209 protein-coding genes, 1 other RNA gene and 3 pseudogenes (1 of these 213 cut by a window edge) are annotated in these 230,686 nt (G+C 50.1%); 118 read left to right on the top strand and 95 right to left on the bottom strand.

Going from position 1 to position 230,686, the window contains the following annotated elements; translation table 11 throughout:
* Nucleotides 1–89: 89 nt before the first annotated feature.
* An RNA gene (rnpB, locus tag IEX02_RS09445) (RNase P RNA component class A) lies at nucleotides 90–441 on the top strand.
* A gap of 276 nt (nucleotides 442–717) precedes the next feature.
* Here the strand turns inward: rnpB and IEX02_RS09440 are convergent.
* The 3 genes from IEX02_RS09440 to IEX02_RS09430 all read right to left on the bottom strand — a co-directional run bounded on the left by IEX02_RS09440 (nucleotide 718) and on the right by IEX02_RS09430 (nucleotide 4,905).
* A complete protein-coding gene (locus IEX02_RS09440; RefSeq protein ID WP_188693690.1) occupies nucleotides 718–3,306 on the bottom strand; it encodes a TonB-dependent receptor in 2,589 nt (862 codons plus the stop codon).
* 101 nt (nucleotides 3,307–3,407) lie between these two features.
* On the bottom strand, nucleotides 3,408–4,325 hold the full coding sequence (locus IEX02_RS09435; RefSeq protein ID WP_188693687.1) for a FecR family protein: 918 nt from the start codon (nucleotides 4,323–4,325) through the stop codon (nucleotides 3,408–3,410).
* A gap of 4 nt (nucleotides 4,326–4,329) precedes the next feature.
* Nucleotides 4,330–4,905 carry an RNA polymerase sigma factor gene (locus tag IEX02_RS09430; protein ID WP_188693685.1) on the bottom strand — a complete coding sequence of 192 codons (576 nt, stop codon included), beginning with the start codon at nucleotides 4,903–4,905 and terminating at the stop codon, nucleotides 4,330–4,332.
* A 228-nt stretch (nucleotides 4,906–5,133) separates the two neighbouring features.
* On the opposite strand from IEX02_RS09430, the gene IEX02_RS09425 reads away from it, so the two are divergent.
* Nucleotides 5,134–5,529: a DUF3718 domain-containing protein gene (locus IEX02_RS09425; RefSeq protein ID WP_188693682.1), complete on the top strand. Its 396-nt coding sequence runs from the start codon at nucleotides 5,134–5,136 to the stop codon at nucleotides 5,527–5,529.
* A 183-nt stretch (nucleotides 5,530–5,712) separates the two neighbouring features.
* Here the strand turns inward: IEX02_RS09425 and msrQ are convergent, their stop codons facing one another.
* The 3 genes from msrQ to IEX02_RS09410 form a co-directional block, all read right to left on the bottom strand.
* The gene (gene msrQ, locus IEX02_RS09420; protein ID WP_188693679.1) at nucleotides 5,713–6,342 is read right to left on the bottom strand and encodes a protein-methionine-sulfoxide reductase heme-binding subunit MsrQ; all 630 of its coding nucleotides are present in this window, start codon (nucleotides 6,340–6,342) and stop codon (nucleotides 5,713–5,715) included.
* Nucleotides 6,342–7,337 (bottom strand): protein-methionine-sulfoxide reductase catalytic subunit MsrP, encoded by a 996-nt coding sequence (gene msrP / locus IEX02_RS09415; protein WP_188693676.1) that lies wholly within the window; start codon nucleotides 7,335–7,337, stop codon nucleotides 6,342–6,344. Before msrP ends, msrQ begins: the two co-directional genes overlap by 1 nt.
* 109 nt (nucleotides 7,338–7,446) lie before the next feature.
* The gene (locus IEX02_RS09410; protein ID WP_188693673.1) at nucleotides 7,447–8,490 is read right to left on the bottom strand and encodes a PLP-dependent cysteine synthase family protein; all 1,044 of its coding nucleotides are present in this window, start codon (nucleotides 8,488–8,490) and stop codon (nucleotides 7,447–7,449) included.
* A gap of 371 nt (nucleotides 8,491–8,861) precedes the next feature.
* Here IEX02_RS09410 and IEX02_RS09405 point away from each other — a divergent pair, with 371 nt between their 5' ends.
* The 21 genes and pseudogenes from IEX02_RS09405 (at nucleotide 8,862) to mutT (ending at nucleotide 32,132) form a co-directional block, all read left to right on the top strand.
* On the top strand, nucleotides 8,862–9,638 hold the full coding sequence (locus IEX02_RS09405) for a SapC family protein (RefSeq protein WP_188693672.1): 777 nt from the start codon (nucleotides 8,862–8,864) through the stop codon (nucleotides 9,636–9,638).
* A 266-nt stretch (nucleotides 9,639–9,904) separates the two neighbouring features.
* Nucleotides 9,905–10,363, top strand: coding sequence for a division/cell wall cluster transcriptional repressor MraZ (gene mraZ / locus IEX02_RS09400; RefSeq protein ID WP_188693668.1), 459 nt, complete (start codon nucleotides 9,905–9,907; stop codon nucleotides 10,361–10,363).
* Nucleotides 10,363–11,298 (top strand): 16S rRNA (cytosine(1402)-N(4))-methyltransferase RsmH, encoded by a 936-nt coding sequence (gene rsmH, locus IEX02_RS09395; protein WP_188693666.1) that lies wholly within the window; start codon nucleotides 10,363–10,365, stop codon nucleotides 11,296–11,298. The genes mraZ and rsmH overlap by 1 nt, the downstream gene beginning before the upstream one ends.
* A complete protein-coding gene (gene ftsL / locus IEX02_RS09390) occupies nucleotides 11,295–11,615 on the top strand; it encodes a cell division protein FtsL (RefSeq protein ID WP_188693662.1) in 321 nt (106 codons plus the stop codon). The genes rsmH and ftsL overlap by 4 nt, the downstream gene beginning before the upstream one ends.
* Nucleotides 11,612–13,351, top strand: a complete 1,740-nt coding sequence (locus IEX02_RS09385) for a peptidoglycan D,D-transpeptidase FtsI family protein (RefSeq protein ID WP_188693659.1) — start codon at nucleotides 11,612–11,614, stop codon at nucleotides 13,349–13,351. The genes ftsL and IEX02_RS09385 overlap by 4 nt, the downstream gene beginning before the upstream one ends.
* Complete coding sequence (gene murE, locus IEX02_RS09380) at nucleotides 13,341–14,837, top strand: UDP-N-acetylmuramoyl-L-alanyl-D-glutamate--2,6-diaminopimelate ligase (RefSeq protein ID WP_188693657.1); 1,497 nt, start codon at nucleotides 13,341–13,343, stop codon at nucleotides 14,835–14,837. Before IEX02_RS09385 ends, murE begins: the two co-directional genes overlap by 11 nt.
* Complete coding sequence (gene murF / locus IEX02_RS09375) at nucleotides 14,834–16,228, top strand: UDP-N-acetylmuramoyl-tripeptide--D-alanyl-D-alanine ligase (protein WP_188693655.1); 1,395 nt, start codon at nucleotides 14,834–14,836, stop codon at nucleotides 16,226–16,228. The genes murE and murF overlap by 4 nt, the downstream gene beginning before the upstream one ends.
* Nucleotides 16,222–17,304 carry a phospho-N-acetylmuramoyl-pentapeptide-transferase gene (mraY, locus tag IEX02_RS09370; RefSeq protein ID WP_188693652.1) on the top strand — a complete coding sequence of 361 codons (1,083 nt, stop codon included), beginning with the start codon at nucleotides 16,222–16,224 and terminating at the stop codon, nucleotides 17,302–17,304. Before murF ends, mraY begins: the two co-directional genes overlap by 7 nt.
* Nucleotides 17,305–17,317: 13 nt before the next feature.
* On the top strand, nucleotides 17,318–18,619 hold the full coding sequence (gene murD, locus IEX02_RS09365; RefSeq protein ID WP_188693649.1) for a UDP-N-acetylmuramoyl-L-alanine--D-glutamate ligase: 1,302 nt from the start codon (nucleotides 17,318–17,320) through the stop codon (nucleotides 18,617–18,619).
* Nucleotides 18,620–18,636: 17 nt separating this feature from the next.
* Nucleotides 18,637–19,824: a cell division protein FtsW gene (gene ftsW / locus IEX02_RS09360; RefSeq protein ID WP_188694170.1), complete on the top strand. Its 1,188-nt coding sequence runs from the start codon at nucleotides 18,637–18,639 to the stop codon at nucleotides 19,822–19,824.
* Nucleotides 19,821–20,894 (top strand): undecaprenyldiphospho-muramoylpentapeptide beta-N-acetylglucosaminyltransferase, encoded by a 1,074-nt coding sequence (gene murG / locus IEX02_RS09355; RefSeq protein ID WP_188693647.1) that lies wholly within the window; start codon nucleotides 19,821–19,823, stop codon nucleotides 20,892–20,894. Before ftsW ends, murG begins: the two co-directional genes overlap by 4 nt.
* Nucleotides 20,891–22,339, top strand: a complete 1,449-nt coding sequence (gene murC, locus IEX02_RS09350) for a UDP-N-acetylmuramate--L-alanine ligase (protein ID WP_188693642.1) — start codon at nucleotides 20,891–20,893, stop codon at nucleotides 22,337–22,339. Before murG ends, murC begins: the two co-directional genes overlap by 4 nt.
* Nucleotides 22,336–23,268: a D-alanine--D-alanine ligase gene (locus tag IEX02_RS09345; protein WP_188693639.1), complete on the top strand. Its 933-nt coding sequence runs from the start codon at nucleotides 22,336–22,338 to the stop codon at nucleotides 23,266–23,268. The genes murC and IEX02_RS09345 overlap by 4 nt, the downstream gene beginning before the upstream one ends.
* Nucleotides 23,265–24,014, top strand: a complete 750-nt coding sequence (locus IEX02_RS09340) for a cell division protein FtsQ/DivIB (protein ID WP_373284973.1) — start codon at nucleotides 23,265–23,267, stop codon at nucleotides 24,012–24,014. Before IEX02_RS09345 ends, IEX02_RS09340 begins: the two co-directional genes overlap by 4 nt.
* Before the next feature lie 117 nt (nucleotides 24,015–24,131).
* A complete protein-coding gene (gene ftsA, locus IEX02_RS09335) occupies nucleotides 24,132–25,367 on the top strand; it encodes a cell division protein FtsA (protein WP_373284972.1) in 1,236 nt (411 codons plus the stop codon).
* Nucleotides 25,368–25,447: 80 nt separating this feature from the next.
* Nucleotides 25,448–26,629, top strand: coding sequence for a cell division protein FtsZ (gene ftsZ / locus IEX02_RS09330; protein WP_188693636.1), 1,182 nt, complete (start codon nucleotides 25,448–25,450; stop codon nucleotides 26,627–26,629).
* A gap of 155 nt (nucleotides 26,630–26,784) precedes the next feature.
* Complete coding sequence (gene lpxC / locus IEX02_RS09325) at nucleotides 26,785–27,699, top strand: UDP-3-O-acyl-N-acetylglucosamine deacetylase (RefSeq protein ID WP_188693634.1); 915 nt, start codon at nucleotides 26,785–26,787, stop codon at nucleotides 27,697–27,699.
* A gap of 206 nt (nucleotides 27,700–27,905) precedes the next feature.
* The gene (locus tag IEX02_RS09320; RefSeq protein ID WP_188693631.1) at nucleotides 27,906–28,820 is read left to right on the top strand and encodes a M23 family metallopeptidase; all 915 of its coding nucleotides are present in this window, start codon (nucleotides 27,906–27,908) and stop codon (nucleotides 28,818–28,820) included.
* Nucleotides 28,821–28,964: 144 nt separating this feature from the next.
* Nucleotides 28,965–31,503, top strand: a pseudogene (gene secA / locus IEX02_RS09315) (preprotein translocase subunit SecA); the annotation flags it as partial.
* Between the two features lie 59 nt (nucleotides 31,504–31,562).
* Nucleotides 31,563–31,658 (top strand): annotated as a pseudogene (locus IEX02_RS20575) (SEC-C metal-binding domain-containing protein); the annotation flags it as partial.
* A 72-nt stretch (nucleotides 31,659–31,730) separates the two neighbouring features.
* Nucleotides 31,731–32,132 carry an 8-oxo-dGTP diphosphatase MutT gene (mutT, locus tag IEX02_RS09310; protein ID WP_188693625.1) on the top strand — a complete coding sequence of 134 codons (402 nt, stop codon included), beginning with the start codon at nucleotides 31,731–31,733 and terminating at the stop codon, nucleotides 32,130–32,132.
* Here mutT and yacG read toward each other — a convergent pair whose 3' ends face one another.
* The 8 genes from yacG to IEX02_RS09270 form a co-directional block, all read right to left on the bottom strand.
* The gene (gene yacG / locus IEX02_RS09305) at nucleotides 32,133–32,360 is read right to left on the bottom strand and encodes a DNA gyrase inhibitor YacG (RefSeq protein ID WP_188693623.1); all 228 of its coding nucleotides are present in this window, start codon (nucleotides 32,358–32,360) and stop codon (nucleotides 32,133–32,135) included.
* Nucleotides 32,361–32,535: 175 nt separating this feature from the next.
* Nucleotides 32,536–33,288: a cell division protein ZapD gene (zapD, locus tag IEX02_RS09300; RefSeq protein WP_188693621.1), complete on the bottom strand. Its 753-nt coding sequence runs from the start codon at nucleotides 33,286–33,288 to the stop codon at nucleotides 32,536–32,538.
* Nucleotides 33,289–33,390: 102 nt separating this feature from the next.
* Nucleotides 33,391–34,011 (bottom strand): dephospho-CoA kinase, encoded by a 621-nt coding sequence (gene coaE / locus IEX02_RS09295; protein WP_229702170.1) that lies wholly within the window; start codon nucleotides 34,009–34,011, stop codon nucleotides 33,391–33,393.
* Nucleotides 34,008–34,880 (bottom strand): prepilin peptidase, encoded by an 873-nt coding sequence (locus IEX02_RS09290; RefSeq protein WP_188693619.1) that lies wholly within the window; start codon nucleotides 34,878–34,880, stop codon nucleotides 34,008–34,010. Before IEX02_RS09290 ends, coaE begins: the two co-directional genes overlap by 4 nt.
* 129 nt (nucleotides 34,881–35,009) lie before the next feature.
* On the bottom strand, nucleotides 35,010–36,224 hold the full coding sequence (locus tag IEX02_RS09285) for a type II secretion system F family protein (protein WP_188693615.1): 1,215 nt from the start codon (nucleotides 36,222–36,224) through the stop codon (nucleotides 35,010–35,012).
* A gap of 67 nt (nucleotides 36,225–36,291) precedes the next feature.
* Complete coding sequence (locus tag IEX02_RS09280) at nucleotides 36,292–36,726, bottom strand: pilin (RefSeq protein WP_188693612.1); 435 nt, start codon at nucleotides 36,724–36,726, stop codon at nucleotides 36,292–36,294.
* A 184-nt stretch (nucleotides 36,727–36,910) separates the two neighbouring features.
* Nucleotides 36,911–37,768 carry a carboxylating nicotinate-nucleotide diphosphorylase gene (gene nadC, locus IEX02_RS09275; RefSeq protein ID WP_188693610.1) on the bottom strand — a complete coding sequence of 286 codons (858 nt, stop codon included), beginning with the start codon at nucleotides 37,766–37,768 and terminating at the stop codon, nucleotides 36,911–36,913.
* Nucleotides 37,769–37,780: 12 nt separating this feature from the next.
* Nucleotides 37,781–38,272: a retropepsin-like aspartic protease family protein gene (locus IEX02_RS09270; RefSeq protein WP_229702169.1), complete on the bottom strand. Its 492-nt coding sequence runs from the start codon at nucleotides 38,270–38,272 to the stop codon at nucleotides 37,781–37,783.
* 68 nt (nucleotides 38,273–38,340) lie between these two features.
* Here IEX02_RS09270 and ampD point away from each other — a divergent pair, with 68 nt between their 5' ends.
* From ampD to IEX02_RS09230, 8 genes are all read left to right on the top strand, one after another.
* Nucleotides 38,341–38,892, top strand: coding sequence for a 1,6-anhydro-N-acetylmuramyl-L-alanine amidase AmpD (ampD, locus tag IEX02_RS09265; protein ID WP_188693608.1), 552 nt, complete (start codon nucleotides 38,341–38,343; stop codon nucleotides 38,890–38,892).
* Complete coding sequence (ampE, locus tag IEX02_RS09260) at nucleotides 38,889–39,713, top strand: beta-lactamase regulator AmpE (protein WP_188693605.1); 825 nt, start codon at nucleotides 38,889–38,891, stop codon at nucleotides 39,711–39,713. Before ampD ends, ampE begins: the two co-directional genes overlap by 4 nt.
* Before the next feature lie 273 nt (nucleotides 39,714–39,986).
* On the top strand, nucleotides 39,987–40,748 hold the full coding sequence (gene pdhR, locus IEX02_RS09255; RefSeq protein ID WP_188693602.1) for a pyruvate dehydrogenase complex transcriptional repressor PdhR: 762 nt from the start codon (nucleotides 39,987–39,989) through the stop codon (nucleotides 40,746–40,748).
* A gap of 81 nt (nucleotides 40,749–40,829) precedes the next feature.
* Nucleotides 40,830–43,502: a pyruvate dehydrogenase (acetyl-transferring), homodimeric type gene (aceE, locus tag IEX02_RS09250; RefSeq protein ID WP_188693599.1), complete on the top strand. Its 2,673-nt coding sequence runs from the start codon at nucleotides 40,830–40,832 to the stop codon at nucleotides 43,500–43,502.
* A 14-nt stretch (nucleotides 43,503–43,516) separates the two neighbouring features.
* Complete coding sequence (aceF, locus tag IEX02_RS09245; protein ID WP_188693596.1) at nucleotides 43,517–45,493, top strand: pyruvate dehydrogenase complex dihydrolipoyllysine-residue acetyltransferase; 1,977 nt, start codon at nucleotides 43,517–43,519, stop codon at nucleotides 45,491–45,493.
* Nucleotides 45,494–45,636: 143 nt separating this feature from the next.
* Nucleotides 45,637–47,058 (top strand): dihydrolipoyl dehydrogenase, encoded by a 1,422-nt coding sequence (gene lpdA / locus IEX02_RS09240; RefSeq protein ID WP_188693594.1) that lies wholly within the window; start codon nucleotides 45,637–45,639, stop codon nucleotides 47,056–47,058.
* A 117-nt stretch (nucleotides 47,059–47,175) separates the two neighbouring features.
* The gene (locus tag IEX02_RS09235; protein WP_188693591.1) at nucleotides 47,176–49,323 is read left to right on the top strand and encodes a prolyl oligopeptidase family serine peptidase; all 2,148 of its coding nucleotides are present in this window, start codon (nucleotides 47,176–47,178) and stop codon (nucleotides 49,321–49,323) included.
* 127 nt (nucleotides 49,324–49,450) lie between these two features.
* Nucleotides 49,451–51,421 (top strand): TonB-dependent receptor plug domain-containing protein, encoded by a 1,971-nt coding sequence (locus IEX02_RS09230; RefSeq protein ID WP_188693588.1) that lies wholly within the window; start codon nucleotides 49,451–49,453, stop codon nucleotides 51,419–51,421.
* On the opposite strand, the gene IEX02_RS09225 is transcribed toward IEX02_RS09230, so the two are convergent.
* On the bottom strand, nucleotides 51,422–51,826 hold the full coding sequence (locus IEX02_RS09225; protein ID WP_188693585.1) for an ExbD/TolR family protein: 405 nt from the start codon (nucleotides 51,824–51,826) through the stop codon (nucleotides 51,422–51,424). It lies immediately after the preceding gene.
* A gap of 274 nt (nucleotides 51,827–52,100) precedes the next feature.
* On the opposite strand from IEX02_RS09225, the gene IEX02_RS09220 reads away from it, so the two are divergent.
* The 15 genes from IEX02_RS09220 to luxS all read left to right on the top strand — a co-directional run bounded on the left by IEX02_RS09220 (nucleotide 52,101) and on the right by luxS (nucleotide 69,401).
* Complete coding sequence (locus IEX02_RS09220) at nucleotides 52,101–52,454, top strand: hypothetical protein (RefSeq protein ID WP_188693581.1); 354 nt, start codon at nucleotides 52,101–52,103, stop codon at nucleotides 52,452–52,454.
* A 41-nt stretch (nucleotides 52,455–52,495) separates the two neighbouring features.
* The gene (locus IEX02_RS09215; protein WP_188693578.1) at nucleotides 52,496–53,731 is read left to right on the top strand and encodes an efflux RND transporter periplasmic adaptor subunit; all 1,236 of its coding nucleotides are present in this window, start codon (nucleotides 52,496–52,498) and stop codon (nucleotides 53,729–53,731) included.
* Nucleotides 53,732–53,740: 9 nt separating this feature from the next.
* Entirely contained in the window at nucleotides 53,741–56,869 is a 3,129-nt protein-coding gene (locus IEX02_RS09210; protein WP_188693576.1) for an efflux RND transporter permease subunit, read from the top strand.
* Nucleotides 56,869–57,126: a DUF1289 domain-containing protein gene (locus IEX02_RS09205; protein ID WP_188693573.1), complete on the top strand. Its 258-nt coding sequence runs from the start codon at nucleotides 56,869–56,871 to the stop codon at nucleotides 57,124–57,126. The genes IEX02_RS09210 and IEX02_RS09205 overlap by 1 nt, the downstream gene beginning before the upstream one ends.
* Nucleotides 57,126–57,959 carry an HDOD domain-containing protein gene (locus tag IEX02_RS09200; RefSeq protein WP_188693570.1) on the top strand — a complete coding sequence of 278 codons (834 nt, stop codon included), beginning with the start codon at nucleotides 57,126–57,128 and terminating at the stop codon, nucleotides 57,957–57,959. Before IEX02_RS09205 ends, IEX02_RS09200 begins: the two co-directional genes overlap by 1 nt.
* A 259-nt stretch (nucleotides 57,960–58,218) precedes the next feature.
* Nucleotides 58,219–60,831, top strand: a complete 2,613-nt coding sequence (gene acnB / locus IEX02_RS09195) for a bifunctional aconitate hydratase 2/2-methylisocitrate dehydratase (RefSeq protein WP_188693567.1) — start codon at nucleotides 58,219–58,221, stop codon at nucleotides 60,829–60,831.
* Between the two features lie 774 nt (nucleotides 60,832–61,605).
* Nucleotides 61,606–62,781: a hydroxymethylglutaryl-CoA reductase gene (locus tag IEX02_RS09190; protein ID WP_188693564.1), complete on the top strand. Its 1,176-nt coding sequence runs from the start codon at nucleotides 61,606–61,608 to the stop codon at nucleotides 62,779–62,781.
* A gap of 49 nt (nucleotides 62,782–62,830) precedes the next feature.
* Nucleotides 62,831–63,199, top strand: a complete 369-nt coding sequence (locus IEX02_RS09185) for a hypothetical protein (protein WP_188693559.1) — start codon at nucleotides 62,831–62,833, stop codon at nucleotides 63,197–63,199.
* A 63-nt stretch (nucleotides 63,200–63,262) separates the two neighbouring features.
* The gene (locus IEX02_RS09180) at nucleotides 63,263–63,691 is read left to right on the top strand and encodes a DUF192 domain-containing protein (protein ID WP_188693557.1); all 429 of its coding nucleotides are present in this window, start codon (nucleotides 63,263–63,265) and stop codon (nucleotides 63,689–63,691) included.
* A gap of 128 nt (nucleotides 63,692–63,819) precedes the next feature.
* The gene (locus tag IEX02_RS09175; protein WP_188693555.1) at nucleotides 63,820–64,170 is read left to right on the top strand and encodes a DUF4870 domain-containing protein; all 351 of its coding nucleotides are present in this window, start codon (nucleotides 63,820–63,822) and stop codon (nucleotides 64,168–64,170) included.
* A gap of 2 nt (nucleotides 64,171–64,172) precedes the next feature.
* Nucleotides 64,173–64,727 (top strand): isochorismatase family protein, encoded by a 555-nt coding sequence (locus IEX02_RS09170; protein ID WP_188693552.1) that lies wholly within the window; start codon nucleotides 64,173–64,175, stop codon nucleotides 64,725–64,727.
* Between the two features lie 12 nt (nucleotides 64,728–64,739).
* The gene (locus tag IEX02_RS09165) at nucleotides 64,740–65,270 is read left to right on the top strand and encodes a DsrE family protein (RefSeq protein ID WP_188693550.1); all 531 of its coding nucleotides are present in this window, start codon (nucleotides 64,740–64,742) and stop codon (nucleotides 65,268–65,270) included.
* 101 nt (nucleotides 65,271–65,371) lie between these two features.
* The gene (locus tag IEX02_RS09160; protein ID WP_188693548.1) at nucleotides 65,372–66,205 is read left to right on the top strand and encodes a hypothetical protein; all 834 of its coding nucleotides are present in this window, start codon (nucleotides 65,372–65,374) and stop codon (nucleotides 66,203–66,205) included.
* A gap of 298 nt (nucleotides 66,206–66,503) precedes the next feature.
* Nucleotides 66,504–68,789 (top strand): serine/threonine protein kinase, encoded by a 2,286-nt coding sequence (locus IEX02_RS09155; RefSeq protein WP_188693546.1) that lies wholly within the window; start codon nucleotides 66,504–66,506, stop codon nucleotides 68,787–68,789.
* Nucleotides 68,790–68,891: 102 nt separating this feature from the next.
* Entirely contained in the window at nucleotides 68,892–69,401 is a 510-nt protein-coding gene (gene luxS, locus IEX02_RS09150; RefSeq protein ID WP_188693543.1) for an S-ribosylhomocysteine lyase, read from the top strand.
* A 104-nt stretch (nucleotides 69,402–69,505) separates the two neighbouring features.
* Here the strand turns inward: luxS and IEX02_RS09145 are convergent, their stop codons facing one another.
* Nucleotides 69,506–70,045, bottom strand: coding sequence for an ECF-type sigma factor (locus IEX02_RS09145; protein ID WP_188693540.1), 540 nt, complete (start codon nucleotides 70,043–70,045; stop codon nucleotides 69,506–69,508).
* Nucleotides 70,046–70,538: 493 nt separating this feature from the next.
* Here IEX02_RS09145 and IEX02_RS09140 point away from each other — a divergent pair, with 493 nt between their 5' ends.
* A complete protein-coding gene (locus IEX02_RS09140; RefSeq protein WP_188693536.1) occupies nucleotides 70,539–70,808 on the top strand; it encodes a hypothetical protein in 270 nt (89 codons plus the stop codon).
* A gap of 42 nt (nucleotides 70,809–70,850) precedes the next feature.
* Here IEX02_RS09140 and IEX02_RS09135 read toward each other — a convergent pair whose 3' ends face one another.
* Nucleotides 70,851–72,593, bottom strand: a complete 1,743-nt coding sequence (locus tag IEX02_RS09135) for an FAD-binding protein (RefSeq protein ID WP_188693534.1) — start codon at nucleotides 72,591–72,593, stop codon at nucleotides 70,851–70,853.
* Between the two features lie 151 nt (nucleotides 72,594–72,744).
* Here IEX02_RS09135 and IEX02_RS09130 point away from each other — a divergent pair, with 151 nt between their 5' ends.
* Nucleotides 72,745–74,556: a diguanylate cyclase gene (locus IEX02_RS09130; RefSeq protein WP_188693531.1), complete on the top strand. Its 1,812-nt coding sequence runs from the start codon at nucleotides 72,745–72,747 to the stop codon at nucleotides 74,554–74,556.
* A gap of 54 nt (nucleotides 74,557–74,610) precedes the next feature.
* Here IEX02_RS09130 and IEX02_RS09125 read toward each other — a convergent pair whose 3' ends face one another.
* The gene (locus IEX02_RS09125; protein WP_229702168.1) at nucleotides 74,611–75,402 is read right to left on the bottom strand and encodes a DUF748 domain-containing protein; all 792 of its coding nucleotides are present in this window, start codon (nucleotides 75,400–75,402) and stop codon (nucleotides 74,611–74,613) included.
* Between the two features lie 122 nt (nucleotides 75,403–75,524).
* Complete coding sequence (locus IEX02_RS09120; protein WP_229702167.1) at nucleotides 75,525–76,412, bottom strand: 1-aminocyclopropane-1-carboxylate deaminase/D-cysteine desulfhydrase; 888 nt, start codon at nucleotides 76,410–76,412, stop codon at nucleotides 75,525–75,527.
* A gap of 69 nt (nucleotides 76,413–76,481) precedes the next feature.
* On the opposite strand from IEX02_RS09120, the gene IEX02_RS09115 reads away from it, so the two are divergent.
* Nucleotides 76,482–76,874, top strand: a complete 393-nt coding sequence (locus IEX02_RS09115; protein WP_188693528.1) for an MAPEG family protein — start codon at nucleotides 76,482–76,484, stop codon at nucleotides 76,872–76,874.
* Here the strand turns inward: IEX02_RS09115 and aceK are convergent.
* Nucleotides 76,871–78,589, bottom strand: a complete 1,719-nt coding sequence (gene aceK, locus IEX02_RS09110) for a bifunctional isocitrate dehydrogenase kinase/phosphatase (RefSeq protein WP_188693525.1) — start codon at nucleotides 78,587–78,589, stop codon at nucleotides 76,871–76,873. The two genes, IEX02_RS09115 and aceK, sit on opposite strands and share 4 nt — an antisense overlap.
* A gap of 78 nt (nucleotides 78,590–78,667) precedes the next feature.
* Here aceK and IEX02_RS09105 point away from each other — a divergent pair, with 78 nt between their 5' ends.
* From IEX02_RS09105 to ung, 5 genes are all read left to right on the top strand, one after another.
* A complete protein-coding gene (locus IEX02_RS09105; RefSeq protein WP_188693523.1) occupies nucleotides 78,668–79,060 on the top strand; it encodes a response regulator in 393 nt (130 codons plus the stop codon).
* Nucleotides 79,061–79,368: 308 nt separating this feature from the next.
* Nucleotides 79,369–81,828, top strand: a complete 2,460-nt coding sequence (thrA, locus tag IEX02_RS09100) for a bifunctional aspartate kinase/homoserine dehydrogenase I (protein ID WP_188693521.1) — start codon at nucleotides 79,369–79,371, stop codon at nucleotides 81,826–81,828.
* Entirely contained in the window at nucleotides 81,828–82,784 is a 957-nt protein-coding gene (gene thrB, locus IEX02_RS09095; protein WP_188693517.1) for a homoserine kinase, read from the top strand. Before thrA ends, thrB begins: the two co-directional genes overlap by 1 nt.
* 2 nt (nucleotides 82,785–82,786) lie before the next feature.
* Nucleotides 82,787–84,067 carry a threonine synthase gene (thrC, locus tag IEX02_RS09090; RefSeq protein WP_188693515.1) on the top strand — a complete coding sequence of 427 codons (1,281 nt, stop codon included), beginning with the start codon at nucleotides 82,787–82,789 and terminating at the stop codon, nucleotides 84,065–84,067.
* Nucleotides 84,064–84,723, top strand: a complete 660-nt coding sequence (gene ung / locus IEX02_RS09085; RefSeq protein WP_188693511.1) for a uracil-DNA glycosylase — start codon at nucleotides 84,064–84,066, stop codon at nucleotides 84,721–84,723. The genes thrC and ung overlap by 4 nt, the downstream gene beginning before the upstream one ends.
* 58 nt (nucleotides 84,724–84,781) lie before the next feature.
* On the opposite strand, the gene IEX02_RS09080 is transcribed toward ung, so the two are convergent.
* Nucleotides 84,782–84,952 (bottom strand): DUF3545 family protein, encoded by a 171-nt coding sequence (locus tag IEX02_RS09080; protein ID WP_188693508.1) that lies wholly within the window; start codon nucleotides 84,950–84,952, stop codon nucleotides 84,782–84,784.
* Between the two features lie 237 nt (nucleotides 84,953–85,189).
* Here IEX02_RS09080 and IEX02_RS09075 point away from each other — a divergent pair, with 237 nt between their 5' ends.
* Both IEX02_RS09075 and IEX02_RS09070 read left to right on the top strand, forming a co-directional pair.
* A complete protein-coding gene (locus tag IEX02_RS09075) occupies nucleotides 85,190–86,560 on the top strand; it encodes a sensor histidine kinase (RefSeq protein WP_188693505.1) in 1,371 nt (456 codons plus the stop codon).
* Nucleotides 86,561–86,722: 162 nt separating this feature from the next.
* Nucleotides 86,723–87,151: a GNAT family N-acetyltransferase gene (locus IEX02_RS09070; protein WP_188693502.1), complete on the top strand. Its 429-nt coding sequence runs from the start codon at nucleotides 86,723–86,725 to the stop codon at nucleotides 87,149–87,151.
* A 39-nt stretch (nucleotides 87,152–87,190) separates the two neighbouring features.
* Here IEX02_RS09070 and pgi read toward each other — a convergent pair whose 3' ends face one another.
* Nucleotides 87,191–88,834 (bottom strand): glucose-6-phosphate isomerase, encoded by a 1,644-nt coding sequence (gene pgi, locus IEX02_RS09065; RefSeq protein WP_188693498.1) that lies wholly within the window; start codon nucleotides 88,832–88,834, stop codon nucleotides 87,191–87,193.
* Between the two features lie 102 nt (nucleotides 88,835–88,936).
* Nucleotides 88,937–89,890 carry a transaldolase gene (gene tal / locus IEX02_RS09060; RefSeq protein ID WP_188693496.1) on the bottom strand — a complete coding sequence of 318 codons (954 nt, stop codon included), beginning with the start codon at nucleotides 89,888–89,890 and terminating at the stop codon, nucleotides 88,937–88,939.
* A gap of 208 nt (nucleotides 89,891–90,098) precedes the next feature.
* On the opposite strand from tal, the gene IEX02_RS09055 reads away from it, so the two are divergent.
* The 3 genes from IEX02_RS09055 (at nucleotide 90,099) to IEX02_RS09045 (ending at nucleotide 92,028) form a co-directional block, all read left to right on the top strand.
* Complete coding sequence (locus IEX02_RS09055) at nucleotides 90,099–90,281, top strand: macro domain-containing protein (protein WP_268237404.1); 183 nt, start codon at nucleotides 90,099–90,101, stop codon at nucleotides 90,279–90,281.
* A gap of 104 nt (nucleotides 90,282–90,385) precedes the next feature.
* Nucleotides 90,386–91,159: a peroxide stress protein YaaA gene (gene yaaA / locus IEX02_RS09050; RefSeq protein ID WP_188693492.1), complete on the top strand. Its 774-nt coding sequence runs from the start codon at nucleotides 90,386–90,388 to the stop codon at nucleotides 91,157–91,159.
* A gap of 131 nt (nucleotides 91,160–91,290) precedes the next feature.
* A complete protein-coding gene (locus IEX02_RS09045) occupies nucleotides 91,291–92,028 on the top strand; it encodes a MipA/OmpV family protein (RefSeq protein WP_188693489.1) in 738 nt (245 codons plus the stop codon).
* Here the strand turns inward: IEX02_RS09045 and IEX02_RS09040 are convergent.
* The 5 genes from IEX02_RS09040 to IEX02_RS09020 form a co-directional block, all read right to left on the bottom strand.
* A complete protein-coding gene (locus tag IEX02_RS09040) occupies nucleotides 92,025–94,694 on the bottom strand; it encodes an ATP-binding protein (protein WP_188693485.1) in 2,670 nt (889 codons plus the stop codon). The two genes, IEX02_RS09045 and IEX02_RS09040, sit on opposite strands and share 4 nt — an antisense overlap.
* A gap of 41 nt (nucleotides 94,695–94,735) precedes the next feature.
* Nucleotides 94,736–95,092: a DUF4426 domain-containing protein gene (locus IEX02_RS09035; protein WP_229702166.1), complete on the bottom strand. Its 357-nt coding sequence runs from the start codon at nucleotides 95,090–95,092 to the stop codon at nucleotides 94,736–94,738.
* Between the two features lie 232 nt (nucleotides 95,093–95,324).
* The gene (locus IEX02_RS09030) at nucleotides 95,325–95,873 is read right to left on the bottom strand and encodes a YggT family protein (protein WP_188693479.1); all 549 of its coding nucleotides are present in this window, start codon (nucleotides 95,871–95,873) and stop codon (nucleotides 95,325–95,327) included.
* Between the two features lie 21 nt (nucleotides 95,874–95,894).
* Nucleotides 95,895–96,713, bottom strand: coding sequence for a pyrroline-5-carboxylate reductase (gene proC / locus IEX02_RS09025; RefSeq protein ID WP_188693477.1), 819 nt, complete (start codon nucleotides 96,711–96,713; stop codon nucleotides 95,895–95,897).
* A 60-nt stretch (nucleotides 96,714–96,773) separates the two neighbouring features.
* Nucleotides 96,774–97,475, bottom strand: a complete 702-nt coding sequence (locus IEX02_RS09020; RefSeq protein WP_188693475.1) for a YggS family pyridoxal phosphate-dependent enzyme — start codon at nucleotides 97,473–97,475, stop codon at nucleotides 96,774–96,776.
* Between the two features lie 118 nt (nucleotides 97,476–97,593).
* On the opposite strand from IEX02_RS09020, the gene IEX02_RS09015 reads away from it, so the two are divergent.
* The 4 genes from IEX02_RS09015 (at nucleotide 97,594) to IEX02_RS09000 (ending at nucleotide 100,627) form a co-directional block, all read left to right on the top strand.
* The gene (locus IEX02_RS09015) at nucleotides 97,594–98,631 is read left to right on the top strand and encodes a type IV pilus twitching motility protein PilT (RefSeq protein ID WP_188693472.1); all 1,038 of its coding nucleotides are present in this window, start codon (nucleotides 97,594–97,596) and stop codon (nucleotides 98,629–98,631) included.
* 11 nt (nucleotides 98,632–98,642) lie between these two features.
* The gene (locus tag IEX02_RS09010; RefSeq protein WP_188693470.1) at nucleotides 98,643–99,755 is read left to right on the top strand and encodes a PilT/PilU family type 4a pilus ATPase; all 1,113 of its coding nucleotides are present in this window, start codon (nucleotides 98,643–98,645) and stop codon (nucleotides 99,753–99,755) included.
* A 39-nt stretch (nucleotides 99,756–99,794) separates the two neighbouring features.
* A complete protein-coding gene (locus IEX02_RS09005) occupies nucleotides 99,795–100,070 on the top strand; it encodes a putative signal transducing protein (protein WP_229702165.1) in 276 nt (91 codons plus the stop codon).
* Between the two features lie 77 nt (nucleotides 100,071–100,147).
* Nucleotides 100,148–100,627, top strand: coding sequence for an aminoacyl-tRNA deacylase (locus tag IEX02_RS09000; RefSeq protein ID WP_188693464.1), 480 nt, complete (start codon nucleotides 100,148–100,150; stop codon nucleotides 100,625–100,627).
* Between the two features lie 32 nt (nucleotides 100,628–100,659).
* Here the strand turns inward: IEX02_RS09000 and IEX02_RS08995 are convergent, their stop codons facing one another.
* From IEX02_RS08995 to IEX02_RS08975, 5 genes are all read right to left on the bottom strand, one after another.
* The gene (locus IEX02_RS08995; RefSeq protein ID WP_188693462.1) at nucleotides 100,660–101,391 is read right to left on the bottom strand and encodes a substrate-binding periplasmic protein; all 732 of its coding nucleotides are present in this window, start codon (nucleotides 101,389–101,391) and stop codon (nucleotides 100,660–100,662) included.
* An 89-nt stretch (nucleotides 101,392–101,480) separates the two neighbouring features.
* Nucleotides 101,481–101,912: a Holliday junction resolvase RuvX gene (gene ruvX, locus IEX02_RS08990; RefSeq protein WP_188693458.1), complete on the bottom strand. Its 432-nt coding sequence runs from the start codon at nucleotides 101,910–101,912 to the stop codon at nucleotides 101,481–101,483.
* 38 nt (nucleotides 101,913–101,950) lie between these two features.
* The gene (locus tag IEX02_RS08985) at nucleotides 101,951–102,508 is read right to left on the bottom strand and encodes a YqgE/AlgH family protein (RefSeq protein WP_188693454.1); all 558 of its coding nucleotides are present in this window, start codon (nucleotides 102,506–102,508) and stop codon (nucleotides 101,951–101,953) included.
* Between the two features lie 28 nt (nucleotides 102,509–102,536).
* Nucleotides 102,537–103,493: a glutathione synthase gene (gshB, locus tag IEX02_RS08980; RefSeq protein WP_188693451.1), complete on the bottom strand. Its 957-nt coding sequence runs from the start codon at nucleotides 103,491–103,493 to the stop codon at nucleotides 102,537–102,539.
* Nucleotides 103,494–103,667: 174 nt separating this feature from the next.
* Nucleotides 103,668–104,396, bottom strand: a complete 729-nt coding sequence (locus tag IEX02_RS08975) for a hypothetical protein (protein ID WP_188693448.1) — start codon at nucleotides 104,394–104,396, stop codon at nucleotides 103,668–103,670.
* Between the two features lie 146 nt (nucleotides 104,397–104,542).
* On the opposite strand from IEX02_RS08975, the gene IEX02_RS08970 reads away from it, so the two are divergent.
* Together IEX02_RS08970 and IEX02_RS08965 are read left to right on the top strand one after the other, a co-directional pair.
* Nucleotides 104,543–105,673, top strand: coding sequence for a sensor histidine kinase (locus IEX02_RS08970; protein WP_188693445.1), 1,131 nt, complete (start codon nucleotides 104,543–104,545; stop codon nucleotides 105,671–105,673).
* On the top strand, nucleotides 105,670–106,314 hold the full coding sequence (locus IEX02_RS08965; protein ID WP_188693443.1) for a response regulator: 645 nt from the start codon (nucleotides 105,670–105,672) through the stop codon (nucleotides 106,312–106,314). The genes IEX02_RS08970 and IEX02_RS08965 overlap by 4 nt, the downstream gene beginning before the upstream one ends.
* 35 nt (nucleotides 106,315–106,349) lie before the next feature.
* Here IEX02_RS08965 and IEX02_RS08960 read toward each other — a convergent pair whose 3' ends face one another.
* Entirely contained in the window at nucleotides 106,350–107,777 is a 1,428-nt protein-coding gene (locus tag IEX02_RS08960; RefSeq protein ID WP_188693440.1) for a sensor histidine kinase, read from the bottom strand.
* Between the two features lie 118 nt (nucleotides 107,778–107,895).
* A complete protein-coding gene (locus IEX02_RS08955; RefSeq protein WP_188693438.1) occupies nucleotides 107,896–108,624 on the bottom strand; it encodes a 16S rRNA (uracil(1498)-N(3))-methyltransferase in 729 nt (242 codons plus the stop codon).
* 146 nt (nucleotides 108,625–108,770) lie between these two features.
* On the opposite strand from IEX02_RS08955, the gene IEX02_RS08950 reads away from it, so the two are divergent.
* On the top strand, nucleotides 108,771–109,139 hold the full coding sequence (locus IEX02_RS08950; RefSeq protein ID WP_188693436.1) for a VOC family protein: 369 nt from the start codon (nucleotides 108,771–108,773) through the stop codon (nucleotides 109,137–109,139).
* Nucleotides 109,140–109,194: 55 nt separating this feature from the next.
* Here the strand turns inward: IEX02_RS08950 and IEX02_RS08945 are convergent, their stop codons facing one another.
* Both IEX02_RS08945 and IEX02_RS08940 read right to left on the bottom strand, forming a co-directional pair.
* A complete protein-coding gene (locus IEX02_RS08945) occupies nucleotides 109,195–112,986 on the bottom strand; it encodes a translocation/assembly module TamB domain-containing protein (RefSeq protein ID WP_188693433.1) in 3,792 nt (1,263 codons plus the stop codon).
* Nucleotides 112,986–114,773, bottom strand: coding sequence for an autotransporter assembly complex protein TamA (locus IEX02_RS08940; RefSeq protein ID WP_188693429.1), 1,788 nt, complete (start codon nucleotides 114,771–114,773; stop codon nucleotides 112,986–112,988). The genes IEX02_RS08945 and IEX02_RS08940 overlap by 1 nt, the downstream gene beginning before the upstream one ends.
* Nucleotides 114,774–114,955: 182 nt before the next feature.
* On the opposite strand from IEX02_RS08940, the gene IEX02_RS08935 reads away from it, so the two are divergent.
* The gene (locus tag IEX02_RS08935) at nucleotides 114,956–116,509 is read left to right on the top strand and encodes a methyl-accepting chemotaxis protein (protein ID WP_188693426.1); all 1,554 of its coding nucleotides are present in this window, start codon (nucleotides 114,956–114,958) and stop codon (nucleotides 116,507–116,509) included.
* Between the two features lie 161 nt (nucleotides 116,510–116,670).
* Nucleotides 116,671–117,489: a mechanosensitive ion channel family protein gene (locus IEX02_RS08930; RefSeq protein ID WP_188693425.1), complete on the top strand. Its 819-nt coding sequence runs from the start codon at nucleotides 116,671–116,673 to the stop codon at nucleotides 117,487–117,489.
* Nucleotides 117,490–117,597: 108 nt separating this feature from the next.
* Here the strand turns inward: IEX02_RS08930 and IEX02_RS08925 are convergent, their stop codons facing one another.
* Nucleotides 117,598–118,173 carry a putative adhesin gene (locus tag IEX02_RS08925; RefSeq protein ID WP_188693423.1) on the bottom strand — a complete coding sequence of 192 codons (576 nt, stop codon included), beginning with the start codon at nucleotides 118,171–118,173 and terminating at the stop codon, nucleotides 117,598–117,600.
* A gap of 129 nt (nucleotides 118,174–118,302) precedes the next feature.
* A complete protein-coding gene (locus tag IEX02_RS08920) occupies nucleotides 118,303–119,097 on the bottom strand; it encodes a M48 family metallopeptidase (RefSeq protein WP_188693419.1) in 795 nt (264 codons plus the stop codon).
* A gap of 90 nt (nucleotides 119,098–119,187) precedes the next feature.
* On the opposite strand from IEX02_RS08920, the gene IEX02_RS08915 reads away from it, so the two are divergent.
* The gene (locus IEX02_RS08915; protein ID WP_188693416.1) at nucleotides 119,188–119,805 is read left to right on the top strand and encodes a LysE family translocator; all 618 of its coding nucleotides are present in this window, start codon (nucleotides 119,188–119,190) and stop codon (nucleotides 119,803–119,805) included.
* Nucleotides 119,806–119,962: 157 nt separating this feature from the next.
* On the opposite strand, the gene metK is transcribed toward IEX02_RS08915, so the two are convergent.
* Nucleotides 119,963–121,105 (bottom strand): methionine adenosyltransferase, encoded by a 1,143-nt coding sequence (gene metK, locus IEX02_RS08910; RefSeq protein WP_188693413.1) that lies wholly within the window; start codon nucleotides 121,103–121,105, stop codon nucleotides 119,963–119,965.
* Between the two features lie 318 nt (nucleotides 121,106–121,423).
* On the opposite strand from metK, the gene tkt reads away from it, so the two are divergent.
* The 5 genes from tkt to IEX02_RS08885 all read left to right on the top strand — a co-directional run bounded on the left by tkt (nucleotide 121,424) and on the right by IEX02_RS08885 (nucleotide 128,072).
* Nucleotides 121,424–123,436 (top strand): transketolase, encoded by a 2,013-nt coding sequence (tkt, locus tag IEX02_RS08905; RefSeq protein WP_188693410.1) that lies wholly within the window; start codon nucleotides 121,424–121,426, stop codon nucleotides 123,434–123,436.
* 357 nt (nucleotides 123,437–123,793) lie between these two features.
* Nucleotides 123,794–124,813, top strand: a complete 1,020-nt coding sequence (gene epd / locus IEX02_RS08900) for an erythrose-4-phosphate dehydrogenase (RefSeq protein ID WP_188693407.1) — start codon at nucleotides 123,794–123,796, stop codon at nucleotides 124,811–124,813.
* An 80-nt stretch (nucleotides 124,814–124,893) separates the two neighbouring features.
* Nucleotides 124,894–126,069, top strand: coding sequence for a phosphoglycerate kinase (locus IEX02_RS08895; RefSeq protein WP_188693405.1), 1,176 nt, complete (start codon nucleotides 124,894–124,896; stop codon nucleotides 126,067–126,069).
* Nucleotides 126,070–126,202: 133 nt separating this feature from the next.
* Complete coding sequence (locus tag IEX02_RS08890; RefSeq protein ID WP_188693402.1) at nucleotides 126,203–127,102, top strand: fructose bisphosphate aldolase; 900 nt, start codon at nucleotides 126,203–126,205, stop codon at nucleotides 127,100–127,102.
* 208 nt (nucleotides 127,103–127,310) lie between these two features.
* On the top strand, nucleotides 127,311–128,072 hold the full coding sequence (locus IEX02_RS08885) for a DUF481 domain-containing protein (RefSeq protein ID WP_188694151.1): 762 nt from the start codon (nucleotides 127,311–127,313) through the stop codon (nucleotides 128,070–128,072).
* Between the two features lie 113 nt (nucleotides 128,073–128,185).
* On the opposite strand, the gene IEX02_RS08880 is transcribed toward IEX02_RS08885, so the two are convergent.
* Nucleotides 128,186–130,351 (bottom strand): M3 family metallopeptidase, encoded by a 2,166-nt coding sequence (locus IEX02_RS08880; RefSeq protein ID WP_188693400.1) that lies wholly within the window; start codon nucleotides 130,349–130,351, stop codon nucleotides 128,186–128,188.
* A gap of 159 nt (nucleotides 130,352–130,510) precedes the next feature.
* Here IEX02_RS08880 and IEX02_RS08875 point away from each other — a divergent pair, with 159 nt between their 5' ends.
* On the top strand, nucleotides 130,511–130,771 hold the full coding sequence (locus IEX02_RS08875) for a hypothetical protein (RefSeq protein WP_188693398.1): 261 nt from the start codon (nucleotides 130,511–130,513) through the stop codon (nucleotides 130,769–130,771).
* Nucleotides 130,772–130,983: 212 nt separating this feature from the next.
* Nucleotides 130,984–131,898, top strand: coding sequence for a diacylglycerol/lipid kinase family protein (locus tag IEX02_RS08870; RefSeq protein WP_188693395.1), 915 nt, complete (start codon nucleotides 130,984–130,986; stop codon nucleotides 131,896–131,898).
* Here the strand turns inward: IEX02_RS08870 and IEX02_RS08865 are convergent.
* The 7 genes from IEX02_RS08865 to IEX02_RS08835 form a co-directional block, all read right to left on the bottom strand.
* Nucleotides 131,895–132,314 carry an organic hydroperoxide resistance protein gene (locus tag IEX02_RS08865; RefSeq protein ID WP_188693392.1) on the bottom strand — a complete coding sequence of 140 codons (420 nt, stop codon included), beginning with the start codon at nucleotides 132,312–132,314 and terminating at the stop codon, nucleotides 131,895–131,897. The two genes, IEX02_RS08870 and IEX02_RS08865, sit on opposite strands and share 4 nt — an antisense overlap.
* A gap of 124 nt (nucleotides 132,315–132,438) precedes the next feature.
* Nucleotides 132,439–132,891: a MarR family winged helix-turn-helix transcriptional regulator gene (locus tag IEX02_RS08860; protein WP_188693388.1), complete on the bottom strand. Its 453-nt coding sequence runs from the start codon at nucleotides 132,889–132,891 to the stop codon at nucleotides 132,439–132,441.
* Nucleotides 132,892–133,060: 169 nt separating this feature from the next.
* On the bottom strand, nucleotides 133,061–133,519 hold the full coding sequence (locus IEX02_RS08855; protein ID WP_188693385.1) for an effector binding domain-containing protein: 459 nt from the start codon (nucleotides 133,517–133,519) through the stop codon (nucleotides 133,061–133,063).
* A gap of 103 nt (nucleotides 133,520–133,622) precedes the next feature.
* Complete coding sequence (locus tag IEX02_RS08850; RefSeq protein ID WP_188693382.1) at nucleotides 133,623–134,405, bottom strand: CLCA_X family protein; 783 nt, start codon at nucleotides 134,403–134,405, stop codon at nucleotides 133,623–133,625.
* Between the two features lies 1 nt (nucleotide 134,406).
* On the bottom strand, nucleotides 134,407–135,114 hold the full coding sequence (folM, locus tag IEX02_RS08845; RefSeq protein WP_188693379.1) for a dihydromonapterin reductase: 708 nt from the start codon (nucleotides 135,112–135,114) through the stop codon (nucleotides 134,407–134,409).
* Between the two features lie 11 nt (nucleotides 135,115–135,125).
* A complete protein-coding gene (gene fldB, locus IEX02_RS08840; RefSeq protein WP_188693376.1) occupies nucleotides 135,126–135,656 on the bottom strand; it encodes a flavodoxin FldB in 531 nt (176 codons plus the stop codon).
* A gap of 79 nt (nucleotides 135,657–135,735) precedes the next feature.
* Complete coding sequence (locus IEX02_RS08835; protein ID WP_188693374.1) at nucleotides 135,736–136,224, bottom strand: acyl-CoA thioesterase; 489 nt, start codon at nucleotides 136,222–136,224, stop codon at nucleotides 135,736–135,738.
* 120 nt (nucleotides 136,225–136,344) lie between these two features.
* Here IEX02_RS08835 and xerD point away from each other — a divergent pair, with 120 nt between their 5' ends.
* From xerD to IEX02_RS08775, 12 genes are all read left to right on the top strand, one after another.
* The gene (xerD, locus tag IEX02_RS08830) at nucleotides 136,345–137,268 is read left to right on the top strand and encodes a site-specific tyrosine recombinase XerD (RefSeq protein ID WP_188693371.1); all 924 of its coding nucleotides are present in this window, start codon (nucleotides 136,345–136,347) and stop codon (nucleotides 137,266–137,268) included.
* A gap of 46 nt (nucleotides 137,269–137,314) precedes the next feature.
* Nucleotides 137,315–137,665 carry a putative quinol monooxygenase gene (locus IEX02_RS08825; RefSeq protein ID WP_188693369.1) on the top strand — a complete coding sequence of 117 codons (351 nt, stop codon included), beginning with the start codon at nucleotides 137,315–137,317 and terminating at the stop codon, nucleotides 137,663–137,665.
* 217 nt (nucleotides 137,666–137,882) lie between these two features.
* The gene (gene dsbC / locus IEX02_RS08820) at nucleotides 137,883–138,605 is read left to right on the top strand and encodes a bifunctional protein-disulfide isomerase/oxidoreductase DsbC (protein WP_188693366.1); all 723 of its coding nucleotides are present in this window, start codon (nucleotides 137,883–137,885) and stop codon (nucleotides 138,603–138,605) included.
* A gap of 32 nt (nucleotides 138,606–138,637) precedes the next feature.
* Complete coding sequence (recJ, locus tag IEX02_RS08815) at nucleotides 138,638–140,362, top strand: single-stranded-DNA-specific exonuclease RecJ (RefSeq protein ID WP_188693363.1); 1,725 nt, start codon at nucleotides 138,638–138,640, stop codon at nucleotides 140,360–140,362.
* On the top strand, nucleotides 140,359–140,643 hold the full coding sequence (locus IEX02_RS08810) for a hypothetical protein (protein WP_188693360.1): 285 nt from the start codon (nucleotides 140,359–140,361) through the stop codon (nucleotides 140,641–140,643). The genes recJ and IEX02_RS08810 overlap by 4 nt, the downstream gene beginning before the upstream one ends.
* 58 nt (nucleotides 140,644–140,701) lie before the next feature.
* Nucleotides 140,702–141,400, top strand: a complete 699-nt coding sequence (gene recO, locus IEX02_RS08805) for a DNA repair protein RecO (RefSeq protein WP_188693357.1) — start codon at nucleotides 140,702–140,704, stop codon at nucleotides 141,398–141,400.
* Nucleotides 141,401–141,415: 15 nt separating this feature from the next.
* Nucleotides 141,416–142,147, top strand: a complete 732-nt coding sequence (pdxJ, locus tag IEX02_RS08800) for a pyridoxine 5'-phosphate synthase (RefSeq protein ID WP_188693355.1) — start codon at nucleotides 141,416–141,418, stop codon at nucleotides 142,145–142,147.
* A 6-nt stretch (nucleotides 142,148–142,153) separates the two neighbouring features.
* A complete protein-coding gene (gene acpS / locus IEX02_RS08795; RefSeq protein ID WP_188693352.1) occupies nucleotides 142,154–142,531 on the top strand; it encodes a holo-ACP synthase in 378 nt (125 codons plus the stop codon).
* Nucleotides 142,532–142,538: 7 nt separating this feature from the next.
* On the top strand, nucleotides 142,539–143,873 hold the full coding sequence (rlmD, locus tag IEX02_RS08790; RefSeq protein ID WP_188693349.1) for a 23S rRNA (uracil(1939)-C(5))-methyltransferase RlmD: 1,335 nt from the start codon (nucleotides 142,539–142,541) through the stop codon (nucleotides 143,871–143,873).
* A gap of 97 nt (nucleotides 143,874–143,970) precedes the next feature.
* Nucleotides 143,971–146,118 carry a GTP diphosphokinase gene (relA, locus tag IEX02_RS08785; RefSeq protein ID WP_188693346.1) on the top strand — a complete coding sequence of 716 codons (2,148 nt, stop codon included), beginning with the start codon at nucleotides 143,971–143,973 and terminating at the stop codon, nucleotides 146,116–146,118.
* Nucleotides 146,119–146,174: 56 nt separating this feature from the next.
* A complete protein-coding gene (gene mazG / locus IEX02_RS08780; RefSeq protein WP_308422488.1) occupies nucleotides 146,175–146,990 on the top strand; it encodes a nucleoside triphosphate pyrophosphohydrolase in 816 nt (271 codons plus the stop codon).
* Nucleotides 146,991–147,095: 105 nt separating this feature from the next.
* Nucleotides 147,096–148,343 carry an HD-GYP domain-containing protein gene (locus IEX02_RS08775; RefSeq protein WP_188693343.1) on the top strand — a complete coding sequence of 416 codons (1,248 nt, stop codon included), beginning with the start codon at nucleotides 147,096–147,098 and terminating at the stop codon, nucleotides 148,341–148,343.
* 39 nt (nucleotides 148,344–148,382) lie between these two features.
* On the opposite strand, the gene IEX02_RS08770 is transcribed toward IEX02_RS08775, so the two are convergent.
* Nucleotides 148,383–149,156 (bottom strand): NF038132 family protein, encoded by a 774-nt coding sequence (locus IEX02_RS08770; protein ID WP_229702163.1) that lies wholly within the window; start codon nucleotides 149,154–149,156, stop codon nucleotides 148,383–148,385.
* 352 nt (nucleotides 149,157–149,508) lie between these two features.
* On the opposite strand from IEX02_RS08770, the gene IEX02_RS08765 reads away from it, so the two are divergent.
* From IEX02_RS08765 to tpx, 3 genes are read left to right on the top strand one after another with little or no spacing between them, the layout of a single operon-like run.
* A complete protein-coding gene (locus IEX02_RS08765) occupies nucleotides 149,509–149,943 on the top strand; it encodes a hypothetical protein (protein WP_188693341.1) in 435 nt (144 codons plus the stop codon).
* A complete protein-coding gene (locus IEX02_RS08760) occupies nucleotides 149,931–150,626 on the top strand; it encodes an aspartate/glutamate racemase family protein (protein WP_188694143.1) in 696 nt (231 codons plus the stop codon). The genes IEX02_RS08765 and IEX02_RS08760 overlap by 13 nt, the downstream gene beginning before the upstream one ends.
* A 13-nt stretch (nucleotides 150,627–150,639) precedes the next feature.
* Nucleotides 150,640–151,137: a thiol peroxidase gene (gene tpx / locus IEX02_RS08755; protein ID WP_188693339.1), complete on the top strand. Its 498-nt coding sequence runs from the start codon at nucleotides 150,640–150,642 to the stop codon at nucleotides 151,135–151,137.
* A 50-nt stretch (nucleotides 151,138–151,187) separates the two neighbouring features.
* Here the strand turns inward: tpx and rpoS are convergent, their stop codons facing one another.
* The 16 genes and pseudogenes from rpoS to IEX02_RS08675 form a co-directional block, all read right to left on the bottom strand.
* Nucleotides 151,188–152,168 (bottom strand): RNA polymerase sigma factor RpoS, encoded by a 981-nt coding sequence (rpoS, locus tag IEX02_RS08750; protein ID WP_188693336.1) that lies wholly within the window; start codon nucleotides 152,166–152,168, stop codon nucleotides 151,188–151,190.
* A gap of 76 nt (nucleotides 152,169–152,244) precedes the next feature.
* On the bottom strand, nucleotides 152,245–153,087 hold the full coding sequence (locus IEX02_RS08745) for a peptidoglycan DD-metalloendopeptidase family protein (protein ID WP_188693333.1): 843 nt from the start codon (nucleotides 153,085–153,087) through the stop codon (nucleotides 152,245–152,247).
* Between the two features lie 4 nt (nucleotides 153,088–153,091).
* Nucleotides 153,092–153,671: pseudogene (locus IEX02_RS08740) on the bottom strand (YqaA family protein).
* Nucleotides 153,668–154,318 carry a protein-L-isoaspartate(D-aspartate) O-methyltransferase gene (locus IEX02_RS08735; protein WP_188693329.1) on the bottom strand — a complete coding sequence of 217 codons (651 nt, stop codon included), beginning with the start codon at nucleotides 154,316–154,318 and terminating at the stop codon, nucleotides 153,668–153,670. Before IEX02_RS08735 ends, IEX02_RS08740 begins: the two are co-directional and overlap by 4 nt.
* A gap of 9 nt (nucleotides 154,319–154,327) precedes the next feature.
* Complete coding sequence (gene surE / locus IEX02_RS08730) at nucleotides 154,328–155,074, bottom strand: 5'/3'-nucleotidase SurE (RefSeq protein WP_188693326.1); 747 nt, start codon at nucleotides 155,072–155,074, stop codon at nucleotides 154,328–154,330.
* A gap of 9 nt (nucleotides 155,075–155,083) precedes the next feature.
* Complete coding sequence (truD, locus tag IEX02_RS08725; RefSeq protein ID WP_188694140.1) at nucleotides 155,084–156,106, bottom strand: tRNA pseudouridine(13) synthase TruD; 1,023 nt, start codon at nucleotides 156,104–156,106, stop codon at nucleotides 155,084–155,086.
* Between the two features lie 9 nt (nucleotides 156,107–156,115).
* Nucleotides 156,116–156,595, bottom strand: a complete 480-nt coding sequence (gene ispF / locus IEX02_RS08720; protein ID WP_229702162.1) for a 2-C-methyl-D-erythritol 2,4-cyclodiphosphate synthase — start codon at nucleotides 156,593–156,595, stop codon at nucleotides 156,116–156,118.
* The gene (gene ispD / locus IEX02_RS08715) at nucleotides 156,592–157,302 is read right to left on the bottom strand and encodes a 2-C-methyl-D-erythritol 4-phosphate cytidylyltransferase (protein WP_188693325.1); all 711 of its coding nucleotides are present in this window, start codon (nucleotides 157,300–157,302) and stop codon (nucleotides 156,592–156,594) included. Before ispD ends, ispF begins: the two co-directional genes overlap by 4 nt.
* Entirely contained in the window at nucleotides 157,299–157,577 is a 279-nt protein-coding gene (ftsB, locus tag IEX02_RS08710) for a cell division protein FtsB (RefSeq protein ID WP_373284970.1), read from the bottom strand. Before ftsB ends, ispD begins: the two co-directional genes overlap by 4 nt.
* A gap of 334 nt (nucleotides 157,578–157,911) precedes the next feature.
* On the bottom strand, nucleotides 157,912–159,363 hold the full coding sequence (locus IEX02_RS08705) for a TrkH family potassium uptake protein (RefSeq protein WP_229702160.1): 1,452 nt from the start codon (nucleotides 159,361–159,363) through the stop codon (nucleotides 157,912–157,914).
* A gap of 248 nt (nucleotides 159,364–159,611) precedes the next feature.
* A complete protein-coding gene (gene corA / locus IEX02_RS08700; RefSeq protein WP_188693317.1) occupies nucleotides 159,612–160,565 on the bottom strand; it encodes a magnesium/cobalt transporter CorA in 954 nt (317 codons plus the stop codon).
* Nucleotides 160,566–160,575: 10 nt separating this feature from the next.
* Nucleotides 160,576–161,547: a calcium/sodium antiporter gene (locus IEX02_RS08695; RefSeq protein ID WP_188693314.1), complete on the bottom strand. Its 972-nt coding sequence runs from the start codon at nucleotides 161,545–161,547 to the stop codon at nucleotides 160,576–160,578.
* A 142-nt stretch (nucleotides 161,548–161,689) separates the two neighbouring features.
* Nucleotides 161,690–162,355, bottom strand: a complete 666-nt coding sequence (locus IEX02_RS08690; RefSeq protein ID WP_188693311.1) for a LysE family translocator — start codon at nucleotides 162,353–162,355, stop codon at nucleotides 161,690–161,692.
* A gap of 4 nt (nucleotides 162,356–162,359) precedes the next feature.
* A complete protein-coding gene (locus IEX02_RS08685) occupies nucleotides 162,360–163,139 on the bottom strand; it encodes a class II glutamine amidotransferase (protein WP_188693309.1) in 780 nt (259 codons plus the stop codon).
* 112 nt (nucleotides 163,140–163,251) lie between these two features.
* Nucleotides 163,252–166,416 (bottom strand): bifunctional proline dehydrogenase/L-glutamate gamma-semialdehyde dehydrogenase PutA, encoded by a 3,165-nt coding sequence (gene putA / locus IEX02_RS08680; protein WP_188693307.1) that lies wholly within the window; start codon nucleotides 166,414–166,416, stop codon nucleotides 163,252–163,254.
* A 346-nt stretch (nucleotides 166,417–166,762) separates the two neighbouring features.
* Complete coding sequence (locus tag IEX02_RS08675) at nucleotides 166,763–167,374, bottom strand: TIGR04211 family SH3 domain-containing protein (RefSeq protein ID WP_188693304.1); 612 nt, start codon at nucleotides 167,372–167,374, stop codon at nucleotides 166,763–166,765.
* A 146-nt stretch (nucleotides 167,375–167,520) separates the two neighbouring features.
* On the opposite strand from IEX02_RS08675, the gene IEX02_RS08670 reads away from it, so the two are divergent.
* Complete coding sequence (locus IEX02_RS08670) at nucleotides 167,521–169,035, top strand: CYTH domain-containing protein (RefSeq protein WP_188693301.1); 1,515 nt, start codon at nucleotides 167,521–167,523, stop codon at nucleotides 169,033–169,035.
* A 48-nt stretch (nucleotides 169,036–169,083) separates the two neighbouring features.
* On the top strand, nucleotides 169,084–170,178 hold the full coding sequence (locus tag IEX02_RS08665) for a helix-turn-helix domain-containing protein (RefSeq protein WP_188693298.1): 1,095 nt from the start codon (nucleotides 169,084–169,086) through the stop codon (nucleotides 170,176–170,178).
* Between the two features lie 99 nt (nucleotides 170,179–170,277).
* On the opposite strand, the gene IEX02_RS08660 is transcribed toward IEX02_RS08665, so the two are convergent.
* Nucleotides 170,278–170,922: a glutathione S-transferase family protein gene (locus IEX02_RS08660; RefSeq protein WP_229702159.1), complete on the bottom strand. Its 645-nt coding sequence runs from the start codon at nucleotides 170,920–170,922 to the stop codon at nucleotides 170,278–170,280.
* Between the two features lie 100 nt (nucleotides 170,923–171,022).
* On the opposite strand from IEX02_RS08660, the gene IEX02_RS08655 reads away from it, so the two are divergent.
* From IEX02_RS08655 to IEX02_RS08645, 3 genes are all read left to right on the top strand, one after another.
* Entirely contained in the window at nucleotides 171,023–172,012 is a 990-nt protein-coding gene (locus tag IEX02_RS08655; RefSeq protein WP_188693294.1) for a helix-turn-helix transcriptional regulator, read from the top strand.
* Between the two features lie 85 nt (nucleotides 172,013–172,097).
* Nucleotides 172,098–172,580, top strand: coding sequence for a YehS family protein (locus tag IEX02_RS08650; RefSeq protein WP_188693291.1), 483 nt, complete (start codon nucleotides 172,098–172,100; stop codon nucleotides 172,578–172,580).
* 30 nt (nucleotides 172,581–172,610) lie between these two features.
* The gene (locus tag IEX02_RS08645) at nucleotides 172,611–173,294 is read left to right on the top strand and encodes a hypothetical protein (RefSeq protein ID WP_188693289.1); all 684 of its coding nucleotides are present in this window, start codon (nucleotides 172,611–172,613) and stop codon (nucleotides 173,292–173,294) included.
* Between the two features lie 28 nt (nucleotides 173,295–173,322).
* On the opposite strand, the gene IEX02_RS08640 is transcribed toward IEX02_RS08645, so the two are convergent.
* Nucleotides 173,323–173,583 carry a VOC family protein gene (locus IEX02_RS08640; protein ID WP_229702158.1) on the bottom strand — a complete coding sequence of 87 codons (261 nt, stop codon included), beginning with the start codon at nucleotides 173,581–173,583 and terminating at the stop codon, nucleotides 173,323–173,325.
* A gap of 199 nt (nucleotides 173,584–173,782) precedes the next feature.
* Between IEX02_RS08640 and IEX02_RS08635 the strand changes: the two genes are divergently transcribed.
* Both IEX02_RS08635 and IEX02_RS08630 read left to right on the top strand, forming a co-directional pair.
* On the top strand, nucleotides 173,783–174,067 hold the full coding sequence (locus IEX02_RS08635; RefSeq protein WP_188693287.1) for a hypothetical protein: 285 nt from the start codon (nucleotides 173,783–173,785) through the stop codon (nucleotides 174,065–174,067).
* Nucleotides 174,068–174,071: 4 nt separating this feature from the next.
* Entirely contained in the window at nucleotides 174,072–174,311 is a 240-nt protein-coding gene (locus IEX02_RS08630; RefSeq protein ID WP_188693284.1) for a helix-hairpin-helix domain-containing protein, read from the top strand.
* On the opposite strand, the gene ppnP is transcribed toward IEX02_RS08630, so the two are convergent.
* The 11 genes from ppnP to IEX02_RS08575 all read right to left on the bottom strand — a co-directional run bounded on the left by ppnP (nucleotide 174,308) and on the right by IEX02_RS08575 (nucleotide 185,464).
* Nucleotides 174,308–174,622: a pyrimidine/purine nucleoside phosphorylase gene (gene ppnP / locus IEX02_RS08625; protein ID WP_188693282.1), complete on the bottom strand. Its 315-nt coding sequence runs from the start codon at nucleotides 174,620–174,622 to the stop codon at nucleotides 174,308–174,310. The genes IEX02_RS08630 and ppnP overlap by 4 nt on opposite strands.
* A gap of 153 nt (nucleotides 174,623–174,775) precedes the next feature.
* Entirely contained in the window at nucleotides 174,776–175,636 is an 861-nt protein-coding gene (locus IEX02_RS08620) for a sugar phosphate isomerase/epimerase family protein (protein WP_188693279.1), read from the bottom strand.
* 22 nt (nucleotides 175,637–175,658) lie between these two features.
* Nucleotides 175,659–177,383 carry a GMC oxidoreductase gene (locus IEX02_RS08615; RefSeq protein WP_188693276.1) on the bottom strand — a complete coding sequence of 575 codons (1,725 nt, stop codon included), beginning with the start codon at nucleotides 177,381–177,383 and terminating at the stop codon, nucleotides 175,659–175,661.
* Nucleotides 177,384–177,398: 15 nt separating this feature from the next.
* Nucleotides 177,399–178,007, bottom strand: a complete 609-nt coding sequence (locus tag IEX02_RS08610; protein ID WP_188693275.1) for a gluconate 2-dehydrogenase subunit 3 family protein — start codon at nucleotides 178,005–178,007, stop codon at nucleotides 177,399–177,401.
* The gene (locus tag IEX02_RS08605; protein ID WP_188693272.1) at nucleotides 178,004–178,750 is read right to left on the bottom strand and encodes a 3-keto-disaccharide hydrolase; all 747 of its coding nucleotides are present in this window, start codon (nucleotides 178,748–178,750) and stop codon (nucleotides 178,004–178,006) included. Before IEX02_RS08605 ends, IEX02_RS08610 begins: the two co-directional genes overlap by 4 nt.
* A 28-nt stretch (nucleotides 178,751–178,778) precedes the next feature.
* Entirely contained in the window at nucleotides 178,779–179,384 is a 606-nt protein-coding gene (locus IEX02_RS08600) for a gluconate 2-dehydrogenase subunit 3 family protein (RefSeq protein WP_188693269.1), read from the bottom strand.
* The gene (locus tag IEX02_RS08595) at nucleotides 179,384–181,069 is read right to left on the bottom strand and encodes a GMC oxidoreductase (protein ID WP_188693266.1); all 1,686 of its coding nucleotides are present in this window, start codon (nucleotides 181,067–181,069) and stop codon (nucleotides 179,384–179,386) included. Before IEX02_RS08595 ends, IEX02_RS08600 begins: the two co-directional genes overlap by 1 nt.
* A gap of 53 nt (nucleotides 181,070–181,122) precedes the next feature.
* Nucleotides 181,123–182,004: a hydroxypyruvate isomerase family protein gene (locus IEX02_RS08590; protein ID WP_188693263.1), complete on the bottom strand. Its 882-nt coding sequence runs from the start codon at nucleotides 182,002–182,004 to the stop codon at nucleotides 181,123–181,125.
* Nucleotides 181,997–183,232 (bottom strand): nucleoside permease, encoded by a 1,236-nt coding sequence (locus tag IEX02_RS08585; protein WP_188693260.1) that lies wholly within the window; start codon nucleotides 183,230–183,232, stop codon nucleotides 181,997–181,999. The genes IEX02_RS08590 and IEX02_RS08585 overlap by 8 nt, the downstream gene beginning before the upstream one ends.
* A gap of 10 nt (nucleotides 183,233–183,242) precedes the next feature.
* Nucleotides 183,243–184,295, bottom strand: coding sequence for a sugar phosphate isomerase/epimerase family protein (locus IEX02_RS08580; RefSeq protein ID WP_188693257.1), 1,053 nt, complete (start codon nucleotides 184,293–184,295; stop codon nucleotides 183,243–183,245).
* Complete coding sequence (locus IEX02_RS08575; RefSeq protein ID WP_188693255.1) at nucleotides 184,292–185,464, bottom strand: Gfo/Idh/MocA family protein; 1,173 nt, start codon at nucleotides 185,462–185,464, stop codon at nucleotides 184,292–184,294. Before IEX02_RS08575 ends, IEX02_RS08580 begins: the two co-directional genes overlap by 4 nt.
* 186 nt (nucleotides 185,465–185,650) lie before the next feature.
* Here IEX02_RS08575 and IEX02_RS08570 point away from each other — a divergent pair, with 186 nt between their 5' ends.
* Nucleotides 185,651–186,394 (top strand): AraC family transcriptional regulator, encoded by a 744-nt coding sequence (locus IEX02_RS08570; RefSeq protein ID WP_188693252.1) that lies wholly within the window; start codon nucleotides 185,651–185,653, stop codon nucleotides 186,392–186,394.
* A gap of 17 nt (nucleotides 186,395–186,411) precedes the next feature.
* On the opposite strand, the gene IEX02_RS08565 is transcribed toward IEX02_RS08570, so the two are convergent.
* Nucleotides 186,412–186,897 carry a GNAT family N-acetyltransferase gene (locus IEX02_RS08565; protein ID WP_188693248.1) on the bottom strand — a complete coding sequence of 162 codons (486 nt, stop codon included), beginning with the start codon at nucleotides 186,895–186,897 and terminating at the stop codon, nucleotides 186,412–186,414.
* Nucleotides 186,898–186,985: 88 nt separating this feature from the next.
* A complete protein-coding gene (locus tag IEX02_RS08560) occupies nucleotides 186,986–189,364 on the bottom strand; it encodes a PKD domain-containing protein (protein ID WP_188693245.1) in 2,379 nt (792 codons plus the stop codon).
* Nucleotides 189,365–189,847: 483 nt separating this feature from the next.
* On the opposite strand from IEX02_RS08560, the gene IEX02_RS20475 reads away from it, so the two are divergent.
* The 4 genes from IEX02_RS20475 to IEX02_RS08540 are packed head-to-tail and all read left to right on the top strand — an operon-like array spanning nucleotide 189,848 to nucleotide 193,466.
* Nucleotides 189,848–190,462, top strand: coding sequence for a TetR/AcrR family transcriptional regulator (locus IEX02_RS20475; protein ID WP_188693242.1), 615 nt, complete (start codon nucleotides 189,848–189,850; stop codon nucleotides 190,460–190,462).
* Nucleotides 190,463–190,471: 9 nt separating this feature from the next.
* Complete coding sequence (locus IEX02_RS08550) at nucleotides 190,472–191,404, top strand: HlyD family secretion protein (protein ID WP_188693239.1); 933 nt, start codon at nucleotides 190,472–190,474, stop codon at nucleotides 191,402–191,404.
* Nucleotides 191,401–192,330 (top strand): ABC transporter ATP-binding protein, encoded by a 930-nt coding sequence (locus IEX02_RS08545; protein ID WP_188693236.1) that lies wholly within the window; start codon nucleotides 191,401–191,403, stop codon nucleotides 192,328–192,330. Before IEX02_RS08550 ends, IEX02_RS08545 begins: the two co-directional genes overlap by 4 nt.
* Nucleotides 192,330–193,466 (top strand): ABC transporter permease, encoded by a 1,137-nt coding sequence (locus tag IEX02_RS08540; protein WP_229702157.1) that lies wholly within the window; start codon nucleotides 192,330–192,332, stop codon nucleotides 193,464–193,466. Before IEX02_RS08545 ends, IEX02_RS08540 begins: the two co-directional genes overlap by 1 nt.
* Here IEX02_RS08540 and IEX02_RS08535 read toward each other — a convergent pair.
* From IEX02_RS08535 to IEX02_RS08525, 3 genes are all read right to left on the bottom strand, one after another.
* Nucleotides 193,435–193,998 carry a lipocalin family protein gene (locus IEX02_RS08535; protein ID WP_188693233.1) on the bottom strand — a complete coding sequence of 188 codons (564 nt, stop codon included), beginning with the start codon at nucleotides 193,996–193,998 and terminating at the stop codon, nucleotides 193,435–193,437. The two genes, IEX02_RS08540 and IEX02_RS08535, sit on opposite strands and share 32 nt — an antisense overlap.
* Before the next feature lie 81 nt (nucleotides 193,999–194,079).
* On the bottom strand, nucleotides 194,080–195,822 hold the full coding sequence (locus IEX02_RS08530; protein WP_188693230.1) for an ATP-binding response regulator: 1,743 nt from the start codon (nucleotides 195,820–195,822) through the stop codon (nucleotides 194,080–194,082).
* 20 nt (nucleotides 195,823–195,842) lie between these two features.
* Nucleotides 195,843–196,475: a response regulator gene (locus IEX02_RS08525; protein WP_188693226.1), complete on the bottom strand. Its 633-nt coding sequence runs from the start codon at nucleotides 196,473–196,475 to the stop codon at nucleotides 195,843–195,845.
* Nucleotides 196,476–196,752: 277 nt separating this feature from the next.
* Here IEX02_RS08525 and IEX02_RS08520 point away from each other — a divergent pair, with 277 nt between their 5' ends.
* Nucleotides 196,753–197,448, top strand: a complete 696-nt coding sequence (locus IEX02_RS08520) for a PEP-CTERM sorting domain-containing protein (protein WP_188693222.1) — start codon at nucleotides 196,753–196,755, stop codon at nucleotides 197,446–197,448.
* Nucleotides 197,449–197,450: 2 nt separating this feature from the next.
* Here the strand turns inward: IEX02_RS08520 and IEX02_RS08515 are convergent, their stop codons facing one another.
* Complete coding sequence (locus IEX02_RS08515) at nucleotides 197,451–198,383, bottom strand: AraC family transcriptional regulator (protein ID WP_188693220.1); 933 nt, start codon at nucleotides 198,381–198,383, stop codon at nucleotides 197,451–197,453.
* A gap of 231 nt (nucleotides 198,384–198,614) precedes the next feature.
* On the opposite strand from IEX02_RS08515, the gene IEX02_RS20625 reads away from it, so the two are divergent.
* Nucleotides 198,615–203,864: an InlB B-repeat-containing protein gene (locus IEX02_RS20625; RefSeq protein ID WP_188693217.1), complete on the top strand. Its 5,250-nt coding sequence runs from the start codon at nucleotides 198,615–198,617 to the stop codon at nucleotides 203,862–203,864.
* Nucleotides 203,865–203,882: 18 nt separating this feature from the next.
* Here IEX02_RS20625 and mutH read toward each other — a convergent pair whose 3' ends face one another.
* Together mutH and IEX02_RS08500 are read right to left on the bottom strand one after the other, a co-directional pair.
* A complete protein-coding gene (mutH, locus tag IEX02_RS08505; RefSeq protein ID WP_229702156.1) occupies nucleotides 203,883–204,557 on the bottom strand; it encodes a DNA mismatch repair endonuclease MutH in 675 nt (224 codons plus the stop codon).
* Entirely contained in the window at nucleotides 204,544–205,203 is a 660-nt protein-coding gene (locus IEX02_RS08500; protein WP_188693214.1) for a lysoplasmalogenase, read from the bottom strand. The genes mutH and IEX02_RS08500 overlap by 14 nt, the downstream gene beginning before the upstream one ends.
* A 139-nt stretch (nucleotides 205,204–205,342) precedes the next feature.
* On the opposite strand from IEX02_RS08500, the gene rppH reads away from it, so the two are divergent.
* The 7 genes from rppH to IEX02_RS08465 all read left to right on the top strand — a co-directional run bounded on the left by rppH (nucleotide 205,343) and on the right by IEX02_RS08465 (nucleotide 212,724).
* The gene (gene rppH / locus IEX02_RS08495) at nucleotides 205,343–205,867 is read left to right on the top strand and encodes an RNA pyrophosphohydrolase (protein ID WP_188693211.1); all 525 of its coding nucleotides are present in this window, start codon (nucleotides 205,343–205,345) and stop codon (nucleotides 205,865–205,867) included.
* Between the two features lie 3 nt (nucleotides 205,868–205,870).
* The gene (ptsP, locus tag IEX02_RS08490) at nucleotides 205,871–208,150 is read left to right on the top strand and encodes a phosphoenolpyruvate--protein phosphotransferase (protein WP_188693207.1); all 2,280 of its coding nucleotides are present in this window, start codon (nucleotides 205,871–205,873) and stop codon (nucleotides 208,148–208,150) included.
* Between the two features lie 88 nt (nucleotides 208,151–208,238).
* Nucleotides 208,239–209,039, top strand: a complete 801-nt coding sequence (locus IEX02_RS08485) for a sulfite exporter TauE/SafE family protein (RefSeq protein ID WP_188693204.1) — start codon at nucleotides 208,239–208,241, stop codon at nucleotides 209,037–209,039.
* 81 nt (nucleotides 209,040–209,120) lie between these two features.
* Entirely contained in the window at nucleotides 209,121–209,918 is a 798-nt protein-coding gene (gene lgt / locus IEX02_RS08480) for a prolipoprotein diacylglyceryl transferase (RefSeq protein WP_188693201.1), read from the top strand.
* Complete coding sequence (locus tag IEX02_RS08475) at nucleotides 209,915–210,748, top strand: thymidylate synthase (protein WP_188693197.1); 834 nt, start codon at nucleotides 209,915–209,917, stop codon at nucleotides 210,746–210,748. Before lgt ends, IEX02_RS08475 begins: the two co-directional genes overlap by 4 nt.
* A gap of 3 nt (nucleotides 210,749–210,751) precedes the next feature.
* A complete protein-coding gene (locus IEX02_RS08470; RefSeq protein WP_188693195.1) occupies nucleotides 210,752–211,762 on the top strand; it encodes a response regulator in 1,011 nt (336 codons plus the stop codon).
* Nucleotides 211,762–212,724, top strand: coding sequence for a sensor domain-containing diguanylate cyclase (locus IEX02_RS08465; RefSeq protein ID WP_188693192.1), 963 nt, complete (start codon nucleotides 211,762–211,764; stop codon nucleotides 212,722–212,724). Before IEX02_RS08470 ends, IEX02_RS08465 begins: the two co-directional genes overlap by 1 nt.
* Nucleotides 212,725–212,737: 13 nt before the next feature.
* Here the strand turns inward: IEX02_RS08465 and IEX02_RS08460 are convergent, their stop codons facing one another.
* Entirely contained in the window at nucleotides 212,738–213,166 is a 429-nt protein-coding gene (locus tag IEX02_RS08460; RefSeq protein ID WP_188693189.1) for a MarR family winged helix-turn-helix transcriptional regulator, read from the bottom strand.
* Between the two features lie 109 nt (nucleotides 213,167–213,275).
* Here IEX02_RS08460 and IEX02_RS08455 point away from each other — a divergent pair, with 109 nt between their 5' ends.
* Together IEX02_RS08455 and IEX02_RS08450 are read left to right on the top strand one after the other, a co-directional pair.
* Nucleotides 213,276–214,079: a DODA-type extradiol aromatic ring-opening family dioxygenase gene (locus IEX02_RS08455; RefSeq protein WP_188693187.1), complete on the top strand. Its 804-nt coding sequence runs from the start codon at nucleotides 213,276–213,278 to the stop codon at nucleotides 214,077–214,079.
* A gap of 413 nt (nucleotides 214,080–214,492) precedes the next feature.
* Nucleotides 214,493–215,206: a hypothetical protein gene (locus tag IEX02_RS08450; RefSeq protein WP_188693184.1), complete on the top strand. Its 714-nt coding sequence runs from the start codon at nucleotides 214,493–214,495 to the stop codon at nucleotides 215,204–215,206.
* Nucleotides 215,207–215,363: 157 nt separating this feature from the next.
* Here the strand turns inward: IEX02_RS08450 and IEX02_RS08445 are convergent, their stop codons facing one another.
* Nucleotides 215,364–215,936: a paraquat-inducible protein A gene (locus tag IEX02_RS08445; RefSeq protein ID WP_188693180.1), complete on the bottom strand. Its 573-nt coding sequence runs from the start codon at nucleotides 215,934–215,936 to the stop codon at nucleotides 215,364–215,366.
* Between the two features lie 601 nt (nucleotides 215,937–216,537).
* Here IEX02_RS08445 and IEX02_RS08440 point away from each other — a divergent pair.
* Both IEX02_RS08440 and IEX02_RS08435 read left to right on the top strand, forming a co-directional pair.
* On the top strand, nucleotides 216,538–217,086 hold the full coding sequence (locus tag IEX02_RS08440; protein ID WP_188693177.1) for an N-acyl amino acid synthase FeeM domain-containing protein: 549 nt from the start codon (nucleotides 216,538–216,540) through the stop codon (nucleotides 217,084–217,086).
* An 11-nt stretch (nucleotides 217,087–217,097) separates the two neighbouring features.
* Complete coding sequence (locus IEX02_RS08435) at nucleotides 217,098–217,985, top strand: class I SAM-dependent methyltransferase (RefSeq protein ID WP_188693174.1); 888 nt, start codon at nucleotides 217,098–217,100, stop codon at nucleotides 217,983–217,985.
* Nucleotides 217,986–218,187: 202 nt separating this feature from the next.
* Here IEX02_RS08435 and IEX02_RS08430 read toward each other — a convergent pair whose 3' ends face one another.
* From IEX02_RS08430 to rapA, 5 genes are all read right to left on the bottom strand, one after another.
* A complete protein-coding gene (locus IEX02_RS08430; RefSeq protein WP_188694125.1) occupies nucleotides 218,188–219,690 on the bottom strand; it encodes an AmpG family muropeptide MFS transporter in 1,503 nt (500 codons plus the stop codon).
* A 169-nt stretch (nucleotides 219,691–219,859) separates the two neighbouring features.
* Nucleotides 219,860–220,183 carry a hypothetical protein gene (locus IEX02_RS08425; RefSeq protein ID WP_188693171.1) on the bottom strand — a complete coding sequence of 108 codons (324 nt, stop codon included), beginning with the start codon at nucleotides 220,181–220,183 and terminating at the stop codon, nucleotides 219,860–219,862.
* Nucleotides 220,184–220,269: 86 nt separating this feature from the next.
* The gene (locus IEX02_RS08420; RefSeq protein WP_188693168.1) at nucleotides 220,270–221,130 is read right to left on the bottom strand and encodes a DUF3530 family protein; all 861 of its coding nucleotides are present in this window, start codon (nucleotides 221,128–221,130) and stop codon (nucleotides 220,270–220,272) included.
* Between the two features lie 57 nt (nucleotides 221,131–221,187).
* A complete protein-coding gene (locus IEX02_RS08415) occupies nucleotides 221,188–221,844 on the bottom strand; it encodes a pseudouridine synthase (protein WP_188693165.1) in 657 nt (218 codons plus the stop codon).
* A complete protein-coding gene (rapA, locus tag IEX02_RS08410) occupies nucleotides 221,844–224,666 on the bottom strand; it encodes an RNA polymerase-associated protein RapA (RefSeq protein ID WP_188693162.1) in 2,823 nt (940 codons plus the stop codon). The genes IEX02_RS08415 and rapA overlap by 1 nt, the downstream gene beginning before the upstream one ends.
* A gap of 340 nt (nucleotides 224,667–225,006) precedes the next feature.
* Here rapA and IEX02_RS08405 point away from each other — a divergent pair, with 340 nt between their 5' ends.
* Complete coding sequence (locus IEX02_RS08405; RefSeq protein ID WP_188693160.1) at nucleotides 225,007–226,404, top strand: PhoH family protein; 1,398 nt, start codon at nucleotides 225,007–225,009, stop codon at nucleotides 226,402–226,404.
* Nucleotides 226,405–226,419: 15 nt separating this feature from the next.
* On the top strand, nucleotides 226,420–227,355 hold the full coding sequence (locus tag IEX02_RS08400) for a diguanylate cyclase domain-containing protein (RefSeq protein ID WP_229702155.1): 936 nt from the start codon (nucleotides 226,420–226,422) through the stop codon (nucleotides 227,353–227,355).
* Here IEX02_RS08400 and IEX02_RS08395 read toward each other — a convergent pair.
* The gene (locus IEX02_RS08395) at nucleotides 227,352–228,320 is read right to left on the bottom strand and encodes a transglutaminase-like domain-containing protein (protein ID WP_188693156.1); all 969 of its coding nucleotides are present in this window, start codon (nucleotides 228,318–228,320) and stop codon (nucleotides 227,352–227,354) included. The genes IEX02_RS08400 and IEX02_RS08395 overlap by 4 nt on opposite strands.
* A 108-nt stretch (nucleotides 228,321–228,428) precedes the next feature.
* On the bottom strand, nucleotides 228,429–230,686 hold the 3' portion of the coding sequence (locus IEX02_RS08390; RefSeq protein ID WP_188693153.1) for a TonB-dependent receptor. 298 nt of this gene lie beyond the right edge of the window; only the last 2,258 of its 2,556 coding nucleotides appear in the window; the start codon falls outside the window, past its right edge — the gene reads right to left on this strand; it ends in the stop codon at nucleotides 228,429–228,431.

The following is a 230,686-nucleotide window of genomic DNA, read 5'->3' as shown; positions in this document are numbered from 1 at the left end:
CAGCTTACATCAAAGCGCCGCTACTAAAGCCAATAAAAAATACCGCTTGTCACTCGAATCATGGGGGGCTTTGCAGTACACTGCGCGCCGGAGTTGGCCAGGCAATCGCCGCTCGCGTAAGCGGGGGGAGGAAAGTCCGGGCTCCATAGGGCAGGGTGCCAGGTAACGCCTGGGCGGCGCAAGCCGACGACAAGTGCAGCAGAGAGTAGACCGCCAACCCCGGATTTATCCGGGCGGTAAGGGTGAAAGGGTGCGGTAAGAGCGCACCGCGCAGCTGGTAACAGTTTGTGGCAAGGTAAACTCCACCCGGAGCAAGACCAAATAGGGTTCCTTGGCGTGGCCCGCGTCGGAACCGGGTAGGTTGCTTGAGCCAGTGAGTAATTGCTGGCCTAGATGAATGATTGCCCTCGACAGAACCCGGCTTATCGGCCAACTCCACTCCTTCCTACAGCATGTTTATAAAGCAGGCTGTTACCTAAGTTTATGCGCGTCGCTTACTAAAGTGCAAAGATATCGCCTTGGGGAAAGTAAAGCTTGGGGACTTTGGTGCTGTACGCTTAAGTTTTACGCCTTGTCTTATTACGCATGTTACTTTCAGAGCCAAAATTTGTGGCTAAATGGTTATAGTTGATATCTGTTGCCTTGTTGAAGGCGACCAAGGGCAAGCCCAGGGTCGCCAGACCTAACTTAACGTATTTTTCGTTACACTTTTATTCCCTAAAAGAAGTACTTGGCGCGCAAGGTGACCGTGCGCGGAGCAAGGTATTGGTTGCTGGTAAAGCCAAGGCCAAAGGTGTCCGTAAAGCGGGTCACAATAGCATCCTCATCCCATACATTGTTTACGTTTAAGTCGAACTTCCACTCTTTCTGCGGGGTCAAGTAGCTCAGATTAAGGTTCATTAAACTATAGGATGGCACGTTATCCCGTAGTTCTGAGTTAAATGCCCGTGCGTAAAAATCACCGCGATAGGAATATTGTGCAGACAACTCCCAATCACCCCCTGCGCCGTCCGTTAAATAGTAGGTTAACCCCAGGTTAGCCATCAGGTCAGGGATTTTGGGGAGTTCGTTGCCCGTTAAGTTGATTGCGGTGGCCTCTCGCACGGCATTAATGGCTTCGCTACTGGCTCCTGAAATAATTAAACCGACACTTAGATTTTCGGCTTCAGCACGGTCAATGGCATCACGACCTTGGGTTATTTCAGAGTCCATTGCGCTAAGGGAAAGATTCAAAACTAGGTCTTGCGTGAGCCAGGTGTCGGACTCTATTTCAACCCCATAGATTTCAGCTTCAGGCAGGTTTGATGCACCAGAAGCAAAGCGCCCGATACCACTGGATTCAAACAAGTAGTCTTGATAGTCATAATAAAATGCTGCCACGTTTAAACGCATACGCTGGTTGAACAGATCAGCCTTATTGCCAAGTTCGTAGGCCGTGACAGACTCCTGGTCAAATACCTCGGGGAAAAAGCGGGTATCGGCACTGCTATTTGACCCCGCCGGCTTCACACCGGTAGCCACAGAAATGTAGCTCATTGCGTCCTCGCTCCAACTGTACTCCAGTGCCACTTTCCCGGTCACATTGTCCGTTTTGTTTTCTGGCGTGCTACTGATCGGTGAACGAGTTGGCACGCAGTTGAGACTGCAGCGCTCGTCTTCAAACTTGTTTTGGGTAAAACGTAACCCCGCGGTGAAATCTAATTGCGCGGTCAGTGGGTAGCTGAATTGCCCAAAAATGGCGTAAGAGTTGAAGTTACGGTAGTCCGAATTAATAAAGTCGATGTCGGCATTGTTGGCAAAAATGTTGGGGCCAGCAATGGTCTCATTGACAGGGTTACCGTCTCTATCGGCGTCGTAAAAATTACTGGTGTTACTGAAAATTTCCGTGTCGAGGTAGAAGGCTCCCACCACCCATTGGAAGCCCTCGTCATTGGGCAAGGACGTAAGGTTAACCTCCGCGGTATAGGAATGATCAAGCTGTGATAAGTTGCCAACAAACTGTGGAATTGGCGCTTCGCCGAGTAAGTCCAATTGACCTTTCAAAGGCAGTGGTGCGGGGTCATTGGCGGTTAAAGAAGAGCGGTCAAAATCGAATTTTCGGCGCATATGATAACGCTGTTTGCTCAGCACCATATTGAGTTGGCTGCTCGGTAATGACCAGTCCAGGTGTAAGCTTGTTAGCTGCGTATTGAGCCTGTAAAACTCGGCGGTATCGTGATACACCACGCGAGGGTCATCAGAAATGGTGTCAAATCCACCTTTCAGTGCGGGACCATGAGTATCGCTGGAGAATTCTTGATGTTGTAAGAGTAATGCCAGGGTGTCGTTAGGTTGCCAGCTAATTTGAACTTTCGCCGTTTGGTTATCTACATCGTCTAAATCGTAATTATTCAGTGCTTTGTTTTCTGTGTAGCCGTCTCTTTGGCGATGGGATGCTGACAGCCGAATTGCAAGTTGGGAGTTCATTGGTACGTTGACTATCCCTTTCAGCTCTTGCTGTGAATAGGAGCCAGCGGCTATGTTTAATGAGCCAAAGGTGTCATCAAACTGCGGTTTTTGTGAAATGAGGTTTATGGCTCCCCCGGTTGAACTATTTCCGTAAAGCGTGCCATCCGGGCCACGTGTCATTTCAATGCGGCTTACATCGAACATGTCGGCAAACAGCGCATAGTCGTTGGCCATGAAAATCCCATCAACATGAAATGCCACGGCTTGCTTAGTGCCCGCATTGTCGGGAATTTCGTTGCCAATCCCCCGAATGCTGACCGTGGGGCGATAACCTTGTACATTGGTCATCACTAACCCCGGTAGTTTGCCGGAAAGGTCAAACACGCTGTTGACGTTCATTTTTTCCAGGCTCTCGCCGCTGACAGCAGACATGGCAGCGGCGACTTGCTGTAAGCTTTTGGTGGTTTTTTGTGATGTAACCACGATTTCTTCAATTTGACCTAAGACGGGAGCACTTTGTGGCTTCATCGCACTTTTGGGTGCTGCTTTTTTTGATGGAGTGGCTTTTGGCTGAATGACGTATGAGCCTTTGCTGTCTTTGAGCGCTTCCAGGTTGGTACCGACAAGCATCATACGCAGGGCAGTTTCTATGGAGCTATGCTGGGCAATTGGAGCAACCTTTATGGTGTCGGTATCATTCACCATGGCAACAATAACCACCTCGTACTGTGACGACAGTGTGTTTATCGCCTCTGTTAATGAGTGGGTTTTTGTGTTGTTTGCCTGAGCCGTTAATGGTGCGCCCAAAATAAGTCCAAGCGCCATACATAGTGGTGTCAATCGAGTGCGAGAAAGCATAGGTACGTCCGTTATGTTGTGTGATTAAAACTTGTTCTACTTACCTAACGCTTACGCAAACAGTTTTTTTCAGTTCTCATCAAACCTTCATAAAAACTTCATCAAAAAAGGCTGATTTCGGTCGGGCTCTCCTTTAGCTCGAACTGATATTGGCGACTTAAACTTTCGAGTAGTTGCTGGCTTTGCTCGATTGAGAAGGCCGCGGTGATCTTGAGGTTTTTTAATTGAGGGGAAGCTATTTTTACCGGAATACGGTTGTAGCGGTTTAGTACCGAAATAAGGTCTTGTAGAGGTTGCTTGGTGAAGGTAAAACGCTTGCGTTGCCATTGGGCAAAATGTTCAGGTGCAAATGCAGTTACGTCATGCACTTTGTCGTTGTTCAGGGTGACTTTTTGTCCCTTAGTTAGGTTCACGATTTGTTTGTTGTTACTGACGGCCACTTTTCCCTGGCCGACAGTTACACGAGTGTGATGTGGCATGCGCTGAACATCAAACTGCGTACCTAATACGGTAATGGTGGCATCTTCTGTGCGGGTAATAAAAGGCCGTTGTTTATCAGGTATTACGTTAAACAGGGCTTCGCCTTTTATCAGGCGAACATTGCGTTGGGTATCTTCGTACCACACACTGATTTTGCTGTCTGCGCCTAATGTTACCTCCGTATTGTCCGGCAGTGTAAAGGTCTGAACTTGTGCCACAGCGGTGGAATAAATCACCTCTTCATATTGCTGTGGCCCTGGCGAAACCGTGGAAAATAACACTAACAAACCCAGTAAAAATAACGCTGCGGTGCTGTAGATGACCTTCATGCTGTTTGCTGGTTTAGTTGTCTTGGGTGAAGGGAGCAGAGCCTCTGCGTAACGGGTCATGCGCCATAGCGTTTCTGCTTTACGAAATGCTTCTACATGTTGATTTGACGCCTGTAGCCACAGCTTAAATTCAGCAAGTTGCGCGTCTGTTGTGGCGCCGCTATGAAGCTTTATTAGCCATTGCGTTGCTTGTTCGTCGATAAGATTCATGTTGTTATTTCTTTCCGAGCCTAGGGCATGACGTCTGGCCCCTTTCCCACTCATTGACGGCACTTTTTAATTTATGGTTCACCACTTCTAACGTACGACAGACATCGGAAAGTGAATAGCCTGTTCTGTCCGCGATTTGTTGGTAAGTTTCGCCATCGAGACGGCTTGCTTTTACTATGCTGCGCTGCTTCTCTGGCAAGGATTGTAGGGTTTGGTTGATAACACTGAGCTTCTCACTTTGTAAGGCGATGTCTTCTAGGGAATCCGTACCAATAGGATCTAGCTCCAGTTGACTGAATATATTATCAATCAAGTTGTCGTATCTGGTTTGAGAGCGAAAATGGTCAATGTACAGATTTTTCGCCAAGGTATATAAGTAGCCTTGGGGATTCTCGATACTTTTTGCTGCTAGATTCTGGCTGTACTTGATAAATGCCTGTTGGGCTATGTCTTCAGGATCCGGTGGACCATCGCCGAAGTTAGCCTTAAGCTTTTGGCATAGGGTTTTCCAATAACTTCGATATAAGTGAGTGAAAAATACAGCTTCCACAATCAGGGTAAGGTTGAACAATTTTGTCACTACCCTAGAGAGTTATTGTGACGTTGTTGTTACGAGCAACTCGCGGCATGCTTTTCTTTAAGTCGTTTACTACGCTGACGTTGTTGTTTGGTGTCCATCACCCCCTGTATTTAGTTATAAAATCGCATACATAGGTGCGGTCCCTGTTCTATTACTATTCGCCATCCTTTTATAAGCTTTTTGCCGTCAAGACCTGAAGTTCATCTTTTAATGTAAGAGGCATTGCTTATGAAAAAGTCAGTCATTGCACTATGTGCGACTTTATCTGCTATCGCTTTCTCTCCGATTAGCCAAGCGGATATCAACGAAGATTTGCAAAACATCTGCACTATTGTCAAAAACGATGATAAGTCTGAGTTGCGTAAAAAAATCAAAAAAGTTCAGGACGACTACAACCTTCGCCTGGGTGATTACTACAGCGGTATCAGCTGCGGCGGAAGCAGCTTGATTCGTTACGCGATGGAAAACGGTGCCGCCGAAGTGGGAACCTTTATGATTAAGAAGATGAGCCGGGGTGATTTGACTCAGGCTGAGTCTGATGGCCAGATGTTGCAGCAATGGGCAGAAGCGAACGGGCATATAGCCGGTCCTATCGGACAGGAATTGTTGGCCAGAATTAACTAAATCACTATTGGTGTCTGCATTACTGACCTTCGTTCGCTTCGGCAAATTGAAATGAATTACGACTGCAGTTTATTCCGCTGTCACCGAATTGGGCGGCACTCTCTCGAAGGTCTTGACGCCTCTTAATTTGAGAGAGTGTTATTGCCCAACTTATGCAAAACCCCGCCAAGGCGGGGTTTTTTCTTAGCCTCGCTTTTCATTTACGCAATAAGTGGTCTTGATGAACTTATCTTTTCGGCAAAACAGCAGTATGGCAAGCAAACCTATATAAACAACAGGCTGGAAGATATCTGATTTGACGGACCATATATAATGTAAAGCGATCAGAGGGCCGGCCAAATACACCCAGTTATGTAGCTTTTGCCATTGCTTGCCGAGTCGGCGTTGCATAGCTTTAGTTGATGTGGCTGCAAGCAGCAATAAGATCACCCAGGCTGAGAATCCGACCGTGATATAGGGGCGCTTTATGATTTCTGTCATCAGCAGTTGCCATTCCAATTGCAGCTCAAACATCACAAAACTGAGCAGATGCAAACAGGCAAAAGTGAAGGCATAAAGCCCCAGTAAGCGACGGAGCTGCATTAAGGGCGATGCGCGCAGCCATTTTGCTAAAGGTGATACAGATAAACACAGCAACAGCAAATTAAAGGCGCTGATGCCGGTGAAATGCAGCAAGGCTTCAACGGGATCGCCACCCAGTTGATCTGTTGCCGCCTGATAAAATACCACCGCCGCCCAACTTAAACTTAAGCTATGGATAAAAAACTTTATCCATTCAATGCTTCTACGGCTTAACGCTCTGCTGAGATTCACTAGTAAAAGCGCCTCAGATCCATGCCTCTGTATAAGCTAGCTACCTCGTTGTAACCGTTGAAAGGCAAAGTGTCGATTCGATTATTGGTGAATAGACCGCCGGTAGTGATGCGACGCTCTCGTGCCTGGCTCCAGCGAGGATGATCAACCTTGGGATTTACATTAGCGAAAAAGCCGTATTCATTGGGGGCCAACAAGTTCCAGGTGGTGGGCGGCTGTTTGTCGGTAAGGCGAATACGTACAATGGATTTAATGCTCTTAAAGCCATATTTCCAGGGAACTACCAGACGAATCGGGGCACCGTTTTGCGGTGGCAGACTGTTACCATACAAGCCCACAGCTAGCAGTGTGAGCGGGTGTACTGCTTCATCTATCCGCAGTCCTTCCACATAAGGGTAGTCGATACCCCCACCGCGAAATACACTTGCTTGACCGGGCATCTGCTTGGGGTCATATAAGGTTTCAAAAGCGACATACTTAGCACCATTTAAGGGTTGGGCCTTTTCCAGTAGCGCCTTTAGAGGGAAGCCGATCCAGGGAATCACCATAGACCAGGCTTCAACACAGCGCAGCCTATATATGCGTTCTTCCAGTGGGGCGACCTTATAGAGCGCCTCTAAAGATAAGCTGAAAGGCTTTTCCACCTGACCATCTACGCGCAGTAGCCAGGGATCGATGTCGAACGCCTGTGCGTTGGCTTTCGGGTCGGCTTTGTCTGTGCCGAATTCGTAGAAATTATTGTGGCCGCTGACTTTATTAAAAGGGGTCAGTGTCTCGCCGTGGTTTTCCTGCTTGCTATAACTCAGTGGGTGAGTTTTGAACTTAGGCTTATCATCGCCAAATAAGTTAAGCGCCAGTGACTGATGAGGAGCCAGTAAAGCACCCGCACCCATAAAGCCCAGTTGTTTTAATATCTGCCGGCGCTGCTGATAAACCGCTTCGTCGGTTACCTGATGCTCTTTTATGCTTGGATAGCGCTGGCGTTTAATTAGCATAACAAGTCTCGCCTCGAGGTTGATTCAAATACTGATACGAAACAAGACAGGAAAAAGGGTCAATTTGTTGCATCTGTTATTGACCCTTTTGCAACAGGAGAGCAGCAGGCTAGCGCAGCATTTCCTGTAATTGGGCGGACTGCGCAGTGCAATCGCCGATATTATGATTTACCCACTGTGGTGAATAATAGGTTTCCAGATAACGTTCACCACTGTCACAAAGCAAGGTCACTATGGAGCCTTCTTGCCCCTTTTCACGCATTTCAGCTGCTTTAACTAGTGCGCCCCACATGTTGGTCCCTGTTGAAGGGCCAACCTTTCTGCCCAATAAGGTTTCCAACCACAACATGGTGGCAATACTGGCACCATCTGGTACCTGTAGCATGTCGTCCACGACACTGGGCACGAAGGATGGCTCTACCCTGGGACGACCTATGCCCTCAATGCGGCTGCCGCAGGACGTTAGGCTGGCATCACCAGTTTGAAAGTAGGGATAAAATACCGAGTGATCCGGGTCGACCACCAATAAGTGGGTATCAAAGCACTTATACCTGATGTAGCGGCCTATGGTTGCACTGGTGCCACCTGTGCCGGCACTCATGACAACCCAGCTAGGGATAGGGTGGCGTTCATACTGCATCTGCTCAAAGATGCTACAGGCGATATTATTGTTACCGCGCCAGTCGGTGGCGCGCTCTGCATAGGTAAACTGATCCATGTAGTGGCCATTTAGTTCCTTGGCCAGACGTGTGGATTCAGCATAAATCTGGTCGCTTTTTTCGACAAAATGGCATTGGCCACCATAAAACTCAATTTGCTGGATTTTTCGTTGTGCAGTGTTCTTGGGCATGACGGCAATAAAAGGTAAACCAAGCAAGCGAGCGAAGTAGGCCTCCGAGACTGCTGTACTGCCGGAAGAAGACTCGATAATGGTGGTATTTTGATTTATCCAGCCATTGGTTAAGGCGTAAAGGTAGAGTGAACGAGCCAGTCTGTGTTTCAGGCTGCCGGTTGGGTGAGTGCTTTCATCTTTAAGATAAAAATCAATCCGTTCAAAGCCTGGTACATCGAGCTTAATTAAATGGGTATCTGAAGAACGCTGAAAGTCAGCTTGAATGCTTTCTATGGCCTGGTGGGCCCACTCTCTGCACATAAGTGGTTTGCCTTTTGATGGAGGGGCACTGCGACTAGGTTGTGCCAGTGGTTTAAGTTGTGCATAAGTTATATCAAAAAGTTGTATGCAATTCGACAATACTCACGTTGTTGTCCCCGGAATCCATGGCTGTGCATCTGTCAGTGTGCTTCCAAGTCTCAGCCGGGAGCGCTGATGTTTTCTGAATCTGCAGATGTACCGCGTTCATTGAGAACTTTCTACAGTGAAAAGAACATCTTAGATTGTCTTTGGAGTAGCATGCTTTTTCTTAAAAGCAAGTGATTTGGCCAAACTGATGACTTTTGACTTGAAATAGCGGACACTTGGCGCCACTAAGTCATACACATTTATATAACAAGAGAACTGATTATATGGCTCGCAATTACGTTATTCTGGATAAGGAAGCTCACAAAGGGCTAAAGGTTAAGCAGGATCCTACTCTTGCGCACGGTAAATCTTCACACCTTATTGGTGTCTCTCTTCGCGAATTCGCGCGTGCTTCCAGTGCGGTTCCATTGGTTTTGATTAAAGACGAGTCATCTGAGCGTTATTATGTTGCCGGTCTGTACGGTCTGAACGAAGGCGTGAACCTGTATTATTCTGATGAGGGCTGGCAAAGTCACTTCGCGCCGCTGAACCTACAACGCTATCCTTTTGATGTGCGCCCTAATGGTGAGCAACTGTCTATCTTCATCGATAAAGACAGTGAATTGGTTGGTGAAGCCGAAGGTTTCGATTTATTCAAAGAAGACGGCTCTGTGTCAGAGTACCTTGAGACTCGCCAACGCTTGCTGACTGATTTGGTTAACAGCGAAAACCTGACACAGGAATTTGTTAAGCAGTTGGTTGATTTGGATTTGGTTGATGAGATTCGTCTGGGTATCCGTTACGCCAATGGTGAGCAGCGCCAGTTAGTTGGTTTAAACAGCATCAGCGAAGAGAAACTGATGAAGTTGGACGATGAGCAGGTACTGAAACTGCATCGCAGTGGTTTCTTGGGCGCTATGTATGCCATGCTGAGCTCAATGGGCCAACTGAACCGTTTGGTACAGTTCTCGCAAAAAACTGACAACCCTATTGCTTCAATCCAGATGTTGCCTAAAGAACAGGCTCCAGCTGAAGAAGCGGCGGCTGAAAAAGCGAATTAATATTAATCAGGATCGGGAGCCCTTCCCGATCCTGTTTTTTTCACTGGTTTTTTCCACAAAAAAAACAGAATTCCTCACCACCTCTCCCTAATCGCCACTTTTCCCCACTTAATCAATTACTTCCGCAAAAGCCTTGATATATCTGGTTTCTGGGCCTGGATTGCTGCGATTTTTATTCCTTGACACCCTGTACTGGGGATACCTAAACTGTCAAATGTGGGTAAAAGTGGCAGAAAGTGGAAAAATAATTTTAAAAAGGCTTGGGGATGTTCCGCGGCGCTAATGCAATCAGTCTGGATACTAAAGGACGTGTAACGATTCCAACTCGTTACCGGCAGTCTTTGCTGGACGATTGTCAGGGTCAGTTGGTTTGCACTATCGACAGCCAGCAACCCTGTCTGCTGCTTTACCCTCTTACCGAATGGGAAGAAATTGAGCTCAAGCTCAGCCGCCTTTCCAGTATGAACCCGCATGAACGCAGGTTGCAACGTTTACTGCTTGGTTATGCTTTGGAAGGCAATATGGATAACAGTGGAAGATTTTTGCTATCAGGCCCTCTTCGCCAACACGCTCATTTGGATAAACAAGTGATGCTGGTTGGTCAGATCAACCGATTTGAGATCTGGGATGCGGAGATTTGGCAGCAGCAGATTCATGCTGATATTGAAACTGAGCAACAGGGCGGTTTTGAATTAACCGAGCGACTTCAGGACTTTTCACTCTAATGTCCAGCGATTATGTTCATCAGTCGGTACTGCTGCAGGAGTCCATAGAGGCACTGGCGGTTAAACCCGATGGTATTTATCTCGACGCGACCTTTGGCCGGGGCGGACACTCGCGCGCCATCTTAGCCTGTTTAAATGATAAAGGTCGTTTGCTGGCACTGGATAGAGACCCGCAAGCCATTCAGGCCGCCCAGGCGCTGGCTGACGAGCCACGGTTTGAGATTTTTCACTGCGCTTTTTCTCATCTTCTTGGGGTAACGGACGAGTTAGGTCTGACAGGGCAGCTTGACGGTATTTTAATGGATTTGGGTGTTTCATCCCCCCAATTGGATGATCCCGAGCGCGGCTTTAGTTTTATGCGGGATGGCCCGCTGGACATGCGTATGGATACCAGCAAAGGCCTCAGTGCAGCAGAATGGCTGGCTCATGCAGAATTGGAAGACATCGTCACCGTACTGAAAGAGTATGGTGAAGAGCGCTTTGCCAGGCGTATTGCCCATGCCATCCTTACCACACGCGATGAGAACCCGCTTACTCGTACCCGTCAGTTAGCAGAACTTATTGATCAGGCGGTGCCATTTAAAGACAAACACAAACATCCGGCAACCCGCAGTTTTCAGGCCATTCGCATTTTCATCAATAGAGAATTGGATGAAGTGGCTAATACCCTGGAGTATGCGCTAAAAGCGTTGAAGCCTGGTGGACGCCTGGCGGTTATTAGCTTTCATTCCTTGGAGGACCGCTTGGTAAAACGCTTTATGCGTGACCAAAGCCGTGGCCGCCAGGTGCCGGCCGGATTGCCACTCACCGAAGCCGAATTGAACGTAGGTAAGGCGATGAAGCTCATCGGCAAGGCAATTATGCCCTCACAAGCCGAACTCTCGGTCAATAACAGGGCACGCAGCTCGGTGCTCAGAGTGGCGGAAAAGTTATGAAAGGTGGGCAGACCCAATTCAGCTTGGTTGTCCTTGTTTGGACCGACTTAACTCGCCACCCAGGGCGAGTTTTGTTGTATTTAATGGCGCTGCTTAGTGCCGCCGCCGTTATTTTAAGTTCGCACCACAATCGCCAACTGGCGATTGTGCATGAGCAATTGATGCAGCAGCGCGACCAACTGGATGTGGAATGGCGCCATCTGTTGCTGGAGCAAAGTGCGCTGACAGAACATAACCGCCTGGAAACTATGGTGCGAAAGCAACTGAATATGCGTCGACCACAGCCCCAGGATGAAGTGGTGGTGAAAATAAAATGAGCACCGCACACGCCAAGAAAAACCTGAAGCCCCGCTTGGTGGAATGGCGCTTTATGCTGGTTGCCGCCGTGGTGGTATGTGTATTCGTGGCGTTGGTGGCAAGAGCGGCCTATATCCAGGTCATTGAGCCTGACTCGCTGATCCAAAAGGGTGACAACCGGACTAAACGCACCCGCTACACCCAGGCGCATCGCGGTAATATCATGGATCGCAATGGTGAGGAGTTGGCCGTCAGCGTGCCGGTTCGGGCGATTTATGCTGATCCCAAGCTGGTTCACGACAACGGTGGCTTTGCCGATGAACGTCGCTGGCAGGCATTAGCTGAGGTGTTAGGGCAGGATTTATCTGACATCCGCAGTAAGCTCAGGGATCCCGCGAAGCGTTTTGTTTATATTCAGCGCCAGGTGTCTCCGGCCATGGCGGATTATGTTGATCAGTTGGATCTGCCCGGTATTTATCTGCGTAATGAGTCGCGTCGCTACTACCCGGTTGGTGAAGTGTCTGCTCAGTTAGTGGGCTTTACCGATGTGGATGATAAGGGTATCGAAGGCATCGAACGCCTTTACAATGACTGGTTAACCGGTACACCGGGCTCTCGTAAGATCCGTCGTGATGCCAAAGGACGTCAGGTTGAGATCCTCGATGAGACGCAAAGTGAACCCGGTAAAGATTTGCAGCTCACTATTGACCAGCGTATCCAAGCTCTTACATACAAAGAGCTTAAACTGGCAGTGGGTACTTACAAAGCGGCATCTGGTTCGGCTGTGGTGGTGGATATTCATAGCGGTGAAATTCTGGCGATGGTGAACAGCCCGTCATTTAACCCGAATAACCGTAGCGGCGTATCTGCGCACCGTATTCGTAATCGCGCTATTACCGACACCTTTGAGCCGGGCTCTACCGCCAAACCTCTGGCAGTACTGGCGGCGCTGGAGTTCGGCAGTGCCAGTTTAACCGATACTATTGATACCTCTCCGGGGTGGATGCGTCTGGGAGGCAGCCTGGTGCAGGACGCTCGTAACTACGGGGAAATGGATCTTACCGGTATTATCCGCAAATCCAGCAATATGGGGACTTCTAAGCTGGCCTTGTCGGTTCCCAAAGAACACTTTATCGAGCTCCATTACCAGATGGGATTAATTGGCGATACCGGCACACATCTGGTTGGCGAGAGCGGCGGTATTTTTCACGACCGATCACGCTGGTCTAAACATGAACTGGCGGCATTATCTTTTGGTTACAACATTGCTATCACATCAGTACAGCTAGCCAGGATGTACGCCATTATTGGGGCTGGGGGCATGAAGCGTCCCTTGTCGATTATTAAGTCCAATGAACGCATGCCTGCCGAGCGGGTGCTGACCAAACAAAATGCCGATGCCATGGTGCATATGCTCGAAGCCGTGGTCTTGGACGGTGGTACGGCAACTAAGGCTCGTGTGCCAGGTTACCGCGTTGCCGGCAAGACAGGTACCAGCCGTAAAGCCGTGGCCGGGGGATATGGCGAAGAGTATGTGAACAACTTTGCCGGTATTGCACCGGTATCCGACCCTCAGTTGGCCGTGGTGGTCATGATTAATGAGCCTGGTGGGGATTTGTATCATGGTGGTGACACCGCAGCGCCCACTTTTGCACGCATTATGGCGGGTGCTTTGCAACTGTTGAATGTGCCACCCGATGATAAGACCGTCAACTCACTGGCGGCAATAGGGAATGGAGGAAAACATGACTCCTGATATGACCCTGCGTAAATTGCTTTTGCCTTTTGGTATTGATGCCCCGGCCATTGAATTACAGGATATGGTACTGGATAGCCGCGAAGTGGCTATTCACAAACTATTTATCGCTGTGATTGGTCATACCCTAGATGGCCGTGATTTTATCCCCCAGGCCATCAGCTTGGGCGCCAAGGCGATTTTGGCCGAAACCCGTGACCAGGCTCAGCATGGCTGTATGGAGATGCGGGAACAATCTTTGATCGTGCAGTTCTATGGCCTGGGCGAGAAGCTTTCGGCCTTAGCGGCGCATTTCTTCCACCATCCCGCAGAACGATTACAGGTTGCTGCCGTGACTGGTACCAATGGCAAAACCAGTATTGTTCAGTTGATTGCACAGTTTAGTCAGGCACTGGGGCTGCAGGCGGGCACTATTGGCACCTTGGGCGCAGGGCTGGTAAACAAGGTGACAGAAGGCAATAACACCACACCGGATGCCATCAGTATGCATCGGCTACTTTGGCAGATGCAGACAGCGGGCGCTGAGCTGGTGGCGTTGGAGGCTTCTTCACATGCTTTGGTACAACATCGTATTGCCAGTCTGAAGACCGATGTGGCGGTATTTACCAATCTCACCCGAGACCATCTGGATTACCACGGTGATATGAGCCGCTATGCCGCAGCGAAGCGCTTGCTGCTGGAGCAGCCTGGGCTACGCGCGTTGGTATTGAACCAGGAAGAAAGTGAAAGCGAAAACTGGCTGATGGCGGCCAGGGGACGTTTTGAATTGGTGTTTTACGGAATTGGCCAGGCCAAACATCCGCAATACCCCTATTTACTGGCTGAACAGGTGGAATATTTACCGAGCGGTTGTCGCATCCATCTAAGCAGCCCTTTGGGAAGCTCTGTCATAGATTCTCCTCTGTTAGGAGAATTTAATGTATTGAACTTATTGGCGGCCATGTCTGCCCAACTTTGCTTTGGTCGTGAACTGGCTGATGTGGCTGGGGCGGTAAGAGGTATCAGCACTGTGCCCGGTCGACTGGAAGTTTTTCATCGAGACGATTTGCCAACGCTGGTGGTGGATTATGCCCATACACCTGATGCGTTGGAACAGGCATTGAAAGCATTGCGTCTGCATACCCAGGGGCGGTTGCTTTGCGTGTTTGGGTGCGGTGGTGACAGGGATAAAGGTAAACGCCCATTGATGGGGCGTATTGCAGAGCAGTATGCCGATCTGGCCATTGTCACTAACGACAACAGTCGTTCAGAGGATCCTGAAGCGATTGCTCTGGAAGTTCGCGCGGGTATGCAAAATGCGCAGTCTGCGGTGATTGAACTGGACAGGCAGTCAGCAATCAAACTGGCGATGGCTAAATGTCAGGCCGGGGATGTGATTCTTTTGGCTGGTAAAGGCCACGAAAACTATCAAATTATTGGTGATAAAAAAATTAACTACGACGAGCGAGCATTCGCATCCAGCTTAATTAAGGGGACAAGGGCGTGATCTCTGTAACACTAAAGTGGATTGCACAGCAATTGCAGTCCGAGCTGCAAGGCGACAGTGCAGACATCCGGGGTGTCAGTACCGATACCCGAACACTGCAACCCGGCGATTTATTTGTCGCGCTGTCCGGTCCTAATTTTGATGGCCATGGTTTTGTTGAAACCGCTGAGCAAAAAGGTGCGGCGGCATTGGTTATCAGCAGGCCGGTAGACACTAAACTGCCAACTATTCTGGTACCCGATACCAAATTGGCGCTTGGCCAGCTGGCCGCCGGAGTGCGTCAGTTGGTTGCTGTGAAAACAGTGGCAATTACAGGTAGCAGCGGTAAGACCACGGTCAAAGAAATGGTTGCTTCTATCCTGTCTCGCAAGGGGAAGGTGCTGGCTACGCAGGGTAATTTTAACAATGAAATCGGGGTGCCACTGACGCTGTTGCGTCTGGAAGCCGATCATCAATATGCGGTGATCGAGTTAGGTGCCAATCATTTGGGTGAGATTGCCTATACCACTTCACTGACGAAACCCGATGTGGCCACTATCGTTAATGCGGCGGCGGCGCACCTCGAAGGCTTTGGCAGTCTGTTTGGTGTAGCCAGAGCCAAGAGCGAGATATTTAAAGGTCTACCAGAAAATGGCCTGGCCGTGCTGAATGCGGACAGTCAGTTCCTGGCATTCTGGAAAGGTAAGCTTGACCACGTTCGAACTCAGGAATTTGGCGAACAGCGTGGTGACTTCCACGCGTCAGACGTGGCGTTAGGGCTGGACGGCTGTGCGCAATTTTTGATGCATACGCCACAAGGCACTTTGGATCTCACCCTGGCTGTGCCAGGAATGCACAATGTATCCAATGCGCTGTGCGCTGCTGCATTGGCAATGGAAGTCGGGGCCAGCCTGGAAGACATTAAATTAGGCTTACAGGAAATGGCGCAAGTGCGTGGCCGTCTGAATATCAAGCAACTGACCAATCAAGTGCGTCTTATCGACGACAGTTATAACGCCAATGTTGCCTCTACCCAGGCTGCGATTGAACTATTGGCCAGTTTTTCTGGCCGCCGGGTGTTGGTGTTGGGAGATATGGCCGAGCTGGGCGAGAAGGCGCGTTTTTATCATGAGGAAATGGGCCAATTTGCTCGTAGTAAAGGTATAGACAACCTGTTTAGCTTAGGGGTGCTCAGCCAGCAAGCCAGCGATCAATTTGGCCAGGCCGGCAGACACTTTAGCGATGTGGATGCATTGATTGCGTATCTGCAAAATGAACTACAAACAGAGCAACGTGATATCAGCATTCTTATCAAAGGCTCGCGCAGTGCGAAAATGGAACGGGTGGTAAAAGCCATCGAGGAGTCCCCCGTGGGAAAGTTTGAACGAGCCAGGGAGCGTATCGCATGCTGATTTGGCTCGCCGAGTGGTTACGGCAGTTTGATGCTGGTTTTAATGTATTCTCTTATCTCACGATGCGGGCGATCCTCAGCACCTTGACGGCGTTGCTTATCTCCGTGCTCCTTGGCCCGCAGATGATCCGCTGGTTACAGCGTATGCAAATTGGTCAGACGGTCAGAACCGATGGTCCGCAATCCCATTTGTCTAAATCGGGTACGCCAACTATGGGGGGCGTCCTGATTTTAGCGGCCATCATCAGCAGTACTTTGCTGTGGGCTGACCTGACCAACAGATATGTGCTGGTTACTCTGTTTGTGGTGGCTAGCTACGGTGTCATTGGTTTTGTTGATGACTATCGTAAAGTCATCCGCAAGGACTCAAAAGGTTTAATTGCCCGTTGGAAATACTTCTGGCTGTCGGCCGTGGCGATTCTGGTCGCTTTCTATTTGTACAGTAGTAGCCAGACGGCAGCGGAAACGGCGCTGCTGGTTCCTTTTTTCAAGGAAGTTATGCCGCAATTGGGGTTGATGTATCTGGTGCTGACTTACTTCGTCCTGGTTGGTACCAGTAACGCGGTAAATCTGACCGATGGCTTAGACGGACTGGCCATTGTGCCTACTATTCTGGTGGCGGGGGCATTTGCGATTTTTGCCTATGTCACCGGCAACGTGAATTTTTCAGCCTATCTGAACATCCCTCATATTCCCCTGACCAGTGAACTGGTGATTGTCTGTACCGCTATTGTGGGGGCCGGATTGGGCTTCTTGTGGTTTAACACCTACCCAGCCATGGTCTTTATGGGCGATGTGGGGTCATTGGCCCTAGGGGGAGCACTGGGGATACTGGCGGTATTGGTTCGCCAGGAACTGGTGTTGGTGATTATGGGCGGGGTGTTCGTGATGGAAGCCTTGTCGGTGATCCTTCAGGTGGGCTCTTATAAATTGCGCGGCCAGCGGATTTTCCGTATGGCTCCCATTCATCATCATTATGAACTCAAGGGCTGGCCCGAGCCGCGCGTTATTGTGCGCTTCTGGATCATTTCCCTGATTCTGGTGCTGGTGGGTTTAGCGACCCTGAAACTGAGATAATGGAGCGTAGCGGGTGTTGAATCTTGCCAACAAACAGGTTGCGGTAGTGGGACTGGGTCTTACCGGCCAGTCCTGCGTGCATTTCCTGCTTGCTCAAGGGGCCAGCGTCAGCGCTTATGATAGTCGTGAATCCCTTAACCTGTGTTTGCCGGAACACGTGCAGGTCAGGCTGGGAGCATTTGAGGCGAGCACATTGTGTCAGGCCCAGATGATTTTGCTCAGTCCAGGAGTCGCATTAGCCGAGCCCGCTATCCAGGCTGCTATTCATGCGGGGGTTGAGGTTATTGGCGACATTGAACTCTTTGCCCGTTTCAATCAAAAGCCGGTATTGGCTATTACAGGCTCTAACGGCAAAAGCACGGTCACTTCCTTGGTTACCGACATGCTTAACGCCAGTGGTGTAAAAGCCATTATGGGCGGCAATATTGGAACCCCCGTACTTGAATTGCTAAACAGTGATTATGAGGTGGCGGTGCTTGAACTATCCAGCTTTCAGTTGGAAACCACCCAAAGCCTGACTCCCCTGGCGGCTACCGTGCTGAATATCAGCGCAGACCATCTGGATCGCTACAGCGGTTTGGAGGCCTACCGGCAAGTTAAGCTGAGCATATACCAGGATGCCGGGTTATGTGTTTTCAGCCGCGAAGATGAGCTAACTCAGCCTCAAGGTGGCAGCAGAATGCTGAGCTTTGGTCTGGACAATCTTGACGCTGATATGGGGTTTGACGCTGACAGCGGTTGGATTCGTTATCAGGGACAGCCACTGGTGGAACTGGCCGATTGCAGTTTGGTCGGCCAGCATAATGTGCTGAATATTCAGGCGGCGGCAGCATTAGCACTTGCCGCAGGCGCCAGTATTGAGGGGGTTCGTCAGGCCTGCCGAACCTTCAAAAATCTGCCTCACCGCTGTGAACTGGTGCGGGTGCACCGTGGTGTCCGCTGGGTAGATGACTCTAAGGGGACGAACATTGGTGCGACGCTGGCTGCCATCGATGGTTTGCGCAGCCAGGTCAAGGGTAAGTTGGTGCTTATCGCCGGTGGCGATGGTAAGGGGGCCGACTTTAACGAATTACTGCCAGCTCTGGACAAGGTCGACAAGCTGATTTGCCTGGGCAAAGATGGCGCAGCTATTGCGTCGCTCAAGGCCGACTCTAGTCTGGTCAGTAGCCTTGATGAGGCGGTCAGTCTGGCTAATGGTTGGGCGCAAAGCGGCGATATGGTGCTGTTGTCGCCGGCTTGTGCCAGCTTGGATATGTTTAAAAACTATCATCACCGTGGACAGGTCTTTGCAAGTGCAGTGGAGGCGTTGTTATGAATGTATCGCCGTCACTGATGGGACAAAATCTGCAGCGCCTTTTTCAGCTTCGTCATGATGTACGTGGCATGCGTCCTTACGATTTAAGCTTGTTGCTGATAGCCCTGGCGCTGATGTCCATCGGGATGATCATTGTGACCTCGGCTTCTATGCCCGCGGCTGCTCGTATTTACGATAACCCTTTTCATTTTGCCATTCGCCATGGGATATATGTGGTCATTGCGCTGATCGCATCACTGGTGACGATGCAACTGCCCATGCGCTGGTGGCGGACATACAACGGCTGGCTGTTATTGCTAGCTATCCTGTTGTTGGTGGCGGTATTGCTGGTGGGGCGCAATGTTAACGGCAGCACCCGCTGGCTGGCGCTGGGGCCTATCACTATTCAGGCCGCAGAACCGGCCAAATTGTTTTTCTTCTGTTATCTGGCTGGTTATCTGGTGCGTCGCTATGAAGAAGTGACGGAGAACCTGAAAGGCTTTATCAAGCCGCTTGGCGTGCTCTTCATTTTGGCTTTGTTGCTGTTGATGCAACCGGATCTGGGTACTGTGGTGGTGATGTTTGCTACGACCATCGGCTTGCTGTTTCTGGCCGGCGCCAAATTGTGGCAGTTCTTTGGTCTGCTGCTTAGCGGCCTGTGTGCCGTCGTGGCGTTAATTTTATTTGAAGAATACCGCCTCAAACGTATTACCGCGTTTTTGGATCCCTGGGCTGACCCTTTTGGCAGTGGTTATCAGTTGACCCAATCGCTGATGGCTTATGGCCGCGGTGATATTTTCGGCCAAGGACTGGGCAACAGTTTACAGAAGTTAGAATACCTACCGGAGGCGCATACCGACTTTATTGCCGCGATTCTGGCCGAAGAGTTGGGGTTTGCTGGTGTGTGTGCGGTGCTGGCGTTGTTATTGATGTTGGTGCTTAAAGCTTTGCGTTTGGGCAACCTTGCGCTGCAACAAGGGCGTCCATTTGAGGGCTACTTGGCGCATTCCATCGGTATTTGGTTCAGTTTTCAGACCGCCGTTAATGTCGGTGCCAGCGCCGGTATTCTACCCACCAAGGGTCTAACCTTACCCCTGGTGAGTTACGGCGGCAATAGCCTGATTTTGATGAGCATGGCGGTGGCTTTGCTTATGCGCATTGATTTTGAGTTACGCATGGATGGTGTACAGGCCTTGAGTGACCGCAAACGGAGTAGTAGTCAATGAGTGGCCGGATCATGATTATGGCTGGTGGCACCGGTGGACATGTGTTCCCTGGGCTGGCAGTGGCAGATCACCTCAAAGCCGAAGGCTGGCAAGTACACTGGCTGGGGACGGCAGAAAAAATGGAAGCCCGAGTGGTGCCAGCGGCTGGTTACCCCATCAGTTATTTGAGCATCAGCGGTGTGCGCGGTAACGGTCTGATTCGCTTGCTTAAGGCGCCGTTCAAGATTGCTCAGGCAGTATGGCAGGCGAGAAAGGCAATCAAGCAGTTTCAGCCCGATGTGGTTTTGGGAATGGGCGGGTTTGCCAGCGGTCCAGGTGGTGTAGCGGCTTGGTTAAGTGGCGTGCCGTTACTTATCCATGAACAAAATGCCGTGCCGGGAATGACCAATAAGTTGTTAAGTCGGTTGGCGAGAAAGGTGATGACGGGGTTTGATCGTACTTTCCCGGCAGCCACACCCAATGTGGAATGGGTTGGCAATCCGGTACGTAACAATATCGCACCTTCGAAGCATAAGACTCAAGGCGATAGCCTGCATGTCTTGGTTGTGGGGGGCAGTTTGGGCGCCAAAGCCCTCAATGAGATATTGCCATCCCAGTTTGCAGGTATCGAGGGTATTGAGATTCGCCATCAATGCGGTGGTGGCCGAGAGGCGGAAGCCAAGACGGCTTATGAGCAGCATATGGGAACGCAGCATAACTGGCAGGTGCAGGCGTTTATCGACGATATGGGACAGGCATATGACTGGGCTGATCTGGTGATTTGCCGGGCTGGAGCCTTAACCGTATCTGAGATTGCCAGCAGTGGTTTGGCAGCCATTTTTGTCCCTTTGCCCTATGCCGTGGATGATCACCAAACCCGCAATGCAGAGGTATTAGTTCAAGCGGGTGCTGCGTTGTTGGTGCCACAGAGCCAATTGGCCGGACAGGATTTTAAACAGACATTAACGCAATTACTGGCAGATGCCGGCACGTTGGCGACGATGGGGCAAAAAGCCCTGAGTCAGGCCAAGCCGGACGCGACCGACAGAGTCGCAGGGTATTGCAAAGAACTAGCGGAGCAACAGGCATGAGCAGTACTGCCAATTATACGGTTCCGGAGATGCGCCGTATTAAACGCATTCATTTTATTGGTATCGGCGGCGCCGGTATGGGCGGCATTGCCGAAGTGTTATTGAACGAAGGCTATCAGGTGTCGGGTTCTGACTTGGCGACCAACCCTATGACCAGCCGCTTGCAAGGATTAGGTGCCACCATTTTTATTGGCCACCAGGCCAGCAATGTGCAGGGGGTTGATGTGGTGGTGGTATCCAGTGCCATAGATACCCAGAACCCAGAGATTAAGCTGGCACGAGAGCAACGCATTCCCGTTATTCGGCGGGCCGAAATGTTGGCCGAGCTAATGCGTTTTCGCCATGGTGTGGCGGTGGCTGGCACCCATGGTAAAACCACAACCACCAGTTTGATCGCAACAATTTTTGCCCATGGTGGGCAAGATCCCACGTTTGTTATAGGTGGTTTGCTTAACAGCGCCGGTACTAATGCAAGATTGGGCAGCAGCCGCTATCTGATCGCGGAGGCGGATGAAAGTGATGCTTCCTTCTTGCATCTGCAGCCCATGGTGTCGGTGGTAACCAATATCGAAGCGGATCATATGGATACCTACCAGGGGGACTTCCAGAAAATGGAAGACACCTACTTGGATTTTCTGCATAACCTGCCTTTTTATGGCCTGGCGGTGATGTGTGGTGATGATCCTGTTATCACTAAGCTGCTGCCAAGAATCGGCCGCCATTATTTGACTTACGGCTTCTCTGAAGGCTTGGACTACCGGGCCGTGAATCTAACCCAAGGCTTCAACCATAGCTGTTTCACCGTTGAGCGAAAAGACGCAGCGCCTTTTGAAGTTAAGCTGGGGTTACCGGGTAAACATAATGTGCTGAATGCGCTGGCGGCTATCGCGGTGGCGCTGGAAGAAGGGATCGAGCAACAAAAAGTCGTCGAAGCACTGGCCTCTTTCGAGGGCATTGGTCGTCGGTTTGAATGTTTGGGACAGTTTGATACCGGTAATGGTGAGGTGCTCCTGGTTGACGATTACGGTCATCACCCAACCGAAGTAGAAGCCACTATCGCCACGGCGCGCAGTAACTGGCCAGATAAACGCCTGGTCATGGCGTATCAGCCCCACCGCTATTCTCGGACCCGTGATCTATATGAAGATTTTGTCAGGGTATTGTCTCAGGTGGATCTGCTGTTGTTACTGGAGGTCTACTCAGCCGGGGAAGCACCGATTGAGGGAGCGGACAGTAAAGCCCTTTGCCGCTCAATTCGTCAGCGAGGTCAAATTGAACCGGTTTACGTGAGTAGCCCAGAGGAGCTACCTAAGCTATTAGCGCCGTTATTGCAGGATCAAGATTTGTTGATGACTCAAGGTGCCGGAAACATAGGTAAGCTGGCCAAAGACCTGCAAAAAATGCAACTAAACATAGCCATTATGAGTGGGGAGAACGGTGCATGAATGTCGAGCGTTTCGGCAAAGTTGCGGTGTTGTTCGGCGGTAACTCTGCAGAGCGGGAGGTATCGCTAAAGTCAGGACAGGCTGTATTGGATGCTTTGTTGGAAGCGGGTGTGGATGCCCATGCTTTTGACCCGGCCAGCTCCTCATTGACTGAGCTGGTAGCTGCCAAATTCCATCGCGTACTGATTATGCTACATGGCCGCGGTGGTGAAGACGGCACCTTGCAAGGCGCCTTGCAGCAGTTAGGGATCCCCTATACAGGGTCTGGCGTGCTGGGCTCGGCGTTGTGCATGGATAAGGTTCGCAGTAAGTGGATCTGGCAAGCGCTGGGATTGCCAACAGCCGAATACCAAGTAGTTGATAAATCCAGCTTTAATGCGGATCTCTGCGACGATATAATGGCGCGTTTAGGTGGTTTAGTAATGGTTAAACCGGCGCAGGAAGGATCCAGCATCGGCATGGCAAAAGTCAGTGACGCAGCCGAGTTGTCAGACGCTGTGCAGCAGGCTTTCCAATACGACCATCAGGTATTGCTGGAAAGATTTATAACCGGTCAGGAATTTACTGTCAGTTTGTTGGGTGACAAAACCTTGCCTTCCATTCGCATGCAGACTCCCCGTACTTTTTATGACTATGAAGCCAAGTACCAAGCGAACAGCACTGAGTACTTTTGCCCCAGTGGTTTAGATAGCCAAGCCGAAGCGCTGTTGGGCTCACTGGCACGTAGGGCTTTCGAAGCGCTGAACGGCAGCGGCTGGGGACGGGTGGACTTTATGCAGGATAAGAGCGGGCAGTTCTATTTGCTGGAAGCCAATACTGTACCCGGTATGACACAGAAAAGCTTGGTGCCTATGGCGGCGAAGCAAGCGGGAATGAGTTTCAGCGACCTGGCCTTGGAAGTTCTGGCCACCTCGGAGCTCAGCCGGTGAATGAACTGCAAGTCCTGCCAACGCCGGCGCGTGGGCCACAGTTGTGGTGGGGTATGCTGTTTCTGTTTTTGGTGCTCAGTGGCTTGGTATACGGCGCATTTAGCTTGAATGCCTGGTTGGATGATGAGCAACAGTTGCCGGTGAGAGATATCCAGATATCAGGGAAACTGACTTATCTGGTGAAGCAGGATGTGGAGTTGGCTATCCGGCGTAATCAGCCTGGTAGCTTTTTTGAACTGGATATTCAGCGGGCCTTGCAGGATGTGGAAGCGCTACCTTGGGTGTATCGCGCCTCGATTAGAAAAGAATGGCCGAATAACCTGCATGTGCATGTTGTGGAACAGCAAGCCGTTGCGAGCTGGAATGGCGATATGTTGCTGAATATTCAGGGCGGCACTTTTGCGGCGGCGGTTCCAGAGGGACTTTTGTTGCCCAAATTGTTCGGTCCTCAGGGCAGTGAACAGACCGCGCTACAGGGATTTCATGCTATGCAGGCGCTACTTCTGCGCTCTGATGTGCAAGTGGATGAACTGGTGTTGAGTGAGCGGTTTGCCTGGAATCTGAAGCTGGATAATGGCCTGAGATTAAATCTGGGGCGGGATGAGTTTATCGACAGATTGCAGCGTTTTGTGGACATTTATCCACTGCTGCAAAAAGACCAGCGACAGGCTGAATACGTAGACCTGCGCTACGACACAGGTTTAGCGGTTGGATGGAAACCCGCGTCAGCGGCGACATCTGGTTGAAGTGTAAAAAGATAAAGAGACGACAACAAGGTCGCCTCTGAACGTGAATGCCAGATTACTGGCATTCGCCAAGATTAGTTAACAGATAAAACAGCGGACAGCATAGTGAGAATGAACATGCCGGTGGCAAAGGTGACAGATCGGAATTTGATTGTAGGTCTGGATATAGGTACCAGTACCGTCAAGGCCGTCGTGGGTGAAGTGCTGGATGATGGTGGTATCAGCATCGTCGGTGTGGGAACTCATATGGCCCGCGGCATGGACAAAGGCGGCGTAAATGATCTGAATTTGGTGGTGCAGTCAGTGCAAAGTGCCATCAATGAAATGGAGCTAATGGCCGATTGTCGCGTATCGTCTGTATTTATGTCTATTTCTGGTCGTCATGTGCAGTGCCAGAATGAAAGTGGCATGGTTCCAATCAATAACAAGGAAGTGACTCAGGAAGACGTCGATAACGTGATTCACGCTGCGCGCAGTGTACCTATAGCGGCAGAGCGTCGTTTGCTGCATGTGCTGCCGCAGGAGTTCACTATTGATGTGCAGGAAGGGATTAAAAACCCGGTCGGCATGTCTGGGGTCAGGATGGAGGCGGAAGCACATATCATCACCTGTGCTGATGATATGGCTAAAAATCTGGTTAAGTGCGTGGAGCGCTGTGGACTGAGTTCCGACCAGCTTATCTTCTCAGCGCTTGCCTCGAGCTACGCGGTGGTAACGGAAGATGAAAAAGAGTTGGGGGTCTGTGTGGTGGATATTGGTGGCGGCACCATAGATATCGTGATTTACACAGATGGCGCCATACGCCACACCGCGGTGATACCTGTGGCTGGTAATCAGATCACCAGTGATATTGCCAAGATTTTCCGTACGCCTATCAGTCATGCGGAAGAAATTAAGATTAGTTACGCCTGTGCGCTGAAAAACATGGTCAGCATGGAAGAGAGCATTGAAGTGCCAAGCGTGGGGGGCCGACCATCCAGAGCAATGTCCAGGCATACCCTGGCAGAGGTCATCGAACCCAGGTACCAAGAATTGTTTGAATTGGTGCACGAACAGATCCGTTCCAGCGGATTAGAAGAGCAGATCGCGGCAGGCATAGTGTTGACCGGTGGTACCGCCAAGATGGAAGGCGCAGTGGAGTTTGCCGAAGAGCTGTTCCAAATGCCGGTCAGAGTAGGGCGCCCATTAAATGTTAAGGGGTTGTCCGAGTACGTGGAAGATTCAACCTTTGCCACTGCAGTTGGCTTGCTCCAGTACGCCAAAGACCATATGCGGGCAAAGCAGATAGCCAGGCAGAAATCCTCTGAAGGTATTTGGCAGAGAATTCAAAGCTGGTTCAAGGGCGAGTTTTAAAAATTAGAAGTGATGATGTCTAGCGGGGTGCGGTTAACGCCAAGGACCGCACGTTGTTAAACAAAAACCGGAGAGAAAACATGTTTGAGTTAATGGATGCACACGGCGATGAAGCCGTAATTAAAGTCATAGGTGTCGGTGGCGGCGGTGGTAATGCTGTCGATCACATGGTGTCGCACAATATTGAGGGTGTGGAATTCATCGCCGTCAATACCGATGCCCAGGTGCTTCGCAGCTCCAAAGCCAATGTAACTTTGCAGATTGGTTCTGGGGTCACTAAAGGACTGGGCGCGGGCGCCAACCCTATGGTAGGTAGACAAGCCGCAGAGGAAGATGGTGAGACCATTCGTCAAAGCCTGGAAGGTGCTGACATGGTATTTATCACCGCGGGTATGGGCGGTGGTACCGGTACAGGAGCCGCTCCCGAAGTTGCACGTATCGCTAAAGATATGGGCATTCTGACGGTCGCAGTGGTAACCAAACCATTTCCCTTTGAAGGTCGCAAGCGTATTGAGTATGCGGACCAGGGAATTCAGGAATTGTCCAAGTATGTGGACTCATTGATCACCATTCCTAATGAGAAATTACTTAAGGTGATGGGACGCGGTACGCCATTGTTAAAGGCCTTCAGTGCTGCTAACGATGTATTGCGCGGCGCGGTACAAGGCATTGCCGAACTGATTACCCGCCCTGGTCTGATTAACGTGGACTTTGCGGACGTACGTACCGTGATGTCTGAAATGGGCAAAGCCATGATGGGTAGTGGCACCGCCACTGGTGAAGACCGTGCCGAAGAGGCTGCCGAAGCGGCGATTGCTAGCCCGCTACTGGAAGATATCGATCTGTCTGGTGCGCGCGGTATTTTGGTCAACATAACCGCCGGTCCCGATTTTGCTATTGATGAGTTTGAGACGGTAGGTAATGCCGTTAAAGCCTTCGCATCAGAAAATGCTACTGTGGTGGTGGGAACTGTTATCGACATGGAAATGTCTGATGAACTGCGCGTCACTGTTGTGGCAACAGGTATTGGTGCAGAGCGCAAGCCAGAGATTTCTCTGGTGAGCAACCGTCAGCAAAATACTGCTGGTCGCCATGTGCCAGAGCCAAATGATTTCAAACTGAGCCAGGCGGAAGGTACGGGCGAAAGAGTGACGACTATGCGAGAGCCGGTACGAACGCCAAGCGTAGAAGAGAAGCCTGAGTCCAATAACGATCTGGAATACTTGGATATTCCGGCGTTTTTGCGTAAGCAAGCGGACTAGTAAATAACGAAAAGGGTAGTCACAAAACTGTCATGTTTGGCAAGAAGTCTTTGCATTTCTTAGCCTTGCTTACACTTGATGTTTTGACAATCGGTGGTCTAACCACTAAAATGCCGGCCCTTTTTAGTTTTGGTTAATTGTTGAGCTAAGACGAGATGATCAAACAACGTACCCTGAAACAGTCCGTGCAAGTGACAGGAATTGGTCTGCACAAAGGTGACAAGGTCACTATGACTCTCCGACCCGCGCCCGTGAACACAGGGATCCTGTTCCGTCGCGTAGACCTGGAGCCTTATGTGGACATTCCATCCCGTGCTGATGCAGTAGGGGATACGATGCTCTGTACTTGTCTTAGCAATCAGGATGGTGCCAGTATCTCTACTGTAGAGCATTTGGCATCGGCTCTGGCCGGTCTTGGCATTGACAATATTATTGTCGAAGTGGATGCCAATGAACTGCCCATTATGGATGGCAGCGCCAGCCCCTTTATTTTCCTGCTGCAGTCGGCAGGTATCGAGGAGCAGAGCGCGGCGAAAAAATTCATCCGGGTAACCAAAACCGTTCGTGTTGAAGATGGCGATAAATGGGCTGAACTGCGTCCATATGATGGCTTCCGTGTGGATTTTCGAATTGATTTCGAGCACCCGGTTATCAGCCAGACTCGTCAGCATCTGGTGATGGATTTTGATACGGCGTCTTATATTGATGAAGTCAGCCGTGCCAGAACCTTTGGCTTTATGAAGGATCTGGAGTACATGCATGCCCACAACTTGGCGTTGGGGGGTAGCATGGAAAATGCCGTTGCACTGGATGAGTATCGGGTATTGAATCACGAGGGGCTGCGTTATGAAGACGAGTTCCTTAAACATAAGATTCTGGATGCCATTGGCGATCTGTATCTGGGTGGTCACAGCATCATAGGTGAGCTTTGTGCCTATAAGACAGGGCACGGCTTAAACAACAAGTTACTGAATAAATTGTTGGCGATGAAAGATTGCTGGGAGTTTGTCAGTTACGAGTCAGATGAGAAAATGCCTATTCGTTTTGGCACGCCGTTGTTAGCCAACTAAATTCCCTGAAAGTAAAAAAATGCCGCAATTGCGGCATTTTTGTTTTATGACTAACTGGCTTGTTCAATGCATAGCACAAAGCGTAAAGTGGATAATTTGGCGTTTTGTGATTTATCCCTGGTTATGGTTCTGAATTCGTCTATTAGCTTTTTTTTAACCTTGAGTCGGTTTAGAATCGGTCGACGCTGTAATGAGTATGAGATCCGATGAGTTTAACCCTGCTAGTCAGAAGTAAAAAGGTACGCCTTCGATATAACCTGTCGAAGCGGCAGTTAGCGGCCGCCTTGGTTGTCACATTGGGGCTGACTTTGATTGCGGGTCGTTCAACTCAGGACCCTGCTGAAGCACAGGCCAGGGTTGCGTATACGCAGACCGGACTGATTAAACAAAAAGAAGAAGTTGAACAGTTAAAAGAAACCACTCAACAGCAACTGACCGGCATGCTGATGAAGCTGGGAGAGATTCAGGGACAGTTGCACCGTCTGAATGCATTGGGCGACCGTTTAGTAAAGGAATCCGGTTTAAATAGCGAAGAGTTCAATTTTTCTGAGTTACCTGCTCTTGGCGGGCCCGCTCAGGAGCTGGTTGAAGCACAGGTACAGTCAGCTGGTGAAGTGATGCTCCAAATCGATCAGATGCTGGCGCAGCTTGATAGTAAAACCAAACAGCTCCAAGCCCTTGAATCTATCCTCCTGAATCACCATATCGAAGCGCAGAGCTATTTAGCTGGCCGACCGGTCAACAGTGGATGGTTGTCATCTTATTACGGAGTAAGAAAAGATCCATTTTCAGGCATGCCAGCCATGCACAAAGGATTAGATTTTGCCGGTCAGGAAGGTGATGCTGTGGTGTCCACAGGCGCAGGGTTGGTAACCTGGGCCGGAGAAAGGTATGGTTACGGTAACTTGGTGGAAATTGAGCATGGTAACGGTCTGGTAACTCGTTACGGCCACAATAAAAACCTTGAAGTTAAAGTGGGCGATGTAGTGACCAAAGGGCAGACTATTGCCATTATGGGCAGTACAGGACGCTCTACCGGCGCTCATGTGCATTACGAGGTGATGCAGCATGGACGACAGATAGACCCCTTACCATTCGTCTATCGCAAATCTCAGGGGTAGCCCTGACGTTGTAGGTGCAAGTGAAGCCTTGCCCGCATTAGGATTTTCCTGATCCTCATAAGCTGCAATCGGCTGAGGGCGAAAATGCCCAAAGCCGATTGTTTTGTTTGGAATTAGATTAAAAGAACTGGAAGCCGTTGAAGCATGTTTTCAAGTATTCTCACGAAAGTTTTTGGTAGCCGAAACGAACGCACGCTAAAGAAACTGGGTAAGGTCGTTACACAAATTAACCAGTTGGAAGCCGAATACGAAGGTTTCAGCGATGAGCAGTTGAAGCAAAAAACCAGTGAGTTCAAAGAACGGCTGGAAAAAGGCGAAACCACTAACGATATTCTGCCCGAGGCATTTGCGGTAGTACGGGAAGCCAGTAAGCGCGTATTTGGCATGCGTCATTTTGACGTGCAGATGCTTGGCGGCATGGTATTGCAGGAAGGTCAGATTGCCGAAATGCGGACCGGTGAAGGTAAAACCCTGACGGGAACCCTGAGTTCTTATCTGAATGCCGTGACTGGCAAGGGTGTACACGTTATTACCGTCAACGACTACCTGGCACGCCGTGATGCCGACTGGAGTCGTCCCTTGTTTGAATTCCTGGGATTGACCGTGGGCTGTAACGTGCCAGGCATGAACCACGAGCAAAAGCGCGAGGCGTATGCGGCTGATATTACCTACGGCACTAATAATGAATTCGGTTTTGATTATCTGCGCGACAATATGGCCTTCCGTCCCGAAGACAGGGTACAGCGCCCGCTGCATTATGCGGTAGTGGATGAAGTTGACTCTATCCTTATCGATGAAGCTCGTACGCCGCTGATTATTTCCGGTCAGGCCGAAGACAGTTCTGAGATGTACAAGCGCATTAACGCCATTATTCCAGAGCTGAAGCTGCAGGAAAAAGAAGACGAAGAAGGTCAGGAAGGTGATGGTGATTTCACTATAGATGAGAAAGCCAAACAAATTCACCTTACCGAACGTGGCCAGATACGTATCGAAGAAATTATGCATAAGTATGAGCTGCTGCCAGAAGGTGAATCTCTGTATGCGGCCGGTAATATTGCGCTTATGCATCACGTTAATGCCGCCCTGCGAGCTCATAAACTGTTTCACCGTGACGTAGATTACATCGTCAAGGACGGGGAAATTGTTATTGTTGATGAACACACCGGCCGTACTATGGAAGGCCGTCGCTGGTCTGAAGGTCTGCACCAAGCCGTGGAAGCCAAAGAAGGCGTGCGTATTCAACACGAAAACCAGACACTGGCCTCTATTACCTTCCAGAACTACTTCCGTCTGTACGAAAAACTGGCGGGCATGACAGGTACGGCTGACACCGAAGCGGCCGAATTCCAGCAAATCTATAGTCTGGATACTGTGGTTATCCCTACCAATAAGCCGATGATTCGTGACGACCGAGCAGATTTGATTTATCTGACGGCCGAAGAAAAATACGAAGCCATTATTGCCGATATTAAAGACAATGTGGAAAAAGGTCGTCCCGTGCTAGTGGGAACGGTGTCTATTGAGAACTCAGAATTACTGTCTAATGTGCTGAAAAAGGTCAAGATCCCGCACAAGGTCCTGAATGCCAAATTCCACGCTCAGGAAGCCGATATTATCGCTCAGGCCGGTCGCCCAGGTGCCGTAACTATTGCCACCAATATGGCGGGTCGTGGTACCGATATTGTGCTTGGTGGTAACTGGCAGGCAGAACTGGACAAAATTAACGATCCTAAGCCAGGTACGGTAGAGAAAATCAAAGCCGAGTGGCAAGAACATCACGACAAAGTAATTGAAGCCGGTGGCCTGCATATTATCGGTACCGAGCGCCATGAATCCCGTCGTATCGACAACCAGTTGCGTGGTCGTGCTGGTCGTCAGGGCGATCCGGGTTCATCTCGTTTCTATCTGTCATTAGAAGACTCGCTGATGCGCATTTTCGCGTCAGAGCGTATGGCCAATATGATGAAACGTTTGGGCATGGAGCGTGGCGAGGCCATTGAGCATCCTTGGGTGACCAAAGCCATCGAGAACGCACAGCGTAAAGTTGAGCAACGTAACTTCGATATCCGTAAGCAGCTGCTAGAGTTTGATGATGTAGCCAATGACCAGCGTAAGGTTATCTATGAGCAGCGCAACAGTTTGCTGGATGAAGGTGATATCAGCGCTACCATTGAAGCCATTCGCCAGGATGTGGTTGATGAGATGATCAGCCAGTACATTCCGCCCCAGTCACTGGCTGAAATGTGGGATGTTGCTGGTCTGCAAGAGCGTATCAAAGCTGACTACCTGATTGAATTGCCCGTGCAAACCTGGCTGGATGAAGACGATAAGCTGTTTGAAGAAACCCTACGCGAGCGAATTCATCAGGAAGTGGATGCGGCTTATAAGGCCAAAGAAGAGATGGTCGGGGCGCCGGTACTGCGTCAGTTTGAAAAAGCCATTATGCTGCAGAGCCTGGACAGCCACTGGAAAGAACACCTGGCAGCCATGGATCATTTGCGTCAGGGTATCCACTTGCGTGGTTATGCACAGAAGAACCCTAAACAGGAATATAAGCGCGAGTCGTTCGAACTCTTTGCCCAAATGTTGGATAACCTGAAGACAGAAGTGGTTAATGTACTGAGTAAAGTTCAAGTACGTGCTGAGTCCGATGTCGAAGCGGTGGAAGAACAACGCCGTCGCGAAGAAGAAGCCATGCGCTTGCGTATGAAAGAGCAGCATGAGTCACCTTCTCAGGCGCAGGCCGAGGTGCGCGAGGGGCCTAAGGTTGGCCGCAATGATCCTTGCCCTTGTGGTTCAGGCAAAAAATATAAGCAGTGCCACGGCAAGCTATCCTAAGCAACAGAACTTAGCGAATTTAGACGTTAACAAGGCCGGGATTTCCCGGCCTTTATATTGGGAGAATAGAAAGTGAAACTGGTGCATGTGGCTGTCGGTGTGATCCTGCGTGAGCAACAGGTTTTTATTACCCTGCGCGATGCTAGTTTGCATCAGGGAGGAAAATGGGAGTTTCCTGGCGGTAAGGTTGAAGCGGGAGAAACTGTGACACAGGCGCTGATTCGAGAGCTGCAAGAGGAAGTCGATATTCAGGTCAAGGCATCACAGCCTTTTATGTTGATAGAGCACGACTATGGCGATAAGCAAGTGAAACTGGATATTCACCTGGTCAGTGACTTTAACGGCGAGCCTCATGGCCGGGAGGGTCAGCAAGGGAAGTGGGTAGAGCTAAAAATGTTGTCCGATTATCGCTTTCCCGATGCCAACAAAGCCATAGTTGAAAAGCTGCAAGGTGAGTCTTTCTCCAACTTCTGATTATTGCTTAAAAAACGCATCTTCCTGCTGGGCAAGCATGGCCTCAATATCTTCGATATCGGGTAACTGAGTTTCGGCATCTTTACTGGCACCGCAGGGAATGGTTTTTTGTTCTTCGGCCCATTCGCCCAAATCAATTAACTGACAACGTTTTGAGCAAAAAGGGCGGTGTGGGCTTTGTGGCCCCCATTCCAGTTCGGTCTGGCAGGTAGGGCAGGTGACTTTCATAAGTAGTTTGGCCTTAACATCCGGCAATAACGGGATTGTAGCATAAGACCTCGTCGACAGCTGTCTCTCTGAGCCGTAACGAGCGGCAGATGCCAATACTTTTAATCAAAGATAAGATGAATAGTGCGCTAACTTTGTGTGCTTTGGCTTCAGCGAGCAACAGACCATCAAGGGGTCAACAACAAGCCAGCTTAAACTGCACCATGGTTTCCATGGCGACCTGACCGGCCTCTTCTGGATTAAACATCATAAAGCGGATTGCGTAGCGGTACTTATTGCCGCTTAGGGTAGGGAAATAGCCCTGATCGGTACGACAGTATACGCGGATAACTTCATTTTTATCGTCCGCAACCCCCTGGTAAAAGCCTTTCTGTGCATCGATAGCTTCAAAGCGGCCACGCTCACGCAGAAAGGTGAGTGTCATATCGATGGCATTTTGCATCAGGGCAAATTCTTTAAACCAAGCATTAATCGTTCGCTGCTTAAAAGCCTCATCTTGCCTTAACCAGTAATGCAGGTTGGGCAGATCAAAACTACAGGTGCCACCAGGGATACTAAATCGCTGACGAATAGACATAAGGAACTTTTCATCCCGTAAAGCGGACCCGAACTTGCGGGCATTCTTCAATTCGTCTCTGAGGGCTATGACTTTTTGTTGTGCTTGCTTTAAGGCGTCTAAATCAATATTGGGGTGTTGGGCCCAATAATTGAGATTGCGTTCATGTAACTCAATATCTTTAATCAGATCGGTACGTACATCTACGCGTTCAGACAAGTCCAACAGGGTGAAGAGTGACTCGATAAAGCGCACGTATTGCCAGTCTTCACTGGCATTAATGCTTTGGCCAAGCTGTTTGAATAACTGCTCAAGGCGCAAATAAGTGCGTACCTTTTCGTTGAGCGGAAATTCATACACTGCCTGGTTCATTGCTTTACCTCGTAGTTTTGGTTTGCTTTTGCCCCTGAATTTCAGTCTGAAATATAAAGGCAGGGCATAATACTAGCACTACAACGCAAATGCTGATTTATTTCAAGCTTTTAGATTTTTTGCCAAGAGCAAGTATTGCTGATGAAGCTTTTCTACCTGACGAGACAGGACTTCCAGCGAGCCACTGTTGTCAATCACATCGTCGGCAACGGCCAGTCGCTGCGCTCTACTGGCTTGCGAGGCTAGGATAGCATCCACTTGTTGTGCGCTAACCTTATCTCTCGTAGTGACTCTTTCGCGTTGTATGCCCTCTTGGACATCCACAACCAGAATTCTATCCACAAGTGTATGTAATTGATTTTCTACCAGTAGCGGAATCGCCAGAATGCAGTATGGGGAAGTGGCGGCATGGGTTCTTTCCTGCATCAGTTGCCGGATAAGCGGATGCAGCAATGCATTCAACCAGGCTTTCTCATCTGGCGCAGAGAAAATACGCTCACGCAAGGCACCGCGGTTTAATTGTCCATCGGCCCGCAGTATTTGTTTACCGAAGTGGTCGGCAATTTGTTTTAGTGCCGGTGCACCCGGCTCAACGACTTCGCGGGCCAGTACATCGGCATCAATAATATCTATGCCTAAGCCGGCAAACAGATCCGATACTTTGGTTTTTCCGCTGCCGATACCGCCGGTTAGTCCGATTATCAAAGGGCGCTTGTCTGTCACGATAAGATCCAGTGCCAATAATAGTCCGCTACCGGCTCGCCATATAAAAAGGTTAGCCAGCCAGCGATGGCTAAATAGGGGCCGAAAGGTATAGCTTGCCCCTTGTCTTTACCCTGAATGCTAAGCATCAGAAGGCCGATAATGGCACCAACGAAAGAAGAAGCCAGAATCACCATTGGCAAGTATTGCCAGCCTAGCCAGGCACCCAGTGCGGCGAGCAGTTTAAAGTCTCCATAGCCCATGCCTTCCTTGCCGGTCAGGAGTTTAAAGCCCCAGTAGACTGACCATAGGCTGAGGTAACCGGCGATGGCACCTATTATTGCGTCTGCCGGGGAGACAAATAAAGACTGGGTGCTGGCGAAGAGCCCAAGCCAAAGTAATGCCAGGGTGAGCTGATCAGGCAGCAGCATTTTGTCCAAATCAATAAAGGTCATGGCGACCAATAACCAGGTAAAAAACAGCGCGGCCAGAAGAGGCCAGCCAAATCCCAGATGCCAGGCCATCCAGCCGGAAAGCAAACCGGTCAGCAGTTCTACTAAGGGATAGCGAGCTGAAATGGGAGTTTTACATTGGCTGCATTTGCCGCCAAGTAGCAGCCAACTTAGTAGAGGAATATTTTCCCAGGCACGAATTTTATGCCCACACTTCGGGCATTCGGAGTCAGGTTTAACCAGATTGTATGGGGTAAGGGCTTCGGCTTGTTCAGGGTGGAAATAGCTTTGATACTCCTGCTTCCATCCTCGCTCCATCATAATGGGTAAACGGTGAATAACGACGTTGAGAAAACTGCCTACCATCAGGCCGATAAGCAGAACGAAGATAATGAGTGTGGTAGGGGAGCTTTGCAATAACAGGATAATATCGGGCATGGGACTCTTATTAATCAGTGCTCAGTTATTCACTGTCAGCAGATGGATACCAATAGCGCAACTGACGGATAGAAAAGTCTGTTGTCTTAATACACTGAAGTCAACAGACTTTTCTTTATGGGCCTTAGGTTACACCACATTACCCATCTGGAAGATGGGCAGGTACATGGCCACGATCAGGCCACCGATGACCACACCGAGCACTGCCATAATCATGGGCTCCAGCAAGCTGGTTAAGCCATCAACCATATCGTCCACTTCGCGCTCATAAATGGTGGCAATTTTACTCAGCATCTCATCCACGGCGCCGGACTCTTCGCCGATAGCAATCATTTGCGTCACCATATCGGGGAATACATTAGTGGCGCGCATGGCGGTATGCATGGGCATACCGCCGGCAACTTCTTTGCGGATATATAAAATGGCATCGCGGAATACGGCGTTTCCTGCCGCGCCCGCCGCAGATTCCAGGGCGCCGATTAAGGGTACACCGGCGGCAAAGGTAGTGGATAAGGTACGGGTAAAGCGAGCGATAGAAGCTTTTTTCAGGATTTCGCCAATTACTGGAATTTTAAGAATCTTCTTATCTAAACTGTCTCTCAGATCTTTTGATGCTTTATAACTACGCTGGAAGAGAACAGCACCAATAGCAATGGCTGCTGCAATATAAAGTCCGTAGTCTTGAACAAATTTCGATATGGCTAATACCAACTGGGTAAAGGCTGGTAATTCAGCGCCAAAGCTGGAGAAAATTTCTTCAAACTGGGGAACCACAAAAACCAACAAAATAGTGGTGACGATAAACGCCACGACGAGTACCGCGATAGGATAAAACATCGCTTTTTTAATTTTTGATTTTAGGGCTTCGGCTTTTTCTTTATATGTGGCGATACGGTCGTAAATAGTTTCCAGCGCACCGGATTGCTCACCGGTTTCCACCAAATCGCAGTATAAATCTTCAAATTGCTCAGGATATTTACGTAGGGCCTTAGATAAAGGGTTACCGGCTTTTACGTCATTACCAATATTGGTTAGCATTTTGCGCATACTGGCCTTGGCATGACCCTGGGCAATCATATCTATGGTTTGAATCAGGGTAACGCCCGCTGCGAGCATAGTAGCAATTTGACGGGATACTACGCAGATATCGGCGGCATTTATTTTGTCGCCACCACCAAAAAGGGGCTTGGCAAACTTCTTTACTTTTGTGGCAGAGACACCCTGGCGTCTTAGCAAATTACGCGCTTCTGTTAGAGAAGAGGCAGTAATTTCGCCTTTAATATCCTGTCCTTTGCGGTTTTTTCCTTGCCAGATAAAAGTGTCTAGTGCTTTTTCTCGTGCCATGGCCGTATGTCCTGTGATTTAGACAAAAAAGCCCAGTAAAAACTGGGCTCAAGTGACTATGCTAGGATTAGCAAGCGTCAGTTGGGTCACATGCTACTGTCCAGGTTACCGCTTTAGTAGTGGCATCAACCGCAGGTGTCATTACGAAGGTAGCTGCACCGCCGCCGCTCGCTGCAGTTGCCAGTTTGCCACCTGATTTAGCTGTTACTGTAATAACACCGTTTGCAGTTGCGATACCATTAACGGTGGCCGTCGCTGTTACGTCTGCTGGAACACCGTTAGTGGTTGCGTCACAGTCACCGATGTCGTTGCCCATTTGTACACAGAGTTCTACGGCAGTTTTAGCGGCAGAAGAAGCACTTTTCAGTTCACTAAAGTGTGCTTTTTGCGTGTAAGACTGATAAGCAGGCAGAGCGATGGCAGCCAGGATACCGATAATGGCTACAACGATCATCAATTCAATCAGGGTAAAACCCTTCTGGTTAGTTTGCTGTACTTTCATGGTTTATCTCCAATGCATTCCCGGAATGCTTTACGTTGCTGACTAAACAAGTAAGCCATTCACAGAAATCTGCAAGCTGGCTTGTTTTCCGATATCCAGTATAGGCAGGTTTGATATGTGGACAAGTATAGGCATTAATACTCAAGTGTGTAACCTGGCGCAGTTGTCAGCATGTTCGGTAGGCTTACTTTGTGTCTGTCAGCAGGCGAAGTGACAGATCAATAGCCTGTACATTTTTTGTTAAAGCCCCGCTGGATATGTAGTCAACGCCGGTTTCGGCCAGTTCACCCAAACGTTCAATAGTGATATTTCCCGACACCTCGAGCTTGGCTTGCCCTTGGTTTATCGCTACTGCTTTGCGTATAGATTCAAGATCGAAGTTATCCAGCATAATAATATCGGCCCTTGCACTGAGGGCGGCTTGCAGTTCATCAAGGCTCTCCACTTCCACTTCCACTGGTTTATCCGGATGTTGCAAACGGGCGGTTTCCACCGCTTTGGAGATGGAGCCACAGGCCAGAATATGGTTTTCCTTAATCAGGAACGCATCAAATAAACCAATGCGATGATTCTGACCGCCGCCACAGGTGACGGCATATTTTTGCGCGGCTCTTAAGCCAGGTAAGGTTTTTCTGGTATCCAGAATACGGGTTTGGGTGTGCTTCAGGGCATCAGCGTAACGGGCAACTTCGGTGGCCGTGGCAGATAAGGTTTGCAGAAAATTAAGCGCGGTTCTTTCACCCGTCAAAATGGCGCGTGCAGGGCCCTGAAGTTCAAACAAACAGGCGTCGGCATTCACCTTATCACCATCCTTTACATGCCAGATAAGCTCAACTGTGCTGCCTAACTGACGAAATACCTCTTCGACCCAGGGCCGTCCTGCCACAGTACAGGGTTCGCGGCAGATCACCCGGGCATGGGCTTGCTGCTCGGCGGGGATAAGGCCGGCGGTAATATCGCCCAGTGCCGGCTCCTGATAAGCTAAATCTTCATTTAGCGCGGCGGCAACGGAGCGGGTGATTTCTTGTTCAAGATTTAGCATGTCATATTCTCATTAAAAGCTATGGGTCAGAGTGAGTACGTCACCTGACTGGCTGAATTCAAGTTGCTTAAGGGCGCTCATACCCAACAGGATTTCATCGGATTGCATGCCCGGATTAAGGTTTGCACTAATGTTATTTAGTTCGATGTTGCCAATGTGGACGCTGTCCAGTTGGGTGGATGCTACTTCAATGCGGCCGTTAGCGGTGTTTACCCAAAAGCGTTGGCCTGCATTCAATCCCAGGCGCTGCGCAAGATGCAAAGGCACAGAGACTTGCGTCGCGCCGGTATCGAGTAGAAAGACAACGGGCTGACCGTTTATCAAGCCACTGGTAACATAATGCCCCTGGCGATTGCGTTTGAGTTTGACACTGGTTTTGCTGCCCTGCATATATGAGCTGGGGGCGTCATTGGGGTTAAATTGCCGTGCCAACTGTTTATCAAATAATAGGGTCAATAACCCCAGGGCACTGACCCACGTCAGTATCCACATCCATCGTGCCATATGCTCTCCATCTGTTAACCAGATTTCAGGGGCGTTATAGTACCTAAAACCCCGTTGGAATTTCACCTATGTTCGACCCGCAAGGTTGGTATAGTGGCGCGCGCCGTTGCCCGTCTCCACATTTTAATCAGCGTCCAGCAGGAACATTAGTCAATTTGCTGGTGATTCATAATATATCGCTGCCCGCCGGGCAGTTTGGTCTTCCTTATATAGAAGCATTATTCAGCGGCACACTGGATTGCAACTGTCATCCCAGTTTTAGTGACCTGCAGGACTTGAAAGTCTCCAGCCATTTTGTCATTTACCGCAATGGCAACATAGTACAGCATGTCCCAATCAAAGCCCGGGCCTGGCATGCCGGGAAGTCTGTTTTCCAGGGGCAAGAAAACTGTAATGATTTTAGTATCGGTGTGGAAATGGAAGGTACAGATGATAAGCCTTATGAGGCGGCGCAATATCGTAGCCTGGAAGTCCTGACCCAGGCTATTATGTGTGTTTGCCCTGAGATTAGTTTGGGGCGTATTGTTGGCCATTGCGATATTGCCCCGGGCAGAAAAACGGATCCGGGCCCCGCTTTTAACTGGCAAGAATACCGCACGGCATTGAGGGAGTTATCATGACATTGATCAGTTTGTTACTGGTATTAGCGTTAGAGCGCTCTACCCGGAAAACCCGATATTGGCAGTCGGAATTCTATCTAGGTCAGTATTTCCAGTTTTTGCACAGCAGGGGCTGGCTCAATGAGCAGAGTAACCTTATTGGCATAGCATTGATTGTTATATTGCCAGCCTTAGTGTTGGGAGGCTTGGTATATAGCCTGGATGCTTTTCTTGTGGAGTTCTTGCTCAATACCGCGGTGCTGATGGTGTGCATTGGTTGTCCCAGGTTCAGAGACAGCTACAGAGGTTATCTGCAGGCAGCCAGCCGCGGAGACACTGAAGCAACGCATCTTTACGCGGAGCAATTAGGTTATCCTTGTGACAGTCAAAATAGCTTTGGCCAGTGCCTGGTGTGGATAAACTACCGTCACTATATCGCAGTCAGTCTTTGGTTTGTGGCTTTTGGGGGCGCAGGGGCGGTCTTTTATGTGCTTACCCGCGCCATGCTTGCTCACTTGTCTGAACAGCAGTCTGCTTTGCATTCACAATGGCAGAAAATGATGCAAGCTGTCGATTGGATACCGGCAAGGCTGGCCAGTCTGGGGTTGCTTGTTGTTGGCCATTTCTCACGCGCGTTGCCAGTCTGGTTAGGTTTTGCTTTTGATCTGTCGACGCCTGCCAGGCGTTTGATTACCGATGTAGCTAAAGCGGCAGAATATGTAGAAGATGACAAGGTCACTTGTACTGACGAACCTTGCACTATGGTTAGATTGGTCAAACGCAATATGATGCTGCTGTTGGTTGTTGTCGCGGTCTTGACGCTGAGCGGAATGCTGCGCTGATTTTAAGTTACTTGCTAATTGTTTGCGGGGCCGGGTGGCCCCGTTTATTTATGTAAGACCCTCTTGTTAACTGCTCTGATCAGTTTATCTATCCCTTTTTCAAGTTGAATAAATTGGTCTTACCAATGCGATTTAACCAGTCAAATCACCGCTTTGCCGTATTAATCTTGAATAATGCTGTTGAAATGCCAATGTAAAAATCTTGTTTTACCTGCCTGTCGTTTTGCACTATGCTTATAGGTTAATTGGTATTACCACTTTTAAATGAGTGCAATGCAACGAATTCGCGCCACTAAATTATCCGATGTGATTATGGAACAGTTAGAGTCCATGATTCTTGACGGCAAGCTCACCCCAGGTGAACGCTTGCCTTCTGAGCGTGATTTGGCTGAACGCTTTGCCGTATCCCGGCCCTCGTTGCGTGAAGCTATTCAGAAATTAGAAGTAAAGGGGTTGGTGGTACGCAAGCAAGGCGGTGGTACTTTTGTACAAAGCAAGCTGGCGGTATTAGAGAATGCCCCTTTACTTGAATTGATTGCATCCAGACCTGAGTCACAATTTGATTTGCTGGAGTTTCGTTTGGCGCTGGAGGGTATGGCTGCCTACTACGCGGCATTGCGTGGCAATGAACAGCAGATCGAAGCTATCAAGCAGGCCTACGAAAAGGTTAGGCTGGCACAGGAAAATGACAGGTCAGACTTTGAAGCCCATGCCCAAGGTTTGGCCAGCTTTTATCTGGAAGTGATTCAAGCCTCACATAATATGGTAATGCTACATATATTCATGGGCTTACAGCCCTTGCTTAAGGATAACATCAGGCGAAACCTGGAAGTGCTGTCAACTTACCCTGAGGTAAGTGAGCAAATAGACAGGCAAAGGGTAAGAATACTGGATGCGATTGTGGCCAGTGATCCTGAACAGGCCAGGCTGGCCAGCAACGAGCATTTGGCCTTTATTGAAGAGACCCTGCTCGATATCAACCGGCAGAATACCAATATGCAACGCACCCTGCGTCGCATAGAAATGCCAGAATAAACAACAGAATGTCGGCGGATAAAGCGGTGTTTTGCACTATCTTTATCCACTAGCCCCATTCATCAATGAAAGGAAAGCGCTATGGCAGAACTGATTAAGCCAGACGTGGATCCCCAGGAAACACAAGAATGGCTTGAGGCACTCGAGGCGGTACTGGAAAACGAAGGTACTGAGCGAGCCCATTTCCTGCTTGAATCTCTGATTGAAAAAGCCCGTCGTAACGGTGCGTATTTGCCCTATACGGCGACAACCGCATACGTGAATACGATTCCGGCTGGCCAGGAGCCAACTATGCCGGGCGATCAGACTATCGAAGCCAGGATCCGCAGTGCCATTCGCTGGAATGCGTTGATGATGGTGGTGCGGGCGTCTAAGAAAGATCTCGAGCTGGGCGGACATATCTCCAGTTTCGCGTCTTCAGCCATGTTATACGATGTGGGCTTCAACCACTTTTTCCGCGCCCCAAGCGATAAAGATGGCGGTGACTTCCTGTATATTCAGGGTCACGTGTCACCTGGTATCTATTCCCGCGCCTTTGTTGAAGGTCGCCTGAGTGAAGAAAAACTGGATCTGTTCCGTCAGGAAGCCGATGGTCAGGGCCTCTCTTCTTATCCTCACCCTAAATTAATGCCTGACTTCTGGCAGTTCCCTACCGTGTCTATGGGTTTGGGGCCAATGCAGGCAATTTATACTGCCCGCTTCCTTAAGTATCTGACCGATCGTGGCCTGAAGGATTGCTCCAACCAGCGCGTATGGTGCTTTATGGGTGACGGTGAGTGTGATGAGCCTGAAAGCTTGGGTGCTATCGGCCTGGCTGCCCGCGAAGGCCTGGATAACCTGACTTTCGTCATTAACTGTAACCTGCAGCGTTTGGATGGTCCGGTACGGGGTAACGGCAAGATTGTTCAAGAGCTGGAAGGCACCTTCCGTGGTGCTGGCTGGGAAGTGTTCAAGGTATTGTGGGGCCGCTACTGGGATCCACTATTTGCCCGTGATACCACAGGTAAACTGATTGACCTGATGAACGAAACCGTTGACGGTGAATACCAGAACTACAAGGCCAAGGGCGGCGCGTACACCCGTGAGAAGTTCTTTGGTAAGTACCCTGAGCTGAAAGAAATGGTTGCCAATATGTCAGATGAAGATATCTGGCGTTTGAACCGTGGTGGTCATGATCCAGTGAAAGTCTATGCTGCCTATAAGCGCGCCACCGAAACCAAAGGCCGTCCACAGGTCATCCTGGCTAAAACCGTTAAAGGTTATGGTATGGGCTCTGCTGGTGAAGGTAAGAACATTGCTCACCAGGTGAAGAAAATGGATATGGATGCGATTAAGCACTTCCGTGACCGTTTCAATATCCCGGTTTCCGACGACAAGTTGACCGACTTACCTTATTTCCGCTTTGACGACGACAGTGCAGAAATGAAATATCTGCGTGAGCGTCGTGAAGCGCTAAATGGTTTTATGCCGGTGCGCAAACCCTTAAGTGCAGAGAACCTGCCTGCACCGGCGCTGAGCGCCTTTGATGCTATCACTAAAGGTTCTGGTGAGCGTGAAATCTCCACCACTATGGCTTTTGTACGTGTACTGACCGCTATGTTAAAAGACAAGCAGGTTGGCCAGCGCGTGGTGCCTATTATTCCGGATGAAGCCCGTACTTTTGGTATGGAAGGCTTGTTCCGCCAGGTGGGTATTTACTCCAGTCAGGGGCAGAAGTACGAGCCTCAGGATGCCGATCAGGTCGCTTACTATCGTGAAGATAAGAAGGGCCAGGTATTACAGGAAGGCATTAACGAACTTGGGGCCATGGCATCCTGGTTGGCGGCGGGTACGTCCTATGCCAACAATGATTTGCCGATGATCCCGGTGTATATCTACTACTCCATGTTTGGGTTCCAACGTGTTGGTGACCTGGCATGGGCCGCTGGTGACAGCCAGTGTCGTGGTTTCCTGGTCGGTGGCACCGCCGGTCGTACCACGCTAAATGGTGAGGGTTTGCAGCACCAGGACGGTCACAGCCATATTCAGGCGGGCTGTATTCCTAACTGTGTTACCTATGACCCTACCTACGGTTATGAAGTAGCAGTTATCGTGCAAGACGGCATGCGTCGCATGTTCGAAGAGCAGGAAAACGTCTTCTATTACCTGACGGTGATGAACGAGAACTACGCGCAACCTGCCATGCCTAAAGGTGTGGAAGAAGGCATTATCAAGGGTATCTACAAGCTTGAGTCGGTGCAGGCTGAAAAGGCTAAGCACAGTGTTAAGCTGTTAGGTTCAGGTACTATTTTTCTGCAGGTGCGTGAAGCGGCCCGTATTCTCAAAGAAGAGTATGCCATCAGCTCTGACGTATACAGTGTACCGTCCTTCAACGAGCTGGCGCGTGATGGTCTGGATTGCGAGCGTTTCAATATGCTACACCCGCAAGCCGATGAAAAAGTCGCGTACATCACTCAGGTGCTGAATGCGGGTGTGGACGGCCCAACTATTGCCGCTACCGACTATATGAAGTCTTACGCTGACCAGGTTCGCGCTTTTGTTCCCGGCCAATTCAAGGTACTGGGTACCGACGGTTTCGGTCGTTCCGATAGTCGCGCTAATCTGCGTCGTCATTTTGAGGTGGATGCTGCATCTATTGTGGTGGCTAGCCTGCATGAACTGGCTAAAGCCGGTAAGATTGAGCGTAAGGTAGTGAGCGAGGCGATTGCCAAGTTCGGTATCGACGCCGATAAAATTAACCCGCTGTACGCCTGATAGGGAGGAAGAGTATGTCTAACTTGAAAGATGTCCTGGTTCCCGATGTCGGTGGGGATGAAGTCGAAGTCATTGAGATCTGTGTCGCCGTTGGCGACCAGATCGAAGCTGAACAGTCACTGATTACGGTTGAAAGTGATAAAGCCAGTATGGATATCCCAGCCCCTTTTGCCGGTACGGTAAAAGAGATCCTGGTGAGTGTGGGCGATAAAGTTGGTCAGGATAAACTGATCCTCAAGGTGGAAGCAGCCGAAGCCTCTGCTGCCGCTGAAACCCCTGTCGCTCAAGAAGCGCCTACCGAGCCTGCGTCCAGTGCCCCTGCAGCACCAATTGAAGCGCCTGCCGCTGCACCAGTCAGTGGCGCCAGCCAAATTATTGAAGTCACTGTACCGGATATCGGCGATGCCGCCGATGTGGATGTGATTGAAGTACTGGTTGCTGTAGGTGACAAGGTAGAAGCCGAAACCGGTCTGATTACGCTGGAAACCGATAAAGCCACCATGGATGTGCCCGCGCCTAAGGCCGGTACGGTCAAAGAATTGAAAGTCAAAACCGGCGATAAAGTCTCCGAGGGCTCCTTGATTCTGTTGCTGGAAGTCGGTGCAAGCAGCAGTGCTGAGGCGGTCCCGGCTGCATCTGCTCCTGCGACTTCCGCTGAGGCAATGCCTGCCGCCGCGCCTGCGGGGCAGCCCGAAGTGAAGGAAGTGGTCGTACCGGATATCGGTGATGCCTCTGATGTGGATGTTATCGAGGTGCTGGTAGCGGTAGGTGATAAGGTCGAAGCCGAAGCTGGCCTGATTACCCTGGAAACCGACAAGGCCACCATGGATGTACCTGCACCTTTTGCCGGTACCATCAAAGAGTTGAAGATTAAAACCGGTGATAAGGTCAGCCAGGGCAGCCTGATTGCTCTGATTGAAACTTCAAGCGCTGCCTCTGTGGAGCCTGCGCCTGCTAAACAAGAAGCCGCCGCGCCCCCTGCGCCCAGCGCAGCCCCAGCCAGTGCTTCACGCCCACCGCCTGTACCGCATCACCCCAGTGCCGGTGAGATAAAGTCATCCGGTAAAGTGCATGCGTCGCCTGCTGTGCGTCGTTTAGCCCGCGAGTTTGGTGTTGATTTGTCCTTGGTCAGTGGCACGGGCCCTAAGAGCCGAATTCTTAAGGAAGACGTGCAATCTTACGTGAAGTACGAGTTGTCACGTCCCAAAGCCAGTGTTGGCTCTGCTGTGGCCGCTGGTAGCGGTGGATTGCAAGTTATTGCCCAGCCTAAGGTGGACTTCAGCAAGTTTGGTGAAGTGGAAGAAGTGGCACTGACCCGTATTCAGAAACTGTCAGGTCCTAACTTGCATCGTAACTGGGTTACTATCCCGCATGTTACCCAGTTCGAAGAGGCAGATATCACCGAGCTGGAAGCCTTCCGTAAGGAACAAAACCAGCTGGCTGACAAGAAAAAACTGGGCTTCAAGATCACGCCTTTGGTCTTTATCATGAAGGCCGTGGCTGACGCACTGAAAGCCTATCCGGTATTTAACAGTTCGCTGTCTGAATCCGGTGAAAGCCTGATTATGAAAAAATACATCCATATCGGTATTGCCGTAGATACGCCCAACGGGCTGGTAGTGCCGGTGGTACGTGATGTGAATAAGAAGGGCATTTACGAGCTCTCGCAAGAACTGATGGAAATCAGTGTTAAAGCCCGTGACGGTAAGCTGAAAGCCGCCGACATGCAGGGCAGCTGCTTTACCATTTCCAGTTTGGGTGGCATTGGTGGTACGGCCTTTACGCCTATCGTCAACGCACCGGATGTGGCGATTCTTGGCGTATCCAAGAGCGACATCAAGCCCAAGTGGAATGGCAAGGAGTTTGAACCCAGGCTGATGCTGCCGTTATCACTGTCTTATGATCACCGCGTAATTGACGGCGCGCTGGCTGCACGTTTTGCCGTGCATTTAAGCAGTGTAATGGGCGATATCCGTCAGATGTTGCTGTAGTCGGGGTCACTCCGACAATCTTACCTGCGGTGTTGCACTAAAGTTTGACACCGCAGGTTTTGCCAAGCAGGGCCAGCGTAGGTATCATTCGCCGGTCTGCAAAGGATAGAACAACTTTTACCCCTGAACGATTGAGGTCACTAATGAGCGAGATTAAAACGCAACTGGTTGTGCTTGGTGCAGGACCGGGTGGTTACTCCGCCGCTTTCCGCGCGGCTGACTTAGGCATTGAAACTGTTATCGTCGACGCCCGTGAAACCCTGGGCGGCGTATGTCTTAACGTGGGCTGTATTCCTTCTAAAGCGCTATTGCACGTGGCTAAAGTAATTGACGATGCACGTGAAATGGCTGCCCATGGCGTGAGTTTCGGTGAACCTCAAATCGATCTGGACAAAGTACGCGGCTGGAAAGACAGCGTCGTTGGTCAGTTGACCAAAGGCCTGTCCGGTATGTCTAAAATGCGTAAAGTGCAACATGTTCAGGGTTACGGCAAATTCACCGGCAGCAACACCTTAGTTGTTGAGGGTAAAGATGGCAAAACCACTATTCAGTTTGACAACGCCATTATCGCTGCGGGTTCTGAGCCAGTATCTCTGCCGTTCATTCCTAAAGACGATCCTCGCGTTATCGATTCTACCGGTGCACTGGAAATGAAAGACATTCCAGGCAAAATGCTGGTATTAGGTGGCGGTATTATCGGTCTGGAAATGGGCACAGTGTACAGAGCTCTGGGTTCACAGATTGATGTGGTTGAGTTCCTGGACCAACTGGTACCGGCAGCGGATAAAGACATCATCAAGGTTTACCAGAAGTACGTAAAAGACAAGTTCAACGTGATGCTGGAAACCAAAGTGACCGGCGTTGAAGCCAAAGACGATGGTCTGTACGTGAGTTTCGAAGGCAAGCAAGCCCCAGCCGAAGCAGTACGTTACGACAAAGTGCTGGTTGCTGTTGGTCGTCGCCCTAACGGCGGTTTACTGGATGCCGACAAAGCCGGTGTAAAAGTAGACGAGCGTGGTTTTATCAGCGTAGATAAGCAGATGAAGACCAACGTCAACAATATTTATGCTATTGGTGACTTGGTTGGCCAACCTATGCTGGCGCACAAAGCTGTGCATGAAGGCCATGTGGCTGCTGAAGTTATCGCAGGTAAGAAACATTACTTCGATCCGCGTTGCATTCCTTCTGTCGCTTATACCGATCCGGAAATTGCTTGGGTAGGTCTGACCGAGAAAGAAGCCAAAGAGAAGGGTGTGAAGGTTGAAACTGCGACCTTCCCATGGGCTGCTTCTGGTCGTGCCATTGCCTCTGGTCGTACCGAAGGTATGACCAAAATGATCTTCGAAAAAGATAGCGGTCGTGTTGTGGGTGGTGCCATTGTAGGTATCAACGCGGGTGAGATGCTGGGCGAAATTGGTCTGGCTATCGAAATGGGCGCGGATGCTGAAGATGTGGCATTGACTATTCATGCGCACCCAACGCTGAACGAGTCTATTGGCCTGGCTTCCGAAATTTTCGAAGGCAGCATCACTGACTTGCCTAACCCTAAGGCGAAGAAGAAGTAAGCGTTAACATTGCTTTACTGTAAAAGGGCGCCGTAACGGCGCCTTTTGACGTTATTGGGCTTTCAAATCCTTTCAATCAGGGTAAATTACGCTGACTAAAATAACAAAGGAACATCAATGAAGCCTATTCTCCCCGCCATTCTGGCGACCTCTATCCTGGCTGGTTGTTCACAGCAAGCCATGCAACCTACAGAGCAATCTATGCAGGCAAACGAGCAGACTATTCAATACGTTAAAACCAGAAAATCGGACCATGTGGACAACTATTTTGGCGCGCAAGTCCCTGATCCTTATCGTTGGTTGGAAGATGATCGCAGCGAAGAAACCGCTCAGTGGGTTAAAGCACAAAATGAGGTGACCTTCGGTTACCTGGAGCAGATCCCTTATCGTGATGAAATTAAACAGCGTATCACCAAGTTGTGGAACTATGAGCGGGTCGGCGCGCCCTTTAAAGAGGGCAACTATACCTACTTCTTTAAAAACGACGGCTTGCAAAATCAATCTGTACTGTATCGTACCGATAGCCAAGGTAATACCGAGCTCTTCCTCGACCCTAACCAATTCAGTGCAGATGGCACTACGTCATTAGCTGGCCTGAGCTTTTCCAAAGACGGCAGCAAATTAGCTTACTCCATATCTGAAGGTGGCAGTGACTGGCGCAAGGTTATTGTTATTGACAGCCAGACTAAAGAACAGTTGGAAGCGCCGCTGGTTGATATTAAGTTCAGTGGGATCGCCTGGTACGGCAATGAAGGCTTTTATTATTCCAGCTATGACAAGCCTGATGGCAGTGAACTGTCGGCTAAAACCGACCAACATAAGCTTTATTATCACAAACTGGGGCAGCCTCAGGCCGATGACAGCCTGGTTTATGGCGGCATTGATGCCGAGAAACACCGCTATGTAGGTGGTTATGTTACCGAAGATGACAGGTATCTGGTGGTGGAAGCCGCTGTGTCTACGTCGGGTAACAAGCTTTACATCCGAGATTTAAACAAGCCCGATGGTCAGTTGATAACAGTGCTGGATCATACGGATTCAGATACATCGGTACTGGAGAGTATGGGTGACGAACTGTTGCTGGTAACTAACCTTAACGCGCCAAACAAGAAAGTGGTTAAAGTGTCAGCCGCTGCGCCTGGGGTGGAAAACTGGCAGGACTTTATTGCCCAGACCGACAATGTGCTGACCATTACCACAGGCGCGGGTTATTTGTATGCCGAGTATATGGTGGATGCGATTTCCAAGGTCATTCAGTATGACTATCAGGGCAAGCAGGTACGTACTGTTGAATTGCCTGGGGTAGGCAGCGTGGGCGGCTTTAGCGCCAAACAAGACGACAAAGAGGTGTACTACTATTTTGGTAATTACACCATGCCAAATACCATCTTTGCCTTTGCACCACAAACCGGTGAATCAGAAGTGTATTACCGGCCACAGGTGGCCTTTGACACTGACGCCTTTGAGTCCAAACAGGTGTTCTATCAATCCAAAGACGGTACTCAGGTACCTATGATTATCACCTATAAAAAAGGCACTAAACTGGATGGCAGCAACCCCACCCAGCTTTATGGTTATGGCGGTTTTAATGCCAGCCTGACACCGGGTTTTTCGTCCGCCTGGGCTGGCTGGTTGGATCTGGGGGGCATCGTAGCCGTTGCTAACTTACGTGGTGGTGGTGAATACGGTAAGGCCTGGCACAAAGCCGGCACGCAAATGCAAAAGCAAAATGTGTTTGATGATTTTATTGCTGCTGCAGAGTACCTGATTGAAAACAACTACACCGATTCCAATCATTTGATGGTTCGTGGTGGTTCTAACGGTGGCTTGCTGGTTGGCGCGGTGATGACCCAACGACCTGATTTGATGAAAGTAGCCATTCCTCAGGTCGGCGTATTGGATATGCTGCGTTATCATACCTTTACCGCCGGGGCGGGCTGGGCTTATGACTATGGTACGGCCGAAGACAACCAAGCCATGTTTGAATATCTTAAGGGTTATTCACCTGTGCATAATGTCAAAGCCGGTGTGCAGTATCCGGCCACCCTGGTTACTACCGGCGATCACGACGATCGTGTGGTGCCAGCACATTCCTTTAAGTTTGCCGCTGAGCTGCAGGCTAAACAGTCTGGCAGCAATCCCACCTTGATCCGCATTGAAACTAATGCCGGTCATGGTGCCGGTACTCCCACGGCTAAGCAGATTGAGCTATACGCAGATATGTATGCCTTTGCTCTTTACAATATGGGTATTCGCAAACTTTAAGCGATTAAAAAACGCTGAATCACGGCGGACTTTCGAGTCCGCCGTTTCTTTTTACAAAGTTGTAATTTAGCAAGTTCTGCTACAGACTCAGTTAACCGCTGTTTTTGTAAAAGGTTTTAACAACTTGATGCGTGGTGTAGGTCCTACTGCGGTATTGCTTATTATGATAAGCAGCCTCATTTGTAAGGACGCTTTCGCACAGGACGTCGAAGCGCTTTTCAATCTGACTTTTGATGAACTGCTGGAGCAGCAGGTCAGCATATCGTCACGGGATGCCGTCTCGCTAGATGCCAGCCCCTCTACTGTTACCCTGTTTACCCGTCAAATGCTGGATCGTCTGGCTGTCGCCAATCTGTATGATTTACTGAATTACGTGCCGGGTTTTCAGGTCACCCGGGGCGACTGGGTGGGCGCTGTCCCTAAAGAACATGCCCGGGGCGTTTATCTGGACAATGGTTACGTGCTGTTTATGGTGGACGGACAGCGAGTAAATGAAATCTCTTTCGGCAAAGCGTCGGTGTATATGCCTTTTATTCCACTGAGCATAGCCGAACGGGTTGAAGTTATCCGTGGACCTGGTTCGGCACTGTATGGCAGCAATGCGTTTATGGGTGTGGTTAATCTAATTACCCGCAAAGAAGGCAATATGCTAATGCCGCGTCTGGGCAGTAGAGGAAGTCGCGGTTTATCGCTCGCCTATTTTACGGACTGGCAAGGACTGGATTGGCAGTTTTTACTGGATGTCGACCACCAAGGCGCTGCAAGCCACCAGTTTTATCAGTCTCTTGTCAGGGATCCAAGAGATAATGTCTTCGCTCAGTTGGGCGTACAAAGTGAGGCCTGGCACCTGACAGGTCGCTATGCCAGAGCCAAGATGAATGGCTATATCAATTTGGGTGGGGCCAGTGCAGATAACCGTTATCAATCGGAGAACATTGGCATTGAAGGCGGCCTGAAGTGGTGGCAGGGAGAACAGGGTACACTGACCAGTACGTTGGATATCAGTGAGCACCGAATTTCCAGTGCAGGCTTGCTACTGACGGCAGAACAAGCTGGTCTATCGGATGATTTTTTTAACGGCCCCCATTGGATCACCCGTAATGTGCAATTCAGTACTGATTGGGTTAAACCAATAAGCCAGATCTTGGAACTGAGCGCCGGATTAGTCTGGTTGGACGCCGAGCAAACCCAAGCCGGTGCCATGACCAGTCACTTAGTAGATGGTGTGTTTTTGTTGGATGACCGCGCTTACCTTGGTGGGATCCAGCGTGTTGAGCAGATTGATGAGTTTGCTGCGCTGCTGGCCAGTCAGGATGCTCGCAGCGCTTATGTGCAATTCAAGTGGCAGGCAGCGAGGGACTGGCAGGTATATCTGGGCGGTCGAGTCGATAAAGTGGAGCGGTTATCCACAAACTGGTCACCTAGACTGGCACTGATCCATGACGTCAATGCCGCGCACAGTATCCGCTTACAATATGGTGAGGCGTTCCGCACACCGACGATAAACGAACTTTTCTCCAGCGATGCCGTTACCCAAGGCAACCCCGAGTTACAACAGGAAAAAATTGCGACCTTCGAAGTACTGTGGCGATGGCAGGGAGAGCGGGCACAACTGGAAACCGTCTTGTTTCAAAACAACATGCGTGATTTTGTTAACAAGGTGGAGACGCAACAAGACAGCCGTTTTACCTTTGCCAATATCAGCAAGCACAGTATCCAAGGCGTCGAGTCGACGTTGAATACCAAGTTTGGTTCGCATTGGGAAACACAGATAGCTTATACCGCACTTTTTGATCAGCCTTTTAATGCCAGCTTTAAGCGTTATGGTAATTTCAGGTTAGGTTATCAGGATGAAGTTTTCAGCCTCAATTGGGACTTGCTGTGGCGTGGAGAAGTTGCACAAGGTGAATTTAGTCAGTCGGCGTACGTTTTACTCAATTTGCTGGGGCGTTGGCAATGGCGGGAGCACCAAGCCTGGACCTTATCTGTTAGCAACCTCTTGGATAAAACATATCAAGTCTACGAGCCCAGGCTGGCTCAAGCAGCCATGCCCGGGGAACGTCGTCAATTGATGTTGGGGTTTCAGTGGATATTCTGATTATTCTTTATCCACCATTACTGAGAGTCTAGGTAATCCGGCCCTGGCTGCTTGATCCAATACGCGCACCACTACGCCGTGTTTAGTCTCTTTGTCGGCCTGAATCACCGCATTTTCGGTAATGTTTTCGGCCAAAAAGCTCTGAATGTTGGCTTCAACACGTTCGATATCAATCTGCCTGCCATTCATATAAACAAAGCCGTTGGCATCTATCTTAATGGAAACATTTTTACTCGGCTTATTGCTTTTTTGTGCATCGTCTGGACGGTTGACTATCAGGCCTTTCTCTTTGACAAAGGAGGTCGTCACAATAAAAAAGATCAGCATGATAAATACAATATCCAGCATTGGGGTCATATCAATGTTGGCGTCTTCTGTTTCTCTGTTGTGTTTTTTCTTCATCATTGCCCTCGCTACGAACCATTCACACTCCCTCTGGGTGATTCGCATTAGTACAATATCGTCCTTACCTTATAGTCATCGAAAATAGACAGTTGTGCAAATAAACAACAGTTTAATCTGGAACAAATGCCAATTTAAGAAAATGAAAGGGAACCTTGACCTTTCCATAAGGTTAAGGTTTAAAGTTCAAGGTACTTGGCAAGGCCTCTAAGGTTGTTTACTCTTAGCACCCGAGGCAGAAAGTTGTCTCTGCTTTATAAATGAATAAGATATCCCAGTGAAAATTGTTACTTGTCTGATACTGATCGTTACGCTGATGGTGGGCACTCATGTGCCAAGCCAGGATGACGCATTGGTGTCTGCCCAGTCACATCATATGCAGCATGACCATATGGAAATGCAGCATGATTGTTGTGACGAGGGAGAGCAGGTGGCAATGATGGATATGCATGAGGATGTCTGTGGCGACGAATGCGGACAAAGCGATTGCGCTACGCATTGTGTTAGCCATGGTGGCTTGCTGGCCGGTTTGGCTGCGCCGCCGCCACTGGCCACTCAAGAACGTCTAAGTCTGATTCCTGCTGAATTGCGTCGTCTGCCGTCGAATCTATTCCGCCCTCCTAATGCCTGAATAAGCCCGATTTTTTCGTTTTTGCTTATTCAGGAGTTGTTATGAAACCATTTATATATGCAGGTTTGCTTAGCGCTGTATTGCTAAGCTCGCCAGTTGTGGCTCAGCAGAGTCACGATCACAGCCAAACGCCAAGTCAGGCCCAGCAGGATGCGGTAACGGGAGATGTTCGTTACGTATGCCCCATGCACAGCCATATTGTTAAAGACCACCCAGGGAGTTGCCCCATATGTGGCATGGACCTGGAGCCTGTTAGTTTGAATGCCAATGCCCAGCAGGACGGCCCGGTTATTCAGGTCAGTGGCCAAATCCAGCAAGCCATGTCCATTCATACCCAAATCGTAGAAAGGGATGATATGTGGAAATATATCAAGACCCTGGGCACGGTAAGCTTCGATGAGTCGGCCATTTCTCATGTACACCCCAGAGTGTCTGGATGGCTGGAAAAGCTCACTGCTCATGCAGTGGGTGAGCGGGTTGAAAAAGGTGAGCTGTTATTTACCTTGTATTCCCCCGAACTGGTGGTTGCTCAGGACGATTATTTGCAAGTGATAAAAGGGGCCAGCGGTGCTTCCCGTGAGCGTTTAATCAAGCAAGCCCGGTTGCGTTTGAAGCTACTCGGTATTGATGAAAAGGTGATTAGTGAACTGGAAAAAAGCGGCCAGTCCTTCTACACCGTGCCTTTTTATGCCCAGCAATCCGGGGTGCTTACGGCATTGAATGTGCGCCACGGTATGTATGTCACCCCTAATGTTGAAATGCTGTCTATTTCAGATCTTAAACAGTTGTGGGTGATTGCCGACGTGTTCGAAAACCAGTTCGACTGGTTGAAGTTAGGCAAGCCAGCGGAAGTGAGTTTAGATGGCTTGGGCGTCCACGGTATGGAAGTCAACATCGATTACATTTATCCGCAGCTTGACCCTATCACCCGCAGTATGAAAGTACGTCTAAGTTTAGATAATCCTCTGGAACGTATTAAGCCCGGTATGACCGCCGAGGTGGCCATATTTGGCGGTCCTTTGCGTGATGTTTTGGTAATGGATAAACAAGCCTTGATTCAAACCGGACAAGGTAGTCGGGTTATTGTTAAAACCGACGAGCAGCACTTTGCCGTGCGTAAAGTGCAAACCGGTATGCAGGCAAGGGGAATGGTAGAAGTCCTGTCAGGCCTGGAAGAAGGCGATGAGGTGGTGGTGTCCGGACAGTTTTTGCTCGACTCCGAGGCTAGCCTGGCGGCTGGTTTACAGCGTCTTGAAAGCGCTGGTCACAACCACTAGGGGGGTCTTATGCTGAGTAAATTGATAGAACTGGCCGTGCGCCAGCGTATGCTGGTGCTGCTGTTTAGCGCGCTCTTGGCCCTGGCGGGCTGGCAAGCGATGCGTGGCTTAAATGTTGACGCTATTCCAGACCTGTCTGATGTGCAGGTCATCATCAAAACGCCTTACCCAGGACAAAGCCCGGAATTGGTCGAGCAGCAGGTGACTTATCCGCTGGCCAATATGATGATGGCGGTACCTGGTGCCAGAACGGTGCGCGGTTTTTCCTTTTATGGCGACTCTTACCTCTATGTATTGTTTGAGGATGGTACTGATATTTATTGGGCCCGTTCCAGGGTGCTGGAGTACCTGAATCAGGCTGCCAGCCAACTGCCCGAAGGGGTGCAGCCGCAATTAGGACCTGATGCCACCGGAGTAGGCTGGGTGTACCAGTATGCGCTGGTTGATCACAGCGGTAAGTGGGATCTGTCTGATCTGAAAAGCCTGCAGGACTGGTTTTTAAAGCAAGAACTGCAGTCGGTTAGCGGTGTCTCAGAAGTCGCGACGGTAGGGGGGATGACCCGCACCTATCAGATTGTCCTCGATCCCCTCAAATTGGCTGGTTATCAGATGTCGGTAGAGCAGGTTATTCAGGCCGTGCGCAACCATAACGGCGAGACAGGCGGTGCTTCTGTGGAAATGGCCGAAGCCGAGTATATGATTCGGGTGCGTGGCTATTTGCAGTCTATAGAGGATATTCAAACTATCCCATTGGGTAAACGTAACGCCGGTAACGTCGCCTTGTATCTGGAGGATGTTGCTGAGGTTCGTTTGGGGCCGCAGCTCAGGCGCGGCATTGCCGAACTGGATGGCAAGGGTGAAGTGGTAGGCGGCATTGTGGTGATGCGCAGTGGCGAGAATGCCCGCCAGGTCATTGATAAAGTGAAGCAGCGACTGGAAGAGTTAAAGAGCAGCCTGCCTGACGGTGTGGAAATTGTGCCCACGTACGACAGGGCGGATTTTATTCAACGTGCGGTGGACAATCTGTCTGACAAACTGATGATGGAAATGGTCCTGGTGTCGGTGGTGCTGATGCTGTTCTTGTGGCACGTGGGCTCCATTATGGTGGCGGTTCTGGTGTTGCCTCTGGCCCTGCTGGCGGCCTTTGGGCTGATGCGTATGCTGGATATCAGCGCCAATATCATGAGTTTGGGGGGAATCGCCATTGCCATAGGCGCGCTGGTGGATGCCGCGATTGTGATGATAGAAAATCTGCACAAACATCTGGAACAATTTGAGCATAAACAAGGACGAAGGCCGGATAATACCGAGCATTGGCAACTGGTGAGCCAAGCCTGTAAACAAGTGGGGCCAGCCTTGTTTATGTCGTTGCTGATTATTACTGCCAGCTTTTTCCCGGTCTTTGTGCTGGAAGGACAAGAAGGGCGATTGTTCACTCCCTTGGCCATGACTAAATCCTTCGCCATGGCGGCTGCCGCCTTGCTTGCCGTCACTTTGGTACCTGTGTTGATGGGCTACTGGGTGCGGGGAAAAATTGTTCCTGAAAACAAAAATATCTTGTCGCGGATTCTAATTGCCATGTATCGCCCTGTGCTGACAAAAGCCCTGGCCTGGCCAAAAACCTGTTTGTTGATTGCTTTGTTGCTGATGCTAAGTGGTGCCTATCCGCTATCTAAATTGGGTAAAGAATTTATGCCGCAAATCGAAGAGGGTGATTTGCTGTATATGCCAACCACGCTGCCGGGAATTAGTGCTGGGAAAGCCGCTCAGCTTTTACAACAAACCGACAGGCTGATTGCACAAATTCCTGAAGTGAAGAGAGTGTTTGGCAAGATAGGACGGGCGGAAACGGCCACAGACCCGGCGCCGCTGACCATGCTGGAGACCACTATTCAGCTTAAGCCAAGGGAAGAGTGGCGCCCAGGTATGACACTGGACAAAGTCATTGGCGAGTTGCAGGCAACGGTGAAGTTTCCTGGATTAACTAATGCCTGGGTGCAGCCCATCAAAACCCGTATCGACATGCTATCCACCGGCATTAAGACCCCCTTGGGGCTGAAAATTTCCGGGCCCGAGCTGACCCAAATTGAAGCCATAGGTCAGGATGTTGAGCGTGTCTTGAGTCAGTTACCGGCAACACGCTCTGTTTATTCCGAACGGGTAGCTGCCGGACGTTACCTGGATATTGAGCCAAATCTGGTGGCGCTGGGTGAATACGGTATCAGCCTGGCTCAGTTGCAAGGCATTATACGCCAGGCCGTGGGCGGCGCTAAAGTGACGGACATGGTTATCGGCAACGAGCGTTACCCGGTGAATGTGCGTATTGATGCACAGTATCGCGAAGATCTGGATGCTTTAGCCAGCTTACCTATTAGCACCGCCGAGGGCGTGTTTGTACCCTTGTCGGCATTAGCCAGTCTGCATCTTAAGGATGGGCCAGCCATGATTAAAAGTGAGAATGCCCGACAGGTGGGATGGGTGTTTGTGGATATTCAGGATGTGTCTGTGGGGGAGTACCTGAATCAGGCCAGGGTGCTGTTGGATGAGCAACTGACCTTACCCGCCCGTTATTCGGTGCAGTGGTCAGGGCAATATGAGTCCATCAAACGTGTAGAAGCCAAATTGATTCAACTGGTGCCATTAACCTTATTGCTTTGCCTGGTCTTGTTGTACTTTACCCTGTCCAGTTGGCGACAAAGCCTGGTGGTCATGTTAACCCTGCCCATTGGCCTAAGTGGTAGCCTCTGGTTGATTTGGCTGTTAGGTTTCAACCTGTCTATCGCCGTAATTGTGGGAATGATCGCATTGGCGGGGGTGGCAGCTGAGTTTGGTGTGGTAATGTATTTGTATCTGAATCATGCCTGGCAGGATGCAGAAAGCCGGGATCGTCAGAGCCTTTATCAAGCGACAGTTTCTGGCGCGGTGCAGCGCATTCGTCCCAAAGCTATGACAGTTATCACTGTGCTGGCAAGTTTGCTGCCGATTATGCTGACTCAGGGCACCGGCCATGAGGTCATGCAGCGTATAGCCGCACCTATGTTAGGGGGAATGGTACTGGCTCCCCTTGTTTCGCTATTTGTGATTCCGGTAATTTTTTATATGCTGGAACGCAAGCGTAACAATCTGGCCAGGATTTAGTGCAACAACTTGAGTTTTTTGATATCCCTAGTCCCTGTATTGGTGTGTGCCAAAGCGGGGACAAAGGATATTGTATTGGTTGTTTTCGTACCCGCGAGGAACGGCTGTATTGGCATCAAATTGATGCTGATGTTAAGCGCAAAATTATCCGTGCCTGTCAAATGCGTAAGCGACGGGCTGTAGCGGGTGGGAAAGCCGCGAAAGGTGCGGATGGCACGATACAACAACAACTGGAATTTGATGAGGACCAGCCATAATGCGAGCGACTGATTTAGCCAGATACGCCAGCCAATCTTTTGCCCTGCCGGACACATGCAGCCGGATCAGGACTTTGTTGGATGATGTCAGTGCTGATTCGGCCGATATCGCTGAGGTGATTGCGTTAGACCCTTCTCTAAGCTCCAAGTTATTGAAGCTGGCCAACAGTGCCTTGTTTCGTTTTCCTGCTCAAATTAACTCAATTCCTAAAGCTGTTGGCATCATTGGTGGTGAAGCCTTGTACAACCTCGCCCTGGCTGAAACCGCCACCTCGGCGTTTCGGCATTTTTCCAGTGAGGCTATAAATCTGCGTCGCTTCTGGCAGCAGAGTGTGTATTGCGGATTATTAGCTAAGCACCTGGCCAAAACCGCCAAGATACGCGCCAGTGAACAGTATTTTGTTATGGGCTTACTACACCAATTCAGCGAGTTGGTGGTAGCCAGCAAAAATGCCGACTTGGCTCATGAGTGTGAAATTTACCAAGCCGGGCAATTACCCTGGCAGCGTCAGGAGCGGCTGTTAGGCTTTACTTATGCCCAATGCTCTGGGCTGATTCTTGAGCAGTGGCATTTACCTGAGCAGTTTTGTTATGTCATCAGCAATGTGCATAAGGAAGTCCACGCCAAAGACGGTAAAGACATTGCCATTGGCCAACTAGCTGTGCGTTTGGCACTGCATATGGTGGACAGCAGATACGAGCTGGATGTCTTGCTGTCACCCATTGTCCTGAAAAAACTGAAGCTGGGTGAAGAAGATATTCAAGATGTGATTAAGTTCACGCAAATGGATGCTCATAAACTGTTGGCTATGATGAATCCGGAGTTGTTTTAACGCCGGATTTTTTGGCCGCTCCTAATTATTTTCAGATTCCTTTAATACGGGGCCAATTGAGAATTATTCCCATCTTATTCATCCTGTTTATTAAATATTAATCAACATCACTGAAATTTATACTGGTTATAAGTGAACTAAAGGTTGGGTAAATTTAAATCTTCACACTAAACCCTTATACTTGTCAGGTTTTAATGTTCCTGCCAGAAACTGGACAACCAGTTTTTTACGGCAGCTAACTCAAGAAGAGGACCAAACTGTGTTAGAAGCATATCGTCAACACGTTGCAGAACGTGCCGCTGAAGGTGTCCCTCCAAAGCCTCTGAGCGCCGAACAGGTCGCCGAGCTGGTTGAACTGTTAAAAAATCCCCCTGCCGGTGAAGAAGCCTTCCTGGTTGAACTGATTTCCGAGCGTGTGCCTCCCGGTGTGGATGAAGCCGCATACGTTAAGGCTGGTTTCCTGAGCGCTATCGTTAAAGGTGAAGCCAGCTCTCCTTTGCTTAGCAAAGACGCTGCCGTACAACTGCTGGGCAATATGCATGGTGGTTACAACATTGCTACCCTGGTTGAGCTGCTGGACAACAACGAGTTGGCCGAGCAAGCTGCTGAAGAGCTGAAGCATACTTTGCTGATGTTTGATGCCTTCCACGATGTGGAAGAGAAAGCCAAAGCCGGTAATAGTTATGCTAAAGAGGTGATGCAGTCCTGGGCTGATGCCGAGTGGTTCACTAGTCGTCCTGAATTGGCCGAGAAGATCACTGTTACCGTGTTTAAGGTAACGGGTGAGACCAACACCGATGACCTGTCTCCTGCACCAGATGCCTGGTCACGCCCTGATATTCCTTTGCATGCCCGTGCCATGTACAAGATGACCCGTGACGGTCTGACGCCTGAAACACATGGCGAGGTTGGCCCGCTTAAACAGATCGAAGAAATTAAAGCCAAAGGTCACCCTGTTGCTTTTATTGGTGATGTAGTGGGAACCGGTTCTTCACGTAAGTCTGCGACCAACTCGGTATTGTGGTACTTCGGTGAAGATATGCCTGGCGTACCAAACAAGCGCAGTGGCGGTATCTGTTTTGGCTCTAAAGTTGCGCCTATTTTCTTCAATACCATGGAAGATGCCGGTGCACTGGTGTTTGAAGCCGATGTAGATAAGATGGAAATGGGCGATGTTATCGATATCTACCCATTTGAAGGCAAGATCAAGAATGCCGAAACCGGTGAACTTTTAGCCGAATACAGCTACAACTCCAAAGTTATCCTTGATGAAGTCCGTGTTGGTGGCCGTATCAATATGATTATTGGTCGTGGCTTGACTGAGAAAGCACGTGAATCATTGGGTTTACCTCCTGCTGATTTCTTCCGCGTTCCTGAGCAGCCTGCTGATTCCGGCAAAGGCTTCACGCTGGCGCAGAAAATGGTCGGTCGTGCCTGTGGTGTTGAAGGTATCCGTCCTGGTACTTACTGTGAGCCTAAGATGACCACTGTGGGTTCTCAGGACACCACAGGTCCTATGACCCGTGATGAACTAAAAGACCTGGCTTGCCTTGGCTTCTCTGCTGATTTGACCATGCAGTCATTCTGTCACACTGCGGCCTATCCTAAGCCGGTTGATATTGATACTCAGCACACCCTGCCAGACTTTATTATGAACCGTGGCGGCGTGTCTTTGCGTCCTGGTGACGGTATTATCCACAGCTGGCTGAACCGTATGTTGTTGCCTGATACCGTAGGTACAGGTGGTGACTCGCATACCCGTTTCCCCATTGGTATTTCCTTCCCGGCCGGTTCTGGTCTGGTGGCTTTTGCGGCCGCTACCGGCGTTATGCCTCTGGATATGCCTGAATCAGTGCTGGTGCGCTTTAAGGGTAAAATGCAACCTGGTATCACCCTGCGTGACCTGGTGCATGCCATCCCACTTTACGGTATCAAGCAAGGTCTGCTGACTGTTGCTAAGAAAGGTAAAGTAAATGCTTTCTCTGGTCGTATTCTGGAAATTGAAGGTCTGGAAGACTTGACCGTTGAGCAGGCGTTTGAATTGTCAGATGCCTCTGCCGAGCGTTCTGCTGCTGGCTGTACCATCAAGCTGTCTCCAGAGTCTATTTCTGAGTACCTGAACTCCAACATCACTATGCTGCGCTGGATGATCAGCCATGGTTACGGTGATCCTCGTACCCTTGAGCGTCGTGCACGTAAGATGGAAGAGTGGTTGGCTAAGCCTGAATTGATGCAAGCCGATGCTGATGCGGAATACGCTGAAGTGATCGAAATCGATCTGGCTGATATTAAAGAGCCTATCGTGTGCTGCCCGAATGACCCGGATGACGCTAAGACCCTGTCTGACGTAGCTGGTGATAAGGTAGACGAAGTCTTTATCGGTTCTTGTATGACCAACATTGGTCACTTCCGTGCTGCAGGTAAATTGCTGGAGCAGAATAAAGAAGCCCTGACTACACGTCTGTGGATGTCACCACCGACTAAGATGGACCAGGCGCAACTGATGGAAGAAGGCTACTACAACATCTACGGTCGTGCTGGTGTGCGTACCGAAATGCCAGGCTGTTCACTCTGTATGGGTAACCAGGCACGTGTAGCCGCTGGCAGCACTGTGTTGTCTACTTCTACCCGTAACTTCCCCAACCGTTTGGGTGATGGTGCCAATGTGTACCTGACCTCTGCGGAGCTGGCGGCGGTTGGTGCCATTCTGGGACGTATCCCGACCACTGAAGAATATCTGCAATACGCCAGTAAGATTGACTCTATGGCCGGTGATATCTACCGCTACCTGAACTTCGACCGTATGGACGAGTTTAAAAAGGCTGAGCAGAAAGCTAAGGCAGAGATCATTCCTACTTTGAATGTTGCCTGATAGCTGACTAAGCATTGAAAAGCCGGGACTTGTCCCGGCTTTTTTATGTCCAGGGATGGACGGTATGCCGATGTTGTCGGGAATATTCATCGGCGATGTCCAGGGATGGACGGTATGCCGATGTTGTCGGGAATATTCATCGGCGATGTCCAGGGATGGACGGTATGGCGCGATGGCATGGAAGCCATAGAGCGCCGATGTCCATGGGTGGACGGGCAGAAAAACTGCTCCTGCATTTTCTGCACTTCCGCCATCCTAGGCGGTCGTATGCGCGATGGCATGGAAGCCAAAGAGCGCCGATGTGCATGGGTGGACGGGCAGAAAAGTTGCTCCTGCATTTTCTGCACTTCCGCCATCCCTGGCGGTCGTATACGCGGTGGCATGGAAGCCAAAGAGCGCCGATGTGCATGGGTGGACGGGCAGATAACTGAACTGCTCCTCGGCTTTGTCTCCTGAGTCGCTCTACCTCCTCCGTCCTAGGAGTCGTGCGTAATTTGCACTTCCGCCATCCCTGGCAGTTGCATCTTGTCTTGTAGAGCATGGTTTCGCACCATGCTGGTGCATATGCCGCAGATAACTAGGCTTGTTTAGATGTCATCTGCAAATACCAAGCGGTTGTTATTTGTCATGTTTCTGCCATCTGCTGGACGTTTAATGGTATCTGGCGTAGATAATGCTAAAAATAGTAGTGAAGTCATGATGATCTAATGTCTACAGGTCATGAGAGCCTGAAAGCACAATTTTTAATCTGTTGAGCGCACTGAAGGATTAAGCATGAAAATAGAAGATCGTATCCCAAGGGACAGACGTAACGACTACAGTAAAGAAATGGCCGGTAAACGCCGCGAGTTTCTCACAGATAAAACGGGAGAAACGCTGGAATACACCGGGCAATACAGCATCGATCCCGCTGTACTTCCCGGTAATATCGAAAATTTCATCGGCATAGTGCAGATGCCGGTGGGGATCGCCGGACCCGTGCAGATAAACGGTGAATATGCCCAAGGACAATTTTATGTACCTCTGGCAACCACTGAAGGGACACTGGTGGCCAGCTACAGTCGCGGTATGCGGGTGATCAATGAATGTGGTGGGGTCACTACCACAGTTGTTGAGCAGTTTATGCAACGCGCGCCTGCGTTTTTATTTGATAATGCTCGTCAGGCCAGAGACTTCGGCGAGTGGGTAAGCGCTAACTTTACGCAAATATCTGAAGTCGCGGAGAGCACCAGCAGTATTGCCAAACTGCAGCATATCGAACAGTGGTCGGTGGCCAAAATGCGTTATCTGCGGTTTAACTACACTACCGGGGATGCAGCTGGACAGAATATGGTGAGTAAAGCCACGCTAGCTGCCAGTGAATGGATTAAACAACATTCCCCCATCCCTTGTGATTATCTACTATCGGGCAATATGGATACCGATAAGAAGCACTCTCAACTGAATATGATTCACTCAAGAGGACGGCGGGTGATCGCCGAGATTGTGCTGAAAAAAGACGTGCTACGTAAGATTATGCATGTAGACAGTCGTATGATGGCAAAGGCGGCTGTCTTGTCTAATGTGGGGGCCAGAATAGCAGGGGCCGCCTACAATGGCCCGCACTCTGCTAATGGTATTGCTTCGTTATTTATCGCTACCGGTCAGGATGAGGCCAATGTGGTGGAGTCCCATGCTGGCCACCTCTCCCATGAATTGCTTGAAAATGACGATCTCTATTTGTCGGTTACTTTACCTTCCTTGATTGTTGCCACTTATGGCGGCGGAACGGGGCTGCCAACACAAAAAGAATGCTTGAATCTACTGGGGTGCTATGGGAAAGGAAAGGCCAACAAATTTGCAGAGATAGTCGCTGCGACGGTATTGGCGGGTGATATTTCTCTGGCTTGTGCGGTCATAGCCGGTCATTGGGTAAGTAGTCATGATAGACTGGGGCGAAACAGACCCTAACCTCTGCAGGGTTTATACTTGGTTGTAAGATGATACACGGACATTGTAGATGCTGGAGCACGGTACTTTTACCCTCAGTCTGAAAGGGCGGGTATTACATACCTTTCCCCAAGGGAGTTTCAACCGTCCAGGTTTAATGAAGTACCGTCAGGCTGTGTTAACCACTACTGCCGGACTGGACAACTGGGTGCTGTATGAGCATGCGGGCAACGATGCCGCGCTTACCAGTGACGCTTTACCCGAACTGGTTGAGACTTATTGTCAGGTACAGTCAGCCGGTTGTATTGGTATTGCTTGTGAAGTGGGTCCTTTGTTTATGGATTTGATCAATGCAGCAGTGCAAGACCGCTTGCATATTCCCCTTTTGCTGTCTGAACACCCATCAGAGCTTGACGACTTTATCAGTCACTTACCTTGATGTGATTGCAATGGTTGTGGCCAACCGCTACCTTGTTAGCCTCTTTTGTATTTGGAAACTCCCATGCGCTGGATATTGATATTCTGTGGTTTTGGCCTGGCGACTATGGCGATGGCTGATGAAGCATTGTTTGGTCGGGTGCAGGTTTCGGTCGCTGATAAACAGCTCGAGTTGGAACTGGCGCAAAGTTTTGAAGCCAGAGCCAGGGGCCTGATGCACCGAGAGGCCTTATGTGCGGATTGCGGCATGTTGTTTGAATATACAGAGCCGCGGGTGGTCAGCATGTGGATGAAGAACACCCTGATTCCTCTTGATGTGGCTTTTGTTGACAAGCAAGGCCGGATTTTGGTGATTAAGCAGATGCAACCCCATGATTTAACCCCGGTTGATTCTGAGCGCCTTGCCAGTTATGCCTGGGAAATGAATCAGGGCTGGTTTGCTAAACATGGGGTGAAGGCTGGCGATCGGGTGGTATTCAAACCGCTGGACTAGGGATGTTTAGTATGGACTGGGTTCAAATCCAGTCCCCCCAGTAATCTGGCTGGTCGTAGTAGCGTATTTTTGGATTCTCTTGTAGAGTCTCGTTTTCAGGTAACTAAACAAAAATAAAGGAAATTATAATGTCAGACTCACTTCCCACCGAAACCAGTGCGGTTAGTCAGGACGCCAAGAATCTGGCCTTGTTATTGTGGATTGGCACCATCTTTTTTGGCTTTATTCCCGGCTTAGTCTTTTATCTGGTAAAAAAGGATGATGCCTATGTACTTGACCAGTCTAAAGAAGCACTGAACTGGTCAATCACGGCTATTTTTGGCTATGTTGCAGCCATGATCTTGACTGTGATCTTGATTGGCGCGCTGCTAATCCCAGTGATCGGTCTGGTACATTTGATTTTCTGTATTTTGGGTGCGGTGGCCGTATCCAGCGGTAAGGAATTCCGTGTACCTTTTGCTATCCGTTTAATCAAGTAACTATGCCTGTTCGGTTAAGTGCGCAAAATTGTGCCCTGCTACTTATTGATGTACAGGGTAAATTGGCGCGCATGATGCCGGATGCGACCGGTTTGTTGGCACGTCTTGCGGTGTTACTGCAAGCAGCCGACAAACTGGACATTCCTATTCTGTGGTTGGAACAAAACCCGCAAGGGCTAGGGCCAACGTTGCCTGAACTGACCCGTTATCTGGGTGATCGCCAGCCTATTGTTAAATACCACTTTGATGCATGTGCTGAACCTGGGCTCTGTAGTCATCTGTCAGAGCTGAATGTCGAGCATCTTGTTGTGTGCGGTATTGAGGCACATATTTGTGTTTATCAAACTTGTCTTGGGCTGCTAGAACTGGGTAAACAGGTGCATCTGCTTACTGATGCCATTGCCTCAAGACAAGACAGTGCCCGCCAACTGGCAGTACAAAGATTGGCCCAGGAAGGCGCTAAACTTTGTAATACCGATATGGTGCTGTTCGAATGGCTGGGTCAAGCGCAGCACCCGCAATTTAAAAACTTATTGCCGCTGATTAAAGCGCTTTAATTAAGGTGTCGTATGCAAGGCCGGCTTTTAATTTCTTTGGTGTTTTCTTCCCTTGCTGCTGCCGAGCAGCCGTCTTTTGCCACTGGGCCTGTGATACAGGACTTTGGTCAGCATGTGAAGGTAGAAAATATGCTGCCTTTGCCACAAGATGCCCAGTTTAAAATCGCGTTTGATGTGGCAGAACAGGCTGAGCCAGGCACTCAGAATAAGCGTTTCAATTCATTGGCTCGATTTATCAATATGCATGTGGCCAATGGGGTGAAACCGCAAAACATTCAACTGGCCCTGGTAGTACATGGCAAAGCCGGGTTTGATCTGCTGAATGATGCAAGTTACCGGCAAAAATTTTCACACCACAATGCTAATGCTGGCCTGATTAAAGCGTTGGCTGCACAAGGTGTGCAGGTGATGCTTTGTGGGCAATCGGCTGGTGCGATGAACCTGTCTGCTGAACACCTGATGCCCGAGGTAACGCTGGGCTTGTCTGCAATGACCCTGCACGCGCTGTTACAGCAACAAGGCTATACCCTGAATCCCTTCTAATCTCTTCATTTTTGCCCGCAGCGTTTTTATTTCGTCGGGCATGTCCGCTTTTCTGCGCTGGTTTCGATCTATCCCTGACACAACCAAAAAGGGATTAGAAAATGAGAGCTTATCAAACTGTCGCCATTTCACTTTGTTGCTTAAGCGGAAGTGCCTTAGCTGATATTCAGGCGGTCTATGATTTTGCCGGGCAGCAAATGGATATCGTGGTAAAGAATGACCAGCAAATGCGTATGAACTTTGCGCCAGGCCAGTTTTTATTGCGCCAGGGAGAGGAAGTTTACAGTGTTAATGGCAATCCTCAGCAAGGTTATATTGCTGTATCGCTGAAGGATATTGCTGGTATGGCATTTGGCACCCAAGCGGGCAAAGCCTCTGCGCAGCAGACCCCTCCAGAGATTGTCAATACAGGGAAAACGGAAAAAGTGGCCGGCTTGTCTGGTGCTGTCTTTATTGCCACTTATATGCAAAACGGCAAAAAAGTGAGTGCCGAAATGGTGCTCTCCAAAGATGCCCGCCTGATAGAAATTCGCCAAGCCCTGTTGGATATGACTGCCAAATGGTCGAGCATGGTCGGCACAAATGGTGCGTTGCCCGCACAATTCGCTCAGATGGAACATCATCTCGATGGGTATGGTGGTTTGCTGAGGGTGGATAATGATATGCGTCTGCTTAAGGTCAATCAGGTCAATAAAGCTTCTGACTACTACAACCTCCCAGCCAATACCCATGTGCAGGACTTGTCTATGGTGTCGGGACTACTTGGCGGTGCTAAGGGCATGAATTGTGAAGGGGAAGCGGCAGAGTACAACCCGCTTTGTTTGATGCAAGAGGCAACCGGGGAGGCGGTAGATGAAAGCAAAAACGAAGCGAAACAAGAAGCGAAAGACAAGGTGAAGGAAAAAGTAAAAGGTTTCCTAAAAGACTTGTTCTAACGATGGCCGACTATAGTCGCTGGCTATGCCCTGTGTATTGAGATAGGGCTTAGCTGCACGTTGCTTAACGTGGGCAAGGTGAGGGGAACTTTTTGATCGGGAAGTCTATACGGCTTTCCTGAAAAACAGTCGGTACTACCTCTGTGTTTTAGCCTTAGCCTTGCCCGCAATCCAGCCGTTCCTGTATGGAGCAACCTCAAGTTATCGCTACTGGCGAGATGGATAACCCTGACTGTGACTTGTCAAAGCGTTGGCATCTGCTTCAAAATGAACAAAAAAGCAGCAAGGGAATATGCCGGTGTCAATTAGTCACTTAATGTCCATTTTTGACATGCTGTTGGATATGCCAGCCAATGAACGTCAGGAGTGGTTGTCACGGTGTCAGCATCTATCCTCCGACGATATATGTCGTCTACAACGTATGTTGGATGTCGAGGCCAGTCATACAGTGACACCCAAGGTGTCTTTACCCTACGAGGCGTTGGGGGTCTGGCGTTTTAAATCCTTGCTGGGGGATGGTGGCAGTGGCCAGGTGTTTTTGGTACAGCGTAATGACGATGTGCATCAGGAATCGGCGGCCTTAAAACTAGTCAGGCCTGGTCAGCAAAGACTGGAGCAGGGGTTTGCACTGGAGCGTCGACGATTAGCCAAGCTGAATCATACCAATATTGCCCGCCTGATTGACGGTGGAAAGTCGCCGGACGGGTGCCTCTATATGGTGGTGGAGTATCTGGAAGGTGACGATCCTCTTGCCTATGTTCGTACCCATCAGCTTTCTTTACGGGCCCGTTTACTGTTGTTTTTGCAATTATGTGATGCGGTGGCCTATCTGCATGGATTCGGTCTGATTCATCGGGATATTAAGCCGCAAAATGTGGTGGTGAACAGTCAAGGACAGCTCAAATTGATAGATTTTGGAATCAGTGCCGAGCTGGGGCAGCAAACTGGTCATGAAGGGGGAACCCCTGCCTACACGGCACCAGAAGTCTGGCAGGGAGCGTCCCCGAGAGCCGATCAGGATGTATACAGTCTGGGGTTATTGTTATTTAGCATGCTCAGTGATCAGTGCCTGGGACAGCAACAGTCTAACCTTGGCTTACTGGTGCAGTCACTGTTTACACAGTCCCGTTTGAGCAGCGAACAGTTATCGGTCTTATCCGGGGAGCTTCGGGCCATTGTACAGCGTGCCTGCGCCAGCGAACCGGCCGAGCGTTATCAGTCGGTACACGCACTCAGGGCTGATATTGCCGCTGTACTGGATGGTAGGCCAGTAAATGGATATGGTGGCTTTGGGTATAAATTTCGCTGTTTTGTCAGGCGTAATCCTTTTGCCAGCAGTTTAGCTGTGCTGGCCATACTGTTCTTGGGGAGCGGCTTATATCAGGGCTATCAAGCTGCACTGGAGCGCGACAGGTTAAGGCTTGAAGAACAAAAGCAGGCCGGGGTGATGGAGTTCTTACTTAGCCTGTTTGCTAGCCGACCTGATGGCAAGCTTTCGCCTCAGGAAGTACTTTTAAGTCATGAAGCGCGGTTGCTGGCTAACCTGCAACAGCAACCCGATATTGCCGCACCCATGGTTTTGCAGGCAGGGGAAATATACAACCTACTCAAGGATATCAGTAGTGCGCAGCGAATGTATCAGGCGCTATTGGATAACAAGGCAGTATCGGCCGATATTCACGCCATGGCCGCCTTTGGCCTGGCATCCTTGTGGCAACAATCCGGTAAGCTCCCACAAGCTGCGGCTCTACTTGAACAAGCCCAACATATTTGGTCGCAGGATAAACGTTATCAGTTGGAATTGATTCGCAGCCGCGATTTGCAAGCCAGATTACTGCGTGTAGGGGAAACGCCGCATAAGGCAATTAGCCTATTGAGCGAGACCTTACAGCAATTGAGTCAAACCTGGCCAGAGCCTAGTCGAACCCGAATGTTATTAGAGGCCTCCCTGGGGCAGACATATCGGCAACTAGACCTATTACCCCTGGCGCAACAGGCGTTTGTTGCTGCCATTGATACAGCCAGTGCTATCGGGTTAGGGGCCAGTTTGGATGTACTCAACTGCCGCGAAGCCCTGGCGGAAATCAGCTTGCGTCAAGGAGATATGCCGCGCGCTGCAAAGGAAATAGGCGAAATTGCCCAGTTAAAACTGACGCTGGTGGGAGAGGGGGCCGCGACTGCAGCGAGCTTCGCAAATCATGCCACATTGTTGGCAAAGTTGGGGCAATTGGCTGAAGCAGAGCAAGGTATGCAGCGCGCACTCGCCATGGCGCTTAAAACTGAGGGGGAAAGCGGCCTGTTGAGTTTATCCAGTGAGATGGGATTAGTGGATATTCGTCTCAGACAAGGGAAAGATCAAACGCAGGCGTTTGCAGAACTGAGTCGACGGTTGGAAGCGATGCAACTGCATCCATTGCTTAAATTTAAGCTCCACGGGCTGACTATTCGCTTTCTCGCTGAGCGGGATAAAGACGCAGCCAGGCAGCGGCTGGCAATATTTGAACAAGATCTTGATGCCATGGGAGAGGCGGGTGCCATGTATCGTCGGTTTTTTTCTGAAGCACAACAATTGTTGTCAGAATAAACAAGGTATTTGTTCCGGTTAGTTGTCTGGAGTTTATAGGCTGCAGGTGGCGTGCTATGCTTGCGCTTAACCTAATCCAGACAATATTCAGGCGAGAGTATCATGCCGTTACTAGATAGTTTTACCGTTGATCATACCCGTATGCATGCCCCGGCAGTGCGCGTAGCCAAAACCATGAGCACCCCCAAGGGCGATACGATTACGGTATTTGATCTACGCTTTTGTATTCCCAACCAGAATATTCTCAGCGAGAAAGGTATTCACACCCTGGAGCACTTGTTTGCGGGTTTTATGCGCGACCATTTAAATGGTAATGGTGTGGAAATTATTGATCTATCCCCTATGGGGTGCCGCACCGGCTTTTATATGAGCCTGATTGGAGAGCCATCTGAGCAACGCGTTGCCGATGCGTGGTTGGCGGCCATGCAGGACGTACTGAAGGTGGCGAACCAGTCAGAGATCCCTGAATTGAATGAATATCAGTGCGGTACCTACGAGATGCATTCGCTGTTGGAAGCCCAGGATATTGCCCGGGATGTCATTGGCGCGGGTGTGCAGGTTAATAAGAATGACGACCTGAAACTTAGCGACGAGCTGCTGGGAAAACTATAACAGCCCTGGTTGGTGTTTGATTTCTAAGCCCGGCTTTTGCCGGGTTTTTTATGCTGTGTAGTCTCTCTTGAGCGGGACCTGAGTTACAAGGCTGGTTGTTATGGCTATTCTTGCGGACACAGCTCGGTAGCCAGCCAGCAACGAGCCTTCTGCCAGTCGCGTCTGACAGTGCGCTCATTGATGCTCAGCAGTTCTCCTGTTTCCTTTTCTGTTAACCCTGCGAAGAACAAGCATTCCACCACACTGGCCGCTCTTGGGTGTTGAAGCTCAAGTTGAGCCAGGGCATCACCTATGTCTAGCAGCCAGGTATCAGGCTCATTCACGCCGTCGAGGATACTCAGCCATTCATCAAGCTTGGGGGCACTGCGCTTTTCGCTATTTTGGGCTCGGATGTAATCTATTAATGCATAGCGCATGGCTTTGCTGGCGGTTCGCAAAAAATGTTGGGAGTCTGTCCAACTGTGTATTTCCTTCAATCGTAGAAAGGATTCATGAACTAGTACCGTAGTGCACAAGGTGCCGCTTTTCAGCCCAATCATCCAGCGCTGGGTGCTGGCGACCTTTTTTAACTGCTGATAAAAACTGTCAATCAACAAGGTTAATCCTTGTTGGTCGACCTGGTAGTTAAGGTTCGTGCTATTCATTTCGTACCTGGCAAATCCGTTGTCATGATGCGCGTAAAAAGTATTTCATGCTTGTTAGTTTTAGGGAACCTCTTCCATCTGATAATCCCAGGTTGGGAAAGTGGAAATATAAAGGAGCAGGCTTGCTGCCGGGGATTGGAAAGCTGGTAGTTTATTATTCAATAACTGTCAATTTTTCATACATGCTTTTTTCTGGCTTCTCTGTTTTTTTCGTATGTGTATGACTTTTATTTGAATTTATTTTTTGGTCTAGATTTTGCTTTTGTCTCAGTAAAGTGCAAAAAAGTCGAAAAATTAACCTGGTGTTGGTTTTTCGTGACGCGTGCTGCACCCGCAACAGGGTGAGGTTTGGGGCATACGGATTGACCCGATACGAACGCTGCGCTTATGCAATAGGGGCATTAAATTATCCGGTGATAAACAAAGTAGCCGGTGTTATTTGACCTACGGCGATTTTAATCAACACTTAAGTGTACTTAGCAAAGGATTGCCTATGGAAAAGCAAGCTAGCAAATTATTAGCTCAGCGACTAGCGCATCAGCCCACGTTTTCACTGGTAGCGCTGCAAGTTGTCGCTGAAGTAGAAAAGGAATTAGGCAGGCAAGCAACGCTGGGAAATGTCAGGGAAGTGCTGACGCATCGCAATAAATTGGTACAGTTAGCCAATACATCTCACAACCCTGAACTGCTCTGCGCGCTTTCGGCTCCGTCTGAAAAGTTGGACAAGGTTTTGGCCACTTGCGCCGAGCTGCTGACTTGTTAAACCTTCGCCCTGAGCGTAAGGGCGAAGGTAAGTTTGTGATGGCTACAATTCACCGATATTTAACTGTGTGCGCCAATAATGGCTGACAAAGCGCTGATGGGGATCCATTTTGCGACGCATGGCAAGAAATGCATCCCATTTGGGGTATTGGCTGCGGAAGTATTCAACCCAGCCTTCAGTGTCGTTTTGCGTGACATCTGGCAGCATTTTTCCCCAATGCAAGCGAAAAGGGATACCCTTGTCGCGAAATAATCGCCAAAACTGCGGGTAAAATTCGCGTTGTGGATCTTCGGAAAAGTCTACAAACCATAGGGGTTCGAAGCGAAATGCCCCCTCACTCCATTCGTCCTCTCCGTCAGTGTACCCCATGGACATCCAGGCCTGACAGGCCTTGGCCATATAGACTTCAATAGTGAATAGCCCGGTGCGTTTGAGTTTTTCATGTGCATCGCTGGCTTCATCAAAGTAGTCGCGCAGTATCTGCATAACCTGGTTAGTCCGGCCAATGGGAAACCAGAGTTCAGAAAACTCAATATCCAGCAGTTCATCTGACGCTTGGTTATCCATGGGTAACCCCCAGGGAGCATGGTGCTGAAATACCTGCGGTGTGCCCTTATCCATTCCGTCTTTGCTGCTGTCCAGTGACTGGAAAACATTGAGGATGATCTGCATAACGTCTGGTAGGTTAGCTTTCAGCATTGGGGCATGTTGTTGTATCAGGGCGATGGCTTTATCAAATTCCTCGGCCAGTAGCTGATTGACTGCGTCCCGGATGATAGGCCCCAGTATGCCAAATTGGCTGAAGTCGATAAGGTTGTCGGCGACCTTTTGCAGGTCCAAACCTGCTTGATGAACCTTAGCGGGGATTAGCTCAGGGGTATCCAGGTTACCTAAAATCGCATAAATGATGCTTATCACCGGCTCGGCGACCGCAGGATAATTAGTAAACTCCTGATAAGGGCGAGGGGTAAAACCTGTTATGCAAGGGATTCGCTGTGCTTGCCATGGCAAAATGCGCTCGGCGCCGGGTTGTGGCCACCAGTTTACCCGCCCATAGTCTACATCACGCATAAAGTCTTCCAGCGAGGGCTTGTCCGCAGATTCACCAAAAAAGTCGAACTGAGACTCCTGGTAAGTGACGGTGGCTTCCTGACCTACAATGTTAAACGCCGGCTCGCATAGCAAGTCTACCGATACGACAATACCGAACAATCCCATAGACACCATGGCGGCGAAGAAGGCCTCGGTATTCTCATCGTCGCGACGAAATTCAACAAGCTCTCCTAAACCGTTTACCAGGCGAATGGCCTGAATATTGTCCTGAAATGAATACTTTAGTGAGCCTCCGGCTGACCCGGTAGACATAAAGCCTCCCAGTGTCTGGTGAATAATGCCACCGAGTTCACTGAGGGTCAGACCTTGTTGCCAAAGTTGATATAGAAGGCTGTTTTTCAGTGTTGAGGTGCCACTGATGTCGCTGGGGTCGTGACCTAAATGCACGCCGGCCTGGGCCCTGACTAACCCTTGCTGTCTATCCAACAAGGTTACGTCCATCATTTGGTCAAGTAATAGGTTAATCTGCGTGGTATCTGGCGGAGGTGTCTCCTGATTTGTGACATTGGGGCCGCTGGTGACCGGATCGGTATAGATTGCCCAACTCTGGCTGTGGGCTGCGCCGCAAGTGCGAATCTGTTTGTTTTCTCTGTTGGCCATTTGTACCAACAGTGCCACTTCTTGCTCGTTACTGGGGTGGTAAAAGCCCCATTGATCAGGTGTTAAGCTCATAATTATCCTTTTTTATTCTCCCTGTAATGGTCATAATGTCAGGATTGCCGACTATGATCTAGATAACGTATTGATCATGGTGAATAAAGATAATCATAAAGGCATAGTGGTGAGCGTTGAGCCTGTCACAACATGCTAAAGGATTTGCTGCATGAACAAACTTGCCCGCAGATTACTAGGCTTATGCGTTCTGCTGCTCAGTCTGAGTGCTTACGGGGCGTCAGTGCCACCAAAGGCGTTAGATGTAGCGCAAGTTAAAAACACTGACGATGCATATCAGATCCTGCATGATCACGCGGACAGCTACAGCATAGAATCACTGCTGGCAGCACCAAATGAGGTGCAGTGGCAAGACTATCAGGGGCAGGTGTCCAGAGGCGTGCTGACGCATCCAGTGTGGATGCGCTTTTCACTGTTCAATTCAGATAACGAACAAACCCAGTATATTCTCGAACATACCGATCCTGGTCCCTTTCGCATTGATCTATACCTGGTCGATAGCAACGGCGAACTGGTGTCCAGCCATTATTACCACCGTGAGCTACCTTATTGGGAGCGACCTTTCCCCAATCCCGGACCAACTTTTTCCCTTGATCTGAAAACGGGACAAAACTATATCGTCTACGCCAGAATCCAGGCCACCTTTGGCGGCTTGTTCAGTCAGTTTGCGCTATGGACCCCAGAAGATTTTGTTCGCTATGAAACCCTGGAGACTATGCTTTACGGCGGTGCTTATACTGCCTTTATGCTGTTTTCCTTTCTCTCTTTGCTGGTATTTTTTGCGATTCGTGAACGTACCTTCTTAAGTTATTCCGCGCTCACTTTCACTTCTTGCATGCTACTGATGAATCTGGACGCCCATTGGGCCGTTTTGTTTCAGGCCAGTGGCGCGCCGGTGGGGAATGCAACGTTTTGGGGGGGAATTTACTATTTTGCCGCGCTGACCTTTGTCCGGGACTATCTCAAGCTTAACCTGGTGATGCCGGTAGCCAGTAAGATCTATCGTGGTTTGATGGTATTTGGCCCTGTGATCATTGGTCTTGGCTTGCTGGGGTATGCCAAGGCAGCCGGTGCATTTATGATGCTTACCGGCCCGGTGTTGCTGACTATCCCCTTCCTGGCTTTGTATTTGTGCGTGGTCAAAAAGCGCAATGTGAAGTTATTTACTCTTGCCTGGTTTATTTACGGCACTGCCATCCTTATTCAGTTTGGTTTGCGCCAAGTGGGGCTTATCGAACATCAGCCATTAACCATTTACACCGGGGTAATAGGCGGGGTGATTGAAATGTGCCTGCTAGCCGTGAGTATGGGGTTTAAAATTCTGGAGATTAAGAATCAACGGGATCAGGTTCGAGAAGCCTATGTGGCGCAGTTGGAAAGCTTCTCTGAGCAGTTGGAACACCAGGTTAAAGAGAAAACCCGGGAGCTTGAGGTAGCGCGTTCACTGGCTGAAAAGGAGGCGCGTACCGACGCCCTGACCCGGCTTTATAACCGTCGTGCCTTTGAAGAGCTGGCGGGACAGAAATTCAGTAACGTGACCCGGCACCGAAAAATGTTAGCCACCATATTGGTGGATATTGACAAGTTTAAGCAGGTGAACGACAAGCTGGGTCATAAAGGTGGCGATCTGGTGTTAAAGGCGGTTGCTGAGGCTTTGCATTCTTTGGTTCGAGAAAGTGATGTATTGGCGCGTATTGGGGGGGAGGAGTTTGCCATTTTGGCCGAGACCGAGGATTTGAATGGGGCTTTCCAGTTTTGTGAGCGGTTGAGGCGTTCCGTCGCTGAGCTGGAAATCAGCGTGGATGAACAAACACTGGTAACCAGTATCAGTTTAGGATGCTACTGCTGCTATGCACCGCAGGATCTTAGCCTGATGTTAAGTCGTGCCGATATCGCTATGTACCAATCGAAACAACTGGGACGTAATAGAACCACCTTATGGCAGCCAGCCAAGACCGGCTAGTAAACTATCGCCCAGAACAAAAAAGCCCGGCTAAGATACCGGGCTGTTGCAGTGTTATTGGTTACTTAATAAACCTTTAAGCTTGTCTTTGGCTTTTTCTTCCAGCTTCTTCTTTTCTTCGTCGATTTTCTCTTTGGCTTTTTCCTTGGCCTTATCTTCGAAGATATCTTTCACCCGTTGCTTGGCCTGCTTGATCAGGTTGTCCAGCATACTGTCCATAATGGCGCTGCCCACCTGATCGGCTGGCAGGCCGTTAGGCACACCAACAGGAGATGACTGGAAAGTCGGTAAGGTGAGCTCGTACTGCTTTTTATCCAACTTTAACTCGCCGGTATCCATGGCTTCAAAGTTGATACGTAGCTTGGCATCTTTGACGGTCACTTTTTGTACTGCGACCAAAGGGGCCGGTCCCGTGCTTTGCTCTGAAGCTGGTTTATCTTCGCCTTTGGGCAGCATGGCCTGCAGATTATCTTTTAACACTACCAGGTTGGCTTTGCCGCTGGCGTCTACTTCATATAAAACGCTGGGGGCATCGATCAGGACTTCTTCCACCACATAAGGCTCTTGGGTTGAAGTACCCAAGTCTAATTTAACCTCGCCCAGGCTAAATGCCTTGTCATCGGAATAGCCTGTGGGGTTTTGTACATTAAATCCACCTATACTCATTCGAGCCTCGGCAAATGACAATTCCACTTTGCTAACCTGAACCTGGGTTTGTAATGCTTTGCTACCTTGGGTCTCCATTTGGCTGCGGATCAGTTCGTCTACCCCGGAGACTAGGTAGAAAACCACACCAATAAAGGCCGCAACCAATACCAGTAGTATGACCAGAATCTTCTTCATCATTTATCCCTTACAAATATGAATACCCAAATTCGCCGGTAAATGCGGCGTACCCTGTTAATCGTACTGAATCGGCGGGCTAAGCGCCAGTTAAGGGGAGATTTGGTGCGGTGATTAGCGTGTAATTAGCGAGCGCCCTGCAAACCACCGGTATGCAGCAGTAGAATCCGGCTGCCTCTGGGGAAATAGCCTTCTGCAAGCAATTGTTTTAATGCCCAGCATGTTTTGCCACTGTATACCGGTTCGATGGCAATACCTGTTTGGATCTTAAATGTATCACAGAAGTTTATTAGCTCGTCGGAGCGTTTGGCATAGCCCCCAAAATGAAAACGATGCTCAATATGCCAGTTTGAGTAGGCTGAGTCGGGCAGCAAACTATTAACCAGGCCTTCCAGATAACCTTCACCTTTGAGCGTGGCAACGCCGATTAAGCGCAAATCGTTCTTGTGCCGGGCCTGTCGTGCCTGGATTAGCCCAGCCAGGGTGCCGCCGCTACCGACCGGCACCAGAAGATGACTGAAGTCACTTTCCTGCTCGCTGAGAATTTCCGCGACGCCGGGCAGCGCCAAGGCCTGACTGCCCCCTTCAGGGATAATCAGCGCATCAGGATGGGCAGCTTGCCAACTGGCGATAAAATTCGGCTGGCTGCGCTTGTGATAGGTGGCTTTGTCCAGATAGATAATCCGGCTATGCCACTGCTGCAGGTCTCTGAGCATGGGCGTAGGGTTGGCAGTGTAATTCCCCCGCACCAGCGCCAGTAGTTGGATACCCAATTGATGACAGCAATAGCCCAGGGCATGCAAGTGATTGGAGTGACCTCCCCCAAAGCTGATGATTTCAGCAACGCCTCTCTGTTTGGCTTCTAGCAGGGCATATTTAAGCTTACGCCATTTATTGCCAGAGATAATCGGATGAATCAGATCATCCCGCTTGATGTATAAGCTGACCTGCCGCGCATCCGCCCAATCAACACACAAGGGTTGCAGTACGGAGGGGGTAACTATATTAAGCAACGTAGAAATTTCTGCTGCGAAGGTGAATGAATCTGGCACACTATTCAGGCGTTTAACGAGGAGTACACAATGTACATGATTTTACTCTGTTTGTTTATTGCCAGCTTACTACCGCTGCTTGCCAAAGCCCCGCTTGCCCTCGCACAGGCCAGAACTGGAGGCTATGACAATCGATACCCCCGCAATCAACAGGCGACACTGAGCGGATTTGGCGCACGTGCCAAAGCGGCCCATGAAAATGCCTTTGAAGCCTTGATAATGTTCACACCAGGGGCCTTGGCAGTAGTAGCCACCGGCCAGGCTGATAGCTACGCACAATATTTGGCGCAGGCTTTTATCGCCGCCAGGTTGCTCTACAACCTATTTTACCTGCTTGATTGGCATCTGGCGCGCAGCACGGTATGGGTTATCGGCCTGGGCTGCTCAGTGGCGCTAATGTGGCATGCGCTACAAGGTGTCTAAGTTGGATAACGATGCCGGAATTGTTTGGCGGCCGGGTAGGGCAGTACGTCTCTAATCAGGCCGCCTGTCATATCCTGTTGAACCTTCTGCCACCAAGCGGGATCCATTAATTCAGGGTGCTTGGACTTAAGCAATTCTTTTAAGTGTCGCTTACCCACGATGAAGTGTTCGAACTGTTCCGGAAATACATCGTCAGGGGCCACCGACAAAGTATCCAGCGCATAAGGGTCATCTGAGCGCGGCAGAGCACGAAAGTTACGCTGATTCATATAACAGACTTCGTCATAGTCGTAGAAGATCACCCGGCCATGGCGGGTAATGCCAAAGTTTTTGTGTAACATATCACCAGGAAAGATATTTGCGGCAGCAATCTGCTTAATACACAGGCCCAAATCTTCAATGGCTGCGGCCACTTTCCCTTCGTCGGTTTCCTGCTCAAGGTAGAGGTTAAGGGGAGTCATCTTACGTTCAATATAGAGGTGCTTAATAATCACCTCGTCTTCGGTCAACTCAATACTGCTGGCTGCCACTTGCTGCAATTCTTCGAGTAGCGCACGGCTTATTCTGTGTCTGGGCAGACGAAAGTTCATATATTCATGGGTATCGGCCATGCGGCCAACCCGGTCGCTCATTTTTACTAACCGGTAGCAATCCTTGACGTGTTCTCGGGTGATTTTTTTGCTTTCAGCAAACTCGTCCTTGATCACTTTGAAGACCACCCCGTAAGAAGGTAAATGGAACACCGCCATCACCAGACCTCTGATGCCAGGAGCGGCCTCAAAACTGTCATCGCTGTGTTGCAGATGGTGGAGAAAATTACGATAGAACACTGTCTTCCCGTGTTTGTAGTAACCGAGGGCAATGTACAGTTCAAAGTGTTTTTTGTTGGGGAGTAATTCTTGTAAAAAGGCCACCACTTCGGCAGGGTGCGGCGTGTCGACCATAAAATAGGAGCGGGCAAAACCGAACAGCACGCTGAGATCATGGCGGTCGGTTAACAGCGTATCCACACACAAGCCACCCTTCGGGTCATGCATCAGGGCAATAACAAAGGGAATGTGTTTGTCGGCAGTGCACATACGTCCTATCAGATAAGCCGCCTTGTTTCGATAAAACACGTTTTGCAGAATCTCTACTTTATGTATTGCCGCCAATTCTGACGTGGAAAAACTGTCTCGTAGGTAGCGCTCAAGATGCTGCAGGTCACGTTCCTGGTCTGCGTAGGCCAGGCGAAAGCTATAGTTGGAAAGAATGGCGTCGAGGGTTGAGCGAATGGTTCCTCGGGCATCAAAGCTGTTAATAACATTTGCGCGTACTTGCCCTGGCAAATAACAGCGGCTGGGTAGAACAAACATCATCTCATCGTCAATTTTCTGATGCCGGAACAATCTGCCAATGATGGAGTTAAAAAAGGTTTCGGCTAATTCAAATTGCCCATGATGATCAAGTTGTTTAAGGTAATGTTGCTTAAGTTCTCGCCAAAATTGCTGTTCCTGTTTATGTGGGTGACAGCTTTGGTAGATCTCTGCGACCGCCTCGGACAGGCTTTGATCGTATATGGCTATACGCTCACGGGCGGCGTTTTGAACCGCGCGCCAGTCGGCCTGCTCAAAACGGTCACGGGCCGCACTGGTAATGCGACTGTACCAGCGAAAGCTTTTTTCAAAGCCTTTGAGAATTTGATAGGCGATTCGGGCGGTAGAAGGGGACGACAAGGGCGTTTCCTCACAAATAATGGACGTTGTCTAACGACACGATAGTTCTGCAACAATAACGAGAATAACGGAACAAAGATGGGATTTCCTGTATTGATTTGCGATGACTCTATGTTGGCGCGTAAGGCCGCTCAGCGTGCCTTACCCCAGGATTGGAATATAGAGATTAGCTTTGCCAGCAATGGTAAAGAAGCATTGGATAGCTTGCGTCGCCAGCAGTTTGGTTTGCTGCTATTAGACCTGACGATGCCAGAAATGGACGGTGTCGAGGTACTAGAGCAGATAAAGGCTGAAGGAATCGAGGTATTTGTGGTAGTGATTTCAGGGGATATTCAACCACAGATGCAGCAACGGGTAATGGCATTGGGGGCGCTGGACTTTATTGCCAAGCCGGTTGACAACCTCAGGTTGCTAAAAACCTTGCAGGGATTTGGCTTGTACAGGCCCGAGCGTCTAGTTATAAAGACGTAAATTCATGGGTTTAATAACTAATTGATATAAATGTCAGGCAAGGTCTGACGCCATGAGAAGGAATTACGTCTTGACATATAGACGTCTATACGGCAAATTGAAACGCATGAAATTTATTCGTCGCACCACCACCACCATGATGATTACCACCACAAGACTGGTGGTCGCTGGCTAGTGCGCAAAAGAAAAACAACAAGCCCGCGACCCTCACAGGAAGCGGGTTTTTTTTTGATTTTTTATAGGGCTCAGGGTCCGGTAGAAAAGTCCCGTTCTTTAAAGGCCGGGCTCATAACATCTAGGAGCAGCAAATGAAGGTAATGAAATTCGGGGGATCGTCGCTGGCAGATGCTAAGCGCTATCTGATGGTCAAAGATATTGTGCTGCCAACCCACCAGGACACCGGTGCAGCAGTGGTCTTGTCTGCGCCCAAAGGCGTAACCAACGCCTTGTCGTCACTGGTTGATATGGCAGTAGCAGGACAGGATTATCAGGAACTCTTTGCAAAGCTGACCGACACTCTGACAGGCATTGTGCACGATCTGACCGACCAGATTAGTGGTTTTGACGGCGCCAGCCTGCTTACCTACATTGATTCGCTGCTTAGTGAGTTACATCGCAACCTCGATGGCATCAAGTTGATTCATTGCAGTCCGGATGCGGTCACGGCAAAAATCTTGAGCCTGGGTGAATATGTCAGCGTGAACATTTTCAGCAAGCTGGTGGGAGCGCTGGGGTATGACAACCTGATTATCGACCCGGTTCAGTATGTACTGGCTGAAGGTGACTATCTGGATAGCATTGCCGATGTGGCAGAAAGTCGCAGCCGCTTTGGTGATATTCCTAAAGACGGCTCTGTACTGCTGATTATGCCTGGATTTGTGGCCACCAATGACAAAGGCGAGAAGGTGACTTTGGGCCGCAATGGCTCGGATTACTCCGGCGCAATTCTGGCTGCTTGTATTGATGCCCAGTGCTGTGAAATCTGGACAGATGTGGATGGAGTTTACAACGCTGACCCTAACCAGGTGGAAGGTGCGGTACTGCTGGATAAGCTAACTTACCAGGAAGCCATGGAACTGTCGTACTTTGGCGCAAAAGTGTTGCACCCGAAAACCATTGGTCCTATTGCCCAGTATCATATCCCCTGCTTGATCCGTAATACCCTTAATCCTGCTGCGCCTGGTACCCTGATCAGTAATGAGCCAAGTACGGTCTGGACTAGCGTTAAAGGTATCTCCCATTTGTCTGATGTGACCATGTTTAACGTGGCGGGGCCTGGTATGAAGGGCATGGTAGGTATGGCCAGCCGGGTGTTTGAAGTAATATCCAACGCCAATATTTCTATCAGTCTTATTACCCAGTCATCCAGTGAATACAGCATCAGTTTCTGTATCCACAATAAAGATGCCGGTCGCGCCCTAGCGCTGCTGGAAGATGCGTTCCGCCTTGAATTGGAAAATCAACTGCTGGAACCCATCGAAATGCGCCAGGATCTGGGCATCGTTACCCTGGTGGGAGACGGTATGCGTAAGGTCAAAGGGCTGGCCGCCAAATTTTTCAGTTCTCTGGCTCAGGCCAGAGTCAATATCGTAGCTATTGCGCAGGGCTCGTCAGAGCGCTCCATTTCTGCCGTAATAGAAAGTCGCAAAGCCAAGGAGGCCGTGAAGGTCGTGCATCAGAATTTTTTCTCCAACCTTCATACTATCGACGCCTTCCTGATAGGCTGTGGCACAGTAGGTGGAGAGTTGCTTAGTCAGATTGCCCGCCAGCAAAAGCAGTTGTTAGAACGCAACATTAGTTTGAAGGTCTATGGTGTCGCCAACAGCAAAGCGTTGTTGCTGCAATCTGGAGGTATCGATCTGGAAAACGGCTGGCGCGATGCTCTGGGGCAAAGCCAGCAGGCGTTCTCGCTCGAAGCGCTAGAGTCTTTTGTTCAGGACAACAGCCTGGTTAACCCAGTGGTGATTGATTGCACCACCAGTGATAGCGTCGCCAATCTTTACCTGGATATGTTGCAAGCTGGCTTCCACGTTGTGACACCCAATAAGAAAGCCAATACCAAGGATATGGCCTTTTATAACCTGTTGCGAGACACCGCGCAGACTACCCGCCGTCAGTTTTTGTATGAAACCACAGTGGGGGCAGGTTTGCCGGTTATCGATAACCTGCAAAAACTGATTTACGCCGGTGATGAACTGATTCGCTTTGAGGGCATCCTCTCCGGTTCATTGTCCTTTATTTTTGGCAAGCTGGAAGAGGGGTTAAGCCTGTCTGAAGCAACAGATATTGCCAGAGAAAAAGGCTATACAGAACCCGACCCGCGGGATGATCTGAGCGGCATGGATGTAGCGCGTAAACTACTGATCATGGCGCGTGAAGCCGGCTTGGAGCTGGAATTGGCTGATATTGAAATTGAGTCAATTTTACCCAGCGACTTCGATGCATCTGGTTCTGTCAGCGAATTTATGGATAAATTAAGCGGCTTGGACGGTCTGTATCGTCAGCTACAGGCGGGAGCCGAGGCAAAAGGTCAGGTGCTACGCTATGTGGGGAGTATTGAAAAAGGCCAGTGTAAAGTGGGTATTCAGGCTGTGGACGCGAAGCATCCATTGTATGTGGTGAAAGATGGGGAAAATGCCCTGGCTATTCACAGCCACTATTATCAGCCCATTCCCTTTGTGATCAGAGGTTATGGTGCCGGTGCTGCAGTAACGGCAGCCGGGGTATTTGCCGATGTGCTGCGTACTATGCCGTGGAAGCAAGAATAATGAGTAGTGACATGGTGAGGGCCTATGCGCCCGCTTCAACCGGAAATGTAAGTCTGGGCTTTGATTTGTTGGGCGCTGCCCTTAAGCCCATCGACGGCAGCCTGTTAGGTGATGAAGTCGAGGTGTATGCCAGTGAGCAGTTTGATATTGAAGTAAAGGGACATTTTGCTCACAAACTGCCCAGCGATCCTAAGCAAAATATTCTTTACCACTGCCATCAGCATTTTGTCAGTAAACTGAGTGAGCGACAAAAGGGGCTTGTACCCTGTGCCATGGTGCTGTATAAAAATCTGCCCATCGGCAGTGGCCTGGGCTCCAGTGCCAGTTCGGTTGTAGCGGCGCTGCACGGACTGAACAGCTTCTATGGCGATCCCTTTAACGCGGATGAAATGCTGTTGATGATGGGGGAACTGGAAGGTCAGATTAGTGGTAGTGTGCATTACGATAATGTCGCACCCTGTTATCTGGGCGGCTTGGTGTTGATGGCCGAACAGGCACAGCGCATCGCTATTCAGTTGCCGGTATTTGAAGAATGGTACTGGGTGGTGTGCTACTCCGGCATCAAAGTGTCTACCTCGGAAGCACGCAAGATCCTGCCCCAGCAGGTAAGTCTGAAAAATACCCTGACCTTTGGCCGACAACTGGGCGTGTTTGTACATGCCTTGCATACCGGCGACCGCCAATTAGCGGCCAGCGTTATGCATGATGTTATCGCCGAACCTTACCGTAAAGCCCTGTTACCCGGCTTTGATGAGGCCAGGCAATTTGCCGGTGACAATCAAGCGCTGGCGTTTGGTATCTCTGGTTCCGGACCGACGGTCTTTGCCGTATGCGACAATCTGGAGTCGGCACAACGAATTAATCAATGGCTGAGTGAACACTATATTCAGAACAACGACGGCTTCAGCCATATCTGTCAATTGGACCCACAAGGGTCAACAGCAACAAGGGTATAAGTTTGGAATTATTCAACTTAAAGGAAACCACCGAACGAGTGAGTTTCAGCCAGGCAGTAAAACAAGGGCTGGGCAAAAACCAGGGGTTGTTCTTTCCTGCCCACCTGCCCACCTTTGATGACATTGAAGCGTTATTGGCCATGCCTTTGGCCGAGCGTAGCGCCGAGATTCTGCATCGCCTGATTGGCGATGAGATCCCCAAGGCGCGGCTGGCAGAGCTTGTCACCAATGCCTTTAACTTTTCTGCGCCGCTGGCCAAGGTGGAAGACAATATCTACTGTCTGGAACTTTTCCACGGTCCCACGCTGGCCTTTAAAGATTTTGGTGGCCGCTTTATGGCTCAGTGTCTGTCAGAACTGGCCAAAGGGGAGAAAATCACTATCCTGACCGCTACCTCGGGGGATACGGGGGCGGCTGTTGCTCACGCTTTCTATGGCCTGGAAAATATTCAGGTGGTGATCTTGTATCCCAAGGGCAAGATTAGCTTGCTGCAGGAAAAGCTGTTTACCACTTTAGGCGGTAACATCCACACTATTGCCATTGAAGGTGACTTCGACCAATGTCAGCAATTGGTGAAAACCACCTTTGACGATGAACAGGCCAGAACTGGCTTGCATCTGAACTCTGCCAACTCCATCAATATCAGTCGCTTGCTGGCACAAATTTGCTACTACTTTGAGGCCGTAGCCCAGTTAGAGAATCGCGATAATCTGGTGGTGTCCGTTCCGTCCGGTAACTTCGGCAACCTGACGGCCGGTATGTTTGCCAAGGTGTTGGGCTTACCTATCCAGGGCTTTGTGGCTTCTACCAACCTCAATGACACTGTGCCACGCTATTTACGTAGCGGCCAGTGGCAGCCCAAGCCAACCATTGCAACCTTGTCTAATGCCATGGATGTCAGTCAACCTAATAACTGGCCGCGTATTGAGGCACTGTTTGAACAAGGGTATTTGGATAAAGCCATTTTGCAATCCGATGCTATTGATGAAGAGTACACCCAAGTAGCGATGCGTCAGTTGGCGTCCCTTGGCTATGTCAGCGAGCCGCATGCGGCCGTGGCATACAAAGCACTGAAGCGTCATCTGGAACCAGGCCAAACCGGTATCTTCCTGGGGACCGCGCACCCGGCCAAATTCCGCGATACTGTGGAGAATGTGCTTGGCCAGCCTATCAGCCTGCCCCATGAACTGGCCGATTGCGCAGGTAAGGAAGGCTTATCACTGACCTTAGCCAATGATTATCAGCAATTGAAAGCCACCCTGTTTGAACTGGTGAACAAGTGACAGGTTGGCAGGATGTACTGGGTCAGGAAAAGCAGCAGGATTATTTCCAGCAGATCCAGCACTTTGTAAAGGCCGAGCGGGACGCGGGTAAAACCATTTACCCGCCTCAGGCCGATGTGTTTAATGCCTTTAAGTTTACGCCCTTTGAGCAGGTTAAAGTCGTGATCCTGGGCCAGGATCCTTATCATGGCCCTGGCCAGGCCCATGGACTGTGTTTTTCGGTTCTGCCGGGTATTTCGCCGCCCCCGTCGCTGGTCAATATGTACAAGGAATTGCAGCAGGATATTGCCGGTTTTCAGCGCCCCGAGCATGGCTTTTTACAAAGCTGGGCTGAGCAAGGAGTATTGTTGCTGAATACTGTGTTGACGGTAGAACAGGCACAGGCTCATTCTCATGCCAAAATTGGTTGGGAGCGATTCACCGATAAGGTTATTGAACAACTCAATCTGCATCGTGATGGTTTGGTGTTCCTATTATGGGGCAGCCATGCACAAAAAAAGGGCGCCATTATCGACAGACAGCGTCATCATGTACTGATGGCTCCGCACCCCAGTCCACTCTCTGCACACCGAGGCTTCTTTGGCTGTGGACACTTTTCCAAGGCCAACGAGCTGCTGGCGCAACAGGGTTTAAGCCCGGTTAACTGGCAGGTCTGATGCTGGACTAAGCCTTGCTGAGAAATAAAAAAGCCCCGCAATAGCAGGGCTTTTTTAGTTAGGCTTCACTCAGCTCTTCATCCAAGAGCAAGTCCAATTCGGCCAGTTCACGGCGAAGCCGGTACTGATCCTGAATGGCTTCGATCTCTCTCCATTTGCGTTTTTTGCTTTTGTTCTTGGCGGGACGGGACTCTATGTCGAGCATTGACATCAAATCTGACTGATCCACTGGAGATCTCCTTTTTTTGTTTACCGCAAGACAGGGTATATCACAACCACTGCTAAACTAGAACAACTTTTGTTACCTTTTATTAACATTTTTTGAAGTTTTAATGACATAAGCTTTAGCCAGGTTATGTCGAAAAAACATTCAGTTAGATAAGGCAAGAAGCTTACCAAGCTGTACCAACTCGGTTAGGATAAACGGATTATTTGAGACTTTTATGACAGTCAACCTGGAAGCTCAATGCTGCTTAAGCTGGAAAATTTATTGCTGGAGGTTTCTAAATCTGACCGTATAGATTTAGGAGACATGCGTGAAGCCGAAGAGCTGATCTTACAGTCTTTGTTAAAAGGACTAAGTGTTAAGCGGGCCGGTATCTGGATGCGCGATGAAAAATTGGATGGCATCCGTTGTTCGCTGCTGATCGATTTACATCAGCAGGCTCGTTATGAAGACTTGCTGTTAACCCGCAGTCAATACCCTCGCTACTTCGCTGCCCTGGATGAAGAACGTTGTATTTCGGCCGAAGATGCGCTGACCCATTCTGCCACCGCAGAGTTTGCCGAAGGTTATCTTGCTCCCCTTGGTATTGCTTCTATGTTGGATATGCCGATTCGCCACCGGGGTAGAATGGTGGGCATAGTTTGCTGTGAGCATATTGGTCAGCCCAAGCATTGGAGCGAAGATGAAATGAGCTTTGCCGCTGCGATGGCGGATTTGGTGGGCAGGGCGATAAGTGCTAAGGAGCGAAATGATTACGCCAGACAGCTGGAGCTGACCAACCAATCGCTGGAGTCCCTGGTTGAGCAACGCACCGCCAGTTTGGAGAAAACCCTGGTCAGCCTCAAACAAGCCCAGCAGCAATTGGTCGAGAATGAAAAAATGGCCAGTCTTGGCAGTTTGGTTGCCGGTGTCGCCCATGAGGTGAATACCCCTTTAGGTGTGGCCGTCACGGCAGCGAGTCATTGCCAATTGCAATTGCAGGAGTTACACCGTCAGGTTGAAGACAATAAGCTAACGCGCAGCAGTTTAGACAATAAACTCAGTAGTATGGATGAGTCACTGCATCTGATTAACCAGAATCTGGCCAGGGCAGCAGAGTTGATCCAAAACTTTAAGAAAACTGCCGTAGATCAGCATAATCTGGCGCTGACGGAGTTTGAATTAGGTGAATATGTGCGGGTAGTGATGTCCAGCCTGATGCCTATTCTAAAGACTAAACACATCAGCTTTGAGTTGCTCAACCCCCTCAATATTCGTATGTATAGCTACCCGGGGGCCCTAGCTCAGGTGCTGACCAATCTGGTGAATAATGCTAGTCAGCATGCTTTCCACAACGGCACGAATAATGTGATTCAAATTCAGTTGCTTCCCCGAGGGGATAAAGAGGTTGAGCTCTGCTTTGGCGACAATGGCAAAGGGATGCCAGCCGATATACAGAAGAAAGTCTTTGAGCCCTTTTTTACCACTAAACGTGGCCAGGGTGGTTCGGGATTGGGGTTGTCCATTTGCTACAATCTGGTCACCGCCAAATTAAAAGGGCAGATGGCCGTAGAGTCCACCTTAGGTAAAGGGACGTTGTTCCGCCTTATCCTGCCATTACGGGTAGACTAACTCACAATTTTTTACGTCTTCTAGCCTTTGTCTTTGATAGGCTGTTTGTGCCGGTAAATCAGGGGCGCTTCTGACGGGGACGCCTGCGGCTAAACGGTATCTATGCAGGTTTGTTGTCGGAGGGTTTTATCGGCCCGGCTGTTGTTATGCCAGGAGGCAGTTATGATTCGAGTTGCAAATAAGGACGATTTTCCCACCCTGGCTTCTATCTGGTATACAGCTTCAGTGGAAGCCCATGATTTTATCCCCGCCAGTTTTTGGGCGGCGCAGAAAATCAATATGCAAGAGGTGTATCTGCCGGGTGCGGATACTTGGGTGTTTTGTCTGGATGGTCAGTTAGCGGGCTTTGTTTGTCATCATCAGGGATTTATTCCCGCCTTGTTTGTGGACAAATCCTGTCAGTTGCAGGGGATAGGTCAACAGTTACTGACATTTTTACAGACTCAATATCCGGCTTTGTCGTTGGCGGTTTATGCAAAGAATCAAGCGGCGCATCGTTTTTATCAGCGTCATGGTTTTGTTGAAACAGAACGTAAAACCTGTGCGCATTCCGGTGAGGAAGAAATTCATATGCACTGGCATCAGGCGTAAAAAAAGGCGGGTTATCCCGCCTTTTTTGTGCTGCTCGTCTTACTGATTGGCGGCCCTGAAACGGCTTATCAGGGCATTAGTACTGGCATCAAAATCCAATGCGGCATCGCGGTCAGTGAGTTTGGCCAGGATGTTATTTCCCAGCACTTTACCCAGCTCTACACCCCACTGGTCGAAAGAGTTCACGCCCCAGATGGCACCTTGCACAAACACCTTATGTTCATACAGCGCGACCAGTGAACCCAGGGTTTTAGGGTCAAGCTGAGAGAACAGCAACGTATTGCTGGGTTTGTTGCCTGGCATAGTTTTGTGGGTTGCCAGGGCGTGACGTTTTTCTTCACTTAGTCCTTTACCTTCCAACTCGGCATAGGCTTCATCATAGGTTTTGCCTTGCATCAATGCCTGGGTCTGGCCAAAACAGTTGGAGGCCAGCATGGCATGATGAGTATCGTCCTGGTTCGGTACATTCAATGGCAGCATAAAGTCAGCCGGGATCAGCACTTGACCCTGGTGAATCAACTGGTGGAAAGAATGCTGACCGTTGGTGCCTTCGCTACCCCAGATAACGGGTCCGGTTGCGTAATCCACTTGCTCGGCATCACCGGCTACGGACTTACCGTTACTTTCCATATCTAATTGCTGTACATAGGCTGGAAAGCCACGCAAATAATGGTAGTAAGGCAACAATACGTGGCTTTGGGCAGCAAAGAAGTTGGTGTACCAGATCCCGAGTAACCCCATCAGCATCGGCAGGTTTTGTTCTGCGGGGGCTTCAACAAAGTGGCGGTCCATCTCATACGCCCCTTCAAGCAACTGGCGATAGTTTTCATAGCCAAGGCCCAAGGCAATCGGCAGGCCAATGGCCGACCACAAGGAGTAACGTCCGCCTACCCAATCCCACATGGGAAAGATGTTGTCTTCGTCCATGCCAAAGTCCACCGCGGCCTTGATGTTGGAGGATACGCAGATAAAGTGTTTGGCAATATCCTGCTGGGTGCCGCCGGCTTGCAGGAACCAGGCCTTAGCCGTGAGGGTATTTTGCAAGGTTTCCTGGGTGGTAAAGGATTTGGATGACATCACTATCAGGGTGTCTTCGTGGTCAAGCCCCGCCAGTACATCCTGGATATGACAGCCATCAACGTTCGCCACAAAATGCAGTTTGATGTCCTGATACCAGTAAGGCTTTAAGGCTTCAAACATGATTTTCGGGCCTAAGAATGAGCCGCCGATGCCAATACTGACAATATGCTTAATGGCTTTGCCGGTATAGCCCTTGTGGCTGCCACTATGGATACGCTCGACAAAGGCTTTGATCTTGTCCTGTGTAGCCAGTACTTCGGGCATCACATCCTGACCATCGACCAAAACCGGTTGACCGGAGAAGTTGCGCAGCGCGGTATGCAATACGGCGCGCCCTTCCGTGTGGTTGATGATGTCGCCTGCAAACATGGCATCACGTTTGGCACTGACCTGACGCGCCTCTGCCAGGCCATACAGAGCCGCTAGAATCTCGTCGTTGATCAGATTTTTGGAGTAATCCAATTCAATACCACAGGCCTGGCTGGTGTAACGTTGCGCCCGTGTATCATCCTGTTTGAACCAGTCACGCATATGTTGGCCGTTCAGGCCTTGAGCCAGGGATTGCAACTGTTGCCAGTTGTCGGTTTGAGTCAGGCTAGTCATCTTGTCTCCATGTTTCCTGCGAGCCGACACTCTCTTGAGTGTTGGCCTGAATCTAGAAATAGGTGCGCCCGCAGGTGGCGGGCGCAGGATCATCAGGTGTTTTTAGAAAAAGCCTTTGAGCACAGTTTCCAGCTTCACCTGATCAGCGGCAAAACTGCGAATTCCCTGAGCCAGCTTTTCGGTGGCCATCGGGTCTTCGTTCATTTGCCAGCGGAAGTCATTTTCACTAATACGCTCACCGGCTTGTTTGGTGGCGCCTTTGTCCTGCAGCTTCACTTCAAGCGGTGCGTCTGTTTGGGCTAACTGTTCCAGCAAATCGGGGCTGATAGTCAGACGGTCACAACCGGCCAATTCAGTAATTTCACCGGTATTGCGGAAGCTGGCACCCATGACCACGGTTTTGTAGCCGTGTTCTTTGTAATATTGATAAATCTGGGTAACGGATTGCACGCCGGGATCTTCTGCCGGTGCATAGTCTTTCTTATCGGTATTGGCTTTGTACCAATCCAGAATACGACCCACGAAGGGGGAGATAAGAAACACGCCGGCTTCTGCACAAGCCCGGGCCTGGGCGAAGCTAAACAACAGGGTCAGGTTGCAGTTGATGCCTTCCTGCTCAAGTTGCTCGGCGGCACGGATACCTTCCCAGGTTGACGCGATTTTGATTAGGATTCGGTCTTTCTCAACACCCGCTTCTTTGTATAAGGCGATCAGTTTACGCGCCTTGTCGATAGTGGCCTGAGTGTCGAAAGACAGACGGGCATCCACTTCGGTAGAGATGCGGCCAGGGATAATACCCAGGATCTCACAACCAATGCTGACGGCCAGCTTGTCACCAGCGTCCAGTAGCTGCTGTTCTGCGTCGCTGGATTGTTGCTTGGCCCAGGCCACAGACTTTTCGATCAGTTCGCGATAATGGGGCAAGGAAGCCGCTTTGAGCATTAATGAAGGATTGGTCGTGGCATCAACGGGATGATATTTGCGAATCGCTTCGATGTCGCCCGTATCTGCGACCACAGTGGTAATTTTCTTTAAAGACTCCAGTTGATTTGCCATGGGATCCTCTGTTTTGAAAGTTTATTTCGTAAATTTACAACAAAATGAACATTGTCTCTATTACGAATTATGATTGATACCGAGACTTTTGTGATAAGGCCGGTACGGGAAGGCGATCCCGGTATAAGGCGGGCACGCTAAACTTGCGGCTAAGTGTATCGGTTTCAGGGTATAAGGCACAGGGGATGACAGTAAAAATCACGTTGATGTGATTATCAATGCCGCTAATCGCACTTTACTTGGTGGCGGTGGGGTGGACGGCGCTATCCATAGAGCCGCCGGTGGGGACTTGCTGGCTTATTGTAAAACCCTGGGAGGTTGCCACACCGGACAAGCCAAAATAACCCCCGGATTCCGCTTACCTGCCAGATATATCATTCATAATGATTGATGTTGTATCGGTTCTTTCTATCAGCCGAATCGCTGACATGGATTTGCCCGACACCATCCTGCTGGATATAGTAGCGCCCACAATGCAGTAACTGCCGAATTGATATGTTAATAGTGCTTTCTCCCGCAAAAAACCTGGATTACGACACACCTGCACATGTGAGTGCATTTACTCAACCAGACATGCTGCAACCAGCCAGCGAGCTAATTCGCGTTTGTCGTGATTTATCACCGGCCCAGGTCGGTAGTCTGATGCATATCAGTGACAAGCTGGCACATCTGAACACTGAGCGTTTTCATTCCTGGTCAGTGCCATTTTCACCGGATAATGCCAAACAAGCTGTACTGGCCTTTAATGGCGATGTCTATGGTGGCTTGGATGCGGCTAGTCTGAATGCGGACGATCTGGATTATGCACAGCAACACTTGCGTATCTTGTCCGGCTTGTATGGCTTATTAAGACCCCTTGATTTGATGCAGCCTTATCGTTTGGAGATGGGCACTAAGCTGGCGAATCCAAAAGGTAAGGATTTGTATCAGTTCTGGGGGGAACGTATCACTCTGGCATTAAACCAGGCCTTAGAGGCGCAGGGGGATAATGTACTGATCAACCTGGCATCCACCGAATACTTCAAGTCAGTAAAACCTAAAAGTTTGGATGGGATGATCATCACGCCGGTGTTTAAAGACGCCAAGGGTGGGCAATATAAGGTCATCAGCTTTTTTGCCAAAAAAGCCAGAGGCATGATGGCTCGCTTTATATTGCAGCAACGTCTGACCGAAGTAGAGCAACTGAAAGCCTTTAATCTTGGCGGGTATCAGTTCAGCGAGGCGCAATCTTCGGCCACTGAGCTGGTGTTTCTGCGCGAAGAGCAATAAGCCCTTAGAGATCCGAGTCTGCGCTTTGTCTGTATAAGCTAGATCCAAATACAAATTGGATACAGTTTTTAACAACTTGCCCTTGCTTGCCACTGTTAAGCTGCGGGCTGAGATTAAACGGAGATTCAACAATGCCAATACGCACAGTAGCTTTGTGCATCGCTATGGCCGGTAGCATGCCGGCTTTCGCCGACGGACAATGGGGTTTGGGGGTCGGTGTGATTACGGCAACATCTCCGTACCTGGGAGAGTCCAGCGATACTTTTGTGGTACCGCTGGTGAGTTACGACAGTGAAAACTTCCATTTTAGTGGGGTGTCAGCCAGCTATGATCTTTATGAAGATCAGGCCTTTAAATTTGCTGCTTTTGTACGCCCAGGGTTTGACTTTTTTGATCCAGATGAGGCTGATACGGACTATATGCGTTCTTTGAAGGAGCGTAAATTCTCGGTATTGGCGGGGGTGCGGCTGGAAACAGACCTGGGTTTTGCCAACAGTAGCCTGTCTGTGGCCAATGACATAACAGGTAATGCCAAAGGATTTAGCCTGGAGGCCGCGCTTAACCGGCAATTTGTGCTGGCCAAAGGGCTGATGCTAAAAGCCGAGTTGGGGGTGGTGTATGCCGATGATAAAACCATTGATTATTACTATGGTGTGGACGGTGGTGAGTCCGCGTACTTTCCTGCGTATTCCCCCGATGGGGCGCTAAACCCCTATTTGTCTGCGACATTGATGTATCAGTTGGATGCCAACTGGCAATTGTTCAGCAACGCAAAATGGACAGAGTACGACAGTGAGATAAAAGACTCGCCCATCGTTGGACGAGACCGGGACCTCCAGATCATGGCAGCGCTTAGCTACAAATTCTAGGCTTGAGGCAGGTAGCGGGCCAGACATTGATAGAGCGCTGCTTTGCGGATGGGCTTGGTCAGGTAGTCATCCATTCCGGCATCTTTGGCGCGCTGTAAATCTTGCGGCAGGGCATTGGCTGATAAACCACAAATGGGCAGCGTGACCCCTTTCTCCCGCAGGGCCAGGGTGGCTTGGTAGCCATCCATCAAGGGCATCTGCACATCCATTAAGATTGCATCATAATGGGGAGAATTGATGACCTTACTCAAGGCCTGGTGACCGTTTTCTGCAACATCATAGCTCAAGCCAATCAGCTTGAGCATTTCGCCCACGACCATCTGATTAATGGGATTATCTTCCACCAACAGTAAGTGCCCCTCAAGATCGTCTCGCGGGAGGGGCTCTGTTGAGTAGCTTGGTAGCCTTGAGTCTGGATTGAGTAAATGCTGAATAAAACGTCTTACATCCGCAGGACTGTATGGACAGGCCAGGTAATATGAGTCACGCAACGTCTTGTGATGGTGCAAACGATTTTGGGTTGCACTACTAAAAATCAGTCCGGTTCTGATGTTTCGGTTTTGGCACGCTTCCAACATGTTGGTTAATATTTGGTATTGCTCGGGTTGACGAATATCAACCAATAATGCGTCATCTGGGGTTAATTCGGTCAGGCTTTCTGCCTGTTTAAAAGGCAGAAGACGGCATTGCCCGACTAGGGTTTGCAGGTAATCCAATGCCAGCAGTGGATCCTGCTCCTTGCACAGGTAATACAGACGACCACTGAATTTCCCGGCCTCAGAGCAAAGTAACGGGGTGCTGTCAGGCGCCAGGTCTATGGCCAGTGTTACCTTAAAGCAGCTGCCCTGTCCTGGCGTTGAGCTCACCTCGATATGGCCGTTCATCATTTCACACAAATGTTTGGCTATGGATAAACCCAGACCGCTCCCCCCATAGCGGCGGCTGGTGGAACCGTCAGCCTGGGTAAAAGAGTCGAAAATATCCGCCAACTTGGCTTCCTCTATGCCTATGCCGGTATCTTGTACCTCCAATATCAGCCAGCCCTGATTGTCACTATCTTGCTGCCAGTCAAAACGCACACTAATTTGCCCTAGCTCTGTGAATTTGATGGCGTTACTGGTCAGGTTTAACAAAATCTGTGTGATTCTCAGCGGATCGCCAACTAATCTTGCTGGTACATGCGCCATGGCATGGAAAACCAGCTTAAGATTTTTCTCCTGGGCTTTTATGCTCGCATTGGCCAGGACATTGTCTATCAATGAGTCCATTGTAAATGGAATATTTTCAATACGAAGTTTGCCGGCTTCTATCTTGGAAAAATCCAGAATGTCATTTATCAGGCTAAGTAAGATATTGGAAGATTGAGCAATTTTGTTCAGATAGTTCTTTTGCAATTCGTCGGGCTGGGTTTGTTGAAGCAGTTCCACCAGACCGATAATGCCGTTCATCGGGGTGCGTATTTCGTGGCTCATGTTCGCCAGGAAAATACTTTTCAATGTTGTCGCCGTTTCGGCCTTCTGTTTTGCCTGCTCCAGTTCCTGATTCATCAATTCCTGCTGTTCCAACAGTTCCCTTGTTTGCAGCAACAGCTGTTGGGTTTGTTCATTTCTGTTACGAAATACATCGGCCGCTACCTCTAACTGGCCAATTTCATCATCGCGGCCGGTTTGCGGAATATGTTCCACTGGCTGGTCACTGGCTAACTTGTGAAAAACTTTGGTTAACTGGTTTATCGGGCGGGTAATTCGAGTAGAAAAATACAACGCAACCAGGGCGGCCAACAGAATGCCGGTGAGGGAGAATATATAACCATACAGACGACTTTGTTTGGCTTTTGCCAGCACGTGCTGACCGGTTTTATCCTGTTCTTGGGTGAGCCACAGATTTAGCTCTCTGGTCATATACTGAAATTCCGCCACCGATCCTGCCATCAGAATGTTTACCTGAAACACATAGTCACTGGTCAGCTCTTGTAGCTCGCTGAACCCTTGCTCCAGGTCGCTTATCAAGAGGGTTAAGTCTGCTGGTGCAGTGGGCCATTGTAATAACACTTCCCGGCATGCCTGAAGCTGGCGACTGAACTCCGATACATCGGTAAATTCGGGATGCAGTAAATAGCCCAGATAGGCGGTTTCTGCAGCGTGCAGATGGCGTCGCAATGAATCGATTATTGCGACATTGTCTTTATTTGTACCCTGCTCATGAGCCTTATCGTGTAGTTGATTTTCCAGTTGGAAAAAAAGCGGCGTTAGGATTTGATTTTGAATCTTGTCCCTGGCTTGGCGCTTTTGCTTGATATCGTTAAAACTGTGCCGGTACTCGGCCAGTTTGTTGGTCATCTGCAGGGGAAACTCAGCCAGTTGCGCAGGGAGCGACACGTCAAACAGTTTATCGAGATTGTTATCCAGCCTGGTGAGAACCAGCTTAAAACGATGCGCATTGGCTTGTTTGGGAGATTCTTTGAAAATCAGCAGCATACGCTGTAGATCCAGAATATCCCGCTCTAGCTCTCTAATCAGAGTTTGGTTGGCTACCGATAAGCGTATTTTGTCGAGATTTTCCTCAAAGCTGTCCTGGGTACGCAGCGAGAACAGGTTGTTCGCCAGGATAAGTGCTGTCAGCAGGCTCAAAGCCAGTAAAAACTGAGATTTAATGCTGCTGGGCACTGAGTTAATCTGCCAAGGACAAGAGACTGAGAATGAGTGTGTTATTCAATATATAACTTCTGCTGAAAAGTTAGTTTCTGCTCAGTGTTGCCTTTGGCTAGCCTGATATCGAATTTAATGTCTTCTTCATAACGAAAAGACAGGGTCGCAATATAATAAATCGCCTTACCCTCAGTAATTTCTTTGAATTCAAGTGTCTGGCTGCGGCCCATTAAGTCGGTTGCGGTTCCGGTCACCAGAACTTTCTGCGCTTCCTTACTGGTGCTATCCAGTACCGAAATATTGACCAAGGCATTATATTTGCTGCGCTGAATACCATAAGTTCTGGCCACTTCTGGGGTCAGAAAACTGCTGGTCAGGGCAATGTAGTGGACGTCCCATATTCCTAACTGTTTCATTTGTTCTGCCTGGGAGAGGGAAGTCAGGCACAGGGCACAAAATACAGCAAGGATCTTAAACATTCTCATCGGTTTTCTCACACAGCCACATATGGGGTAAGTATAGTCCGCCATGTTGGTATATGGCTATGATAAGAAAGTAGAATTTCTACATGAGCGTGGCTTTTTATGTGGCTGGTGTGGAAAAGGGCGGCCCATCAACGGGCCGCATTTTGAGAGGTTAGGACTGAGGTTAAGCCAACCCCAGATCTCGTAGTAAAAAGGTCAGAAATTGAATGGCGATAATCGCGACCAAGACCGACAGGTCGAGCCCGCTCATTGGGGGCAGAATTCGGCGAATTGGTGCCAACAAGGGTTCGGTCAATTGGTACAGCACCATTTCCATGGGATTTTGTCCCTGGCTGAACCAACTCAGGATGGCCCGGATAATCAGGATCCAGAACATCAGCGACAGTGTCTGACTGACCAATACAATTAATGAGCCAAGGAGCAAGGCCAGCGGGTTAAACACCTGCCAGCTGTTCGCCCCTAATACGAAGTTCATCACAGTGAGTTTAGCAAAGGCCACGATCAGAGCCAGTACCAGTGTGGCCGTATCCAGATTGCCAAAAGACGGCAGAATTCGACGCATGGGGCCAACCAAAGGGTGGGTAGCTCTGACCACGAATTGGCTGAAGGGGTTGTAAAAATCGGCGCGGGCTATTTGCAACCACAAGCGCAGGATCACCACCATCAGATAGAGATCAAACAAGGTACCAATCAAAAATTGCATAGAACTCATGCTGCTTTCCTAGATGAAAAATTAAAACGCCTTGCTCATCACACCGGCTCGGTCTACCGCGGCCTGCATTGCGTCGCCAACCAGGTTTCGTAATCCCTGTTGCTCGAATTGGTCGATAGCTGCTGCGGTGGTGCCGCCTTTGGATGTAACTTGGGCCCGCAGGGTGGATAATTCAAGTTCAGGATTGTGACAAACCATGTGAGCCGCGCCAAGCATAGCTTGTTCTACCAGCAAACGGGCGGTGTCTTTATCAAAGCCCAATGCCATTGCTTTGTCCTGCATGGCTTCCAGAAACAGAAAAAAGTACGCTGGGCTGCTACCGGCTGCGGCTGTAAGCGCATTCAGCATAGCTTCTTCGTCAACCCAGGTGATCTTTCCCACCTGCGCCAGCAAATCGCCGGCAAATGTTCTGTCGGCCTCACTTACCTGCGCATCAGCATACAAACCTGTCATACCTAATCCCATTGCACTGGGTGTATTAGGCATAGTACGTACTATGGGGTAAGCGCCGCCCAGCATGTTTTGTATTCTGGCCACCGGTAAGCCTGCGGCAATGGAAATAAACAACTTCCCGGCCAACGATGTCTGCTGTAAGGGACCTGTGGCCTCTTCCATTAGCTGAGGTTTTACCGCCAAGACCACCACATCGGCATCGGCAATGGCGTCTACATTGTTCTGACAAACTGCAATACCAAATTCCTGCTGTAGCGCATCCAGCTTGGGTCTGGAAGGGTTACTGGCGGTAATCAATGCTGCGGGGTAGCCGCTTTTGACCATGCCACTAATAATACTGCGGCTCATGTTGCCGGCGCCGACAAAGGTAATTTTTCTGTGTTGCATGTTTCTCCCGATTTTTGTTGTACAAATTTGGGCACAAAGTGCCGTTCTTCATGATTTAGGCTAATTGGGCTGTTTTACCCTTTCACCAAAAATCGCTGTCCCCAATCTTACCATAGTCGAACCAGCTTTGATGGCTGCCGCCATATCGCCTGACATCCCCATGGAGAGGGTATCAACTTGTGAATAGCGCTGTTGTAGGCAGCGAAACAACTGGTGTAGATGCGTGAAAACCTGTTCCTGTGCCTGTTCATCCAAATCGGCAGCGGGAATCGCCATTAAACCACGCAAGGTCAGCTTGGGCAGCGCGTTAACTTGCTCGGCCAACGTGAGCAACGCCGCTTCATCGCCAACGCCGGCTTTGCTTTGTTCCTGACTGATATTGATCTGAATAAGCACTTGCAGTGGTGCTTTATCATTTGGACGTTGTTCGCTTAAACGTTGGGCAATCTTGAGTCTGTCTACGGACTGAACCCAATCAAAATGTGTGGCCACAATTCGGGTTTTATTAGACTGCAGAGGGCCGATAAAATGCCACTCGATATCAGGGTAGGTGTGCAGGGCCTGGATTTTTTCAGCGCCTTCCTGCACGTAGTTCTCACCGAACCGGCGCTGACCTGCCTGATAGGCTGCCAATATGTCCGCCGCCGGTTTAGTTTTACTGACGGCCAGCAACTGAACTTGTGCTGGTGATTTGTTGAGCGCCTGACACAGATCGCTGATGGTTTCAGATGCGCTTTGTAGTCGTTCTGCTATGGTTTTCATGAGTGAATCTTAGGGTTGAATCGGGTTGCCGACATAAGGTTATGTCAAGGCATACCGAACTTGCCAGTTTTCTGTGGTACATCTTGTCTTTTCAGACAGTTAACAAATGGAGTGGGCTGTGGATATTACCGAACTTTTAGCCTTTAGTGTCAAGAATAAGGCCTCTGACTTGCATTTGTCCGCCGGGCTACCGCCTATTATCCGGGTTGATGGCGAAATGCGCCGCCTCAATGTGCCTGAACTGGATCATAAGCAAGTACACGCGCTGGTTTATGAAATCATGAATGACAAGCAGCGCAAGGAATACGAAGAAAATCTGGAAACCGACTTTTCCTTTGAGGTTAAAGGCTTGGCTCGTTTCAGGGTTAATGCCTTTGTACAAAACCGCGGTGCGGCGGCGGTGTTACGTACCATCCCCAGTGAAGTACTGACCTTGGATCAGTTGGGCGCTCCGCAGATTTTCAAAGAAATTATTAACCAGCCCACAGGTATTGTGCTGGTGACCGGTGCCACGGGCTCAGGTAAGAGTACCACCCTGGCTGCCATGATTGACCATATCAATACCAACAAGCGCGAGCATATCCTGACCATCGAAGACCCTATCGAATTTGTTCACGACAATAAGATGAGTCTGATTAACCAGCGTGAAGTGCATCGCGATACCCATAGCTTTAACAACGCATTGCGCAGCGCATTGCGTGAAGACCCGGATGTCATTCTGGTGGGTGAATTGCGTGACCTGGAAACCATTCGACTCGCCATCTCGGCGGCTGAAACTGGTCACCTGGTGTTTGGTACGTTGCATACTAACTCAGCCCCTAAGACCATCGACAGGATCATTGATGTGTTTCCGGCCGAGGAAAAATCAATGGTGCGCTCCATGTTGTCTGAATCCTTGCGTGCGGTGATTTCACAGACTCTGCTGAAAAAAGTTGGCGGAGGGCGGATTGCGGCCCATGAAATTATGTTGGGTATACCGGCCATTCGTAACCTGATCCGTGAAGACAAAGTGCCGCAAATGTATTCGGTAATTCAGACAGGTCAGGCCCACGGGATGCAGACTATGGATCAATGTTTACAGCGCTTGGTGGCCATGGGGCAGATCACTGCTCAGGATGCGGCCGCGAAATCCATCGATAAGCAACCTAAATTCTAGGAGACGCTGGCATGATGATGCAGCCTTATTTACAAGGTATGGTGGACTGCGGTGCATCAGACTTATTTATTACCGTGGGTTTTCCGGTCAGCGTGAAAGTCAACGGTAAGATGACGCCCTTGGATGACCAACCGCTTTCAGCTGATATGTCTCTGGCGCTGGTGGAAAGCCTGATGTCGGAGAAGCAGCGGGCCGAGTTTGAACAGACCAAAGAGTGTAACTTTGCGGTGGCACTGGATGGCGTAGGACGATTCCGTTGCAGTGCGTTCTGGCAGCGTGATTTGGCCGGTATGGTTATCCGCCGCATCGTCACGCAGATCCCCAAAGTGGAAGAGTTGGGATTACCTCAGGTACTGAAAGATATCATCATGTCTAAACGCGGGCTGGTGCTGTTTGTGGGTGCTACAGGTACAGGTAAATCCACCTCCCTGGCTGCGCTAATCGGACATAGAAACCAAAATTCACACGGCCATATTCTGACCATCGAAGATCCTATCGAATTTGTCCATGAGCATGCCAATTGCGTGGTAACGCAGCGGGAAGTGGGCATTGACACTCAGTCTTTTGACGATGCATTAAAAAGTTCACTGCGTCAGGCGCCGGATGTCATTCTGATCGGTGAGATCCGTTCCATGGAAATCATGGAATACGCCATGTCTTTTGCCGATACCGGTCATTTGTGTGTGGCCACCTTGCACGCCAACAATGCTAACCAGGCCATCGAGCGCATAATGCACCTGGCGCCGCCTGACCAGCATGAAAAGCTGCGCTTTGATCTGAGCCTGAACATGCGGGCCATCGTTGCACAACAACTGGTACCTACCGCTGATGGTAAAGGGCGGGTGGCGGCTATCGAGGTCTTAATGGGGTCTCCCTTTGTGCGCGATTTGATTCAACGTAATGAGATTGGCGGCCTTAAGGAAGCCATGCAAAAGGGCAAAGAAATGGGCATGCAAACCTTTGATATGGCGTTGTATGACCTATACAAAGCGGGGCGGATTAATCTGGATCAGGCGCTACACCATGCAGACTCGCCTAATGACTTGCGTTTGATGATTAAGCTCGACAAAGATGATGGCCCGGGACTGGGTTCTTTGTCGAACGTGTCTATTGATCTGGACTAAGTCCCTTTGCTGCGGCTTTACTGTCATGAAGACCGTTTTATGGTTTGGCAAATCAGGGATTTGCTCATCAGCCGTGGCATCCCCTGTTTTGTCAAAAACGAGTATGCCATTGGTGCTATGGGGGATTTGTCCCCCTTCGATTGCTGGCCGGAGGTGTGGCTAACGGATGATGAGTGGATGCCTAAAGCAAGGCAAATACTGGAAGACTGGCAAAACCAGCAGCAAGGCAGCGCCTGGTATTGCCGACAATGCGGAGAAGAAAATGGGGCGGGTTTTGAACTGTGCTGGCAGTGTGACAGCGAGCGACCTGATTAAGCCTGGTAAGCCCTGCTAATTGATACGTCTGGCCTATACTTCATAGTGGACAACTAACAAGTGGCCGGGAGGTATCTATGAGTTTGTCCCAACGTGTTATGTCATATCTGAATGACCTTGATATGAAATATGAGGTCATTACCCACCATCCCTCGCACAGTTCGCTGGGATCGGCGATTGCCGCGCAGGTTCCGTCAGCAAAAATCGCCAAGGCGGTTATGCTGGAAGACGGTCAGGGTCACCGGATGATGGCGATTCTGCCCGCCGACAGCAAATTAAGTCTAAGCGCCTTGAATGACACCCTGGATGGTCAGTATCACCTGATGAAGGAACAGCAGGTCTATCAGTGCTTTGATGATTGTGAACATGGCGCTGTACCACCGTTTCCGCAGGCGTTTAATCTGGATTGTATTTGGGATGACAGCCTGGGCAGTTTGCCTGATGTGTATATTGAGGGCGGTGATCACCGATCTTTAGTTCACCTGTCGCAGCAGGAATTTGGTCGCATGATGGCCCATACCCGTTCGGGTCATTTCAGCCATCAGTTGTATCATTAACTCCCACATGTGGGCATTGTGCCCACATGTCTTTATTTCGGCAGGGTGCGAACGTAGCTTCGAACAATGCGGCGAAGGTTACCATTGTGCTTTTGTTGTTTGATATAGGCGTTGAGCCTTGGCAGTAACTCTGCCTGTTGTGCTGTGAAGGCCAGTCTCAGGCTATCCACCGCCTTATTCGAATCAATAGTGGTGAGATGCAGATGTGGAAATCGTTCCTGTACCAGCCAATACCCTATCAGTTCATTTAGGTAAGCATAATCGCAGCGACCATTTTCTAGCATACGTACTTGTGCTTCTTCACTGGATGCATCAATACGTATCAGCTTTGCTGATACAAAGAGCTCGTTGAGTGCAGGGTACACATAGTACTCGCGCGTACAGACACTATTTCCAGGCTGCCAGTGACTGGCTCGGTTATTTTTATCAACCCTGAATAAATAGTCGGTATAGGGAATAATTTCGTCGCTGAATAGCAGTTTTTCGGGATGACGAGTCCAGTCCGGACTTAGCACCATGGCATCAACTTGTCCGGCATACAGTCGCTGTTCTCCGCCATGGCGATTATCCAGCACGTAGTCCAAGGTGATGTTTTGCTCTGCGGCAAAGTTTTCCAGTAAGTCAGGGACAATACCGCGCGTTTTTTCTGTTTGGTCAACGAAGAGGTAAGGGGGGAAGCCCGGATCATATACCGCAAACCTAAGTAGTTCTGCGCTTTGGCAACTACCAGTTAGCAGGGCAAAAAGTAAGACTCTTAAGCACATGGGAACGACATCGCTGCGCAGCTAGCATATCTATCAGCATAGTCGTAAATAACCATAGCGACGACTTATCATATGCCTTGGCAGGTCAATCAGGAATAAAGCTGTTCCGCCATCCAGCTTTCCAGAATTAAGCAGGCCGCGACGCTATCCACTTTCTGCTTGTCCAGCTTCTTATACCCGCCTAACTCAAAGAGCCTGGCTCTGGCATCTGCGGTGGTCAGGCGTTCATCGCAGGTTTCAACACGAACCTTAAATCTGGCGTTTAAGCGATTGGCAAACTTACGTGCCCCGTGGGTAACTTGCTGATCTGTGCCATCCATGTTCAGCGGCAGGCCCACCACTACCAGATGAGGTTGCCATTCAGCGAACAGCGCTTCAACCTTAGACCAATCCGGAATACCGTCCACGGCTTTTAATGCTGCCAGTGGGGCCGCCGTGCCAGTGATTTCCTGCCCGGCTGCAACACCAATGCTCTTAGTGCCAAAGTCAAAGCCTAATAAGGTACGGTTGGATGTGGTCATATTGATTTCGTTTTGCCTGCTGGGGATTGGCTGTTGGACTAAGCGTGACCAACATCCGGTGCGAGTTGCCAGATATCGACCCCTAACTTTTGCACGGCCGCCTGCCACTTTTTGTGAATAGGGACATTAAACAATAAATCGCTATCGGCCTCGATCAACAACCAGGAATTATGCTGGATTTCTTCTTCCAACTGTCCTGCGCTCCAACCGGCATAACCTAATGCCACCAGGCATTTTTCGGGAGCCTTGCTGTTGCCCAGTACCGCCAGAATATCTTTGGACGTGGTCACCATAATGTCAGATGTCAGTGCCAGGCTGGAGGCCCAGCCTGGTTGAGTACTATGCAGGATAAAACCGCGATCTGGGCTCACCGGACCGCCAGCTAACACGATTTGCTCGGCCTTGTCTTCATCCACCTGAATGGACTCATCCACCTGTTTAAGCATTTCTTTAAGGTGTAAACCTGTTGGCTGGTTGATCACTATACCCATGGCACCATGCTCGTTGTGTTCACAGATATAGGTCAATGACCGGGAAAAATACGGATCTTCCAGGCTTGGCATGGCGATAAGAAAATGATTTTCAAAGCTCTGCATATGACTCTCTGAACAACGGACTCTTCCCTTATATGGCGCTCTTTACCTGTTTTTCAATGGCATCAAACAAGATGCCGGTGATACTGACGGGATAAGCGGCTTCAATTTCTCTGACACAGGTCGGGCTGGTGACATTAATCTCGGTAAGTTTATCGCCGATGATATCCAGTCCAACAAAGAATAGTCCTTTTTCTACCAGCGTGGGGGCAATGGCCTCGGCAATGCGCCGGTCACTGTCGCTGATGGGTTGGGGGCGACCTGTGCCACCAGCGGCTAAATTGCCGCGCGTTTCTCCCTGACTGGGGAGTCGGGCCAGGCAGTAAGGTATGACTTCACCGTTAACCACCAGCACGCGTTTGTCGCCGTCGCTGATACTGGGTAGGTATTCCTGAACCATGCATAAACGCGTACCGTGATTGGTGAGCGTTTCTATTACTACGCCAAGATTGTTGCCGTCTTCTTTGATGCGAAAAATTGAGGCGCCGCCCATGCCGTCCAGGGGTTTACAGATTATGTCTTTGTGTTGCTGGTGGAACTGACGAATTAGCCCTGACTGGCGGGTTACCAGGGTGGCCGGACAATGTTCGGCAAACCAGGCGGCGAAAAGCTTTTCGTTACAGTCGCGTAGACTTTGTGGATTGTTAACCACCAACAGACCTTGCGCTGATGCCAACTCAAACAATTGCGTGGCATACAGAAACTCGCTGTCAAAAGGCGGATCTTTGCGCATCAACAGTACGTCCAGCTCGGCAAGTTCACGATGGGATACTTCACCGAGTTCATACCAATTCGCCGGATCTTCCTGCACCTTAAGTGGGCGCATACTGGCCTTAGCAATACCGTTATCCAGGTACAAATCGGCCATTTCCATATACTGGATCTCGTAGCCACGACGCTGGGCTTCCAGCAACATGGCAAAGCTGGTGTCTTTCTTGATGTTGATAGACGAAATAGGGTCCATCACGATACCGAGTTTCAGGCTCACAGAAATTCCTTGGTTGGCGGGCAGAACGTCTTAAATAGGCATTCTGCCAAGTAATTTCAATAGGACCTACGAACTAATCGCCTTCTCACAAGGATTTGAGTTTTTTCTTCACCGCTTTAGCCAGCTTTTTGTCGGTGCTTATCAGCAATGCCATCGTCAGAACTGTTTTCATATTCATTTCCCTTGAAATTGTGCATGGTATCTTCGCGATAGGTGACCGATAACCAGGGCGCCAATCACACCAGGAGCAACCCAGAATAGCAGTTGCCAGTAACCAGCTCCGGCCAGAAGTTGCCGGGCGCCAAAGGTGATAAAGGCAGTGTAGGCACCTATACCAGAGCCTATCATGGCACCTAAATGTTCGATCCACCACTGACGTGGCGTAATATGCCGGCGAAAGCAGTAGAGCAACATCTGGCCACCAATTATGGCGCCCAACACGCCAAAGATAATATGTAATACTTTGCTGTACCACAGTCCCAGACCCAGTAATGCCAGTCCCCCAATGGTCAGCCCCACAAGCCAGGTCAGATGCATGGGACGTCGCAGTAAGTGGCGATGCTGTTTGACGCGCAGCACCAGCATGCCGTGACGCACACTGGTAAGTGTTAACCAGCTCACATACAGCAAAAATACCGCAAACAGACGAATATTCAGCACGCCCTGGTTTACATCGACAACGCTTTGGTTATTGCCGTGAATGTGCAGGGGAGCCGCTAATACCAATAGGCAAATTAACAAGCCGCTGCCAGCGACCATGTACATGGTATTGGCGTAGTATCGCCCAAATTTGACATGATCCAGGCTACCTTTGCGGGTAAAGGCCGGGATCCAAAACAACAGCAACGCAGCGCTGCCAAGCATGATGTGCAGCATCAACAACAATGAATAAAGTAAACTCATGGCATCTCTCCAGTTACCTCGGATAGCGTAGTGCATTGGCAGTGTGTCCATCAGTGTCAAAGGTCATGAGTTTAAAAATGACTTCTGGCCTATTGGCGAGGGGGAGGTGGGCAGGTAAGTTGTATTCTGAAAGGGGAGATTCAACTATGTTTAAATTGGGGCCTTACCGCTTGAGTGTGGAGACTGTCAGTGCCTTGATAACCTGGGCCATGGTAGCAGGTTCGTCACTGTACTTTATGCAGCAGAGTCTGGGTTGGACACACTGGCGCGTGAGCCTGCTGGCTGGCTTATACCTGGGCTATATAGTGTTGTTCATGCTGGCCACGCGTGAGCAATGTTATCAACGTGAGTGGCAGGTCAGAGTGACACTGCTGAGTATGTTGTTCCTGGTGGTGTTAGCTATCTATTTCATCAGTCCCTACATGTACAACGCTATTTTAATGGTGATTTGGTCGGCATTATTGCCCTATTTCATCTCATTCAGGCGGGCGTTCTTTCTTTCTCCTCTTTGGTCTTCAGCGGCCTATTTTATTGGTGAGTTTTATTGGCAGGAAGAGATGTCTGCGCTAAGTGCGTTGTTGTACTGGACCTTTAATGTGTTCGCCCTGGTGATGGTCAATGTGTCATTGCAGGAGAAAAAAGCCAAGGAGGCAGCAAATCAATTGAACCGTGAGCTAATGGCTACTCAGGCGCTGCTCAGTGAAGCCAACAAACAGGCGGAGCGTACCCGCATTGCGCGCAACATCCATGATTTGCTCGGCCACCATTTAACCGCTTTATCCATCAATTTACAGGTGGCATCACGTAAGGCTGAAGGAGAGGTGAAACAGTCTGTGGAACAATGTCATGCCATCGCCAGCTTGTTACTCAGTGACGTGCGCGAAGCCGTGTCTGAGATTCGCGAGAAGTCGTCGATTCATCTGAAAAGTGCGCTGGAACTGCTAACGCGTGAAGTACCCCGACTTGAGGTGGCCCTGGATTGTCAGGTGGAGCTTGACGATATGGAACAGGCGCATGCTTTGCTCATGTGTGTGCAAGAGAGCCTAACCAACAGCTTACGTCATTCCAGAGCTAATCGCATGCGTATCGACCTTTATCAAAGCGGCAATGCGCTGATGCTGCATATGCAAGACAACGGCGGGGAGCAAAAAAGCTTGCAGCCAGGCAATGGCATCAAGGGCATATGCGAGCGAATTGAGGAACTGGGAGGAAAAGTCGAGTTTATGTTTAATCAGCAGGGGCTTTGCACTTATGCCAGTCTGCCGGTGGCTTCATGAGCATTCGCGTCTTATTGGTTGATGATCAAACCCTGGTCAGAGAGGGGATTAAGAGCTTGTTGTCGCTGTCGGCGAATCTTCAGGTGGTGGGAGAGGCGAGTGACGGCGATCAGGTTTGTCAGGCCGTTGATACTTGTCATCCGGATGTGATCCTGATGGATATCCGTATGCCAAGAATGTCCGGGGTCGATGCCCTGCGGGCTATGCGAAAAGCCGGTTTGTGTTCGCCGGTAATTATGCTGACCACTTTTGATGATCATAAATTGGTGTTGGAAGCGGTGCAGGCCGGGGCCAAGGGCTATCTGTTGAAAGATGTTTCCCTTGAAACCCTGGTGGATGCCATTGAAACCGTGCATGGCGGGCAAACCCTGATTCAGCCTGCGGTGACAGAGAAAATATTGCAAGGACTACAGGGCTTACAGCAACACTTTGAGAGCTACGAAACCCCGGAGCCCTTGACTGAGGCGGAACGTAAAATTCTGCATCTGATGGCGGGGGGATGCAGTAACCGTGAAATTGCCGACGCCCTGTTTAAGTCGCAAGGCACTATTAAGAACCAAGTATCCAGCTTGTTGGCGAAGCTAGGCGTCAGAGACCGCACCCGGGCGGTGTTGAAAGCCATTGAAGCGGGGTTGATTTAAATCCGCCGCAGTTAAAATGGCAGCCCAAACGCCGGCTATCTGATTGGAAAGCAGATATGAAACAGGCTTCCCTGGCCGGGTGAAGATTGGCATTGAATGTTCCCTTGCAACACTTTTTCCACCAGATCCTTACAAATATGCAGTCCTAGTCCACTGCCTCCGGTTTGCCTGGCGGAGGTGAAGAAGGGGTCAAAGATATGGCTGAGGGTTTCCCGGCTCATACCCTTGCCATTGTCTTGGTATTGCAAGTTAAGCTGGCCATTTTGTTGGGTAACGTTCAGGTGTATCTGACCTGGCTGATGTTTATCAAAGGCATGCTGAGCAGAGTTCATTATCAAGTTGACCAGAATCTGACTGATGGCGCCAGGGTAACTGTCTATTTCCAATTCGGGGTTGAGATCCAGGCAGAACTGCAATTTGTGATGCTTGAGCTTGGGTTTCAGCGACAACAGGATTTCGCACACATAACTACTCAGATTAAAAGTACGTACTTCCTGATTGTGTTGATCTAACGAGAGCTGTTTGAACGTGCTGACCAGTTCGGCGCTGCGCTGCAGATTACGTTCTATGATCTGCATGGCTTCTGCCGACTCGGCATAAAAGGCCCTGAGCGCGGAGCGGGTAAGCTGGTTTTGTACAAACAACTGATTGGTCTTGTGCAATTGGCCTCGTAGATGACTGGCCGCTGTTACGGCGACCCCTATCGGCGTGTTTACCTCGTGAGTCAGGCTCGACAGCATGCTACCCAGAGAAGCGAGATTCTCAATTTCCAATAAATGCCGTTGCACCTCTGAGCGCTGAGCCAGTGCTTGGCGCAGCTTTTTATTGGACAGGGTTAATTCTCTGGTACGTTGTTGCACTTGTTGCTCAAGATCGCGTTTAGCTTGATTGAGCTGCTCTGATGCCTGCATTTTCTCGATCACCAGTGAGGCTATACTGGCCTCTATGCGAATCAGCTCAAGATCCTGAGGAGTTGGCTCCCTGACCGTGGAGTAATACATACCGAAGGTACCCAAAATACGGCCATCGGTGGCTAAAATCGGACTTGACCAGCAAGCCCGTAATCCTGCCTTCTGGCATATAGCTTTGTAGGGCGCCCAATTGGGGTGGCTTTGAATATCGGATACAACCACCACCTCGCGAAGATAAGCACAGGCACCGCAAGAGCCGACGGTTGGACCAATCTCAATCCCGTCAACGGCCTGCATATAATCCTTCGGCATACTGGGGCCAACCAGTGAGGACATGGTTTTGCCATTGGGATTCATTAGCATAATGGAACAGCGTAAATCTTCGCTGGCGTCTTCAATCGCACTGACCAGTGCCGTCAGCACCTTATCCAACGGCGCGCCAATTACCCATAGGTTAAAAGCATTGTTGCGGCCCGTTTCTACGGCAGTTTGACAAATGGCGCTCAGATCTCGGCTTTCCAGCTGACTATGCACAGAAGCTAAACTTGGCATGTATTTTTTCCATGATGAAGGCATCGTGTTGGACTGCCAAGCATGCCTGCTGGACATAAAACACTCAACTTTTTTGTTAGCGTCTCAATTTACGGTGTTTACTTTTGCCTTAAGTGGCTTAGAGATCACCAAAACGCCCTTGCAGATTAGCTATGGCTGTTAATGCTGCTGTTTCTGTGCGCAGTACCCGTGGCCCAAGCAGTACAGGCTGAAAGCCCCCTTGCTCGGTAAGGTAAAGTTCCTGTTCGGCAAAGCCGCCTTCAGGGCCAATCAATAATCTCAGTCCCTGAGTTGGCGGCATTAAATCGGCCATGCGTTTTTCTGCCCGTGGATCCAGAGTCAAGCGCAGTTCGTTAGTGGACTGTTGTAGCCATTGAGACAGAGGAGTAACCGGGTGCAGTGTGGGGATAATATTGCGCCCACATTGTTCACAAGCGCTTTGGATGATTTTCTGCCATTGCTGGTGTTTTTTCTGCCAGCGCTGCTCATCCAGTCGCACTACGCAGCGCTCGGTGATTAAGGGAGTGATCTCCGTCACGCCGAGTTCCACGGATTTTTGTAGCACAAAGTCCATGCGTTCGCCTTTGGATATGCCCTGGCCTAAGTGAATTCGTAATGGCGACTCGCAGCTCATCTGTAACTTGGCATCTACTTGCACCCAAACGCTACGTTTCTCCACCTTGTGCAGGGTGGCGGGGTATTCGTTACCGTCACCGTTGAATAAGACCAGCGGGTGGCCTTCACGTAATCTGAGTACGTTACCCACATGATTAGCGGCGTCTTTATCTAATTCTACTGTTTGCTCAACAGCTAGCAGCCCTGAGCAGAATATTCTTGGAATTTGCATGGATTTTGTGGGGCAGTTTATGACATCAGGTTGGCTAGTCTAAGGCAAAGTCCGGCGCTATGCACCTTGTCAGACATGCTTGAGGCTGGCGATTTGCGTTTGCTGAGACATACTTATCACTTATCTTAATGCACGGAGTGAATGGCATGACAAACCCGGTTGGATGGTTTGAGATTTATGTGCAAGATCTGCAGCGGGCAAAGGAGTTCTATGAGTCGGTGTTGGCACTGTCACTGGAGAAACTACCTGTTGCGGAGTTTGAAATGTGGGCCTTCCCCAGTGAAATGACGCAATACGGTGCTGCTGGAGCCTTGGTTTGTATGCCTGGCGTGGCATCTGGAGGCAACAGTACGCTCGTGTATTTCAGTTGCCAGGACTGTGCGACTGAGGAAAGCAGGGTGGTGCAAGCCGGTGGGCAAGTGCAGCGCAGTAAAATGTCTATTGGCCAGTATGGCTTTATCAGTTTGGTGTTGGATCCAGATGGCAATATGATTGGATTGCACTCCTTGCAATAACTTAGTTAACGGGCGTCGGCCGGTGTGTACAGGCTGGCACCCGTTATAAAAACAGCTACTCAATGTCAAAGCTGTAGTACAAATCCATAGAGCGCTCCAGGCTGCTGACCGCTTCGAGCCATAATTGGTTGAGCAGATAGAAGCGCACGGTTATCTGGGTAACAGGTTCTAAGATTCCCACGCCATATTTCAGGTAAATTCGCTCGCCGATGTAACCGCTGACGGTGGCCAGGCTGTCGCCGCTGGCGGCGTCTGTTTCGGTATCCAGGGTGATATCGCTGACCAGCGGAATATCATTTAGCGCATCGGTCAGACCACTTGCTCCTGTGATGCCGATACCCTGATTGGCTGCCATTAACAGTGCCATAGAACGGCCATCCGACTCGCCGCTGGTGCCAGGCGGCTTACCACGCAAGATGTAGGATAAAATGGCACTTTGCTCCATATTTGGATTAGAAAATAGCGCCACTTGTAATCCATTGACCGGGCCTGTTACCTCAATGCCGGCTTCCACGCCAGTGCCCTTGAGGGGACGAATGGCTTGTAATTGCACGGTTGGGTTGCTGGCTTGCCCTAGAAATTGCAGACGTCCGGATTTTACTTCCAGATTTTGTCCATAGGCCTTATATACGCCTTCCGTGAAGGTTAGGGCGCCAAAAACTTCCAGTGGTTCTGGGCTTATCTGTCTGGCGGTCAGGCTACCGTCAATTTTGCCATTAAAACCGAAACCGCTAATAGCGAAGGGGTCGACCAGTTCGATGTCTAGCTGAAGGTTGATAGGTAGAGGATTTTTTTGCTGTGTGTCGAGTTGATTTACCAGACGCATGTCCTCGGACACATTCACCGCCGAAGCTGGTAGTTCCTGTAAGCTAAAGCGGCCGCTGTCAACATTGACCTGGCCGTTGAGCTGCAAGCCTTGTTCAAAACGAATATCCAGATTTGGGCTGATACTGGCCTGCAATTCGGGTAAAGCCTGTAACTGTAGTCCTTGACCTTCAAGGCGAGCCTGCATGCTCAATGCCTTTTGCCAATCCTTTTGAGTGTGATCCCAGTCGGTACTACCAGACAAGCGGGCTTCACCTGTGCCCATGCTGAAGCGACCATCAAAGTTTAAGCGGGTTTCATCAAAGCGTGCCAGTAAGTCCAGTTTATCCACGGCCGTTTGGGTACCGGCAACCACTATCGCCGCGTCTTGCAACTGCACTTCGCCGCTAACACGAGGGGCGTTTAGTTTCCCATCCACTTGGATATTGGCCGATAACTGACCATCCAGTTTACTCAGTTGCGGAACCAGATTGATGAACCCGGCCAAGGGGAGCGGAGCCAAATGCAAATTAGCACTCAGGTCGGCGTCGGCCTTATTACCTACTTTGCCATCCAACTTGAGCAGGTCTTGTCCTGACGGTGCAAGTAACTGACCTTGCAGTTGCAAACTGCCGTCATCCAGGGAGTGCAGATTAAATTCACCGCCTTGCCAGGTAAGCAGCGGTAACGGCTCCCCTTCCCATTGTTGTTGCAGATGCCCGGCACTGGAATTAAGCGAGACCTGCAGTTGCATCGGCCCTTGCTGAGGAAACTGAATGTTGGCGTCTAATGTGGCAGTTCCCGACAATTGTTGCGCCGTTAACTTTCCTTCGCTCCAGCGCCCGTAATCCACATCAATACCGAGAACAACAGATTGCTGTCCAGGCAAGGTCAGAGGCTGTTTTAAGCACAAGTGACTGAATTTTCCGTTCCAACAATGGGCTGACAGGCCAAACTGACCGTCCGCCAACTGCAATTCTACGGGTTTAGATAATTGCCAGTGTTCACCGAATATCTGGCTGTCAGCCTGCAACAGTTTGCCGTGCCAATTTTGCTGAGCGAGGTCGGCACTGCCATGCATCAACAACTCAGCGGTCAGATCACCAGCCAGCGACATTTGCAGTTGATGTGAGGTTTCATTACCACTGAGTGTCAATTGGCCGTGGAAGTGTTGCTCGTTGCTTAACACCACATTCGGAAAGCTAACAAAGAGTTCGGTGGCGTGTTGTGCCAGCGGCTGGTAGTCGGCTTGAATGCGCAGGTCCTGCAATGACAGGCTGTCCATATGTAATTGCTTGATGTTGCCGTCTAGCTTCAGCCGGGGGTGGGTCAACTCACCGCTTACCTGAATGTCAGCCTCTACCTGACCTTGCGCATTAATAGGCAGAGCGGATAAATCATCACTATACAATTTGCCCTGCAATTGCCAGCTTTGGTCAGCGAGCCCGGTTATTTTCAGGGTGCTGTTGAAGGCTTCCATACGTAGGTCAAGATGACTAACCTGTAACTGTTCTGCCTGGCTGACGTCGGCGCTGGCTGAGATCCTTAGGGGCATGCCATTAAGGTTGCCGAAAAGCTGCGTGTCGTGCAGTTGCATCCCCCAGCCTTTGTCAGACCATTGCCCCTGGTGCTGCAATTGACCTTGAATGGCACCAACCATAGGGAGCAATGGACTATCCAGTTGCAAATGATCTATCTGTCCGCTTATTTGCCACTGCAGGGTTTGTTCGTAGTTAAGGGCTCCGTTCAGCAGCATAGCGGAGGCGCTGCTATCGTCGCTGAACGCCAGTTGCAATTTATCCAGGTGACCAGGACTGTGCTGGGCGGTCAGATGCAGAGTGGCGGGTTGTGTGTTACCAAATCCCAAACCTTTGAACGCAAAATCCAGCTCGGCCTGCTGGCTGTTCAGATCACCTTGTGCTGTGATATTGAGCATGCCGGGACTCAGCGCGGCCTGCTCTGGCAGTGCCAAGAGCGGTGCTAAGGGCGCAGTATTGACTTCCATCGAGGCCGAGAAAGGCAAAGTATTGCGGGTGATATCTGCTTGAGCACGTAGCATCAGTGCTAACTGGGCTGGTTCTGATAACCGCAGCAACAACTGATTCATCGGGCCGGATAGATGAATATCAAAAGGTTTCTCAGCAAGTGGATGGGGCAGTATGTCTGCGCCCGCTAATACCTTGGCTTCCACATTCAACTGATAGGGGGGCTTGAGTACGGCTTGACCACGCAAATCCAGGGAGCCCAGCTGTTTGCTTTGTACTTCCAGTCTGTCGATAGCAAACTCTTTGCCCAACCACTGCATTTGTAACATGGCATGCTGAACGTCTATGGGCTGCCCACCTTGGATCACTTTCAGGTCTTCAAGCTGTATATCTTTGAGACGCATATTCACCGGAGCGGGCATGTCCGGCAGGCTTTCCAGCGGCCAGGGGCCACTTGCTTGTTGTGCAGGCTTCTCTTCATCCAAAGTGAGTTGCAGTCCCTTTACATGCAGGCCGTTCAGTGTAAATAACTGGTTTTTCAGCTCTGCTTGCAAGTTCAGGCTGTTTAAGGCGATGTCTAGCCCTGACAGTGTGAGCTGACTGTCGAGCATGGTTAGCTGCTGAATCCGTGAGGTTGGCAACCAATCGGGCAAGGCTATCGCAGTGGGCGCTTGTGAGGCAGCCGATGTTTGCGTTTGAACCGCACTGTCGGTGCTCTCTATCGCAATACGTAAGCCACTTGTTTTAAGTTGTTGTATCACAATATGAGGGAGCAACAGGGCACGCGCAGAGATGTCCAGCTCAATGCTATTGGCACTGATGTGCAATCCTGTCTGCTGATAGCTGAGATCAGACAATTGCAGGCCATATAATAAGCTACCCTGATGGCGGCCGCTTTGTAGACCGGCTACATGCTGTTGCGCCTGACCTAACAACCAACCGGTGCCAGAATTTGTTCCTGCCAGCCAATAGATCGCACTTAGTATTAGGCTCAGTAGTATGGCAAGGCTGAGTAACAACCGGCGCAGCCACTTCTTGTAGGAAAATCTGCGGGCCATTATAACTCTGCCCCCATGCTGATATGGATGCGCCAAGGCGGGTTGTCCTCGCTGATCCCATATGCCAGCTCAATTCTTACCGCCCCAACGGGTGATAACCAATGAAGCCCGGTACCAACAGATTGGACAGGCTTGAAATGGTGGCGATTGAAGGCGTTTCCGGCATCGGTAAAAATGGCCATGCGCCAATCAGGGGATAAATAATACTGATATTCAACCGACCCTACAGCGAGCATCTTGCCACCTACTACTTTGGTTTGCAGGCCTTCACTGGTTTGCACTTCAGCGGTCGGTCCCAGACTGTTGTAATCGAAACCCCGGATACTTTGGTCTCCACCGGCAAAAAAGCGCAGTGAGGGGGCTAAGTCTTCTACCGAATCAATACCGGTAATATTGACGCCGGCCTGTCCTTTTAACACCAAGCGATGATCGCCAAAGCGGGACAACCACTTCCAGAACCCTGTGAATCTTACCAGTCGTCCGTCCGACCCCAGCGCTTTGTCCGTAGCTTCAACCTGATAGGTTTGCATAAAGCCTTCTTCGGGATCGCGAATCGGGCCGTGGCGCTTGGTGCGGGACAAGGTTAAGCCGGGTAAAAGATAGCTGGCTTGAAAATCCAGTCCATCAAGGCGCCATGATTCATCCAACCAACGGGTTTGTGCCGCCCAAACCCATTTGTGTTTGGTGGATTGGCTAATCACTGCTGCATGTCGCAGGGTACTGGAGAGATCGCCATAGTCATTCTGTTCCAGACCCAGCATAAGTTGATAGGTTTGGGTTAAAGGGTCTTCACCGGGTATCTGATACAGAAAATTGACATAGGGATTCACCGCCGAGTAACGCACAGTGGTTTCCTGGCTATGACCCCAACGGTTGATTCTGGGAGTGCGCCAATTGAACTGTGCCCGGGTGCCGGTATCTGTGACATAGCCTAGACCGACCTTAAAGCTATGGGAGGGGGCATCGCGCAGGGCTACCTTTACGGGAACTTGCTGTTGCTCAATATGATCTAAGTTTGGGGTGACCAAAACATCGGCAAAGTAGCCGGAGCGACGTAATGACGATTCCAGAGCACTGAGATGACTGCTTTGGTAGTACTCACCTGGGGTGAGTGGTGACAAACGCGCTAGTAACTCTGGGGCGACATCTGAACCTAAGTACTGGACTTCCCCCAAGCGATGCCTCAGACCGGCGTCATAGCGTAAATGCACTTCGGCTTGCTGTCGTGCGGCGTCAATCAGTAACTCGTGATGTTGCCACTTCCCGGCCAGATAACCGTTACTGCGCGCATAGTTTTGTATCTGGCTTTTCCAGCTTTCGTATTGGCCATGATTGAGCACCGCCCCCTGATGTGTGTTGATTTCATCGATAAAAGATTGAAACTTCGGATCATGCTCAGCATCGCCCGATGCGTGAATATCCATCACGCTGATATGTGTAGGGGGGCCGGCTTTTACCTTGATAACCAGTTGGATTGGGCTTTGTTCACGCAGCACTTCAGCGCTGATGTCCGCATTGTTGTATCCCAGAGCGACCATGGCGGTGATGGCACGCTCGCGCGCTTTGGCAATGTAGCTGTTGATCTGACCGGGTGCCTGGGGTGGGGTACCCAAATGGGCAATAATGTTCTGCTGTTGGCTTTCTGATGCCCCTTGTATCTCCACAGACAACAGCTCATCGGCACGAGAATGTACACTGACTAGCAAGGTCGAAATACTAAATAAAGCTGCTAACAGGGCGTGCAGAAAAGGAATGGATAGCCGGAAATGCAACACAAAAATACTCAAAATCTTCTACCTGAACCACGTTTGCCAAACACCAATCTGTTTGTGTGCATCATTTCAAAGATTGCTGATAACGTGCAAAGTATCAGCAATTGTCGATTAAACTTTAGTCGGTATTTAGCCGCGAGGCATTGACATTTCAATCAATCCTCTTGAAAAAGGCATAAGGGAATCAGGAGATTAGCATGGCTCAGCCTTTAATCCGCGCCTTTGTTTGTACCGTACTGTTTGTGATTGCCCAGATTATCTTGTTACTGATGGGCAGTCAGGATTATATCGTGATTACCGTGACCGCGGTGATTTTCTTTTGTTGCCTGTACTGGATGGGGCACCGCGCTGCGAACAAGTTGCAAGCGACCGTTGAAACGAAAAAAAACAACATATTGCCTGAGGCCGACAACGTCATTGTTGCTACCTCTAAGATGGCCATAGGTGCCGCAGATGTGTCTTATTGCATTGATGGTTTAATCCGGGAGTTGGGTAAAAGTGTCGAGGACAGCCAGCAGATTGGCAGGGCCACCGACGAACAAAATCAGGTCAGCCTGGCGTTAAACGAATCACTGGAGCAGGTAGGCAACACTTATCATCAAACCGATGAGGCGAGTCGCCATGCCCATCAGCAGTTACAAGAAAACGCCGAGCGTATTGAGAGACTGGTGGTTTCTATTTCTGAAGCGGTGACAAAGCTTCAGCAACTACGTGACAGTGCTGATGATATTCAGCGTATTACCGATGTTATTAATCAGGTGGCCGAACAGACTAATTTACTGGCCTTGAATGCTGCTATTGAGGCGGCTAGGGCTGGGGAGCAGGGGCGCGGCTTTGCAGTAGTTGCCGACGAAGTCAGGGCTTTGGCTGGCAAGACCGCGGTGGCAACTGAGGATATTGCCAAAATGCTGGGCACAGTGCACCAGCAGAGTATGCAGACCAGTGCGCTAATGCAGGATATTGAAACATCAGGCTATCAGGTTAAGGATGAGTTGCAGAGCCTATGCAGTGGGTTTGCACAGATCAGCCAGGAGGTTAGCGGTGTTTCGGTCAATATCAGCCAAATGGTCAGCGCCAGTGCTAACTTGACCGCTAGCAGCGAAGATATTCGTGCCGCCATTGCCAGTATCAGTGGTGGGCTGAGTACCATAGAGGCGAATGGTTTAACTGTGGCTGAGCAAGCCACGCATTTATCGGAGCAGACGGAGAGCATTTTCAGGGATTTGGCGGAGTATGCTCAGGAGAGCTTCTACTTACCCATATTCCGTCAGGCACAGCAGGCAGCGGCAGAAATTGCCGGGCTTTTTGAGCAGGCGTTGGCGCAGGGAACGCTGACCGACAGTCAGGTGTTTGACCAAAATTATCAGCCCATTGCAGGCACTAACCCGGTCAAGTATCACACGCGCTACGATAAATTCACCGATCAGCATTTTCCCGCTATCCAGGAACCTATCTTGACCCGGATTAAAGGAGCGCTATACGCGGGGGCCGTGGATGTAAATGGTTATTTCCCTACCCACAATCATCGTTACAGTCAGCCGCTAAGTGGCGACTATGCCAAGGATCTGGTCAACAACCGAACCAAGCGCCTGTTTGATGATCGCACCGGGCGGCGCTGTGGCGCCAATACCGACGTTTTATTGTTGCAAACCTACAAGCGTGACACTGGCGAAGTAATGCATGACTTGTCGGTGCCCATCCGGGTTCGGGGGCGTCATTGGGGAGGATTCCGAATCGGCTTTAAACCCTGAATAACAGGCACGACAGGCTGCAACAACGTGATAGAATACTGCACTGTTAGCGAGTATTTGCACTATGCTAGCTGACACGTGTTACTGAAACACAAGTAGGACCGCCTGGAAGTTTGGCGTGACAACAATAAGTTCAAATCGCTTTTTTATGGAGAGCATCCATGTTTCAACCCGAAAAAATGACCGAAATGGTCGACACCTATGTCATTCCGTGGGGCATCAATATTGCCCTGGCATTACTGATTTTTATCGTCGGCCGTATTGTCGTCGGTATCCTGATTGGCCTGTTTGGCAAGGTAATGGCGCGTTCTAAGTATGACAACATGCTGGTGGACTTTGTTAAGTCCATCTTGAATGCGATCCTGATGCTCTTTGTGGTGGTGGCATCCTTGGATCAATTAGGGGTTGATACAACCTCATTAGTTGCTTTGCTGGGTGCGGCAGGCCTGGCCATTGGTTTGTCGATGAAAGACTCGCTGGCCAACTTTGCGGCTGGTGTCATGCTGTTGATATTCCGTCCATTTAAAGCGGGCGATTATGTTGAGGCCGGCGGTACAGCGGGCTCCGTGAAAAATATCGGTATTTTTACCAGTACTTTCAACACCCCAGACAACAAAATGGTGATTGTACCTAACGGTGCCATTTACAGCGGCAATATCACTAACTTCTCGGCCATGGAAACCCGCCGCGTAGATATGGTGGTAGGTATTGCCTATGGCAGCGATTTACGCAAGGCCAAGCAAATCCTGACCGAAATGCTGGCAGCCGATGCGCGTATTTTAAAAGATCCTGCCCCGCAAGTCGCGGTTGCCGAACTGGCGGACAGCAGCGTGAACTTCGTTGTGCGTCCCTGGGTCAAGTCTGCAGACTTCTGGGCGGTGAAATTCGATCTGACCGAAGCCATTAAGCTGCGTTTCGACGAAGAAAATATCGGTATTCCATTCCCACAAATGGACGTGCATTTGCACAAGCAGGACTAAATAGTGTTTTACCGATATGGACAGTGTTACTGCCATATCCTGTGAAGCATATTAAAACCTGAATAAAGAAAGCCGCATGTAGTGCGGCTTTCTTATTTCTCGCTCAGGTTAATGCTTTCTCGCGTTTAGCTCGGCGGTGATGGCGCTCTGTTTTGACATCATGGTCAGCCGTTCAGACTCCAGGTTTGTGCGCTGCCGCGCACTCTGCACAAGATCATCATTGCCTGTATATCGACAGAAAAGACAGCAATATTCAGGGTACTGATAGCCTGCATTTTGCAAGGACTGGATCACATTTTTAAGATGAATAGAGCGTTCCCCAAACCACTTGGTACGGACCTTTAATACATCGAACTGGTCGTTGAGTTTGGGTTCCAGAGCCGATTTTTTTGGGTCGTGTTCAAAGCGGGATAGCTCGTAGTTTTTACACTTTACCAGCGGCGTATCTATGGTTTGTACTGCGCCACGCATAGCTCTAGCCAGATTGGCCGTCAAACTGAAGTTTTCATTCGAATAGAAGCTGATAGCGGCAGCGTTAATTTCACTTCTTAACACCCAACCATCATCGGCCTGCCATCCACCATGTGTACTGATAATAAGCTTTCTGCCTGCGGAATTCGCCAGTACATTTCTACCGTCGTTGGTGTAAATTGCCAACGTGCTGCTCACTTTTACCTTAGCCACAATCAATTCCCTTATCCATTTGCAGCGAACAAGATAAAAATATAGACGAGGATAAAGCACAGGACTGCGCTATTTAGCGCATTATTTGATTCGTGGGTAGACCGCCCAAGCGGGCGGCCGGGTATCAGCTTATTGGCAGCGAGGGCGATTAGGACTGGCTTGAAAATCCTTATTAGCGGCCGGCAAGTTTTGGCTTAACAACTGAATGCGGGTTTGTGGGGCCGGGTGAGTAGATAGCAACTCTGGCTGGCGTTCACCACCACTGGCTTTTTCCATGTTCTCCCATAGTTTGACTGATTCGGCGGGGTCAAAACCCGCTCTGGCCATCAGTTGCAAGCCGATAAGATCGGCTTCCGATTCGTGGGTGCGGCTAAAGGGTAACTGAATGCCCACCTGCGTGGCCAACCCCAAGCCTGCCATAATCATATTGCTTTGTCCCACCTGCTTGGCTTGTAAGATCTGATTGGTGGCTTCCATACCCAAGCCTATTACGGCACTGTTAGACATTCGCTCGTTACCATGCTCGGCAATCACATGGCCTACCTCATGGCCGATAACGGCGGCAAGCTGGTTTTGGTTTTTGGCAACTTTTAGCAGGCCGGTATACACACCAATTTTGCCTCCAGGGAGCGCAAAGGCGTTAACCTGATCATCCTCGAACACGACGACTTCCCACTGACCGCTAAATACGCCGTCTGGTACTTGATGCACTATGTTTTCAGCAACACACTTTACATAGCGGTTATCTACTTGTTTCGCCGAGACTTTTTGTTCGCTCTTCATACTGTCGAATGCCTGGCTACCCATTTCCGACAGCTGGCTGGAGGAGTAGAGTTTCAACTGACTGCGGCCGGTGGGGGATTTAGCGCAGGACGCCAGTAAAGCCGCAATGCAGATTGCCAGAGTGATATGCTTGAGTTTCATCCGTTTTCTCTTGATGATGGAATGCCTGTGGCTATTTTTGCCCAGCTGCGTGGCAATTTCCACCATAGCTTGTGATCACAAGGACAACCTATGACCTCAACGCAAATGTTGATGCTGTTTTCCAGTCTGTTGGCTCTGGCTGCACTGCCTAGTGCCAGTGTTGTCCTGGTGGTTAGTCGCAGCGCCAGTCACGGTATGTGGCAGGGCATGATGGTGGCGCTGGGAATTGTCACTGCGGATTTGCTCTTTGCCAGTTTGGCGATTCTGGGTATGTCAGCCCTGGCCCATTGGCTGGGCGAAGTGTTTAGCTTAGTTCGTTTGCTGGCGGCTGGCTACCTTATTTGGCTTGGCTGGCGACTGCTGTCTCAGATGCGTTTTGGGCAGCCAACAATCGCGGCTAAATCTGCCTGGAGCAGCAGTTACCTAAGTGGCCTTTTGCTTACCCTGGCGGATATTAAAGCCATAGTTTTTTATGCCAGTTTGTTCCCTAGCATTTTGGATATGCAGGCGTTGGGCGTTCTTGATGTAGTTTACCTGCTTCTACTTACGGTATTTGCCGTGGGCGGAGTTAAAGTCCTGTATGCCTGGCTGGGAAGTTCCTTGATTGTGCGACTAGGCGGTAACCGTTTTGGGCTTATCTGGCAGCGCGTAACCGGCGGACTGATGGTAGGTGGCGGGGTTTATTTATTGCTTAGGCCATCATCATAAACAAGCTTATTTTGTCCTGATGTTTTAACCAACAGCGTCCAATAACATGATGAATGCCGAAGTGGCGGTAGCTAGCTTGTGCGGATTTGAGTGTCGTGTGTCGCGCATAGACAAAAAAGCCGGACAAAGTCCGGCTTTTATAGAACTGATAAGCTGTTTAGCTTTGACGTAATACGTCAGCTTTATCTGTGGCCTCCCAAGGGAATTCCTCGCGGCCGAAGTGCCCGTAAGCAGCCGTGGCCTGATAGATAGGGCGCTCCAGATCCAGCATTTGAATTAAGCCATAAGGACGCAGATCAAAATGTTCACGTACCAGTGCTATCAGTGTTGCTTCGTCAACCTTGCCGGTGCCGAAAGTATCAATGCTGATAGAGGTTGGCTCGGCCACGCCGATGGCGTAGGACACCTGAATTTCACACTTGTCTGCCAAGCCTGCGGCCACAATGTTTTTGGCCACGTAACGACCAGCATAGGCTGCGGAACGGTCAACTTTGGACGGGTCCTTGCCTGAGAAGGCTCCGCCACCATGACGGGCCATACCGCCGTAGGTGTCGACAATAATCTTACGGCCGGTCAGGCCACAGTCACCCATAGGACCGCCAATAACAAAACGGCCGGTTGGGTTGATAAAGAACTTGGTCTGGCTGTTCAGCCACTGGGCAGGTAGCACAGGTTTGATGATTTCTTCCATCACCGCTTCTTGCAAATCGGCGGTGGAGATGGAGTCACAGTGCTGGGTAGACAACACAACGGCATCAATCCCTACTGGCTTGCCATTCTCATAGGCGAAGGTCACCTGGCTCTTGGCATCAGGGCGCAACCAGCTTAGCGTACCGTTTTTACGCACTTCTGCCTGACGTTTAACAAGCAGGTGTGAGTAAAAAATTGGAGCAGGCATCAGCACGTCGGTTTCATTGGTGGCATAGCCAAACATCAGGCCCTGGTCACCTGCACCTTGTTCCTCAGGGCGAGAGCGATCTACTCCCTGATTAATGTCCGGGCTTTGTTTACCAATGGCATTCAGTACCGCGCAGGAGTCGGCATCAAAGCCCATATCTGAATGGACATAACCGATTTCACGTACGGTTTTGCGGGTTAGCTCTTCAATGTCTACCCAGGCAGACGTGGTAATTTCACCACCCACCAACACCATACCGGTTTTGACATAAGTTTCGCAGGCAACGCGCGCTTTGGGGTCCTGAGTCAGGATCGCATCCAATACCGCATCAGAGATCTGGTCGGCTATCTTATCCGGATGGCCTTCGGATACAGACTCTGAGGTAAACAGATGTTTTGCCATGATTCTTCCTCAAAAAACATAAATTCAACATTGACCGCTAGGTTAACGGCCATAATGGCGCGCATTTTACCCCAGAGGATAAAAAAATCCAGTTTTTACATCTAGACGTCTAAATGTCTGTTTGTTAAGTTTGCTTGCCAGTCTCAAAATGTCAAGGTGAGGTATAGGTAATAAACCAGACCTAATACCTTATTCGCCTTTGGCATTGGGTAATCTGCTAACGTCATTGCAGTTGCCGCTGGGCTGGGTAAGAATAGGTGCCCGTTTTTTTGCCAAGAATCGTCAGGGCCGCAGTGTCGGCCCACAGCAGGAGTTAATATGCCCCAGTCACAAGCCACTCGTCGCGAGTTAGCCAATGCCATTCGCGCCCTTTCTATGGACGCGGTTCAAAAAGCCAAGTCTGGTCACCCAGGTGCCCCTATGGGGATGGCGGATATTGCGCAGGTATTGTGGTGTGATTTTCTCAATCACAATCCGGCCAATCCAAACTGGACTAACCGTGACCGCTTTGTGTTGTCAAACGGCCATGGCTCCATGCTGATTTATTCATTGTTGCATTTAAGCGGCTATGAATTACCTATCGAAGAGTTGCAAAACTTCCGTCAACTCCATTCTAAAACCCCAGGTCACCCTGAATATGGTTATGCTCCCGGTGTGGAAACCACGACCGGTCCGTTAGGACAAGGCATTAGTAATGCTGTGGGTATGGCCATTGCTGAAAAAGCCCTGGCTGCGCAATTTAACCGTGAAGGCCATGACATTATTGATCACTTCACCTATTGCTTCCTGGGTGACGGTTGTTTGATGGAAGGGGTTTCACATGAGACTTGTTCTTTGGCTGGTACCTTGGGTCTTGGCAAACTCATCGCGTTTTGGGACGACAACGGCATTTCCATTGATGGGCATGTGGAAGGCTGGTTTACCGACGATACTCCTGGACGTTTCCGTGCTTACGGTTGGCACGTGATTGAAAATGTAGACGGGCATGATGCTGAGCAAGTGAAAGCGGCTATTGAAGCGGCAAAGGCTGAAACAAGCAAACCGACCTTGATCTGTACCAAAACCATTATCGGTTTTGGTTCACCCAACAAATCTGGCAGCCATGACTGTCACGGTGCCCCGTTGGGAGATGACGAAATTGCCGCAGCCCGTGAATTCCTGCAATGGCCACATGCACCTTTTGAGATTCCTGCCGATGTCTATGCTGGGTGGGATGCTAAAGCCAAAGGCGCCAACCTAGAACAGCATTGGAACAATCAGTTTGAGGCTTATGCAAGCGCTTATCCTGAGCTCGCTGCGGAACTGACACGTCGTCTGGCTGGCGAGTTGCCGGCAGACTTTGCCGATAAGGCCGATGCTTTTATTCGCCAATGTCAGGACAAAGCAGAGAATATTGCCAGCCGTAAAGCTTCGCAAAATGCTATCGAAGCTTATGCGGCCTTGTTACCTGAAGTGATTGGCGGCTCGGCGGATTTGGCAGGTTCGAACCTGACCTTGTGGTCTGGCTCCAAAGGACTGACTGCCGAAGATGCCAGCGGTAACTACATTTATTACGGTGTGCGTGAATTTGGCATGAGCGCCATTATGAATGGCATTGGCTTGCACGGTGGATTCCGCACTTACGGTGCCACTTTCCTGATGTTTATGGAATACGCTCGTAACGCTGTGCGTATGTCTGCATTGATGAAAGTACCGAATATCTTTGTCTATACCCATGACAGTATTGGTCAGGGGGAAGATGGTCCAACCCACCAACCGGTTGAGCAAGTGGCCAACCTGCGTCTGACACCCAATATGGATACCTGGCGTCCATGTGATGCGGCTGAAACTGCAGTGGCCTGGAAATTGGCACTTCAGCGTACCGATGGCCCCTCATCGTTAGTGTTTAGTCGTCAGAACCTGGCCGCGCAATCACGTGATGACGCGCAACTGGCTAATATCGCCCGCGGTGGATATATCCTTAAAGACTGTGCAGGTCAGCCGGATATCATTCTGATTGCCACCGGCTCTGAGATTGAAATTACCGTCGCGGCCGCCGCGCAGTTGAGTGAACAGGGACACAAAGTGCGAGTGGTATCCTTGCCCAGCACCTCGGTATTTGAACGTCAGGACAGCGCTTATAAAGAAGCGGTACTGCCTGCTGCCGTCACCCGCCGGGTAGCGGTGGAAGCGGCACACGTGGATTACTGGTACAAGTATGTTGGCCTGAACGGCAAAGTGGTGGGCATGACGACCTTCGGTGAATCTGCTCCGGGCGGGGTGCTGCTTAAGCACTTTGGCTTTACAGCAGAAAACGTCGTTGCAACCGCCTTATCCTTGCTTGGCGAATAAACAAAAACGTACAATACGGGCGCTTAAGAGCGCCGAATGGGTGAATTATGACCACCAGAGCCTGGCAGAAATCCGCTTTGCCAAGGCACGGTTGTGCAGGAATATCGACAATCTTTCAAGCAGCCGTAACGCCGGAAGAGCGGATTTCCGGTGGCTCCCGTAGGGCGGGGTAGAAATTCCCCCAGTCTGCTCCAGGCTCTTTAGGCTTTAGTACCACTAAAGCCATAAAAAGACCTGGATTGCCTGAAGAAATTTCTACCTCCGCTGGAGCTCATACTTTACCCATTCGGCGCTCCAGCCCTTTGTTTTTTTAATCCTGGGTGGACTGTACCCTCGGGATTTACTGAGTCGTCTTGAATGTTACGTATTGCTATCAATGGTTTCGGACGTATAGGTCGCAATGTGTTGCGGGCCCTCTATGAAACCGGTCGTAACGACCAGGTGCAGATCGTCGCTATCAACGAGCTGGCCAAGCCAGAGGGGATTGCGCATCTGCTGAAATATGACACCTCCCATGGCCGCTTTCCCTTTGCGGTAAGCCTGGAGGGTGATCGCCTAAATGTGGCCGGTGACAGTATTCAGCTGTTAAACAAAACCGAGCTCAGCGAGCTTCCCTGGGCGCAGCTTGAGGTGGATTTGGTGCTTGAATGCACCGGCGTTTATGGTGACCGCGTGGCTGGGCAAGCCCACCTGAACCAAGGGGCAGGTAAAGTGTTGTTTTCTCAGCCCTGTAGTGGTGATGCAGATGTGGATGCCACGGTGATTTTTGGCATCAATGAAGACCTGCTGACCCCGGAACACCGCATAGTGTCCAATGGTTCCTGCACCACCAACTGTATTGTACCTGTGATCCAGGCGCTGGATCAGGCCTTTGGTGTGGACAGCGGTACTATCACCACCATTCATGCCTCTATGCATGATCAGCAGGTTATCGACGCTTACCATGCTGACCTGCGTCGCACCCGCGCCGCCAGCCAGTCCATTATCCCGGTTGATACAAAGCTTGCCCGAGGTATAGAGCGGATCCTGCCCAAGTTCGCCGGCCGTTTTGAGGCAATTGCCGTTCGCGTGCCGACCATTAATGTGACGGCTATGGATTTAAGCGTCACTTTAGCTACCGATGTTAATATTCAGCAAGTGAATCAGGCACTGATGCAGGCCAGAGAAGGGCGTCTTGCTGGCATTCTGGGTTATACCGAAGAGCCGCTGGTATCGGTGGATTTTAATCACGATCCCCACTCGGCTATTGTTGACGGTACCCAAACCCGGGTCAGCCATAAGCGACTGGTGAAAACCTTGGTATGGTGCGATAACGAGTGGGGCTTTGCCAATCGTATGCTGGATACCGCCCTGGTAATGGCCGCAGGCTGTCGCTAAGTCAGCGGGCCCGGATAACAACGAATTTTGCGGCAGACAGGGGGTCGGCCGCGCAACATTGCAAACTTTGGAGATATGCCATGAAGGTTTTGAAAATGTCAGATCTGGATCTGGCCGGTAAGCGAGTGCTGATTCGCCAGGATCTGAATGTGCCGGTCAAAGACGGCAAGGTCACGTCTGATGCTCGCATTAAAGCGTCTTTACCTACCCTGAAACTGGCATTGCAGGCCGGCGCTAAAGTGATGGTGATGTCTCACCTGGGGCGTCCTACCGAAGGGGTTGTGGAAGAGGCATATTCGCTGGCTCCTGTCGTAGATTATCTTAAATCCGCGTTGGATTGTCCGGTACGTTTGGCCAAAGACTATCTAAGCGGGTTGGAGCTACAAGCCGGCGAGCTGGTGGTGCTGGAAAATGTGCGCTTTAACCAAGGTGAAGGGAAAGACGACGAGCAACTGTCGCGTCAATATGCAGCCCTTTGCGATATCTATGTGATGGATGCCTTTGGCACCGCGCACCGCGCACAAGCGTCTACCCATGGTGTGGGCTTATATGCGCCAGTGGCATGCGCAGGTCCTTTGTTGGCTGCTGAACTGGATGCCTTGGGTAAAGCTCTGGACAACCCGGCCCGCCCATTGCTGGCCATTGTTGGTGGCTCCAAGGTGTCGACTAAACTGACGGTGCTGGAATCCTTGTCTGAAAAAGTGGACCAGTTGATTGTGGGCGGTGGTATCGCTAACACTTTCATTGCAGCTACGGGCAAACCCGTTGGCAAGTCTTTGTATGAGGCAGACCTCATTCCTGAGGCACAACGCTTGTTGGCAAAAGCGCAGGCCAGCGGTGGGGATATTCCGGTACCGGTGGATGTGATAGTGGGTCAGGAATTTTCTGAAACTGCCGAGGCCACCCATAAACCCGTGGGTGATGTTGCCGAATCGGATATGATCTTTGATATCGGCCCACAAACCGCCGAGGTACTGGCTAAGCTGATTGAAAAAGCGGGCACCATTGTATGGAATGGCCCGGTGGGCGTGTTTGAATTTGATCAGTTCGGTGGTGGTACTAAAGCCTTGTCCATGGCCATTGCCAACAGCAAGGCCTTCTCTATTGCCGGCGGTGGTGACACCCTGGCGGCAGTGGATAAATACGATATTGCCGACAAGATATCCTATATTTCCACCGGTGGCGGTGCGTTTCTGGAATTCTTGGAAGGCAAAGTGCTGCCGGCCGTTGCGATGTTGGAAAAGCGCGCTGGATAAGTAAAGTGAGCAGCGCCCATGTAAGGGGCTGTGCCTTGACGTTTTAATAACAAGAAGGGTTTAAACCCTCAATAATTGAATAATTATCTTTGTACCCTGGCCTCACGGCCGAAACTAAAAAGGAGCGTTGCCGATGGCAGCCGAAGCGAAGACAGAAATGTTGAATAAAGTACTAACCCAGGATGGGTTTATTGCTGCACTGGATCAAAGTGGCGGTAGTACGCCAAAAGCGCTGAAACTTTACGGTTTGAGTGAAGCGGATTGGTCCAACGATGAACAGATGTTTGATCTGGTGCATCAGATGCGTGCACGCATCGTGACAAGCAACGCCTTCGGCGGTGACCGGGTGCTGGGCGCCATCTTGTTTGAAAACACCCTGGATCGTGAAATTGACGGTAAGCCTTCTTCACGTTACTTGTGGGATGTGAAGCAAGTTGTGCCTTTTTTGAAGGTCGATAAAGGCTTGGAAGACGAAGCCAACGGTGTGCAACTGATGAAAGCGATGCCTGAATTAGATGCTTTGTTGACTAAAGCCGTTGCTCAAGGTGTATTCGGCACTAAGATGCGTTCTGTTATTAAGCAGGCCAATGCCGCTGGCATCAATGCGGTGGTGGCTCAGCAGTTTGAAGTGGGTAAACAGATTCTGGCCGCAGGCCTGACACCCATAATTGAACCTGAAGTGGATATCCACTGTCCGGAAAAAACCGAAGCAGAAACACTGCTTAAGCAGGCTTTGCTGGCTGAACTGGATAAACTCACTGTTGACCAGAAGGTGATGCTGAAGCTGACCCTGCCCAATGAAGATAATTTTTACCGCGATTGTATCGAACATCCGAATGTGATCAGGGTCGTGGCGCTATCTGGTGGCTACAGTCGTGACGATGCTAACCGCAAACTCAGCCATAACCACGGCATGATTGCCAGTTTCTCTCGCGCCTTAACAGAAGGCTTGTCTGCCAAGCAATCGGATGGCGAGTTCGATGCGGCGTTGGATATGGCGATTGAGAGTATCTACCAGGCATCTAAAGCCTAAGCTGCTATTTTTTTTAAAAGGGTGCTTTGGCACCCTTTTTTGTTTTTATTCGGTTAAAAAATTGTATGTGCTTGGAAAATACAGGAATAAATTATCATTTGTGTGAAAAATAGACGAAAAAAACTGAGCAAATTAGTATGATTTCGTTACAATTGCCGCCTGAGAGCTATTGAGGACCCGCCCGATGAAAAAAAGATCTGGATTGGCAATGTTTGCCGCCCTGTTTGTTGCTTCTGCTGCTCAGGCAGATGCATTGGATAGTCTGTTTGCCGCAGATGTCAGCGTACCGGAAGAAGCTGAAAAACCATTTAGCCTGGATGGCGAGATTGGTTTTGTGGCGACTACGGGGAATACCGATTCTACCAGCTTTAAAGGGCGCCTGAATGCTCATCAGGAACTGGAGTCATGGAGTAACGACTACATTCTGGAAGGCTTTTATAAGCAGGATGAGAAGACTATCGATGAAGATACGGTGTCTCAAACCACGGCACAGAAAATCTTCGCTTCAGGCCAGGGTAACTACAAGTTAGAAAATCCAGCGCATCGCGTGTTTGCTTTCGGTTCGTATGAAGACGATCGTTTCAGTGGCTTTGAATATCAGGCCACCGTCGCAGCGGGTTGGGCGCACCAGCTTTGGAAAGATGATGTATCAGCATTTAGCTACAGTATCGGTCCGGGTTATTCTTTTGCTGAGCGGGAGTCCGGCGAAAGCGCTAACGGAGCCATTGTGCGTGGTGCGGTCGACTATAAATGGAAGATATCCGATACCGCTAACTTCCGTCAGCTATTCAGTACGGAAGTGGGTAGCGACAATACCAAATCTAAGTCGGAAACGTCGTTGTCAGCACAAATCAACGGGTCACTGGCGATGAAACTGGCGATTATCCTTAACCATAATACTGATGTGGCTGATGATGTAGATGAACTGGATACGCAAACCTCAGTAACACTGGTATACAGCTTCTTCTGATATCGTTCATCCTGAACATCGCCGTTCCTGTTCATCCATGAAAAAAAACCGCCAAAAGGCGGTTTTTTTGTATTTGTCCCGGCCTCAGATGAGGCCGGGGTTGCTCAACAAACTTAGTCGATTTGTGGCTTCAGACCACGGCGAATCAACAGGGCATCCGTCGTTGGCTCCTGACCACGGAATTGAATGTAAGACTCCATGGGGGGGCGAGAATTACCCACTTCCAGGATGTGCTTGCGATACAACTCGCCGTTTTCACGGGTCAGACCGCCACGCTCACGCAAGTATGCGAAGGCGTCGGCTGCCAGGATTTCACTCCACATGTAGGCGTAGTAACCCGCAGAATAGCCACCGCCAATAGAGTGAGAGAAGTAAGTGGACTTATAGCGAGGCGGAACCGCTGGCAGATTTACGCCATGCTTTTCCAACGCCTTGGCTTCAAAGCTTTCCACATCCTGCAGCGGTGTATCGGCAGGCAGTGAGTGCCATTCCATATCCAATAGGGCGGCTGACATATACTCCAGGGTGTCGAAGCCCATATTGAAGTTTTTTGCCTTCATGACTTTTTCCAGCAACTCCGCGGGGATCTGCTCATCGGTCTCGTAGTGACGGGCATAATTAGCCAAAACTTCAGGCAATGCAGCCCAATCTTCTTCGAAGGTTGATGGGAACTCAACAAAGTCGCGAGACACGGCGGTACCGGCCAAGGAAGGATACTTCACCTTGGAGAACATGCCGTGAATACCATGACCCAGTTCGTGGAACATAGTAGTCACATGGTCAAAGCTTACCAAGGTGGGTTCACCTTCCGGACCCTTAGGAATATTCATCACGTTGACCACCACGGGTTTTTGCTCAAGCAAGCCGGACTGGCCAACAAATGAACTCATCCAGGCGCCACCGCGTTTGCCGTCACGGGCAAAATAATCGGCATAGAAAATCGCCAGGCTCTTACCGCCGTGATCAAACAGCTCAAAGGCTTGTACGTCAGGGTGGTAAACCGGCAGATCTGGACGTGGCTCAAAGCGCACGCCATACAGGCGATTCATGGTGTAGAACAGACCGTCGTGCAGTACACGGTTGAACTCGAAGTAGTTACGCACTTCGCTTTCATCCAGGTCGTATTTTTCCTGGCGTACTTTTTCTGCATAGTATGCCCAGTCCCAGGGCTGTACATCGAAGTCGCCGCCTTCACGTTTGATCATGGCCTGAATGTCAGCTTGCTCGGCTTGGGTGTTAGCCACAACGGCCGGCACCATGGAGTTGAGCATGTTAAAGACATTTTCTGGCTTTTCCGCCATGGTGTTTTGTAACTGGTATTCGGCCCAGTTGTTGTAGCCTAACAATGCCGCTTTTTCGGCACGGATCTGGGTCAGGCGAGAAACCAGCGGGCGGTTATCCAGTTCGCCGGAGGTGCCACGATATGCAGAGGCTTCCCATACGCGCTGACGCAATTCCCGGTTATTCAGGGAAGCCAGGATCGGCTGGCGGGTGGTATTAGTGATGCTCAGCAGATACTTACCTGGTTGCTCTGCATCCTCGGCAGCTTTAGCGGCCGCTTTCAATTGGCTTTCAGACAGGCCGTCTAATTGGGCTTTATCTTCAACTACCACAGCGATGGCCTTGCTCAGTTTCAGCAAGTTTTGGCTGAACTGCGTAGTTAGCTTGGAATGCTCTTCGTTCAGAGCGCGAATGGCTGTCTTTTGTTCTTCAGACAACTTGGCGCCAGCTTTGACAAAGCGTTTGTAGTACACCTCCAGCAAGCGGTCCGATTCGGGATCTAGCTTCAGCTGTTCGCGCTGGTTGTAAATCGCTTCCACGCGGGCAAACAAGTCGGCATTCAGATTGATGTTGTCGGAATGCGCGGCCAGCTTAGGTGCCAACTCGCTTTGCAAGGCACGGCGCGCTTCATTGCTGTCGGTACCGGTCAGGTTGAAAAACACCCGTGATACACGAGTCAGAAGGGGACCGGCTTTTTCCAGCGCAACAATAGTGTTTTCAAAGCTGGCGGGTTCAGGATTGTCGATAATGGCCTGAATATCGGCCATATGTTCTGTCATGCCCTGTTCAAAAGCCGGGGCGAAGTGCTCGTCTTTGATTTGGCTGAAATCAGGTGCCTGATATTGCAATGTGCTGGCGGTCAGCAAAGGGTTAGCGATAGCTACCTGGCTGGCTTGGGCTGTTTCGGCGGTATTGTTTTGTTCTGTCTTAGGTGGCTGTGAGCAGGCGGCAACCAGCAGGCTGGCACCGATTGCTGAAGCAATCAGAGTCTTGCGCATTACGTTCTCCAAAGGGACTCTTGTTAGAATAAGTTGGCGTTAGCCAAAGGCGGAATTATGTCCGAATTCACTGATACGTTGTAACATTTTACCGTCAGTCGTTGAAGTAATACGATAAATAACCGAGCATAGGTGGCAGTTGAAGATGGAAGGATGCGGATGAAAATACTTTTTACCTTGACCAGTGTTGTGTTGCTGAGTGCTTGCGTAAGTCAGGCAGAACGCGAGTATATGCAACAAATGGGCATAGATATGAATCCGTGCAACGGTCATTTACAGGATCAGTACGAAGTCAGTATTCAATTGGATGACGATACGCCAATGGTGTCATCCATTAAGTCTCACTGTGAGCCAGAGATTATTGAGATTCAAACCGAGTTTGAGAAAGAGAATCGCGATCCCGCAAAACGTCGCTGGTAGGCAAATATTGAACCCTTCGGGCCGTGCTTATTGGCCCTTTCCGCGGCGTTATTATTCACTTATGTAGAATAACTGCACTAGGTTTACGCTGCTTTGTATAAAGAGCCCACAAAATGCTGCATATGCCCGAAAGATACATAACCCTAGCTATTGCAGGTTGACTGAACCGCGGATTGGCGCAAACTGACAGTTTTTTGCGAGCAGAGTGTTATATGCCGTCTCCCAGCTCACGTCGTTTTTTGATTGTGGTTAACCCAATGGCCAATGACCGGGCTCAGTATTACCTGGAGCGCCTTCGCCAGGGGCTGCGGGAAAGGGGGGATGAGCTTGAGGTTTGGTATACCACCGCTAATGAACAGGCTAACCTTCGTCACCTCAATCAATGTAAGACGGCATTTACCGACTGGGTCGTGATTGGTGGGGATGGCACATTTAATCTTGTCGTTAATGTCCTGGCCCATAGTCAGGTTCCTCTTGCTCTTATCCCTTGTGGCAGTGGCAATGATTTTGCTCGTAACCTATTTAGCAGCGCCGATGATCCGGTAGCAATTGCGCTGGGGGAGTTGAGCCAGCGGGTGGACCTGGGGTTATGCAATGAGCGCTACTTTGCCAATGTACTGGGGGTTGGCTTTGATGGCGCTGTTGTCGCCAGTATGTATGATAAGCAGCCACGTCGGTTTCGCCGCTGGCGTTATCTACTCGTTGCCTTACAGCAACTCTTTGGTTATCGCGAGCAACAGGTACAACTGCAAAGTAGCCTGCAGAAGAATGCGGATTGCTTTATCGCAGCCTTTGCCAACGGGCGTTATTTTGGTGGCGGTATGCAAATCGCCCCACGCGCCAGTATTGACGATGGCATGCTTGACTGTTGCTGGGTGGGGAAAGCCGGACTGGCTAAAAAGCTCTATTACCTGGCGCGGATTTTTCAGGGCCGCCATTTGCAGGCTGATGTGGTGGAATACTGGCAAGATAGGCAGTTTTCTATCCTGACTCCAAATCTGCCCATTGAGGGAGATGGCGAGTTCTTCGGCGTGACGCCGGCGCGCATTCAGGTGGTACCGCAGGCCATTGCCTTAAAGCTCCCAAGAGGGGAGATGACCGCACGGGTGCGGCCAATCAAGGGTTAAACGCTGGTGTGCAGACGAACATCGACATTTCCACGGGTGGCGTTGGAGTATGGACATACCTGGTGTGCAGCATCAACCAGCATTTGTGCCACGGAAAGTTCCAAGCCCGGCAGCTGTGCAAAGAGATCAATATCAAGACCAAAACCACCTTGGGTTTGCCCAATACCCACTTCAGCGCGGATATGTGTTTCTGCTGGCAAGCTTATTTTTTTACCCGCTGCCACGAATTTTAGTGCGCCAATAAAGCAGGCCGAATAACCTGCCGCGAATAATTGTTCCGGGTTGGTGGCCTGGCCCCCGCTGCCTCCCAGCTCTTTTGGTGTAGTGAGCTTAACATCGAGCAAACCATCATCGGATTTTGCCTGGCCGTCGCGACCGCCGGTTGAAGTAACAATGGCTTTATATAGTACTTGCATAGGAATTTCCTCGTTTGATTACCTAACAGGTTAACGAGGATTATGTTATCGCGATAATGTTTATTGCGATAATTAAAAGAACCGATGTAGCTTATCGCATTCAGCGAATCAGGCAGGTTGACGCTTAGCCATGGCCGTCACCATTAAGGGTAAGACGTAGGCTGTCCAGCTGCTGCTTGAGGGATACCACCTGTTCTATATTCAAACCACTGGCACAGAGCACGGAATGGGGGAGTGACTGGGCTTGCTGTTGCAGTGCTTTGCCAGCTGGGGTTAGGAACAGCAAAACCTTGCGCTCATCGTCGCTGCTACGCCGCCTTTCCAACAGACCTTGTGCATCAAGACGCTTAAGAACTGGGCTGAGTGCGCCTAGATCCTGGTGTAAACGCTTGCCTACGGCTGTTGAGGTAATGCCGTCTTCTTCCCACAACACCAACATCATAAGATACTGAGGGTAGGTGAGTCCTAACTTGGCCAATAAGGGTTTGTATAGCTTATTCATGGCCAGAGAGGTTGAATACAGCGCAAAGCACAGTTGGTTATCTAGGTGTAAGGCTTCGCAAGACGTGCTGTTCATAACAACTCCTCAACATAGCAATGTTCTGAATATCCTGTCTGTGGGGAGATTTTTCAAGGTGCTTGCGTTGAATGGCTAAAGAAGACTGACCTTTGCGTAGGCATTTTGGCCATTTGTGTGTTCTTCATCTTGGCTGGTTAATACGGGGCCAAGTATTAACAAGCCGCGTTTAGCAACGCTGCCATTGGGGAGGCGGTTGTAAAGCAATTAACAGCTCATGACTTTGCTCATCTTTGGTTTGAGTGTAGCCGAAATCCAGTTTCAGATCCGAGATAGGGATATGCTCTTCTGCCGCCCACTGCAGCATATCGCCGAAGGTCTCTATAATCTGGCTAACCTGCCCTTCATGAGTATGATGAAGGTAGCTGGCCGGTGGGATGCGGATGGCCGTTAATCCCTCAGGAACCGGGATGGATGAAGTGACCTGACAACTGACCAATTGCCGATATATGCCTTGCTGGCAGCTCAGTGATGCTTCAACCAGAATGGGGTCGCCACTTGGGTCAAGGTGGTCTAGTTGGTGGTAGAGGTGCTGCCAGGCATCAGGTATTTGGCTACTCAGTGCTTGCCAGGGGGCGTTGACTTCTATGCCAATTAAGAGGATTTCAGACTGGGTAACGATGTTCATGCTAGCTCCTTGCTCTATTCTTCTTATTCACTGCACAACCAGTTAAACACTACGCGTTTTTTGATTGATTTACAAAGAATTAGCAATAGCTAGCGGGCAAGTTTCAGCGCTGTGCATCCAGGGCCTTACCCAGCAGATGGAAGTAACCCAATAATTGATTGGCCAGTTCGGGCCTGATAGCGATGGGGGGATAAAGACCCAGCTCGGCTTCCTGGCTTTGCTTAGTACCTTGTACCAGAAAGGCATTTTTTAGCGGTTGATCCTGCACAATGGCCTCAAAAGCGCGGGCGGCCAGCTCCTGAGGCTGGGCGTAGTAGAAAATCTGCAGCTTCTTGTCGATGTCTACGGCGCGTTTCAGATAGGCGCTACCTTGCCGACCCTCCAGAAACAACAAGCGAAAATAGTCAAAAAGGCGCAGGTTCAGTGGGTGATCAATAGTGTGCTGATTGTTCAGCCAGCATGCCGAAGCAAAACTGTGGCGCTCGGTATCGTTAAAGAGTTTTGGGCAGATATAATGATCGAAGGCATGAAACCATTCATGGGCCAGGGCGCCCCCGCCCGCATTTTTAGCCAGTGCCAGAGTGCGACTTGATGACTCATAATGGGCACTGCTGTGTTTGTTACCGCCGGTACCAAAGGCCAGGGACAGGGTGCCATTGAGGGAAATAACCCTTTCCGGCACTGCCAGGATGCTCATCAAATCGCACAGGGCATCGAAAAACAAATTGGCGGCTAACTGCTGTTCAGCTTTGCTTACCCATTTGCCAATGCTTACCGTGCGAAAACCAAATATTCGTACTATGTCGGCAAAGCCCATATCCCGGCCTTCCCTATGGTCCGGACCATTACGATAGTAAGGGCGATGTAGCCTGGGCTCGGCCATCATTTTAAGGCAGGTTTAAATGGCGGCCGCCATCCAGATGAATTATCCGGCCGGTTACGTAGTCGCTGCAGAGCAGCCAGTCGAGAGTGTTAAATACCTCTTGTTCGCCTGGTTCGATACCTAGCAGGGATTTCTGTAAGGTCTTCTGCCGGTATGCGTCATCATCCCAGTCATTAAAACAAATCAGTGCCGGCGCAATGGCGTTAACTTTGACTTTGGGCGCTAATTTTCGCGCCAGGGACAGGGTTAGGTTCTCCAATGCTGCTTTAGATGCTGCGTAGGCCATATGTTTAGCGCTGCCGGTTTGGGCAACAAAATCCGTCATATGCACTATGTCGGCCTTATCCTCGTTTAGCATCGGTGCCAGAGCTTGGTTGAGAAGCAAAGGTGCCTTGGCATGGATTGCCATCATCGCGTCGAATACCTCTGCTAACTCACCGTCCTGATCAGAATGCCAGTCTGACGCGTTATGGATAATGGCCCGCAGACTCTGGTATCGCTGTTTAAGGGTATCAATAAAACTCTGTACCCCTTGAGAATGAGCAAAGTCAGCCTGAATACAATCAATTCCGCTGGCTTGTAATTCGTCAATTAAGGGGCGGTGGCGGCGATAAGTGATGACGACGGCATAGCCCAATTGGTGTAGGGCTTTTGCGCAATACAAGCCGATACGCTGGGCCGCGCCGGTGATTAAAATGGGAGCCTGATGCATGAAGATTCCAATTAAAGTTGCTGCAATTCATCCAGTAACTGATCAACCCATTGGCTGATGCGCTGATCGGTTTGATCAAACTGGTTTTCGTCGTCCAGCGCCAAGCCGACAAAGTGGCTACCGTCTTCGGTCAGGGCCTTAGAGGCGGTAAATTCATAGCCTTGGTTTGGCCAATAGCCAATCAACTGACAATCCAGTACCAGCAGCTCATCGTGCAACATGCCCAAGGCGTCCTGATACCAGTCGGCATAACCCATTTGGTCGCCCAAGCCAAACAAGGCGACAATCTTACCTTGCAGGTTAAGAGCGCGGATATCACTCCACTGGGATTCCCAATCTTCCTGCAATTCACCAAAATCCCAGGTGGAAATACCCAATATCAGAATATCGAATTGCTCGGCTTCTTTTAGTGGCACATCTTTGATGTTGTGCATCTCGACCAGGTCTTCACCTAAAGCGGCGCAGATTTTTTCCGCCGCCATTTCGGTGTAGCAGGTCGTTGAGCCATAAAACAGGCCGATTTTTAAACTGCTGTCTGTCATTGCCTAACACATATAAAAAAATCAGCACCTATTGTGCCAGAGAACAGGCCGGGCTGCATGATTCAGCGAGACACTGAGATTACAAACCAAGGTGTTTGATATGCGCGGCCATTTCATCGCCGATTTTTTCACGCATTTGCACTAATTTAAGGGCTGACTCTCGTAAATATTTGTCTTCGTCTGTTTGCGGTATCCATTCCGGTACGGCGCTGGGCTTTCCTTCCTCGTCTACTGCGACCATGATCACTATGCAGTGCGTGGTCAGGTGGCGTTCACTCAGTTTTGGGTCGCCAGCCATTACATCCAGTGCCAAATGCATAGATGTGCGCCCTGTGTAAATGACTCTGGCTCGCACTTCCACCAGATTACCCACCAGAATAGGGCGTACAAAGCGGATTCCCCCCGCGTAGGCAGTAATACAATATTTGCCGCTCCAGCCGGCTGCACAGGCGTAGGCTGCCAGGTCTATCCATTTCATCACTGCCCCGCCGTGTACTTTGCCACCAAAGTTTACGTCGGCAGGTTCGGCCAGAAATCTTAAGGTAAGGTCACGTTGCTCACCGGCCATGTTGTTTTCTCCAGGTTGTTTTGCACCATTTTAGGTTAGATTCGGTACCTACAGGCAAGCAGATTTCTCGGCCGGTTAACTGAATGCTATGATGAGCGCTGTTTTTTACGGGATAGCACTGTGGCCAGTATTAGTGATAAGCCTGGGATTTCTGAGCAGAGCCAGGCGCAGATCGATGCCTTTATTGATGCTTTATGGCTGGAAAAAGGGCTAAGTGACAATACTTTATCGGCCTATCGCAGTGACCTAAACAAATTCTGTCAGTTTTTATCCCGTCAGCCGGTGGAGTTGGCTGAGGTACAAAGCGAAGACATTCAGGCGTATCTGGCGTATCGCTATGACCAGCAGCTGTCTGAGCGAAGCAATGCCCGGTTTTTGTCCAGCTTACGGGCCTATTTTGCCTATTTACTGCGTGACAAGCTGCGGGATGATGATCCCGTGGCTATATTGCAAAACCCCAAACTAGGTAAACCACTGCCTAAAACCTTATCAGAGCGTCAGGTTGAGCGCTTGCTTGAGGCTCCAAATATTGAAGACACGGTTCAGCTAAGAGATAAGGCCATGCTGGAGTTATTGTACGCCACAGGCCTACGGGTCAGCGAGCTTGTGGGGCTAAGGCTAGGTCAGGTGAGCACGGTGCAGGGAGTTATCCGGGTAACGGGCAAAGGCAATAAGGATCGCTTGGTGCCTATGGGGGAAGTGGCGCTGGAATGGCTGCAGACTTATTTAAAAAGGGGCCGGGCGCTGTTACTAAAACAGCAAACCGATGTATTGTTTCCGTCAAGTCGTGGCCAGCAGATGACCCGCCAGACCTTTTGGCACCGGATTAAATATTATGCGCCGCAAGCAGGAATTGCCTTGCAAAGTTTGTCACCGCACACCTTGCGCCATGCCTTTGCCACCCATTTGCTAAATCACGGTGCGGATCTAAGAGTGGTGCAGATGCTATTAGGCCACTCAGATCTGTCTACCACGCAAATTTACACCCATGTGGCCACCGAGCGGCTGCAAAGCCTGATTGAAGATCATCATCCCAGGGGATAAAAGGCTTAATGAGTCAGAATGAACCTCTCATTTTTAAGGAAGTATCATGTCTAAAAAAGTTTATTGTGTTGCGCAGTTTCAACCTAAGCCTGGTAAGGAAAAAGAGTTATTTAAGGTGCTGCAATCTTTGGAGCCTAATACTCTGCGTGAAGATGGCTGCCTTCAGTATGTGGTGACACGACATATCGCCAGTCCCTTTGCTGAGGGGAAGAGCTTTGCCATCGCCTTTAATGAAATCTGGGCTGATATGGCCAGTTTTGAAGCCCACTGCCAGCGAGAGGAAATTACGACTTTTTTTGCGACCTATTGTGTGGCTGAAACCGGCCTGGCGGCCGATTGGAATGTGTGTGTTTATACCGACGAGCCACAGGATTTTGATGCACCTGTGTTGGCATAAATTTGATATTCAGGCTGTGCAACTTCAGCCTCGGTGACTTAGCTCTGAGCTGAGTGAGCAGTGAAATTGGGGATTGGTTAGTGGTCTTGTTTGGCGACGGTTCCGGCGCGTAGTGTCTTGGACTCACCTTCGAACAGCAGGTACAATACCCGTTAGTGTAACTTTTAGGCCAAAGGACAGGTCTAAAGTGTCAGTACCCTTTGACGTTGGAAATTCTATGATGCGAATAGCAAAACTGATCATGACCTCGGCCTTACTCGGTAGCTTGGCGTTTGGTGTGCAGGCCAAGGAAGATTACAGTCAGGTAAAAGCAAAGCTGGTTGATAGTCTGGGCCTGGCGGTAAACAGTATTGAGCCTTCACCCGTGCCGGGTTTATTGCAGGCCTTGACCAGCCGCGGATTGTTTTATATCAGCCCGGATGGCCAATATCTGGTGCATGGTCGGGTATTTAATCTGAATAACGAGATGGTTAATGAAACCGAAATGGCGCTGAGTGTAGTGCGGGCAGAAGGGGTGAAAAGGTTTGGTGACTCCATGGTGGAATTTAAAGCCAAGGATGAGAAGTACGCTATTACCGTGTTTACCGACACTACCTGTGGCTATTGCCGCAAGTTGCATTCTCATATTGATGAATACAATGACCTGGGCATCACCGTTCGTTACCTGGCGTTTCCGCGTGGTGGCGTAAACAGCGAAGGTTATAAGGATTTGTTGTCTGTCTGGTGTGCGGACGATCCAAAGAAAGCCATGACCGATGCTAAGGCCGGTAAGAATATCGCTAGTAAAACCTGTACCAGCAAAGTTAGCGAACAATATGACTTCGGTCAGCAAATTGGTATTAACGGCACGCCAGCTATTATTCTTGAAGACGGCACCTTGATTCCGGGGTATCAGCCACCGATATCCCTTAAATCTGTGTTAGACGAGCACAATTCCTGATAAGGGCGCAACAGCGCCCTTTTTATACTGTTATGACACTAAATATTCGTTACCGACAAGAGCAGTCCTGGCAGGATGACGCCCCTGGTATTCATCCCCGTTTGAAGCAGATCTATGCCAGCCGTGGTATCAGCCATATGCAGGAGCTGCAGCGCAGCACCCGGGATTTGGCGCATTATCAACAGTTAAAAGGTATGTCACAAGCCGTGTCTGTGCTGGCTGACGCCCTGGTGCAGGGGCGGCAGTTGATGATTATCGGTGACTTTGATGCCGATGGGGCGACCAGTACGGCTTTGTGTATGCTGGCGCTTAAACGCATGGGAGCCAAACGGGTGGATTACCTGGTCCCAAATCGTTTTGATTTTGGATATGGCCTGAGTCCGCAAATTGTCGATATGGCCCATCAGCAGGGCGCCGAGCTGCTGATTACTGTAGACAATGGCATTGCTTGTTTAGCCGGTGCCCAGCGAGCTAAGCAACTGGGAATGCAACTGCTGATTACCGACCACCACTTACCTGCGGCCGAGCTTCCTGTCGCGGATGCCATAGTGAATCCTAACTTACCAGGTTGTGATTTCCCATCTAAAAACCTGGCCGGGGTGGGAGTGGCTTTTTATCTGATGCTGGCACTGTGTCGACACTTACAGGAGCAAGGTTGGTTTGAGCGGCAACAATTGCCTATACCTAATCTGGCCGAATTATTGGATTTAGTGGCATTGGGTACAGTAGCCGATGTAGTCAGGCTAGATAAGAATAATCGTATTCTGGTGCATCAGGGGCTCCAACGTATTCGCAGTGGACGCTGTCGACCAGGTATTCGCGCTATGGTGGAAGTGGCGGGGCGTGAATGTGGCCAGATTGTCGCTTCCGACTTAGGGTTTGTTTTGGGGCCGAGGTTAAATGCGGCTGGCAGGCTGGATGACATGGCGATGGGCATTGAATGTCTGCTGGCTGAAGAAGAGGGCAAAGCCAGACGCATGGCTGTCGAGCTGGATAGCCTTAATCGTGAACGGCGTGAAATTGAAAGCAGTATGCAGGCCGAGGCACTTAAAACCCTGGAGTTATTGAGCTTTAATGAGCAGGAATTGCCCGCCGGATTGGTGTTATATCAGACGGATTGGCATCAGGGCGTAATTGGTATTCTGGCCGGCCGCATTAAAGAGCGTTATTTTCGCCCTACTATTGCCTTTGCGCATCAAGATGATGACATAGTCAAAGGCTCGGCCCGTTCCATTCCAGGGTTGCATATCCGCGACCTGCTTGAAGAAATTAACAGCCGTTATCCTGACATTATTGACAAGTTTGGTGGCCATGCCATGGCGGCGGGGTTGTCATTGCATGTTGATAAACTGGCGGCCTTCGAGCAAGTGTTTGTGCAGGTCGCCAGTGAATGGCTGGAAGGTCGGCAGTTGCAGGGCGAATTGCTATCTGACGGGCAGTTAACCGCCAGTGAGGTTTGTCTGGACTTTGCGCAGTTATTGAAAGAGTCAGGCCCTTGGGGACAAGGGTTTGAAGAACCCTTGTTCGACGGTGAGTTTGAATTGTTGGACCAACGTCTGGTGGGGGAAAAGCATCTGAAGATGATGATAAAACACCCCAGCGGGCAGCTGTTGGATGCCATTGCGTTTAACGTGGATTTGGCTGTGTGGCCAAACCGGCAAATTAAGCAGGTGCAACTGGCATACCGTTTGGATATCAACCATTTCCGCGGCAAGGTATCGCTGCAATTGTTGGTAGAGGCTCTGGCACCGGTATGAAAAAATCTGCTAAAGCTGTTGCGCAAATGCTGGAGCGGCACCCTAATCTTACCCATTCTGTAGATATGAAAGTGCTGTCGCATGTGCAGCGTGAGGATGGTGACTGGCTGGTTAACACCTTGATGCTGGACGGCGTGGATGTGCCGTTTAAGTTTCGGCGTAAAAAGCGCTATCGAAGCTTACAAGGGGCACTTATCAATATTACTTATTATCCTGATACCGAGCTGGTGGCCGGCATGGAGTTTGAGTACATGAAAATTGTCCGGATTCGTCAGGGCTGAACGACTTTCTGCCCCGACTGCTGCTATTATGCGCCTACTCTGAACAGCGGGTTTACCTGTGACTTACGACAACCTTGAGGCTTTTGTCCTGCATCGACGACCTTACCGGGAGACCAGCTTTCTGGTGGACGTTTTTAGTCGTGAGATGGGGCGGCTCAGTATGGTGGCCAAAGGGGTGCGAAACAGCAAAAGTGCTAATCGCAGCTTGTTACAACCATTTGTGCCCCTGCAAGTAAGCCTGGTAGGTCGCCACGAGCTGAAAAATCTCAAGCAGTTGGAAAGTACCGGTAGGGCTTTGCAGTTACAAGGTTCAGCCTTGTTTTGTGCCATGTATCTCAATGAACTGTTACAGCGTTTATTGCCGCTGGAGCTGGCGGTGGAGCCGCTGTTTGATGCCTATGTACAAAGTTTGCAAGCGCTCCTGGCTGGTGACGCCTTTGAACCACTGCTAAGAGAGTATGAATTGTTATTGCTCAGTGAACTGGGGTATGAGCTGGATTTTGGCTACGATGCGCAAACTCAGACCCCTCTTCGCGACGATGCTTATTATTGTCTGGATGTAGAACAGGGCTTTGTGCTGAGTGCGGTGCAGCGTGCTACGGCCAGTGATTTTCGCGGTGACTGGCTGAATCAAATTGCGAGCGGGCAGTGGACAGCGGAAGCCCTGCGTAGCGCCAAGTTTATCAATCGCATAATGCTTAAACCCTTATTGGGGAGTAAGCCATTGAAAAGCAGAGAGCTTTTCCAAGCTAATTAGTGGAGTTAAGACGAAATGAAAGAGATTCTGCTAGGGGTCAATATTGACCATGTTGCCACCGTCAGAAACGCCAGAGGAACGGCTTATCCTGATCCCGTGCATGCCGCTGAGATTGCGGAACGCGCCGGGGCAGATGGTATCACTATTCATTTGCGTGAAGATAGACGGCACATTATTGATCGCGATGTAGAGATTCTTCGCCAGACATTGCAGACCAGGATGAACCTGGAAATGGCAGTCACTGAGGAAATGTTGGTCATAGCCTCACGTATTCGCCCTGAATTTTGTTGCCTGGTGCCCGAAAAGCGTGAAGAGCTGACCACTGAAGGTGGGCTGGATGTGGCCGGTAATCTGGAAAAAATCCGACTAGCCTGCAATCGTTTAGCGGCCGATGGTATTTTGGTTTCACTGTTTATTGATGCTGATAAAGCCCAAATCGATGCGGCCAAAGCCTGTGGTGCACCTTATATCGAATTGCATACCGGCGCTTATGCCGAGGCACGCAATGAAGAGGAACGAGATATTGAATTGGCGAAGATCGCTGACGGTGCGCGTTATGCTGATAGCCTGGGAATTAAAGTTAATGCCGGACATGGTCTGACCTACCATAACGTTAAACCTATTGCCGCCATTCCGGAAATGATTGAGCTGAATATTGGTCACGCTATTGTCGGTAGGGCGGTGTTCGATGGTTTGCATAAAGCCGTGGCCGATATGAAGCGTTTAATGCTGGAAGCGAGGGCGTAGTAGCTAATGGCCATAGTGGGAATGGGTACCGATATTGTCGAAATTAAACGTATTCAGGATGCCCTGACGAAGTCCCAACGCCTGGCCGAACGTGTGCTAACCGACGCCGAGCTTGCCGACTTTAAACAGCATAATTTCCCTGAGCGCTTTTTAGCCAAACGTTTTGCTGCCAAAGAGGCCATGGTCAAAGCTATTGGCACGGGGATAGGCAGTGGTATCAGTTTCCGGCAGATGGAGATCGGCCATCACGCCAGCGGTGCGCCGTTTTTGCAGTTAAGTGGCAACCTGCAGGCGCTGTGTCAGGCCAAGGGCGTGAGCGCTACCCACCTGAGCATTGCCGATGAACAGCATTATGCTGTCGCCACTGTGATCCTGGAGAAATAACCGCATTATGGTTCAGATTTATAAAGCCCCCAAAGGTAAGAAACAAGGAGCGGTTGGGGCAACTAAGCTAACCCTGAGCATCGATGAATTAGAGCATGGTGGCTTGGGGGTATGCCGCAGTCATCAGCCCGTGGTGTTTGTTGAAGGCGGTCTACCTGGTGAACAGCTTGATGTTCGTATTAGTGAAAAGAAATCCCGTTATTGGCAAGGTATTGCGGTTAAGGTGCTGTCGCCAAGCGCTCAGCGTATTGCACCTTTTTGTCCTCATAGCCGTGAATGTGGTGGTTGTCAGAACCAGCACATTAGTCAGGTTGATTTGCTTGCCCATAAACAAAATGCGGTGGGGCAGTTACTACAACGCCAGACGGGCATAACTAGCTTGAATTGGCAGTCACCCATTCTTGGGCCTGCGCAGGGGTATAGGCGCAAAGCCCGGCTTGCCATCGACGCGCAAAAAAAAGCTGAAGTGAAAGTAGGCTTTCGCGCCAAGGGCAGCGATCAGGTCGTGTCTATCAGTCAATGCCCTATTCTGACCGAGCCACTACAAGCCGTTCTGCCACCATTATTGCACCTGATTAAACAGCTAAGAGGTACCAAGCAATTAGGTCATATCAGTGTGTTGGATGCAGATAACCAGTTGCAACTGTGCTTGCGTATCACCCGTGCATTGCCCGCAGAGGATATCGCCAGACTTCGTCAGTTTGCTGAGGATAATACCCTCAGACTATTGCTTGAAACTGCCCCAAACCGCTTTGAATTGGTCTGTGGTGATAATCAGGATGCGTGTTATTCCCCGGTGCCAGAACTCAGCTTGTCTGTTGGTCCCAATGATTTTATTCAGGTTAATCAAAGCGTAAACCAAGCTATGGTGAATCAGGCGCTGGCCTGGCTGGCGGCAGTCCCCGGTGAAAGGGTGCTGGATTTATTTTGTGGCGTGGGGAATTTCAGTCTGCCACTGGCGCGAGCCGGTGCCAGCGTAATTGGCGTTGAAGGCGTTGAGGCCATGGTGAAGCGGGCATCTGATAATGCCAGTGCTAATGGTATGCAGGTGGATTTTCGTTGTCTGGATTTATCTGATTTTGACGCCTTGTCCCGCCTTCCCACTGAGGTTGACCGGGTGTTGCTGGATCCGGCCCGGGCTGGCGCACAAGCATTGATGCCTATTCTGCACAAACTCAAGCCTAAGGGCATTTTGTATGTATCCTGCAATCCGGCGACCTTTGCGCGGGATGCCGCAATGCTGGTCGAAAAGGGCTGGCAAATCGACAAGATTGGTCTGATGGATATGTTCCCACAGACTGCCCATACTGAATTGATGGCACATTTATCCAGACCGCAATAAGGTTTTGCTGCCAGTGTCATACAGTGCTGGATTGGAGCTGTTTTTTTTGCGAAGCTCGGGGCAGGAGTAACACAATTGATGGTTGACGACTGAGATTATGGTTTCCATTCGCAAGGTGCACAAACAAACCGTTCCTTTTACCCAGTGGCTGGCCTCCCTGCATCTGGCTGATAGCACAGCGGCGAAACTAGCCGCATGTCAGGAACAGTTTGATTGTCCGCTGGTTGGCAGGGAGATGGTGGAGATCCTGCATGATCTGCATATGGACGATGATACGCTGCAAACCGCGCTGCTATTGCCTTTGATTGAACAGCAGGAGTGGAATGAGGAGCGGATCCTGGAGCAGGCCGGAGCCAATATACTTGGTTTGGTACAAGGTGTCAGACGGATGGAAGCCATCCGTACTCTGCATAACAATAAACAAGCCCGCACCGATGAAGCGCAGATAGATAACCTGCGTCGTATGCTGTTAGCCATGGTGGAAGATGTCCGCGCCGTGGTGATCAAATTAGCCGAACGTATTTGTACCTTGCGTGAAGTGAAAAATGCCGATGAGGAAACCCGTGTTCTGGTGGCTAAGGAATGCGCCAGTATTTACGCGCCATTGGCAAATCGTCTGGGCATAGGTCAGTTGAAATGGGAATTGGAAGACCTGTCTTTTCGCTATCTGCACCCGGAAACCTATCGACAAATTGCCAACCTGCTCGATGAAAAACGTCAGGACAGAGAACAGTATATTCTGGATTTTGTTACCAATTTGCAGCAACAGTTAACCGAGCAGCAAATTCGAGCCGAAGTCTATGGTCGTCCCAAGCACATTTTCAGCATCTGGAAAAAGATGCAGAAGAAACACCTGGGCTTTGATGAACTCTTTGATATTCGTGCGGTACGTATTATTGCTGAGCGTCTGCAAGACTGTTATGGCGCGCTTGGTATTGTGCATGCCAACTGGAAGCATATTCCCCGCGAGTTTGACGATTATATTGCCACGCCTAAGCCGAATGGTTATCAGTCTATTCATACCGTGGTGGTTGGGCCACAGGGAAAGGCGGTGGAGATTCAAATCCGCACTCAACAGATGCATCAAGATGCAGAGCTGGGAGTAGCAGCGCACTGGAAGTACAAAGAAGGCGCGCCGGGTGGGCGCAGTGGCTATGAAGAGAAAATTAACTGGTTGCGGAAGATTTTGCAGTGGCAGGAAGAGATGGCCGAGTCAGGGGATTTGGTCGAGGAGCTGCGCAGTCAGGTATTTGATGACAGGGTTTATGTATTCACGCCCAAAGGTGATGTAATAGATCTGCCGCTAGGCTCCACACCGCTGGATTTTGCTTACTATATCCATTCAAACGTTGGGCATCGCTGTATTGGTGCCAAGGTATTTGGTCGTATTGTGCCTTTTACCTATTTGCTGCAAACGGGCGATCAGGTGGAAATTCTCACCGGTAAACATCCCAACCCCAGTCGTGACTGGATGAACCCGCATCTGGGCTATGTGCACTCATCCCGGGCCAGAGCCAAAATACATACCTGGTTTAAAAAACTCGACCGCGATAAGAATTTACAAGCCGGCAAGGAAACCCTGGAAAAAGAGCTGCAACGAATTAACCTGCCCCTGAAAGAAGCGGCAGAGGCCTGTGAGAAGTTTAATTTCACCCATCTGGATGACTTATATGTCGCCATTGGTGGTGGTGATGTACGACTGTATCAGGTGGTGAATTATCTTCAGCAGCGCCATGCCCCCCCCGCACCATTGGATTTGCGTCTAAAGAAAAAAGCCCACCCTTCTCAGGGTAAAGATATGGTGGTAGTGGAAGGCGTAGGTAATTTGATGACCCAGTTGGCGGGCTGCTGTCAGCCACTGCCGGGCGATCCTATTATGGGCTTTATCACACAGGGGCGCGGCGTGAGTGTGCATCGGGAAGATTGTGATCAGCTTATGCACCTGGTGCAGGAGCACCCTGAGCGCAGTATTGAAGTCAACTGGGCCGGTGAACGTAGCGGTGCATTCGAGTCCAATGTTGAGATTAACTGTGCAGATCGTGACGGCATATTGCGCGATATCACCACAGTGCTGGCCAACGAAAAAATTGGTTTGCTGGGGGTTAATAGTTTGAGCAATGCCAAAGAGCATACGGCGCGTATCAGCCTGAAAGTTGAAGTGAGAGACCTCAACAGTCTGGCCAAGATTATTGGCAAATTAAAACTCATTAATGGCGTGGCAGATGTGCGGCGCTCTGAACTCTAGGCACTGTCTTTCGAGCAATACAAGGCGCAAAAGCAAGTGGCGTTAAAGGAATCACAGTGACAATTATTAATGATCAGAACTATCCCAATCTGGATAAGCTGCTTTGGGTAATGGACCGTTTACGGGATCCCGAAGGTGGCTGTCCCTGGGATCTAAAACAAACTTTTGCCTCTATTGTGCCTTTTACTATTGAAGAAGCTTATGAAGTTGCGGATGCCATTGAAGACGGCGAACCCGGAGCGCTTCGAGAAGAATTGGGGGACTTGTTGTTTCAGGTGGTCTTTTATGCCCGCCTGGGGAAAGAGCAGGCCTTATTTGATTTTGAGGATATTGCCGGAGCCATGGCTGAAAAGCTGATTCGTCGACACCCCCATGTGTTTGCGCAAGCACAGTTCGATGAAGGGCAGGTGAAAGCAAATTGGGAAGCCGAAAAGGCCAGAGAGCGAGCAGAGAAAGCGGGAGGGCGAGCTGGTTTACTGGATAATATTCCCGCCACCATGCCTGCCTTAACTCGCGCAGCGAAAATTCAAAAACGTTGTGCAACTGTTGGTTTTGACTGGCCGGATACTCATGGCGTGTTTGACAAAATTCAGGAAGAGATTCAGGAAGTACAGCAAGAATTAGCCAGAACCGACATCGATGACAGTGCGTTGGAAGAAGAGTTAGGTGACTTGATGTTTGCGACTGTTAATCTGGTGCGCAAACTGAAGAAGGATCCCGAAACCTTGTTGCGCCGGGCTAATCGCAAGTTTGAACAACGTTTTGCTTATATTGAAGGGCAACTTGCCAAGCAAGGTGTAACGCTGGAAAAGACCGGCCTGGCAGAGATGGAAAAACTCTGGCAGCAGGCCAAGCAGCACAGTAAAACTTGAGTAACATCAAGGTGTCACCCGAGTGAAACGGTTATCCTACCTGGGTAGAAGGAGTCAAGAGCAAGGATGGCGATACCCTAACTTAGTCTGTAAGAACGAGTATTCATGGCAAAAGTGAAGATTCATCCCGACAACTTGCGTATTGGTATGTATGTAAAGTTGCCGTCGGGCTGGATGAAGCATCCCTTTTTATTCAGCAGTTTTAAGCTGACCAACCAAGAGCAGGTTCGTGTCATTCGTGCCCTGAAGCTTCCCTATGTGCTGATTGATGCCAGTAAAAGTGACGCGCAGCCTGAAGAAGAAGTACAGCTTGCGCCCAAAGAGGTGGTGGAAGCACATACCGACCAGTTGCTTGAGCAAATGGAACATGAGAAAAGCCAGCGTATTGAGGAACTGAAGCAATTTCGTCGCAGTTTGCAAAAAACAGAAAAGAACTTTCAACGTAGTTTGGCGCAAGTTCGTGCCTTAATGACTAAGGTTGCTAGCCGGCCGTTGCAGGCAGTGGAAGAAGCGCAGCAGCTAATCAGTGAGATGGCTGATGTGATCCTGGGCGAGGAAAATGTTGCCTTACATCTGATGAACCCGGATCCACAAGGGGATGATTTATACTTTCACTCCCTGAATGTGGCGGTTCTGGCTATGATGTTGGCCCGGCAGGCGCAACTGAGTCGCGAACAGGCACTGAAACTGGGATTAGCAGCGCTGTTTCATGATGTGGGGAAATTGAAGATTCCCAGCCAGGTGCTACGTAAAACCACCGCACTGAGCCGACCCGAGCAGAACCTACTCAATATGCATTGCCAATATAGTGTGGAGCTTTTAAAGCACTCAGATGCTTTTCCTGCGGACATCTTACCCGTTATTTTGCAGCACCATGAGCATATGGATGGCAGCGGTTATCCACGAGGGTTGGATGGCAAAACAATGGATCCGTTGGCGCAGATATTGATGCTAGTGAACGAATACGACAATCAGTGTCACCCGCAAAACCCGGCTAATGCCAAAATTCCTTATCAGGCTTTGTCCTATCTGTTTAAAAGCATGAAAGCTAAGCTGCCTGATAGAGAGACAAAGTTGCTGGTGAAGTTGCTCGGTGTTTATCCTCCCGGCACTGTGGTGATGCTGTCTGATAAAAGAGTCGGCATGGTGATCTCGGTTAATACCGCAGACCTGCTCAATCCGTCCTTATTGCTTTATGATGATTCGGTGCCCAGTACAGAGGCTCCCATGGTGACACTAAAAGATTACGGCGCCACGGTTCAGAAGGTTATTAAGCCTTCGCAGTTGCCTGAACCTATCGCCTTATATTTAAATCCGCGCAGTCGGATCAGCTATTTTGTTGATAACACATAAAAAAACGCTCCCTCGGGAGCGTTTTCTGTCTACATAAGCTTACTTGCGCTTTCGTGCAAAACCCAGGGCCAACAATCCCAAGCCCATCAGTGCTAAAGGTGCTGGTACAGGCACGCCAATAACGTTACCGCCAACGGTGGCGCCATCAAAGGCCATGGCGCTGTCATAGCTGTTATCGTCCCAGTTTACTACACCCATTTGCAGGTAATAGTTGCCGGCGTTAGCAATGTTGTAGCTGGCTTTAATCCAACCGGTATAGCCGCAACCATCGTCAAAACAATCGCCAGAGTCAGAACCCAGCACAGACCATAGTGGTCCGCCACCAATAATTGGTGTGCTGGTTGGGTCCAAGGTCGCTTCAGGTGCAGGCATATCGAAACCAGGTACGGTATCACCAGTCTCGGCAGTTCTTGCGGTGAATAAGAGGGCCACTTGATTCATGGAACTATCCAGTAACCTTGCCCAGGCATAGTCTGCATAGCCTGCGCCATCGGAGGTTACATAGTTAAAGAAGAACTCCAGTGAGTCGCCTGCTCCGGCCGCAAATAAAGGAGATAACGCCACAGAGCCGTCCTGGGGTGTGCCAGTACCGCCGACGCCAGGCAAGCCAACACCACTAACACCATTATTGGTGCTAACATAGCCAAACTGCGCGCTACCATGTGGAGACGTAGTGATATCACCGTCACCTGCCGTGCCGCCGAAATTGCCCTGTCCGGTCCAGCCGGTCATTAATGATGCTGATGCTTGTCCAGCTAAACCCATGCTGGCTAACACCAAACAGGCGGCATTTACTGCATTCCTAAACTTCATTTATAACTCCTTGAATTTTTAGCTATTTGTCTATTCGCATTAAGTTAGCGCATAGCATTAAGCAGTTTCTATTCCACTTTGTTAAATGCATTTAAAAACAATATCTTGCTGTGTTTTGTTCGGCTTTTTTATGGTTCCTTGTAAAAAAAATAGACAGCCTCAGTAAGATTCAGATTTAGTGTTTTGTGATTTATTTGTTAATTGTTGGTGCGGTTGTTCTTGACTAATAGACTGGCTATGTTTTTGTATAGGAAGGTGTTCGCTTTGTGGCAGTACAGCGAAGCCAATTAAGGCAGCTTTATGGTTGCATGCAGGAGCGCAATGGCAATGGAGAGTAATTCGGGAGTAACGTATGTTAGCCCATAAACAGTTTTTTACTCTGCGACTGTCTGACTATCTTGCACCGGAAACGGTGGAGGAGTTTGACAGTTGGCGCTTTATGGGACGGGAATGGATGGGGGAAGCGTTCGGTGCCACGGAATTTCTGCGTTTACGTAGCCAGCCTGAGTTTACCCTGCTGATTAATTTGGATTTGCAGGAGTTACCGGCAGTAAAAATAAAAGAACTATTGCTGCGTCTGGAACTCGCCGTATCGCCTGGAATGGATGAAAAAGACATTCTGGCGTTATTGGGGGCACCAACTAAGCGGCATGATTTTTTGCCGGATAGACAAACCTTGGATTATCAATTATTTCAACCAGACCCCTACCATTTGTCACTGACATTACGAAAAGAAAAGGGGCTGACTAACTTACTATTGTTGGCGGAGGATTTATCAAAACCATAGGCTTATTGGGTGGAATGAGCTGGGAGAGCACGCAAACTTACTATCAACTGATCAATCAGGGTGTGCGCGACAAGCTTGGCGGTTTGCATTCAGCTAACCTTATTTTAAACAGTTTGGATTTTGCAGAAATAGAACAACTACAAGCAAGAGGAGATTGGGAAGCCGCAGCGGCATTATTAACAAGAGCAGGGCTACAGGTTCAGCGCGCCGGAGCTGATTTTTTGCTGATATGCACTAATACTATGCATAAAGTTGCTGATGCGCTGGAAAGCGTTTTGGATATTCCACTGCTGCATATTGCAGATGCCACGGCGACACAGCTGAAAGCCAAAGGTATTGAGCGGGTGGGGTTGTTAGGGACGGCCTTTACGATGGAGCAAGCTTTTTACCGTCAGCGTCTTATCCGCCGTGATATTGAGGTTGTAACGCCTGTAGCGCTACAGCGTGAGCGGGTGCATCAGGTAATATATGAGGAGCTTTGCCAGGGACGTATTCTGGATGCCTCGCGAGCGGAGTATTTGCAAGTGATTGATGACCTGGCGGAGCAGGGAGCGCAGGCCGTGGTCTTGGGGTGCACGGAGATTGGTTTATTGGTTAAGCAGGCTGATACCTCTGTGCCCTTGTTCGATACCACAGAGATTCACGCCGCCAGCGCGGTGGACTGGGCATTATCAACTCATTAAATAAGGAAAACGTATGGCAACAATTACTCTTAAGGGCAACCCAATTGAAACCGTCGGCTTGCTGCCGGAAGTTGGCAGCCAGGCCCCGGATTTTTCACTGGTGAATAGTGACTTGTCAGAAACTTTTTTGGCCGATTTTAAGGGCAGTCGCTTGCTATTAAATATCTTTCCTTCTGTGGATACGCCAACCTGTGCTATGTCCGTCAGGCAGTTCAATCAGCAGGCGGCGGCACTGAGCAATACCAAGGTGTTGTGTGTGTCAGCTGACTTACCCTTTGCTTTGGGTCGTTTTTGTGGCGCTGAAGGTATAGACAGAGTGAGTAGTGCGTCCTGTTTTAGAAGTGCTTTTGGTCAGGATTATGGAGTGGCCATAAAAACAGGGCCTTTGGCAGGTTTGTTGTCGCGGGCCGTGGTGGTGATAGATGAAAATGGTACAGTCATCTACACCCAACAAGTGCAGGAAATTGCTGACGAGCCTGATTATCAGCAAGCTCTCGCGGTGTTGTCCTGATAGAAAGTAAAAGGGCTGCCAAGTGGCAGCCCCGTTGTTAGCTTTGAAAATTACGCTTCACGGCTAAATAAGGACTCTAGGTTTAATCCCTGATGCGCCAGCATATCACGCAGGCGTCGTAAGGCTTCTACCTGGATTTGTCTGACACGCTCCCGTGTCAGGCCGATTTCGGCGCCCACATCTTCCAAGGTGGAAGGTTCATAGCCCATCAGACCAAAGCGCCTGGCCAATACTTCGCGCTGCTTGGCATTTAGCTCATTGAGCCAATGCACAATGCTACTGCGCATGTCTTTGTCCTGAAGCTCATCTTCCGGCCCATGGCCTTTTTCATCGGCAATAATGTCTAGCAATGCCTTATCATTATCACTGCCGATAGGGGTATCGACCGAACTGATGCGTTCATTCAGACGCAGCATTTTGGTGACATCTTCTACCGGTTTGTTTAATGCATTGGCAATTTCTTCGGCGGTGGGTTCATGATCCAGCTTTTGTGCCAATTCACGTGCAGCCCGCAAGTACACATTCAGCTCTTTCACCACATGGATGGGGAGGCGAATAGTACGGGTTTGGTTCATGATAGCCCGTTCAATGGTCTGACGAATCCACCAGGTCGCATAGGTTGAAAAACGGAATCCCCGCTCGGGATCAAATTTTTCCACCGCCCGGATCAATCCGAGATTACCTTCTTCAATGAGATCCAATAAGGCTAAGCCACGATTGTTGTAACGGCGGGCGATTTTAACCACCAATCGCAAGTTACTGACGATCATACGCTTTCGCGAGGCTTCACAGCCTTTTAAGGCGCGGCGGGCAAAGTAGACTTCTTCCTCAGCGGACAGGAGTGGAGAAAAACCTATTTCTCCCAGATAAAGTTGGGTGGCATCCAGATTACGATGCATCTCTTCCTGATTAGCAAGAATTTCCTCCATGGGGTCGACTTCGTCATCTACATCTTCAAGCTCTGATTCGACAACGTTATCAAACTCATCATTCAGCTCAGCATCGGTGATGGCAGTTTTCTTTTGACCCATAACAGCATCTCCAGCAAGGTTGTTTGTTTAGATAATTTTCCTCTTTCGTCCTTTCCAGTGTTGTTATTATTTATTGTTATGGTCGATTGGGTAAAAAACGTAATGGATCCACTGACTTGCCTTTATATCTAATTTCAAAGTGCAACATGGTCTGTGACGTTCCACTACTGCCCATTTCGGCAATGTGTTGTCCGGGCCGCACCCAGTCCTGTTCCTTGACCAGTATTTTGCGGTTATGAGCATAGGCAGTGAGGTAGGCATCAGTATGCTTGATGATTATCAGGTTACCGAATCCTCTCAGTGCGTTGCCCGTATAGACAACTTTGCCAGCTGCCGACGCCAAGATGGGCGTACCAGACGAGTTGGCAATATCAATCCCTTTGTTTCCCTGTTCCGAAAGTGAAAACTGCCCTACGACTTTCCCCCTAGTGGGCCACGTCCATTCCGTAACCTGTGCGGGGAAGTCCGAGGCTGTCATCCGTTGCGTATTTTTCTTGGTGACAGTGGTGGACTTTTGAGCAGTCTTGGATTCACCATACGCCTGCTTCTTAGGAGGGTCAACTGGCTGATTTGCTTTTATTTTGGAGGTCTGACCAGATCGCTTTGTAACAACTTTTTTACTCTTTTTGTTACTTTCCCGGAGCTTTAAAACCTGTCCAGGGTAGATGGCATAAGGCGCAGACAGCTTGTTAATTCTGGCCAAATCTTTGTAATCGTTGCCCGAATACCAGGCGATAGAAAAGAGGGTGTCGCCTTTCTCCACCTGATATTCGGTGGCGTTCCCCAGTTCTTTAAATTGTTTAAAGGTTCGGGCTTCACTGAGGGTGACAACCGGGGCAGGGGCATGGCGGGAGCTGCAGCCACTCAGCAATAATGCTGATAACAATACTGTCCCACAGCCTCCTCGCCAACCTGTCACAGTTTTACCTAAGCAGCAGATAGGCAATCACTGCCAGCACCACAGTGGCCCAACCTAGGGTTTCGACATAGTCGCGTAGTTTGTCTTCCATCTTCTTGCCACCCCAGCGCATCAATCCGGCAACCAGATAAAAACGCATAGCTCGTCCAACGGTGGAGGCAAGCACAAAAGGCAGAAAGGCCATTTGTAGAAAACCCGCGCTCACAGTAAAAACTTTATAGGGGATGGGGGAAAAACCGGCGATAAAGACGACCCACACACCATATTGTTCAAACCAGTTGATGGCTCTATCCATTTTGTCCTGGTAGCCCATTTCCTGAATCAGTGGCTGTAGGAAAGATTCAAAGGCCAACATGCCCAGAAAATATCCGGCAATACCCCCCCAGTACCGAGGCAACCGAGGTTAGCAGTGCATAGCGCCAGGCTTTGTCAGGATTTGCCAAAGACATAGGGGCTAACATCACGTCTGGTGGTATGGGAAAGAAGATTGACTCTGCGAAGGTCATACCGCCCAAATAGGCCGGTGCGTGCTTATGTCGTGACCACAGCATGGCCTTATCGTAAAAATAACTGAAAATCTTCACATTATTGCTCCCGGCACCAAAGGCACAAACCGCACTGCTTCCACTGTCTTTTGTTCAAATTCATTTCCTTTTCGAGTTACGGCATACAACTGTTGGCTGGCATTACCAACCGGGATAATCAAGCGGCCACCATCATTTAATTGCTCCAATAGCATTAGCGGCATATGGCTGGCCGCGGCGGTGACGATGATGGCATCAAATGGGCCCTTGCTAGCCCAGCCCTGCCACCCATCACCGTGTTTCATAGCGATGTTGTGCAAATCTAAAGACTGCATGCGGCGCTTGGCCTGGTATTGCAGCGCCTTGATACGTTCAACGCTAAACACTTTGTTAAATAACTGCGCCAGTATGGCAGTCTGATAACCTGAGCCAGTTCCTATCTCTAGCACTGTCTGGGCGCGATTAGGTGCATCCAGCAGCAATTCTGTCATACGAGCCACGATATATGGCTGGGAGATGGTTTGTCCCTGACCTATGGGTAACGCGGTATTCTGGTAGGCCTGATGCTTTAATGCATCGGGCAGGAATTGTTCGCGCGGGGTTGCCGCTATGGCATGCAAAACCTGTGGGTTACTTATCCCTTCCCGGTTTAGCAGTTGGGCCAGGGTTTCTCCCTTGCGTGTCGTGGCTCTAGGTGTTTGACTCATGGAGTTTCTTTATAGTTTTTCAATCCAGTTCTGCATTTCGTCCATACTCTGATAGGCCGTCATATCGACGCTCAGAGGAGTAACCGAGCAGTATCCATTGGCAATAGCGTGGAAATCGGTACCCGGACCGGCATCCTGCTCCTGACCTACTTTACCATACCAGTATATTTCTCGTCCCCAGGGGTCCTGGCTTTTCAGCATGGACTCGGCGCGGTGGCGTCGTCCCTGACGGGTAACCTGGATACCATTTAACAGCTCATAGGGAACATCTGGTACATTGATGTTTAAAATTTGATCCGCCGCCAGCGGATGTTGACCTAAATGGCGGATAATGTCACAGGCTACTTTGGCAGCGGTGGCGAAGTGGCCGTTTTTTTGCTGACAGAGTGAAACCGCGATGGCGGGTAATCCCATATAGCGCCCTTCGGTGGCTGCCGCCACTGTGCCCGAGTAGATCACATCGTCACCTAAGTTTGCACCGTGATTAATGCCGGAAACCACCAATTGTGGATCATCCTGCATAAAGCAGTTGATGCCCAGATGCACACAATCTGATGGCGTGCCGTTCACCGCATAAAAACCGGTATTCATTTGCTGAATTCTCAGCGGCTGTTGCAGTGACAGCGCATTACTCACACCACTGCAGTTGCGATCCGGCGCAATAACAGTGACATCGTGCTCTTTGGCCAGCTCGGCATGCAAACTGGCCAGCCCTTGTGCATGTACGCCATCATCGTTGCTGAGCAAAATACGCATGGTTTCCCCTTAGTCCTGATTGGGTACCGGGTTAAACAGTTCCCTGGTCACGGCAGTGGCAAAGCCGCCGGCTTGCAGCCTGAAACTCAGGGTAAGTTGCTGTCCTGTTATCTGCCAGTTAAGGGCGTCAGGATACTGCAACAGCGCACGACGTTCTTGATTTAAGCCAAGTGCTGCCAAGCCCTCACACAAGGCTTGATGGCGAGCGGCAACAGCGGATTCAAAAGTCAGAGCCTGATGCTGACTGGCAAGCGGGCCTTTACCCCACATCGGTGCACTGAATTGTATATCTCGCTCTTGCAAGCGTTGTTGTAATTCCTCATTCCATTGGTCGGCACAGAAAAAGCTGTTGCTACCTTGTAGCAGCATCACATCGCCATTCATCCCTTGTGTGCTTGGAGTATCGGTTAGGCGGCAGCTGACAAATTCGTTAAACAGCCAGGAGCGTAGTGCCGAGATGGCCATGCTGCGCTTTTGTCTGTCACGTATGGTTTCACCTTCCAGCATACGGACGCCGAGGAACAGATTGCCATTGCGGTTACCAAAACGTTGCTCGCCGAAATAATTGGGTACCCCATCATTAAGCAAAGAAAGCCTTTCATTGACTTCATCGGGATGACTCAGCTCACGAATAATCAGTTCAAAATCATTGAACTTGTGGGTACCAGTGCGTAATTTTCTGTTGTGACGAATGGCCTTAAGTATTTCCACCCCTGGCATAGCGAAACTCTGCCAGTCCGGGTCTTGTTTGCCTGGCAAGTGCAGGCCAATCCACTGTTCGGTTACCGCGTGTTTGTCTTTACGTCCGGAAAAGCTGACATTGCGAGGATGCACACCGGCAAAACGCGCCAGTTGCTCGGCGACATTGGCGGTGTTCAGGCCGGTTTTACGCACCCACAGGTAGATATGTTCTCCTTCGCCACAGGGCTCATAGCCAAGTTGTTCGCGCACGATAAAATCCTGCGGCTGCTGTTTTAGCAGCCCCGTACCAGCGGGCTTGGCATATAAGTAATGCCAGTGTGATGTTTCCAGATTCAAGTTTTATACCTTTTCCAGTAATACCACCGCGTGGCATCCAATGCCTTCTTTGCGCCCGGTGAAGCCGAGTTTTTCTGTGGTAGTGGCCTTAACATTGATCTGGTCTTGCTGCGCGTCCAGATCTTCGGCGATATTCTTACACATGGCATCCACATGGGGTGCCATCTTGGGCGATTCGGCCACGACGGTAACGTCCAGATTTCCCAGCCTGTAGCCTTTCGCTTTGATCAGTGAAAACACATGCCTGAGTAATTCGCGACTGTCTGCGCCTGCGTACTGTGCATCGTTGTCGGGAAAATGTCGGCCGATGTCCCCTAATCCCAAGGCGCCCAGTAAAGCGTCACAAATGGCATGCAGAGCGACATCGCCGTCGGAATGGGCCAGTAATCCCTGTACATAATCAATCTCCACGCCGCCGATAACTATCGGTCCCACACCGCCGAATTTATGTACGTCAAAACCATGACCAATCCGTATATTCATAGGAAGCTCCTGCCATTCTTTAATAATTTGCTAAGGTAAAATTCTGCCAGCATAAGATCGATGGGCTGTGTGACCTTGATATTACAAGGGTTGCCTTCTACCAGTTTTACCGGTTTCCCCGCCCACTCCATGGCGGATGCCTCGTCGGTGATCACCGCGTTAGCGTTCAGCGCCAGGGTCAAGGCTTCCCTAAGTTCTGCAAGGGGGAAAAATTGCGGCGTTAATGCATGCCATAGATGACTGCGGTCAAGCGTTGTCGCAACGAAGCCTGCAGCGTTGGCTTGCTTCATGGTATCCCGCACGGCATAAGCCAGGATGCCGCCTTGTTCTTCGTCGGCCAAGTCCAGTAAGGCATCCAGATCCTGATGGGGTAAACAAGGCCTGGCAGCGTCATGGACTAATACCCATTCGTCATCGATAGCCCTAAGCCCGGCTAGCACCGAGTCGGCACGTTCTGCGCCCCCATTCACACGAGTCAGCCAGGGGGCCTGAGCAATAGGTAAGTCGGCAAAGTAAGGGTCATGGGGATGCACAGCAACGACAATATGCTTTATGCGTGGATGGGCAATCAGGTTGTCCAGACAGTGCTCAAGCAGGGTTTTGCCCAATAACGGCAGATACTGCTTGGGCATGTTTGAGCGCATGCGCTTACCGACACCTGCAGCCGGTACAACCACGGTAAATTGTTGTTTCGATGGTGGTGTCATTGTTCGGGAGGTAATATTCGGTAAAAGGTTTCGCCTTCTTTGATCAGGCCCAGTTCGTTGCGGGCACGTTCCTCTATGGCTTCAAGACCCAACTTGAGATCCTGAATATCGGCTTTAAGCAGATTATTCCTTTGCTCCAGATTGGCATTTTGCATTGCCATTTGCTGAGCTTCTTCTTTCATCTGCCAATAGTCGGGAATGCTGTGTTTGCCAAACCAAAGGCGGTATTGCAGCATGCCAAGCAAGGCAAGAAGTACCAAGCTTATCCATTTCATGCCTACCACCCCCAGTTAAACGATGCAGGTATTATGCAGGCACAATAAAACCAAGTCTAACCCTTATCGGCACATCTTAACCTCTGCAGAGATGAGGCGGCGAATGTGGTTTATGCTGACATCGCAAGTCGCCTTATAGGCAGCCCAGGGTTTACAGCCTCAAACACCTTATAAACGCCAGCACTATTATCGTCCGGGCAGTGATTGCACAGCCACCTTATGCTGTTATTGTGCACTTGTGCTGCTGGCGCATTAATCTATGGCTAGTGCTAAAAAGCGGTTTGGGTCGACGACAGCAAATTCATCCATAAAATCTCGCTTATACATGGAGAAATCAGCGGCGCCAGAACATGGGGAGGAATAGCGCCAAAACAGTGAAATATTCCAGGCGGCCGAGGATCATGGCCCCGGATAGCAACCAAATGCCGCTGTCGCTAACCGGAATGAAATTACTGCCTACCTCGCCAAATCCCGGCCCAAGTACGTTGATGCAGGCGGCCACCGCCGTAAAAGAAGACCAGAAGTCCAGTCCAGTGAGCATCAACAACAAGGTCAGAACTAATGATGAACCCGCGGCGAAGGACATAAAGCCCATTACCGCATCGCGTACATCATTGGCGACTTCATTCCCCTGATAACGCACCGGCAATATTGCCCTAGGGTGAATCAGTTGCTGCATTTCGCGGCGGATAACCTTAAACGTGATAATGTCGCGAATAATTTTATTGCCCCCGGCCGTGGAGCCGGCACAGCCGCCAAGGTATGCGCAGATCACCAAAAAAAGACCGCTGGCAGGGGGCCAACTGGCGAGATCCGCTGCACCAAACCCGGTACTGGTAATAAAAGACACCACATGAAACGCCGCAAAGCTAAGTGACTCCCAGGTGCCATAGCGCTGCTTAGTGAGAAGGTAAAGGCTTAGCAGCAGAGACAGACCTATTACGATTAGCAGGAAAATACGAGTTTCTTCATCGCGCCAGTACAGCCTGGGACTGCGACCATTGAGTACCCGAAAATGCAGAGCAAAGCTGATGGCCCCAAGCAGCATAAAAAGGTTGGAGATAGCCAGCAGGGTATGGCTTTGAAAGTGCCACATGCTGTCATCGTGGGTAGAAAAACCACCGGTGGAGACGGTACTCAGGCTATGTGCAATGGCATCAAAGGCGTCCATGCCGCCAACATAATAAGCCAGTGCGCAAAGCAGTGTAATCAGCAGGTAGATAAACCACAAATAATGGGCGGTATTGGCGATGCGAGGTGATAGTTTGTCGTCTTTGATGGGGCCGGGAGTTTCAGCCTTAAGCAGGCGCATTCCGCCCACATTCAGCATAGGTAATACCGCTACCACGAAAATCACTACACCCAGACCGCCCATCCACTGGAGAAACTGACGGTACATCAGAAAGGATTTGGGCATGGCATCCAAGCCGGTGAGGATGGTCGCGCCCGTGGTGGTCAGGGCGCTGACTGACTCAAATACCGCGTCGGTAAAACTGACACCGGTAACCAACATGACAGGAAAGGCTCCCAGCACACCTGTTAAGGCCCAGGTTAAGGTGGCAAATAGCAAGGCGTCACGAAAACCGATGCGGCTCAGGTTGGTGTGCTGTAAAAAGACGTTGATCACCAAGGCCCCAACCAGCATGAAACACGCCGGTTCGAAGAATTTCGCCGCCATTTTGTCGCGAAATACCAGTAAAGATAATAAGGCAAACACAAGCTGGACAACGCCCATCCAGAGCATCGGCATGGCCAATAGTTTGATGACCCGGTCCAGCTGTACCACCTTGCTAGTCCTGTGGCAGGCACGACTGGGCAATCAGCCGATGCGTTATAGGGGTGTGTAATGCCCGCAAAATAACAGGGACTCAAATTATTGTTGTGTAACCTTAATTTACAACATTCAGAGAAGGTTCGACGTAAAAGTTGCGTAAAAAAATACCCAGGGTTTGTCGGCATCAGAGGGGCACTTCACCCTCTGATATTGGCTAAGGGTAAAACAAAAACGCCGGGTGGTGCCCGGCGTATCAAGGGTTACAACCACCCTTTGTATTTGAAGAGTAGATAGGGGGTGATCCCAGATAAGACCATCAAACCTAATGCCCAGGGATAGCCCAGCATCCATTGCAGTTCTGGCATATGTTCAAAGTTCATGCCGTAGATACTGGCTACCAGCGTAGGAGGCAGAAACACTACGGCGGCAATTGAGAATATTTTGATGATTTGGTTTTGTTCGATATTGATAAACCCCTGTGTGGAGTCCATCAGAAAGTTAATCTTGTCGAACAGGAAGGTGGTGTGGGCCATCAAGGTGTCGATATCGCGCATAATTTCCCGGCAGGATTCATTTAATTCCGGGCTATCTCGCAGGTGGCGCAACAAAAACGAAATGGCTCGCTGGGTATCCATCAGACACAAGCGAATTTTACCGTTGCTATCCTCGGACTTAGCTAACTGGGCGATGGCTTCTTCCAGATCTGAGCCTTCCTCCTCCAGCACCAGATAACTGGTTTTTTCCAGATTACGGTGAATGTCTTCCAGATTATCCGCCAGGTTTTCCACTTTCTGTTCTAAGAGAGTAACGAGTAACTGCGCTGGTGAATGGCTTTCTACCTGGCCACGCCTGGCACGCATACGTAGCAAGCGAAAGTCGGCCAGTTCGGTATCGCGGATAGTGATTAAGCGGTTGGGCTGTAAAATACAGGCGACCGAACTGGTTACATGGCGTCCTTCGCTTTGGGTCAGAAATAAAGAATGCACATGAATACCGGCCTGATCGACGAAATAGCGGGCAGAGGCTTCAATCTCTTCCATTTCGTCCAGCTCTGGCAAATCCAATCGCATCATCTGCTCTAAGGCTTCCCGCTCTTCGTCTTCGGGTTCCTGAGCATCTAACCAATGGGCCTGAGGTAGAATATGAGCCAGCGGCGTTTCTTCTCCTGCTAGCTCGCGAATCAGGCCGCGCTCAATTCTAAACAGTTTCAGCATGGCCAACCTCCTAGTGAGAGATAATTCCGTAACCCAGATACCCAGTGTAACCGAAATAGACGCCTATCAATACCAAGCCTTCCAGACGGGTAATTCGGCCAGGTCCTTTGATACCAATCGCCATTAACAATAAACCCACAGTCAGTGCCAGCATGAGTGCCCAGTCACGGGTCAGTACTTCCGACTCTACGGCCAAGGGGTGAATACCGGCGGCGATCCCCACCACAGCCAATGTGTTAAAGAGGTTGGAACCAATGACGTTACCAATGGCCAGATCATGTTCGCCTTTCTTGGCCGCCATAATGGAAGAGGCCAGTTCGGGCAATGAGGTACCTATAGCTACTATGGTCAGACCAATAATCAGATCGCTGACACCCAGAGATTGGGCAACGGTGACGGCACCCCATACCAGCATGCGGGAGCTTAGAACCAGCACCAGCAGACCAATAACCAGCCACATAATGGCCAGTTTCAAAGACATGGGGTGGCTGTCTAATTCGTCATCGACTTCGCTGGCCAGAATGTCCTGACGCTGGCTCAAACCTTCTTTAATGGACCAGCCCATGAGTCCAAGCAGAACCACGAGTAGAATAATTGCATCCAGACCACCAAGGTGTCCGTCATAAATCAGCCAGCCAGCCAATAGGGTTACGACCAGGAGAATGGGCAACTCCTTACGGATAATCTGAGATTGCACGGCAATGGGCGATATAAGCGCAGTCACACCCAAAATCAGGGCGATGTTGGTGATGTTGGAGCCGTAAGCGTTACCTAGTGCCAGACCTGGGTTACCGTCTGATGCCGCCAGCGCTGATACCACCATTTCCGGTGCCGAGGTGCCAAAACCTATAATGACAATGCCAATTAGCAGAGAAGGCATGCCCATATGTTTGGCCGTGGCAGCCGCCCCTTCGACAAATTTGTCTGCGCTCCATACCAGTAGGACCAGTCCTACCAAAATTGCCAATGCTGCCATGGTCATAGTGTTCTCCTGTGGATTTGCGCGCCTTTGTACCTTATGGCGCGTGTCAGGTAAACGGCTTCAGGGAAAAATACCGGTGATTGCCGCACGATATAGTCTGTTTTTGCCGGTTATTTGGTTAGTTCGCAAGGCGTTGCTGTCATCAGTCAGACTCCTCTGGGATCGGGCCTTGATCGCCTTGTAGCTCCTCATAGCCAATTAGTGCGCCTAGGCCTAGCAATATGCTGCCGGATATTCTGTCCTGCCATAAAGGAAACTGCGCATGCTGAGACAGCCAACTGCCCAGTTGATGGGATAGCAAGGCTACCAATAAATCGCAGGCTAATGCGATAAGCAGATACACCATGCCTAGCACCAGCAATTGGCTGCTGATGGGTCCGGCTTCCGGCCTGACAAACTGTGGTAAAAAAGCTAAGAAAAACAAAGCTGTTTTGGGGTTTGTCAGTTCAACCACCACACTTTGGCGAAAAATACGTGCCATGCTCCAGGGTTTAAGCCGGGTCTGCTGTTGTTGGGCCTCGGGTTTGGCCAGCAAATAGCTGATGCCTAAATAAATCAGATAGGTCGCACCGGCCAGCTTTAACAAGGTGTAGGCGAGGGGGGAATACTTGAATATGGCCGCCAACCCCAAGGCCGTGGCAATCACATAAATAAAGGAACCTATGGCCAACCCGCCTGCAGCGGCGACCCCAGCCCGATGACCCTGTGACAGGCTGCGCGCCATGATGTACAGGTTGGATGGGCCTGGCGACAAGCTCAGTAGCAGCGCGGCCAGTGAAAAGGTCAGCAGAATATCCAAAGAGGGCATCGGGTTACTCCTTATTTGGGCCTATGGCTTCGCCCCGGTAAAACAGCTGCCACTGTCCAGGTGACATTTTGTGCCATTGCTCGTTGCAAGTGAGTGGCTCGGTGGCGATAACCGTGACGACATCATTGGGTGTGGTTTCGCGGGTGAAGTCGATATCTACATCAATATCCGACAATCTGGCGATACCAAAAGGTGCACGACGGGTAATCCAGTGTAATTTCGTGGTGCAGTAAGCCAGCAGGTATTCTCCGTCCGACAACAGCATATTAAACACCCCCATCTGCCGCAGTATGTCGGCTTTTTTACGGATAAAGCTAAAGGCCTGACGGCGGCTTTTGGGTTTAGTGGGGTAGTGTTTATCCAGTTCGCTAAGTAAGAAGCAAAATGCCCGTTCACTGTCTGTGGTACCCACAGGGGTAAAGCGGGCAGTTGGCAGACTCTGGTGATCCTTCAACTGGCCATTATGTGCATAGGTCCAGTAGCGCCCCCATAACTCCCGGCTAAAGGGATGGGTATTTTCCAGTCCAACCCGGCCACGATTAGCTTGGCGAATATGGGCGACCACAGCGGTGCTTTTGATCGGATAGTCAGACACCAGTCTGGCCACTTCTGATTCATGGCTGGGCATAGGATCTTTAAAGGTACAGACCCCTTTGTTCTGATAAAAAGCCACGCCCCAACCGTCACGATGGGGGCCGGTGCGTCCGCCGCGCTCTCGCAGACCTTTAAAGCTAAAGCAGATATCTGTCGGTACGTTGGCCGACATGCCCAGTAATTCACACATAAAACAGTAAGATAAGAGGGAGTTGCTGGGTAGTGTACCATTCTGTAAATGGACAGCGTAACTGCTTGTGGATCTGATGTTGGGCCAGGTTTGTACCTGGCCCATAACATCCTTAGTCGCCGAGGCTCAGCAGCGTGGTGTTGCCGCCGATGGCGGTAATGTTGTTGGTACGGGTCTTTTCTGTCACAAAACGGGTCAGGTAGTGCGGGCCGCCAGCTTTGGGGCCGGTACCGGACAAACCTTGTCCACCGAAGGGTTGTACACCCACCACGGCACCAATCTGGTTACGGTTAATATACACGTTACCTACATTCACTCGCTCAGCGATATAGGCCGCCTTGGACTCATTTCGGGTATGAATACCTAAGGTCAGGCCAAAGCCAGTGCCATTGATATCGTCGATAACCTGATCGAGGGCGTCGGCCTGATAGCGCACAATATGCAAAATTGGGCCGAAGTGCTCTTTATGCAATTCGTTGATACCGCCAATTTCAATCGCTGTCGGGCAAACAAAGCTACCTGCGGCGGTGTCTTCCGGCATAGTGGCAGTGGCCAGCAGCTTACCGGTTTTACTGATGTTGGCAATATGTTCGTTCAGACCGCTTTGAGCGCGGGTGTCGATAACCGGACCCACATCGGTTTTATAGTGGATGGGGTTACCCACGCTGAGCTCCGCCATAGCACCTTTAAGGAGTTCGAGAATACGCTCGGCAACGTCGTCCTGTACATACATGACACGCAAGGCAGAACAGCGCTGACCTGCACTCATAAAGGCAGATTGAACGGCATCTTTAACCACCTGTTCTGGTAATGCAGTGCTGTCGACTATCATGGCGTTCTGGCCACCTGTCTCGGCGATCAAGGTGGCAATGGCACCATCCCGCGATGCCAGAGTGCGATTAATGGCTTTGGCTGTATCTGTACTGCCGGTGAAACACACGCCAGTGACGCGCTCATCGCTGGACAGTTTTCCGCCCACTTCACTGCCGCGACCCGGTAGCAATTGAATTGCGCCAGCCGGAATGCCGGCCTCCAGCATTAACTGCACGGCGCGGTAGGCCACCAGACTGGTTTGCTCGGCTGGTTTGGCAATAACGGTATTACCTGTTACCAATGCCGCCACGATCTGGCCGGTAAAGATGGCCAGAGGGAAGTTCCAGGGGCTGATACAGGCGAATATACCGCGGCCTTGCACAAACAACTCGTTCAGTTCGCCGGTTGGGCCAGCCAGCGGGCCATGGTAGGCATGCAGTTTGCGGGCTTCGATAGCGTAGTAGCGACAGAAATCCACCGCTTCGCGTACTTCATCTATACCATCCTGTAGCAGCTTACCTGCTTCCAGTGTACACAAGGCGATCAGCTCATGAGTATGCTGTTCCATCAAATCGGCGAACTTTTCCAGTGCCTCTGCGCGGGTTTCTACCGGTGTACGGTTCCACTCGGGAAACGCCTGGTAAGCTGTGGTAATGGCCTGCTCGGCAATCTTAGCATCGGCAAAATGTATAGCGCCGATTTGCTGGCTGCGATCCTGTGGTGAGTATACTTGTACTAATTCACCTTCATGCAGTGTTTTACCATTGATGATGGGGCCGCCTTGCCACTGTTTGCCTACAAAACCGGTAACGGCGTTCATAAAAGGTTGAAGCATAGATTCAATATGCAAGTTGGTACCTTCGGAATTCTTACGGTTGATAAAAATCTGGGTCGGCAATGGGATCTTGTCATTGGCCAGACTGGGCAAGTGCTGGAGACTTTCCAGCGGGTGATTTACCAACGAAGAAATCGGCGTGTTGGGATCAACCAGCTTATGTACAAAGGAACTGTTGGCACCGTTCTCCAGCAGACGGCGCACCAGGTAGGGCAGTAAATCCTTGTGGGCACCGACAGGCGCATAGATGCGTACATTGGTGCGGCCAGATTGGCCTAATACGCAATCATACAGCTCATCTCCCATGCCATGCAGGCGCTGGAATTCAAACTCGCGCTCTCCCGCCATTTTGCGAATGGCCACAACAGTGTGCGCGTTATGGGTGGCAAACATCGGGTAAATGGCATTCTTGGTGTGCTCACTTAACAAGAAACGCGCGCAAGCCAGGTAACTTGCGTCTGTGCTGGCCTTGCGGGTATAGACCGGATAGCTGTCCAGACCCATTTGCTGACACAGCTTGATCTCGGTATCCCAGTAAGCACCTTTTACCAGGCGAACCGGAATCAGATCGCCCTGTTCCCTGGCCAGTTGTGCAATCCACATCAGTACGGGTAACGCCCGTTTAGAGTAAGCCTGAACAACGATGCCCAGCTGTCCCCAGCCCTTAATTTCGGGGCTTCTGTATACCTTTTCGATGAGTTTTAGCGACAGTTCCAGGCGGTCTGCTTCTTCTGCATCGATGTTTACGCCAACATTGTGGCTGCGGGCCAGGGCGATCAGCTTAATCACGGACTCTGCCATCTCGTCCAGCACGCGGTCTTCGCAGGCTACTTCATAGCGTGGATGTAAGGCGGACAATTTAATCGAGATGGTGGGCGGCGCCGGATAGTCGTCGCTGATGTTTTCTTTACCTATCGACTTTATGGCGTCCGCATATGCGGTCCAGTACTTGTCAGCATCAGCCATGGTCAAGGCGGCTTCGCCCAGCATGTCATAAGAATGGGTGTAACCCAGCTTTCGCTGTTTGCGGCTGGCCTTGAGGGCTTCTTCAATCGTGCGACCGAGCACAAATTGCTTACCCATAATTTTCATGGCGGCGTACATGGCGTTGCGCACTACAGGCTCACCGAGACGGGAAACCATACGGTCAAGGACAGACTCACTGATGCTGCCGGAGGATTTATCCAGATGGAAGAGTTTACCGGTCAGCATCAGGCCCCAGGTGGAGGCGTTGACCAGTAAAGAATCACTTTGGCTGAGGTGCGCGCGCCAATTAGCGCCGGACAGTTTGTCTTTAATCAAGGCATCGGCAGTACCGGCATCTGGAATACGCAACAAGGCTTCAGCCAAACACATCAGGATCACGCCTTCATGTGTATCCAGACTGTATTGTTGTAGGAAGGCGGAAATACCATCGCCTCCCTTAGCTTCCAGACGAACCTGTTCCACCAAGGCGGTGGCTTCGGTACGTATTGCTTCCAAACTTTGTTGATCGGAAGGGATCAGGCTTAGCAGCTCCTGCAGATAGTCGTTTTCGTCAACGATATAGTTGCTGCTGATGATAGCCGGCAAGGCGGCGAGTGGCGGCAGCTGATAGCTGTCATTGAAGAGTTCACTGGCTTTAAACATAACAAACCCACTCCAGTAACACTGGGCCCAGGCCCTAAACAAACCGGGTGTAAGAATTAAGCAACCAGACACCCACCTAATTTTTCGCGGAGTATATAGGCCATATTGCTTATTGTATACAAAATGCAATGTACTTTTTGGACGGCCCTTGCCCTTATGCTGACAGCGCTAGAAACAGCTGTTGAGGCTGTGATTGAAAACCCTGAAATTACAGCGTTCTAGCGATGTTTCGCTGTTAGCATGGGCAAATAAAAAAGCCCGGTAAAGACCGGGCTTATTGACTAAAACTGACGCACTGTTAAGTCAGCTTTACAAAATCAGGGCAACATTTGGAAAGCTAGGGTGACTACATCCAACCGTCATTACGACGACGCTTTCTTGGGATCAGCATAACAATCACACCCAACACAATACCGATCAGGCCGATGATGCCGCCACGGGTCAGCCACTCTAGTTGTACTTTGTTGTCTTTGTTTGCCAGTTCACGCTCAATGCGATCATGACGGGTTTGCAATTCTTTTAGTTCGGACTGCATCTGTTTGTTGCGCGAATTGAGATCCAGAATCTGCTGATTTAGCAGGTCATTTTTCTGCTGTGCGTCTTGCAGGGAAATCTGGGTATCAGACAAGTTTTGCTGCAGTTCCGGCATCGCTTCGCGTACCGATGGTTGATCATTGATAAAACGGGCATCGACCCAACCGGTGCGCTGCTTATCATCAATAATTTCGACAAAACCTTCGGTGTCGTCGCGTTGCAGCATGGTGACTTTAGTGCCAGCGGTTACCGAGCCGAGAATGCGAAAGTTGCGGCCGGGGCCGGCATGCATAAAGGTATAAAGATCATCCGCGATATAAACGGTTTCACCATCGGCGTCGTTGGGTTCCTGGGCCATGACAGGAGCTTGTATAAACAGGCCTGCCAGGCAGATAAATAAAGAAAATGAACGAAGTTTTGACATGGGGAAAATGAGTCTGCCGGGTTGTAAATTTTTTAGATGGTATGGCCTGCACAAGCCAAAGGCAAGTGATTGGTGTGATTGGTCAATTGCCAAGTTGGTCGCAATGGGGGTAAGGTTGGGGTTTGGCGAGTTCCCGATTCGTATACATGGAAACTGAAATAGAATTGAAATTGCTGGTCAGCGGTGACCTCGATGTGGCCGAATTGCTGCAAAATCAACTACTGCCTTCTTTACAGGCGCAAAGTTCATCCAGTCAGATGGCGTTGTCCAATCGCTATTATGACACCCCGGACAAACAATTACGTGGCTTAGATATGGGATTTAGGGTGCGTGGCCGGGATGGGCGTTTTCAGCAAACCCTTAAAACGGCCGGTCAGGTTCAGGGCGGGCTGCACCAGCGACCCGAATACAATATTGAACTATCAGACCAATATCCCGATTTGAGTCTGTTTGAGCCTGGCATTTTCCCTGACCATGTGTCAGTTGTCGCGCTGCAGTCTCAGCTTTGCCCTTTATTTACCACGCATTTTACCCGTTATGCCTTTGACCTGGTAATGGACAGTGGTACCAAGTTAGAGCTGGTGTATGACAAGGGGCAAGTGGCAACCGATACCCATCAGCAGCCCATTAACGAGATTGAAATTGAGTTAAAAGAAGGTGAGGTAGGGGAAATCTTCGCTCTGGCCAGAAAGCTCAGTGCCTTGTTGCCTGTGCGTTTAGGGGCATTCAGTAAGGCGGCCAGGGGGTATTTACTGGCCGCAGGGCAGGAGTTGGTATCTAAACCATTACCTGACTTTCTGGCGCTGCACGACCAGGATACCCTGGAGCAGGCGTTTTTAAAGACAGTGCATTATGCTCTGGACTACTGGCAATACCATGAGCAGTGTTACCTGGAAACGCAAAAGCCACGGGCCTTAGGGGGGATAAGAGCGGGTATCCAGCTGGTGTCTCAGGCCATTAGCCTGTATTTACCCATGCTGCAATGTGATGCGTTGCTAGCAACGCAGGCCCGGCTGATTCAGTTGAATAACGACTGGTACTGGGCCGAAACCTTGTTGGCGATTAAAACCCTGCGCTCACGCAAGGGGCCATTTCGTAAACGCCTGGCGAAGAGTGAAGAGCTACTCAGTTATCTGCGTGGCCGTTATGAAGGCTTGTTATTGCAGCATCAGCCCGAGAATTTAATTCAGCGTCAGCAAAGTGGTCAGCTGCAAATTGATTTGGCGGCGCTGGCATATGAACGGCCCTGGCGCAGTGGCGGTAATGCCTGGTCTTCCTTGGTGCAGGAACACGCACGGGGCTGGCTGGCGCAAGGCTGGTTTACCATCAGTCAAAGCATGCCGCGCAAGAAAAAATTCAGCGCGCAGCACTATTTATCCAGTGAGCCTTTATTACGTCAGACCTTGTTCAATGGCTTGTTCCTGGCAGGTCTGTTCAGTCCGGAACATCGTGATCAGTTTCGTGCGCCCTGGCTGGATATCATCGATGGCATCGATGAGCTTAATGCCTTACATCTGCTAAAGTCTGAATTGGATGTGGCCGATGTGCAGGATAAGGATGAACTTATGCTGTGGTGTAAGGACAAGATGAGCCACTTATTGGATGTGATGGAGCAAAGTCGCAAAGCGGCGTTGAAAATGGAACCCTACTGGAAACCCTGATGTACTGAGCCAGCAGGTGGGAATAACAACCGGATCCTGAGAATTGGCATGCTGTTCAATCAAACGCAAATATTCTTGTTGGGCGCCTTGGCATTATGGCTGGCGCCGCTACTGTTGATTTGCTGGCGCTATGCCCGTTTGCCTCATGCACAGGAACTGTTGCTGGCGGTACTGTTTCTGCCTACTTTATTGACCGATCTGCTGTTACAGGCCTTTGATAGTCAGTCTGGCTGGGCCTTTCTGGCCGGCCTGTTTAACGGCATGCCGGTGATCATCGCCGCCTTGCTGGTCATGGCGGTGGCTAAAACGGTACTGGAAAAAGGCCGTTACCGGCTCTGGCTGATTTGCACCTGCATGGGCGTGGCGGCGTTGTTGCAGATGCCCTTCCTGCTTGTACCGCTGGACTATAAAATTCAGTTATTGCACCAGCCTTTACTCGGGGATTTGGCCGGGCACTGGCCACTCTACGGGTATCTTGCCCTTTGTCATTTTTTAGTATTGTTTCTGGCCTTCAATGTGGAGCAAAAGATCAGCGACTATCAGGCTCATTTATCTGACCAGGTGGTTGATGTGCATCTATACCGCATATCGGTAGCGGCAAAGCTGTTCGGTGGGCTTATTACACTGGCATTTGTTAGCTTAGTACTGACGATGTTGGTGGCATTTGACTTGCTACCTTTCGAGCACTGGCAGGGATTTTTGCAGCTTGGCTACTATTTGCTGTTTGTTGCTCTGAGCCTCTCGCTAATGGAGTCGCGGCGTTATTCCCCTTCGCCGCTGGATTACCACCAATTAGCAGAACATCATTATAGCGATGCCTATTTGCAACACGTGCTACAGCGTGCAGAGCGCAGCATGATCCAGCATAAGGCGTATAAAATCATTGGCCTTAGGATCAAAGAATTTGCCGCACTGGCAGAGGTGAACCCTAATGCGCTTGCGATTGCGACCCGGCAGCTGTTGAAGCGTAATTTTCGCGTTTTTGTTTATCACTACCGCCTGGAGTACGCCAAGAATGTGCTGATGCGCAGTGACGCCAGGGTATCGGCGGTAGCCAAACGATTGGGCTTTGATTCTGAGAAGTTTTTAAGTGGTGTTTTCGTTAAATACATTGAACAAATGGGCAAAGAAGGCAGCCATTGATGTGGTTAAGCAGATTTCGCTGGCGCTTGCCCGCTTTCTTTGCCTTGCTGGCAATTAGCTTCAGCCTTCTTCTTATGCCCAGAGTATCGCTACGTCCGATTATTGGCCGTCTGCCTTGGCCTGATGCTGAACCGCCCAGATGGCATCCTGCTTTTGCACTTTTAATGCACTGGGGCGACTGCAAATTCTGTCTACATAGCTGGTCAGCACCGGCAGGCGTGGCACCATATCGAAGGCCAGTCCCCAGGCAAAAGAACTCCCCCACAGGATATCCGCGGCACTGATTTCATCACCCAGTAAATAGGGCCGCTCACGCAGCGGGCTGAGTATGGTTTCCAGCATGCTGTACTCGTCACTGTAAACCGAGACAGACGGGGAGGCGGGTTCACGCTGCATAAATTTATCCACCATGGCTGGTTCATAGCAGGCAGCGTAATAAACCATCCAGCGCAAATATTCCCCCCGACTGGGATCGGTTAAGGCCGGGGCCAGTTGAGCTTCAGGAAATAGGTCGGCCAGGTACAAAAAGATTGCCACTTGCTCGGTGATGATCTTGCCTTGATGGGCCAGCGCCGGCACTTTGCCCAAAGGATTGATGGCAAGGTAATCGGGCTGGCGCTGCTCCCCAGCCTTAATGTTAATCAGCTTAAGTTCAAATGGGGCGCGCAATTCTTCGAGTAACGTCAGGGCAACCGAAGAGCGGCTTTGCGGCGCATGGTAAAACGTCAGGTTGCTAGGTGTCATCATTTTCTCCTGTTAGTTTTTTTGTACCGCCAAGGGGATGGCAGCCCGGATAAAATAAGGCACCATACCTGTCAGTTTTTGTCATGTTTAAAAAATATTTATGCGGGCCAGCCGATTACTGAGCATTTTAGTTACCTTGCAGGCCAAGGGACGGGTTACCGCCAAGCAATTGGCCGAGGATTGTCAGGTATCCCTGCGCACCATTTATCGGGATATGGATGCCTTAAGTGCCGCCGGTATTCCTGTGTATGCCGAGCGTGGCAGCGAAGGGGGCTATCGACTGGTGGAAGGGCATCGCACTCAGTTAAATGGCTTGTCTGGTGATGAGGCCGAAGCCCTGTTTATGCTGGGCTTGTCCAAGCAGGCTGCGGATTTAGGGCTGGGAAATGCAGTATCTGATGCGCAGTTAAAATTATTGGCCGCCTTGCCAGCTGCCCAGCGCAGCGAAGCAGAGCGAATGAGTCATCGCTTTTATCTGGATGCTCCGACCTGGTTTGGTGAGGCCGAGCAGCCCCCTTATCTGGCTGTACTGACCGACGCGGTGCGGAATCAGCATAAAATTTGGGTGCGCTACCGTAGTTGGAAAGCCGAGAAAGAGCGCACTATTGCTCCTCTTGGCCTGGTGCAAAAAGGAGGGCAGTGGTATCTGGCCGGTCAGGTGGACGGCGATGTGCGTACTTACCGGATTGCGCGTATTCTGGAACTCAAGCTACTTGAAGAAAGCTTTATCCGCCCGTCAGACTTTAATCTCCCCGCATATTGGCAGCAAAGTTTGTTGCGTATGGAGGCGCAGTTATACCCAAAGACTGCATTGGTAAGGCTCTCTGCCGAGGGACGTCAGTGGTTGAAGGCGTTTTTATCGCCTTATCAGTTGCAGCACTGTGTTGCTATTGGTGAGCCCGATGAACAAGGCTGGCAGCAGATGCAGATTCCCTTTGGTTCGGTAAGACATAGTGCTGGTGAATTATTGCGCCTGGGTCCTGAGTTGGAGGTGCTGTCACCAGAACCATTGCGAAACCAGATGCAGCAGATGATCGCGGCACTGGTTAAACTTTATACCAACCAGGATACAACGTCATTATCCCTTTGAGCTGTCATCGACCCGTCTCACAGGCCTTGTTATACTTGTTGCTCCATGGTCGTGTTGACCATACCGATATCAATTAGGATCTATTTTGACCAATAACGACATTTTACGACGTATTCGCTACGCCTTTGATTTTAAAGATAATACCATGGTGGAGATCTTTGCCGCCGCGGATCAGAAGGTGTCGGTCCAGCAACTGCACAATTGGCTGCGAAAAGACGATGATGCGCAGTTTGTTGCCCTAAGTGATGCTGAATTGGGGAGTTATCTGGACGGTCTGATTAATATAAAACGCGGTAAACGTGAAGGCGAGGCACCCAAGGTCTTGCCACGCCTGACCAATAATGTGATTTTCCAGAAGCTGCGGATTGCCTTAAATATGAAGGCTGAAGATGTATTGGAAACCATGCAGTTGGTGGATTTTCGTTTAAGCCAACATGAGCTGAGTGCATTTTTCCGAAAGCCCGATCATAAGAACTACCGCGAATGCAAAGACCAGATCCTGCGTAATTTTTTAAACGGCGTACAACGTCGTTTGCGCCCTCAGGATGATAGCGTTTACCCACAGTAATCTTGCTCAATTAACAAGGATGTTTCAGGTATGAAGTTAGTCGTTACCTTAGTACTGATAAGTAGTTTTTTTGCTTCATTAGCCAATGCGGCTGCACCATCGGCGGTCTGCCGTGACTGGTTTAACAAATCCAAAGTGGAAAAAGGTCCGGGGTGTGAACTGTCATGCGCCGCACTTGGGGTGGGTATGGGCACCTTTAACTGTCCCAACCAATGTGCCTTGTTATGTAAGGATGACGGGGCTGACTCATGCAAATCCCATCCGGTGTTGGGGCGCTACGAAGAACAGCGCAACCAGCTTGCCGATTTGGATAAAAAAGTGGCTCAGCTAAGTGATAAAGAACGAGATTGGGCCACTTATATCTACGAACGCTTATTGAGTGGGCTTAAGGATACGGCCTCTCACGCGACCAAAAATCCTGTCCCGGTGCCGGTACTGGACAACGTCGACAACTTTAATAAGATCTTTGACGGCCAGCAGTTGGAAGGTGCCCTGGGTATTATGTCCAATACCGCTTGGTCCTTGTTCCCTAAGTCTAAACGAGAGCAAATGGAAGCCATGTATATGGATACTATTAGGGCGTTAAATGGTGAGGGGAGCCTTGGTCAGGTACAGGATAAACAGATGCGCCAGCAGGTGGAAAATACCCTGGCCGAGAGTCAGTGTTCTGGTGACTTAGCCAATGATTATGGCTTAAAGCCCTACAAGGAATAACCGGCAGTAAATCCCAAGTCATTATGAGCTATGAGCTATGTGCGGGCTGCCATAGCTCAATGGGGTTGCCTTCAGGGTCATAAATACGGGCAAAGCGGCCGATGTCGGAATCCCATTCTGGCCGGGTTTCCACCGCTATGCCCGCCTGGGCCAACTGAGTCAATATGGCATCCAGGTCATCTACGCGAAAGTTGATCATCCAGTTCTGCTTGGCTGGGAAGTAATCCGTATCCACAGAAAACGGCATCAATACTGTGGGGCCTGCTTGCTGTATCCACACACCTTGCATAATGTCGATACCCAGATGCTCGGTGTACTAGCTGGCCAGTGCTTGTGGATTTTGGCTTCTGAAAAACAAACCGCCGATGCCGGTTACTTTTTGTTTGTTCATGTCATATTCCGTTCCTGTGAGTTGGGTTCAGTGTAGACTGGCGTTTGGCAAAGTCGAATCCACAATCCAGCGCATGCGATATCTGAGAGGAAAGCCATTGAGAGTAGAAGAACGTGAGGCCTGGCAGCAAACCCGCGCTAAAGGACAAATGCGCTTTGTTTTGACCAACGGTGTGGCCTGGGCCCTGCCCATGCTGCTGATTATGCTGTATATCAACCAGCCTTTTGCTGGTGGGTGGTTATCCAAAGCCGTGTTGGTGCATTTGCTTATCTGGCCGCTGGCCGGTTTATTATTTGCCTGGGGGCTGTGGCATCTGACAGAGCGTAAGTACCAAAAAGCGAAAATGCATGAGCAAGTCCAGGATAAGGAAAAACAGGAGTAATAAGATGGCCTTTAGCATAAAGGAAAAGGAAGCCTTGCTGGCGGTAAAAGGGGTGGGCCCTACTGTGGTAAAGCGATTTGAAGAAATCGGTATAGATTCGTTTGCCATGCTGGCGGGGTATAAGCCCGAGACTATTGCACAGCGTGTTGCCTCAATGCTGGGCACAAGCTGTTGGAAAAACAGCCCGCAGGCACTGGCAGCCGTAGCGGCCGCCATTGCCAGAGCGCAGCAGCCGCTGGATTAATCGGCCAGATAGCTGCAGCAGTAATCGCTGACAGTTTCTACTTTTACCTGAAAAGCGGCATCGGCTGGTACATAAAACTGCTGGCCGCCGTTAATCTGCTGCCAGTCTTCACCGGGCAGTTTGACCTTAAGACTGCCAGCCAGAATCTCCATCAATTCTTTCTCGCGGGTAGAGAACTCATACTCGCCGGGCTGCATGATCCCCAGTGTTTTTCGGGTGCCATCAGCAAACAGCACAGTGCGGCTGGTGACTTTGCCGTCGAAATAGATATTGGCTTCCCGAATAAGTGAAACGTTATCAAACTGGGACATACTGACTCCTTGAGTTTGTTCCGACAGTGCTAAGTGGAACAGATAGTGACTGAAAATGTGTCGCCTAGCGCCACGCTATTCAATGTGCCGCTAAGCGATATCCGGGTCAATATCCTTATGTTTACCTCAGTGGAATAAGGTTATAACGCCCTCTTAGTGCTTGGTTTTCCAACGCTTGATTTCGTTATCCAAACCCTGTTTGGATTTCTCTACCGCTTGCATGGGGCTGAGGTTATCAGGGTATTCTTCTTGCTCAACAACCAGCCAGTGAGTGCCTCCTACCTCAATATTGGCGCTGAGCAGGGACTGCCAGTCGATACCGTCCTGGCCAATCAGGACCTTTTTGCCCTTGTCGCTGTCCCGCAGCTTGGCTTTGTAGTGCGTGGTCAGGGTGCGGCCAGGGTAGGCGCGCACATAATCGGCTGGGTTGTGACCGGCAAAATAGCTCCAGCCCACATCCTGCTGCAGCACTAAATCATCCGGTGTATTAGCAGCAATATAGTCCCATAAGGTTTTGCTGCCGTGTCCACCGGAAGAGAATTCCTGGGCATGGTTGTGATAGCCAAAATGCAGGCCGTAGGCGCTGACCAGAGGATAGAAGGCATTGAGATCGGCTACGGTTTGCTGAACGGTCTCGGCCGCGAAGGCCCGCTCGTCCCAGGGCACAATCAAAGTAGGGCAATCCAGGGCCTGATAAAAAGCCAGGGTGCGATAACGATTGGCTTCGTTTAAGGCGTCAAAGCCGATATGTGCGCCAGAGCAGGCCAGGCCAAGCTCATCCAGTTTGGCCTTAAGGGCGGCTGGTTTTTTAGCGTAAGGGCCAAAGCTTCCTGCAAATTCCACCCCGTCAAAGCCCATGTCGGCTAGCTTGCTTAAGGTGTCGTCAATATCACTTTTAATATCATCCTTAACCGACCACAGCTGTACGCTGATTTTCGGCAGCTCTGTTGCCGCCTGAGCTACGGTAAAAGGGAGAAGGCATAAAAGCGCACTCATCAATGGACGAATTTTCATATTGTTTCCTTTTCTCCTGGCGCTACAGGCGCCCTGATTTAACTTGGTCAATGGCGTAGTGCGCCGCTCTGGCAGTGAGTGCCATAAAGGTCAGGGTGGGATTAACCACCCCGGATGAACAAAAACTGGCTCCATCGGTGACAAACAGGTTAGGTACGTCGTGAGCCTGGTTGTATTTATTCAACACCGATTGCTTGGGATCGTTGCCCATACGGGCGGTGCCTATTTCATGAATCGCCAGTCCCGGTGGGGCGGTGGTGGCTTGTGAACGGATAGACTCAAAACCGGCAGTTTCTAGCATCTTATGCATAGTCTCGGCGGCATGCTGCATCATATTCAGCTCGTTGTCTGACCATTGGCAGTTAAAGTGCAATTGCGGAATGCCCCATTTGTCTTTTTTATTGGGGTGCAGACTCACTTGGTTATCGGCTCGCGGTAGCATCTCGCCCTGTGCACCCATCCAGATTTGCCAAGGGCCAGCCTGAGTCAGGCGTTGTTTAAAGTCGCTACCAAAGCCATCTTGCTTACTCATACCCTGCCAACTGCCGCGGGTAGCACCACCGGCAATGGCATAACCACGCTTAAAGGCTTTATGATAACGAGACGGCTCAAAATGCGAGTTGGGGATATAGATACCGGTTGGCCGCCGGCCCCGGTAATATTCATCCTCATAACCTGGAATACGGGCCGAGGCCCAGGCATTGTAATTGTGATCCATCAGGTAACGCCCCAGCACCCCGGATGAATTGGCTAAGCCGTTGGGGAAGCGCTTGCTGGTGGAATTCAGCAGCACTTGTGTAGAGCCTAAAGTGGATGCACATAAGAACACTATCTTGCCGCGATATTCACGCTGGCTGAGATTGTCATTGTCGACAACCCGCACGCCGGTCACCCGCTGTTTGGCATCGTCGTAAATCAGGCTATGAACCACGCTGTTGGGGGCGATATGTAAATTACCGGTGCGGGCTGCGGCGGGCAGGGTGGCACTCTGGGTGGAAAAGTAAGCACCGAAAGAACAGCCACGGTAGCATTCGCTGCGCGCCTGGCAGGTTACCCGACCAAGTTCCAACTGGATTTTACTCGGCTCGGTTAAGTGGGCGCAGCGCCCCACCACCATAGGCTTGTCGGGGAAATGCTCGGCCAGGCTGGCTTGAAAGTCCAGCTCAGGTTTAGTTAATTCAAAGGCTGGCTGGGCAATGCTATCTGGCAATTGCGGCAGATTATTCTGTGCCGCGGAAATACCGGCAAACTTTTCCACATAGTCATACCAAGGGGCAAGATCCTGATAGCGGATAGGCCAATCAATACCCAAACCGTCTTTCGCATTGGCGCTTAAATCATAGTCGCTGAGCCTGAAGGTTTGACGTGCCCACAGCAGTGACTTGCCGCCCAGTTGGTTAGCGCGGATCCAACTGAAGCTGGTGCCTGGCTCTGTGCTGTAGGGCAGGTCACGATCATTACCGAAAAAGTGCTTGCTGGTGTCGTTAAAGGCATAACACTGCTTCTGAATGGCTTGGGTTTGGTCTACCAGTAAGTTTTCTGCCACGGTGCGAGTTGGGTATTCCCAAGGGCCTTTGCCCTCGGTGGGATAGTCTTTACGGTGTTCTACCAAGCGGCCACGCTCAATCAGCAGGGTTTTAAAGCCGGCTTCGCAGAATTCCTTGGCAGCCCAGCCGCCGGTTACGCCTGAGCCGACAATTAGAACGTCAAACTCATCATCAGTGCTTTGCACTATCGTCTCTTGCATCTGTTACATCCTTGCTTAAAACGGGTAACCGCCACTGTATGCTTTACCCACCGATGCATAAGGCAGCGATCCTTTAAAACCGCCGGGGACCGGGTCATAGGCAAGCAGTTGTGTCATACCTACCTTGCTGGTGAAAAAGCCGAATACCACTAAGGCTTTAAGCATTTTAAACGCCTTGGTATCAGCTTGGCTAAAAGGGCCATCGGCTGCTTCAAGTGCGGTCAGTAAGGCCAGTTGTCCAGCTTGCTCGCCCTGATAAAAGGCTTTGCCCCACTGGCTTTGTGCCACCGTATCAATTTTGTTGAGTATCACGGTGGCAACGGCTTGTTCTTCGCTGTCAAAACAGTGCTTAAGCTGATTATCTACAAACCAATGACTGTGGGTGTCCAGTGCGCCTGGGGAGTCGGTTCTTGGAATAGTTAAATCGGCTATGCCTGCTAAGGTTTTAAATTGTCTTTCACTTAATAGCTGTAACTGACGTGGCGCGCTGTCCTGCGCAAAGGCCATGGCCACTGCAACATTCTGACCGCCAAGTAGCTGGCTGGCCGCCTGGGCACCCAGCACTGCTCCCAGTCCTTTTAGCAGGCTACGCCTGTCCAGGCCCAAGCCGTTTGCTGTACTCATAATGGCCGTGCCCAGATATTACGAAAACTGACCAGATTACCGTGATCCTGCAATTGAATTGGGGCACAGCCATGAGCAGTATAACTGGGTTGACCCAGCCATACCGTATCACCCTGAATCTGGGTGTGATTCTGCACCAATACACCGTTGTGCAGCACAGTAATAAAACCCGGCTGAGTCAGTTTGTCGCCATCAAAGCGCGGGGCCTTAAAAATAATGTCATAGCTTTGCCATTGCCCTGGCTCACGCATGGCATTTACCAGTGGTATGGCTTGCTTATACAGTGACCCGGCCTGGCCATTGCTGTAGGTGCGATTTTCGAATGAATCGAGAATCTGAATTTCGTAGCGCTGCTGCAAAAATACCCCGCTGTTATTGCGCTGCTGTCCTTGCATATCTGGTTCAGGGGCTGGTACCCGCCATTCCAGATGCAGCTGCACATCACAAAACTCTGCCTTGCTGCGAATATCGCCGCTACCTGGGGCGACTGTCATTACCCCGTCGGTTAGTTGCCAGGGTGCATCGCCGCCTTTAACACTTAGCCACTGGCTAAGGGAGTTGCCACCAAACAACACCACCGCATCTGAGGGCGGGGCATTTAATGGTGCACTGACCACCTTTGGCTCTGGCTCCCATACTTCGGTTTTTTGCGCCTGTTGCTCGCGGTCGTTCTGGGCAAAGGCAGCCTGCCCAAATAACAACAGGCAGGCGGTGGCACTTAATATTTTGTTTCTGGTCTGCATAATTTTTTACTCTGCTAATTCACTGATATCAGGTTGCCCAGGCTTTATCGCCTTTTTTATAGGGGAATTCACCATCATAACGGCCAGGTACCGCCACATAGCGTAAAACCTGGGTGGCGCCTGGTTTGGAGGTGAAGAATCCGAACAAGGTCAGTTGTTTAAATAAGGTAAAGTAGTGGGGCAGGGCTTTGTCTTCGTCTGGTGTGCCGCCGGGGCGACCTAATTCCCAGTGTCGCACCTTATTTTGCTTGTTGTAGCGGTAGGCTTCATCATTTAATTCCGACAACAGGCTGTGCTTGTGTTTTTGTTCAAGCAGCAAAAAGGCTTTACCAAATTGGTTGAGCGCTGCCTCGTTAAGCTTTTGCATACCTTGTCTGAACAAGGCTTGTTCGCCAGGCAAATAGCAATCACTGACCAGGCGGGTCATCAACTGGCCGATGTTAGCGTCTTTCGCCCCCGGGCTATCGGTACGGGGAATAATAGTCTCGGCTATCTCGTTTAACAGCTGCATGTCATCAGCGCTAAAACCTGTGCCAGGCCGTTGAGCCGACTCAGCCGCCAGGGCCAGCGGATTACCGATAAAAGCGGCGCCGGTCGCGGCCGCAATCATCTTTAGTAGTTCACGTCTTTCCATTACAGATTTCCTCGCTTGAGTTCCTCTACGGCAAAGGCGGCGGCTCTGGCGGTCAGGGCCATATAAGTCAGGGACGGGTTGACGCAAGACGCTGAGGTCATACAGGCGCCGTCGGTAACAAACACGTTAGGCGCATCCCACACCTGGTTGTGCTTATTCAACACTGAGCTTTTGGCATCCCGCCCCATTCTGGCGGTACCCATTTCATGAATACCCATACCAGGCGCATAGTCGCTGTCATAGCCTTTGACGTTTTTAAGTCCTGCTGCCTCAAACATTTCCATGGCATCGGCTTGCATGTCTTTGCGCATGGCCAGCTCGTTTTGCTTAATTTCCACGTTCATGGCCAGCACCGGCAAGCCCCATTTATCCTTAACCTGATGATTCAGGTAAATGCGGTTGTCGTGATAGGGCAGGATCTCGCCAAAGGCCGACATGCCTATACCCCAGTGTCCAGGCTCACTCAGCCCGGCTTTAAGCTCGGCGCCAATGCCCATTTCGCGAATGTCTTTTTGCCAGCCCTGACGACTGGCGCTGCCTTGGTAACCAAAGCCGCGCAGGTAGTCACGTTTATCCTTGTGCCAGTTACGATAGCGTGGAATGTAAAAACCGGCCGGGCGGCGACCAAAAGTATATTTGTCCAAATAGCCTTCCACATCAGCAGAGGCGCCCACCCTGAAATGGTGATCCATGACATTGTGACCCAGCTCGCCGCTACTGCTGCCAAGGCCGCCTTCCCAGACATCGGTGGCCGAGTTCATCAACAGCCAGGTGCTGTTAAAGGCTGAGGCGTTCAAAAATACCAGTTTACTTTTATATTCAATAACCTGGTTGGTCTCGGCATCAATGACTTCGACGCCAGTGGCGCGCTTTTTATCTTTGTCATACAGCACTCTTGAGACGACAGAAAAGGGTCTTAAGGTTAGATTGCCGGTTTTAAGCGCGGCTGGCAGCGTGGCCGACTGGGTGCTGAAATAGCCACCAAAGGGGCAGCCCAACCAGCACTTGGCCCGGTACTGACAGTTGGTGCGGCCTTGCTCTGGCTTGGGTTCGGTAATATTCGCGCAGCGGGAATGAATCAAATGCCGGGTGCCGGCAAAGGCCTTTTTAATCCGCGCGGCCACGTCTTTTTCGACGCAGTTTAGTGGAATGGGTGGTTGAAACTGGCCGTCCGGCAGCACATCCAGGCCTTCGCTGCTGCCACTGATACCGGCGAAACGTTCCACATAGTCATACCAAGGGGCCAAATCTTCGTAACGGATGGGCCAGTCTACGGCGATACCTTCCTGCGCGTTGGCAAGAAAGTCCTGTTCATTGAATCGGTAGCTTTGTCTGCCCCACAGCAAGGAGCGACCACCCACATGATAGCCCCGGTACCAGTCGAAGCGCTTGTCTTCGGTGTAAGGGGCGTCTTTCTCATTGGCCCACATACCAAAGGTGGATTCATTGAGCGGATAATCACGACGCAGCACCGGATAATCCAGCTTCATCTGTTGGGTGGGGACATCGTGATGGGGGTAATCCCAGGCTTCTTTGTGAGCATTTTTGTAGTCTTTGATGTGCTCGATATTTCTGCCGCGTTCCAGCATCAGCACCTTCAGACCCCGTTCACTCAGCTCTTTGGCGGCCCACCCGCCGCTAATACCTGAGCCAACAACTATTGCATCATATTCATTTACTGACATGGTCTTCCCCTAAAGGTGCGGGTCTTGTTGCCCGCATACTGCACTACACCCAACTACAGGTCACAAATGGCAACGGCCTGTTGCAAGGAAGCAATTTTGCCGTCCATGCCAGGTGGGGTTGGAATAAACTCCTGAGCCAGATAGCCCTTAAAGCCGGTGTCATAAATTGCCTTGGCAATGGCCCGGTAGTTAAGCTCCTGGCTGTCATCAATTTCGTGTCGCCCGGGCACGCCGGCGGTGTGGTAGTGACCGAAGTACTGATGGTTGTCACGAATAGTTCGGATCACATCACCTTCGTTGATTTGCATATGGTAAATGTCATACAGCAGTTTAAAGTGCTCGCTGCCCAGGGCTTTGCACAGGGCAACACCCCAGGCCGAGTTATCCGCCATATAATCAGGGTGATCGACTTTGCTGTTGAACAGCTCCATTTGCAGCACCACCCCACGTTTTTGCGCGTGTGGCAGAATTTGTTTCAGGCCGGTCACGGCATTGGCAAGACCAATGTCTTGGCGCATGCCCCTTTTATTGCCGCTAAAGCAGATAAGGTTGGTGTAGCCCGCATCAGCCACCAGGTCGATATGCTTGAGGTAGCGGGGGATCAACTGGTCGTGAAACGAAGTGTCGCACCAGCCATCGGTAAGATTGAGTTCGGCACCGTTACACATAGATGAATCTATGCCAAAGCGCTTTAGTACCGGCCAGTCTTGTGGTCCCACTAAGTCAATGGCAGAAAAGCCTAAGGCTTTGACGACCTTACACAGCGCCTCAATACTCAGCTCGCCATAGGTCCAGCGACTGACTGAATGGCGAATATTGCCTTTCAGTATCGCAGCACTGTTTTGGTTGAGCGCGGCCAAGAGCGGCGATGAGAGCGCGCTTAAGCCGCCGGCCAGGGCCATGTGTTTGAATAGCTGGCGGCGTGAGTTATTCATGGCTGGCCACCTGTTCGTTTTTGAAACTAAACAAGAACAGCACAAAAATCACTGCGGCAAAGCCCGCCGGGTATAGCCAGATTTGCTGCCAATCATGGCCGCCTTGCCCGGCAAAGCGGTCGGTGATTTGTCCTGCTACCCAGAATCCAACCAACATACCAACCCCGTAGGTGGCTAGGGTGATCAGGCCTTGGGCGGCGCTTTTGGTGTTGTCGCTGGCCTTGGCATTGGTATAAATCTGCCCTGACACAAAGAAGAAGTCATAGCAGATCCCGTGTAGAGCTATACCTACCAGCAACATGGCCATTGCGCTGCCAGCATCGCCGTAGGCAAAGAGTACATATCGTAGTACCCAGGCGCCCATCCCCACCAGTAAGGTCAGCTTTAAGCCAAAACGCTGCAAAAACACCGGCAGTGCAAGCATAAACAGCACCTCTGAAACCTGGCCGAGGGTCATCTTGCCGGTGGCATTTTCCACGCCGATTTCGGTCAGGAAGGGGTTGGCATTTTGATAGTAAAAGGCCAGCGGAATACAGATCAGTACCGAGGAGATAAAGAACAGTAAAAAGTTACGGTCTTTAAGCAGAGCCAGGGCGTCTAAGCCTAACATTTGCCCCAGGCTACTTTTCTCGTTGCCGGATTGTGTGGTGGATTTGGGCGGTGTGGCAGGCAGGCTGAAGCTGAACAAGCCCAGTAGCAAAGACGCCGCAGCACAAAGCGCGAAGGTGTTTTTCAGCATGCCGTCGGCAATAGCGGCCTTGGCATCCCAGGAAAACACATAGCTAATTACCAGACCGGCCAGGATCCAGCCGATGGTGCCCCAAACCCGAATCTTGCCAAACTCTTTGGCGGGTTCCTGCATTTGCCCGAAAGATACCGAGTTGACCAGCGCCAGAGTGGGCATATAGGCAATCATATAGGCCAGCACATAGGGATAGAAACTGGCAAAATCCGTGGCGGTATACAGACAATACATCAGCACCGCGCCGAGCAGATGCAGCACCCCGAGTATACGCTCGGCATTAAAATAACGGTCGGCAATCAGGCCGATAATAAAAGGGGCGATAATGGCGCCCCAGGACTGGGTGGCGAAGGCCATGCCGATTTCACCGCCGCTGGCGCCTAAATTGTTACCCAGAAAGGTGCCCAGGGTGACAAACCAGCCGCCCCAGATAAAAAACTGCAGAAACATCATCAGGCAGAGTTGGAATCGAATACCTGCTTTCATGGTCAGCTCCCTATAAACCTAGGATCTTACGGTTGAGTGCGTGGTCGGTGCTGCTGGCGGCAAAGTCGTCAAAGGCTTTGTCTGTGGTACGGATCAGGTGACGGCGAATAAATTCAGCCCCTTCCCGGGCGCCGTCTTCGGGGTGCTTAATGCAACATTCCCATTCAAGCACCGCCCAGCCCTGATAACCATATTGAGTTAACTTACTGAAAATCTGGCCAAAATCAATTTGGCCGTCGCCCAGGGAACGGAACCGGCCGGGGCGTTCCAGCCAGCCTTGGTAACCGCCATAGACACCGCTGCGGCCGTTTTTATTGAATTCAGCGTCTTTGACATGAAAGGCTTTGATGCGCGCATGATAGATGTCAATAAAGGCCAGATAATCCAAATGCTGTAATACAAAGTGGCTGGGGTCGTAGAGTATGTTAGCCGCCGGGTGGTCATTGGTGGCCTGCAAGAAGCGGTCAAAAGTGACGCCGTCATGCAGATCTTCCCCTGGATGCAGCTCATAACAGATATCCACCCCTTGCTCGGCAAATTTATCCAGAATAGGCAGCCAGCGTTTGGCCAGTTCTTCGAAACCTTGCTCCACCAAACCGGCCGGACGTTGTGGCCAGGGGTAGTGGGTGTGCCAAAGTAGCGCACCGGAAAAACTAGCGTGGGCGGTCAGCTTCATTCTGGCACTGGCCGTGGCGGCGGCCATTAATTGTTGTTTTGCCCATTCGGTGCGCGCGCCAGGGTTGCCTTTTACTGCATCCGGGGCAAAGCCATCGAACATTTGGTCGTAGGCCGGGTGTACGGCCACCAACTGGCCTTGCAGGTGAGTCGACAGCTCGGTAATGGCCAGGCCGTGACTGGCAGCGACGCCCAGGATGTCATCACAATAATCCTGGCTGTTGGCGGCCAGTTCTAAATCAAATAAGCGCTTTTCCCAGGTTGGCAACTGTATACCTTGGTATCCCAGTCCGGCTGCCCATTGGCAAATGCTGTCAAAGCTGTTGAAGGGCGCTGAATCTGAGGCAAACTGCGCCAGGAAAATAGCCGGGCCTTTGATATTGTTCATGCTTGGCCTCCTTGACCTGATAAGTTGCTAACATCCGGCACTTTGTGCCATTTTTGCTGACTGCTACTTGCGGTTACCACCGTCTCGATAAAGGCCATACCGCGCAATGCTTCGTTGATTCCGGGCAGCAATGAATGGATATCCGGATGCTGCTGGCGTGCCTGAGATACCTGCTCGGCAAACTGGCAATACAAGTTAGCGAAGGCTTCTAAGTATCCTTCCGGGTGACCGGGCGGGGTGCGGGTAATACCGCCTAATGCAGCAGCAGTAGGGGTGGCAGCGCGCAGCGTTTCAAAGGGCTTATCGGCATGCATCAGCTTGAGGCTGTTGGGCGATTCCTGCGACCAGTCTAATGAGGCTTTTTCACCATATACCCGAATGCGCAGGTTGTTTTCCTCGCCCACCGCTATCTGGCTGGCACTGAGCATTCCTCTGGCACCACCCGCAAAGCGCAGCATCACTACGCCATCATCGTCTAACTGGCGATTGCCACTGGCACTAATGTCGGCACTGAGTTCGGCGATGTGATCATCACAGATAAATTCGGCCAGATTGGCGGCGTGTACGCCGATATCGGCCATACAGCAACTGCTACCCGCCTGGGCCGGATCCAATCGCCAGGCCGCTTGTTTGCCACTGTCGCCGCTTAGGTCGGCAAGCCAGCCCTGGTGATATTCCACTGCCACTTTGCGGATCTTGCCAAGTTGACCACTGACAACTAATTGTCTGGCAGCGACCACCATGGGATAACCAGTGTAGGTATGGGTAAGGGCATACAATCGGCCACTTCGTTGTTTTACGTCTGCAAGCAACTGCGCTTCAGTCAAATTGAGGGTGGCGGGTTTATCACAGAGTACGTGGAAGCCCGCTTGTAATGCCTGCCTGGCCACATCAAAGTGCAAATGGTTGGGCGTGACGATGGCAACAAATTCCATGCGCTCGTCAGCGGGTAAGCGCGCTTCGGCGTCGAACATGGCTTGATAGCTGGCGTAACAGCGCTGTGCATCAATACCCAACTGGCTGCTCATTTGTTGTGATTTGGCCGGGTCGCGGCTGAAGGCGCCGCAGACTAATTGAATCTTTCCGTCCAGATTGGCAGCCATGCGGTGCACGGCACCAATAAAGGCGTCGGGGCCGCCGCCAACCATTCCCATTCTGACTTTTTGCATTTGTTACTGGCCTGAAAAAAAGGGCTGTTAACAGAATGTTATCTCTACAGTGTTGGATATAAATAGAATAGAATCGGTTGCTTCTAGCATAAAATCGGCGAGTTACTTTTTGGTGCAGAACCAGGGGTAAGTTGCTTTAAGTAATAAACTTGTTTTAAATCAATCTATTAATCTTTGGTGTTAGCAATGTCGCTATTTTCATTACCAGAACAATCCAATGCATTTTTGCAATCCATGCCAGCCGCACAATGGCTGAAAATGTATGACTTGTTAACCGATGTCTTGGTGTGGGTCAAAGATAGCCACAGTCGTATTCAATATGCCAATCGGGCTTTTTTGGAACATACCGGCTTAGGTGCGTTGGAGCAGGCACTGGGTAAAACCGATGACAACTTTGCGCCGCGTCATATCGCCCGCCAGTTTCTGGCTGACGATCAAAAGGTGCTGGAAGGGGAAATGATTAATGACAGGTTGGAAATGAATGTACTACGCAGCGGCGAACTGCATTGGTTTACTACCAGCAAAAGAGCGCTGTTTGATTTCAATGGGCAACGGGTTGGCACCTGTGGTATCTCCCGCCATTTGCACAAAACCTCTATTATGCTGGGGCCACTGGCCAGTATAGAAAAGCCGCTGGAGCATATTCGCCGCAATTTTACCCAGCCTATTCCCATAAATGCCCTGGCCGAGCTTTGTCATGTGTCGGTTAGCGCCCTGGAGCGGCGCTTTCGTAAAGCGCTGGGTAAAACGCCGAAGCAATTGATTAACCAGCTTCGTCTGGACAATGCTCGGCGCTTGCTAGTAGAGACGGATTTGCCTGTGTATCTGGTTGCAGAGCAGTGCGGTTTTAGTGATGCTAATTACTTCAGTCGACAGTTTCTGGCCGAGTACGGGGAATCCCCCAGCAGCTTTCGTCAGGGGGTTCGATAACTCACTAGGGCTATACCTTAGTTAAGGTGCTTCAGCATAGGTTGGGCATTGTCGCCGTAACTGTCGCACAACTGCGCCTTAGTGTGCTGGCTGAATCCCTGCTTTTGCCAGAATCCATCGGCGTTTTGCACAGCCACCAAGCTGATGCTGTTAAATCCACCAGATTGGCTTTTTTGCTGCAGATGTGCCAGCAACTTTGCCGCTACGCCTTCTCCTCTGGCACTGGGGCAGACGGCGAGATCGTGCAGGTAGAGATTATCAGTATTTACTGATTCTACGGCATGATGCAATTTAGGCAGTTTCCCTACTGGCCAGGGGTGAGACAGTAGATAACCTACTACCTGATTGTGTTTATCCAACCCAACCAGGCAAGTGTCAGGCGAGGCCTGCCATTTACTTTTCAACACCGTCAGGGACTCGGGCTCGACATCATGATAGACCGCATCCTGAATTCTCAGAATGTCAGGCCAGTGGCTGGGGGAAATATGACAGATGTTAACCATCGATAACTCCATGACGGCAAATACCAAGTTTACCTCAGCCTGAAGATAAATGGATAAACAAAAGCCCTGCTAGACACAGGGCTTTGAGTTATTTGTTACAGACCTTGATTTGATGAACTACTGGCCAGTCGGCAGCTTCACTCAGGGGGCTAGTGAAGGTAGTTGCGCCATTGCTCAAGGTTGCCGTGAAATTTGCGCTATCCGCTACCTGCAGGGCTAACTTTGCTGGCGCGGGCAAGACGCGGCGTACCGTAGTTGTGTCTGATGAGAAAGACAGGGGGCCGTAAAACTTAAAGGGCAGCACAGTTGTTTGTTCACCATCGGCCACTATCTTAAATGACGGCGAAGGATCTCCCGAATAACCTGCACAATAGCTCAGGGTGAACTCGGTTGGGATGGGTCTGACTAAGGTCAGATCACCCAGCAGGATTTCACTACCTGTCGTTTGCGTTATATCCAGATAGCTGGTCACCAAACCTTTACCTATATAAGTAAATTTAGCCGATAGTGGCCAGTCTATATCCTCGGGCAGTGGGATCTGCAGGGTAAAATGTCCCTTATCATCGCTGCGCGCAAGATGATCTGCCTGCATGACAGATAAGGGCGGGACTGGTTGGCCATTGGCATCCAGTAATCTACCCCTGATAGTGAGCTGTTCCTGTGCTTGATCGTCAACCTTAACATTGACATAACCGGCGCTTATGTTGTGCCCGTCACTGACCTTAACCTGCAATACATAGTCACCATTTTGCTGCGGCGTAAAGTCGGTTTTTGCATGTTCTGAAGCACTGAACTGGTTCAGAGCCATGTTTGGCCCGCTGATGACCTTCCAACTGTAGCTAAGGCTGTCACCATCGGCATCATGGCTGCTGCTGGCATCCAGTTCAATGCTTTGGCTTTTGCTAATGTGCCACTGAAGTTGGCCGCTGATTTCAACCACCGGCGCATGACTATCTTCAACCACTATAGCTTTAGCCTGTGGGTAGCTGTTTGCCTGCCCGTCATTGGCAATTAGCTGGACAAGGTAGATGCCAGGCTTATCTGCACTGAACTGGGGACTTACGCCCAGATTGCCTTGTAATAGCGCATTGGCGCCTTCTGGCTTATCTATCACATCCCAGTGGTACTCAAGGCTGTCACCTTCTGAATCAAAGGTATTCAGAGCATTAAGTTGGGCCTTCTCATTCAGAGCAATACGCTGGTTTTCAACAGAGAACGCGGCAAAGGGGGCATAGTTTTGTTGGGCGCTGATTAAATGTAGTGCGGGGGCTGAGCTTAGCTGCCCATCTGATGCCGTCACCGAAACCAGGTAGTCTCCCTCTGAGTCCAGCGTCAGTTCTGTTTCAGCAGAATCCGCATTGACCAGACTCTCTGCGCTGCCATCGGGTTTGCTGATTAACTGCCATTGGTAGCTCAGGCTGTCATTGTCATCATCTTTGCCTTCGGCATAGAGTGTCACCTTTTCACCAGGTCGATGAGGATGAAAGATATTGTTGATTTCAACCCTGGGAGCGCGGTTGCCTTCGACGACGCGAAGAATCTGACGGGTTTTGCCTTGGAAGTTGCCGCTGGTCACCGTGAGCTCGAGTTCATACTGCCCCGGCTTGTCGGCCTGAAACAAGGTTTCAAAATCTTCGGGCGCGCTAAAACTATAATTGCTCTCAGGCGGCGCGCTTTGCACAGACCAATAATACCCTGTGGGTTCATCATCCCATTTAGAGTAGGCTTTCAATAAGGTGTCGCGATTGGGGCGAAGTTCCTGACTAACGACCGATATCTTGGCACTAGGCCTGACCTGGTCAGGTTCATAAGCCCATACAGACCATTGACTCTTTGCGCTGCGGCCGTTGCTATTTACTGTCAGGGTGAGTTTGTACTCACCTGGCTTGTCAGGAATAAATCGTGTTCGGTAAGTAGTGACCTCATCAAGCTCGGCATGACTTTCTTCGGGTTTACTTAGCTGCCAGGTAAATCCAACCGGAGTCTCGCCTAGCTGTTCAAATTGCTCAAAACGACCGTATAAGGCAACCAGTTCGCCAATTTGTGTGGATTGGTCAGCCTCAATATTAACTAATATAGGGTTTCTATCATCTACCTGAAGCATAGCGGTGACACTATGTGTGGCCCCTTTGCTATCCGTTACCGTTAAGGTGATGTGATACAGGCCTGCGCTAGGTGGCACAAAGTTCAATGTTTTTTCATCGTCTTTACCTGCGATGGCTGGTACCCCTCCCGGGCCAATGGCAGTCCATTTATAGCTAAGCGTGTCATTGTCTGGGTCATAACTGTCTGCACCAGACAATTCCAGACTCTGGTTTAAATCAATGCGATCTTTGGCTTGATAGATCTTGGCAACCGGCGGGTTATTTTCGGGCGTTGGTTCAGGCTGCGGTGAGCTATCCGAGCCTCCACAGCCTGATATGAAGACACATAAAGCGAAAGTAGGCAGTAAAGCGCTGAGTTTCATCTGTTTTCCTTTCTGAATCAGCAAATACGTTCCGTCAGAAAAACATCTGACACCGGCTGTTTCCCCTCTTGAGAAGCGGTGGAAAATAGACAGAGAAGCGTTGTTAGTCAATGAACAGAATGTAAAACAATTAGAGCGTGTTAACCTTTTGAGTATGATTTTGCAGCAGTTTGTGGGCCCTTTATACAAGGCAGAGCGAACGTGGTGTAGTTATTCTACATGAGTGAGTGATAACGCCGTAGAAAGGGCCCACAAGCGCTGCCCGAAGGGTTCAACCCAGCCCCTCCTGCTCGGTGTTGCCGGGCTTTGACTTAGACCCACTAGGCCTGCAGCCCGGCGCCGTGATCAGAAGGGACTGGATTTGAACAACATCTATACTCAAAAGGTCAACACGCTCTAGCTTGGAGATAAGGATTTTTAACTTGATTGTTTATGATTTGTACTTCATAACTAACTGACCAGTCAGTTAGTTGTTGAGTGAATATGCGACGTGCAAATACCGATGCCGCCAAAGGAGTGAGGCGTAACCAGTTTTTAGAAGCTGGCTTACAGGAATTTTTTGAGCGGGGCTTCAGTTTGGCCAAGATGGAAAACATTGCCCGTCGCGCCGGCGTTTCCAAAGGCACGCTTTATCTGTATTTCGATTCTAAGCAAGATCTCTTTATGGAAATTGTCTCCTCGGTAGCGCTTCCTCGAGTGGAAATGTTGGAAGAGATACTACGACAGGCGGATGACTTTGAGCAGGCATTGGAATTATTGGTGAGCGCTCTGCCCATGATGATTCAGGATTCTAAGTTACCTATGTTGGCCAAAGTGTTAATTGGTGATGCGTTTGCCTTTCCTGAAGTGATTAAGCGTTACCGGCAGGATGTTATCGAACGGGCCTTGGCGGGGTTAACGGCGTTAATTGAACGGGGCTGTGAAATGGGAGTGCTGCACACTGACAACCCATATAATGCAGCCCGTTTGATGGTGGCGCCGGTCATTTTCTCCGCTATATGGGCGGTAGTGTTTGAGCAAGGCAGTGAAAAAAGCCTGGATTTGCCGTCACTGTTTCAAACCCACAAAAACATGTTACTCAAGGCCCTGAAAGCGTAGTGAGGACGTATGAAAAAATACTTGTTACTTGCGGTTCTGCTGGCGGGATGTGCTGAGCCGCCTGCCGAGCAATACTTCTCGGGGTATGTGGAAGCCAGGCAGTTGCTGGTGGCGGCACCGCAATCTGGTTGGCTGAAAGAACAGAGCGTAAATGAAGGTCAGCAAGTGCAGGCCGGGCAAACTTTGTTCCGTTTAGAATCAGAGCGCGAAAACTTCGCAGTGCAGCAGGCTGAGCAGTGGGTGATGCAGAAACAAGCCTTGTTGAGCGATATGCAAAAAGGTGCCAGGCAGGAAAAGTTGGACCGCCTTACCGCTCAGGTTAGTGAAGCCAAAGCCCGTCTTGAACTGGCTGAATTGGTCGCCGCGCGGGAAACACAGACCGCCGCGCAGCAACTCAGCAGCCAGGCCAGTCTGGATCAAGCCATAGCGAATTTGGCAGTGGCCAAGGCACAGGTAACGCAGCTTGAAGATCAGTTAGCCGAAGCGAAACTGTCGGCCCGTCCGGATGCCATCAGTGCGGCGCAAGCGGACTTGATGGCGGCCGAGCAAGGAAAACGTATCAGTGAGTGGCAGCAAAATCAGCGGCAGGTAAGCGCGGGACAAAGCGGTTGGGTGGATGATGTGTTTTACCGCCCTGGGGAGTTTGTGATGGCGGGTACACCAGTGCTTTCCATCCTGTTAAACGGACAGTTTAAGGTGCGTTTTTACGTGCCCGTTCGCATTTTATCTGGTCTGCAGTTGGGGCAAAGGGTCAATATTTATGCGCAAGGTAAGCCTAAGCCCCTGAGCGGAACTATTAGTTTTATGGCTAAGCAGGCCGAATTTACCCCGCCTGTGCTTTACAGCAAGGGCAGCCGCGACAAGTTGGTATTTCTGGTGGAAGCAGACCTGGCTGAAGATAATGATTTGCCGGTTGGTTTGCCCGTGGATGTCAGTTTATGAATGAATTGGCCATAGATGTCAGGGGATTGGTCAAACGCTTTAACGACAATGCCGTAGTAAGGGGGGTCGATCTGCAAATGCCAAAAGGACAGGTTTGGGGATTTCTGGGCCCCAATGGCTCGGGAAAAACCACCACCATCCGCATGATTTGTGGGCTGCTCGAACCATCCGAAGGGGAGGGACGCTGTCTGGGCTTTGATATTCGCAGGCAGGCCAGGCAAATCAAAGATGCCACTGGCTATATGACGCAGAAGTTCTCTTTTTGGGAAGACTTAACCATTCGCGAGAATCTGGAGTTTGTAGCCCGTTTGTATAACTTGTCGAAGCGCAGGCAGCTAGTGGATGCCACCTTGGCAAAGCTGGGATTAACTGAGCGTCAGAACCAGCTAAGCGGCGCGTTGTCGGGGGGATGGAAGCAGCGCCTGGCGCTGGCGGCAGTGACCATGCATCAGCCTGAACTCTTGCTGTTAGATGAACCTACTGCCGGTGTGGATCCCCAAGCCAGACGTGAATTCTGGGATGAGATTCATCAGCTGTCTAATCAAGGTATGACAGTGTTAGTGTCTACTCACTATATGGATGAGGCCGAGCGCTGCGATAAAATTGTTTATCTGGCTCATGGCAATATTCTGACTCAGGGGCGGGTAGCTGATGTGATTCAGCAAGCGGGCCTAATCACCTTTCAGGGCAAAGGCGAACAGGTGCGAAGACTGGCCGAGCAACTTAAAGGTGTGCCTGGTGTCGAGCATGTGGCATTTTTTGGCGCCGCCTTGCATATCAGTGGTCGGGATAGAGTAAAGCTACAGTCAGCCATTCAGACCTTACCCTCAGATGGGACGCACTGGCAGGAAATTCAGGCCAGCCTGGAAGATACCTTTATTTCCCTGATGCAGGATGCTGGCCAAGATACCCGGGAGCATGGCTGATGAAAATAGGTGCCAGTCTGCAGCGCATCTACGCCATTATGGCCAAGGAATTGGTGCAGATGCGTCGTGACCGTATGACCTTTGCTATGATGCTGGGACTGCCGATTATCCAGCTAATTTTATTTGGCTTTGCCATTAATACCGACCCTAAGTCACTGCCTACTGCTGTGTATGCACAAGACAGTTCGCCTGTTGTGCGTCGGGTTCTGAGTGCCTTTGAACAGTCAGGCTACTACCAATTGCTGCGTAAAGCCGACAGCCCACAGCAGGGCAGTGAGTGGTTGGCCAAAGGCGAAGTGTCTTTTGTGATTCATATACCGCAGGGCTTTACCCGCAAGTTCGTGCGAGGCGAACAGCCGCAACTGTTAATTGAAGCCGATGCGTCCGATCCGGCCGCCGCGTCCAATGCCATCGGCCAGGCCAAAGAAATTGTTAATCAGGCGCTGCGCACCGAATCGTTGGGGCCGCTTGCCTACCTGCAGACACCACCTGCCCAAATTGATGTGGTGATACATAAACGCTACAACCCTGAGGGGATTACCCAGTACAATATTGTGCCTGGGTTATTAGGCGTGATCCTAACCATGACCTGCGTGATGATCACCTCCATGGCCATGACCCGAGAAAGTGAACGGGGCAATCTGGAGAATCTGCTGGCCATGCCCACCCGCCCCCATGAAATGATGTTAGGTAAAATTTGCCCCTACATTCTGGTGGGGCTGGTACAAACCCTGGTGATTTTGGGCGCGGCAAAGTATTTGTTTGCGGTGCCGTTTTTTGGCAGTTTCGGTTTACTGCTAGCTGGGGTGATGGTGTTTATTCTGGCTAACCTCTGCCTGGGCTTTACCTTTTCCACTGTGGCCCGCAGTCAGATGCAGGCCATGCAGATGACCTTTTTCTTCTTTCTACCTTCTATCCTGCTGTCCGGTTTTATGTTCCCGTTTCGCGGTATGCCGCACTGGGCGCAAAGCATGGGTGAAGTGCTGCCCCTGACGCATTTTTTGCGCATGGTGAGGGGCGTAATGTTAAAAGGCAACAGCCTGTTTGAGTTACAGCAAGAGTTTGTCGCTTTACTCCTCTTTATTGTGGTGGTCGGGGCTGTGGCTATTCTGCGCTACCGGCGGACGCTGGATTAGCCTGCTGCTTGGGCGCGGAAGCGTGCTCCACATAAATCAGTTGGTCGATATTGAAGCCTCTGTCCTTGGCCATTTGCTCAAACTTTTGTATCACTTCTTGTTCTATGTCAGGTGTACGGGCCAATAACCACAAGTAATCGGTATCCGGGCCGGACACAAAGGCATATTGATAATCCTGCTTATCCAGTTCAAAAATCACATAGGCGCCATAAAAGGGGCCGAAAAAAGACACCTTCAAATAACCGGTGTTCGGGTCTTCAACAAAGTAGGCCTTACCTTGCGCTTGTTGCCAGTGCTTGTCTTCGGCCGAGAAGCCGCGATTCAGTACCGACACGCCGCCATCCTCACGCATGCTGTAATGGGCCGTCACCTGGCTAAGACCGGCTTCAAAACTATGATCAAGGCGGGCAATTTCATACCAGGTACCCAAGTAGCGGTTTAGTTCAAACCCGCTGACCGGCGTCACCTTATCCGGCATACCTGTGCAGCCACTGAGCCCCCACAGGCTGACAAGCAATAACAGCATTCGCACTTTGTTCCCCTCACTGACACATTAACGACAAACCGAATATCAGTGATTACGTCGTTGGCGCAATAAAGATCAACGCTTCGGTTATTCTAGCGCTACAGGTGATCGTTTGATTTGTGGCTTGAGTAGCCTGGCCATCATGATCCGCAGTTGTGCTGGTTTGACGGGCTTATGTAATGCAGGCAAGCCGGCTGTTTCAATTAACATTTCGACCGCCTTATCGGTGTCGCCGGTCAGGATCAGGGCGGGAATATCCCCAAGCGATGCACGCAGTTGTTCGATGATGTCGCAGCCATTCAGCGCGCCCGGCATGCGAAAGTCGCAGATAATCATATCCGGCTTTACTTGATGAGGCTGAGCCAGCACTTGCCCGGTGGATGTTGCGGTTGTCACGCTACAGCCCCATTGGCGGAGCAACTTTTGCATGGCGAAGACAATTTCCTGTTCGTTGTCGACTATCAAAATATGTTGGCCATCCAGTGATAGTCCGGTGGTTGATGATGGCTTTGGGGGAGGAGGCGTGAGGCGATCTGCCAGTGGAAAAGACAAAATAAATTCGCTGCCCAGACCGGGACGAGATGTAAGTCCTAACGGATGGCCAAGCAATTCCATAATACGTTTTACTATGGATAATCCCAGCCCAAGGCCTTTGTGTTTGTCCCGTTCCGGGTTATCTAGCTGGAAGAACTCGTTAAAGATATCTCCCTGATGTTTTAACGGGATGCCTATGCCGGTATCGCGGATATGCAGTGCCAGGCTATCACCTCGTCGCTGAGTAAATACGCTGACACTGCCCCTATGGGTATATTTTAGGGCGTTAACCAGTAAGTTTGTGATAACCAGTTCAAGCAGGGCGGGATCGCTGAAAATCTGCTGAGATTGAGCCTGAACACTAAAGGTTAACCCTTTGCTGTCTGCTTGCAGGGCAAATTGATGGGTTAACTTGTCCAGTAACAGCGCCAAGTCGAAGTTTACTTTCTGAGGCTCAATAATACCGGCATCCAGTTTGGAGATATCCAGCATCAAACTTAACAGGCTATTGAGTGAGTTCAGGCTGCGGCCAAGGTTATGAAGATCCTCTAGCTGTTCGGGCTGATGGATTTTTTCGCTTAACAGTTCGTAAAACAAATTGGCAGCATGCAAAGGCTGACGCAGGTCATGGCTGGTGGCGGCCAGAAAGCGGGATTTGTCGCGGTTAGCCTGATTGGCCTTGTCGGTTTGCTTTTTGAGATTGGCAATAAGGTCGACATTTTCATATTTCAGCGCCAGCGAATTTTGAATTACCCGGGACAAGTTCAGGCTGAAGGAAAATGTCGCAATCAGATAGGTTGCGGCTCCGAAGCTCATCCAAGTGTAGAAGGCTTCATCTTGCAGCAACAGATTGAGGATCAGAGGCAGCATAGTAGGAACAGCAAAAGCGCTGTAGGTTAAAGGGCGTGCAGAAAGCGAAGCCAGACTGCCTGCCATCATGCATACAAAAGTCAGGATAAGAAATGCCAGGTTCTCCAAGGCATTCACATCAAAGAACAAAACACCGGCGCTACCCCATAAACACCCGGACGCAAAGGCCAGCCAGGTTTGTGATTGCCCAAAGCGGAATAGTTCAACATCGCAGGCCAGCTTGGCGGTGAGCTGCTTATAGTGAAGCCAGCGCAGCAAGGTTAGCAGGTAAATACCGCTAACCCACAAGAGGGCTGCCAGTGCATAGCCTCCAATCGCCATGACAATACCCAGCGGCAGGCAGCCTACGACATTACCCAGCAAGGTTGCAGGGGTGTTTTTATACAAGAACAGGACCTTGTCTTTGGCAGCCAGTTGCTGGTACATCGCTTGTTGCCGTCCTTCTTTTAATCCAGGCCGAACTGTTGGGCTTTTCTGATGGCTTCGGCACGATTCTTGGCATCCAGCACCCTGAACAAGGTGCTGATATGAGATTTTACCGTCGCTAAACTGAGGAACAGTTGCTGGGCAATCTCCTGATTAGGCAGGCCCTGCTTAACCAGTCTTAATACTTGCACCTGACGGCGGGTGAGGTTGTGCTGCTTGGCCCAGTGCTGCTGGGAAGGGGAACTCTGTGCTCCGCGCTGCCCAAAGAGTCCGTGGTCCGGAAAAACCAGTTCGCCGGCCAATACCCTATGAATTGCGGTCAGAATCTCGCGCCCAGAGGCCGACTTAGCCAGATAGCCCATGGCGCCATATTGTTCAGCCTGTTGAATGTCTTGCGGATCCTGCGACGCCGTTACCATGATAACCGGGGTCAGACTGCCAATCTGATGCATGCTTTGCAGTACATTAAGACCGTCCACCACAGGTAAACGTAAATCGATCAGCGCCACATCATAGTCGCCGGTTTGCAGCATGCTCAGTGCCGTTTTACCATCATTGGCACTATCAATGCTCTGTACTCCGGGGATGGAGAACAACATGGCCGTTAGGCCATCCAGAAACATCTGATGATCATCAATCAATAGGATTTTCACGTTCGTATCCAACTAAAGCCATTCACCCTGATGCTGCCGGGGATTTTTCTGCTCTCTGTCTTTGGCATGCACATACTGATTTAAAAAAGCCCTCAGTGTGATTAGTGACAGAGTAATGCCTTTAGGTCGGGAGGGAATCGCCTCAGCGCCACTCGAGCGAAATAAACTGCCAATCAGCAGACTAAAAAGCAGATAAGCGCTTATTTCATACTTTCGGTTAGTTATTTGCCCCGCTAATAAAAACTAAAATCTCCAAATTAATTAGCAGGATAGGCTTATGAATAATCGATTTTTAACCCTGTTTAAAGCGGCCATGGTGGTTTGCCTTGGCTTACTGATAAACCCAGCCAACGCCAGTATTATCAGTGGCACCCATTACACTAATGACGGCAAGTTGGTCAATCTCAGTGGCTTGGAATGGCTGAGCTGGGATGTCACAGTTGGCTTAAGTCGAGCCAGTATTGAAGCGGGTGAAATGGGGCTGCTGGATGCCGGCTGGCGCTATGCCACCCGTAAGGAACTCAGCGACCTGTTTCAGTCTGTCACTCCAGTGCCTGGGCAAAGTCCGCTAAATTCAGATGGCACTAAGTGGCTTTGGGAGTACTTTGATAACCCAAGTTTTGCACAACCGGCTTATGCCTCGCCAGGTGGTCCGGGTATGAGTCGCATTGCCAATTTGTTTGTGGGTAATGATGGTGATTGCTCAGCCCACATTACCGAGTCTTGTGTTGCCAAATGGCGAGCCTACACCAGAGCGGATCTGGGATATGTTGATCCTAGCGCCGGTTACAATCCTGAATACAGTTACCGTCTATCAAAAGACAGCAGTACATCGGGCTTATTAAGTAATTACCGAGAAATTAGTAGTGTGTTGGTGAGAGTGTCGACTACGGCGGTTTCCGAGCCATCAACCATTGCAATATTTGCACTGGGATTACTTGGCTGGGCCAGGTATCGCCGTCGCTTGCTTTAAGCCTAGGGTATAGAGGCGCTAAAACGTTGTCTGAAGCGTTTGGGGCTCAGGCTAAACTGGGCGCTAAAAGCGGTGCTAAAGTGTGATTGATTCGAAAAGCCAACTTCTATGGCAATCTCCTGAAGTTTAGTTTGAGCGCTGCTATTGACCATTAGCCTGGCTGCCTGTCGAGTACGGTGTATAGAAACCAGACTGCGATAGGAGGTATTAAAATAAGCCAGGCATTTATACAAATATACTTCTGAAATGCGCAGTTTCTCGCAGATGAGTTTGACCGTTAGCGCCTCTTGAGCATGCTGCTCTATCAACATCTGGGTTTGGGCCAGAATAAAGGCCTTGCCTCGGCTGCTTTTTCCTGTAGTCGAGCAAAACAGCGCGGTCACCATGTCCGTCAGGACCTGGTCAAATTTCAATTTGAAAACCTCTGAGGGAGATGAAAGGACCTGATCGAAAAGCGCAAAAAGCCGCTTAAACAACAGCTGGGAAGCAAGATCTCGGCAAGGATTTACAAGCACTGCTTGACTGCGGTCAATGTGTGGCAATCTTGTCTGTGGAATTCTGACGCTAAGAATGTTCCTGCTACCAAGATAAGTTTCCATCTGATATTCGGTATTTAGCAACCCCACTTCGCCGGGGCTGAGCTTAAGCAAGTTATCCCCACTTTTTAATAACACCTGGTCATTCAGGGGGATGTACAGTAAGAAAAACAGGTTGTCATCCATGGCAATATGGGACTTGTTGCGTATGACTTTGTTCTCGGAGCAGATGATGTGTGACAGCACAACGTCGTCTTGAACCGCGCTTTTCAGTTCGCCATAAAAACCTCTGGGCTGCTGTGTATCCAAAGCGAGGCGGATCCCTCGTTGATTGAACAGCGCTCCCCAATATTCAAATTGCTCTTTTTTCGGGATGCCTTTGGTGGTGAAGCTCAGCATGATCCATTCCCAACAACAAAGAGGGGTCACGCACACCCTCTTAATGAGTTTTTATTGTAAGTTTCTCGACAAAATGTATACCACCCTTGCTAACACAGAGTCAAAGCTATCATCAGCCTTCTACCTAACTGAATTTGTATAGTTAGCGTAAAATTTTTGGGGATATCTTCATTATTTTCAATCGGTTAGCTTGTTAGAATGTGAGCCTCAAATACTGATGTTGAGGTGATTATGAGGTACCGAACGTGGGCTTCCAGGTTGTTTTTTCTGGTGTTTTATATGGGGGGGGTGTCCGCCCAGACACCTGGCTTATCGCTACCCGAAATAACAAACACGCTGGTGCAGGAAGTGGGTGCTGCCATCCCTCACCCCAGAGGGAATAGTTTGTATTTATCAGCTCCTCACCAGGCCTTGGAACTAGAAGTGAGCAATCAGGGCGCACAGCTTCGCTCGTTAACTGAGCAAAAAGAACTGTTTCAACTTCTGCCGGTAGCGTTGGGTAAGGGTAATATGCATACCATTCGCGCGGGGGAAGTCTCACAGGCAAACAACACAATTTACTTAAACCGCGCCGATGTTAGTGAAATCTTCAGCGCCAGTGTGGAAGGGATTCGGCAAGACTTTCTTGTGCATCAGGCTCCCCTGGGACAACAAAAATTACGCCTTGAGCTTGATGTGTCAGGGGCTACCGTGTCGGGACAAGGGCAGAGGATCTTGCTAACTACCTCTAATGGTCGTGAATTAGTATACAACCGCCTTCATATTACTGATGCTGATGGTCGTGTGTTGGAAGGAAAAATGCGGACTCTGAATGATACTCGACTGCAGATTGAAGTTGACGATCGTAACGCCAGTTATCCACTGTTAATTGACCCTACCATCAGCGATGCAGACTGGGTTGCTATGAGTGAAGGTATGCGGGGAGCGAATGGTAGCATTAAGGATATGCTGGTTTGGCAAGGGAAGCTGTATTTGGCCGGCGACTTTACCATGATCGGCGATATTATGGCTAATCGCATTGCTGCCTGGGATGGTAATCAATGGTTTGGCCTGGCCGAGGGCGTCAACGCAGAGGTCTCCGACATTGAAGTTTATAATAACCAGTTGGTGATAGCCGGACGCTTCACTCAAGCGGGCAACAATGCGGTGAACCATATCGGGCTGTGGGATGGCAGCCAATTTCAGCCCCTGGGCGAGGGTGTTAATGCACCGGTAAATGCCTTAGCAATTCTGGATAATGCGCTAATTGTGGGAGGGCTTTTTACCCAGGCAGGGGGAGGCGTTGCAAACAAAATTGCGCGCTGGGAAAATGCTCAATGGTCAACCTTAGGCGCTAGCTTTAATGGCGATGTATGGGCTTTAGGTGTACATAATAGCTTACTATATGCTGGCGGAGCATTTACTGCTTCTGGAGTAACAACACTCAATCACGTGGCTGAATGGGATGGTTCGGCCTGGCAGGCAATGGGACAGGGGTTTGACCATTATGTGTACACATTTAGCGTATTTAATAACCAGCTGGTGGCGGGCGGCCGCTTCTGGTATTCGGGCAGTAAGGAAGTTAAGGGCCTGGCAACCTGGGATGGCCTTGAATGGACCGAGATAGGTGATGGTGTAGGTAAATTGGGGGGCTTTCGGGGCTCAGTCTATACTGCCAAAGTGTGGAATAATAAATTGCTGGTGGGGGGAACCTTTCATCGGGTTGGAGGAAGCACGGTGGTGGCCAATATTGCCAGTTGGGACGGCATATCATGGGATGATCTTTATTATGGCATTCAAGAATCTCAGAGCTATGTATCTGCTCTGGCAGTGTTTGATGGAAAGTTGGTTGTGGGAGGCGCTTTCCCCTCTTTCTTCCAAGGCCCAAATCTGAGGTTTTGGGATAGCAACGCTTGGTCTGCTCTACCAAGGGGGATTGAAGGTCAGATTCTGGCGATGCGGGAATATCAGCAGGAGCTTATTGTTGCAGGGAATTTCACTCATATTAACGGAATTGAGGCTCGCAGTGTAGCTGGCTGGGATGGCAATAACTGGCGTTCGCTAAACGCACCTGTGGTGAATTCTGCCTATGCGATGACTGAGTTTAAAGGTGAGCTGATTATCAGTTCATTCTCTTCACATGGTTATTCGATCTATGCGTGGGATGGTAGCCTCTGGCGAGAGTTGGCTACTAATCTGGATGGTGCTGTCAGAGCATATGCCGTGCTTGATGATAAGTTATATGTGGGCGGGAAGTTCAACAGAGTTAACGGCGTGATGGCATGGAATATCATTGGTTATGATGGCAGTGATTGGTTCACCCTTGGTGATGGTTTGAGTGGTGAAGTAGACAGCCTGGCAGTTTATCAGGAACAGCTTGTGGCGGGTGGAAGTTTCCTCTCATCGGGAGCGGTATCGCTAGATGGGATTGCTCGCTGGGATGGTAGTCAGTGGTCACCTTTCGGCGGTGGTTTTTCTGCGAAAGTACGTGCCCTGACGGTGTTTCAGTCTGAGCTGATCGCCGGTGGAGAATTCTTACAAGCCGGAAGCGGGCTTGCTAATCGTATTGCTCGCTGGGATGGTTCGGATTGGCAGCCAATAAATGGGGGAGTAAATGGCAGGGTTACTTCTTTACGTCAAATGGCAAGTCGCCTGATAGTTGGCGGTAGTTTCTCTGTAGCCGGAGGGAAGCCGATAAACAACATTGCCAGTTGGGATGGTGCGCAATGGTCTGCTTTTGGCTCTGGTGCATCCGGTGTGGTGTCTGCTTTGTTGCAGATGGATGACTACCTAGTGATAGGGGGAGTATTTGATTCAGTTGGCGATAAAGTCAGTCCGTCGTTGGCCAAATTAAAAGTACTGGAGCAGGTTGTCTTTCATAGTCAGGGCAGCGCAATTATTTCGCCAATTCTTGAATGGCCAGGTGCGATGATAGATGTTCCGCCCGCGCCGGTAAGGGTGGGATACACTTTCAAAGGCTGGAATAGCGCCGCTGATGGCAGTGGTAGCCAATATGTCGGTACCTTTGCTATGCCAGCGGGTGGGTTAACGCTCTATGCACAATGGACTGCAAATCAATATCGTATTAGCTTCGACAGTGACGGAGGCTCAACGGTGGCCGATATGTTGCTGGACTATAAAACGACGGTTACACCGCCATCGCCCCCCAGTCGGCCAGGTCTTATCTTTGCCGGTTGGCAGCCCACATTGCCTGCTACTATGCCAGCTCAGGATATCAGCGTCAAAGCACGTTGGACTACCCCCAAGCCGCCAGAGCCCAGCAAGTACTGGTTGCGCTTTGACAGTGCGGGCGGCTCGGCAGTTGATAATTTGCGATTGACGGCAGGTTCGCAAATTCATTCGGTTACGAATCCCTCCCGTGAAGGGTATAACTTCGTTGGTTGGCAACCTTCAATACCAGCAGTGATGCCTGCACAGGATTTAACACTCATTGCACAGTGGCAAATACAGCAATTCAGCCTCGAATTTGACAGCCAGGGCGGCACCGCAGTTGGGGCCATACGACAGGATTTTGCGACTGCAATATCGGAGCCTACACCGCCCTCCCGTGAAGGGTATACCTTTGTTGGTTGGCAACCTTCACTGCCGGCATTTATGCCAGCTCAGAATATGCAGTTTGTCGCACAGTGGCAAAAGCGTGAAAGATATCAGGTGCAAGCTGTGCTATCTGGAGCCGGACAAATCCTACCCGCGTTCAAGCAGGTTTGGGTAGGTGATGAAGCCGTGTTTGAACTGAAACTGGATAATCCACACGACATTGTGGAGTTAGGGGGAAGTTGCGTTGCAGCTCGCTCCGCGGATAAAGTGATTACCGCGGCTGTAACGCAAGATTGTACGGTGCTAGTCATGGTCTTCCCTGCCACGGATGTGCAATATGGCCAGAGTGATGAGTTGGTTGTTGGTACCCCGGGGCGTTTTAGATTCATTGGTGGAGCTGGGGATAAGGTTTTGACCGAGGTCAATCTATTGCGTGCAGGGCAGCAAACAACGCTGGATGCCGATGCTTCACGGGCTAGCCTACAGAAGGGGGAAGATGGCGAATACCGATTCTACGTAGAGCGAACTGGAGAATATAGACTGATCTTCAAGGATGCTGTTTCTAACGAGCTGACTGAAGTGGTGCTTGATGTAAAGCCTTTCGTGGCTTTTCTATCGGATAGACAAGTTGTGTCATCCGGCCAAGCAGTACGCATAAGAGTTTGGCTGAGTGATGAACCGGCGCGATACCCTTTGATTGTGCGTGCAAAGGCAGACAACAATCAACTGACTTTACCTGATATGGTGTTTACCCGCGAGGATAAGCGGGTTGCAATATGGGAGTTGGAAACAACGCAAAAAGGGGGGAGTTTAGAACTTCAGGCTAATTCGCAGAGCGTTATTGGTGTGCCTGCCAACCATCAGGTGAAAATCCTTAAGGATGAGATTCCTCTGACACTGCGTGTAGAAATGAAGCAGGCGGGAGAAGCTACTAGGGTGGTGGATCGGACGTTTGGAACGGTGACTGTGAGCGCTCAGGAGGTCAACGGACACGCGGCAACCTATCGGTGGCAGTCAGATAGTCTGCCGTTATCAGTGCAAGCAGACAGGATAAGTTTTGACCCTGCTAATCTGATTACAGGGCGGCATAGTATTAGTGTTACTGCATTGTCTGAGCAGGGCCATGAAGGAGAGTACCTACTTGAATTTCAGGTGATTAGCGATTGCCCTGATCAACAGTGCGGCAGTGTCAGTGGTATTCCTGAGTCACATAATATATATAGTGCGCACCCGCATCGCCTGGCGCTTTGCCCTCTATCTGATAGCGGTGGCGACAACAGTCTGTGTACCCTTGACGACCTCTCGTCATGGCGCGGCTTTGTGGAGGTTCCAGGTCCTTATCAACTGGGTCTGGGGACTCTTGCTGCAACGCAGTCCTGGGCGAGCCTGCAATTTGGACTGGCTGTTACAGACCCGGTATTACCTGACCCAGGTTTTAGTCAAATCGGTGTAATCAGTGATTTTGAGGTATATGGCCTGTTTCGGGTTGGCGAGTCAGTTCCCGTTGTGGTACCTCTCCCACCCACGGTTAAACTAAGTCCTTCATCTGTCTGGCGCAAATACATTGATGGTCAGTGGCAAGATTTTGTTATCAATGAGTTCAATACTCTGGAAAGTGCGGCAAAAAGGGAAAGCGGACGATGTCCAGCGGTGTCTGCGCCAAATTGGCAAAGTGGACTTAATCCTGGACATGGCTGTGTGCGCCTGACTATTGAAGACGGTGGACCTAATGACAGTGACGGCAGTCCCAATGCAGTGGTAAGGGATCCCGGTAGCCTGGCCGAAAAAGAGCTGAGGCCACCCGTGCCTACCACCAAGCCGGAGTCCTCTGCTGGGGCATACTCTGGATTTATGTTGTTTGTACTGTTTTTTGTATCGCTGGCACGCAGTTACAGTGAGGCAGCAAGGCAAAGAAACTTGGCCAAAATAAAAAGTAACGCCTGAATGAAGCCTGCTGGATTATCAGGAAAAGGCCTGTTGCAATAATACTTGGGTAAAGTTCTTCTTAAGGTAAAATCCTCGCGGACGGGTTTGAATCCATTGCCCGTCCTTTCCTATTGCGCGGGTCAGTGCATTGCCATCGGCCGCCTTGGGGCGAAGTTGCATGACTTCGCCGTGGCGGGCTGTAATATCCTCCACCTCACCTAAGGCAATCATTTCCATGATTTCTTCCCAGTCCTGGCGCAGTGCTTGTTCCTGCTCGGCATTGGGTTGCCATAAAAAGGCGCTGGCTACCCTGCGCTGGGCCGGAGGAATATCGCGACTGGCCTCAATGGGCACCCAGCATACACTGGACAATTTGTTTTTGACGTTAGAATGTTCCCAGCTTATTCCTGCTATGCCGGTGAGCGGGGCATAACAGACATAAGTGGTTTCCAGTGGTCTTCCCTGGCTGTCGATAGGCAGGGTTTTCAGCTCCACTCCTAGTTCGGGAAAATCCTGCTCGGGTTTGGAGCCCGCTTCAGCCCCCAGCCAAGTTTCCAGCAACTGACCACTCCAGCCTTTATGACGACGTAAGTCGGCGGGAGTTTGCAGATTCGCCAAATCGGCCAGTTCACCTAAGCTATACCCGGCCAGGGCTTGTGCGCGGCTGAGTAATTGCTCAACACTTTGCGGCGGCTGGTTAGCGGGTTGCATTGGTATCTGGCCCCGACGCCATTGGGGCAACTTTTAGTGCGCCGTTAACTAAACAGTATTGTGCTGCGTAGTAAGTGAGCATGACGGCGTAAGCCGAATAGGGGAAAGGCTGAATAAATAAATTCCATGCCAGCAGGGCGTCGGAAATCAGGAAGCTGGTGGCACCTATAAGTAGCCAATGACCATGGCGGTTGGCCATGACCGCCATGCTGGCCATACTGCAAATCACCAGCATATAGGCCAGTACGGGTAATCGCATGGCATCAAGCTTGGGCAGTAATTGCCACAGCATCAATACAGCAAACAGCCCCACTGCCAGTAGTGGCCAGAGTTTCCAACCCTGCCAGTGGCGAAAACGCCAGAAGTTGCAGGCGTAAATTATCTGAGCAAGTAAAAAGGCACCTAAGCCCAGTTCAAAGCTGTTCTTGATAGGCAGTGCCAGGAAGATATCCCCCGTGGCGGAAAAGGCCAGCGCTAGCAGCAGCAGGTATTTATTGCTAGTGGCATTACGCAGCACCAGCAACATCAGCCAGAATATGGGTAAGGCCTTGAGCAGAAAATCCATAGGGTAGGGGCGATAAGCCAGGCTGAACAGGTAGAACAGGCTGCTACCAAAAAATATCAGATTCCAGTGCGTACTTCTCATCCCGGGCTCCGCTGAAGGTGGGTGGTTGTTTGCTCCCGGCGTCAGGCGCCGTTGTAATTAAATTTTCTGGGAGCTTTGAAAGATCCCTAGTTTATGGAAGAATGCGTTACTAGAAAAGAACTAATGCCCGGGAGTCTAAGTGATTGATGCCGAAGGATTCCGCGCGAATGTGGGCATAGTGATTTGCAACAGAATCGGGCAAGTATTTTGGGCAAGACGCTACGGCCAACATTCATGGCAGTTTCCACAAGGCGGAATTGATCAAGGGGAAACTGTTGAGCAGGCTATGTATCGGGAGCTCCATGAGGAAGTAGGGCTGCAACCTCAGGATGTGGAAATTCTTGGTGTGACCAAGAATTGGGTGAGATACAAGCTGCCAAAAAGGTTGATCAGACAGGGCAGCGACCCTGTTTGTATTGGGCAAAAACAGAAGTGGTTTTTATTGCGGCTGACCTGCAAAGAAGAAGACGTTAATCTTCTGCATTCAGGTCATCCGGAGTTTGATGACTGGCGTTGGGTTAGCTATTGGTACCCCATTCGCAATGTGGTGTCATTCAAGCGTGATGTATATCGGCGGGTGATGAAGGAATTTGTCCCTATCGCGATGCCAGGGCAGGGGCGCCCCCCTTTGGCTAACAAGCCAAAGCGCAGAAGGAGAAACTAGCTCGTGCTGACTCAGCTCAAGCGTATAGTCCAGGAAGTCAACCAGATACCCATTCTGGACGATGCGCTTACCCTGTTGGCTAAACGCCTGCAAGAGGTGATGAAGGTAGATTGTTGCTCAATCTACCTGGCCAGCTATGAGCAGCAGCATTTTATGTTAATGGCCACCGAGGGCTTATCCAAAGAAGCCATAGGTCATGTCGCCATTGGCTTCTCTGAGGGGCTGATTGGGCTGATCGGCCAGCGGGAAGAACCCATTAACGTGGAAGATGCCCAAAGCCATCCCCGATTTAAGCATTATCCGGAAGTTAAAGAAGAGAAATACCACGCCTTTTTAGGCACCCCCATTATTCACCAGCGCAAGGTGCTGGGGGTGATGACCATTCAGCAGAAACGCAAGCGTAAATTCAGCGAAGATGAAGAAGCTTTCCTGGTTACGCTAGCGGCGCAAATGGCGCTGGAAATTGCCCATGCCGAGGCGCGTGGCGCACTGAACATCGTCGATGAACTCAGCAAGCAAAAATGGCAGAAGTCATTGCGAGGTGTGCCTGGATCCAATGGTTTGGCTATGGGCATTGGCCATGTGCCAAATATCAAATTCAGCCTGCGTGGCTTGATGCTAAGACGTAGTGCCGATGCTGCTGGCCAGATAGCCCATTATCGGGACGCGGTGCGTCAGACCCGGGATGAAGTACAAAAGCTATCGGACGGTATGCAAGGACGGGTGCCTGATGATGTGTTGGCGATTTTTAATCTGTATCAGCATTTACTCGACGCCAATAGCCTTGGTCATGAGGTAGAAGCGAAGATCAATGCCGGTTGGGACGCGCCTTCGTCACTGAAAATGGTGGTGGAGAGCTATATCAATCAGTTCCGTTCCATGGACGATCCTTATATGCAGGAGCGTGCCGTGGATGTGGAAGATCTCGGTAACCGGGTACTGGGGCACTTGTTTAATACCTCAAGAGCACCGGTGTCTATTCCCGACCAGGCCATATTGGTAGCCGAAGAAGTCAGCGCCTCCATGCTGGCCGAATTCCCCCACGGTAAACTGCAGGGCATTATCTCCATGCGGGGCTCAAATAACAGCCACGCTGCCATTCTCGCCAGGGCTATGGGTCTGCCAGCGGTTATGGGGGTGACAGATGTTCCCTTGTCCTTGCTGGGCGGTAAGGAAATTCTGCTGGACGGTTACTCGGGAGAAGTCATTGTTTCCCCCAGCCAATCAATCCGGCAGGAATTCCAGCAACTCATTAACGAAGAGCGTGAACTCTATGGATTGTTGCTGGAACAGGCCGATTTACCCGCCGAGACCCATGATGGACACCGGGTTGAATTACTGATTAATGCTGGCTTATCCGCTGAACTTGAAGGCGTACACAGTGAAGTGGGTGACGGCGTCGGTCTGTACCGGACCGAAGTGCCTTTTATGATGCGTGAGCGTTTTCCTTCCGAGCATGAGCAGTGCCAGTTGTACCGCAGTGTGTTGCAAATGAACCCGGCCAAAAGCATAACCATGCGTACACTGGATGTGGGAGGGGACAAGCCTTTACCTTATTTCACCGTAACGGAGGAAAATCCCTTCCTCGGCTGGCGGGGGATTCGCATGACGCTGGATCACCCCGAGATTTTCCTTGTTCAGGTCAGAGCCATGCTGCGTGCCAGTCTGGGTCTCGACAACCTTAAGATCATGTTGCCCATGATCACGACGATTAACGAAGTTAACGAATCCAAACGGCTTATCCGCCAGGCGTATTACGAAGTTGCCGAAGAAGCACAATTGGAAGGCCATACCCTGAGCATGCCCGAAGTGGGCGTCATGCTGGAAGTGCCAGCAGTCATCTATCAGTTACCCCAACTGGCCGCCAAGGTTGATTTTTTCTCCATTGGCAGTAATGACTTAACCCAGTATTTACTGGCGGTGGACCGTAATAATGCGCGTGTTTCCGGCCTCTACGATTCTTACCATCCGGCGGTTCTCAAAGCCCTGAAACTGATTGTTGAGGAAGCCAAACGCTTTAATAAGCCGGTGACCCTTTGCGGAGAACTGGCAGGGGAGCCCGGCGGCGCTATTTTGCTGCTGGCCATGGGCTATCGTAAGCTCAGTATGAACAGTTTTAACCTCAGTAAGATCAAATGGGTGATTCGCAGTTTAAGCATGGCTGACGCGCAGTTGCTGCTGGATGAAGTATTGGAACTGGAACATCCCCATCAAGTACGTGACCGTATTAACCGGCATCTGGAAACCCTTGGTCTGGGTGGTTTGGTACGCGCCGGTAAATAGTTATTAACCGCTAATATGTCCTGCAAGCCTGTGCATACAGTGATAAAGTGACGCCGCTGTTTTATGCCCCAGATACAGGATAACTATCTTGGAACCACTGATTTTTTTAATTCTAAGCTGTATGGTGCTTGGTTGTATCGCTGGCGTGCTGGCGGGAATGCTGGGTATCGGCGGCGGTTTGGTCATCGTACCGGCACTGGTTTATTTACTGCAGGTTAAGTTGGGTTTGCCACTTGAGATCGTCATGCCCATGGCAGTAGCGACCTCGTTGTCGACCATCATCTTTACCGGATTCTCATCCTTCCTCACCCACTATAAGCTGGGTAACCTGGATATGCGGGTATTTCTTACCTGTTCTGTCGGCATCGCTCTTGGGGCGGTAGTGGGTGCTCAGTTCGCCGCTTATATGCCGGCCGAAATGCTCAAGCGCCTGTTTGCCGGACTGATGTTGTTACTGGCATTTCGCATGGCATTTGGGCAGAACCGAGTCACTGAATATTCATTGAGTCGCCCCAAGCTGGTGGGTATTGGCCTCGGAGTCGGCAGCTTGTCCTCCTTGCTGGGAATTGGCGGCGGCGCTTTGCTGGTGCCGTCACTGGTGTGGTTTAGGGTGGCGATGAAAACCGCAATAGGCTGTGCAGCCGCCTGTGGCATGGTGATCGCACTATTTGGCAGCGGTAGTTTTGTGCTGGCCGGCTGGGAGCGGATAGGACTACCCGACTATAGTCTGGGCTTTGTATACTTGCCTGCCACGGCGGCCATTGTCAGCACGTCGATGCTGGCGGCTAATTTCGGCGCTAAATGGGGACACAATTTGCCCATTGGCACCTTAAAGAAAATTTTTGCCGGCTTTCTGGTGTTAGTCAGCCTGCAGATGTTTTTGAACTGAATAGGGTAACTGGCTGTCTACTTTTGACGCAGTTGCCCATGTTTTTGATTTTTATATTTTTTATTTTTCTGGATTTGTTAAATGACAGAGTACTTTACCTTTCCACAGATTGATCCGGTGATCTTCAGCATTGGCCCGGTAAGCCTGCGTTGGTACGGACTGATGTATCTGGTGGGGTTTGTCGCCGCTTGGTTTCTGGCTGGCAAACGTTTACACCGGACCAATTGGACGCGTGAGCAGCTTAGCGACCTGATGTTTTACGGCTTTCTGGGGGTGATACTGGGAGGGCGCATCGGCTATGTGTTTTTCTACCAGTTTGATCATTTGCTAGAAGACCCTTTGTACCTGTTTAAGATCTGGACCGGTGGTATGTCCTTCCATGGTGGTCTGCTGGGGGTCGTGGTTGCGTTGTGGTGGTTTGCCAAAAAGACGGGCTCCAGCTTGCTACAAGTAGGGGATTTTATTGCGCCCTTAGTCCCAATCGGGCTTGGCGCAGGACGGATTGGTAATTTCATCAATGCCGAGCTGTGGGGACGCACCACAGATGTGCCCTGGGCTGTGTTGTTTCCTGGTGCCGGGCCGTTGCCTCGTCACCCATCCCAACTCTATGAGTTTTTTCTGGAAGGCTTGGTATTGTTCACTGTGCTGTGGTGGTACAGCAGTAAGCCAAGGTCGGTGGGTGCCATATCCGGCATTTTCCTGGCTGGTTACGGTGCGTTTCGTTTTGTGGTGGAGTTTTTCCGTGAGCCGGATGCCCATATCGGTTTGTACAGTGGCGCTTTGTCGCAGGGACAATTGCTCTGTATTCCTATGATTCTGATTGGTTTGGCACTGATTGTCAGAGCAGGACGTCAGCCTCTGGAGGGGAAAAAAGCATGAAGCAATATCTCGAGCTGATGCGCCATGTGTTGGAGAATGGGGTTAAAAAAGAGGATCGCACCGGTACCGGCACCCTGAGTGTGTTTGGTTATCAGATGCGATTTAATCTGGCGGACGGTTTTCCGCTGGTGACCACTAAAAAATGCCATTTGCGTTCCATTATTCACGAGTTGCTGTGGTTTCTTAAAGGTGAAACCAATATCGCCTATCTGAAAGAGAATAACGTCAGCATATGGGATGAATGGGCCACCGATGAGGGCGATCTGGGCCCGGTATACGGTAAGCAATGGCGCAGTTGGCAGGGTGTCGACGGTCAGGTCATTGACCAGATTGCCGAGGTGATTGAGCAAATTAAGCATAATCCGGACTCGAGACGCTTGATTGTCAGTGCCTGGAACCCGGCGGTGTTACCAGACACCCGTTATTCTCCCAAGGAGAATGCCGCCATGGGGCGTCAGGCGCTGCCGCCTTGCCATACCCTGTTCCAGTTTTATGTGCTGGACGGTAAGCTGTCTTGTCAGTTGTACCAACGTAGCGGCGATATTTTCCTCGGCGTGCCTTTTAATATTGCCAGTTATGCCTTGTTGACCTTAATGGTGGCACAGGTTTGTGACTTGGAGCCGGGCGATTTTGTGCATACCTTTGGTGATGCACACTTGTACCTCAATCATCTGGAACAAACCCAGACGCAGTTGGCGCGAGAGCCACACCCGCTGCCACAGATGAAGATAAATCCGCAGGTCAAAGACATCTTCTCCTTTACCTTTGAGGACTTTGAGCTGGTAAATTACCAGGCTCATCCTCATATCAAAGCGCCGGTGGCCATCTAGTCTATGGCGGTGCGAGTCCTCATTTGCGATGACTCCAAGTTTGCCCGGCGTCAGTTGGCCCGGGCCATTCCCAAACAGTGGGATGTGGAGATTCAGTTCGCTGAGGACGGCCAGCAAGCGCTGGACATGATTCGTTCCAGCCATTTCGATATCACCTTCCTAGACTTAAATATGCCAGTACTGGATGGCTATCAGGCCATGCAGACTATCCGCAATGAAGATCTGCAAACCTTGGTGGTGGTGGTGTCTGGTGATGTACAGGCACAAGCTCGGCAGCGGATGATGAAGCTGGGGGCCATGGACTTTATTGCCAAGCCCGTGGATAGCAGCAAGTTGTCGGCCTTGCTAAAGCAATATGGCCTGTATACCGGTGAAGCGCAGCAACGGCAGTTAACGGGTTACGACGAGGATGACTTGCAATACCGCCTGGATGCTTACCGGGAACTGATAAATGTCGCCATGGGGCAGGCTGGTGATAAGCTGGCGCATATATTGGGTGAGTTTATTCACCTGCCCATTCCTAATGTGAATCAGATAGCCAGCAGCGAATTAAGCATGGCTATTGCTGAGATCCAGCATAAAAGCTATGTGTCCGCAGTTTCCCAGGGCTTTGTCAGTGCCGGTATTAAGGGTGAAGCCTTGGTTATTTTCAACGACACCGACTTTGGCAGTCTGGTGGAATTGCTGAAATATCAAAGCCGGACCTTGTCCGAACAGTTGGAAATCGAAGCCTTGATGGACCTGTCCAATATCCTGATTGGTGCCTGCCTGAATGGATTGTCCAGTCAACTCGGGGTGAGATTCAGTTTAAACCACCCCATTATTCTTGGCCGTCACTGTGACCTGGAACAATTATTAAAAAGTAACGTGTCACGATGGAATCAGGTTGTGGCCATCGAGATTGGCTATTCCATTCACAGCCACAATGTGAATTTTGATTTATTGCTGCTATTTCCTCAGGACGCTATGGACGCCATGTTCGACAAGCTAATGTTGCTAAGCGGGGAGAGCTGATGGAGCAAAGTATTCACCAGGACATGGATGATCTGCACTGGAAACTGGATTTACTCGACTCCATCGAAGTGGGCATCGTGGTCATAGACCGCCAGTTCAGAGTGAAGGTGTGGAATGAGTTTATGCATAACCACAGTGGCGTCCAACCCGACACTATTCGCCACCAATGCTTGTTCGATTTTTTTGCTGAAATCGATCAAGACTGGTTCAGGCAAAAGGTTGAACCTGTCTTTACCCTTAAAAGTCCCGCCTTTGTAATTTGGGAGCAACGTCCCTACTTATTTCGCTTTACCAGTTATCGGCCGGTTACCAGTGCCAGTGACCTGATGTACCAGAATATTACCCTGTTTCCGCTGGCATCCCGTGGTGGTGAAGTGGAGCATTTATGTGTGGTGGTGTACGACGTCACCGACGAGGTGGTCAGTAAGCAGCGTTTGGCAACAGCTAATGAACAACTGCGTAAAATGAGCCGGGTAGATGGCCTGACGGGGCTATACAATCGTAGATATTGGGAAGAAAGCTGCCAGCAGGAATTTAAACGCTGTATGCGTAATCACGGTACCTCATCAGTGATCCTGCTGGATATTGATTACTTCAAAAGCATCAATGATACCTATGGTCATCCAGCCGGGGACCAGGTTATTCGTGCACTGGCCAGGGTGATACGTCAAATCGTGCGGGAGACAGATATTGCCGGCCGCTATGGTGGTGAGGAATTTGCGCTGGTGCTACCTGACACCAATGCTGACGCCGCCCTGCAGGTTGCAGAGCGGATCCGCGAGCATGTGCAAAGAAACACCGTGGCTTATGAAGAGCATAATATCCCCTTTACCGTGAGCTTGGGGATTTGCCAGTTTGACTCTTCATTGAAAGGTTATATGGCCTGGATAGAGCTAGCAGATAAAGCGCTGTATCGAGCCAAGGACAGTGGCCGTAACCTGAGTCAGATTCAGAGAGATTAACAAGCTGTTTGCCTTAGTCGTTCAGCAGCCCGGTGCGCAAGCGTATTAAGGTACGCATAAAACTGCTCACCTGCTCGCTGCCTAGGGTGCTGAGCATTTGCTCACGCATTAAGGCTGATACCCGCTCAATTTCCGCTAAATGTGGTTTTGCAGCAGGGGTAAGAAAAATCTGATACGCCCTTCTGTCATTGGGGTCCTGCACTCTTTCAACAAGCTGAAGATCACAGAGCTGATCTAATAATCTAGCCATGGTCATGGGCTGAATCTCAAGCGCATCGGCCAATTCAACCTGTTTGACTCCTTCAAAGCGCGACACATAAAACAAGGCCCGTGCCTGCGCCAAGGTAATAGGGCTACAGCGCAGACGTTGTTGAAAGAACTGTCTAATCAGCCGGTTAGTGTCAGCTATAAGAAAAGCCAGATTGTCATGTTCGTCAGACATTGGGACTACCTATATTGTAAGCTCTGCTTATTATATGCAAAGCTTGCTAATAGTCCAGGTTGGAAAATACCGAAAAAGGCGCACAATAGAGAACACTGAGGAGAATCTTATGTCTGTCAGACAACCGATACTTTTTGTGTCCCATGGCGGTGGCCCGTTGCCGTTAATGGAGGATCCCAGTCATCTAGAGATGCTGGATACCTTCGCGGAAATAAGAGAGGGGTTAACGCATCCCAGCGCTATCTTGTTGATTAGTGCACATTGGGAGGCGCCCGAGTTTACGTTAACCGCGTCTGCCTCCCCTGGGATGATCTACGATTATTACGGTTTTCCGCCCCAAACCTACCACTATCAGTACCCGGCACCTGGGGCCCCCGATCTGGCCATGCAGATAAAGGGAATGTTGCAGGCCGAGAATCTGAGCGCACATCTGAATTTTCACCGTGGTTTTGACCATGGCATGTTCGTGCCTATGATGTTGTTGTTTCCAGAGGCTGATATTCCGGTGGTGCAGCTTTCACTGAAAAAAGGTCTGGATGCCCAAGCACACCTGAAACTGGGCGAGGCCTTACGCTGCCTTAGTGAGCAGGGGGTGCTGGTTATTGGCTCAGGGTATTCGTTTCATAACCTGTCCGCCATGATGGGGCTGAAAACCTCTGCGGTGGTGGAGAAGTGCCAGTCATTTCATGGCTGGCTGGATCGGGTGATTACCGATGAAACTCTGACATCGGCACAACGTGTCCAGCAACTTGCCGACTGGCAAAATGCGCCTTACGCCAGATTCTGCCATCCCCGTGAGGAACACTTACTGCCATTGCATGTATGTTGCACGGCGGCCTCAGCCAAGGCTGCATCGGCATTGAGTTTTAATGTGTTGGGCTTGCCGGCACGCTGTTATCTATGGCCTTGCTGACGAGCCAGGCTGAATTGCAGTAGTGGGCTGGCCGATGAGCTTGGTGTTTAACGAGTTAAGCAATCCAAGATCTGCCCTGATGTTGAACTTGGTGGATGGTTATTGATTGGAGTATAGATTTTTGTGTTTATCTGCGGCAGGTAAGTCATCGGCTTTTTGCATCATTTATTGAGCACGAAAAGTAGGCAGATAAAGCTGATAAATCCCTTCATCAGATGGTTAATAGTGCGAGGGATATTGCATAGAGCATCAGCATAGAACCTTTAAGACTGAGATAGATAATTAACTTGGGCCACGCTCTTATAATCTGGTACGTTTACCATATTACGTTTGTTTTTCACCAGCGAAATAACGCTATCAAGTAGTCTTCAGTACTATTGGGCTGCAAGGACGAAATTTAATTAAGGATTGTTATGAGGTTAAAGTTTTTATCGTTCTGGGCGGCTGTATTGCTTGGTGTGGCAGCGTTAGGATATCTTCTCCTTGGGAATAAAGAGTCTATGACATCTAACGCAAAGGACGCATATTCTTCTGTCGAGGTAATAAAAACACCTACCGATACGACCGAGGATAATGAACGTAGCACAAAGAATGAGACTAGAGCGCTTGAGCAGCAAGTTCCATCTCCAGAAGTAGATATTAAAGGGTTTGAATCGAAAGATGATGCGGCACTTAATCTGGACAAGGTTCAGCAAAATACTTTTACATCAGAACTGCGTCTGAACGATATTGTTTCTATAGAAAATGGGAAAAAGATTTTTGATAGCCAGTTAATTGAAGATTTAAGTCTGTCGAAAACTCTGGAGCTAATATTGGAACTTCCAGACTCAATGTACGATTCTGAATCACAAGATATCATGGATAATATTAGCCAGGGGCTTCTTGGCGATGTAGAAGAATATAACGGCATGAGGCTTGATGCCACATCTTGCTCTGATGAGATCTGTGGAATAGTTATCTCCTCTTATAATAAAAATGATGTGGTGGAATTTTTAGATGCGATGACATCAAATCCACATATTAAAGATGGTTTAAAAGGCGGGTCTTTGAAAATCATTGAAGAAAATGGGGAATACTATGGGGTAATGATTGGTGTAATAGGGGCTGAACCAATCACTATAAAATAGGCATGATGTTTCTTATTTTTCACGAGTTTAATACGGCTTTTATAATGAGCACAATTCGTGCGAAATAAATATAGCTAAAACCTCTGTCGTCAGATGATCTTATTGTTGCCAGTGAGATTGCTCACCAATGGGGCACAAGGTTGTGACATGACCCCGCTTACCTATGGCCTTGCTGACGAGCCAGGCTGAATTGCAGTAGTTGGCTGGCGGCCAGAGATAACAAACAGTAGCCAACAAAATAGTAAAACCCGGGCCCCAGGGTAGACAGAGTGGCACTGCTGATTTCAAAATCAATGCGCAGACCAAACAGATTAACGGCTTGCGTGGTAGTGGTCTCAGCATGGTCGGTAGACAGCACGGCCAGAAAAATCGCCACCACAAAAACATCGGCCATTGACCACTTACCTATGGCGGCTATCCAGGCCGCCAGGGTTTGGCCTTTACTGAGCTTGTGCCAATACCAGGCCAAACTGACCAGCAGTGTTTTTACGACCGGAATGGCCACCGAAAAGAAGAAAATCAACGCCGCGACCAGCAGCCTGTCATCTTGCCAGAGCTCTTGCACTGTCTGCAGAATAGAAAGCTCTTTATCCACTAAAGCAGCTGTCAGACGCCCTTGTCCAAACCAGGCACCCATCTCACTTTTCAGGGCAAACATTGGCAGTACTATGCCGGGGACAAATAACACTATTGCTAACAAATTCATGCCCAGGCTCAGATGTCGTAACAAGATAGCCTCCTAAACAAAAACTGAAGCAGTAAAGTAGAACTATAAAGCTGATTGCTCTTAATTATTTTTGCTCAGATAGCCAAAGCACTGTGCCCTTTTTTCCGGTTTTAATCAACCTCAATATATTCGAATGCCGCTTGCCACTTATACTTTGAGTCGACAGCACGAATGAATTTTGAGCAGAACGAAGAACCTGAACTAGGAAAAATAGAACGACTTGTGCGCAAATATTCTAGTCCATAAATGCATGATGTTTGAAAATCGCTTGGACTTTACGAAGCTAGGTGCACGGCTGTCTCCTCTAGCTCTAAAGCTGCGTATGAGTACGGCACCTTGTCTCAATGACTTCATAGAAGAAACCAAAGATCAGCTGTTGGCTACATCCATAAATAAAATAGAATGCCACTGTTCAGTAAGTCTTCTTTTTTATTGTTCACAATTTTCAAATTCTTAATGAGAGCCTCGGAAGATTTATCGGGGTGTTTGTATAGATAGATTAAAAACAAATGTAAGTTATTGGTGTATTTTCACAACCTGCCTGAAAACTTCTCTAAAAACCCACCCTGAACAAAAGATGTAAAAAGTGATGATGGAAATTAGATTGGCTAAAGAAGAACATGACATCTCCGAATCCTACAGATTAAGGTATAGAGTGTACGTGGAAGAGGAAGGATATTTTAGGGAAAATGAAGATAGAGAGATTAAAGATGGATTTGATGAAAGAAAAGACACGAGAATATTTAATGCAATATATAAAGGTACGGTGATTGGTACTTTAAGAACAAATATAGATAATAACAGTATTCTCCCTCCTGAGCTTATCTACGACTACTCCAAGTTTCGTAAACAAGCCGCTCTACGATACGCTGCACCGGTTAAGTTTGGTAGCGCTGGTATGCTGGCTATTTCTCGCAAGTGGCGATATCAACGCCATGCTTTGACATCTTTACTTAAATCAAGTTGTTTGTATGGTCTTAATAACGATGTAACTCACATATTGGTCACAATAAATAAGCGTTCCATCACGTTATATAAAAAGCTAGGATACAATGTGATTGAAGACGAAATTTGGGTTGAAGATGTTGGAGAGTATGTTTTTCCTGCAACAGTAGAGCTGTACAAACTCTACTCTAAATTAACTATAAGATAAAAGGGTTTGCTTTGAAGAGAAAGCTAGAAAGTAAGACCGCATACATCGTTCTTCAAGGGCTTTTATACTTGGCTAAAAGAACAAGATTTAAATTTTTAATAAGTCATGAAAGAGAAAAATTCGCTGAAAGAATGTTACAGCAAACTAAGATTGGAAGGAAGTGCTTGAAAAGGGTGAGTGGTAGGTTTTCAAATTGGGAAGCAAGAATAAAGGAGTCGATATTTACACCTGGTATTACAGTACATTATGCTTTGAGGAAAAATTATATAGAAGAAGCAACGTTCCAGGCAATAGATAGTGGGGTAAAGCAAATAGTAAATCTAGGAGCAGGTCTGGATTGGTTAACTTACTATGTCAGTGAGAAGCATCCAGAAGTATCATGTATTGAGGTCGACCATCCTTCGACTCAGAAAATTAAAAAACAGGCCTTAGCTGAAAGTCTTGCTCGTCGTCCTAATTTACATTTTCTTAGTGTGAATTTTGAACAGCAGAACTTTAAAGATGCATTGAAAAATTTTGAAGCTTTTGATCCGAACAAGAAAACCTTGTTTGTAAGTGAGGGGGTTCTGATGTATCTGGGGCGCAGTAGCGTAGAGAGTATTTTTAATGCCATACATACACTGACTGGTACTGGCACCCTTTTCCTTTTTACATCAATAGAACCCAAAGGAAGTAAAAGAAGTAATGTTAGACCTCTTCTGTTTCATTACTTAACATTAATTGGGGAGCCAATTAGATGGGCATTGGCCAGTGAAGACGTTGATGAGTTTTTAGCTGAACAGCACTGTCAACTTGAGCGGCTAATGACCGCTAAGGAGCTAAGGAAGAAGTATATTCTAACTCCTTATGATTATACTTTTCACATTGGAGAGTATCTGGTAACTGGACGTTTTTATTAGTAAGGAATGTGGGTAGCAGCCTGAGCTTTCTGCAAAATTGATAGAAACCCTCTGCGAGATTTTTTAGCTGTGAGGGCGTTGACTTTAGTAGTTTCGCCTTGGTTCTATTTCATATTAGGGCCTGTCACAATGTTGTGAATCTAAGTCGGTCCAAGTGGCGCGAACCTGAATTTACCATTCAGGCTCTCTTTGAAGGCATTAGTTACACTTTTGCATCAGCAATGGCCTGAATTTTATCGCGGATCATATATAGCAGCACCAGGCTGGGGATGACCATTAAAGCGGTAAGGACAAAGAACAGTTGCCAGTTACCCCCCAATGAATCGACGATGACACCACTATAGGCACCCAAGGTAGTGCGGCCAAAAGTGCCGATACTGGCCAGCAGGGCATACTGACTGGCGGTAAAGGCGCGGTTGCAGAGCACCGAAATAAAGGCCATAAAGGCCACGGTACCCCAGGCTGCAGTAAAACCGTCCACCACTATGGTGATAAACAACAGGGTTTTGTCCGGCCCTACGCTGGCCATCAGGGCAAACAACAGGTTACTGGCGGCCATGGCAATACCACCAACAAACAGGCCCTTGATAATACCAATGCGCAGGTTAACTAAACTGCCCGTGATGGATGCCACTATGGTGACCGCCCAGGTAAGCAATTTGGAATAGGCGGCAATATCGGAGTTAGAGAAGCCGATTTCTTTGTAAAATACGATGCTCATTCTGCCGAGTATGGCTTCACCCATTTTAAACAGCACCACAAACAGCAACAGTGATAGCGCTAAGCGCACGCCATTGCGGCCGAAAAAGTCGCGCAGAGGCTCGCCCATGGAGACCAGTACCCAAGCCATGGCGCGCTGAGCGGGACCGCCTTGGTTAGTCGGGCAGGCACTATGTTGACTCAGCATATGGCTGGTGGTGCGAATGGCATAAATCAGCAACAGTAACACCAGGATACTGAATGCCAGGGTCTGATATTCAAACCAGGTTTGACCAAATACGCCGATAAAGCACAGCACAATGGCCGTGGTAATGACCAGCATCACCAGCATGGCTTGATGCCCCTTGGCAACCACGGCAGCCAGATAGTGCGACTGCGCTTGTTGGTAGGCCTGATCCCGCTTGGATTGAGGCTCTTTCGCCAGCCAGATAGCTAAGGTCAGGAGCAGCATGATACTGCCCAGCAGCAGATAAACATCCGGCCAGTTCCAGCCTGGCATATCGGCAATAAAAAACGGAATAGCCCCTAACAGAGCATAGCCCGTCCACCATCCTGAGGTGGACATAGCGGCAGCACTGGATTGTTGTTCATTTTGCTTAGTATCGATACTGTCGATACGAAAGGCATCGATGGCGATGTCCTGGGTGGCCGAGCATAAGGCAATGAACAATGCCGCCAAACCTGCCAGGGTAAGGTTAGTGTTGGGATCCACCTGAGAAAGCAGTAAGCAGCAGGCCGCGATACCCAACTGCATACTCAGGATCCAGCCTCTGCGTTGTCCCAGCCGCTGGCACAAAATTGGGATCTTGAGGCGGTCGAGCATAGGGGACCAAAGAAAATTGACCGAATACACCGCGAATACGGCGGTGAAGTAACCAATGGCCGAGCGGGTCAGGCCGGCATCTTTAAGCCAGGCCGACATCACTGAACCTATCATAACCCAGGGAAATCCACTGGCGATGCCAAACAAAAAAATGCTCAGCATGGTGCGATTGCCAAATTGGCGAAGCTGTGAAATCAATGACTGCAAGGGGGGATCTTGTTGCTTTTATTGTCGGCCTATTGGGCCATGACTTGTGCCAAGGGTCAAGTTGGTACTCACTCAGCCGCCAACAGTGGTCAGTAATCAAGCTGCGGAGGGGCGACTAAGCTTTTCAGGGACGAATACCTATACAATCCAGAGGGTACTGGCCGTCTCCTTCCAGGTAATCCACGCAGGTTTGCAGCTCGCTGCGTAAAAAGGGGTCATCCAAGAGTTTTTGCTCGGACCAGAAATGAACCTGATGCAGCAGATGCCAGAATACCCTTTCTTTGGCACTGAAAGGTTGCTTGTTGCGATCTCTTAGCTGGTGCCACTCTTCCATGGTATCCCAGAAATACAAATCAACCTCCCGGTATGGGATGCGTCTGTCCCAATAGGCGCGCACAAAATAGCTCAGTTGCTTTGCCTTGAGGTTGATAAAAACCTGTACCGTCACTGACACCACCCTGGGTTGCTTTACCCGATTATAGTTGGAATTTTTGGATTAGCTGTATCAGGATGTAACGCAAAAAACTGAACGAATTACCAGCCCATGTGGGTTAACCAACCAAGGATTTCCTTGGCCAGATACGCACTTTGATTCACTGCCAGAGACTGGCCGACAATGTCCCGTTGCCGGTAGTGCAGTTTCAGTGCTTTTTTGGCCGCAATCTGGCGCTGCTGGCGACTATGTAACGTCCAGTCATTGTTCCAGGCATTGTAGATATCCAGAAGGGGGCTTGGCAGGTCGCGGACATACTGGCTGAGTTGATGATTCCGCTCGCTGTCTGGCCAAAATGGCGCAATGGTAATCAGTGCGTCCGGGGCGGTTAATGTACCTTGGGCATAGAGCTTGGTCAGCCAGGCAGCACTGGTTCCCTGGCTTATCACCAGCACAAATCCTGGATATTGTTGCCCCAGCGCTTCAACGGCGCGCATCTGTTGTTGTAGTTTTAACTCCTGCTGGTCAAACTGACTTACGCTGATAATAGATTGGAACGCCGTCGGTTTGATGGCCTCTGCATTATCTGTAGCAGGCTGTTGCGTATCGCCGGGAGGGGGCGTGCTATCGTCGCTGGCAGGGTAGAATTCGGTGTGTGGCGCGCTCATTAACACCGTTGCCCAGCCCGCTTCATTTAAGTGCTGCACCAGCGGCTCCAGTGACTGGTCTCCCATATGACCTAAGCCCAGATCATTGACCAGTACCGCCATGCCCCGGGTATTCACTGCAGTACTGTCGTTAACCACCACAGTAAATTCAGTTTCGCCCGCCAGCAGGCTTTGGTATTGATGAGCAGGCAGGCTATGTTGCACATCTTCTGAATGCATAGCTTGTCTGTCAAGTTGCTGCGCACTGGCGTAGCTTGAGAGCAGGGCGAATATCAGCAGGTAAGGTAACTTCATGGGCCTTCCACATCGGTCTCTTTGAGTGTATCGGACAGCCTGGGCGGATCTTGATGGTTAAAACGGGCAACTGCAAGTGAAATGCAGTTTTTCTTTGCTGCGCGGGTGGCTAAGTTGCAATTCGCTGGCATGTAATTGCAAGCGACTGGCCATATGCAGAGCCTGACCCTTAGCATAAAGTTTGTCCCCCAGAATCGGGTGACCCAGGCTGAGCATATGCACCCTAAGTTGATGGGAACGGCCGGTAACAGGTTCAAGGCGCAATAAGGCCTGATTTTCCTGACTGTTTATGACCTGCCAGCGCGTCAGCGCCTGTTTGCCGCGCATAAAGTCCACCATTTGCCTGGGGCGGTTGGGCCAGTCACAAATCAAGGGCAAATTTACTTCCCCCGCAGCTTCTCGCGGCACCCCCCACACCCTGGCCAGGTATACCTTGGCGGTTTGGCGTCGCTCAAATTGCAGGGAAACCTGTTTGTGACTCTCGCTATTGAGTGCCATCAGCATAATGCCGGAGGTGGCCATATCCAGACGGTGCACGACCGTGGCGGTTGGGAACACCCGCTGCACGCGCAACTGTAGGCTGTCTTTGTGCTGTGGCGCTTTGCCAGGCACAGACAACAAGCCGCTGGGCTTATTCAGCACCAGCAAATCCTCATCCTGATACAGGATTTGTAAATACGGATGCAGCGGCGGCAGGTATTCGAGTAAGGCCATTAGTGACTGTTGACCACCAAACGTATGGCTTCCAATCTGACCTCAGCCTGCTCGATAGCGCGGAGCAGCGCCGCCATCTGCTCACGTAAATAGGTTAGCTCTTCTTCACGTACAGATGGGTTTAGCGCCTTGAGGGTTTGCAGGCGGTCTAACTCGTCACCCAGCAGGTTATGCATCTTCTTACTGGCGTTTTGGCTGAGTTCTGCCGCCTGGATTGCGGCTTGCTTAGCGGCAACGCTAACCGCGCCATCTATCTGAGGTTTGAGGGCTTCGACCAATTGTCTGCCCATTTTGCCTTTCAGTCGTTCCAGATTAACAAACTGCTGCTGGCTCAGTTTGCCGGCCGCGTCCACACACAAACGAATAGGTGTAGGTGGCAGATAGCGGTGCAGCTGCAATGCCCTTGGTGCGCTGGCACTAAGCACAAATAAACATTCCACCCAGTAGCTGCCGTTGGGCAGGTTTTTGTCCTGGCTGAGGGCGACACTGCTCATGCCGATGGTGTCGGTCAGGATCATATCCAGGGCATGCTGCACCATAGGATGATCGGCACTTAAAAAGCGCACATCTTCGCGAGACAGGGCGGTGCTGCGTTCATAAGTAACGGTGATGCCTTCCTCATCCAGACCAGGCAACTGGCTGATCATGGACTCGCCTGGGCGCAGAATATAGCAATGTTCGTCTTTGTCTTCCTGGGCGATACCTATGGCGTCAAATAAACGGGTCAGGAACAGTTCCAGATGCGGGCTATCGTCCAACTCGGCAATGGCGTCAACCAGGCTTTCTACTTTGCCGCGGCCTGACGAGTTCAGCTCCAGCAGCTTATCGCGACCTTGCTCCAACTTCTGTTTAAGCTGTTGGTGCAGGCTTAAGGTGGTGCTGAGTAAATCATCTACGCCATCTTCATCCTGCATCGCAATGCAATGCAACAACTTGTCACGCACCTGTTCAAAAACGGCGGTGCCTGTGGGGCAGGTCTGTTCAAAGGCGTTCAGTCCCTGGTGATACCAATTTAGCAGCAATTGTTGGGCGCTATTGGCAAAGTAGGGCACATGGATCTGAATATCACGTTTTTGGCCAATGCGGTCCAAACGACCGATACGCTGTTCCAGCAGGTCCGGCACCAGCGGCAGATCGAACAACACCAACTGATTGGCGAACTGGAAGTTGCGACCTTCGCTGCCAATTTCGCTACAGATAAGTACCTGCGCCCCTTCCTCTGATTGCGCAAAGTAGTTGGCTACCCTGTCACGCTCAACAATGCTCAGGCCCTCATGAAACACCCCGGCGCGAATACCGGCTTTGACCCGCAGGGCTTCGGCCAGTTGCACGGCGGTACCGGCGCTGGCGCAGATGGTCAGTACTTTTTCACCTTTGAGGCTTTGCAGCAGCTCGATAAACCAGTCAACCCGCGGATCCAGCTCGGTCCAGCGCCCCTGGATTAAGGGATGGCGTTCAGGAGTGAGACGAAACTCCAGCTTTAGCTCAGGGTCGTCAAACAGCTGGGTGTAACGCTCGGGCAAATTTAGCTGGTGAGGCATAAGCTGGCGCACCGGAAAACCCTGAATACCGGCCCGGCTATTTCTAAACAGCAAACGACCTGTGCCATGTCGGTCGATTAAATGCGTCAGTAGCTTTTGCTTGTCTTCGTCGGTTGCCTGATTGATGCCGTTCAGCGCCTGCTGCTCCTCAGGTGCAAATTGTGCAATGGCTTGAATCTGTTCGGCATCCAGCTGTTGTCCTTCCACCAGAGGAGCTATGGCGTCGGCCAGCGCTGCATATTGCTGCTCTTCGGCCAAAAAGGCCTGATAGTCATGGAAGCGGGCCGGATCCAATAAGCGCAGACGTGCGAAATGGCTTTCGTGGCCTAATTGATCTGGGGTCGCAGTGAGCAGCAGAACCCCTTTAGTTTGTTCCGCCAATGCCTCAATGGCTTGGTATTCCTCAGATGCCTGTTCCTGCGACCATTGCAGGTGATGGGCTTCGTCCACCACCAGCAGATCCCAGGGCGCTTCTACCGCCAGTTGGTGGTATTGGGGGAAACGGGTCAGAAAGTCCAGACTGCACAGCACCAACTGCTCAGACTCAAAAGGATTGCCACCTTCCTCGGCCAGAGACTGGCAGCGTTCTTCGTCGAAAATCGCAAATGCCAGATTCACCCGGCGCAGCATTTCTACCAGCCATTGATGCACTAAGCTGGAGGGGACAACGATTATGACCCGTGAAGCGCGACCTGTGAGCAACTGCTGATGAATAATCAGTGCCGCTTCAATGGTTTTACCCAATCCCACTTCGTCTGCCAGCAATACCCGTGGCGCGAAACGGCCGGCGACACTGCGGGCGATATGTAACTGGTGAGGAATCAGATCCACCCGGGCCCCTGTCATACCCAACAGAGGTGAGGTTTGATGTTGGTGTTGATGGTCAAGACAGGCCAGACGTAAATCGAACCAGCGAGGGTCATTGAAATTGCCGCTGTATAGGCGTTGATCGGGTTTGTCCAACTGATAATGGTGATCAATAAAGGTCTCTTTCAGTTCCACTGGCTGACCATCGTCCACGCGCTGGCCCAGATACGTGAGCTGTCCGCCTTGTTCTTTTACCTCGTCGACTTGCAGTTGCCAGCCCTCATGACTCTTTACCTTATCGCCGGGTACAAAGGCTATGCGGGTCAGCGGGGCGTTGTCCGCGGTATAGGTGCGGCTTTCTCCAGTGGCGGGAAACAGCAATGTCAGGGTACGTCCCTGAGCATCGACCACAGTTCCCAGTCCCAGCTCGGTTTCGGTGTTACTGATCCAACGCTGACCTAAGGCAAACGACATGAAGGCTCCTGATGAGTAAAATTGCGGCGCGGGATCTTATGTGAGAATCCCGGTCGGGGCAATTCGTGCCGGGATTTTTAATCAATTCTGTTGCTGGCGCTGCAATAAAATAGGTGCTTTGTACAAATTGTAGGCAAACAAGTCCCTTGTCCGCATCCTTCTCTAAAAATAGGTGATTCACCAGAAAAAGTGTTCTATTGTGAGGTTGTCAGGCCAGTGGTTTCACCCATTCGGCCTGCACAGGGGAATGCATGGTCCATGGCTGGCTCCTGCTGGTCGTGGGCAAAATCACACCCTGCCAGTACTCGGACGGGGTGGGAACAACCAGCCGGAGATGCGAATGGTCAGAACTAAACCTGCCAATAGCAAAATTTACGTCCTCGATACCAATATTCTTCTACACGAACCTTTTGCCTTCCTGTCCTTCAAAGAACACGATGTGGTCGTACCTATGACGGTGCTGGAAGAGCTGGACTATATCAAAGACAGTAAGAAAGATGTCTCCCGCGATGCGCGTATTTCCATTCGCGCCATGGAAGATGTGCTGCATGAGGCCACGCCCGATCAGTTGACGGCCGGAGTCTCACTTAAGGGACTGGGCTCAGGTGAAGCGGCACCAACCGGAAGGTTGTCTATCTTTGCTGATGTGGGTATGCCCAAGTCGCAGCAGGTGTTCACCAGCAACGAAAACGACAATCGCATTATTAACGCCGCCTTGCATATTCAGCAGCGCGCCTCTCCACGTCAGGTGGTGCTGGTCACCAAAGACATTAATATGCGCCTTAAAGCTAAAGGGGCGGGGCTTGCCCATGTGGAAGATTATCGTACCGACCAACTGGTCAGTGATATCAGTTACCTGAGCAAGGGCTACCATAAATTTTCCGGTAATTTCTGGGACAAGGTCAAAACCGTGGAAAGCCGCACAGAAGGCCGTGAAACTGTGCATGTGGTAGACCGAAAAGTGTTCCCCGAAGCTTATATCAACGAGTTTTTGATAGACGACAGCAAATCCTTTGCCGGCATTGTGGAAAGCGTGTCAGATTCGACCCTGGAGATTCTGGATCTTGGCTATGAGCGACTGATGTCTCGTAAGGCCTGGGGTATTCATCCAAAGAATATTGGTCAGGCCATGGCATTGCATGCTTTGCTAGACCCCCATATCGACCTGATTATTATGACCGGTCCGGCGGGCTGCGGTAAAACCTTGCTGGCTCTGGCAGCGGCGCTGGAAATGGTGGTTGAGCGCAAGATGTACGATAAGATCATCGTGACCCGCAATACCCCTGAGATTGCTGAGTCTATCGGCTTTTTGCCCGGTACAGAGGAAGAGAAAATGGCGCCTTGGCTGGCCGCTATTACTGACTCGTTGGAGGTGCTGCATAAAAACGACGAGAACGTGAAAGGCTCAATGAGTTACATCATGGAGAAAGCCAATATTCAGTTTAAGTCGGTAAACTTTATGCGCGGGCGGAGTATTCAGAATTCCATTGTGATTCTGGATGAAAGCCAAAACCTGACGGCGTCGCAGTTGAAAACCATCATAACCCGCTGTGGGGAAGGTACTAAACTTATATGTAGTGGTAACTTGGCGCAGATAGACTCAAACTATCTGTCACCCGTCACCTCTGGTTTGACCTACCTGGTTGAAAAGTTTAAGAATTTCACAGGTAGCGCTACTATTAACCTGGACGGTGTGGTACGTAGTCGCCTGGCAGAGTTTGCCGAAGAACATTTATAGCTAGAGGAAAGTTGTTTGAGTCCTTTTATTGATAGCCAGAAACAGCGTGTGTTGGTGGTGGATGATCAGCCCATTAACCTGAAAATTCTTGGACAGGCTTTGTCGGGGGATTATCAGGTATTGGTTGCCTCTAACGCCGAACAGGCGATACAGATTGCCATGACGCAGCAACCTGATTTGATTCTTCTGGATATCATTATGCAGGGGATGGATGGTTACCAAACGTGCCGGACACTGAAACAAGACCCACGGACCGTCAACATCCCCATTATTTTTTCTACCTCCATGGACTCCGAAGAGGACGAAGTGAAGGGTTTGGAGGCGGGTGCGGCAGACTATATCACTAAGCCTTATAACCTGGCGCTGGTGAAAGCCAGGGTCAGAAATCAGATGCAGTTGAAGAAAAAGACCGACCTGCTGGAGAAGCTGGTGAGTCTGGACGGACTGACGGAAATCCCTAACCGGCGCTACTTCGAACAGCAATATGAAGTGGAATGGCGGCGCGCCCAGCGGGCCGGGTCTAATCTCAGTATATGCATGATAGATATTGATTTTTTCAAGCAATTTAATGACAACTATGGTCATGGTGCCGGCGATATCTGTTTGCAGCGTGTCGCTCACATTCTGTTGGACAACGCGAAACGTTCCGGTGATTTAGTGGCGCGTTATGGCGGTGAGGAATTTGTGGTTCTGCTGCCGGATACCGAACTGGAAGAAGCCAAAGTGGTTACCGAGCGACTACGAGCGTCGGTGGAAGCCCTGGCGATTTCCCATCATTTCTCGGCTTGTGCCAAGGTTGTGACCATCAGTGCTGGGTTTGCCACCTGCCGTCCTGGGTTTGGACAGGATAAAGGATTATTGCTGGAAGAAGCTGACCGTTACCTATACGAAGCCAAGCAGCAAGGCAGAAACCGGGTGCGAGGCGACGTTTATTCACTTGGCGTCGGCTAATTACGAGGGCCGACTTTTTCATAGGTGAACATATTCCCGGCAATGGCTGACAAGCTGCTTGGCGCCGCTTCTCCGACCTGGTAAGCGGCCGGGCCTGTAGGCTCCACTAACAGATAATCAATCCCTTCTATATTAACCGTGGCATCCTTTTCCCGGTGTGAAAGCTGAACCCCCAATAACGCATGGTCTGGTAGGTAGATCATCACCATACTCATAGTGGGCAGCATGGAGCGCAGTAACGCCACGGCTAAGGTGGTTTTGCTGTCACAATCGCCATGGTTGCTGCTGAGTACTTGTGCTGGCGGCAGAAAGCCGGTGCCATTTGATGTGAGGCGATTTTCAAGGCTGTCGTAAGGAATGCTCTGTAACCAGCTAAGCAAGATGTTGACGTAGGCCCTGGGTTGACTGTTGTCCATTAATTTAGCGTAAATGGCATTGGCGGCCGGTAGCAAGGTCTGAATGCTCTCGTTGGCGTAGCGTAAATGATCGGGCTTAATGCCTTCCTGTCCCAGAAAGTCGTGATAGCGTGCATAGTAGTTACTGGCCAGGTAGGCATCGAAGGCCTGGGTTTCAAGGTCGAACAGTTTGGACTGCCACTGGTCAATAACAGCCTGGCTTCTGGCCCGTACCTGATACTGCAGGCTCTGGCCAATCATCCTCACCGAGATTCTGGCTTGTTTGGGATCTATCGAACGGGCAGCGCGCTGCATCGCCAGCATAATATGCTGCTGGGCCACTAGCGGCTGATATGTCTTAAGTTTTTGAAATTGTTGATTGATTTGCTGCTTATCAAGGCTGAAAGAAAGTGATTGTTCTTGATTCTGAAAGTCTTTCCAGCGGTATGCCAGCTGGATTTGTGATGGGTCTTCGCTACGCTGAAAATCCACTTGTTGTGCTATGCACGCACCGGCCATAGACAGCCACAATGCGCCTGTTATCAAAGTAAGCTTAACACTCAGTTTCAAATCATGACTCTGGATATTGCATTATGTTCAGTATAACGACAGTTATGACTATGTCATAACGCAGACAAAAAGGCGCCCAATGGCGCCTTTGGCTGATGAAACCGTTGCTTAGAATGACTGGCTGAATTCCACCCCCCACATTCTTGGCAGACCGGGACTGAGGTTGGCAGAGCCGGTGTTTTCCCCCTGACCACCAAAGCCGGAGAGTACATATTCTTCATCCGCCAGATTGCGTACATAGAAGGATAACTGCCAATCGTCGTCACTGCGATAAGACACCCGTGCATTGATAAGGTCATAGCCTTCTACACGGTTTTCGCCGGTCAGGCCTGGTACCAGAGCCGGATTAACCGGCAGCAGGCGTACCGAGTTAACGTCGCTGGCGGTGGCGCGTTCGTCCACTGAGGTGATATCCAGGTGCAGCATCCATTCGCCATTGTCAGCCTGAATAAAATAGTCTGCCCCCAGGTACCAGCGGTTTTTAGGCACGCCAGCCAGGGGGGAGCCGGTTAGGTCGTCATCGGCGGTTTCGCCCACAAACAATGAGTACTTAGTGTATTCACTGTCCAGGTAGGCATAGTTGAAGTTAAGAACCAGATTATCGGTGGCGGCCCACTCCGACTCCAACTCAAAACCTTTACCCGCTGCGTCCACGTTTCGCACGTTGTAAACCGGAATATTGCCGGTCGAACCGGTCAGGCGCAGAATCTGCAGATTAGTGTAGTCATAATCATAAGCAGACAGGTTCAGTTTCAAGCGGTTATCAAACAGGGTGGATTTCATGCCCACTTCGATATTGTCCACTTCTTCCTGATCAAAGGGCGGAGCCGCGCCTAGACTGTTGAAGCCTCCGGCCTTAAAGCCACTGGCGGCGCTGATATAGGTCATCAGATTATCGGTCCACTGATAATCCACTACCACGCGCGGAGTGAGCTTGGTCCAGGTATTGGATTGTGCAAATGGCTGGTAGTTACCGTTGGCATCTAATACCGCCTCGCCATTGGCATCACGCTGGTAGTATTCGGTACCAAATGCCAAACCAAAGGGCATAGCCGGCACGCCCGGAAGGGGAATGGTGACCTCATTCTGATAACGGGACAGAATGCCAAAGTCCTTTTTGTCTTTGGTGTAACGCAGGCCCACCGTCAGATCCAACTTTTCAGTGACCGGATAGGTCACATCAAAGAAGGCGGCGTAGGAGGTGTAATCGCCGAAGTTTTCCGTTACTTCGCTCCAGGGCTTCCCCAGGTTATCACGGGCAATACGCCAAGCCAGCTCATCGCTGGATACCCCGGCCAATTGTGATAAATAAGCCAGTTCGTTTGGCAGTAAGCTTTGCAGATAACCCGCCAATCCGGTACCCACAGGCATGTCCATAATACCGGGAACACCCAACTGCGGTGCGCCAGTGGGCGGTAGTCCCAGGGCTTTTAGTTGTTCATTAATGGCAAAGCTGTCGAGGGACTCCATCATAAACTCGGCTACGGTAATCTGATGAATATCCTCATTGGCGTAGGTGGTGCCGAAGGTCCACTTGGTGCCGCCATCGGTAACCCCGGTCAGGCGAATCTCCTGGCTGAAGTACTTTTGATCTTCCAGGTTGTTAGAGCCAAAAAAGCCCCGCGTCTGCGCACTGCCGTCATCTTCGGTATTGTTTTCGGTATTAAAACGACGATATGCGGTAATGGAGGTGAGTGTACCTATATCCAGCTCTTTATTTATTTCCAACGAGGTGCCAAACAGATTGCGGGTTTCCAGCGTATCCATATCCGTTTCATACACACCAAAAGGATTCAATCCGCCATCGGCCTGGGAGCGATAATAGCTGCTGTTGGCTGAATAGGCCGGGCGGGCATCATTATCCAGTTCATCAAATTCAGCGCGCCACACCAACTCCAGGGTTTCGCTGGGTACCCAACGCAAAGCGGCGCGGCCCGACATGACATTTTCTGCCCCCAGTTTGACTTTGTGCGGCTCGCCACCGGTGTTGTCTTTTCTAGGATCCGGGTAGCGCAGGGCGTCCACATAGCCGTCTCGGTCACTTAAATTAATGCTGCCACGAAAATACAATTCATCGGTCAGGGGCAGATTGTAGACCCCTTCAAATTGTTTCTTATCATGGCTGCCTAAGGTGATCCGGTAATTGCCTTCCGTGATGTCGATGGGTTTTTTGTTAATGATACGCACGGCACCGGCTGCGGTATTGCGGCCAAACAAGGTGCCTTGGGGGCCCTTCAACACTTCCACACGCTCAACATCATTAAAGTTCATCAAGGCGGAACCGCTGCGTCCGGCGTATACGTCATCCACATAAATACCCACGGCAGGGTCGGCACCAATACCAAAATCATTGGTTTTAATGCCGC

The sequence above is a fragment of the Bowmanella pacifica genome, from assembly GCF_014645355.1.
GTDB lineage: Bacteria > Pseudomonadota > Gammaproteobacteria > Enterobacterales > Alteromonadaceae > Bowmanella > Bowmanella pacifica.
This window is presented reverse-complemented; position numbering and strand designations above follow the sequence as displayed.

Bases quoted from the DNA above. Each gene is read 5' to 3' on its own strand.
- IEX02_RS09440 (WP_188693690.1), bottom strand. From the start codon at position 3,306: ATGCTTTCTCGCACTCGATTGACACCACTATGTATGGCGCTTGGACTT.
- IEX02_RS09435 (WP_188693687.1), bottom strand. From the start codon at position 4,325: ATGAATCTTATCGACGAACAAGCAACGCAATGGCTAATAAAGCTTCAT.
- IEX02_RS09425 (WP_188693682.1), top strand. From the start codon at position 5,134: ATGAAAAAGTCAGTCATTGCACTATGTGCGACTTTATCTGCTATCGCT.
- msrP (WP_188693676.1), bottom strand. From the start codon at position 7,337: ATGCTAATTAAACGCCAGCGCTATCCAAGCATAAAAGAGCATCAGGTA.
- IEX02_RS09410 (WP_188693673.1), bottom strand. From the start codon at position 8,490: ATGTGCAGAGAGTGGGCCCACCAGGCCATAGAAAGCATTCAAGCTGAC.
- IEX02_RS09405 (WP_188693672.1), top strand. From the start codon at position 8,862: ATGGCTCGCAATTACGTTATTCTGGATAAGGAAGCTCACAAAGGGCTA.
- mraZ (WP_188693668.1), top strand. From the start codon at position 9,905: ATGTTCCGCGGCGCTAATGCAATCAGTCTGGATACTAAAGGACGTGTA.
- rsmH (WP_188693666.1), top strand. From the start codon at position 10,363: ATGTCCAGCGATTATGTTCATCAGTCGGTACTGCTGCAGGAGTCCATA.
- ftsL (WP_188693662.1), top strand. From the start codon at position 11,295: ATGAAAGGTGGGCAGACCCAATTCAGCTTGGTTGTCCTTGTTTGGACC.
- IEX02_RS09385 (WP_188693659.1), top strand. From the start codon at position 11,612: ATGAGCACCGCACACGCCAAGAAAAACCTGAAGCCCCGCTTGGTGGAA.
- murE (WP_188693657.1), top strand. From the start codon at position 13,341: ATGACTCCTGATATGACCCTGCGTAAATTGCTTTTGCCTTTTGGTATT.
- mraY (WP_188693652.1), top strand. From the start codon at position 16,222: ATGCTGATTTGGCTCGCCGAGTGGTTACGGCAGTTTGATGCTGGTTTT.
- ftsW (WP_188694170.1), top strand. From the start codon at position 18,637: ATGGGACAAAATCTGCAGCGCCTTTTTCAGCTTCGTCATGATGTACGT.
- murG (WP_188693647.1), top strand. From the start codon at position 19,821: ATGAGTGGCCGGATCATGATTATGGCTGGTGGCACCGGTGGACATGTG.
- murC (WP_188693642.1), top strand. From the start codon at position 20,891: ATGAGCAGTACTGCCAATTATACGGTTCCGGAGATGCGCCGTATTAAA.
- IEX02_RS09345 (WP_188693639.1), top strand. From the start codon at position 22,336: ATGAATGTCGAGCGTTTCGGCAAAGTTGCGGTGTTGTTCGGCGGTAAC.
- ftsA (WP_373284972.1), top strand. From the start codon at position 24,132: ATGCCGGTGGCAAAGGTGACAGATCGGAATTTGATTGTAGGTCTGGAT.
- ftsZ (WP_188693636.1), top strand. From the start codon at position 25,448: ATGTTTGAGTTAATGGATGCACACGGCGATGAAGCCGTAATTAAAGTC.
- lpxC (WP_188693634.1), top strand. From the start codon at position 26,785: ATGATCAAACAACGTACCCTGAAACAGTCCGTGCAAGTGACAGGAATT.
- IEX02_RS09320 (WP_188693631.1), top strand. From the start codon at position 27,906: ATGAGTTTAACCCTGCTAGTCAGAAGTAAAAAGGTACGCCTTCGATAT.
- yacG (WP_188693623.1), bottom strand. From the start codon at position 32,360: ATGAAAGTCACCTGCCCTACCTGCCAGACCGAACTGGAATGGGGGCCA.
- zapD (WP_188693621.1), bottom strand. From the start codon at position 33,288: ATGAACCAGGCAGTGTATGAATTTCCGCTCAACGAAAAGGTACGCACT.
- IEX02_RS09290 (WP_188693619.1), bottom strand. From the start codon at position 34,880: ATGCCCGATATTATCCTGTTATTGCAAAGCTCCCCTACCACACTCATT.
- IEX02_RS09285 (WP_188693615.1), bottom strand. From the start codon at position 36,224: ATGGCACGAGAAAAAGCACTAGACACTTTTATCTGGCAAGGAAAAAAC.
- IEX02_RS09280 (WP_188693612.1), bottom strand. From the start codon at position 36,726: ATGAAAGTACAGCAAACTAACCAGAAGGGTTTTACCCTGATTGAATTG.
- nadC (WP_188693610.1), bottom strand. From the start codon at position 37,768: ATGCTAAATCTTGAACAAGAAATCACCCGCTCCGTTGCCGCCGCGCTA.
- IEX02_RS09270 (WP_229702169.1), bottom strand. From the start codon at position 38,272: ATGGCACGATGGATGTGGATACTGACGTGGGTCAGTGCCCTGGGGTTA.
- ampD (WP_188693608.1), top strand. From the start codon at position 38,341: ATGTTCGACCCGCAAGGTTGGTATAGTGGCGCGCGCCGTTGCCCGTCT.
- ampE (WP_188693605.1), top strand. From the start codon at position 38,889: ATGACATTGATCAGTTTGTTACTGGTATTAGCGTTAGAGCGCTCTACC.
- pdhR (WP_188693602.1), top strand. From the start codon at position 39,987: ATGCAACGAATTCGCGCCACTAAATTATCCGATGTGATTATGGAACAG.
- aceE (WP_188693599.1), top strand. From the start codon at position 40,830: ATGGCAGAACTGATTAAGCCAGACGTGGATCCCCAGGAAACACAAGAA.
- aceF (WP_188693596.1), top strand. From the start codon at position 43,517: ATGTCTAACTTGAAAGATGTCCTGGTTCCCGATGTCGGTGGGGATGAA.
- lpdA (WP_188693594.1), top strand. From the start codon at position 45,637: ATGAGCGAGATTAAAACGCAACTGGTTGTGCTTGGTGCAGGACCGGGT.
- IEX02_RS09235 (WP_188693591.1), top strand. From the start codon at position 47,176: ATGAAGCCTATTCTCCCCGCCATTCTGGCGACCTCTATCCTGGCTGGT.
- IEX02_RS09230 (WP_188693588.1), top strand. From the start codon at position 49,451: ATGCGTGGTGTAGGTCCTACTGCGGTATTGCTTATTATGATAAGCAGC.
- IEX02_RS09225 (WP_188693585.1), bottom strand. From the start codon at position 51,826: ATGATGAAGAAAAAACACAACAGAGAAACAGAAGACGCCAACATTGAT.
- IEX02_RS09215 (WP_188693578.1), top strand. From the start codon at position 52,496: ATGAAACCATTTATATATGCAGGTTTGCTTAGCGCTGTATTGCTAAGC.
- IEX02_RS09210 (WP_188693576.1), top strand. From the start codon at position 53,741: ATGCTGAGTAAATTGATAGAACTGGCCGTGCGCCAGCGTATGCTGGTG.
- IEX02_RS09200 (WP_188693570.1), top strand. From the start codon at position 57,126: ATGCGAGCGACTGATTTAGCCAGATACGCCAGCCAATCTTTTGCCCTG.
- IEX02_RS09190 (WP_188693564.1), top strand. From the start codon at position 61,606: ATGAAAATAGAAGATCGTATCCCAAGGGACAGACGTAACGACTACAGT.
- IEX02_RS09185 (WP_188693559.1), top strand. From the start codon at position 62,831: ATGCTGGAGCACGGTACTTTTACCCTCAGTCTGAAAGGGCGGGTATTA.
- IEX02_RS09180 (WP_188693557.1), top strand. From the start codon at position 63,263: ATGCGCTGGATATTGATATTCTGTGGTTTTGGCCTGGCGACTATGGCG.
- IEX02_RS09175 (WP_188693555.1), top strand. From the start codon at position 63,820: ATGTCAGACTCACTTCCCACCGAAACCAGTGCGGTTAGTCAGGACGCC.
- IEX02_RS09170 (WP_188693552.1), top strand. From the start codon at position 64,173: ATGCCTGTTCGGTTAAGTGCGCAAAATTGTGCCCTGCTACTTATTGAT.
- IEX02_RS09165 (WP_188693550.1), top strand. From the start codon at position 64,740: ATGCAAGGCCGGCTTTTAATTTCTTTGGTGTTTTCTTCCCTTGCTGCT.
- IEX02_RS09160 (WP_188693548.1), top strand. From the start codon at position 65,372: ATGAGAGCTTATCAAACTGTCGCCATTTCACTTTGTTGCTTAAGCGGA.
- luxS (WP_188693543.1), top strand. From the start codon at position 68,892: ATGCCGTTACTAGATAGTTTTACCGTTGATCATACCCGTATGCATGCC.
- IEX02_RS09145 (WP_188693540.1), bottom strand. From the start codon at position 70,045: ATGAATAGCACGAACCTTAACTACCAGGTCGACCAACAAGGATTAACC.
- IEX02_RS09140 (WP_188693536.1), top strand. From the start codon at position 70,539: ATGGAAAAGCAAGCTAGCAAATTATTAGCTCAGCGACTAGCGCATCAG.
- IEX02_RS09135 (WP_188693534.1), bottom strand. From the start codon at position 72,593: ATGAGCTTAACACCTGATCAATGGGGCTTTTACCACCCCAGTAACGAG.
- IEX02_RS09130 (WP_188693531.1), top strand. From the start codon at position 72,745: ATGAACAAACTTGCCCGCAGATTACTAGGCTTATGCGTTCTGCTGCTC.
- IEX02_RS09125 (WP_229702168.1), bottom strand. From the start codon at position 75,402: ATGATGAAGAAGATTCTGGTCATACTACTGGTATTGGTTGCGGCCTTT.
- IEX02_RS09115 (WP_188693528.1), top strand. From the start codon at position 76,482: ATGTACATGATTTTACTCTGTTTGTTTATTGCCAGCTTACTACCGCTG.
- IEX02_RS09105 (WP_188693523.1), top strand. From the start codon at position 78,668: ATGGGATTTCCTGTATTGATTTGCGATGACTCTATGTTGGCGCGTAAG.
- thrA (WP_188693521.1), top strand. From the start codon at position 79,369: ATGAAGGTAATGAAATTCGGGGGATCGTCGCTGGCAGATGCTAAGCGC.
- thrB (WP_188693517.1), top strand. From the start codon at position 81,828: ATGAGTAGTGACATGGTGAGGGCCTATGCGCCCGCTTCAACCGGAAAT.
- IEX02_RS09075 (WP_188693505.1), top strand. From the start codon at position 85,190: ATGCTGCTTAAGCTGGAAAATTTATTGCTGGAGGTTTCTAAATCTGAC.
- IEX02_RS09070 (WP_188693502.1), top strand. From the start codon at position 86,723: ATGATTCGAGTTGCAAATAAGGACGATTTTCCCACCCTGGCTTCTATC.
- pgi (WP_188693498.1), bottom strand. From the start codon at position 88,834: ATGACTAGCCTGACTCAAACCGACAACTGGCAACAGTTGCAATCCCTG.
- tal (WP_188693496.1), bottom strand. From the start codon at position 89,890: ATGGCAAATCAACTGGAGTCTTTAAAGAAAATTACCACTGTGGTCGCA.
- yaaA (WP_188693492.1), top strand. From the start codon at position 90,386: ATGTTAATAGTGCTTTCTCCCGCAAAAAACCTGGATTACGACACACCT.
- IEX02_RS09045 (WP_188693489.1), top strand. From the start codon at position 91,291: ATGCCAATACGCACAGTAGCTTTGTGCATCGCTATGGCCGGTAGCATG.
- IEX02_RS09035 (WP_229702166.1), bottom strand. From the start codon at position 95,092: ATGAAACAGTTAGGAATATGGGACGTCCACTACATTGCCCTGACCAGC.
- IEX02_RS09030 (WP_188693479.1), bottom strand. From the start codon at position 95,873: ATGAGTTCTATGCAATTTTTGATTGGTACCTTGTTTGATCTCTATCTG.
- proC (WP_188693477.1), bottom strand. From the start codon at position 96,713: ATGCAACACAGAAAAATTACCTTTGTCGGCGCCGGCAACATGAGCCGC.
- IEX02_RS09020 (WP_188693475.1), bottom strand. From the start codon at position 97,475: ATGAAAACCATAGCAGAACGACTACAAAGCGCATCTGAAACCATCAGC.
- IEX02_RS09010 (WP_188693470.1), top strand. From the start codon at position 98,643: ATGATGATGCAGCCTTATTTACAAGGTATGGTGGACTGCGGTGCATCA.
- IEX02_RS09005 (WP_229702165.1), top strand. From the start codon at position 99,795: ATGGTTTGGCAAATCAGGGATTTGCTCATCAGCCGTGGCATCCCCTGT.
- IEX02_RS09000 (WP_188693464.1), top strand. From the start codon at position 100,148: ATGAGTTTGTCCCAACGTGTTATGTCATATCTGAATGACCTTGATATG.
- IEX02_RS08995 (WP_188693462.1), bottom strand. From the start codon at position 101,391: ATGTGCTTAAGAGTCTTACTTTTTGCCCTGCTAACTGGTAGTTGCCAA.
- ruvX (WP_188693458.1), bottom strand. From the start codon at position 101,912: ATGACCACATCCAACCGTACCTTATTAGGCTTTGACTTTGGCACTAAG.
- IEX02_RS08985 (WP_188693454.1), bottom strand. From the start codon at position 102,508: ATGCAGAGCTTTGAAAATCATTTTCTTATCGCCATGCCAAGCCTGGAA.
- IEX02_RS08975 (WP_188693448.1), bottom strand. From the start codon at position 104,396: ATGAGTTTACTTTATTCATTGTTGTTGATGCTGCACATCATGCTTGGC.
- IEX02_RS08970 (WP_188693445.1), top strand. From the start codon at position 104,543: ATGTTTAAATTGGGGCCTTACCGCTTGAGTGTGGAGACTGTCAGTGCC.
- IEX02_RS08965 (WP_188693443.1), top strand. From the start codon at position 105,670: ATGAGCATTCGCGTCTTATTGGTTGATGATCAAACCCTGGTCAGAGAG.
- IEX02_RS08960 (WP_188693440.1), bottom strand. From the start codon at position 107,777: ATGCCAAGTTTAGCTTCTGTGCATAGTCAGCTGGAAAGCCGAGATCTG.
- IEX02_RS08955 (WP_188693438.1), bottom strand. From the start codon at position 108,624: ATGCAAATTCCAAGAATATTCTGCTCAGGGCTGCTAGCTGTTGAGCAA.
- IEX02_RS08950 (WP_188693436.1), top strand. From the start codon at position 108,771: ATGACAAACCCGGTTGGATGGTTTGAGATTTATGTGCAAGATCTGCAG.
- IEX02_RS08945 (WP_188693433.1), bottom strand. From the start codon at position 112,986: ATGGCCCGCAGATTTTCCTACAAGAAGTGGCTGCGCCGGTTGTTACTC.
- IEX02_RS08935 (WP_188693426.1), top strand. From the start codon at position 114,956: ATGGCTCAGCCTTTAATCCGCGCCTTTGTTTGTACCGTACTGTTTGTG.
- IEX02_RS08930 (WP_188693425.1), top strand. From the start codon at position 116,671: ATGTTTCAACCCGAAAAAATGACCGAAATGGTCGACACCTATGTCATT.
- IEX02_RS08920 (WP_188693419.1), bottom strand. From the start codon at position 119,097: ATGAAACTCAAGCATATCACTCTGGCAATCTGCATTGCGGCTTTACTG.
- IEX02_RS08915 (WP_188693416.1), top strand. From the start codon at position 119,188: ATGACCTCAACGCAAATGTTGATGCTGTTTTCCAGTCTGTTGGCTCTG.
- metK (WP_188693413.1), bottom strand. From the start codon at position 121,105: ATGGCAAAACATCTGTTTACCTCAGAGTCTGTATCCGAAGGCCATCCG.
- tkt (WP_188693410.1), top strand. From the start codon at position 121,424: ATGCCCCAGTCACAAGCCACTCGTCGCGAGTTAGCCAATGCCATTCGC.
- epd (WP_188693407.1), top strand. From the start codon at position 123,794: ATGTTACGTATTGCTATCAATGGTTTCGGACGTATAGGTCGCAATGTG.
- IEX02_RS08895 (WP_188693405.1), top strand. From the start codon at position 124,894: ATGAAGGTTTTGAAAATGTCAGATCTGGATCTGGCCGGTAAGCGAGTG.
- IEX02_RS08890 (WP_188693402.1), top strand. From the start codon at position 126,203: ATGGCAGCCGAAGCGAAGACAGAAATGTTGAATAAAGTACTAACCCAG.
- IEX02_RS08885 (WP_188694151.1), top strand. From the start codon at position 127,311: ATGTTTGCCGCCCTGTTTGTTGCTTCTGCTGCTCAGGCAGATGCATTG.
- IEX02_RS08880 (WP_188693400.1), bottom strand. From the start codon at position 130,351: ATGCGCAAGACTCTGATTGCTTCAGCAATCGGTGCCAGCCTGCTGGTT.
- IEX02_RS08875 (WP_188693398.1), top strand. From the start codon at position 130,511: ATGAAAATACTTTTTACCTTGACCAGTGTTGTGTTGCTGAGTGCTTGC.
- IEX02_RS08870 (WP_188693395.1), top strand. From the start codon at position 130,984: ATGCCGTCTCCCAGCTCACGTCGTTTTTTGATTGTGGTTAACCCAATG.
- IEX02_RS08865 (WP_188693392.1), bottom strand. From the start codon at position 132,314: ATGCAAGTACTATATAAAGCCATTGTTACTTCAACCGGCGGTCGCGAC.
- IEX02_RS08860 (WP_188693388.1), bottom strand. From the start codon at position 132,891: ATGAACAGCACGTCTTGCGAAGCCTTACACCTAGATAACCAACTGTGC.
- IEX02_RS08855 (WP_188693385.1), bottom strand. From the start codon at position 133,519: ATGAACATCGTTACCCAGTCTGAAATCCTCTTAATTGGCATAGAAGTC.
- IEX02_RS08850 (WP_188693382.1), bottom strand. From the start codon at position 134,405: ATGATGGCCGAGCCCAGGCTACATCGCCCTTACTATCGTAATGGTCCG.
- folM (WP_188693379.1), bottom strand. From the start codon at position 135,114: ATGCATCAGGCTCCCATTTTAATCACCGGCGCGGCCCAGCGTATCGGC.
- fldB (WP_188693376.1), bottom strand. From the start codon at position 135,656: ATGACAGACAGCAGTTTAAAAATCGGCCTGTTTTATGGCTCAACGACC.
- IEX02_RS08835 (WP_188693374.1), bottom strand. From the start codon at position 136,224: ATGGCCGGTGAGCAACGTGACCTTACCTTAAGATTTCTGGCCGAACCT.
- IEX02_RS08825 (WP_188693369.1), top strand. From the start codon at position 137,315: ATGTCTAAAAAAGTTTATTGTGTTGCGCAGTTTCAACCTAAGCCTGGT.
- dsbC (WP_188693366.1), top strand. From the start codon at position 137,883: ATGATGCGAATAGCAAAACTGATCATGACCTCGGCCTTACTCGGTAGC.
- recJ (WP_188693363.1), top strand. From the start codon at position 138,638: ATGACACTAAATATTCGTTACCGACAAGAGCAGTCCTGGCAGGATGAC.
- IEX02_RS08810 (WP_188693360.1), top strand. From the start codon at position 140,359: ATGAAAAAATCTGCTAAAGCTGTTGCGCAAATGCTGGAGCGGCACCCT.
- pdxJ (WP_188693355.1), top strand. From the start codon at position 141,416: ATGAAAGAGATTCTGCTAGGGGTCAATATTGACCATGTTGCCACCGTC.
- acpS (WP_188693352.1), top strand. From the start codon at position 142,154: ATGGCCATAGTGGGAATGGGTACCGATATTGTCGAAATTAAACGTATT.
- rlmD (WP_188693349.1), top strand. From the start codon at position 142,539: ATGGTTCAGATTTATAAAGCCCCCAAAGGTAAGAAACAAGGAGCGGTT.
- relA (WP_188693346.1), top strand. From the start codon at position 143,971: ATGGTTTCCATTCGCAAGGTGCACAAACAAACCGTTCCTTTTACCCAG.
- IEX02_RS08775 (WP_188693343.1), top strand. From the start codon at position 147,096: ATGGCAAAAGTGAAGATTCATCCCGACAACTTGCGTATTGGTATGTAT.
- IEX02_RS08770 (WP_229702163.1), bottom strand. From the start codon at position 149,156: ATGAAGTTTAGGAATGCAGTAAATGCCGCCTGTTTGGTGTTAGCCAGC.
- IEX02_RS08765 (WP_188693341.1), top strand. From the start codon at position 149,509: ATGTTAGCCCATAAACAGTTTTTTACTCTGCGACTGTCTGACTATCTT.
- tpx (WP_188693339.1), top strand. From the start codon at position 150,640: ATGGCAACAATTACTCTTAAGGGCAACCCAATTGAAACCGTCGGCTTG.
- rpoS (WP_188693336.1), bottom strand. From the start codon at position 152,168: ATGGGTCAAAAGAAAACTGCCATCACCGATGCTGAGCTGAATGATGAG.
- IEX02_RS08735 (WP_188693329.1), bottom strand. From the start codon at position 154,318: ATGAGTCAAACACCTAGAGCCACGACACGCAAGGGAGAAACCCTGGCC.
- surE (WP_188693326.1), bottom strand. From the start codon at position 155,074: ATGCGTATTTTGCTCAGCAACGATGATGGCGTACATGCACAAGGGCTG.
- ispF (WP_229702162.1), bottom strand. From the start codon at position 156,595: ATGAATATACGGATTGGTCATGGTTTTGACGTACATAAATTCGGCGGT.
- ispD (WP_188693325.1), bottom strand. From the start codon at position 157,302: ATGACACCACCATCGAAACAACAATTTACCGTGGTTGTACCGGCTGCA.
- ftsB (WP_373284970.1), bottom strand. From the start codon at position 157,577: ATGAAATGGATAAGCTTGGTACTTCTTGCCTTGCTTGGCATGCTGCAA.
- corA (WP_188693317.1), bottom strand. From the start codon at position 160,565: ATGCTGAAACTGTTTAGAATTGAGCGCGGCCTGATTCGCGAGCTAGCA.
- IEX02_RS08695 (WP_188693314.1), bottom strand. From the start codon at position 161,547: ATGACCATGGCAGCATTGGCAATTTTGGTAGGACTGGTCCTACTGGTA.
- IEX02_RS08690 (WP_188693311.1), bottom strand. From the start codon at position 162,355: ATGCCCTCTTTGGATATTCTGCTGACCTTTTCACTGGCCGCGCTGCTA.
- IEX02_RS08685 (WP_188693309.1), bottom strand. From the start codon at position 163,139: ATGTGTGAATTACTGGGCATGTCGGCCAACGTACCGACAGATATCTGC.
- putA (WP_188693307.1), bottom strand. From the start codon at position 166,416: ATGTTTAAAGCCAGTGAACTCTTCAATGACAGCTATCAGCTGCCGCCA.
- IEX02_RS08675 (WP_188693304.1), bottom strand. From the start codon at position 167,374: ATGTCAAAACTTCGTTCATTTTCTTTATTTATCTGCCTGGCAGGCCTG.
- IEX02_RS08670 (WP_188693301.1), top strand. From the start codon at position 167,521: ATGGAAACTGAAATAGAATTGAAATTGCTGGTCAGCGGTGACCTCGAT.
- IEX02_RS08665 (WP_188693298.1), top strand. From the start codon at position 169,084: ATGCTGTTCAATCAAACGCAAATATTCTTGTTGGGCGCCTTGGCATTA.
- IEX02_RS08660 (WP_229702159.1), bottom strand. From the start codon at position 170,922: ATGACACCTAGCAACCTGACGTTTTACCATGCGCCGCAAAGCCGCTCT.
- IEX02_RS08655 (WP_188693294.1), top strand. From the start codon at position 171,023: ATGCGGGCCAGCCGATTACTGAGCATTTTAGTTACCTTGCAGGCCAAG.
- IEX02_RS08645 (WP_188693289.1), top strand. From the start codon at position 172,611: ATGAAGTTAGTCGTTACCTTAGTACTGATAAGTAGTTTTTTTGCTTCA.
- IEX02_RS08640 (WP_229702158.1), bottom strand. From the start codon at position 173,583: ATGCAAGGTGTGTGGATACAGCAAGCAGGCCCCACAGTATTGATGCCG.
- IEX02_RS08630 (WP_188693284.1), top strand. From the start codon at position 174,072: ATGGCCTTTAGCATAAAGGAAAAGGAAGCCTTGCTGGCGGTAAAAGGG.
- ppnP (WP_188693282.1), bottom strand. From the start codon at position 174,622: ATGTCCCAGTTTGATAACGTTTCACTTATTCGGGAAGCCAATATCTAT.
- IEX02_RS08620 (WP_188693279.1), bottom strand. From the start codon at position 175,636: ATGAAAATTCGTCCATTGATGAGTGCGCTTTTATGCCTTCTCCCTTTT.
- IEX02_RS08615 (WP_188693276.1), bottom strand. From the start codon at position 177,383: ATGCAAGAGACGATAGTGCAAAGCACTGATGATGAGTTTGACGTTCTA.
- IEX02_RS08610 (WP_188693275.1), bottom strand. From the start codon at position 178,007: ATGAGTACAGCAAACGGCTTGGGCCTGGACAGGCGTAGCCTGCTAAAA.
- IEX02_RS08605 (WP_188693272.1), bottom strand. From the start codon at position 178,750: ATGCAGACCAGAAACAAAATATTAAGTGCCACCGCCTGCCTGTTGTTA.
- IEX02_RS08600 (WP_188693269.1), bottom strand. From the start codon at position 179,384: ATGGAAAGACGTGAACTACTAAAGATGATTGCGGCCGCGACCGGCGCC.
- IEX02_RS08595 (WP_188693266.1), bottom strand. From the start codon at position 181,069: ATGTCAGTAAATGAATATGATGCAATAGTTGTTGGCTCAGGTATTAGC.
- IEX02_RS08590 (WP_188693263.1), bottom strand. From the start codon at position 182,004: ATGAATAACTCACGCCGCCAGCTATTCAAACACATGGCCCTGGCCGGC.
- IEX02_RS08585 (WP_188693260.1), bottom strand. From the start codon at position 183,232: ATGAAAGCAGGTATTCGATTCCAACTCTGCCTGATGATGTTTCTGCAG.
- IEX02_RS08580 (WP_188693257.1), bottom strand. From the start codon at position 184,295: ATGAACAATATCAAAGGCCCGGCTATTTTCCTGGCGCAGTTTGCCTCA.
- IEX02_RS08575 (WP_188693255.1), bottom strand. From the start codon at position 185,464: ATGCAAAAAGTCAGAATGGGAATGGTTGGCGGCGGCCCCGACGCCTTT.
- IEX02_RS08570 (WP_188693252.1), top strand. From the start codon at position 185,651: ATGTCGCTATTTTCATTACCAGAACAATCCAATGCATTTTTGCAATCC.
- IEX02_RS08565 (WP_188693248.1), bottom strand. From the start codon at position 186,897: ATGGTTAACATCTGTCATATTTCCCCCAGCCACTGGCCTGACATTCTG.
- IEX02_RS08560 (WP_188693245.1), bottom strand. From the start codon at position 189,364: ATGAAACTCAGCGCTTTACTGCCTACTTTCGCTTTATGTGTCTTCATA.
- IEX02_RS20475 (WP_188693242.1), top strand. From the start codon at position 189,848: ATGCGACGTGCAAATACCGATGCCGCCAAAGGAGTGAGGCGTAACCAG.
- IEX02_RS08550 (WP_188693239.1), top strand. From the start codon at position 190,472: ATGAAAAAATACTTGTTACTTGCGGTTCTGCTGGCGGGATGTGCTGAG.
- IEX02_RS08545 (WP_188693236.1), top strand. From the start codon at position 191,401: ATGAATGAATTGGCCATAGATGTCAGGGGATTGGTCAAACGCTTTAAC.
- IEX02_RS08540 (WP_229702157.1), top strand. From the start codon at position 192,330: ATGAAAATAGGTGCCAGTCTGCAGCGCATCTACGCCATTATGGCCAAG.
- IEX02_RS08530 (WP_188693230.1), bottom strand. From the start codon at position 195,822: ATGTACCAGCAACTGGCTGCCAAAGACAAGGTCCTGTTCTTGTATAAA.
- IEX02_RS08520 (WP_188693222.1), top strand. From the start codon at position 196,753: ATGAATAATCGATTTTTAACCCTGTTTAAAGCGGCCATGGTGGTTTGC.
- IEX02_RS08515 (WP_188693220.1), bottom strand. From the start codon at position 198,383: ATGCTGAGCTTCACCACCAAAGGCATCCCGAAAAAAGAGCAATTTGAA.
- IEX02_RS20625 (WP_188693217.1), top strand. From the start codon at position 198,615: ATGAGGTACCGAACGTGGGCTTCCAGGTTGTTTTTTCTGGTGTTTTAT.
- mutH (WP_229702156.1), bottom strand. From the start codon at position 204,557: ATGCAACCCGCTAACCAGCCGCCGCAAAGTGTTGAGCAATTACTCAGC.
- IEX02_RS08500 (WP_188693214.1), bottom strand. From the start codon at position 205,203: ATGAGAAGTACGCACTGGAATCTGATATTTTTTGGTAGCAGCCTGTTC.
- lgt (WP_188693201.1), top strand. From the start codon at position 209,121: ATGACAGAGTACTTTACCTTTCCACAGATTGATCCGGTGATCTTCAGC.
- IEX02_RS08475 (WP_188693197.1), top strand. From the start codon at position 209,915: ATGAAGCAATATCTCGAGCTGATGCGCCATGTGTTGGAGAATGGGGTT.
- IEX02_RS08470 (WP_188693195.1), top strand. From the start codon at position 210,752: ATGGCGGTGCGAGTCCTCATTTGCGATGACTCCAAGTTTGCCCGGCGT.
- IEX02_RS08465 (WP_188693192.1), top strand. From the start codon at position 211,762: ATGGAGCAAAGTATTCACCAGGACATGGATGATCTGCACTGGAAACTG.
- IEX02_RS08460 (WP_188693189.1), bottom strand. From the start codon at position 213,166: ATGTCTGACGAACATGACAATCTGGCTTTTCTTATAGCTGACACTAAC.
- IEX02_RS08455 (WP_188693187.1), top strand. From the start codon at position 213,276: ATGTCTGTCAGACAACCGATACTTTTTGTGTCCCATGGCGGTGGCCCG.
- IEX02_RS08450 (WP_188693184.1), top strand. From the start codon at position 214,493: ATGAGGTTAAAGTTTTTATCGTTCTGGGCGGCTGTATTGCTTGGTGTG.
- IEX02_RS08430 (WP_188694125.1), bottom strand. From the start codon at position 219,690: ATGCTGAGCATTTTTTTGTTTGGCATCGCCAGTGGATTTCCCTGGGTT.
- IEX02_RS08420 (WP_188693168.1), bottom strand. From the start codon at position 221,130: ATGAAGTTACCTTACCTGCTGATATTCGCCCTGCTCTCAAGCTACGCC.
- IEX02_RS08415 (WP_188693165.1), bottom strand. From the start codon at position 221,844: ATGGCCTTACTCGAATACCTGCCGCCGCTGCATCCGTATTTACAAATC.
- rapA (WP_188693162.1), bottom strand. From the start codon at position 224,666: ATGTCGTTTGCCTTAGGTCAGCGTTGGATCAGTAACACCGAAACCGAG.
- IEX02_RS08405 (WP_188693160.1), top strand. From the start codon at position 225,007: ATGGTCAGAACTAAACCTGCCAATAGCAAAATTTACGTCCTCGATACC.